The sequence below is a fragment of the Coprococcus sp. RTP31081st1_H1_RTP31081_211007 genome, from assembly GCF_040227275.1.
GTDB lineage: Bacteria > Bacillota > Clostridia > Lachnospirales > Lachnospiraceae > Coprococcus > Coprococcus aceti.
On record NZ_JBEHVP010000001.1, the window covers coordinates 1 to 230,686 of the forward strand.

Consider the following 230,686-nt stretch of genomic DNA (forward strand, 5'->3'; position numbering starts at 1 on the left):
CAGACCGAATATAGAAAAGGCGGAGGAGTGTATCCGTAAGTTTGTATTTGGCAATAAAAGGTATACGGTCCAGATACGGGAACACTATACACTTTCTACACAGTACAATCTCGAAGCAATAGTCAAAGCATATCAGGACAGCATACTCTACGATATAAGATCATTCAGCAATGTGGGCTACAGGCTTATATCCAGATCGATAGGAGAACTGTACTGTGACGGAGACGCGATAACCATAGCTATAGAGGACAGTAAGATAGCGCATATACACGCTGAGAAAATAAAGGCGTATATGGAGGAGATGTTCCAGGAGAGATTTGACCTGAATGTCAATGTTGCATTTGAGTACAGTGAGGCGGACAAGGAGAAGCTGAGGAGAGCCAGTGCACTTGTTGAGCAGCAGAAGATAGATGCCATATTGAACAACCTCAGGGATCATGGCGACATCATCGTGGATGGAAAGGCCGTGGATAAGGATAAGCTCGGAGTGTCGAAGAAGGAAGATAAGAAGAGCGAGGGACACAAGCCTGATGAGAAGAAGGCTGCTCCTGCATCCTCCGGCGGCGATTCAGGCCAGAAAAATGGCGGTGAAAAGGAGAAGTTCGGAAGAAGGCGAAGATATTCAGATGATCCAGAGGTGTTCATAGGAAGAGATGTGGAGGGCAAGCTGCTTGAGATATCCAGCATCAACGATGGTATCGGAGAGGTCGTCATCCACGGACAGATCATGAGCACTGAGGAGAGAGAGCTCCGAAATGGCAAGATCATACTGACGGGATATATAACAGATTTCACAGACACCATAGGCTTCAAGATGTTCTGCAGTCCTGAGGATATGGAGGTCTACCGCGAGGAGATACAGAAGGGTAAGTTCTATAGGATGAAGGGCCTTGCCGAGTTCGACTCGTATGCCAAGGAGGTTATGATATGCCGAGTGCTCGGTATGAAGCACATTCAGGACTTCCGTGTACCTCGTATGGATACATATCCTGAGAAGCGTGTCGAGCTTCACATGCATACCAAGATGAGCGAGATGGACAGCGTGGTCGATATAGAGACCATCGTGAAGCGTGCCAGCGACTGGGGACACCCTGCCATAGCGATCACGGATCACGGTGTTGTTCAGGCTTTCCCTATAGCAAACCATACAAAGGGACTCAGAAAAGATTTCAAGATCATATATGGTGTCGAGGGTTACTTTGTCGATGACCTGAAGGATCTGGTCAAGAACTCAAGGAATCAGAGCCTTGATTCGGAATACGTGGTATTTGATATAGAGACAACGGGACTTTCCAAGAAGCACAACAAGATCATAGAGATCGGTGCGGTCAAGGTGAAGGACGGAGAGGTCGTAGATACATTCTCGGAATTTATAAATCCGGGTGTGCCTATCCCATACCAGATAGAACAGCTTACATCCATCAATGATGATATGGTAAAGGATGCGCCGATGTTCGATGTGATCGTGCCGAGATTTGTGGAGTTCTGCGGTGACGATATCGTGGTTGCCCACAATGCGTCATTTGATACGGGATTTGTGAGAATGAATGCGGAGGAGCTTGGACTTAAGTTCGACAACACGGTTCTGGATACCATGACGCTCAGCCATATACTGCTGCCGGAGCTCGGAAAATTCACTCTGGACAGAGTGTGTAAGGAACTCAAAGTCGTGAATGCGCATCACCACAGAGCCATAGACGATGCGGAGGCCACGGCGAAAGTATTCTTCAAGCTGCTCGACATGCTGAAGGAGAGAGATGTTAAGACCATGGATGATCTAAATGTCCTTGGAAGCACCTCACCTGATGCGATCAAGAAGGATAAGACATATCACGGGATCATCCTGGCAAAGAACGAGATAGGAAGAGTCAATCTGTACAGGCTCATATCTGAGTCTCATCTGACATATTTTGCGCGAAGGCCGCGTATGCCGATGAGTCTCATCAACAAATACAGAGAGGGTCTGATAATAGGCTCTGCCTGTGAGGCGGGAGAGCTGTTCCGTGCCATAGTTGATGATGCGTCGGATGAGGAGATAGTGAGACTGGTCAACTGGTTTGACTACCTTGAGATACAGCCGCTTGGCAACAATGAATTCATGACGAGGGATACAAGGAATCCAAAGACCATGGACGATCTGATCGGATACAACAAGAGGATCGTGGAGCTCGGAGAGATGTTCAACAAGCCAGTGGTCGCAACCTGTGATGTGCATTTCCTTGATCCTGAGGATTATATATACAGGGCGATCATCATGAAGAGCAAGGGCTTTGACGATGCTGATATGCAGCCACCGCTGTATTTCCGTACCACGGAGGAGATGCTGGCGGAATTCCAGTATCTTGGAAGTGACAAGGCCAAGGAGGTCGTCATCACCAACACGAATATGATAGCGGACATGATAGAGAGGATAGAGCCGGTCAGACCGGACAAGGCGCCTCCTATCATCGAGAATTCGGATCAGACACTTACGGATATATGTTATACCAAGGCACATGAGATATATGGCCCAGACCTGCCACCTCAGGTTCAGGAGAGACTTGACAGGGAGCTGCACTCCATCATTTCAAATGGATTTGCGGTTATGTACATCATCGCACAGAAGCTTGTGTGGGATTCAAATGACCACGGATATCTGGTTGGTTCCCGAGGTTCGGTTGGATCTTCATTTGTCGCAACAATGGCCGGTATCACGGAGGTAAATCCGCTGTCGGCTCACTATATCTGTCCGAAATGCCACTTTGTGGATTTTGATTCAGAGCTTGTAAAGTCGTATTCGGGAATGAGCGGATGTGATATGCCGGACAGAGACTGTCCGAATTGTGGAACACCGCTTATAAAGGAAGGACACGATATACCATTCGAGACATTCCTTGGATTCAACGGAGACAAGGAGCCTGATATCGATCTGAACTTCTCGGGTGAGTATCAGTCGAAGGCACATGCATACACCGAGGTACTCTTCGGCAAGGGCAAGGCATTCAAGGCGGGAACCGTAGGTGGTGTTGCGGAAAAGACAGCATTTGGATATGTGTATAATTACTTCAAGGATCACTCCAAGGAGGATCTCATGGCGGAGGCCAAGGCGTCCGGAATGGATGAGAAGGCCGCGAAGAAGTACGCTGAGGAGAATGCAACGGTCACAAAGAGAAGATGCGAGATGGAGCGTCTGGCCCTGGGATGTACCGGTGTCAGGAGAACCACGGGGCAGCATCCGGGTGGTATGATAGTTCTTCCGAGACATGAGGAGATATATTCATTTACACCTATACAGCACCCGGCAAATGATGTGACGTCGGATATTATCACATCGCACTTTGAGTACCATTCAATCGATCATAACCTGTTGAAGCTTGATATTCTCGGCCATGATGATCCGACTATGATAAGGCGTCTGGAGGATCTGACGGGACTTGATGCCACAAAGATAAGACTTGATGACAAGGATGTCATGGAATTGTTTCACAGCACAAAGTCGCTGGGGATCACACCGGAGGATATCAATGGGATACCTCTTGGAAGCCTGGGGGTGCCGGAGTTCGGAACAGACTTTGCTATGCAGATGCTTATAGATGCCAAGCCGACATGTTTCTCAGATCTTGTGCGAATAGCGGGTCTGGCGCATGGAACCGATGTATGGCTGGGCAACGCGCAGGAGCTCATCAAGTCGGGCAAGTGTACCATATCGACAGCCATTTGTTGTCGTGACGATATTATGGTTTATCTGATACACATGGGACTTGATGCCGGACTTGCCTTCAACATCATGGAGAAGGTTCGTAAGGGAATAGTTGCCAAGGGCAAATGTGACAAATGGGATGACTGGAAGGCGGAGATGGCTGCCCACGGAGTACCGGACTGGTACGTATGGTCATGTCAGAAGATCAAGTACATGTTCCCGAAGGCCCATGCGGCGGCCTATGTCATGATGGCGTGGAGAATTGCCTGGTTCAAGGTCAATTATCCGCTTGAATACTATACAGCATTCTTCAGTATCAGAGCTGATGACTTCAGCTATGAGATGATGTGCTTTGGCAAGGAGAGAGTTCTCTTCCATATCAATGAGATAAGCAAGGTGGACAAGAACAAGAGATCAGCCAAGGACGAGGGCAAGCTCAAGGATCTGAAGATAGTTCTCGAGATGTACGCAAGAGGCTACGACTTTGTTCCAATAGATATATACAAGGCAAAGGCTGACAGGTTCCAGATAATAGACGGCAAGATCATGCCATCCTTCGCATCCATAGAAGGAATGGGAGAGAAGGCTGCACAGCAGCTCTACGATGCCGCCCAGAAGGGGCCGTTCCTCTCCAAGGAGGAGATCAATGAGCGTGCAAAGATCGGCAAGGGAACCATCGAGAAGATGAGTGAGCTGGGCATCCTGGACGGGATGCCGGAGACAAATCAGCTTTCGCTGTTTGACTTTATGTAGGCTGGCGGAACAAATTAAGTCAATAATCTGAAAAAAGTTTGCAATTTTATAAAAAAAGTGCTTGCATTCTGCTTTCGTTTCTGTTATATTAAACAGGTCGCAAGCGAAGCGGCAGGATACAAGCACTTATGGTTCGTTGGTCAAGCGGCTAAGACGTCGCCCTCTCACGGCGAAAACAGGGGTTCGATTCCCCTACGAACTGCTAAAAGCTGAAATCATTAAGATTTCAGCTTTTTTTTGTGTTTGCCCCCAGTGTATTACACATTCTCTGCAATCTTGGTAACTCCCACATATATCTGCGAAATCTTATACCATGTTTTATAGTCAGTGACACCTGTAGCCGGAAGATTGAATATCTGTTGGAACTTTCTCACGGCATCTGCGGTGTTCTGACCATATAAACCATCGACGGTTACGGTACCGATGGCAGGATAGTTGAGTGAGATCCTGGCGAGCTGTCTCTGGAGCTGTGAGACCTTGTCGCCGCTTGAACCGATGGTCAGCTCGTAGCCCGGATAAGAAGAAGGTATACCGGATATAGTCTCCGATGTGTTGATGTATATTGTATCCCCGTAATAGTATCTGAGAATCTGGATGGCGGTAAGACCGTCGTCTGCCAGGGATTTTGACCCCCACTGTGTCATCCAGCCCGGACAGGATACACGTCTGCCGTCGCAGTATTGGGTGAACAGTGGCTGTGTAACGTTGGGCTTTGAGAGATAGTTGGCGAACATTTCATCGACGATCTGGGAGACATTTTCAAATATGGTTGCATTGTAGACCCACTTCTGGTCGAACGCGGTATTGCTCGTGATAGTAAAGTCGTATCCTTTTCCCCTGTACCACTCGGTATAGACCCTATTAAGGGTAAATGACTGTATCGCAAGTACATTTGCACGGATGGCTGCATCAGGCCAGGTGGAATATATCTCGTTGCAGGCAACATTCTTTATGTAATCCTTATATGGAACATAGTAGTCCCTGGCGGTGGAGTCCGCCGGGGCGCCGTCATGGACAACTATGGTCTCAGGTACAACGACGCGGCTCAACACTATGCCGCCTGATGGATTCACCGGTTTTATCATGTCCTCGGCGATCTTGGGTGGATACTGCTCCCAGAGGGTGTGGGCGTCGAGAACGGTAGGGTTCGTATCGCTTCCATCGGATGGTGTCAGCTCTATGTTCTGGATCCCGTTCTCACCGGAGAATATCTGAACCCCGGAGATGAAGCGCTCGTTGTATCCGGGAGCGTTCACAAGCACGTTGTATTCCGAGTATGGCTGGTTTTCGCCAGGCTCCAGACTGTAGGCGACATCGGGGGCGGGAAGCTCTTCGTCGATGACGATACCATTTTCATCGGTGACAAATTCCTCTGAGGTGGAATCGGGCATTCCCGTAGGGCTTATGTATACGGAAGCACCCTCGACGGGAAAGAAATTGTTGTTCGTTATCTGAATTTTTAGTGAACCAACGTTATTTGTAATTGCCATTTCTTAATTCCTCATTTATAATTTGCTGTGAAAGTTTTTTAAGCAGCTTTCACAGTAAGTATATGACTAGATTTATAGAATATTCGGAGGAGATAAGATATGGCATACTTTCCAATGTACATCGATCTTGAGGGCAAGAAAGTAATAGTTGTAGGTGGAGGTAAGGCAGCACTTAGAAAGATCAATTCGCTGCTGTATTTCGGAGCGAAGATAGCGATCATTGCGCCGAAGGTGTGCGATGATATAAAAGCGATAAAGGGAATAAATGTACATGAGAGCAACGTGGCACTTGACATACTGCAGAATGCAGACATTGTTGTGGCGGCAACCAGGCGCCCGGAGATCAATGCCAAGATAGGTACATATTGTAATGACAGGGGCATCATGGTAAATGTGGCTGATAACAAGGAGCTCAGCAGCTTCCTGTTTCCAGGCGTTATCGTCCGCGGAGATCTTGTGGTGGGAGTCACAACAGGCGGCAACAGCCAGGCGGTATCCAAGCAGATCAGGAATATGATAGACAGGATGCTTCCAGAGGAGTACGAGGCGCTCACAAGAAAGATGGGAGCGTACACGGAGCTTGCAAATGTCAACATCAAGAGCACGGCACTTAGGGAGGAAGCACTGGATGAACTCGTCAAGGTTGCACTGTCCAACAAATGCGTTCTTGACGACAAGAAGGCGAACAAGGTGCTTGACAAATATTACCGTGAGGACGCAGCCAGAAGAAACGCATAAATATTTGTTAATATTTGTACTTGAATTATTTGATAATTATGATACAATAAGTAAGATTGTTATAGATTACAGCATGAGAGTGGGCCTTGGCCCACTCTCAATTGTTGTGGGGATAATATTTTACAGAAAGGTGGTCGTATTTACGAAGAGAGCGGATATTGAAGCAAAGACGGAGGCACTTGTGATGCCGATCATTGAGGCGAACAATCTGGAGCTTGTTGATGTGGAGTACGTCAAGGAAGGCAGTGATTATTACCTCAGAGTGTATGCGGACAAGGAAGGTGGCATCACGATCGGTGATTGCGAGATAGTGAACAGAGCACTTGGAGACCTGCTTGACCAGGATGATTATATAGGAGATGCCTATATACTGGAGGTCAGCTCACCGGGGCTTACGAGACCACTGAAGAAAGAGAAGGATTTCAAGAGAAGCATAGGTAAGGTCGTGGAGATCAAGACATTTGCCAAGGTGAATGGTGCAAAGGAATTCGAGGGTGTGCTCAAGGCATATGATGAGAATACAGTTACCATTGAGCTTGAGGATGAGACAGAGATAACGATAACGAGAAAAGATATTTCCATGATACGATTAGCATTTATATATTAGGAGGATAAAAAGGTGTCAGAGATCATTGAAGCATTGAATCAGCTTGAGAAGGAGAGAAACATTAGCAAGGATGTTCTGCTTGAGGCTATAGAGAGATCACTCAAGACAGCCTGCAAGAAGGATTTCAATACAGACGAGAACATTACAGTTTCACTGGACAGAGAGACTGGTGAGTGCCATGTATATGCAGCCAAAGAGGTTGTTGAGGAAGTTGAGAATCCTGCATGCCAGATAACACTGGAGCAGGCCAAGATGATAAGCAGCAAGTACGAGATAGGTGATACAGTAAATATAGAGATCACAACCAAGAACTTTGGAAGAATCGCAGCACAGCGTGCGAGAAATGTCATCGTTCAGGCGATCAACGAGAACGAGAGAGCAGCTATATACGATCACTTCCATATGAAGGAGAAGGATATCGTAACAGGAATCGTTCAGAGACAGGTTGGAGACAGCGTGAATGTGAGCCTTGATGACAAGACAGAGGCACTCTTAAAGCCGTCAGAGATGATCGAGGGAGAGAGCTACGAGAGAGGCGACAGAATAAAGCTTTATATCACAGAGGTCAAGAAGACAAACAGAGGACCAAGGATCACTGTATCAAGAACTCATCCAGAGCTCGTCAAGAGACTTTTTGAGAAGGAAGTAACAGAGATCGCAGACGGAACAGTTGAGATCAAGAGCTTCTGCAGAGAGGCAGGATCAAGATCTAAGATCGCAGTATGGTCAAACGATGAGAACGTCGATGCAGTTGGAGCATGCGTAGGAATCAATGGTGACAGAGTAAATGCTGTCGTTGCAGATCTGAACGGTGAAAAGATCGACATCATTCCTTGGAGTGAGAACCCTGCTGAGTTTATTTACAATGCGCTCAGTCCTTCAGATGTTGAGGACGTATCAGTTGATCTTGATGAGAAGACAGCATTTGTCGTAGTACCTGATACACAGCTTTCACTTGCAATCGGTAAGAAGGGTCAGAATGCTCGCCTTGCAGCCAAGCTGACAGGATACAAGATCGATATCAAGAGCCATTCAAAGGCCGAGGAGATGGGTTACTTTGATGAGCAGCCAGAGGATGAGAACTTTGATCCTTATAACGAAGATGAATATTATGATGAAGTAAGCGAAGATAAAGATGCCGATGCTGCTTCATTTGACATAGATGAAACAGTAGACACAAACGACGAAGAGTAATCATTTGCATTGATGTAGTGGCACATGATAGAGAATAGGGAGTGATGAGATGGCAAAGAAGGTACCTCTGAGGCAATGCCTTGGATGCCGTGAGATGATGCCGAAGAGTGAGCTGATAAGGATAGTCCGAAGCAATGACGGGCAGTTCGCAGTTGATGCAACCGGCAAGCTCAACGGAAGAGGCGCTTATATATGCAAGAGATCCGAGTGCCTTAAGAAGGTGGTTGGAAGCAAAGCACTTGAGAAGGCTTTCAAGGTCAGCATACCTGCTGAGGTGTATGAACAATTAGACAAGGAGCTGCGTGACATTGAAGAATAACAAGATCTACTCGTTAATTTCTCTGTGTGCCAGAGCCAGAAGGCTGTGCAGTGGCAATTTCTCAGTAGAGAAAGCAGTTAAGAATCAGAGCGCGTACGTGGTCATTGTGGCGAAGGACGCTTCTGACAATACGAAGAAACTTTTCGACCAGAAATGTAATTATTATGGGATTCCTTATTATGAGTACGGGACAAAGGATGAACTTGGCAAGTACAGTGGCAATGAGATGAGAACATCCATTGCGATACTTGACGAGGGATTCGGGAATCAGATCATAAAGTACATGAATGTAAATGAAAACATGGAGGTGTAACATTTGGCTAAAATCAGAGTACACGAATTATCAAAACAGTTAAACATTTCAAATAAAGATATCATAGATACACTTGGCGCAAAGGGAATAGAGATCAAGAGTCATATGTCCAATCTGGACGATTCGATGGTTGGAATAATTAAGGCTAAGTTTGGAGCAAAGACTGCGCCAAAGGCCGAGGCTCCAAAGGCTGAGACCCCAAAGCCTGCAGCACCAAAGCAGGAGGCTCCAAAGGCAGCGCCTAAGACAGAGCAGCCAAAGCCTGAGACAGCAAAGCCTGCTGCAGCGCCAAAGGCGGACGCGCAGAAGCAGAATCCTTCAAGGGATGACAATTCAGCAGCCAGACAGGGTTCTGGCAATCATGTAAGATTTGCCAGGGAGGACAGAAACGGCGGCAAGATGAATAACAACGGTAACAGAGTCAGATTTAACAACGACAGACAGGGCGGTTCAGACAGAGCCAGATTCAGCAACGACAGGAACCAGGGCGACAGAAATCAGGGTGACAGACCAAGATTCGGCAGAGATGGCCAGGGCGACAGAAATCAGAGTGACAGACCAAGAGTAGGCAGAGACGGTCAGGGCGACAGACCAAGGTTTAACAGAGATGGCGACAGAAACCAGAGTGACAGACCAAGATTTAACAGAGACGGCCAGAATGACAGACCAAGGTTTAACAGAGATGGTGATAGAAACCAGGGTGACAGACCAAGATTTAACAGGGACGGCCAGAGTGACAGACCAAGGTTTAACAGAGACGGAGACAGAAACCAGGGTGGCGGACGCTTCGGCAATGGAGATAGAAACCAGGGCGGAAGAGGCTTTAACAGAGATGGTGGCAACCGTTTCAGCAACCGTATCAATATGCCATTTGGCAAGGATGACGAGGATGACAGCCCAGCTCAGAAGAGAGCACCATTCAAGAGAGACCGCAAGGACTTCGATGCGAAGGAGATGCCGGGTAAGGATTTAAAGAGCCAGAACAGAGATAACTACAACAGAGATAAGAACAAGCCACGTAAGGGCAACAGAAGATCACCTGAGGAGGTCGAGGCTGATATCAGCAGACTTGCGAAGAATGTGAAGAACAAGCCACAGAAGAAGCAGCAGGCACCACAGGAGGATCCGGATGCAATCAGAACCATCACACTTCCTGAGGTTGTAACACTCAAGGAGCTGGCTGATGCGGTAAAGACTCCTGTAACAGCACTTATCAAGAAGCTGTTCCTTGCAGGTAAGATGGTCAATGTGAACTCAGAGCTTCCATTTGACGAGGCTTCAGAGATCGCACTTGAGTACAACTGCATAGCTGAGGAAGAGGAGAAAGTTGATGTGATTGAGGAGCTCCTTAAGGAGGATGAAGAGGACGAGAAGGATATGGTTTCAAGACCTCCTGTAGTCTGCGTTATGGGTCATGTTGATCACGGTAAGACATCACTTCTTGATGCCATCAGACAGACAAAGGTAACATCAGGTGAGGCTGGTGGAATCACACAGGCCATCGGTGCATCAGTTGTCGATGTAAATGGCCAGACTATAACATTCCTTGATACTCCTGGACATGAGGCGTTCACAGCAATGCGTATGCGTGGTGCACAGAGTACAGATATCGCTATCCTTGTTGTAGCTGCCGATGATGGAGTAATGCCACAGACTATCGAGGCTATCAACCATGCAAAGGCTGCTGGAATTGAGATCATAGTAGCGATCAACAAGATCGATAAGGAAAGTGCCAATATAGAGAGAGTTAAGCAGGAGCTTACAGAGTATGAGCTTATCCCAGAGGATTGGGGTGGTTCAACAATATTCTGTCCTGTATCTGCACATACTAAGGAAGGTATTGACAATCTCCTTGAGATGATCCTCCTCACAGCGGATGTGCTTGAACTTAAGGCAAATCCTAACAGAAAGGCAAGAGGTATCGTCATCGAGGCTGAGCTTGACAAGGGACGTGGACCTGTTGCAACAATGCTTGTACAGAAGGGAACACTCCATGTTGGAGATTACATCGCTGTCGGAGCGTCACATGGTAAGGTACGTGCCATGACCAACTCAAGAGGTGAGAGAGTTACAGAGGCTCTTCCATCAACACCTGTACAGATCCAGGGTCTCAACACAGTTCCTGATGCAGGCGAGATATTCATGGCAGTTGACAATGAGAAGGAAGCAAGAACCATATCAGAGACATATATCTCGCAGGGGAAGGAGAAGCTTCTTGCAGATACAAAGCAGAGAATGTCACTTGACGATCTGTACAGCCAGATCCAGGCCGGCAACCTCAAGGAGCTCAAGATCATCATCAAGGCAGATGTACAGGGTTCAGTTGAGGCCGTTAAGCAGAGTCTCTTAAAACTCTCAAATGACGAGGTCGTTATCAAGTGCATACATGCAGGTGTAGGTGCTATCAACGAGTCAGATATAATTCTTGCATCAGCATCAAATGCCATCGTAATCGGTTTCAATATCAGACCGGATGCGAGAGCAAAGGATATGGCTGACAGCGAGGGGGTAGATGTTCGTCTGTACAGAGTCATTTACAATGCAATAGAGGATATTGATTCAGCAATGAAGGGTATGCTTGATCCTATATATGAGGAGAAGGTCATCGGACACGCAGAGATCAGACAGACATACAAGGCTTCTGGTATCGGTGTCATTGCCGGTTCATATGTTCTCGACGGAACAATCAACAGAAACTGCAGCGTAAGGATTACCAGAGAGGGCAATATTATATTTGAAGGAAAGCTTGCTTCACTCAAGAGATTCAAGGATGATGTCAAGGAAGTTAAGTCCGGCTTTGAGTGTGGTATGGTATTCGAGAACTTCCAAGACGTTGCAGAGGAAGATCAGATAGAGGCATACGAGATGGTAGAGGTGCCTAGAAAGTAGTAATAGATATGAGAAAAAACAGTGTAAAGAATAACAGGATCAACGGTGAGGTCCAGAGAGAACTCAGCAGGATCATCAGCCGTGAGATCAAGGATCCAAGAATATCACCTATGACTTCGGTCGTTGATGTGGTTGTCACACCTGATCTCAAGTTCTGTAAGGCATATATCAGTGTCCTGGGTGACCAGGATGCTGTTGATTCCACATTTGCAGGGTTGAACAGCGCAATGGGATATATCAGAAGAGAGCTTGCTCATTCTGTAAATCTGCGCAATACACCGGAGATAACATTTATCATGGACCAGTCCATAGAGTATGGTGTCAGTATGTCCCACAAGATAGATGAGGCTCTCGGAAAGCATGGCGATGCTGACGAGAGTACAGATGAAAACTCAGAGAGTGAAGATGAGTTTGAAGAGTAGGATATAATATGAGAATTTAAAAGGAGGTATATCATGAACGATCTTATAAGGGAGATAGAGAACGCAGACAGCATAGCCATAACAGGACATATCAATCCTGATGGTGACTGTATAGGTTCAACACTTGGAATGTATAACTATATTACAAGCAATTATCCTGACAAGAGGGTTCAGGTATATCTTCAGGAATTCCCGGATGTATTCATGTTCCTGAATGGTGCATCTACTGTAAAGCATGAGGCAGATGACGAGACCTATGATCTGTTTATGTCGCTTGACTGCGGAGATATGGACAGATTCACACCATTTGTCAGATATTATGAGACTGCGAAGAGAACCTTGTGTATAGACCACCATGTGTCCAATAAGGGCTTTGGTGATGTGTGCTATGTGGAAAGTGATGCGTGCTCCGCTGCGGAAGCTATATTCAAGCTCCTTGACGCTGATAAGATCAATCAGAAGTGTGCAGAGTGCTTGTATACCGGAATAGTCCACGATACGGGAGTGTTTAAGCACAGCAATACAACAAGGGCAGCCATGACTATAGCGGGAATCCTGATAGAGAAGGGGGCAAGACCAAGCTTTGTCATAGATGAGACCTTCTACAAGAAGACGCTCATACAGAACAAGCTTCTGGGCTATGCGCTTCTCAACATGAAGCAGTTTGCAGATGGAAAGATAACCCATACACTTCTGACAAAGGAGGACTTTGACAGATTTGGTGCCAGCAAGATGGATACGGATGGAATCGTGGATCAGCTCAGACTGACATCAGGTACTGAGGTTGCTTTCTTCATGTATCAGGCTGGTGAGGATAATTACAAGATATCCCTCAGGGCAAATGATATCGTGAACGTGAGTGAGATCGCGTGCAGCCACGGCGGTGGCGGCCATGTGAAGGCTGCGGGATGCAATATGTCAGGTGATCCGGAAAAGATAGTTGCGGAGATAGTTGCGGATATAGAGAAACAGCTTGGCTGATAAATTGCAGAAAAGATGTGATCTGGAACAGGTACTGATACAGCGGACTGATGTAAAAGACTTTGGATTGGATTTGAAATAGTTATGATAGATGGATTTATCAATATATATAAGGAGCAGGGGTTCACGTCGTTTGATGTGGTGGCAAAGCTCCGTGGTATATTAAAACAGAAAAAGATAGGTCATACCGGAACTCTCGATCCCATGGCGGAGGGAGTTCTTCTTGTGTGTCTGGGAAGTGCTACGAAGATGTGCGATCTGCTCGCTGAGAAGAACAAGACATACACATGTACCATGCTTCTCGGAAAGACCAGCAACACCGAAGACGTGACAGGAGTCATGACAGACGTGACAGATGTATATCCTGATGAGAAGACAGTCAGGGCTGCGGTGATGAGTTTTGTAGGCGATTACATGCAGATCCCGCCTATGTATTCAGCCATCAAGGTAAATGGTAAGAAGCTCTATGAACTGGCAAGAGCCGGACAGGTCATTGAGAGGGATCCGAGACCGGTCACGATACATGGGATTACTATACAGTCAGTAGAACTCCCGAGAGTGACATTTGATGTGAGCTGTTCCAAGGGAACATACATCAGAAGCCTGTGCAGGGATATAGGAGAAAAGCTTGGCTGCGGTGCTGTGATGGAGAAGCTTGTCAGAACCGAGGTGAAGGGCTTTACTATAGAAGAAAGTCTGACGCTTGATGAGGTGGAGAAGGCAAGGGATGACGGGACACTCATGCAGCATATATTAACAACGGATAAGCTCATGCCGGATATACCGGAGCTTCATATAGCTGAGAAGGGTGTTAAGCTTCTGGCAAATGGAAATAAGCTCAGTGCGGATGCATTTGCCGAGAATAAGATACACAGGGATACCTATGTCAAGGTGTTCGATGAGAATGGAAGATTTGCGGCACTGTATGAATACAGCGATGAGAAGAGGCAGTATGTGCCGTTCAAGATGTTTCCGGTGAGCAATTAAGGACAGACAGTTATGATTCATATAAAGGACACGAAGAAGGTAAAACTGAATAGCACAGAGCGCACGGCGGTTGCCCTGGGCAAGTTTGATGGTATCCATCAGGGACACATGCTGTTGATAGAGCAGGTGTTGAAGCTTCAGAGACAGGGATATATGGGCGTTGTGTTCACATTTGACATGAGGGAGAATCATGTGTTTGATGTGAGCAATATGAAGACCATATACACATCTGATGAGAAGGCACAGGTGGTATCGGATACCGGAGTTGACGTCCTGGTTGAATATCCGTTTGACGATGCATTTGCGGCTACAGAGCCGAAGGCGTTCATCAGAGATGTTCTGGTGGACATGATGCGGGCCGGATATGTCGTGGTTGGAAGCGATTACAGATTCGGCAGAGACAGAAAGGGCGATGTGGATACCCTCAGAAGCTATGCGGACGAGTATGGATATAAGGTCATAGTCATAGACAAGCTGGAACAGGATGACGAGGTGGTCAGCTCAACTGTCATCAGGAAGAATATTTCTGAGGGAGATGTGAGGTCGGTCATTCCGATGCTCGGCAGACCGTACAGTATGACAGGTGAAGTGGTGTCCGGTAAACAGCTTGGAAGGACAATAGGAATACCGACTGCGAATATGCTACCGGAGGAGCGCAAGCTGTACCCGCCGGCTGGTGTGTATGCTTCAAGGATCAGGATAATCCGGGGGAAGCATACGGGACATGAGGATCCTTTCAGAGTCTATATGGGAATCACCAACATAGGAGACAATCCTACAGTCAACGACAAGGGAAATATCACCATAGAGACGAATATCTTCGACTTTGACAGGAACATATATGGACAGGTCATCAAGGTGGAGCTTATCGAGCAGATCCGAGGTGAGAAGAAATTTGGAAGCCTGGATGAGCTCAAGGCCCAGATGGCAAATGACATAGAAACTTCAAAAAGAATACTTGCTAATAAAGTATTGGTAAAATAGCACAGAAAACATTGGTAATTATGCGCATAAATAATGACAGATTATTTGGTCGCAAGAAGATGTTTTCTGTGCTATATTTTTAATAATAGGGTATTTTTTAGGAGGAAAAAGGAAGTACAAGGAGGAAAAGTAAAATGAGAAAGAAAGCAGCGAGCAGGATCCTGGCATATGTTCTCACCTTATGCATGATCATCGGCAGTATAACCTGGCCGGAGATCACAGCTAAGGCGGAGAGCATCACAAAGGATCTGAAACCGGACACCGGCTGGAAGACGGTGACTGCGGCAACAGATGAGTGGAGTGATTATGGAAAGGCGGAGATCAGATTTTCGCCTTCATCAGATCTGGCATCCATGAAGGCTATTGCGGATGCGGGATATAAGACGCTCAAGATCACATATGCGGTTGACACATTTACCGCTGCAAGTGGACAGAATGCGGGAGTTATGCCATTTGCGTCATATGGATCTTCATGGTCGAATAATGACAAGTGGATCGATCTGTCCAAGACCGGTCAGTTTGAGACCGTACTTGATCTGTCATCTATCAGCACAACAAGCACGGAGAAGGTGGCATTTGGAATACAGGTTGCCAATCTTCAGGAAAACAGCACGATCAAATTCAGGATCGTGTCAGCGGTTCTCTCAGGAACAAAGAGCACCTCTGGTGGTTCATCAGGGGAGTCAGGCGGTTCAGGCGACAGCGGATCAGGCAGTGCGGACCTTGATTCAATTGGAAACACAAGTTCAAGCGTAACCGCAAGTCTTGCTGATGGAGATGGAACAGCCAAGGGAGACGGCTACTACGAGACAGAGATAACGATAAATAACAAGAGCAATTCATACATAGCAGACTGGATAGCGGTGGCTGATGTGAGTGGCTCTGTAACTGCAGTTAAGGATTACAGCAGCTGGTCAGCCCTCAAGGGTGTATTCAGTGATGGAAAGCTGTACATATATCCAAACACATCCAAGAAGTCAGGTGCAGTAAATGCAGGTTCGAGCGTGAGCTATTCAAAGCTTGGCTACACAGGTACGGCAAACGGTGTGTCTATAACAGGTGTCAAGGTGTACTACAGCTCACAGTCAGGTGCATTTGACACATTTATCGGTTCACTTTCATCATCATCTGGCGGAGCCGGGGACAATACAGGTGAGATCAATACGGATGTTGAGTACAACTATGCGAAGCTTCTTCAGGAGTCACTGTATCTTTATGATGCGAATATGTGCGGAAGTGATGTATCTGCAAAGAGTGAGTTTTCTTGGAGATCAAACTGCCATACTGAGGATGCAAAAACAACATATAATGGAAAGACTGTGGATGTCAGCGGTGGATACCATGATGCGGGAGATCATGCCAAGTTTGGTCTGCCACAGGCATATTCGGCTACAGTTCTAGGACTTGCGCACATGGAGTTTGCCGAGGCATTTGCGGATACTGCTACAGAGGCACACTATAAGAGGATCATGGACAGATTCGTTGCTTATTTCGAGAGATGCACAGTCCTTGGAAGTGATGGCTCGGTTCAGGCTTTCTGTTATCAGGTCGGTGATGGAAATGTCGATCATGGATACTGGGGAGCTCCGGAAAAGCAGTCATCAAGAAGTGGACAGGCAACATTTACATCTGATTCGGATACGTGTACAGATATCGTTTCAGAGACAGCGGCGGCACTTGCGGCATATTATATAAATTACAAGGATAAGAAAGCACTTTCCTATGCGGAGAAGCTCTTCACATATGCGGATACAAAGGCTAAGAAGAACAGCTCGGGTCCGGCATCAACTTTCTATAACTCAGATTCGTGGGAAGATGACTATGCCCTTGCGGCGGCTCTTCTGTACAAGGCTACAGGTAAATCGGCATATGCAACAAAATACAATAATGTATATGGTGGCAGAACAAATCCTAACTGGGCTCTTTGCTGGAACAATGTGGCTCAGGCGGCTCTGCTTTACAGTCCTAACTCATCAAAGAAGAGTGTGTTTGTAGAGAACCAATCAGGACTTATAGCGAGCAAGACACAGTCAGGAGATAACAACTTCTGTCTGATAGATAGCTGGGGATCGGCGAGATATAACACCGCTCATCAGATGACAGGTCTCATGTATGACACGATATATGGAAAGACTGATTATTCATCATGGGCAAATGGTCAGATGAAGTACATACTTGGCAACAATGCTGGTTCAAAGTGTTTCGTTGTAGGTTACAACAAGTATTCATCAAAGTACCCTCATCACAGAGCCTCAAGCGGATATCAGGGTTCTGTAACTGGAAATGCATATACAAAGCAGGCACATGTACTAGTCGGTGCTTTGGTTGGCGGACCGGCGGGTTCGAGTACAACCTATGTAGATAGCTCAGAGGACTATAACCAGAACGAGGTTGCACTGGACTATAATGCAGGCCTTGTGGGTGCAGCAGCCGGACTTTATCTGTATGTGAAGAACAGCGGAACAGATGAGGAGAAGGCAGCACAGAAGGTAGTTCCTAAGAGCGAGGTGTCGTCAGAGCTCAGGACGATAAGCGGGGAGTCAGGTGGAGGCATGACAACAGAGGACGACACGAAGGATCCTTCAACTGGCTCAACCGGCTCAACCGGATCGACTGGCTCAACTGGATCAACAACGGGTTCAACGTCTGAGAAAGACACAGAGACTCCGTCAGAGCCCCCAGCCGTAAAGGTTACAGGAATCTCATTTGACAAGACATACATAACACTTAATGTGGGCGACAGTGATGAGATCAAGGCAACGATAACACCTGCTGATGCAAAAGATACATCCCTTGTGTGGTCAAGTTCAGACAAGGCTAAGGTATCCGTACAGAATGGCAAGATAACAGCCCTCGCAGCCGGAACGGCGACTATCACAGCTACGGCTAAGGATGGCTCGGGAATAAAGGCGGCGTGTGTTGTCAAAGTGCTCACTCCTGGAAAGCTGTCATGTAGCAGTGCTGACAAGTCATGGACAGACCTCGTATATGGCTATTCAAATGCGAATCATGCAGCTATTGAACTGTCAAACTCCGGGGAGACAACCCTTACAGATGTAAAGGCCAAGCTTAAGGATGGAACGGCATTCCAGATCGTTTCATCACCGGCAGGGCAGATTTCTGCAGGAAATAAAACAACAGTAGTTGTAAAACCGGTAAATGGACTTGGTGCCGGAAGCTACAGCGATACACTGGTTATATCATCAGCAAATGGCTCAGCGAACATAACACTCAAGGCGACAGTGGCAAAGGGAGAAAATACCGCAGTTGTCACTGTGACAAAGACATCAGTAACATCTGATGCGGTGACTGTCAGCGGCAAGGTGTCAGGTATAGTGGGTGAGATCGAGTATGCAATATCCAGTGAAAAGGATGCTGATGCATCAAAGCTTGTATGGCAGAATGGTGCTCAGTTTACCGGATTCAAGGAATTTACTACATATTATGTATATGGCAGGGTAAAAGAAACTGCAAATGTCAAGGCTGGTCAGATCAGCCAGGCACTTGAGGTGACTACACCTTTATCAGATCCTTTCGTAATTGACATCGGAAGACTGAATGACAGCAGATATGTTGGAGCATTCACAGACAGTGAGGAAAATCCAACTGTAAAGGTATCACAGTCTGGTGGAATCATATCAGTTTCATTTACCGAGAATAAGGATTACACGATCACAGGAAATGGTGAGGATGTAATTGTAGATACCGGAAATGCAAGTGGAATAACCGTGGACAATGCTACTGTAAAGAAGATCACGGTTCGTCCGGGCAATTCTGAAACATTTGTCATAAAGGTAAGCGGAGAAAATAAGATTGCTGATGGTATAACATGCGTCAGCGATAACAGTAACGCAGCGGATGTAAAGGTATCTGGAAAGGATACATCTTCCAAGATATCAGCGACAACCCCGGGTGCGTCTGCGATCAAGACAGATGGAAATCTTGAGATAGACAACATACAGATAAAGTCCGATGGTAAGGGAATCGAATCTGCGGGAACTGTGAAGATAGCAGGTGGAAGCAACAGCATAGATTCTGTATCTTCGGCAATATCGGCATCGGATGTGGAGATCACAGGAGGCTCTGTTGATGCAAAGTCATCAGGACTTGGCGATGGGGAGTCGGTAATCTCAGCAGACAATTCTATCAAACTGGTTGGTGGAAGTGTTACGGCGGATGCATCCGGATCAACCGGTGGAAATTCATTTGGCGTAAAGTCAGATGATGGAACGATCATTGTTGATGGCGATGTGTCAATAGGTGGAGATCCAATTTATTCCAAGGATCCGGTAGACAGCAAGGGCGACAGTGTAACCATGGTAAAGGTTGTGTTCACAGATGAGAATGGCAACCAGTTGTATGCGTCATCTGTAAACAAGGGATCAACTCTTGATCTGTCGAAAATAAATATCACCATGTCTGATGGTACTGATTACAAGACATCGAGGGCTGGATATGCGCTGGCATGGCAGGATGAAGCCGGAACAAGCTATAATGCTGATTCTGCATACGGCGCTGTATCAGAGGATATAACATTTAAGGCTGTATGGACATGGATAGTTGTGGATATAAGCGTTGATGCAAATATTACATTTGCGGCAACTGGAAATGCTTCGTACAAGACTACATATACAGGCGCAGCGATAAGACCGGCCGTAAAGGTTGTATCACGTGGAAGAACACTTGATGCGGGAACTGACTATATAGTTTCATATAGCAGCAATACCAATGCCGGTACAGCAAAGGTAGTTGTCAAAGGTCAGGGCAGATATAAGGGCTCGAAGACTTTTACATTTGCAATAAACAAGCAGGCGATAAGTAAAGCCTCTGTGACAATCACAAAGTCGGCTGTATATACAGGCAAAGCAATAACACCAGCGGTGAAGGTTACCTGCGGCAAGCGGACACTCACAGCGGGCAAGGATTACAGAGTTGCATATTCGTCAAATAAAGACTTTGGCAAGGCAAAAGTTGTGATAATGGGAATCGGTAATTACAGTGGAACACAGACAAAGTATTTTGACATAACTGCGGCTGTGGGTAAGATCTATGCAAATGGAAATTACAAGTACAAGATCACAAATGCATCCCTGAATGGCAAGGGAACGGTAACTCTCGTATCTGTTGTCAAGAAGACCAAGACAGTTGTGGTTCCTGACACTATAAAGCTTGGTGGCAAGACATTTAAGGTCACAGCGATAGGAAAAGCGGCGTTCAAGAAGAATGTAAAGGTTACAAAGGTGACCTTGGGCAAAAACGTCAAGACTATAGGTGCCAAGGCGTTCTATGGATGTAAGAAGCTCAGGACAGTAGTGATAAAGAATACACAGATGACAGGAAAAACAGTTGGATCTGGTGCATTTACAGGGACATACGCCAAGATGACCGTCAAGGTTCCGTCGAAGAAGCTTAAGAGTTATAAGACAATCCTTCTGAAAAGAGGAGTGTCAAAGAAAGCAGTCATAAAGAAATAAAGGCTCAATAAAATAAAGAATAATTGGAGATCCGGGGTGGTTCATATGATCCCGGATCTTTTTTGTGCGTATGGAGGTGACCGAAGTTCGATTTGACATGGGTAAAAATATGTGTATAATATCGTTAGCATTCTAATAATTAGAATTATAACTATCTGGAGAGGAGAATCCATATGGACGAACATACAAAATCCATACATTATCTGCTGATGGCGGATCATTTCATGGTGCAGAAGGCATTGCTGAGTCAGATAAAGGATACAGAGCTCACCATGGGACAGCCCAAGGTGCTGGACTATCTGAAGGATCATGATGGGGCGTGTCAGAAGGATATCGCGGCGGGATGTCATATAGAGCCGGCATCGATAACCGCTGTGTTGAGTGGCATGGAGAATAAAGGTTATATACAGAGAAGTACAAAGTCAGGGGACAGAAGATCCCTGTACGTGTATTTGACAGATAAGGGCAGAGAGTATGTGGAGATGCTCAATAAGAAGTTTGACTTAGTTGAATCTGTGGCACTGAGGGGATTTACCGCGGAAGAGACGGAAGAATTGCAGTCACTTCTTGTAAGGGTGTACGACAATATGAAGGGCAGCGAAAAAGACAACAGAAAAGAGGAACGTAAGAGATGAAGAACATGAAGGTAAGAATCCCAATGTATTTTGTTGGACTGTTTATTATGACTATAGGAATAGCACTTTCAGTCAAATCCAATCTGGGAGTGTCACCGGTGAGCTCTATACCATATACGATGACATGTGTATGGGGAATCGAGATGGGAAAGGCAACGATCATATTCCATGCGGCATTGGTGCTTATACAGATCATTATACTTCGAAAGAATTTCAAACCGATAAATCTCCTTCAGATAGTGGTTGGAGTAGTATTTGGATACTTCACGACATTCTGCAATTATCTTGCCACATTTCTGCCATCAACAGATAACATAGTTGTCAGGGTTGTTTTGATGCTTGTGAGTACCATATTCATAGCAGGCGGAATATTCTTTTATCTGCCGGCGAATCTTATCCCACTTGCCGGGGAGGGTGTTATGCAGGCTGTCTCAGAGGGCACACACATTGAATTTTCAAAGGTAAAGATCGGATTTGACTGTTCTATGGTGGCTGTGTCGGTCGTAACATGTCTGATCTGCATACATAGTCTTGGAAGCGTGGGCGCCGGTACTGTTATTGCCGCATTCCTTGTTGGATTCAATCTTGGCAAGTTGAATAAGGCATTTGGCGGAAAACGAGATAAACTTCTTGGAAAGCACACATACACTGAGGAGGAAGTACTCAGGGAGAGAATGGAGCAATTGCATTAGGACTTTTGGATAAAATTGTATCGTATAAACTATTTTATAATGGTAATCAAAATTACCAATTAGAACTGCAATCTGCCTGCACTGTATTTGAAGTCGTCGAAATCATCGGGTATCCGTGAGAGTTCGTCTATGTATGCCGGACTGTCATATGGCTCATTTGCATTTATATGATGTTCCATATCTGTTATTTTCCCTTCATAAATGGCTAGTCTGGGGAGTTTTATTTGTTTGCTTTTGATATTACGTGGTGTATAATTTAGCCATACAAATTTTGGTTTGTTGTATGTGCAAAGGAGAATACAAATGATAACAGGGGATTTGAAGAATAAAATAGACAGTTTATGGGACATATTTGCCGCGGGTGGACTTGTCAATCCACTTGAGGTTATAGAGCAGATAACATATCTTATGTTTATCCATGATCTTGATGATGTGGACAACAAAAAGGCAAAGGAATGCGAGATGCTAGGGCTTCCGTTTAGCAGTATATTTGCTGATGAGGTGAAGATAGGAGACAGAAACATTGACGGAAAGCAACTCAAATGGTCTGTATTCAGGGATTTTCCTGCTGAGAAAATGTACAGTGTCATGCAGGAATGGGTTTTCCCATTTATAAAAAATCTTCATAGTGACAAGAACAGCGCATATTCAAAATATATGGATGATGCCATATTCAAGCTTCCGACACCGATTCTTCTTTCGAAGGTTGTTGATTCGCTGGATGAGATATATAAATTGATGAATGAAATCCAGTCAGTTGACGTGAGAGGCGATGTATATGAATATTTGCTTTCAAAGATAGCACAGTCTGGAAGAAACGGTCAGTTCAGGACGCCGAGACACATCATCCGTATGATGGTTGAGATGATGGATCCGGCAGCAGACGAGATGATATGTGATCCTGCGTGTGGAACATCCGGTTTCCTTGTTGCGTCAGGGGAGTACCTCAGAGAAAAGAAGAAAGAAGACATCTTTTATAACAAAGCAAATAGAGATCACTATATGAATCATATGTTCTATGGATATGATATGGATAGAACGATGCTTCGTATAGGTGCTATGAATATGATGACACATGGTATAGATAATCCATGTATTGAATATAGAGACAGCTTATCAGATCAGAATAGTGATAAGAATAAATATACACTTGTTCTTGCAAATCCACCGTTCAAGGGAAGTCTGGATGCTGAATCAGTTTCAGCAGATCTTCTCAAGATGTGCAAGACAAAGAAGACAGAATTGCTGTTCCTTACATTGTTCATAAGGATATTGCAGGTAGGCGGCAGATGTGCATGTATAGTTCCGGATGGAGTGCTATTTGGCTCGTCTGCAGCACATAAGGCAATCCGTAAAGAAATAGTGGAAAATCAGAAACTTCAGGCAGTCATCTCCATGCCATCAGGAGTGTTTAAGCCATATGCAGGAGTGTCAACTGCGATACTGATATTTACAAAGACAGATCACGGTGGAACGGACAAAGTATGGTTCTATGATATGACAGCAGACGGATACAGTCTTGACGATAAGAGAACACCGGTAAATGATAACGATATACCTGACATAATAGAGAGATTTGCACATCTTGACAAAGAAAATGACAGAAAGCGAACGGACAAGTCATTCTTTGTGTCAAAGGAAGAGATAGTGGACAATGCTTACGACCTCAGCATCAATAAGTACAAGGAAGTAGAGTATACACCAGTAGAGTATCCGCCTACATCTGAGATAATGTCAAATATAAGAGATCTGGAGAGACAGATAAGTCAGGAAATGGATGAACTTGAGAAATTGCTGGCTGATGATAACCAGTAATTGATTGAAAATATTAGGAAAGGGGAAAACAAACTCGACTTTAGCAAATTCGTATTTGTATAGAAGATATAAATGAAATATAAGTTAAAAGATATATTTGACTTGCAGATGGGGAAAACGCCATCCCGCAATAATATAGAATATTGGAATACAAAAGATTTTAAATGGATTTCAATATCTGATTTGACTAAAGCACATGGATATATATCAGAAACTAAAGAATATATTTCAGAGAGAGCAGTAAGTGAAAGTGGAATAAAGATAATTCCTGCTAATACCGTTGTAATGAGCTTTAAATTATCTATAGGGAAAACGGCAATTACATCAGAAGACATGTATTCAAATGAAGCAATAATGGCATTTCATGATAAACATGTTGTTGAAATTTTACCAGAATATATATTTTATATTTTTAAGTATAAAAAATGGGATGAAGATAGTAATAATGCTGTAATGGGTAAGACACTTAATAAGGCTATTTTATCTGAAGCAGAGATTGAGATTTGTTCAATAGAAGAACAGCGAGCAATAGTAGACATTCTTGATAATATGATGTCGGTTTTGGAAAGTAGAGGGACTGAATTAGATTTGTTAGATAACCTTATCAAAGCCCGATTTGTAGAGATGTTTGGGGATCCGAAGATTAACCCTAGGCAGTATCCAGTGAGTGAACTTTCAGAGTATATTGAATTCCTGACATCAGGTTCTCGTGGATGGGCAAAGTATTGCACTGATGATGGTACTGAATGGTTCATTACAATTAAAAATGTCAAAGACTGCCGAATTTCGGTAAACAATATACAGTCAGTCAATGCGCCAGGTAATGCCGAGGCAATACGTACAAAGGTGCAAGAAGGTGACTTGCTGATTAGCATTACAGCAGACTTGGGACGTACTGGAGTTGTTACAAAGGAGATAGCAGAGCATGGAGCTTACATCAATCAGCATCTCACATGTATACGTCTGAATAAAAAAATCCTTGATCCATTGTATGTAGCTTATTTCATGGAAAGCAATGCGGGTAAAGAGCAGTTTGAATCCAAGAATCAGAGTGCTGTAAAGGCTGGATTAAACTTCAATTCGATTACTTCGTTACGCATTATGATTCCACCTATAAGTGTACAGAAAGAGTTTATTTCATTCGTACACCAGGTCGACAAATCAAAAGTTGTTGTGCAAAAGGCTCTTGATGAGGCACAGATATTGTTTGATAGTTTAATGCAGAAATATTTTGGATAATAATTTATAGCATATGTTTGCTCAAAATGTGTTTAAGGTATAGAAATAAGAATTAAATAAGGTTTGACTGGTGAAGGATGTTGGTAGAATCTGAAAGGAGAATACTAACATGGAAGAAAAATTAGTCAAGATACTTAACGAGATGGCAGATTATCTGAATATATCTCAGATGAAGAAATTACAGGAGACGTTACTTAAACATTTGGTAGAGAATGAGGCTAAGACAGAAGAAATCCCTAATGTAGAATATTTGAAAATGTTTATTGACGCAAAGCAGATTGAGGGATGTTCTGAAAGAACTTTGCAGTATTATCGTGTTACTATTGAGCATATGCTTGGAAGTATTGACACACCTATCAGAAAGATAACGACTGACGAGATAAGAGGGTATCTTGTTGATTATCAGAAGGTTAATAATTGCAGCAAAGTAACTGTAGACAATGTCCGGAGAAATATGTCGAGCTTTTTTAGCTGGCTTGAAGAAGAGGACTACATACTGAAGAGTCCTATGAGGCGAATACATAAAATAAAGACGAAACAGCCAGTTAAGGAAACTATAACTGATGAAATGATTGAAAAACTTCGTGATAATTGTACGTGCGTCAGGGATCTTGCCATGATTGATCTATTGTATTCAACCGGTATACGAGTAGGCGAATTGGTAGGTTTAAATATATCGGATATTGATTTTGAAGAGCGGGAATGCATAGTATTCGGTAAAGGTGATAAGGAAAGAAGAGTTTATTTCGATGCAAAGGCAAAGCTGCATTTGCAAGAATATATAGAGAGCAGGACGGATGATAATCCAGCTTTATTTGTCACTCTTGATGCGCCGCATGCAAGATTAAAGATAAGTGGAGTTGAGATAAGAGTTAGAGAACTGGGAAGAAAATTGAATATAGACAAAATACATCCACATAAATTTAGAAGAACAATGGCAACCAGAGCTATCGATAAAGGAATGCCGATAGAGCAGGTGCAGAAGATATTGGGACACTCACAGATAGATACGACTATGCAGTACGCGATAGTTAATCAAAATAATGTAAAGGTATCGCATAGACGGTATATTGCATGATGTATTTGTTGTGGATATATATTTATGATTCACAAGCTTCAAATTCGTATTTGTATGAGTAAATGACAATCGAATATATGTTTGACATGAAAGCGGTTGGATGCTAATATAATATTAAAAGGTGCTACCGATAGACGGTTAGCCCTGATATTACGCTTACAAAAAAGTAACCGCCAAGTTTTGTCAGGACAGGGCGGTTACTTTTTTGTCTTATTTCTTATCATTGCTCTTAGAGCCAACGGCATAACTAAGAGCAAAGCATGTAATGCATAAGCTGATGATGGCTATAAAAAGTTCCGTTGTAAGCATAAGTACAAACCTCCGTATAGATTTCCACAAGTGGATTTATCTATGTAAACACAGGTTATAAACTCCTGTGGCGAAGGCTAACCGCCTACCGAATAGGGTAGCACCAAATATATCATAGCAAACATATGTTCGATGCGCAAGATTAATACACACGAGGTTGAGATTGTGTAAGATTTTGATGGATGAAAAAGATTTAAGAATTTCATTTTCGGCGCCGTTAAATGTGTTAGATACAGATGGTCAGACGTACGGATGTAGAGTTAATAATCCAGATATCTGTGCAAATAACTCAATTCCAGATGTTTGTGCGTTTACATCTAGTGATTGTATTTGTCACAGACCTTCAAGAGCTTGGAAAAAGCAATATAACAAGTTGAAAGAAGGTGGAGTAAATGCATAGAGATTTAATTAAACTTGGTGAGGCTGCAACTTACATTAATGGATACGCATTTAAACCAGATGATAGAGGCAAAGTAGGATTACCAATAATACGGATTCAGGATTTGACAGGAAATTCTTACGATTTGGGTTTTTATGATGGAGATTATCCAGAAAAAATAGAGATAAACGATGGAGATGTTTTGATTTCCTGGTCTGCCAGCTTAGGTGTATATATATGGAACAATGGAAAAGCTTTGTTAAATCAGCATATTTTTAAAGTCGTATTTGACAAGGTCAATATTGATAAGAATTATTTTGTATATGCTGTGCGTTATAAGCTCGATGAAATGGGAAGGAAAACTCATGGGGCGACTATGAAACATATTGTAAAAAGGGATTTTGATGCTACAGAAATTCCATATCCTTCAAAACATGAACAGATAGAAATTGCAAACAACTTAAAAAGAATAGAAAATATTATTGAATTAAGATCGAATGAATTACAATTGTTAGATGAATTGATCAAAGCCCGATTTGTAGAGATGTTTGGGGATTGTAGTAATATGGTTTTGCTTAATGATTTGTGTTTGATAATCACTGATGGAACACATCAACCACCGAAATTTCAAGAAAAAGGTATTCCGTTTATTTTGGTATCAAACCTTTCAAATAATACTGTTACATACAACACAGAGAAGTACATTAGTGAAGAAACATATAATGAGTTGTATAAAAGAACTCCGATTGAACCAGGTGATTTGCTTTTATCTACGGTAGGTTCTTATGGACATCCAGCAGTTGTAACTGAAGATATAAGATTTTTGTTCCAAAGACATATTGCGTATTTGAGGCCTAAAAGAGAATTGGTTAACAGTTTCTATTTACATAGTGCGTTATTAGCACCAGATGGACAGAGACAAATTGAAGAAAAAGTTAAAGGAATTGCCCAGAAGACACTTAATCTTTCGGAGATTAGAAAGATTATGATACCACTTCCTAAAATGGAAGAGCAAGATAAATTTGCGGCCTTCGTCCACCAAGTCGACAAATCAAAATTGCTCTCGCTCATCAAACTACTGGAACAATTGATTACTTACCTATATAATGTGTTTATAATATACCGACAAGACAAAGGGGAGGAGGTAGAAAGACATGAATAATTTCGACTTCTTAAGGGATGAACCAAGATTTGCCGCATTTGCTGGGGTTGCAATATCGGCTGAGAGAATAATTCTTATAGATCCTGATATGTGTATACTCAATTGCCGCAGGGCTATGGAGTTTGCAATAAAATGGATTTATTCAGTTGAGACTTCACTTGAAACGCCGTATCAGGATAATCTTCACAGTTTATTGAATTCAGAGGACTTCAGAGATTATGTGGGAAATGACCTGTGGAGACGATTGGATTATATACGAAGAAAAGGCAACAGTGTGGCTCACAATAACAGGCGCCAGGGATTTGACGAGGCTATGCTTTGCCTGGAAAATCTGCATATATTTATGGACTTTATTTCATGTTGTTATGTACGGGGATATGAGCAGAGAGAATTTGATAGAAATGCCATATTGAACAGACGTGAAAATGCCAAGAAATCTAGGGAGAATGCTGAGAATGCAAAGAGCCAGCTCAAAGAACAGGAAGAGTTGATTCGTCAGAATCAGGAAGAGATTGAAAGACAGAAGATAGATCTAAAGACATTGGCTGAGGAAAATGCAGATCTCAAGGAGAAGTTATCTGCACGCAGTCAGGTACAGAGGAAGCGTTATAAGCAGCATCCGCTTGATATATCTGAGTTCGAGACAAGGAAACTCTATATAGATGCTATGCTTGAGGACGCAGGATGGGTACAGGGATCAGACTGGATCGATGAAGTTGATGTTGATGGTGTTCCTAGCAGGTCAGGAAATGGACGGGTGGACTATGTGCTTTATGATGATACACAGAGACCACTTGCTATTATAGAGGCGAAGAAGACATGTGTCGGAGTTGAGGCAGGCAGATATCAGGCGAAGGAGTATGCTGACAGCATTGAGAGAAAGTATGGCAGAAGACCTGTTATCTTCCTTACAAATGGGTTTGAGACACATATTATTGATGGACAATATCCAGAGAGAAAGTGTTCGTGCATTTACTCCAAGAGGGATCTGGAGAAGTGGTTTAATCTGAGGTCCATGAGGACAAGTCTCAGAAATGTAACAGTGGATAAGGCAATTGCCGGACGTTATTACCAGGAAGCGGCAATAAAAGCCGTGTGCGATGCATTTGATCAGAAGAACAGAAGAAAAGCATTACTTGTCATGGCTACAGGTTCTGGTAAGACACGAACGGTGATAGCACTTTGTAAGATACTGATAAATGCCGGATGGGTGAAGAATATTCTATTTCTGGCAGATAGAAATTCACTTGTCACGCAGGCTAAGCGTAGTTTTGTGAATATGCTACCTGATTTGTCCTGCACGAATCTGGTGGAGGAGAAGAATAATTATAATGCAAGGTGTGTATTTTCCACATACCAGACCATGATCGGATGCGTTGACAGTGCGAGTGACAAGGATGGAAGAATATTTACCTGTGGACATTTTGATCTTATCATATGTGATGAGGCGCACAGGTCAATATATAACAAGTATAAAGATATATTCACTTATTTTGATGCACCGCTTGTGGGACTTACGGCGACACCGAAGGATGAAGTGGACAAGAATACTTATGATATATTTGAACTTGCAAATGGAGTTCCTACATATGGCTATGATCTTGCACAGGCTGTTGAGGATGAATATCTTGTTGATTATATGACAATTGAGAGCAAGGTAAAGTTCCTTGATGAGGGAATTGTATATGAAGAACTTTCGGACGCAGATAAGGAAGAGTATGAGAAAACATTTGTGACAGAGTCTGGGGATGTACCGGATAAGATAGAGTCCGCTGCGCTTAATTCCTGGTTATTCAACAAGGATACAATAAGAAAAGTCTTACGTGTATTTATGGATAAGGGAATCAAGATAGATTACGGGCAGAAGATAGGAAAAACAATAATATTTGCAAAGAATCATACTCACGCAGAGAAGATATTTGAGGTTTTCAATGAGGAATATCCGCATCTTGTTGGGTACGCGGAAGTTATAGATAATCAGACAAAATTTGCGCAGAAAGCAATAGATGATTTTTCGGATCCTAAGAAACTGCCGCAGATAGCCATATCAGTTGACATGCTTGATACGGGAATAGATGTTCCAGAGATACTCAATCTGGTATTTTTCAAGAAGGTAATGAGTAAGGCAAAATTCTGGCAGATGATAGGAAGGGGAACCAGACTTTGCGAAGGACTGCTGGACGGCAAAGATAAAAAATTGTTCTATATATTTGATTTCTGTAGTAACTTTGAGTTCTTCAGGGTAAAGAAAAAGGGCAAAGAGGCTGTAAATGTGATGCCTATACAGGGTGCGATATTCCAGAGAAGATTTGAGATAGCGTATAAGCTGCAGTCACTTACTGATAGGGACGACAGGGTGAATTTCTTCTTGGAAAAACTGATATCTGACATGAGCAGTGAAGTGCAGAGATTGTCGAGGGATAACAGGGATAATTTTATAGTAAAGCAGCATCTGAGATATCTGGATAAATACTCGGATGAAGTAAACTACCAGAGTATAACGTTCCCTGATGTCAATGTCGTAAAGGAAGAAGTATCGCCTTATATTATGGCAGATGGTGATGAGCCGAGTGCTTTGAGATTTGATGCGCTTATATATGGCTTGGAGCTTGCACATGTGGTGGGAAAGAATGACGAGAGAGCAAAGAGAGATCTTATAAAAAGGGCTAATGCACTTTCAAGACTTATAGGAAAACATATTGATGAGATTGATCGCAGAAAAGAAATCATAGATAAAGTATTGTCGGATAGCTATGTAGATGGTGCTGGAATTATAGAGTTCGAAGAGATAAGGACAGGACTTAGGGATATCATGAGCTTTATAAAAAGCACAGTACAAACATACGACACTAACTTTGATGATGATATCCTATCTACTGACTGGCATGAATCAGAACTTGAGAACGATGATCTGAAGAATTATAAAGCAAAGGCTGAATTCTATATAAAACAGCATCAGGATAATATTGTAATTGCAAAACTCAAGACAAATAAGCCCCTTACTACTGGGGATGTGAAGGCACTTGAGGATATCCTTTGGAATGAGATTGGAACGAGAAAGGATTATGAGGGTGAGATCGGTGACAAGCCTCTTGGTGAATTTGTCCGTGAGATAGTAGGGCTTGATATGAACGCTGCAAAGGAGGCGTTTAGTGAATATCTGAATGAAACAAATTATGACAGCAGGCAGATATACTTTGTCAATCAGATAGTTGAGTATGTGGTACACAATGGAATGATAAAGGATATGTCAGTGCTGATGGAGTCGCCATTTACAGACAGGGGAAGTATAACGGATATATTTAACGCGTCTGTATGGATGGGCATAAAGAAAGTAATAGATCAGATAAATGCAAATGCTAATGTGGCTTAGCAGACACTATTATTCAATATATGCAATTTTTGCACAAGTTGAACATTTATTTCAGTATGTGCAATTTCTGCACAATGTGAATATACATATAACAAGATTTCGGGGGAATCACATGACTTTATACATGAACATAAAACAGCTCGGCAAGCGGAAGAACACAGTGCACAAGGTCCCGTTTGAATACGCAAATGTACCGGGCACACTTAGAGAACTCATAACAGAGACAGTAAAGATCTGCGTGGCACAGTACATATCCCGCATGGATCGCGGCGATGCAGTGCTGACAGATGAACAGATCGATGATATGGGAAGAATAGGAAAGATAGCGTTCGGGATCGTCTATGGGGAGAAGAAACCGGATGTGGATGAAGCAGTGAAGACAGCCATTCAAGGATTTGAGGATGGGCTGTTCAGAGTGTTCCGCGGTATGGATGAATTAACGGAGCTGGACAGGGAAGAGAAGTTTAACGAAGGGGATGAGATCACATTTATCCGCCTCACAATGCTGGCGGGCAGAATGTGGTAGAACATAAAGAAAGGGGTTACAATGGCGGTGGACAAGAAGACAAGGTTTGAGCTTGAGGAGCAGAAGAAGATCGCAGATGAAGTGAGAGAGGCATTTGACGAGAATTCCACGAAGCTCAGAAAGAGCTACAGTGCGGATGCGCAGAAGCTTCTTAAGGAGATGGATAATTACTATGGAGATGTAAAAGAGTCAACGATCGGCAAGAGACTTGAGACATTTCTTGAGAATGAAAAGAATGTTCCTTCTGAATTCTTCAGGAGGGAGCTGAAGCATTTGCCAGGGTGGGTGCCGGATCATCTGATGGAGGATTTCTACACTTCTATAGACAGCATAATCAAGTGGCAGACAAGCCAATATTATTACAGAAGAACCATGCGTACGAAGAGGTATGGGGCATTTCTTGACAGATATTTCAGGATCATGAATGAATATCACTCCATGGGGATATACGGATGCGACATAGTATCTCTCTACAGGGAGAAATTGCCGCAGGATATATTGTGCTATTACAGGGATGGCAACAGCAATGGGTATAGAATAGTATCTGAATATTGGATACAGGCGGAGCTCGACAGGGGGAATGCAGAGCTTGAGGAAGTGCTCATGGACATCATGTTCGGTGAGAGTGCGCAGACAAGGCTCACGACCAATATCCTCAGGGGAATATATATGAGCTCCAACACAAGGCTCCATGAGGCTGTAGGCAAGCTGCTCGTTGCAGCAAAGCTTCAGGAGGGGCTTAGGCAGGCGATATGTGAGAATATGGATTATGGAACGGCAGGTGCATTTATGACTCTGTTCCATGTGATAAAGGAGAATGATCTTCTGAGATTCTCATCAGTCATGAGGGCTGTAGCCACCTGGACAGGACTTGTGACTGACGAGGAGAGCAAGCTTGACCGTATACAGAAGAAGCAGCTGCTTCTTATAGATACATATCTGAATGATGAAAATGCAAGGCGTGAAGCTTTATCCGGCGAGGATGCCATGCAGATCTATCTTGCGCTGTGGAGCTATGGTTTCTTTGATGTGGATGAGGCATGCCATGTGATGAACAAGCTGGCGCTTGATGGCAGCAGACACCAAAGACTGGTATTTGGCACATATATCAGGGCAATGAGTCTGGGAAAGGTGTACACACACAGCGTTGCAAAGGAATTTATCAAAAGATTCCCGGACGAGATGGATACCATGGCGGTCATCATGCCAAGTTTCATGTCAGATTATCAGAGTTATATGAATAGTCTCATATATAAAGACGGCAGATCGTACAACAATGAACTTAAGAAAATGACATTTGCCGAGGTGGACAAATATTTTGACAGCAGGAAAGAATGTCAGGAGATGTACGACATCCTCATGGGCATACTTGAGCGCATGCCAAAGAAGAGGCTTGAGTTTGATCCGTGTGTATTTCCATGGAATGCCGAATATCTGGACAGATCCGCAATCATCATGAGACTTGCGGTCTGCGCAAGCGCTCTCAGGGATGAGGACAAGATCACTTACATAGCGGAGATGGTTCCTGAGATAGATTCCGCAAGGTATAGCAGAGATGCGCTTTTGCTTCTGCTTGTAAGGCAGCCGGCAAATGACAGACAGCGTGCCATACTGGTGGATGCGGTTGCCGACAAGGAGACATATACCAGAAACAAGGCGGCGATGATCGTTAAGGATATGAAGCTTTCGCCGGAGAATTATGTACAGCTTGAGAATATGCTCAAGTACAAGAAGTCAGACATAAGGGAGACTGTACTGTCTATATTATATAAGCTTGATGGTGATGACATGGATGATCTCATCGGAAGACTTCTCGCAGATTCCAAGGAGGAGAAGAGAACAGCGGGACTTGACCTGCTGCTCCAGCTCAAAAATGATGAGAACAGGCAGAAACTTTTTGCAGATTGTGTTGGTCATATAGACGCTATGCAGAGGGAGTCTGCGAATGGAAGATCCAGTGTTACAACTAAGGAGCAGATTCTTATACGTGAGATTAAAAATGTTGGCACAGACCGGGCTGGTGCAGATGAGGGGTATGGACTTTATGATGTAAATGCGGACTATGAGCCGGTATTTGACAAGAGTTATCTGGCTGAGTGCCTTGAGCTGTACAAAAAGTATTTCCCTGAAAGCGGGATTGCAAATGATAATGTGTGCAGGACTGCCAAGAGCGAGGGTGCATTTGCAAAACTCAAATCAAAGATTGTGCCTAAAAAGAAAGACACGACATCTGATTCAGAAGTTATAAATATATTAAGAAAATTTGATGCATTTGTGGATGAGCACAAAAATGATGAGTATGAGATGGCTGACGGAGAGATCGGCCTGCTTGGTGAGGCAGGTGGGAACATATATGTGAGCTGTGACAAGGTGGCATGTGAGGAATTGTGGGTAGATTTCTACGAGAAAAATATTCAGACTCCGTATATGTGCATGCAGCTATACGTGTATCTGAATGGCTACAACAGTGACAAACAGGATTTCAAGAAGTACTGCGAGAGTTTTATGGCGGATATGTTTGGAAATATATATATAGAAGAATGTCCGGCATTCGGATATCTTGCCATTGTCAGAGCTGTAATAGGATTCCTGTATAGAAGATATGTGATGGATAGTGACAAGATGAGACTTGCCGTTGTGGCAGCAGACTATCTGCTTGGAAGAAACGATGAGCTCATATATACATTTGGCGGGAATAAAGGTGGCAGCAGTATATCTGGTGATGATTCAAAGGTATATCACAGAAGTGTGCTCACAAATGAGCAGATCATGATAATAACAAGGTGGCTTGCAATCGATGGTGACAGCGATATATTGGACGTAAAAGAGGATTCTGACGAGGCAAGGCAGAATGAAGAGAATTTCAGGCATTTGTTCCCATACAACTATGCCCTTGCAAAGTGTCATAACTTTAATATACCTTCAGACGTTGTAAATGATAGAAATTCATATTACTGGATACACACAGGAAGTGTCATGCCGGTTCCTGGTCTCCTGAACTATATTGCCGCATACAGTCGTGGCATTATATCCAGGGATTATATGTACAAGATGGCATTTGAGGGGAATTCCCTGGATAGGAGCCTCAAATGTGTATCTGACGTGATGCGTTTTATAACGGAGCGCAACAGGAAGGTGCAGACCAGAGGCTATGAGTGGGGATATACGGAGCGTGAAAGGCTGAGGAGTGTGAGGCAGATACTTCTTCACAGTCCGGAAGGAGAGTTCTCGGAGACGGACGAGAAAAGGCTGGATATAGCTAAGAAGCTGTACACTGATATGTCTGAGCTTGTGCTTTCTGCAGAGCTCACAAGGGGAGATACAGAGACAGAATTCTCTCCATATATATACGGGCTTACAAGAATATTTGGAGCGGAGTATTTTGTCAGGATACTGTCAGCCCTCGGCAAGGAGACCCTGGAGAGATCAACGTATTTCAATACCGGTTATTACTATAACCGTCAGAAGGTCAGCAAGAAGAATAGTATGTCGCATCTTCTTCAGGCGTGTGTGCCTGATGCAAATGACAGTGCGGAGACTTTGAAGGCCTATCTTACAGGTACGGATATAAGTGATGCCAGGCTTATAGAGGCAGCTATGTATTCTCCGGAGTGGATAGATATAGTTGGAGAGTATCTTGGATGGGATGGATTTACTGCGGGATGCTATTACTTCATGGCGCACATGAACGAGTCATTTGATGACAAGAGAAAGGCTATGATAGCGAGATTTACACCGCTTGAGGTGGATGAGCTGAACGACGGCGCATTTGACAGGACGTGGTTTACCGAAGTCTATGACAGGCTGGGTGACAAGCGATTCCAGCTTATATACAAGGCGGCGAAATACATTTCGGACGGTGCAAAGCATACCAGGGCGAGAAAATACGCGGATGCGGCGCTTGGCAAATACAATGAGTCCGAGCTGATAGCCGAGATCGAGGCAAAGAGAAACAAGGATCTGCTCATGGCGGTGGGAATCCTGCCGATAGAGAATGAGGAGCAGATAAAGGACAGATACATGTTCCTTCAGAAGTTCAAGAAGGAGAGCAGGCAGTTCGGAGCACAGAGGAGAGCCAGCGAGGCGGCAGCAGTTTCTACAGCTATGCGCAATATGGCGATCAATGCCGGATATCAGGACGTGACGAGACTTACCCTACGTATGGAAAGCCTTGTAGTTCAGGGCATGACAGAATATTTTCAGCCGCATGAGGTCGGAGAAGTGACCGTATGGCTTGAGATGGAGGACGGCGGCAAATGCGCTGTCATCTGTGAGAAGAACGGCAAACAGTTAAAGTCAGTTCCGGCAAAGATCAAGAAGGATGAGTATGTATTGGCTCTGATGGATGCCAAGAAGCAGATGGCGGAGCAGTCAAGGCGTACAAAGGCGATGCTTGAGGATGCGATGGAGAGCCAGGAGGAATACACCTGGGCTGAGATCAGGGGCATGCTGGAGAATCCTGTTATACATGACATGGTGGCTGCGCTGGTGTTTAAGGTAGTGGAGCCTGACGGTGTGAAGGCAGGGCTGGATAGTACGGCTGACAGTATTATGTCAGGGGCAAATGAACTTTATGATAGCAAGAATGTTGTGCTGGGATTTGCAACTGAGGATGGATTCAATGTGTTTGTTGAAACAACCGCTGGTGATGAAAACAAACATTTGTCAGACGACACAAAGCTCACAGTAGCACATCCATTCCACATGTACACGGCAGGCAGGTGGCACGACATACAAAAGTATGTATTTGACAACAAGATCGTCCAGCCGTTCAAGCAGGTGTTCAGAGAGCTCTATGTGAAGACCGAAGAGGAGATGAACATGGAACATTCTCTCAGATACGCGGGCAATCAGATCCAGCCGAAGAAGACACTAGGCTGCCTGAAGTCAAGACACTGGGTGGCTGATATAGAGGATGGACTTCAGAAGGTGTACTACAAGGAGAATATAGTAGCGCGGATCTACGCTCTTGCAGACTGGTTCTCACCTGCAGATATAGAATCACCGACGCTTGAATGGGTGGTATTTTCGGATAGAAAGACAGGAAAGGATCTCAAGATCAAGGATATCCCAGATATCATATTCTCTGAGGTCATGAGGGATGTGGACATGGCTGTTTCCGTGGCGCATGCAGGAGGCGTGGATCCTGAGACCTCACACTCAACTGTTGAGATGCGAAAGGCGATAGCAGAATTCACTATGCCACTTTTCAAGCTGACAAATGTCACATTTACAAAGAACCATGCAGTGATAGAGGGCAAGCGTGCCAATTATACAGTCCACCTTGGAAGCGGAGTGGTGCATCAGGAGGCAGGCCCTATGATAAATGTACTTCCTGTACACTCCCAGAGGCGGGGCAGAATATTCCTGCCATTCGTGGATGATGATCCAAAGACCTCGGAGGTGCTCACGAAGATACTGTTCTTTGCGGAGGACAATAAGATCAAGGATCCATATATACTGGAGCAGATCGAGGCGTAATGTCAGCATAATGATAAGATGGTCTTGCCATGCTGTCGTATCGGATTATGTGTCTGAGGCGTAATGTTAGCATAATGATAAGATGATGGTTCAGAATGTATATTGTCAGTTGTTTACATGGTATGTATAGAGGTGGATATAGTGACTGGAAAAAGTTTTATTTCAAAATTAAAGTCAAAACACAAGGGGAACGCAAAACTGTTCCCTTATGACGAGGCAAAGCATGAGGCTGTCATCAGATGTTCTATCTGCACCGGAGAACAGGTAGCTGGATTCAGGAGCAGAGAGGACGGGAACTTTGTGGGTGTGATGGTGATACAGTCGGAGAAGGATCTGGAGAATTTTAAGAGACTTTACCGGGTGGATGATGTGAAGAAGATATATTGAATACAGTTTGTAAAACTATCGCTGTAGCGATATAACAAACATACAGGGTTTTGTGTTGTAAGACGGAGGATTTGCTACAAATATAAATATAATTCACTTTGTCAAGAAAAAACACTTGACAACCCACCCTGCCTGTATTAGAATAGCCCATGGTAAAGCAAAAACACTTTACATGCAAGTGCGTTACGGAGAGTTTGTTATGGAGAAGATAGTCAGACAGTCTATGTTATATGATTTTTATGGTGAGCTGCTCACAGAGCATCAGAAGAGCGTGTACGAGGATGTTGTGAACAATGACATGTCTTACTCAGAGATAGCGAGACTCAACAACATAAGCAGACAGGGCGTATATGATATGGTAAGGCGCTGTGACAAGATTCTCGAGGAGTATGAGGAGAAGCTTATGCTGGTACATAAGTTCATGAAGGCACAGGAACAGGTTCAGAAGATCAAGGAATGTGCGGATGAGCTCAAGGCGATGAACTCGGATGAACGGCTTGCGGGCAGAATTGAAGATATAGTGAATTATTCAGATAAGATACTCGAAGATTTCTGATGATAGATAATATCAGAAGGGAGAATGTCTATGGCATTTGACAGTTTATCAGATAAACTGCAGAACGTTTTTAAGAAGCTGAGAAGCAAGGGCGTACTTACTGAGGATGATGTCAAGGAGGCTATGAAGGAAGTCAAGAGAGCACTTCTCGAGGCGGATGTCAACTTCAAGGTCGTAAAGTCATTTGTCAAGTCGGTGAGTGACAGAGCTGTAGGAGAGGAAGTCCTCAAGGGTCTGAATCCTGGACACATGGTCATCAAGATAGTCAAGGAAGAGATGGATAAGCTCATGGGCTCTGAGATGACAGAGATCAAGCTCAGACCATCCAATGAGATCACGATCATCATGATGTGTGGACTTCAGGGAGCAGGTAAGACCACCACGGCGGCAAAGCTTGCATATCAGTTCAAGAACAAAGGCAAGAAGCCACTTCTTGTGGCATGTGATGTATATAGACCGGCGGCTATCAAGCAGCTGCAGGTGAATGGTGAGAAGGTTGGAGTTCCTGTGTTTGCCATGGGAGACAACAACAAGCCACTGGATATTGCGAAGGCGGCAGTACAGCATGCAGCCAAGAACAATATCAATCTCGTATTTCTCGACACGGCAGGTCGTCTTCATGTCGATGAGGATATGATGGATGAGCTTGCAGAGATAAAGGAGAATCTGGACATTGCCTACACCATATTGACAGTAGATTCTATGACAGGTCAGGATGCGGTCAATGTAGCGACAACGTTCAATGACAAGATAGGTATAGATGGTGTCATCCTTACAAAGTTGGATGGTGATACCAGAGGCGGTGCTGCACTGTCGATCAAGGCAGTCACAGGCAAGCCGATCCTGTACTCAGGTATGGGAGAAAAGCTTACAGATCTGGAACCATTTTATCCGGATCGTATGGCAAGCCGAATCCTCGGCATGGGTGATGTTGAGTCGCTCATAGAGAAAGCCCAGTCGGCTATCGATGAGGAGAAGGCAAAGGAGATGGAACAGAAGTTCCGCAAAGCAAGTTTTGATTTCAACGATTTTCTTGATCAGATGGCTCAGCTCGAGCAGATGGGTGGCATGCAGGAGATCCTTTCGATGATGCCAGGCATGGCAAGTCAGATGAAGAATGTTGAGATAGATGAGAACGCTGCTAAAACACCAAAAGCAATCATTCAGTCCATGACACCGAGAGAGCGTTCACTCCAGGATCCGATATCGCCGTCAAGAAAGAAACGTATCGCAGATGGAGCAGGTGTCCAGATAGCAGATGTGAATCGCTTCCTTAAACAGTTTGAACAGTCTAAGAAGATGATGAAGCAGATGTCAGGCATGATGGGCGGAAAGAGAAGACGCGGTGGTTTTAAAATGCCTTTTGGCTTAAGATAATTAATATTTAGGAGGAACAAGAACAATGGCAGTAAAGATTAGATTAAGAAGAATGGGTTATAAGAAGCATCCTTTCTACAGAGTGATCGTAGCAGATTCAAGATCACCAAGAGATGGTAGATTCATCGAGGAGATCGGAACATATGATCCTAACCAGGAGCCATCAGTAGTAAAGATTGACGAGGAGGCTGCTAAGAAGTGGTTAGCTACTGGAGCACAGCCAACTGAGTCAGTTGCAAAGTTATTAAAGCAGGCAGGTATCGAGAAGTAATTTTACGGATGTATCAGCTTTTCTATGAAAAGCTGATATGCAGCGCCAGCCATCGACGAAGTCGATTTTGCATGGCTGGTGTTCCATTTGGGAGGTATAGAGATGAAAGATTTAGTAGAAATCATTGCAAAGTCCCTAGTAGATCATCCTGAGCAGATAGCTGTAACCGAGACTGAAGAAGACGGCATAATAAAGATAGACCTTACAGTCGCACCAGAAGACATGGGTAAGGTAATCGGCAAGCAGGGCAGAATAGCCAAATCCATCCGTACAGTTGTCAAGGCAGCTGCTTCAAAGGGTGATAAGAAGGTTGTCGTTGATATTAAGTAGAACTGCATAGGCAGGATAAGTGGTATTTCTTAATCTTCATATGACAGAGGATTTTATTACCGAGTTAAGAGGGGGAGTTTATACTCCCCCTTATATTATATGTCACAGGCGTAGGCCTGATGACCTACGCGCGCCTCAGCGTGCTACCATATTTATATAGGAGATAGCATGGAACATAACACAGAAGACAGACTCAGAGTAGGAGTGATAACCTCAAGCCATGGTATAAAGGGCGAGGTTAAGGTATATCCGACAACGGATGACAATGATCGTTTCAAGACCTTGAAGAAGTGCTATCTGTCAAATGGCAGAGAGACTTTGGAGGTTAATTGTACATCTTGCAAATTTTTGAAAAATATGGTTATTCTTAAGTTCAAAGAATACGATAACATAAATGATATAGAGCGTTTTAAGAACTATGACATACTTGTTGACAGGGAGGATGCAGTTCCTCTCATGGATGGAGAGTTCTTCATCTGTGATGTCCTTGACGCTGATGTATATGATCAGAATGACGAGCACATAGGAATCCTTGACGACGTGCTGGAGACTCCGGCAAATGATGTATTTGTCGTTAAGAAGGATGATGGCAGCGAGATCCTTATACCTGTAGTACCGGATTTCGTGTTCGATGTTGACACAGAGAATAAGAAGGTCAAGGTCAGAACATTTGAGATGGTAGAAGCAGATGATTCAGATGACGAGGATTGATCGCATACAGACGTTTGGTGAGATGATGAACATATACTAGGAGCGGACTATGAATTTTTATATTTTGACACTTTTCCCCGAGATGGTTATGAATGGACTTTCAACGAGTATCACGGGAAGGGCCATAGAGTCGGGAAAACTTCATATAGAAGCTATAAATATAAGAGATTACACCCAGGATAAACACAATCATGTGGATGATTACCCATATGGGGGAGGTGCAGGCATGGTCATGCAGGCGCAGCCTGTGTATGATGCATACACGGCACTGGTGGAGAAGCTTGGCAGAAAACCATGGGTCATATATATGACTCCGCAGGGAAGAACCTTCAATCAGGGTATTGCACAGGAGCTCTCGGAGAAGGAGGACATAGTTCTTCTGTGTGGTCATTACGAGGGAATAGATGAGAGGGTCCTTGAGATGATAGTCGATGACTATATGTCCATAGGCGATTTTGTGCTGACTGGCGGAGAACTTCCAGCCATGGCTATCGTGGATGCTGTATCCAGACTTGTTCCAGGTGTGCTGAACAATGAGGACAGTGCTGAGATAGAGACATTTTATAACAATCTGCTTGAGTATCCGCAGTACACCAGACCTCCTGAATTCATGGGGAAGAAGGTTCCGGATGTACTGCTTTCGGGCAACCATAAGCTCATAAATGAGTGGCGACTTGAACAGTCTATCACCAGGACGAAGGAGCACAGGCCGGACATGTACGAGAAGTATATGATCGAGAATCCTCCTAAGGAGAAAAAGAAACGAAGAAAATAGCAGGTTGCCACCTGTGGTCTTAAGGTGGTATACTAAGAGATGGCAGAATTCGAGGTTATTCGAATTCTGCCATAACCTTGTGGAGACGCGACTGCAGGGCATACACAAATACAAGGAAGAACAAGGAGACAAAAGATTATGAAACGCAGATTACTTATGACTATGATGGCTATGGTTCTTGCATTCTCATTTACAGGATGTGGAAACAAGAAGGCAGACGAGACGACGGCAACCACAGAGGCTGCATCAGAGGTGAAGGATGAGTTCATCAAGTTTGTTGGAACAGATATCCCTAAGATGGATACAGAGGAAGCGGAGATCATGAAGAAGTTCAACTCATATTTTGCTGAGGGAACTGCTGTTGATACAGATGCTCTGCTCAAGGATTTGACAGACAATCTGCTTCCAAATTATAAGACATTTCTTGACGACGTACAGGCTATAGAAGTCAAGACCGACGAGGTGAAGGCGCTCAAGGATCAGTATTATGATGCCATGAATGCACAGTATGAGGCTATGCAGAAGGTTGAGGCTGCTGTTAAGGATAAGAACAAGGACATCCAGACAGAGGCACAGAAGCTTCTCTCAGACGCCCAGAGCAAGTATACAGCATACAATGACGCAGTATATGCACTTGCCCAGAAGGAGAATGTAACGTTGAACGGCGAGATAGCAACAACTGCAACCAGTGAGGCAGGAAGCACAACAGAGGCCAACACAGAGGCTATAGATCCAAGCGAGGCCATGACAGATGAGGTTGAGACAACAGAGGCAGCGCAGTAGTATTTAAGATATAGAAGAATATTTTGAAAAGCAGTGGATACATGAGTGTGTTCACTGCTTTTTTGCTGTGGTATACTGTAAAAAATATGCTCAGTTCACATTTTTTACAAATATCAATGTTATATTGAGATAAATTGGATATTATTCTATATGTGGAGGTACGATATGGATTCAATAAAGGTTCTTATGGTTGATGATGAGAGCAGAATGAGGAAGCTTGTCAAGGACTTCCTCACAAGAGAGGGGTATATGGTTCTTGAGGCCGGAGATGGTGAACAGGCCCTGGATATATTCATGAATGACAAGAATATATCTCTTGTAATACTTGATGTCATGATGCCTAAGATGGACGGATGGGAGACTCTTAAGGAGATAAGAAAGTTCTCACAGGTTCCGGTTATCATGCTTACCGCGAAGGCAGATGAGCGCGATGAGCTCCAGGGCTTTGATCTGGGAGTAGATGAGTACATAACGAAGCCGTTCAGTCCCAAGATACTTGTTGCCAGAGTTGCAGCGATACTCAGAAGAACAACGGATGCCGCTTCAGATGAGAAGCTTGTAGCCGGAGGTATTGAGATGAATCTGTCGGCTCATGTGGTGACGATAGATGGCAAGCCGGTTGAGCTCAGCTTCAAGGAGTTCGAGCTGCTTCAGTATTTTATCACGAACAAGGGCGTGGCATTGTCGAGAGAGAAGATACTCAACAATGTATGGAACTATGATTACTTTGGCGATGCTAGAACCATAGACACGCATGTCAAGAAGCTCAGAAGCAAGATGGGAGATAAGGGCGAATATATCAAGACTATATGGGGAATGGGCTATAAATTCGAGGTAGAGTGATGAAGAAATCAAAAAGGACATCGATCAGGACCAAGATAACGTTGTCTCTGGCTGCGACCATACTTATCATGGTGGTTATGTCGTGTGCTATAACCATGATCTTTATCAAGAAGTATTTCTATCACAGCATGGAACAGATGCTGCTGGATACATACAATTCCTGCAATGAACTGTTCGGACGGGATGAGGATATAGACAGTAAAGAGCTGGCGAATGATGTGATCAATCAGTCAGGTGCGATGATATTTATCTTTGACAGTGTGAATATGCATGTGTACACGACGGTTAACGAGGAGGCTGCGGTATATAACAATCTGTCATTTATAGCAGACTACTTCAATTACAGCGGTGGAAAGAATCCGGACAATCCGAAGATAAAGAGAAAGCAGATTGAGAAGACAGATAAATATGATATACAGATCACAAATGACAGGAATACAGGCAACAGCTATTATGACGTTGTCGGATTCCTTGACAATGGTTTTGTTGTCATCATCAGAAAACCTATTTCCAGTGTGGACTCAACGATAGTTACATCTTTGAAGTTCTTTTTATTGGTGTTCTCAGTGGTGGCACTGCTTGGATTTGTGATGGTTTATTTTATAAGCAATGCGGTTGCAAAGCCGATAAAGAATCTTGCGTCGGTTGCCAATCGTATGGCACAGCTTGATCTCGATGTGAAGGTGGATCACGCATCCAACGATGAGATTGGTGAGCTGGCGGACAGTATGAACGAGATGTCATATCAGCTGAGGAACACGCTGACAGAGCTTCAACAGGCAAATGCTAAGCTGCAGACGGATATTGATGAGAAGGTACAGATAGATGAGATGAGGAAGGAGTTCCTGTCCCATGTGTCCCATGAACTCAAGACTCCTATAGCTCTCATACAGGGATACGCCGAGGGCCTTAAGGACAATGTTATAGAGGATGATGAGAGCAAGGAGTTTTACTGTGATGTCATTCTGGACGAAGCTGGCAAGATGAATAAGCTTGTCAGACAGTTACTTGATCTGAATGAGCTTGAATTTGGAGTGGACAGGGTTCATCCTGTGGTATTTGACATAGATGCACTCATAAAGAATGTAGTGGATTCATCATCCATTCTGGTGGAGCAGAACCATGCGGAAGTTGAGCTGGCGGATGAGCTGAATGATGTGTGCAACGTATATGCAGATGAGTTCATGATAGAGCAGGTATTCACCAATTATTTTACAAATGCACTTCATTACTGCAACGATGGAGGCAAGGTCAGAGTGTGGACGGCGAATAAGGACTATGATCAGCCGAGAAGGACTGAGGATGGACTCGTCACAGGCAACTTGAGAGTATTTGTATATGATGAGGGACCGAACATTCCTGACGATGAGCTTGATAAGGTATTCATTAAGTTCTATAAGGTGGACAAGGCGAGGACGAGAGAGTATGGTGGAAGCGGTATTGGACTTTCTATAGTTGCGGCGTCCATGGCGGCTCACAACAAGAACTATGGTGTTTACAATGTGGAGAATGGAGTGGTATTCTACTTCGACCTTGATATCATACAGCAGGATGATGGCGAACCGGAAATGATACCGGAGAATAGCGCAGATAACACGTCAGAACAATAAATACTTTGCAAGGAGGAAACTTTTAGGCTATAATTCTAAGGGTTTCCTTTTTCTGTTGGATTCTGGCATCTGCAAATATATTTATAAAATGGGAGAAGATTATGTCATATAGTGCAAAAAACATTGAGGTGTTAAAGGGACTTGAGCCGGTAAGACTGAGACCGGGAATGTACATCGGCAACACAGGGCGAAGCGGACTGAACCACCTCATACAGGAGCTTATAGACAACTCGGTGGATGAGCATCTGGCGGGGTATTGTAACAATATATGGGTGAGCATCAACGAGGATGGCTCGGCAACCGTGTCTGACGATGGACGAGGCGTTCCTGTCGATATACATGAGCAGGAGGGAATTCCTGCGGAGCGTGTTGTATACACAGTGTTGCATGCAGGTGGCAAGTTTAACAGCTCCACCTACAAGATAAGCGGCGGACTTCACGGAGTAGGTTCTGCAGTTGTAAATGCACTGTCTAACAAGCTTATAGTAGATGTTGCCAGGGATGGCTACCTCTATCACGATACATACGAGAAGGGAATACCGACAACTGAACTTGTTGATGGTATGCTTCCAAAGACAAAACTCAAGGAAAAGAGAACAGGTACGACGGTAACACTCTATCCTGATGATACAATATTTGAGACAGTAAAGTTCAAGGCGGACGCCATCAAGCAGAGGATTAAAGAGACAGCATATCTGAATCCGAATCTTACGATCACATTCCAGAACAAGAGGGATGGCGAGGAGCCTATAGTGTTCCATCAGCCAGGGGGACTTGCAGCATTTGTTGAGGATATATCCCAGGGACTCACACATACATCACCGGTTGTCGCCATATCGGGGGAGAAGGACGGAATCGCCGCAGATATAGTATTTCTGATGACGGAGGACGGCGAGGAGAATATCATAGGATTTACCAACAATATCACGAATCCTGAAGGTGGAACCCATGTGACAGGATTCAAGTCAGCATTTGCCAAGCTTATCAATAATTATGCGAGAAATGAGCTTGGAACTCTGAAAGAGAAGGATTCCAATCTGACAGGTGCAGATATAAGATCTGGCATGCAGGCTATCATATCCGTGAAGCATCCGGATCCGCAGTTCGAGGGACAGACTAAGACAAAGCTTTCCAACACGGACGTGTCAAAGGCCGTCGACGATATCGTGAAGGAACAGCTCACAGTTTATTTTGACAGAAATTATGATGTGCTGAAGGATATAGTGGACAGGGCGGTGGCTCTCTCCAAGAGAAAGGCGCTTGAGAAGTCCAAGATCAATATAAACAAGTTTTCATTTGAGGGAAATGGCAAGCTTGCAAAGCAGGAGTCCTCAGATTCGTCTAAATGCGAGATATTCATAGTCGAGGGAGATTCGGCGGGAGGCTCAGCCAAGACCGCGAGAAACAGAAAGTATCAGGCAATACTTCCACTTAGAGGTAAGATACTCAACGTGGAGAAGAAGCCTGTTGCAAAGGTGCTTGAGAATGCCGAGATCAAAGCACTCATCAATGCATTTGGCTGTGGCTTCATGCAGGGATACGGCAATGATTTCGATATAAGCAAGCTGAATTACGACAAGATAATCATCATGACTGATGCCGATGTGGATGGTGCCCACATAGCGACACTTCTGCTTACATTCTTTTATAGATTTTATCCTGACCTTATCAGCGAGGGACATATATACATAGCTATTCCGCCTCTCTACAGAGTTGGCGAGGGCAAGAACATCAAATATCTGTACTCAGATGATGAGCTTGCAAAGTACAGAAAGACACACACGAACAAGTTCACGATCCAGAGATACAAGGGACTCGGTGAGATGGATGCAGACCAGCTCTATGAGACGACCATGAACCCTGAGACAAGACTTTTAAAGCAGGTATCAGTGAACAGCCGTGTTGAGGCAAATCAGCTCACACAGACGCTCATGGGAACTGAGGTTGCGCCTAGAAGAGAGTACATAGAGACACACAGTGCGGATGCGGTGCTAGATATATAAAAGTGATATTTTGGAATGCTTAGCAGCGCGTTTTCACAGTTTGTATTATGAAAGGGATAGATCATGTCGGAAAAGATATTAAATGTAGATTATGAGAGCGAGATGGGACAGTCCTATGTGGATTATTCCATGTCGGTTATAACAGAGAGAGCGCTCCCGGATGTAAGGGATGGATTAAAGCCTGTCCAGAGAAGAATACTTTACTCACTGGATGGTCTTGCAGGTTCCGACAAGCCACACAGAAAATGTGCGAGAATAGTCGGAGATACAATGGGTAAATACCACCCACACGGAGACAGCTCCATATATGAAGGACTTGTAAATATGGCACAGAACTGGAAGCTGCCGATACCACTTGTTGATCCACACGGCAACTTTGGTGCGGTGGACGGTTCCGGTGCGGCTGCCATGCGATACACTGAGGCGCGTATATCTAAGTACACAGAGGATGTGTGCATGAAGGATCTTCCGTTTTTCAAGGATCAGTTCATACCGAACTTTGACGGAACGGAGACAGAACCGACTTTCCTGCCTTTCCAGGTACCCAATATCCTGGTGAGCGGTTCAACCGGTATCGCCGTAGGTATGGCGACAAATATTCCTACACATAATCTCGGTGAGGTCATAGACGCAACTGTTGCATATCTGAATGATCCTGAGATAGAGCTTGAGGACCTGTTAAAACTCATGCCGGGACCTGATTTTGCCACAGGTGGAATCATCAATGCCACACCTGAGGAACTGTACAATGTGTATGCCACAGGACTTGGCAAGATCAAGGTGCGCGGTAAGGTAGAGGTCAGGGATATCGGATACGGAAGAAAGAGTATCTGTGTCACAGAGCTTCCATATACCATGATCGGAGGCACCGCCAAGTTCCTCGATACTGTTGCAGAGCTTGTCAGGAACAGAGAACTTCCAGCTGTCGTGGATATTGCGGACAGAGGAGACAAGAACGGTGAATGTCTGTGTATCGATGTGAAGAAGGGAACTTCTGATGAGGAGATACAGAACATTATCAATATATTATATAAGAAGGCAGCCCTTGAGGATACATTTGGCGTGAATATCAACTGCATCAACAACGGCAAGCCGGAGGTAATGGGACTCAAGAAGATACTGAAGGTGTACACAGATTTCAAGTACGGTCTGTATGACACGAAGTACAGAAAGCTTCTTGCACAGCAGGAGGAGATCAGAGAGATCAAGATGGGACTCCTCACAGCTGTCGATTGCATAGACCTGATCATAGAGATACTCCGCGGAAGTACAAAGGTTGCAGATGCCAAGGCGTGTCTCATGCACGGCGATACATCAAACGTTAAGTTCAGATTCAAGGGCTCAGAGGCGGATGCAAAGTTCCTGTGTTTCACAGAGAAACAGGCGGATGCGATACTTGCCATGAGACTTCAGAAGCTCATAGGTCTGGAGATCAATGCTCTCAAGAAAGAGCTGGCAGACGCAGAGAAGCTCATCAAGAAGTATACAAGGCTCATGGAGTCCAGGGATGCCATGAAGCAGCAGATGATAGATGACATGCTTGAGATCAAGGCCAAGTATGCTATACCTAGAAGAACACAGATCCATGACTATGGAACTGTTGTTGTGAAGAAGGCTGAGGTTGTGGCTACAGATGTGGCTGTACTTCTTGATAGATTCTATTACATCAAGGTCGTAGATGCAAATGTATACGAGAAGAACATAGAGCAGATCACGAAGGACTACAGATTCGCGGTTAAGTGTCAGAATCTTGACAGGATAGCGGTATTTGCCGACAATAATCAGGTGTATACCATCAAGGTCGCCGACATCATCAAGCTTCAGGCGAAGAAGAACACCAGCAAGAAGGGCGGCGGAAGCCTCATAGGACGTCTTGCCGACAAGGGAATCCAGGTGTTCGAGTTCTGCAACATGAACGGTGACGAGAATATCCTGTTCATGGACTGCATAGAGCATTTTGTGACTGACAAGTTGCTGTTCGTCAGCAGGCAGGGCCTTGCCAAGGTTGTTGACGGCTCCGCATTTGACACCACAAGGCGTGCTGCAAATGCTTCAAAAGTCGGTGATGATATAATTTACATAGGTAAATTCTCTGATGGAGATTTTATTATTGCACAGTCAGAAAAAGGATATTACATAAGAGTTGATATCTCCGAGATTCCTGAAAAGGGCAAGGGCGCAGCGGGAGTCAAGCTCATCAACTTAGAGGGTGACGATGTCCTTGAGTCGGTATTTGTGGGAAGCACGAAGGATAACTTCAAGGTTGGCGACAACGAGATAATCTTCACCAGAGTTAAGCCGGGTAAGCGCGGCGGCAAGGGAAGTAAGCTGAGGTTCTAATACATTGCATGCATGAGCAGAATATCTATTATAATATAGGCATAAGATAATACAGATACTTGACGTACGGTTTTCTGTACGGTACAATATAAGTACAGAAAGCTGTACGTGAATCTGAGGAGGTGTTCTTATGTTAGCTGTTAATTATACAAACTTACGCGATAATATGAAAAAGTATATGGATAAAGTTACAGATGATTATGAAACAATGATTGTAACTCGTAAGGATAATAAAAATGTTGTTATGCTGTCTGAAGAGGCATATAATAACCTGATGGAAAATGTGTATGTAATGGGAAATAAAGCCAATTATGATTGGTTAATGGAATCAAAAGCACAGCTTGAAAAAGGAAACTTTGCTGTTCATGATCTGACGGAGGTATCTGCGGATGAATAAGGTCTTTACTGATAATGGTTGGAAAGACTATGTTTATTGGCAGACGGAAGACAGAAAGACATTAAAGAAAATAAATAGTCTTATAGAAGATATATGCAGAAATGGAAATGAAGGCATTGGCAAGCCTGAACCATTAACTGGAAATCTGACTGGTTTCTGGAGCAGACGAGTAAATGATAAAGACAGAATAATATACAAGATTGACGATACTAATGTATATATTCTTGCTTGCAAATATCATTATAGTGACAGATAGACTAAGTGAGATATGGCCTATGACAACATTAAGAAAGAGTACAATAATGGAAAAGACTCGATATGAAAGGACAAAACAGATGATTTCAATTTTGGATTATGACGCAGGTAACATAAAGAGTGTTGAGAAGGCAGTCCAGTATCTCGGCGAGGAGGCTGTCATCACAAGGGACAGAGATGTGATCATGGCGAGTGACAAGGTTATCTTACCTGGAGTTGGAAGCTTTGGGGACGCTATGGGAAAGATCAGGGAGTACGGCCTTGAGAATGTCATCTATGATGTTGTGGATGCAGGCAAGCCGTTTCTTGGGATATGTCTTGGACTTCAGCTTCTGTTTAAGACCAGCGAGGAGTCGCCGGAGGCAACAGGACTTGGAATCCTTGATGGTGAGATACTCCGCATACCGGATGCACCGGGACTTAAGATACCACAGATTGGATGGAACAACCTTGAGATAAATCCAAAGGCAAGACTTTTTAAGGGGCTTCCTGAGAATCCATATGTTTATTTTGTTCATTCATATTATCTGAAGGCAAAGAATCCTGAGGATGTGGCAGCGTCCACATTCTATTCAACACAGATTCATGCATCTGTGGAGCACGGCAATGTATTTGCATGTCAGTTCCATCCTGAGAAGAGCTCAGAGGTTGGACTTAAGATACTGAAGAATTTTATAGAGCTGGAGGTGTAGGACATGCATACAAAGAGAATAATACCTTGTCTTGATGTGAAGAACGGACGAGTTGTAAAGGGCGTAAATTTCGTAAATCTTATAGACGCCGGGGATCCGGTTGCGGTTGGTGCAGCCTATGACAAGGCGGGAGCTGATGAGCTTGTATTCCTTGACATAACAGCTTCCTCAGATCAGAGAAATATTGTGGTTGATATGGTAAGGCGTGTGGCTGAGACTATATTCATCCCATTTACAGTGGGCGGCGGAATCAGAACAGTGGATGATTTCAAGGCGATACTCAGAGAGGGTGCGGACAAGATATCCGTGAACTCAGCAGCTATAGATAACCCTACACTCATAGCAGATGCAGCGGATAAGTTTGGAAGTCAGTGCGTTGTGCTTGCCATCGATGCAAAGAGGCGCGATGACGGTTCTGGCTGGAATATATACAAGCATGGTGGACGTATCGATTGCGGAATAGATGCAGTTGAGTGGGCCATGAAGGCCGCAGAGCTTGGAGCTGGAGAGATATTGCTTACCAGCATGGACTGCGATGGAACAAAGGCTGGGTATGACATAGAACTCACCAGAACCATAGCAGACAACGTGAACATCCCGGTTATAGCTTCAGGCGGTGCGGGAACAAAGGATCATTTCTACGACGCCCTGACAGAGGGCGGTGCGGATGCAGCCCTTGCGGCATCTCTGTTCCACTATAAAGAACTTGAGATAGGAGATCTGAAGAGATACCTTCAGGACAAGGGAATTCCTATGAGACTGTAGCGATTTCTATATCAATCTTACGACACAGAATGATCGGAATGGATACCTATTCAGAGATTATTTTCCTAAAAATATATATGATAGAAGAAATAAAGATACAAAATTTTCCTAAGACAAGGTTAAATCATCAAAAAGGGAGAAATATGAGGTAAATATTTGATGATTTATCCCTTTTTGATCGAAAAAGGCTTGTTTAGGAAAATTTTGTATCTTTTGCTTTTTAATATGACTTATTAGGAAAAATTACTGTTCGATATATGTTGCATTTCCGTCAGCGGCGGTGCCGGATGTATCTGAAAGGTCATCATCCAGGTAAGGATTGCCTGTGTCAACACCCTCAGCATGCAGGGCGTCATTAAGCCATGGGTCGCTGTAGTCTTCAACGTTCATGTTGTTAAATACATATTTCCCATTCTTGTCAAAGAAGAGCTCTGCCCATCCGCAGCTCTCAGGTGTACCTCCTATGAGGATGACGCTGTGTGAGCCGTCCGCATTCTTGATCTCATGACGGAAATATTTGTCAGGACCGCACTGGTCGGTGATATCTTTTTTGGTATCTCCGAGAACAAGGTAGAGACGACCATTTTCAACTTTTGTGTACCCATTGACATCATCTGTAGATATGGTGAACTGTATGGAGTTTCCCTCGCTGTTTTCCTCGTATGTCACCTCGGTGCCATTTGCCAGGTGGAATGTCTGCTTTATGTAGTCGATGGCTGCTGAGACGGTTGTCCTTGTCGCTGGGATGCACAGTAGGACTGCGCACACAGCGGCGGCAATGGCTGAATACTTTCCTATGCGGATGAGCTTTCGTCCAGATCTGCCAGTCTGGGACTGCTCAGCAAGCTTTGCGCGTATAACATCCTTGTTTTCCTGAGACATAGTCACATTATCCATAGTTTTAGTGTACAAGTCTGTAAATTTGCTGTCATCAGAATCATCAGACGTGTTATATGTATTTGAGTTTTGGAAATCATCAATATCGCTGATCTTGTCTTTGTTTGTCATATGTTATTCCTCCTTCAATATTTCTTTTAATTCTTTTCGTCCCCGGGATACTCTCATTGAAACTGCGGATGGTGACAGGTGAAGTATCTTTGCAATTTCTCCAAATGTATATCCCTCATAGTAGTGCAGATAAAGAACAGTGCGGTATGAGTCAGGGAGTTTCCCCAGAGCCTCGTACATGTATTGCTCTTCAATATTGAATCCGCTGACGATAGAGTCGCTGCTCAGTTCCTCGTAGCTGCTGCTTAGACGGTTCGCTGCGGATTTTAGATGATTCCTGCACATATTTGCCGTCATCGTGAGCAGATATGATTTTTCTTTGCCCTTTGATATATGTGGGCTTTTTTCTATAAGTTTTGTATATACATTCTGAACAATGTCCTCAGAGTCCGCTGTGTTGCCTAAAAAGCTCATAGCGAGACGGAATACGTTGTTCGAGTATGTATCATATAACTCCAGCAGCTGCTGCTGTTTCAAGATTTATCACCTCCGTAGTTTGTTTATATGAGAATACGTGAGAAATGAATTTCTGCAATTCTCTCATTTGAGATCTCATATATAAAACAATCCAGAACATCAAAATAGCACACAGGTTTGGAAAAATCCACAAACATTTATAATCATCTGAAAACATGTCGTAAATATTACGAGACAAATATTTACATAGCTATAATAAGAAAAAGGATGTGTCGAGTTTTATATGAAAACTTGACATGTAGCGCCTGCCATTTGCATGGCTGGTGTTCAAAAACAAGGAGGCATGAAAATGAAATTTGAAAATTGTAAAGAGTATTGCAGCTTAAAAAATAATAAGGAAAATATCAGGAAGCTCATGAAGGAATTTGACTGTGAGGCAAGTGGAAAAAGTAATTTGATCAGACCGCTGGTGACTGATGAGAATGGCAGATTTGATGAGGAAAAAGCGGAGAAGCTGATAACAGAGCTCGTGGAAGACATGGACCGATATGGATATAGGTACAAGATGTGGTTGGGGCACATAACAGCGGAAAATGCACTTCCGGAACAGAAGAGCTTTTGCAGATATGTGAGAATGTATCTGTATCTTGCGATAAGAATGTCTTTATTGGATTTTTCCCAATACGGATTCCTGATGGATAACCTTCCAAATGGTTCATTTGATAATCTGCTCTCAGGCTGTATTGATTTTGAATCAAATAATGATAAGGATACGCTGCTTTTTGAGTATGTTGTGGATGGCTGGATATGTGATGCAGGTATTATATCATGGTGTGTTTGGGCATTTGACTACTCGCATCCTGACAATAAGCCTGACTGGATGTCCGATAAGGTTTATAAAAGGATGCAGGAGATTGAAGAAGAAATGCTTGAAGACTTGGATTCGAATGATATGGAAGATCTGAATGACATGACGGATGTGGAAGACTTGGGTGATATGGATGACTTCGATATTGATGATATTGATATTGTGGAGCCGATATATGATAACCTGGATGCTGACGAGTTTGTGGATGAGGAATTTTTACAGGATGGTCATGATGCGGATGAAAGTAAAACACTCGTCTGTGTGTGTGACCAGATGGAAGATTCGGATAAGGTTTGCAGTCGTTTTGCCAGTTTTTTGGATATGATATATTCTGATGAGGTGCCGTATAGTTATCTGTCACAGATGAGGAAAGCTGTGGAGGGAATGCTTGACACGTACATGTGGGATCATGGGCTGTCGATATACAGCAGTATGGATAGTCTCAAAAGATCGAAGCTTTATCTGGAAAAAGCAGCCGAGAAGACTGCGTATCTCAATGCACAGAGAAAAAACCGGCTATGATAACGACATGATGTTATTGAAACATTAAGTGAATATATATTATACTTTACATGATGTAGAAGAAAGGAGTCTACCATGTCGGTTATAAATTTAAGAGAGTACATGAAAAGAGTATATACTGAATTAGAAAATTACATAGAAGGACTTTCCGAAGAGGAGAGAGTCAGATTTGTTACAGAGTTCCATGATATGTTCGATTCGGGAACTGCGGATTATGATGATGAGCATATAACCGCATTATATGTTATGAAGTATGCAAGAGCATATGGATTTCAGTTCTCAAGAGCCTACGCAGATATATTTGCAGATATGAATAATCCTGAAAGTATAAAGGCGGTAAGCATAGGCTGTGGCACAGGTATTGACTATTGGGGAATGTCCTATGCAGCGAGAGTGCTGGGCGAAGCACCGGAAAGTAAGCTTGATTACACCGGAATAGACCCGGTACGCTGGCCGTACAGGATCACGGAAGCGGCTGACATGCCGGAACAGGACATGGTGAGATACAATGAGATTGTATCTGATAAGCACAACGCAAATGGGGAAAGACACTCTGGCTTGTTTCATGAAGCGGCGGATGAAATAAAATCATGCACGGACTTTAATGAATATCTGAATTATATGGAAAACAGACCAAGAGAACCTCTAAGCGATATTTATTTCTTCCCACATTCCACGAAGGAGGTATGTATTCACACTGTGCCCAATGAGGTGGAGGACAGGTCGCTATACAATACATATCAGGCTATGTCAAGATTTGCCCACATAATACACTCAAGGATAAAGGACAAGCCGGTATACGTTGCATTCACATACAGACAGGTCCCAACTGACGATGGAGTGTGCAGAGAGCAGAATGAATCATATGATATCCGCTATGGAACATACCTTAGAACCTGTCTCATTGAGAGAGGAATGAACGTGGAGCTGCTGCAGCCAATGCACTGTGAGCAGAGGTATGGACACGATCTGGAAATCTGTGAGAGCCCGGAGAGTAACAGAGGCTGTTATTTTACATATGACGAGTTTCATAGTTATGTGGGGGCACCGGATACCCCGGACAAGATATGGCTTTTTGGACGTGACGATGATGACTCATTTGACAGTATATTTTATGGCAGTAAAAAGATATGCGACAGAGACAGATGGAACGAGCTTACAAATGTCAGTGATAAGATACACAATTATCCGATGGACAGCACAAATGGAATATGCTATCAGGTTTTTAAGATAACAAGAGGGAATGCTGACAACAGGGAACTTACCGATAAAAATCTAGTCCTGGATATACTTGAAGAAACCATGAGGGGGTTTACATTCTGGAGTGGATTCTCGCAGGATATTTATAAATTTGCAAAAAATATGTATATGTATCCGTGGACTGTTCATGAAAAAGCTATCAAGCTTATTGCCGATACGACCGGATATGTACCTGACAGTGTACGTGGGCTTCAGGAGGTATTCAGTATTGATAATATCTTTAAGGGACTGATAGCCGATGGCTGTATAGAGCAGTTTGAGGAAGCTGACGGAAGACTGCGGTATGGCATAACTCCAAATGGCGAAAATTGTGGACTCTATGACAAGGATGGCAGGATAATGGCCAAGTCATTTGCGAGAAGAATGATATTTGCAAATATGATCTGTGGAAGATATGTCAAATTTGAAGGAATCAAGAAGCAGATAACGATGGAAGATACAAGGGGAATTTTAAAATTATGATAGTTAGTGCCAGCAGAAGAACAGATATTCCGACATTTTATTCGGAATGGTTCTACAACAGAATAAAGGAGGGATTCCTGTATGTCAGGAATCCCATGAACGCTCATCAGATAAGCAGGATTGATCTGTCACCGGATGTGGTGGACTGCATTGTGTTCTGGACAAAGAATCCGATACCGATGCTTCCAAGACTTGATGAGCTTGAGGCATACAAATATTACTTTCAGTTTACTCTGACAGGATATGGCAAAGACATGGAGGCTAATCTTCCGGATAAGAAGCAAAAGCTCATTCCGGCTTTCCGGCAGCTTTCGGCAAAGATTGGAAAAAAGCGCGTCATATGGAGGTACGATCCTATCGTATTAACACACAAGTACACGCCGGAGTATCACATAAAAGCATTTACCCAGATCGCAGAGGCGCTTGACGGATGTACTGAGAAGTGTGTCATAAGCTTTGTCGACATATATGCCAAGAACAAGAAGAACATGGAAGCAGTGGACAGATATGAGATGAGTCATGATGAGCTTGAGGCATTTGCAAAGACCATCGCCGACATAGCAAGGAGCCACGGTATGGTGGTTGCGACATGTGCGGAGGTCATAGACCTTGAAAAATGCGGAATTGAGCATAACTGCTGCATAGATAAGAAGCTCATCGAGGAGATCATAGGCTGTGATATAAAGGTGTCAAAGGATAAGGTGCAGCGCCCGGAGTGTGGATGTATGGAGAGCGTGGAGATAGGCTCATACAACACGTGTTTAAACGGCTGCAGATACTGTTATGCCAACTATTCTGAGGCTGCGGTGAAATCAAACTGTGCATGCTACGATCCAAGATCGCCTCTCCTGTGCGGAACTGTTGGTGAGTTAGACAAGATCACAGAGCGCAAAGTGAAATCCCTTAAGGAGACGCAGATGAGCTTAAGGTTTGATGACGTAGAGTAATCTCGCAATCATTTCAAAAGATTAGTTTAATAGTTAGGTTGATAGAGAATTTGCCTATTATTATATAGAAAGAAGAGGTCGTGATCGCTTTGAGAATATCGGACAAAGAGTGGAAAAATATAGAATTCCGCAAGAATAAGTTTCGGGAGCTGGAATCGGCTCTGGATCAGGCTGTAAGCGGAAGAGACAACAAAGTCTCATCATTTCTGTTGGGGTGTCTGGCAGATGGAGAAACGGGAAAAGCTGCGGCTGTGGAAAAACTTGTAAATGAGCTTGTAAAATCCATGGACAGCTATGGTATAAGAAACAGACTGTGGATAGAGAGTGACAAAACGATAAAAGATAATGGGCTTTCGGATGATGACTTTTGCAAAATGAAAGCGACAGAAGAAAAAGCTTCGGAAGAGAAAATTCCATGTATGCCGACAAGATTCAAAGAATTTATACATGATTATCTCTACTGCATGATACTGCTCATGACAAGCGAGATGGAGTGGGTTGAACAGATCTATGCTGAACCGTATGCCGATTCATTTCAGCAGCTTTACCTTCATGCAAAAAGAGTGAGAGAGTTTTCTGTAAGACCAATCGAGAAAAGATATGATGAGCTCTGGGGGGAGGCTTATTTTGGCGTCAGAGGAGCATCTGGTCTGTTTGAAATATTCAGCATGGCATATGAGTCGATTACCGGGAAAGATATCGGAGACAGCCTTACACAGAGCATGAAGGATGGACTTGATACGTACTGTCAGGAACAGATGCAGATGTATGATGAGTTTCTGGATGAGGCTGAAGATAATGCTATGACCGACGAAGAGATAGAAGAGGCTATTAGTGAATATGTGGATGTTGAAGAAGATCCGGATATGGCAGAGCTTAACAGATATTTCGATGAGCTGGCAGTCAGATGGGATGAAAGCGAGAAGCGGTTCAGGCAGGAATTTCCTGACACTGAAGGGTTCTGTGCCAGATATATGAAGCTCCGTGAGCTTTTTTATACGGATGAATCCAGGGATATCAGGTATCCGCTTACGATATTTGATATCCTGGTGGAGGGCATGCTGGATGTATTCCTTGGCAGACGTGGGATGACTCTGTATACTGATGCAGATAATTGCGCAAGGGCATACATCAGTATAAAGAAGCAGATAGATGCAATAAAGAAGCTTCGGGAGGAGGCATAGGAAGTGGCTGGTTTCAGAGAAGATTTTTATGCCAGGATAGGACGTGATTACCATGAGAATATGGAGAATTCTTTCTTATACGGATATGTAAAAACTAAAAGAGAGAACAATCTAAGACTTTGCTTGAAGGAGGAATATTACTGTCTGGCAGACACTGCGGCAAGCAGAAAAAAGTATGTCCGTTTCCTTGTGAAAGCGCTGCTTTCTGATAAAAGCCTTTCAGCTTCATTGGAGAAGATAAACAGCCTCCAGAAACTGCTGGACAGCATATCATTTGCGGCAGAGGGGTTGGATGAAGCATCCAGACTTGCGATGAGGTCAGAACTTGAAACAGAGCTGGAAGCGGTAAAGCATGCGGAGGACAGGTCGTGTGGAGACAGACTGAGGATGCTTGATAAGTATATGGACAAATGCCAGGCATCAGAGTCAGTTATAGGTATAGATGCAGATATAGAGAGTCTTAGACATATCTCATCCGAACTGCTCGACTCATTCGAGTTTGATGGTGAGAAGAAGAATCCGTATGTGGAGCTCATGTCGTCTTACCTGGATTTTTATTATGGTATTATATCGGCCTCAGGATACGTCAGAAGATTGCTGGAATTCTGGTCAGGAAGCAGCAAATATATTCCTGACAAGAAAGCGCTGTCGCATTTTATAGAATTTGGTAAGAGAACATTTGGGAAAGATGTATTTGATGGCTGCGGGCGGGCTGCGGTAAGGCTTGAAAAACTGCGGCAGATTGGAAAGACAGATCGTGCAGGATTTGACATGGCAGCGGATATGTTCTTTGATACAGAATTTCTTGATAAGCTCACGGAGAACCTGCAGAGAGACATATTAACCATTGATGTGAATACATTGCTTTATGACGCAGGCTTTTCAAATGGAGGCAAGCCCCGCAAGAAGGATAAAAGTATGGACATAATGGATGCGTATTTCAGATATGTGGGGGATAATCCATTTTCTGGCGGTACAGGCTATGTTGAAATCCCCGGCGGTTATACGACATGGGATGAATATTACAATGCGTGTGATAATGTCCGCGACAGACTGAATTTGGATAAGAGAGCATCTGCTTATCAGAATGTCTTTATGCCGATGTGGATTGATAATGATACAGGCGGCGGAATATTCCTAATAGGCAAAAGGCAGTTTGCGGAGAATGCCGATGTGAGACTTGCCAGCAACTGTGAGTTCGGCGTGGTATATTTCTACGGAACAGATGGCGGAAGTGCATTTGAATTTTCGGCGTTTCAGGAAGGCACCTTTGATGAAAATGTGTTCCCTGGTATGTCAGAAGCGGTGAGTTGGTTTAGAAATTATGATTATAAGGCTGACTCTATGGAGGAGTACAGGCGGTATAATGGGGATGCCCCGGCAGGCTGTCCGGAGGTTTTCCTTAAGTATTTCAAAGGCTATGACAATGTAAAAGCAGAGGTGGCAGATATATCTGGCGAAGTGACAGGAAACTCTGCATTATATGGAGATGTTGATGAGTCAGATATAAGAGATACGCTTGAAGCGTTCGACAGGGAACAGGAGGAGAAAGAAAGAAAAAAACGGCTGAGAATGACATTTCAAAGCCCAAAAATAAAATAGCTGCATTGGTTTATAGGCCATCAATCTGTATTGGCACAGATTGGTGGCTTTTCTTCGTAAATTTTACGAGCTTAAATATTGCTGTAGTTATACTGTGTTTATCAAATAAAGAATATCCCATGTGGCACAGACAGTGAGCTGTTTCGTGGAGCAAGACGAAAGGAGAAAATGCATATGAAGATCGACAATATGAGAGAACTTTACGAGGAATTACTTAGAGCAACATCAAATGGATACAGAAACAGAAGCATTGCAAATCCGGCAGTAGATTTCACAAAGAAAGCAAAGGCCGGGGACTTTGATGAGATGTCCGACGAAGAGTATTACCAGGCGCTTGATAAAGTAAATGAATTAAATGATGTATGGCAGCATCGGCCAAGCGGTCAGATTGGTGAACTGCTTTTTACTGCACTTGAGAATCTTACACTTAGCGACAGTGACGTGGAGGACATGGCAGCGACATTGCTTTGTGCTTATGAGCGTTCAAGTAAAGAGCATATCCCCTGTGATGCAAAAGCAGCGGATAGAAATGAAAGAACAGCCGGATATGCTGCTTCCAAGGAGATAGACAGCGATAATCCATCCAAAACAAAGACACAGTCTGATAAAAGAAGCACTGATGCAAAAGGAATATTGAGCTCGCCGGCGAAGATATATGAATATCTTGACCGCAGAGTGTACGGCCAGAAGGAGGCAAAGCGCGCCGCTGCCATGCTCCTCTGGAACCATGTGAATGGCAGGAGGCAGAATGTACTCTTTGCAGGCCCTACCGGCTGTGGCAAGACAGAGATATTCAGGCAGCTCGCAAAGCTATATCCGAACATAGTGATCCACAATGCCACCTCTCTGACGGGCACGGGCTGGAAGGGCAATACGAAGGTTCGAAACCTGTTCGACGGTGTGGATCAGTATAAGATGAGCCATTTGATCATCGTTCTCGATGAGGCCGACAAGATGTTTGAGGACGCGGACGACAGACATTACAGCTACATAGTCCAGAATGAACTGCTGAAGGTTCTGGAGGGGGACATGGTTCATTTTGATGGCAATCCGTCGAACAGTGAACCAGCTCTTGATATAGATACATCAAATGTAAGTTTTGTGTTCCTGGGTTCCTTCGATTCCATGGTCAGAGCGAAGGCGGTGGCTGTGAATAAGAGCAGGGCTATAGGTTTTGGTGCAGTATCGTCTGACGAGTCATTTGACGGATACATGAGTACATTCACTCAGGAAGATCTTGTACAGTATGCAAATGTGAGATGTGAAATAGCGGGGCGCATAGGGAATATAGTTCAGCTCAGGGAGATGACTGAGGATGACTTCTACGCCATATTAAATGACAAAAGAATAAGTCCTGTCAGAAAGCTTTCTGATTACTATGGCGTTAAGCTTAAGATGTCAGAGACAGCAAAACATAAGCTGGCAAAGGAAGCTGCGGAGAATGGGATGGGAGTTCGATTTATTCATTCACAGATACAGAGAAGACTTGATTATGAGCTTTTCGAGAATTGTGACAGAAAGGAATATGTCATAGCCTGACCATTGAGTCATAAATAAATAAAATATAAAAAAACCTGAAGCAGTAAGATATTGACTGCTTCAGGTTCTTTTTTAATGTGTTTAAATTGTTATATATAGATATTTTATTTCTTCATATTCTTATTTGCCGCTGCAAGCATGAGCTTGATTCTGTTTACCTGATTGACCTCAGATGCACCAGGATCATAGTCGACTGCCACGATGTTTGCCTCAGGATATGCCTCACGCAGATGCTTGATAACACCCTTGCCCACGATGTGGTTTGGAAGACATGCAAATGGCTGTGCGCACACGATGTTCGGAGCACCGCTCTTTATGAGCTCTATCATCTCACCTGTAAGGAACCATCCCTCGCCGTTCTGGTTTCCTATGGATACGATTGGTCTTGCATAGGCGGCAAGCTTTTCGATATGGGCAGGAGCCTCGAATCGCTTACTCTTTTCAAGAGCATCCCTTGCAGGTTTTCTGAAGGATTCCAGAACCTTTATAACAGTGTTGCTGACTATGGCTCCCTTCTTGGTCTTGCCAAGGAACTCATAGTTGTAATTGTTGTTGTAGAAGCAGTACATGAAGAAGTCCAGGAGATCTGGCATAACAGCCTCTGCTCCCTCTGCTTCCAGCAGGTCAACTAAGTGGTTGTTGGCTGATGGCAGGAACTTTACAAGTATCTCTCCAACAATTCCGACTCTAGGCTTCTTGATATCAAGGAGTGGAAGAGTATCGAAGTCGTGGACGATTCCCTGTATATTCTTCTTGAATACTGCGTTGCTTCCGGTCTTTGTAAGGCTCTCCAGACAAACCTTCTTCCATTTCTCATGGAGTGCATTTGCCGAACCCTTTTCCTTCTCGTAAGGTCTTGTCCTGTACAGACATCTCATGAATACATCACCGTATATCAGAGCCTGCATTGCACGTTTTACTACCTTGTAGTTTATCTTGAAGCCTGAGTTCTTCTCAAAGCCCTGGGCAGACAGTGCTATTACAGGTATCTGACCGTAGCCTGCCTTGGAAAGGGCTCGTCTGATAAATCCTACATAGTTTGTTGCACGGCATCCGCCTCCTGTCTGGCTCATGATGACAGCCAGCTTGTTCACATCGTACTTTCCTGAAGTGATGGCGCTCATCATCTGTCCGACAACGATCAGAGATGGATAACATGCGTCGTTGTTTACATATTTCAGACCAACATCTATCGTCTCCTTGGTTGCATCCGGCAGGATCTCAATGTTGATTCCCATGCACTTGAATGCAGGTGCAAGAAGATCGAAATGGATAGGAGACATCTGAGGTGCAAGAACTGTATAGTCCTTCTTCATCTCCTTGGTAAATTCTATTCTGTTGATGGCACTGCTTGACGGACATGTCTTGTAGTGCTGTTCATGTCTTGAGTTGACCGCGCTTATGAGGGATCTGATTCTGATCCTTGCTGCACCTAAGTTGCTGACCTCATCGATCTTGAGGACAGTGTATATCTTGCCTGACTTGGTAAGTATATCGTTGACACAGTCAGTTGTTACAGCGTCCAGACCACAGCCGAATGAGTTGAGCTGTATGAGCTCTAAGTTGTCACAGGTCTTGACGTAGTTGGCTGCCTTGTACAGTCTTGAGTGGTACATCCACTGGTCGGAGACAATAAGAGGTCTCTCGACCTTGCCAAGGTGTGCGACTGAATCCTCGGTAAATACAGCAATCTTGTATGAGTTGATGAGCTCTGGGAGACCATGGTTGATCTCAGGATCCAGATGATATGGACGACCAGCCAGAACTATGCCGAGCATATCGTGTTCATCAATGTATCTGAGAGTTTCTTCGCCCTTAGCACGCACATCCTCCTTGACCTTCTCTGCCTCTGCGTACGCCGCATGTATGGCGCTTCCAATCTCGTCCATTGTCACATCATAGTACTTGGACATCTCACGGTACATACGTTTTACGAGAGCTTCCTCGTTGTCCAGGGCCACAAATGGTCTGATGAATGTTATGTCGTCAGCCTTGAGTTCCTCCATGTTGTTCTTGATGTTCTCTGCATAAGAAGCAACGATAGGACAGTTGTAGTGATTGTTTGCCTCAGGAGTCTCGTTCATTTCATATGGTACACATGGGTAGAAGATGGACTTGATTCCATTTTTCAGCAGCCACATAACGTGTCCGTGTGAGATCTTGGCAGGGTAACACTCTGACTCACTAGGTATGGATTCGATACCCAGGCTGTATATGTTTCTCGATGACTTTGGAGACAGTACAACTGAGAATCCAAGCTTTGTGAGGAATGTGTGCCAGAAAGGATAGTTCTCGTACATGTTGAGTACACGAGGAACACCTATCACGCCACGCTTTGCCTCCTCAGGCTTAAGTGACTCATAGCCAAATATTCTTCCAAGCTTATATTCAAAGAGGTTAGGAATGTTGTCTGCGTTCTTCTTCAGACCGACACCCTTCTCACATCTGTTTCCGGTGATGAACCTCTTGCCGTTTGAGAATTTGTTTATTGTGAGGAGACAGTTGTTTGTACATCCTTTACATCTTGTCATGGAGCTCTCATATGTGAGCTTTCTTATCTCCTCGATAGGGAGCATAGTCGTGACAAATCCCTCTTTGTACTTGTTCCTAGCGATGAGGGCAGCACCAAAAGCACCCATGATACCTGAGATGTCAGGTCTTATGGCTGTTCTTCCTGATATGACTTCAAAACTCTTTAAAACTGCATCGTTGTAGAAGGTACCACCCTGTACCACGATGTTTTTTCCGAGATCCTTTGGATCCGTGAGCTTTATAACCTTGAGCAGGGCATTTTTGATGACGGAGTAGGCAAGTCCGGCGGATATATCAGCCACGGATGCGCCCTCCTTCTGCGCCTGCTTAACCTTTGAATTCATGAAAACGGTACATCTTGAACCGAGGTCTATAGGTGTTCTCGCTGTGATGGCGATGTGCGCAAAATCTGCTATGTCATAGTTCAGTGACTTCGCAAATGTCTCTATGAATGATCCACATCCTGATGAACAGGCCTCGTTCAGCATAACGTTATCTACAACGCCGTTCTTGATCTTGATACACTTCATATCCTGACCGCCGATATCAAGAATGCAGTCGACCTCAGGGTCGAAGAATGCTGCGGCTGTGTAGTGGGCTATTGTCTCAACCTCACCGAAATCCAGAGAGAGAGCCTGCTTGATAAGAGCCTCACCGTAACCAGTAGAACATGAGCCTGCGATCACTGCGCCCTCAGGAAGCTTGCTGTATATATCCTTTATAGCTCTGATGGTGGTGTTAAGTGGACTTCCGTTGTTGCTGCTGTAGAAGTCGTAGAGCAGTTCACCGTCAGAACCGACAAGTGCAACCTTTGTGGTGGTTGAACCGGCATCGACACCGATGAAACAGTTTCCTTTATATGTTGCGAGATCACCGCGCTTTACGGCGTACTTGTTGTGATCTGCCTTGAATTTCTCGTAATCTTCATCGCTCTCAAAGAGTGGCGCAAGTCTCTCTACACCTGAGGAGAGGTTGAGCTCCTGTGAGAGTGCATGTATAAGCTCTGAAAGTGTCATGGATACCTCAGGCTTGGAGTTCATGGCGGCACCTACGGCTGCAAACAGATGTGAGTGTCCCGGATCTATGATGGCATCACCTGTCAGGTTAAGAGTTCTGATAAATGCATTCTTCAGCTCCGGGAGGAAGTGAAGAGGACCGCCCAGGAATGCAACATTGCCCTTGATAGGTTTACCACATGCAAGACCGGATATAGTCTGGTTGACAACGGCCTGGAATATGGAAGCGGCCAGGTTTGGCTTTGTAGCTCCCTCGTTGATGAGTGGCTGTATATCTGTCTTGGCAAATACACCACATCTTGCAGCGATAGGGTAGATGGTATCGTAATCCTTTGCATAGTCGTTAAGACCTGATGCATCGGTCTGCAGAAGTGTAGCCATCTGGTCGATGAATGAGCCTGTACCTCCGGCACAGACACCATTCATACGCTGCTCTATTCCGTTTGTAAAATATATGATCTTGGCATCCTCACCGCCGAGCTCTATGGCAACGTCGGTCTGTGGTGCATAGTCCTGCAGTGCCTCTGATACACAGACTACCTCCTGTGTAAATGGCACACCGATGAGCTGGGCGAGAGCCAGTCCACCTGAACCGGTTATACATGGATTGACCTCGTTCTCGCCGAGGGCATCCTTTGCTTCCTGTACAAGATCTTTAAGTGTTTCTTTGATATTTGCAAAATGTCTTTTGTAATCGGAGAAAAGTATCTTGTTGTCCTTGTCAAGGACAGCAACCTTAACTGTTGTTGATCCAATATCAATTCCTAATGTGTACATAAAACAACCCTTCCAATTTCTTTTGTGTGTTGAATGTGTTTGATTTCGACATTTCTGCCGATAAAGCTACTTTATTATAGTGTAGGGTTTAAAAAAATACAATGACTTTATAAAAACTTAACCATTACCAGAAAATGTAAAAATAAAAGTTTTTTGCAGGTAACTATATCATCGGAGGTGAATATATTATAAAAAAGCCTTTCAGGGGTAAGCTATGAATTTTGATACCTGTAACGGAGTTATCCATGTAGTGAAGAGAGGGGACACACTGTATAAGCTGTCCAGGATATACAAGGTAAAGCTCAGCGACATCATATCAGCAAACCCGTACATCAACGTATACAATATGCAGCCGGGGGATGAAGTGTGTATTCCCGTGATCATGGAGGAAGATTTTCTTATATATACAGTGCAGGATGGAGATACATTTGAGGATGTCCTTAAGAATACCGGAGTATCTCCGGATGATCTGTTCAAATTCAATCCGGATCTCTACAAGATGGCCCTTGCCACGGACATGGAGATAAAGTATGTGGACTTTCAGAAGTAGATGGATGCACATGGCTGTATGATATCTGTCCTGGCTGCCGGTTTATAGCTGGCAGCTATTTTGCTGTTATCCGCCAGGTTAGAAAAACTTAATTATTCTACTGTTGTAAACTCATTTTTTATATTATATAATTCAAAAGGTGTAGTTTAAAAAAGTATGACAGGAGTTTTTCTATGAATATAATAAGTAAGATCGAGAAGAAGTTTGGCAGATACTCCATTCGAAACCTCACATTATACCTCATCATAGGCTACGGTATAGGATATCTGTTGTTCATGTTCCAGCCAAAGATACTGTTCATGTTGACACTTGATCCGGCGGCGGTAATGCATGGACAGGTGTGGAGACTTTTCACATGGATAATCACACCACCGGTATTCGGTGTCGATATATTCACGATAATCATGCTGATATTTTACTACAGTCTGGGATCTCTGCTGGAACGTACTATCGGAACATTCCTTTATAATCTGTACATGTTCAGCTCCATGCTGTTTACCATGATCGGTATAATGCTTGCACACATATTCTGTACCTATATCATAAGGTATGATTACGCGAGCTCGACTGGTTATTTCGCATATGCATCGACATATTATATATTGATGTCCATATTCCTTGCCATAGCGGTATGCTATCCTGACATGAGCGTGTTATACGCCATGATCATACCAATCAAGATGAAGTATCTCTCGATACTGTATATCGTCATTATAGCGTATTACTTCATCAATGAGACATTTATGGGAAGAGTGAACATAGCCATGTCACTTGTGAGCTTTGTGATATTCTATCTGAGCACGAAGAACTTCAGAAAGTTTTCGCCAAAGCAGATGAAGAGGCGGCGGAATTATAACAGGCAGGTGCGGACAGCAAAACAGGAGAATATCGGACACAGATGCGTTGTGTGTGGAAGAACGGACAAAGATTATCCTGATCTGCAGTTCAGGTACTGCTCAAAGTGTACAGGTAACAAGGAGTATTGTCAGGATCATCTGTTTACCCATACACACAACTAGGATATACGATCAAAGATTTATAAAGAAGATAAAAGAGGAAGTTTATTATGTATAATGAAGAGAAGAAGCTTATAACCGATATACAGAGAAAGAAGGATCTGGACAGGAATCTTGCACTGTTTGCAGGGGTGGCATCGAAAGCAAATTATGAATATGCATGCCACAAATTCACCTTGAATTACCTGACACTCAAGGACATGCATATGGATGGGGATGTCCCTGATGATCCATATATCGCTCAGTGCCAGGCTGTGATCGACAAGCTGATAGGCGACTTTGTTGTGGGAGATAAGACGGTGTGCGAGGATGCTGACATGAAGCTTATCTCGGATGTCAGGAACACCATAACAGCCAAGATGAAGGTGCTCACATCATACACGGATGCATTTGAGATGTATGAGTATATTTTAAACAGGAAAGAATACAGTTATCCGGAGAATGTTGACGAGGAGATACAGAAGGAGCTTAAGGAGCTCGATGAGGCGGGCGTCAGTGACTTTGCAGAAGAGATATACAGATTTGTGTTCGCAGATCAGGACAAGGTTGCCATTAACTCCAAACTGCAGTCCATCATAGGACAGCTCCCGATACGTATGACAAAGAACAGATTCTATGACATTCTGGGAGAAACGCTTGATATATATAATGGAGTGGAGAAGGAGTCTCTTGACCAGTTTATTGAGATGATCGAGAATACTGCTCTCATAAGACTTCCAGAGGGATTTGAGACAGAGTACCCTGAACTACATGAGGCGCTTGAGGTCTTAAAGGCCGGTGATTACACTGCTCTTGATTACGATGGTTACAGAAAGCTCACTGATGTGCTGGACAGAAGTGCAGCATTCCTGAATTCGGTTGTGACTGAATATATGCTCATCATAGAGCTTGTAAACGATCTCTATGTTATGATGCTTGCGCTGGATTCAAAGGAAGGCGTATCTGAGAGCTGTAAGAAAGCGATGACTGTCATAGAGAAGGCTGTCGCTGACGACGGAGAGCATCTTGAGGATGTATATGCACTCCTTGACGATATCGTCGGAGAACAGGAGCTGGCAGGAGAGCATAAGGTAATGCTTGAGTCCGCTGTGTACGACATCTCAACCGGTTACACCGATGATATTGCCGCAAATGAGCTTCAGGATACATACAGAGATCTGGAGATCATGGATAAGCTTCTCTCGGGAAGTATGTTTGTGGATATAGACAATATAGCTGTGATGGGCGTACTCAATGTGGATACTGATTATATAGCTGCATGTAAGGAGAAGCTGACAAATGAGTTTGCAGATCTGTTTGCGGCCAACTCAATGACAGTCAACAGAGCCATCATGGCAAAGATACTCTCCAACATACCTGTTTTCTTCAACACCACTGATGAGATCAGGGAATATGTAAACGGATCTCTTTCGAGATGCAGGGAAAAGAGTGAACTTCTTGCGGACTATATTGTTATAAAGCAGATGATGGAAGAATAAACTGTTTATTACAGGTGATTGAATATGGTCATTGATGATAAGTTTTATGTTGGTGGAGCCCGGGACCGGCAGATCATAAGGATGGTCAGAGGAATAAGGCGCTTCCATAGAGTAAAATATGTGCCTGGAGTGTTCGTTATCACACTTCCGTTGTTTGGAGATGGGATTCTGGAGATATATGAGTTGAATGAACTCAGGCAGAAGATCTACACTGACATGGGCGATGCTATACATATTGTCGGTGCAGCTCCAAGCAGATTCCAGGCTGTACTGCTTGTCAGGGATATAATAGATGATATATATAAGAAGACCGGGGATGTTGATGTGGAGAGATTTTTTGCATCGTGACCAGATAGTCTCTGGGTCTAAGGGGATGGAGCATGCATATTGTTTGGTTGATATTGAAGATACTGCTCATAGTTATCCTGTCGCTGGTGGGACTGGTAGTGCTTCTTGCACTTCTCGTATTGTTTGCGCCGGTGAGATACAGGGCGTATGTGAAGAAGAATGATGACATATTTGCGAAGTTCTCTGCCAGATGGCTTGGTTTTGTCCTGTGTTTTAAGGTTTTGTATGATTCGGACGGCCTTCGGTACAGGCTGAGGCTGTTTGGCGGAACCATCATGGGCAGCGAAAAAAGTGCCATACCGGAGCCGGAAGAAGAGGTATATTCTGAACCCGGGGAATACAGTCGGGCTGAGACAGAGGAAGAAGCTTCTGACAGTCCGGGATATGAAGACTATCCATCGGTGGAGCCGGAGGACAGGCAGTTTCTTCTTGAGGACAGCGAATTTGAGGAGCCCGTACCGGGGCCGCTCATCAGGCTGGGCAGAAGGATAGACAGTATGGCAAAGACGGTTGTATCGAAGTTCAAAGATCTGTCAGAGAAGTTTGCCAGTCTGAAAAAGAAAAAAGATGGCTATACTAAGCTTGTACACAATGTCAGAACAAAGGAAGCCATGAGAGTTTTCAAGGTTGAACTGATAAAGGTGTTAAAGCATCTTAAGCCCACAAAGCTTAAGGGGCAGATCATATATGGTGCGGATGACCCGGCAACAACAGGTGAGCGCCTGGGGTATATGAGCCTGCTTTTCCCGCTATACTATGATAATATAGATATAACACCGGATTTCTCTGAAGCCCGGCTGGAGGGAGACCTGTTCATGAAGGGCAGGATAAGACTTGGAACAATCGGCTGGAGCGTGCTGAAGGTGATCTGGAACAAGAATGTCAAGATAACTATTGCTCGATTAAAAAAGATATCAGGAGGAAATTGATATGGCAAATATGAATATTGAGGGAACACTGGGTTCTATGTTTAAGGGAATGGATGGCTTTATATCATCGAAATCGGTGGTGGGAGAGCCTGTGTATGTCGGTGACACGATCATTATTCCTCTTGTAGATGTCAATTTTGGTATGGCTGCCGGAGCGTTCAATAAGCAGGACGGCAACAAAGCTGCCGGAGGAATCGGAGCAAAGATGAGCCCGTCTGCTGTTCTTGTCGTCTCAGGAGGAAATACGAGACTTGTAAATCTCAAGAACCAGGATGCCGTAACAAAGATCATAGACATGGCCCCAGAGGTCGTAGATAAGATCGTGGGTCTGTTCAAGAAGGACAAGACAGAGGAAGAGAAGAATGTTGACAAGGCGATAAATGATGTCGCACAGTCAGAGGAATCTGTCACAGAATAATAAATATCAGAATATATAATATAAGTAAGATTCAGTGCGTTGGGAAATGCATTATTAAAAAGTCACCACATATAATGATAATAAATCATTATGGTGGTGATTTTTTATCTGGAAAAAATTCACAGGATTTGCGTTTTTTTTCACAGCGGTGGGAGTGGTTATAGGATATTTCATAAGTGGATTTGTGGAATTTCTCATAATCGTTATATTATTGCTGTTATCTTATATATTCTCCTGCAGATAAAAAAATAAGAGTGATGATCCTTGAGGATCATCACTCTTATTTATACCAGAACTGAATCGGTGATATTATGCAAATATTATGCACGCTCGACCTTACCAGATCTTAAGCAAGATGTACAAACATAGATCTTCTTTGGTGTACCATCAACTACAGCCTTAACAGACTTAACATTTGACTTCCACATCTTGTTTGCTCTTCTATGAGAGTGGCTCACTTTGATACCGAAATGAGCACCTTTATCACAAATTGAACATTTTGCCATAATAGCACCTCCTTCAATGAATAAACTAACTTTCTTCCTAAGTTCACAACAAGACATATAATAGCAGATTATTTTTCCATATGCAAGCAAAATATTTATTTTTTATTGGAAATGAAGAAATACTATAGAATAAAATTAGATTTATGCTATAATTGATGAGTAATTGTGTTTATAAGTCGGTAGATATGATGAACACTGGTGACTTTGTTAGAAAGGAGTCGTGTATGAAGGAATATATTAATAGCGATAACGGTAAAGTAAGTATAGATGAGAGTGTTGTTGCACAGGTTGCAGGACTTACAGCCCTTGACTGTTTTGGAATAGTAGGAATGGGAATAGTCAGTGTCAAGGACGGAATTGTAAAGCAGCTCCGCAGAGACAATGTTTCTAAGGGTGTAAATGTACGTTTTGATGAGAATGGTGATATAGTCATTGAGCTGCACATAGTTGTTGCTTATGGCGTTAGTATAAAGGCTGTCACAGACAATCTTATGCAGTCGGTAAAGTACAAGGTAGAGGATTTTACGTCGTTTAAGGTCAGCCATATCAATGTCTATGTTGAAGATGTTAAAGTACTTGATTAGTTTGGAGGATAGAGTAAAGTGAGTAATACGATTGATGCGCTTGCACTGAAGAAAGCATTTATTGCCGGTGCCAATAATCTTGATAAGAACAAGGAATATATCAATGAACTTAATGTGTTCCCTGTGCCTGACGGAGATACAGGAACTAATATGACGCTGACAATCCTGTCTGCAGTGAAGGAGGTTGAGGCGGCACCTGATGATATGAAGTCCATAGCAAAGGCCATGTCCACAGGTTCGCTCAGAGGCGCCAGAGGTAACTCAGGTGTAATTTTGTCACAGCTTTTGAGAGGCTTCAGCAAGAAAGTGCAGGACGCAAGGACCATAGATGTTCACGTTATAGCAGACGCTTTTCAGAAGGCTGTAGAGACTGCATATAAGGCTGTCATGAAGCCTAAGGAGGGAACGATTCTCACAGTTGCCAAGGGCGTGGCGTCCAAGGCAAGGGAGTGTGCTGATGCAGATATGTCCCTTGCACAGTTCTGTGACGAGGTTATTGAATATGGAGATGCCGTTCTTGATTCCACTCCTGAGATGCTTCCGGTTCTGAAGGAAGCCGGCGTGGTCGATTCAGGTGGACAGGGACTCATGGTGGTGCTCAAGGGTGCTGTCGACTGTCTCATGGGCAGAGTTACAGTTGAACTCAGCAAGAACACAGGAACAGTGAATGTGGCAAGAACATCCACAGGCGCAGGCAACGATTCCATATCCACAGCGGATATAAAGTTTGGATATTGTACAGAGTTTATTATCAATCTTGAGAAGCCATATGGCGAGGCTGAGGAGGATGATCTGAAGAGCTTCCTCGAGTCTATAGGTGACTCGATAGTATGTGTATCTCTTGATGATATAGTTAAGATACATGTGCATACCAACCATCCTGGTCAGGCATTTGAAAAGGGTCTTACACTTGGATACCTTACTAATATGAAGATAGACAACATGAGGATAGAGCATCATGAGCGTGTTATCGGTCAGGCAGAGCGCGATGAGGCCGAGAAGCAGGAGGAAGAGAGGCAGCACAGAAAGCAGGAGCATAAGGAGCCTCGTAAGAAGTATGGATTTATTACGGTATCCATGGGTGATGGTCTCAAGACTCTTTTTGAAGAGCTTGGAGCAGACCGTGTTATAGAAGGCGGACAGACCATGAATCCAAGCACTGAGGATATGCTCAATGCGATCGATGATGTGAATGCCGAGAATATATTTATACTCCCGAACAATAAGAATGTTGTTCTTGCGGCTAATCAGGCGGCAACTCTGTGTGAAGATAAGAATATAATTGTGATTCCAACCGCGAATGCTCCTCAGGGCATAAGCGCCATGATCGCATTCGACAGTACAGTCGATGTGGCCGAGAACAGATCTGCCATGAAGTCGGCTGTCAAGAATGTCAAAAGCGGACAGGTAACTTATTCCGTAAGAGATACCTCGATCGATGGAAAGGCCATCAAGGAGGGCGATATCATGGGTATCGGCGATAAGGGGCTTGTCAGTGTTGGAAATGATATAGAGAATGTAACATTTGAACTGATCGCAGATGCGGTCGATGAGGATTCAGAGGTTATAAGCATATATAATGGTGCTGATGTGTCTGAGGAGGATGCGCAGAAGCTTGCTGGCAGAGTGGAGGAGGCATATCCGGACGTTGATGTGCAGTGCTACTATGGCGGACAGCCGATATACTATTATATAGTATCTGTGGAATAACTTTCTGTGTATCTGTGAGATCCGTTGTGAAGAGGTGTATGTATGGAATTGAATGACTCCATAAAGACAATAAAAGGCATAGGTGACAAGACTGCGTCGGCATTTGCCCGGCTTGGGATAGAGACGGTGAACGATCTGCTTCTCAATTACCCCAGGACATATGTCACCTATGAGGATCCAGTGGATATATCAGATCTGCAGGCGGGAAGCAGGCAGTCCGTGAGGGCTGTTGTGAACAGCCGTGCGGAGGTCAGAAAAGTACATGGACTGACCATAGTAATATTGTACGCAAAGGATTTCTCTGGGACAATTAAACTTACCTGGTTTAATTGTCCTTTTTTGCGTAATTTCTTTCATATAGGTCAGGAGTTTGTGTTTGTAGGAAATGTGGCTTATAAGGGCGGTATGATGACCATGACGCAGCCGGAATACTACACTGATGATAAATACGGCGAACTTACGCATGTTTGGCAGCCGGTGTACACGGTAACGCCCGGTATAACCTCGAAGACCATACAGAAGGCTGTGAGAGGCGCAGAGGAAGCCATAGACAGGCTTGAGGATTACCTGCATGACAATGTGCTTGATGAGTACCATATTATGGGTATACAAAAGGCTATCCACTCGATTCATTTTCCTCAGGATGAGCAGAAGCTCAAGGGGGCTGTGAAGAGGATGGCATTTGATGAATTTTACAGCTTTATATCAAACCTTCACAGGATAAAAGACGACAATGTGTATGCAGAAAATACATGTATAATAAACTGTGATGAGGAGGTCAGGACGTTTATTGAGAACTTGAGGTTCAGGCTTACCGGGGCGCAGATGAATGCGGTGCGTGATATGCTTGACGATATGCGCTCTGAACATGTCATGAACAGGCTGGTTCAGGGGGATGTCGGATCAGGAAAAACCATAGTTGCAGCAGCCGGATTATACGCAGTGGCTGCAAGTGGCTATCAGGGAGTGATCATGGCACCGACTGAGGTTCTGGCGGTTCAGCATTACAAGGAGCTCAGTTCACTGTTTGAGCCATACGGAATATCTGTGGGACTTCTGACGGGTTCCATGACAGCGAAAGAGAAAAGAGAGATGTACAGTCGCATCAAGAATATGGATGTGCAGGTTGTGGTCGGAACACATGCCCTCATACAGGACAAGGTGGAGTATGGAAGACTGGCGCTCGTTGTAACTGATGAGCAGCACAGATTTGGTGTAAAGCAGCGCGAGAGACTTGCGTCAAAGGGAGAAGCTCCGCACACGCTTGTTATGAGTGCCACACCTATTCCGAGAACCCTTGCGATCATCATGTATGGCGATCTTGACATTTCAGTTATAGATGAGCTCCCGGCAGGAAGAATCCCAATCAAGAACTGCGTTGTGGATGAGAGCTACAGGAAGACGGCTCTCGGCTTTATCATGAAGGAGGTCTCACAGGGGCATCAGATATATATAGTCTGCCCGATGGTGGAGGCCAGCGAAGTTCTGGACGATGTTGCAAATGTGACCGAGTATACGGAGGAGCTGAAGAAGTCCATCAGGGATGGATATGGCGCTGACACTTCGGTGGTATGTTTGCACGGTAAGATGAAGGCGGAGGAAAAGAACAGGATTCTCCAGAACTTTGCGGATGGTAAGATAAGCATTCTTGTCTCAACTACGGTCATAGAGGTTGGAATAAACAATCCAAATGCCACAGTTATGATGGTGGAGAATGCAGAGCGTTTTGGCCTTGCGCAGCTCCATCAGCTCAGGGGACGTGTAGGAAGAGGAAATCTCCAGTCGTACTGCATTTTCATGAGCGGAAAAAAGGACAAGGATACTATGGAGAGACTGAATGTTCTGGAGAAATCAAATGACGGCTTCTATATAGCCGGTGAGGATCTCAAGATGAGGGGCCCGGGCGATTTCTTTGGAATAAGACAGAGCGGGGAGTTGATGTTCAAGGTTGGGGATATATACAATCATGCTGACATGCTTAGGGCGGCGCAGGACGTATACGACCGCTATGGACAGGAGATAGATGCGAAACTGATAAATAAAGGGGATGACAGGCTGTACACTATGCCTGTATTATAAATAAAAAAAGGGGGTATACCATGAAAAATAAGAAAACGATAGTTATGGGAATAATTATTGGCATTTTGCTGATAATTATAGCGGTTATGGGATATGTGATCGCTTCGGGAAAGAAAGGTGATTCCGTTAAGAAAGAAACGCTGCAGGAGACTTCTGCAGGCACAGAAGAAGTGAAAAGTGCTGACAATACGGGCGATACAACTGAGCCGTCAGAAAAACAGGATGACCAATCCTTGGATATTGCAGGCGATTTCTATGCTGAGATAGGACATGATACAACGTGGGAGGCAGATGGCAAAAAGTGTGCTACAGAGAGCATCAACATATATAACAACACATCTGCGTCTGCAAAGGATTGGAAGCTTGAGATTACATATAAGGGAACTCCGGCTGTAGATCAGATATGGGGCGGAGAGTACAAGATATCAGGCAAAACAGTGTCAATAAAGGCCGTGGATTACACCCAGGAGATACCGGCTAATGGCAGTATCAACCTCGGATATAATTTCTCTTCAGATGACCTCGCCGTTGAGAAATACGTGCTGTATGTAAATGACACACAGTACAGCGGAGATGGTCTTAAGATGGTAGCTTCAGCGCCTGAGAAGACCGATAGCAATGAAACAAGCGGAGGCGGGAAAAATACAGAATCCGCTACCACTGAGAAGAAAAACAATACAAATGTTCCGGGAGAGATCCCATTTGAAACACATGGAAAACTTTCGGTAAAAGGAACGGATATAGTGGACATGAATGGAGACAAATATCAGCTTAAGGGTGTCAGCACCCATGGAATCACATGGTTCCCTGATTATGTGAATAAGAAAGCCTTTGAGACTCTGCGGGATGACTGGGGTGCAAATCTTATAAGACTTGCGATGTATACGGATACAGGAGACAGCTACACGGATACTGCAGTGGCGGAGATAAGGACGAGATACTTGCTCTTGTCGACAAAGGAGTTAGTGCAGCGACTGAGCTTGGCATGTATGTCATAGTTGACTGGCACATACTAAGCGATAGTGATCCGAATAATCATATAGATGATGCAAAAGAATTCTTTGACAAGGTATCTAAGAAATATGCGGCACAGGAGAATGTCATATATGAGATCTGCAACGAGCCGAATGGTGGAACCCAGTGGAGCAGTGTCAAGTCGTATGCCGAGACCATAATACCGGTCATCAAGGCAAACGACAAAGATGCTCTGATAATCGTGGGAACTCCAAACTGGAGTCAGGATGTCGATATTGCGTCACAGGATCCGATAACCGGTTATGACAACATCATGTACGCAGTGCATTTTTATGCGGCTACCCACAAGGATGACCTGAGAAATAAGGTTAAGACGGCTCTGTACAACGGACTTCCTGTATTTGTGAGTGAGTTCAGCCTGTGCGATGCATCGGGCAATGGAGGTATTGATTACGATTCATCTGACGAGTGGTTTAAGCTTATAAACGAGAATAATCTCAGCTATTCATCATGGAGTCTGTGTAACAAGAATGAGACATCGGCACTTATAAAGTCCGATTCAACAGCCACGGGCAGCTTATCCGATGGAGATCTGTCTGACACCGGAAAATACGTGAGAGACAGAATAATGGGAAAATAGTGTGAAGATTGGAAGCTTTTCTTGTAATTTGGCAAAAGGCATGGTATAAGAATGTCTGGCAGGAAAAGTTTATGATATACAGTACATATAGATAGGAGAAGAATATGAGGGTTATTGCCGGCAGTGCAAGAAGTCTGAAGCTGGTGACGATTGATTCGATGGACACCAGACCGACAACGGACAGGATAAAAGAAACCTTATTTAATATGCTCTCAAATGATATTCCGGGATGCCGGTTCCTTGATGTGTTCAGCGGAAGCGGAGCTATTGGAATAGAGGCGCTCAGCCGTGGGGCAGCCATGGCGGTATTTGTCGAGAACAGCAGAAAAGCAGTGGAGTGTATCAATAAAAACCTTGCGTTTACGAAGCTTGCCGACAGGGCACAGGTCTTGTCAGCGGATGCAGTTCAGGCAGTGGGGATGCTGGAGAGACAGGGACAAGCATTTGACGTAATATTTATGGATCCGCCATATGGAAAGCTTCTGGAAAAGGCTGTGCTTGAAAGACTTGCAGGTTCACCTCTGATGGATGATGACACAATGGTCATTGTGGAGTCTGATCTTGACACGAATTTTGATTATCTTGATGATCTGGGACTGGAGCTTTATAAGACGAAGAAATATAAGACCAATAAACATACATTTATATATAGGAGACTGGAAGATGAGTAGAGCTATTTATCCGGGAAGTTTTGATCCGGTGACACTTGGCCATTTGGATATAATTAAGAGATCTGCGGAAATGTTTGATGAGCTGATAGTCGGGGTGCTCAATAATACCGCAAAATCTCCATTGTTTTCTTTGGAAGAACGTGTTAATATGTTAAAGAATGTAGTCTCAGATATCCCAAACGTGAAAGTTATGGGTTTTGGAGGACTGCTGGTGGATTTTGCAAGGCAGAACGACGTGAAGGTCATAGTGAGAGGCCTTCGGGCTGTGTCGGATTTTGAGTATGAATTACAGATTGCCCAGAGCAACAGGAAGGTTGCCCCGGATATTGACACGGTTTTTCTTGCGACCAGTATTGAGTATTCGTACCTGAGCTCAAGCGTAGTCAAGGAATATGCGAGCTTTGGTGTGGATGTACATGATTTTATCCCGGAGGAGATCAGGGATACATTGAGAGATCGATATTCGATAGACAGAGATTGACAGACGAAGGAAGAATTTTTGGATAGATTATTAGGAGGAGAAAAACATGGCAAGAAAAGGTATTGAAGAGATGATCAGTGAGATAGAGATATTTATTGACAATTGTAAGTATCAGCCATTGTCATCCAGTAAGATTATTGTGCCAAAGGAAGATCTGGAGCAGATGGTGGGCGAACTCAAGCTCAAGCTGCCTAATGAGATAGAGAGATGTAAGAAGATCATGAGAAACAAGGAGGCTATACTTGCGGATGCAAGAGCCAGAGCTGATTCTATCATCACAGAGTCTGTTGCAGAGGCAAACAGACTGGTTGATCAGAGCCAGATAGTTGAGCTTGCCAACATCAGAGCGAATGAGATAACAGACATGGCGAGAAGCCAGGCTGAGCAGATCATCGCTGAGGCGAATGCGGATGCCAAGGAAGTCAGAGCAGGTTCCATGTACTATTCAAAGGACAAGCTCACAGAGATAAGCCAGTATATAAATGCAACACTTCAGGCAGAGAGAGCGAACTATGAGAACCTCATTAAGTCTCTTGAGGACAATGCGGCAAGAGTTACAGACAATATGGCAGAGCTTGATTCAAGTATAGCTCAGATCAACGGTGTTCCTGAGCAGGTACAGCCAAGTGCTGACGATTCAGCATTTGCTGATGATGACAACACAGATTACAATGTATACGGCAAGACAGAGTATTCATCAGACGACTCTGACGATGAGGATTATGATGACGAGGATTACGATGATGAATATGACGACGAGGATGAGGATGATGAGGAGTTCCTCGACGAGTAATCACGCCAGATGATACAGGATGTATTTACAGACACATCATATAGAAAATGAAACACAGGAAGGCACATACTATTTTCCCTGTTGTGTATTTGATGAAAGACAGCCCGGATATTCTTATCATATCACGGCTTTGGAACAAGGCGGATAGCCCTCCAAAGGCAGTGAGTGAGAGAATGAGGGCTGTCTTTATTTTTGTGGAAATATCCATGCTGTATAATACTGGTACACCGCTGCCTATCTCCAGATATGTGGATATTATGGTGCATGCATCGCCTGAAAAGTAGCTGCACATAAGATTTCCTGCAATGGCAAATATGACCATGTACACACCGATCACAGTTATATTGTGTACCGAGCTGCTTATTATGTCAGAATACGTATTTTCTGGATTCCCTGAATTGGGGCTCTGGTTGTCTGATGATACCTGGACTGTTGCGGCAGTAAGCAGCTCCGTGGAAGTGCTGGAGCGGTGGGATGACATACATGACAGAGTAAGCGCTATTACAGTATAAATGATCTGTGGAAGATATACAGCCTCGATCAGCCGTGCAAACGATATATATTCCATCAAATGATCCCTGTATATGTAATTGTAAAGAAACATCGGACTTATATTGTTGCACATCGGGAGTAGGCTCTGACATACGTTTTCAGAGATGATCCTCTTTCGGTAAAAGAAAGCTATGATGATCGTGCCTGTGGGAAAACCGCATAGCAGGCCTATTATAAAGATGATCGCATATGCGCAGCATTTTGATACCTGTATCGATCTGAGAAAGCTGGTTATAACACCGGTCAGCAGCATAAAGGGGAGCAGGATAGGTACAATGGATGAGTACCATAGCTGTAACCCCTGGGTGCATCCGGATCTGATGATGTCTGAATTTAAACATGCAAATATTATAATTGAAGCTGTTAGAATTATATAACATACGTTCTTCATATGCCAATTGTATTCATTTTATAGAGCAAATATGATAAATAAGAATATGTCATATAACTATGACAGGTTGTTCAAAATCGGTCTTTATACTGATTTTGTATTTGTTGTATACCATGTTTCTGTATATGTCTGTGGCTTTTATGTCGTATGAGAACATGGACAGACCTGTGGAATCTGTACTTTTGTATATCTCGGCTGAACGGGTTATGATCGGTACCTGCGAAGCCTTTTTCATGCTTTTTATCACGGCACCTGCATCTTTTTTTAGTCCAAGAAGCTTGATGTAGGCTATCCAGCCGTTTTCTTTAAAATGGGAATAGTCATCACATCTCAGGTCTGTGATGGTGTGCAGCAGACCTCTCTGAATGTGCGTGAGAGTATAATTCCTGCATTTAAGTGCTGTTGCGGTCTCAGTAAAGGATAGATTTGTGTCAAGCCTGGAGAGACGGTTGCAGAGATCTCTATCCATGTCAACGATGTCATCCGTGCACGGAGCAAGTATCCTTCGTGCTGACAGGAGATGAGACAGGTCGTCGTCGAACATCGGAAATGACTTTCTGTACGCGTTTTGCAGGATGTTGTAGCAACTGTCAGGAATGTGGCGCCTTAAGCTTTCAACATCACCTGACCGGAGTAGCTCACGTATGGCTGAGGCCGAACAGATGTCGTTGTCGGTGGCAGTGCTGTTGTATTCTGATAAGATCCTTCTGATCGGGACAGGTTTGATCCTGGAGTCTGTCTGTATAAGAGCAGCAATATACTCTATGGCCAGAATGTTGTTCGGGCTTGCCAGGATACGGTCAAGATCAGCGCTGGTATAACCGGTAAGGTTCTGGTTCTGCAGATACCCGGAGATGGCGGCTGCTCTGGCTGATCCATATGAGATGCCCGAAGATACGGATTTTTTTATGAATTCCGATACCTGTGGCGGTTCATTGACGGTGAGTTCGGCAATTTTTTGCAGAAGATCCATGTCATCACATTCTGCGCCGAATGAGATATAGTCTATGCCATCAAGAGCGTTCATCATGCAGACTGCGGCATGTGCATAGTCTCTGGCACTTGATGATGCGTATACAAATGGAATCTCGAACACAGCGTCTACACCGCATCTCAAAGCAATCTCGGTTCTTGTGTGCTTATCTGCTATGGCAGGAACGCCTCTCTGAAGAAAATTGCCGCTCATAAAGCATATGACATGTTCGGCACCAGTTAGAAGCTTCGCCTGCTGTATCTGATATTCGTGTCCCTTGTGAAATGGATTGTATTCGCAAACTATGCCTACTGTGCTCATGGCTCCTCCTTGAAATGCGTGTTTTATAACCTGTCACGATTTATAATGCCTTTGTCGGTAAAGTTTATTCTATCTTAATAATTAATGGCTGTAAAGTGTGTTATAATGACGGACATAAAGATGTTAAGTGAAAAATTCAAGATGCGGCATTGTTCTGATGCCGATGATCCCCACATACCAGACAGATATTGATTAATTAAGTGAAGGCAGCCAATTTATGGTTGACAAAGTGGCAATAATCTAATAGTATATTAAAAGATAATCGAACATATGTTTAGGAGGAAAATATAATGGCGAATAATTCCGGTAATGTAAATATTGATGATAAGAGAAAGGCATTGGATGCCGCTATAGCACAGATAGAGAAGCAGTATGGTAAGGGTTCGGTGATGAAGCTTGGCGATTCCAATGCGAATATGAATATAGATGTGATCCCTACAGGATCCCTCAGCCTTGATATAGCACTTGGACTTGGCGGTGTGCCTAGAGGAAGAATCATAGAGGTGTTCGGACCTGAGTCGAGTGGTAAGACGACGGTAGCACTTCACATTGTTGCTGAGATACAGAAGAGAGGCGGAATCGCAGGCTTTATAGATGCCGAGCATGCGCTTGATCCGACATACGCCAAGAACATAGGTGTAGATATAGACAATCTTTACATATCACAGCCTGACTGCGGAGAGCAGGCTCTTGAGATCACAGAGACCATGGTCAGATCGGGAGCGGTTGATGTCGTTATCGTGGACTCTGTTGCTGCACTTGTACCAAAGGCAGAGATAGACGGAGAGATGGGCGATTCGCATATGGGACTTCATGCCAGACTTATGTCACAGGCGCTCAGAAAGCTCACTGCTGTTGTCAGCAAGACCAACTGTGTTGTCATATTTATCAATCAGCTCAGAGAGAAGGTTGGAGTTGTGTTCGGTAACCCTGAGGTTACAACAGGTGGTCGTGCACTTAAGTTCTATGCTTCCGTAAGACTTGACGTAAGAAGAATTGATACGCTCAGACAGGGCGGTGAGATCGTAGGTAACAGAACAAGAGTTAAGATAGTTAAGAACAAGGTGGCTCCTCCATTCAAGGAGGCTGAGTTCGATATCGTGTTCGGCAAGGGTATATCTAAGGTCGGAGATATTCTTGATCTTGCTGTTGCGAACGACATAGTGGATAAGTCCGGTGCATGGTACGCATACAACGGCAATAAGATAGGTCAGGGAAGAGAGAATGCGAAGGCATATCTTGAGAACAATACAGCTATCTGTGATGAGATAGAGCAGAAGGTAAGAGAGGCGGTTGGTGTTGCCGGAGAGTCTGCCGAGAACACTGTAGATGATGGAGCAGATGAGTAGAATCGCAACTGTCACTGATATCAGGAAGATCGATGATAAAAGGTTTTGTTTGTTTGTGGACTATGAGCCTTTTTCATCGGTCTATGCATCGGATATACGAAGATTACATCTTGCCTGTGACGGTGAGATAGAATGGAGTAAACTTGAGAAATTCAGACGGGACTATCTGTTCAAACGTGCCATGAACAAGGCTGTGAACTCCATAAAGTTTTCGGACAAGTGTGAATACGATATCAGGCAGAAGCTTAAGGATCTGTATTACGACGAAGAGATTGTGGATCAGACCATCGACAAACTGAAGTCGTATGGATATATAGATGATTACAGGTATGCATGTGGATATATACGCAGAAACTCCGCTAAGAAAGGCATTCGTGTCATACGATTTGAATTGCAGGCAAAGCATATAGGCCAGGATGTTATCGATCTGGCTGTGGAAGACTCAGACATATCAGACGAAAGCGACAGGATAACACATATTTTACAAAAAAAATACACTGTGGAAGAACTGACTGAAAAGCGTGATAAAGTCTATGCATACATGTACAGCAAGGGTTTTGACAGGCGTAAGGTTTCTGAGTGTATACGAAATATTGTCTCTGATATTACTTGACATAACATCTTAAAAATATTAAACTTAAATAGTTGTATTCTTGTACAATGAAAACTTAATAAGGAGGTGCTCCTGTGAATTCACCAATAGTATGGGGAATAATCGCTGTTGTTGTAGTTGCACTGCTTGTTGCTACATGGTTTATCGCTATTGCATATCGCAAGAACATAGTAGAGACCAAGATAGGAAGAGCAGAGTCACAGGCAAGAGAGATTATTGACGAAGCTCAGAAGACCGCCGAGGCTAAGAAGCGCGAGATACTGCTTGAGGCAAAGGAAGATTCCCTTAAGACACGTAATGACCTTGAAAAGGAAGTAAAGGACAGACGTGGAGAACTTTCACGTATGGAGAAGAGAATTCTTGCACGTGAAGAGAATCTTGATAAGAAGACTGAGGCAGTTGAGAAGAAGGAAGCTAGTTTAGCTAACAAGGAAAGCGCGCTGGACAAGCAGAAGGCTAAGGTTGAAGAGTTACAGGCGAAACGTTTACAGGAACTTGAAAGAATTTCAGGTTTGACCTCTGAACAAGCAAAAGAATACTTATTAAAGACTGTTGAAGATGAAGTAAAGCATGAAACAGCAGTTATGGTCAAGGAATTAGAAACCAGAGCTAAAGAAGAAGCGAACAAGAAGGCGAAGGAGTATGTTGTCAATGCAATACAGAGATGTGCGGTTGATCATATCTCAGAGACAACGATCTCATTAGTTCAGTTACCTAACGACGAGATGAAGGGTAGGATAATTGGTAGAGAGGGTAGAAATATTCGTACCCTTGAAACTCTCACAGGCGTAGATCTTATCATAGACGATACTCCTGAGGCAGTTATCTTATCAAGCTTTGATCCGGTAAGACGTGAGGTAGCAAGAATTGCACTTGAGAAACTCATCGTGGATGGTAGAATCCATCCAGCCAGAATCGAAGAGATGGTTGAGAAAGCGCAGAAGGAAGTTGAAAACATGATGCGCGAGGAAGGTGAAGCTGCTACTCTTGAGGTAGGAATTCACGGAATCCATCCAGAGCTGGTAAGACTTCTTGGAAAGTTGAAATTTAGAACAAGCTACGGACAGAACGCATTGAAGCACTCTGTTGAGGTAGCTCAGTTGTGTGGTTTGTTGGCCGGAGAGATAGGTGTCGATATCAAGGTTGCAAAGCGTGCTGGATTACTCCATGATATAGGTAAATCACTTGATCATGAGATGGAGGGTTCACATGTTCAGATCGGTGCAGATCTTTGTAGAAAGTACAAAGAGTCAGCGCTTGTTGTCAATGCGGTAGAATCACATCACGGTGATGTTGAGCCTGAGTCATTGATAGCACTTCTGGTACAGGCTGCAGATACAATTTCTGCTGCAAGACCGGGAGCAAGAAGAGAGACCTTGGAGACTTATACTACAAGACTTAAGAAGTTAGAGGATATTGCTAATTCTCATAAGGGTGTAGATAAGACATTTGCTATTCAGGCAGGTAGAGAAATTCGTGTAATGGTAGTTCCTGAGCATGTAAGCGATTCTGATATGGTATTGCTGGCTAGAGATATTGCAAAGCAGATCGAAGACGAGCTTGAGTATCCTGGACAGATTAAGGTAAATATTATAAGAGAGTCACGCGTGACAGATTACGCAAAATAAAAATTAGGGTTTGTAGAGATGATCTACAAACCCTTTTTATGATTTGTCATATACAGTTTACCATTCTTATGCATGACAAACTATAAAACGGGAGGTGAGATTAAAAGATGGAAAAATTCAAGAGGATAAAGACGGAAGTGGCATACAGAGCGCATGTGTTTGATGTATATAACGACTATCTTGAACTGCCTGATGGCAGAGATGTTGTATATGATCTGATAAAGCATCACCCGGGAGCATGCATTCTTCCAGTGAAAGACGATGGATCGCTCACACTGATAAAGCAATACAGGAATTCTATTGATGATATAACCTACGAGGTTCCGGCTGGTTTTATCGATGAGGGAGAGTCTCCTGAAGATGCAGCCAGAAGAGAACTCAGGGAAGAGACAGGGTTTACCGCGAAGGTTGTGGAGTATGTGACTAGAGCAGTTCTGGCTATCGGTACAAGTGATGAACAGACTTACGTGTATATAGGCAGGGAACTTACCAGAGGAATATGTGCATTGGACGAGAATGAATTTATAGAGACCGAGGAGATAGGTCTTGATGATGCACTCAATATGATAAGAGATGGCAGGATAGTGGATTCCAAAACAATAATTGCAATCTACGCATATTGGGGTAAGAAATGCTCCCAAACAAGCAATCACATAATTTGAAACATAGAAAATTCAACTGAAACATTGTCGGAATTAAAAAATGTGAAATATTTTTGAAAAGAATTATGTCAATATCTAGTATACATAATTTGATCGCGCACCGCATTTTGTACTTTTATTAAAAATGCCGTGAAGCCTTGATTTTACTTGTTAAAATAGTGTTTGATTTTATTTACATTTGTATTTATAATATAATTCAGTCTACATAACTAAGGGGATAAATTAGTGGAACAATACATAGACAGATATGTTGATTATTTAAGAAATGTAAAAAAATCCAGTGAGAATACTGTTGCATCATATCGGAGAGATCTGATAAAATTCTACAGGTATTTTGACGAGAAGGGCATAACGAGGATTGATGATATTAATGAAACTTATATCACTTCGTATGTGTTGGAAATGGAGAAACAGGGGATGTCCATGGCTACGGTGTCACGTAACATTGCATCCATAAAGTCATTCTATGCCTATCTCATGAGGGAGAGGATAGTGAATGATGATCCAACGGAGAATATAAAGCCTCCGAAGATCGTGAAGAAGGTTCCTGAGACGCTTACCATAAGTGAGGTGAACAAGCTTCTCGACCAGCCTACCAACAAGACTCCAAAGGAGATCAGGGATAAGGCGATGCTGGAGCTGTTGTATGCTACAGGAATACGTGTTACAGAGCTTGTGACATTGAAACTCACGGATGTCAACATAAAGCTTGGGTTCATTGAGTGCCACGACGGCGACAGGGTGAGGACTGTTCCGGTTGCGGAGGTTGCTCAGAGAGCCCTCAGCAGATATATTACTGAGGTGCGCGATGATATGAGTGGAGGCAGTGATTATCTGTTCTTCAACTGCAAGGGTGCACCTATGACGAGACAGGGATTCTGGAAGATAATAAAGTATTATGCGGCTAAGGCCGGCATAGATAAGGATATAACACCTCATATGATAAGGCATTCATTTGCCTCACATATGTTGGGGAATGGAGCGGATATAAAGTCTGTTCAAGAGATGCTTGGACATGTGGATATTGCGACAACCCAGATATATCTTACAAATAAGCAGAGTAAGCTCAAGGAAGAATATGCAAAGGCATATCCGAGGGTCTAACAAATAACTTATAAACTAAGGAGACAATTAAATCATGGAAAACAATTACTACGTTCCGGCACAGATCATTGAGAATAATCTCAAGGGTGCTGTTGGAAAGGCAAATCTCAAGCTGTACAAGATGATCATGATGGGATTCTTTGCAGGAATGTTCATTGCGATAGGAGCTGAGGGATCAAACCTTGCGGTGCATACGGTGGACAATTTCGGACTTGCGAAGGCTCTTGCAGGATGCATATTCCCTGTAGGACTCATGATGTTATCGATTATCGGTGCAGAGCTGTTTACCGGAAACTGTATGATGATAACAGCGGTTATTGATGGTAGGATAAAGCTTGTGCAGATGCTCAAGAACTGGGTTATTGTATATCTCAGCAATATGCTTGGATCAGTTGTGACTGCAGCTCTTATATATGGAAGCGGTCAGTTTGATAATTCAGCAGGCGGCCTTGGCGCTTATACCATCAAGGTGGCTATGGGTAAGACAGGCCTTGATTTTTGCAATGCGTTCATGTCGGGAATAATGTGTAATGTTCTCGTGTGTATCGCGGTTCTCATGTCATCTTCGGCTAAGGATATAATTGGAAAGCTGTTTGCATGCTTCTTCCCGATAATGGTATTCGTCGTGTCAGGTTTTGAGCACTGCGTTGCAAATATGTACTATATACCTGCAGGTCTGATGGCTGCATCAAACAGCAAGTACGTGGACAAGGCATGCGAGCTCTATGGATATACCGCACAGCAGATAAGTGACCAGCTCACAGTGGGACATTTTTTCAGTAAAAATCTCCTCCCTGTAACGCTTGGTAATATCATCGGCGGTGGTCTGATAGTGGGAATTGGACTTTACATCATCAACAAGCCTAAAAAGGTGGAAGAGTAGAATCTGGCGCCAGACTTATAGGCAACAAGGTCAGAATGATGGACTGAATAAATGATGGATTGAAAAATAAGATAGATAAATAAAAAACAGACGTGGCATGATTTGAGGAATCACCCTGGATCATATCACATCTGTTTTTTATTACTTACATTTTATCGCATTATTGTTTGTCGCAATTTTCAGTTTGTTTGACAATTACTTATAAAAGTCAATTATCTTGTCCATTCTGGATGACATATTCTCAAATATAAGATCAAGGATCGTCAGGGCGGTCATGGCCTCGACGACCACAACAGCTCTCGGCCCAATGATAGGATCGTGGCGGCCTCTGATCGAGACCTCTATGTTATCCCTGGACTTGTTAACGGTTTTCTGTGTGGATGCGATGGATGGGGTCGGCTTGAAATGCGCCTTGATGATTATGTCTGAACCATCGCTCATTCCGCCGAGAATACCTCCGGCGTGATTGGTCTCCTTGTCTACGTTATAACCGTTCATGACAAATGCATCATTGTTATATGAGCCTCTTGCAGTGGATACCTCGGTGCCGTCGCCAATCTCGACAGCTTTCACAGCTCCGATGGACATAACTGCCTTTGCGAGGCATGCATCCAGTTTGTCAAATACCGGTTCACCGATACCTGCCGGCATTCCATGCACGATACATTCAACACCAGAGCCTATGGAATCGTTCTCCGCCATGCAGTCTTGAAGAAGGATTGATGCCTTCTCGTAGGCATCCGGGTCCGGCATGTTGAGGTCGTTCTTAAGTATATAGTCAGCGTCAAAATTGTTCCTGTCTATATGTACATCACCGATGGAAGATACGTAGGTAGTTATGGTGATACCGAGTTCCTTCAGTATCTTTGAGGCGATCGCACCGGCTGCAACTCTGCCGATGGTCTCTCGTCCCGATGAACGGCCGCCGCCTCTGTAATCCCTGAAGCCATATTTTTCATCAAATGTATAATCTGCGTGGCCTGGTCTGTAATATGTGGCGATATCTCCGTAATCCCCGGAGCGCTGGGATGTATTTCTCACCATCATGGATATAGGAGTTCCGGTTGTCTTTCCCTCGAAAATTCCTGATAGTATCTCTATGGTATCGGATTCCTTTCTAGGCGTTGAGAACTGTGAAAATCCGGGTTTTCTGCGATCCAGAAATACCTGTATATCTTCCTCACACAGTGGAAGACCGGCAGGACAGCCGTCAACGACAACTCCCAGAGCTTTTCCGTGGGATTCTCCCCATGTGGTGATGGTAAATTTATTTCCTATGGTGGAACCTGCCATAATATATCTCCTTTCAAATGCGGCGAAACCTGCCGCTCTCTATTCGGCAAATGAACTGCAGAATCCTGCAGCGCAAATGTCCGCGCGCACTATTATAGCATAGATAAGTTTGTGATAACAAGAAATAAGTTGGAATGCTGTAAAGTGTGAAAGCGTATAAGGCGAATGTCAAACCGGGAATATTACCGGCCGGGGTTGTAATGAAATATGTTATATATTAAAATATCTATGAAATGAATGAAAGAACGAAAGGACACGGCTGAAAGCACAGCCGGACATAAGGTGGTCAAGAAAATGGAGAAATATTATATAGTAAAATCGATAGACGGAGATTACGCAAATCTTGTTGATGAGAATGATCTTGGCGGTGAGACAAAGCTCGTTGCAAGGGCGCTGCTTCCGGAAAGTATAGCGGAAGGAACAAGGCTGCACTATGCATTTTTGCAGTATGAAATTGCGGATTAATTTCCTCTTTACAAAACCAGACACATATGTTATCCTACACAAGGTCAACTGACACTTAGTTTGAGGACACCTCTAGGCCTTTTGCCCGGTGTCAGTCATGTATATTATTTTATAGGAGGATTGTTATTATGATAACAAAAGAGCAGAAGCAGGAAATCGTAGCTAAGTACGGCAAGGATGCAAACGACACAGGTTCAACAGAGGTTCAGATCGCACTTCTTACAGCAAGAATCAACGATCTCAACGGACATTTCAAGGCTAATCCAAAGGATCATCACTCAAACCGTGGTCTTCTTAAGATGGTTGGTCAGAGAAGAAACCTTCTTGCATACCTCAAGAGCAAGGATATCGAGGCATACAGAAAGCTCATCGAGAGCCTTGGACTTAGAAAGTAATTTCTATTCGAGCCTTAATACAATAACAATTATGGGAATCATGTGTACACGCATGATTCCTTTTTGTTTGCCCAGACACATTTTTATGGTATCAAATAGTGTAAACAGATGTGTTTGGATATTGTATTTTTTATATTCGTATGATAAAATTTAAAAGATTGTGGAATGACATATCGAGACTTCTATAAAGAATATCATGGATCATCGCTGAAAGATGGCAAAAAGGTTATAAGACATGGTGTTTTTTATAGTTGTTTCGACGTCTTCCACAATACAAATAAATATTAAATCAAGGAGATTTTGAGATGAGTAAGGAATTCAAGAGATACCAGAAGGAGATCGCTGGCAGAATGCTCACTGTTGATATCAACAGAGTAGCTGCACAGGCAAATGGTGCTGCATTTATCAAGTACGGTGACACAACAGTGCTTTCAACATGTACAGCTTCAGAGAAGCCAAGAGACGGAATCGATTTCTTCCCACTTTCAGTAGAGTATGAGGAGAAGTTATATTCAGTAGGAAAGATACCTGGAGGATTCAATAAGAGAGAGGGTAAGGCATCAGAGAACGCTGTCCTCACATCACGAGTAATCGACAGACCTATGAGACCTCTTTTCCCTAAGGATTATAGAAATGACGTAACACTCAACAACCTTGTTATGTCAGTAGATCCAGAGTGCAGACCGGAGCTGGTTGCAATGCTCGGATCATCTATCGCAACATGTATATCAGACGTTCCATTTGACGGACCATGTGCCATGACACAGGTAGGTCTCATCGACGGAGAGTTCATCATCAACCCAACACAGAAGCAGTGGGATGAGGGTGATCTGAAGCTCACAGTTGCATCTACATCACAGAAGGTTATCATGATCGAGGCCGGTGCAAATATTGTACCTGAGGCTAAGATGATCGAAGCTATCTACATGGCTCATGATATCAACCAGGACATCATCGCATTTATCAATGAGATAGTAGCTGAGGTTGGAAAGCCAAAGCATTCATATGTAAGCTGTGCAGTTCCAGAGGAGCTCTTTGCAGCGATTAAGGAGATCGTTCCTCCAGAGGCTATGGAGGAGGCTGTATTCTCAGACGAGAAGCAGGTTCGTGAGGAGAACATCAGACAGATCACAGAGAAGCTTGAGGAGGCATTTGCAGACAACGAGGAGTGGCTTGCAGTCCTTCCAGACGCTATATACCAGTATCAGAAGAAGACAGTAAGAAAGATGATCCTCAAGGATCACAAGAGACCTGATGGACGAGCTATCAACCAGATCAGACCACTTGCTGCTGAGGTTGACATCATTCCTAGAGTCCACGGCTCAGCTATGTTTACAAGAGGACAGACACAGATCTGTAACGTATGTACACTTGCTCCACTTTCTGAGATCCAGAGAGTTGACGGACTTGACGAGAACGTTACATCCAAGAGATATATGCACCACTACAACTTCCCTTCATACTCAGTAGGAGAGACAAAGGTTTCAAGAGGACCTGGACGTAGAGAGATTGGACACGGTGCACTTGCTGAGAGAGCACTTCTTCCTGTACTTCCAAGTGAGGAAGAGTTCCCATATGCGATCAGAACCGTATCAGAGACATTTGAGTCAAATGGTTCAACATCAATGGCATCAACATGTTCATCATGTATGTCACTCATGGCTGCCGGTGTTCCTATCAAGGCTATGGTTGCCGGAATCTCATGCGGACTTGTAACAGGTGATACAGACGACGATTACATCGTACTTACAGATATCCAGGGACTTGAGGACTTCTTCGGAGATATGGACTTCAAGGTAACAGGTACAACAGAGGGTATCACAGCTATCCAGATGGATATCAAGATTCACGGACTTACAAGACCTATCGTTGAGGAGGCTATCGCAAGAACACGTGAGGCAAGACTCTTCATCATGGAGACATGTATGAAGCCGGCCATCGCAGCTCCAAGACCAACGGTCAATGAGTTCGCGCCAAAGATCAAGCAGATCAAGATCGATCCAGAGAAGATCGGTGAGGTTATCGGACAGAGAGGTAAGACTATCAACACTATCATCGAGGAGACAGGTGTTAAGATCGATATCGATGATGAGGGAAGAATCTCTATCTGTGGCGTAGAGCAGGCAGGTATGGACAAGGCTATCGAGATGATCAACATGATCGTAGAGCCTCTTGAGGTTGGCAAGAACTACCATGGTAAGGTTGTAAAAGTTATCGACTGTGGAGCTATCGTATCGCTTGCACCTAACAAGGATGGACTCATCCACATCTCAAAGCTTTCAGACAAGAGAGTTGCAAAGGTTGAGGATGTTGTAAATGTAGGTGATGAGGTTGACGTTAAGGTCATCAAGATCGACGAGAGAGCAGGAAGAATAAGCCTGAGTCTCAAGGATGTACAGTAAATAACAGTTCTGAGCTAAACTATAATAAGGATATTTTTTATAAGGGTAAATTTGATGTCTCGAAGCCGGTCTGTCATATGGCCGGTTCCGGGGCATTGTAGTAAATAAAGGCATACATAAACAAACTAAAAAATAAATGCAGATTTAAGGGGGAACATATGAGATACGGTTATTTTGACGAACAGAACAAAGAGTATGTAATTGACAGACCAGACACCCCGGCACCTTGGGCAAACTACCTTGGTTCACCGGAATACGGAGCTATAATCTCCAACAACGCAGGAGGCTACAGCTTTGAGAAGTCAGGAGCAAACGGAAGAATACTGAGATACATATTTAACAGCTTTGATCAGCCTGGAAGATATGTATATCTTCGCGATGATGACACAAAGGATTACTGGTCAGCATCATGGCAGCCGGTAGGCAAGAGTCTTGATGTGTATAAGAGTGAATGTCACCATGGAACGGCATATACAAAGATGTATGCAGAGTATTCTGATATCAAGTCAGAGGTGATGTATTATGTTCCACTTAACAAGACACATGAAGTGTGGAAGGTGAGAGTTACCAACAACTCTGATAAGCCTCGTAACCTTTCAGCTATCGGATACTGTGAGTTTACAAATGACTGCAATTATGAGCAGGATCAGGTAAATCTCCAGTATACACTGTTCATAACCAGAACATATTTCATGGACAACAACAAGATCCTTCAGGTCATCAATGAGAATGTTGAGAAGGCTGAGATCAATGGAAGTAAGGCAAACAAAAGATTCTTTGCACTTGCCGGAAGTGATGTTGCATCATACTGTGGTGACAAGGAGGAGTTCCTTGGAAGATATCACGGCTACGGCAATCCGATCGGAGTTATAAATGGAGATCTTGGCAACAAGCTCAACTACAACAGCAATGCCTGCGGTGGACTCCAGACAAAGTTCACACTTGCTCCGGGTGAGTCAAAGGATTTTGCATTCATAGTCGGAATGAAGGACAATGACGCTGCAAATGCTGTCATAGCCGGATACGCAGATCCTGCCGCAGCATGTCAGAAGGAGCTTGACGAGCTGATCGAGTATTGGCATTCAAAGCTCAACAACTTCCAGGTGCACACACCTAGTGATTCATTCAACAACATGGTAAATACGTGGAATGCATACCAGTGTTTCATGACATTCATATGGTCAAGAGCTGCATCATTCTCATACTGTGGTCTGAGAAACGGATATGGATACAGAGATACAGTTCAGGATATCCAGGGCGTTATCCACCTTGCACCTGAGATGGCTCTTGAGAAGATCAGATTCATGCTGTCAGCACAGGTTGACAACGGCGGTGGACTTCCACTTGTAAAGTTCACACATAACGCAGGTCATGAGGATACACCGGATGATCCATCATATGTACAGGAGACAGGACATCCTGCATACCGTGCAGACGACGCACTTTGGCTGTTCCCAACTGTATATAAGTATATTGCTGAGTCAGGCAACCTTGACTTCATAGACGAGGTTATTCCATTTGCCAACAAGGATGAGGGTACAGTTTATGAGCATCTTAAGAGAGCGATAGATTTCTCCATGAACAGACTTGGAGATAATGGTATGCCGGCAGGACTCTGGGCAGACTGGAATGACTGTCTGAGACTTGGAAAGAGAGGCGAGTCAACATTTGTTGCAATGCAGCTCTACTATGCGATGACAGTTATCAAGTATTTTGCTGAGATGAAGGATGATGCAGAGTACATAGATTACATCAACAGCATTCAGTACAAGATGGGTGAGACCATTCAGGAGAAGTGCTGGGAGGATGACAGATTCATCCGTGGATACAAGGAAGGCGGACAGGTCATCGGTTCAAAGAATGATCCTGAGGCAAGCATGTGGCTGAATCCTCAGTCATGGGCAGTTATAAGCGGACTTGCCACAAGAAAGCAGTCTGAGATCGCCCTTGAGTCTGTTCACAGGGAGCTTAACACAGAGTACGGTGTGAGACTTATGTTCCCACCATACAGAGAGCATGCATTTGACGGAGCACTCATGCTTCTGTTCAATGCAGGAACAAAGGAGAATGCAGGTATATTCTCACAGCCACAGGGCTGGATAATACTTGCCGAGGCGCTCATGGGACATGGAAACAGAGCGTTTGAGTATTTCAACGAGAGCTCTCCTGCATCCATGAATGATAAGGCAGAGATCAGAAAGCTTGAGCCATACTGCCATGGACAGTTCACAGAGTCTGTTGGAAGTCCATTTGAGGGTCGCGCTCATGTACACTGGCTTACAGGTACAGCATCCACATGTATGGTTGGCTGCGTTGAGGGTATCATGGGTATGAGACCAGACTTTGGCGGAATCAAGATCGCGCCTTCAGTCCCATCAGACTGGAAGGAGTTTGAGATCGAGAAGATGTTCAGGGGTAAGAAGCTCTCAATCAAGGTTCAGAATCCTGATGGACATGAGAGCGGTTTCCAGAGCCTCACATTAAATGGTGAGAAACTTGAGGCCAATTATATCCCTGCTGACAAGCTTGCTGATACAAACGATATCGTGCTTGTAATGTAATGAATATAAATACATTATTTATACCATATTAAGTTAAGAAGGGCTCAGCCCTTCTTAATTTTTGCCCTGATGCGGAATGAGTGGATTGGGGTTGGAAGGTGGTGCAGGCGAAGTGGAATCGGTATCGATCGCTGAGAGGTTAAAACTCACTGACAACATACATGTTATGGATGTTCCAGGTGGAGGTTATATCCTGTTATGTGGAATATATGGAGAGATTGAGGGGCATGACAAGCTTCCTGCCGGTATGAAGAGTACAAGCTACGAGAAGCTGCTTCCGGTGATAGCCCAGGCAGAAAACTGCGGAGATGTAAAGGGAGTCTTGACTCTGATAAATACGGTCGGAGGCGATGTTGAGTCCGGACTTGCCATATCTGAGATGTTGTCCAGCCTGTCAAAGCCGGTCGTCAATATCGTGCTTGGCGGCGGACATTCCATAGGAGTTCCTCTGGCGGTGTCGGGAAATGTGTCTTTTATAGTGCCGACCGCAACGATGATAGTTCATCCAATAAGGACAAATACGGCGGTGCTTGGAGTTAAGCAGAACTTTGAATATATAGAGAAGATGCAGGAGAGGATCATACAGTTCACAGTGGATCACTCATCTATAGACAGGAAAGAACTGGAGAAACTTATGTTTAACACGACAGAGCTGACCAAGGATGTGGGCTCGGTTCTGATAGGAAAACAGGCTGTCGAAAAAAGGGTTATAGACAGGATCGGTGGTATGTCGGCGGCTTTAAAAACGCTGTATGACTTGATTAATTAAGAAAATGATAGTAAAATTCCATAGGATATTGTATAAACATCGATCAAGGGAGGTTGGTCATGAGCTTATTACAGGCAATTTTGATGGGAATAATACAGGGAGCTACAGAATTCCTTCCAGTCAGCAGTTCGGGACATCTGGCTATTTTCAAGAATATTTTTGGAGTGAAGACCGATACGGGTATATTATTTGACATACTGCTCCATTTTGGCACGCTGGTTGCCATATTTATAGTCTACTGGGCAGATATAAAGAAGCTTGTTATAGAGGGACTCAAGATAGTTGGAGACTGCTGTGTCAATCTGGTAAATTTCATAAAGAACAAGACCTCGAAGGAGGGACAGATATATCCGTATAGGAAGATTGTGTGTACGGCATACAGAAAGTTTGTTATGCTCATACTCGTGTCAACTCTTACGACGACGGTGATCGCAGTCCCATTTGACAAAGCTATAGGACATGCGGGAGATACACTTTTGATACCGGGTATCTGTCTGTGTATAACATCTGTTATCCTGTATTTTGCGGACAGACTGCCGGCTGGTAAGAAAAGTGCGGCAAAGGCTACATACAGAAACGCCATATTTGTAGGTCTGGCACAGGCTGTTGCTACGCTTCCGGGAATATCAAGATCCGGAAGTACGATAACTGCAGGCCTGGCATGCGGCTACACAAGAAAATTCACGGTAAAGTATTCATTTATAATGTCGATACCGGCTGTTCTGGGAGCAGTCATACTGGAGATACCTGATCTGTTTAAGTCATCTATTTCAGGAACTGATGTTGTAAATTACATAGTTGGAATGGTAGTTGCAGGTGTTGTTGGATATTTATGTATAAAATTTATGCTTTATACGGTCAAGAAAAAGAATTTTAAGGGCTTTTCCATATATTGTATGATCGCGGGAATCGTGTCTGTAATATGGTATTTTGTTGCTTAAGATTTAGAATAGAGGTAGAAAATGGCTGCTGGTAATAAAAAGTCATACAAGAACAATACATCAAAGAATGGCACGTCCAAAAACGCTGCGTCTAAAAAGACTGTGGCAAAGAACTCTTCAAAAGGTGGATCAAATAACAGGACATCTGCGAAGAAGAATACTGCATCGAAAAAAACATCTGCCAGATCAAAGGCTGCCATAGAACGCAAAGCCCGGGAAGAGGAACTGGCAAGGCAGAAGCAGATGAGAAGTGAGATCATACTCATAGTTCTCTTTGCATTTTCAGTATTTCTGCTACTTGCAAACTTCAGGATCTGCGGAATAGTGGGAGATACCGTATCGGGATTTTTCTTTGGAATAATCGGTTTCAGCGAGTACATATTCCCAGTATATCTGTTTGTGTCGGCTGCCTATCTTATATCAAATGATTTCAGGAGGAAGATCGTCAAAAAGGTTGTATATTTTGGCGTTGTGCTCATCCTGTTGTCCATGGTATTTCAGGCTATATATTCATCGACCTTTGAGTCGGTCAAGGTTCTGTACATGGATGGGTATAAGGACAGATCGGGCGGAGGAGTTATATGCGGAGGAATATTCTTTGTGATAAGGACACTGCTTGGAGTTCCGGGTGCGTGCATAGTAATATTTATAGCTGCGGTTATCATGTTCATTCTCATAACGGAGATATCAGTTATAGACGAGATCAAACTTTTCATAGCATCTATCCGTGAGCGCAGAGAAAGCGATGATGACGAACAGTATGAAGATGAGGAGTATCAAAGTGACAGATATGACGATGGTTATTACTCACATGATGTAAATGATACTCCGGTTCGCAGAGTGAGACCATCGATGGCAAATCTCAATGTGTACAGCAGCGATAAGTCCAAGGATGACAGAGCTTCCGACAGGACTGCTGCAACGCAGGTCAAGCCAAGGAAGACTAAGCCACAGAAGAATGTAGAGAGGGAGCCTGCCAGGGATTTCTTTGCCATGGAGGATGTCCACGAGCTCACTCCAGGAGATGGCGCTGTGGATATGTCCTATGATGAATTTAACAATGATATAGAGAAAATCGTCATGACCGACAAAGAGGAGATCGTCAATCCAGTTCAGATAGACAGAAAGGATCCTGTGCATAAACCGGTGCGGAAGCCTGCACCTGTGAAGAGAAGAAAGCCGATGGTCGTAACTCCTGAAGAACCAAAGCTGGCTGCTGTGGACACTGATATGGAGGATGCAGAGATACTTTCATTTACTGATGATGCGGAGGATGTCCTTGCGGGAGCGGTAAATGGCAATATGCATCCAGAGAGTGTGTCAGATTACAATCCGCTCTACGACTCTGCATTTGCGGAGGAGGAGAAGACGGATACCGCGGCTCAAAGCAAAAAGAAGCCGGCGGTACAGACTGAGAGCTCAAAGCAGTATCAGGAGGGAAGAAAATATAAATTCCCAACGGCAGATCTGCTGTCCCAGCCTAAAAAGACGAACAATTCCAACAGGGATGCCCATGTCAGGGAGACAGCCATCAAGCTTAAGAATACCCTCGAGACATTTGGCGTCAATGTAACCATAACAAACTATAGCTGCGGTCCTGCTGTAACGAGATTTGAGATGCAGCCGGAGCAGGGTGTCAAGGTCAGCAAGATACTGAACCTTGCGGACGACATAAAGCTCAACCTTGCGGCTGCGGATATACGTATAGAGGCACCGATACCTGGCAAGGCAGCCATAGGAATAGAGGTTCCTAACAAGGAGAACTCAATTGTGGCGTTCCGGGAGCTTATAGAATCAGATAATTTCAAGAACCTCAAGTCCAAAGTGGCATTTGCGGTTGGTAAGGATATAAGTGGACAGGTCATCGCAACGGATATTGCCAAGATGCCGCATCTTCTGATCGCCGGAGCCACAGGTTCGGGTAAATCAGTGTGTATCAATACACTTATAATGAGTATACTGTACAAAGCCACACCGGAGGAGGTAAAACTCATAATGATAGATCCTAAGATGGTTGAGCTTGCATGCTACAATGGCATACCACACCTTCTGATACCGGTCGTAACAGATCCAAAGAAGGCGGCAGGGGCACTCAACTGGGCTGTCATGGAGATGACAAGAAGATACCAGCTTTTTGCTGAGCACAGTGTACGTAATATACAGGGATATAATGACAAGGTTGAAAATGCCGTTATAGCGGGAGCTGATGGAGAAAAGCTGACCAAGATGCCACAGATAGTGGTCATAGTGGATGAGCTTGCAGATCTTATGATGGTTGCACACGGCGAAGTCGAGGATGCTATAGTGAGACTTTCACAGCTTGCCAGAGCAGCGGGTATACATCTTGTCATAGCAACACAGAGACCGTCGGTTGATGTCATAACAGGTCTCATAAAGGCAAATGTTCCATCGAGAATAGCATTTGCAGTTTCGTCGGGAGTTGATTCCAGAACCATACTTGATATGGTAGGAGCAGAGAAACTTCTTGGAAAGGGAGATATGCTGTTCTATCCGACAGGCTATCCTAAGCCGGTCAGAGTACAGGGCGCATTTGTGTCGGATGATGAGGTTACAGCGGTTGTTGATTTCCTCAAGAAGAACAATGGCGTGGGAACATATGATGAGGAGATATCCAAATCAATATCCGGAAATGGTGGATCAGGCGCCACAGCGATAGGTGGGGCTTCAGCCAGTGATAAGGATGAATATTTCGTGGAAGCGGGAAGATTCATTATAGAGAAAGAAAAAGCTTCTATAGGTATGCTTCAGAGAACGTTCAAGATAGGCTTTAACAGAGCCGCAAGGATCATGGATCAGTTGATGGCCGCGGGAGTAGTTGGCCCGGAGGAGGGCACAAAGGCCAGAAAGATCCTGATGACTCAGGAACAGTTTGATGAATATATAGACACTAATTTATAAAAAGCGGAGGATAAGAGCTATGATGACAGACATTGAAATTGCACAGAAGGCTGAGATGAAGCACATAAGGGAGGTTGCTGCAAAGCTCGGAATATCAGAGGATGACCTCGATCTCTATGGAAAGTATAAGGCAAAGCTCTCAGATGAGCTTATAAAGAAGGTTGAGGGCAACGAGAACGGAAAGCTTATCCTCGTTACAGCCATCAATCCAACACCTGCAGGAGAGGGAAAGACGACAATCACTGTAGGACTTGGTGAGGCTATGGGACAGCTTGGAAAGAAGGCGGTTATAGCACTTCGTGAGCCATCACTTGGACCATGTTTTGGAATCAAGGGTGGTGCAGCCGGCGGCGGATATGCACAGGTAGTACCTATGGAGGATCTCAACCTCCACTTTACAGGAGATTTTCATGCTATAACATCTGCAAACAATCTCCTTGCAGCCATGATGGATAACCATATCCATCAGGGAAATGCACTGAGAATAGATGTGAACAGAATAGTGTTCAAGAGATGTATGGATATGAACGACAGAGTTCTCAGACACACAGTTGTCGGACTTGGAAAGCGTGTCGACGGAGTGCCTAGAGAGGACGGATTTGTCATCACAGTTGCATCGGAGATCATGGCTATTCTCTGTCTTGCAAGTGACATGAAGGATCTTCAGGAGAGACTTGGCAGAATAATCGTTGCATACAACATGGACAATGAGCCTGTGACAGCGGCTGATCTCAAGGCTGTAGGAGCTATGGCAGCGCTCTTAAAGGATGCCATCAAGCCAAACCTTATCCAGACACTTGAGCATACACCGGCAATCGTACACGGCGGACCATTTGCAAATATAGCACATGGATGTAACAGTGTAATGGCTACAAAGACAGCATTAAAGCTTGCAGATTATGTAATAACAGAGGCAGGATTTGGCGCAGATCTCGGAGCTGAGAAGTTCTTCGATATCAAGTGCCGTATGAACAACCTTAAGCCGGATGCGGTGGTTCTGGTTGCTACAGTAAGAGCCCTCAAGTACAATGGCGGAGTTGCAAAGGCAGATCTCGGAGAGGAGAATCTTGACGCGCTTAAGGCTGGTATAGTAAACCTTGAGAAGCATATTGAGAATCTTCAGAAGTATGGTGTTCCTGTTGTTGTAACTCTGAATAGATTTGTCACAGACAGTCAGGCAGAGCTTGACTTTGTCAAGAAGTTCTGCGAGGACAGAGATTGCGATTTTGCTCTTGCAAATGTATGGGAGCAGGGAGGCAAGGGTGGTATAGACCTTGCAAATGCAGTGCTCAACACGCTGGAGAACAAGAAGAGCAACTTCAAGGTGCTCTACGATGACAGCCTTTCAATAAAGGATAAGATAAATTGTATTGCTACAGAGATATATGGCGCGGATGGTGTTACATACAGCGCAGAGGCCAGCAAGGCCATCGCCAAGATCGAGGAGATGGGATTTGGTAACTTCCCTGTATGTATGGCAAAGAACCAGTATTCTCTGTCAGATGATCCAAAGAAGCTTGGAAGACCTACAGGATTCGATATAAATATCCGTGAGGTTTATGTCAGTGCAGGAGCAGGATTTGTGGTAGCGATTACCGGAACTATCATGACCATGCCTGGACTTCCAAAATCCCCTGCGGCAGAAAGGATTTATGTTGATGATAACGGCAAGATCGTCGGATTATTCTAGGAGGACAAATAAATGTATAAGCTTATAGATGGTAAGGTTATATCAAAACAGATAAAGGATGAGCTCAAGGAGAAGGTTGCGGGACTCAAGGCAGAGGGCGTAGAGATATGCCTTGCTGTCATTCAGGTCGGAAATGATCCTGCATCGTCAGTATATGTTGGAAATAAGAAGAAGGCATGTGAGTATATAGGAATAGGTTCACTGTCATATGAGCTCCCAGAGGAGACAACTGAGGAGGAGCTTCTTGCACTTATAGAGAAGCTCAACTCTGACGACAAGGTGAACGGAATACTTGTACAGCTCCCGCTTCCAAAGCATATAGATGAGGATAAGGTCATAAAGACCATATCTCCAAAGAAGGATGTGGACGGCTTCCATCCGATGAGTGTTGGTGCACTCAGCATAGGACAGCCGGGCTTTGTGTCGTGTACACCAGCCGGAGTTATCCAGCTCATCAAGAGATCAGGAATAGAGATAGAGGGTAAGGAGTGCGTGGTACTCGGCAGAAGCAATATAGTAGGCAAGCCTATGAGCATGCTGCTGCTCCGTGAGAACGGAACCGTAACCGTGTGCCATTCCAGAACAAAGAATCTCAAGGAAGTGTGCAGACGTGCTGATATACTCGTGGTGGCAATAGGAAAGCCAGAAATGATCGATGCATCTTACATCAAGGAAGGCGCAACAGTTATAGATGTGGGAATCCACAGGAATGAGAATAATAAGCTCTGCGGTGATGTGGATTTTGAATCAGCCAAGGAGGTTGCCGGAGCGATAACTCCTGTACCTGGCGGAGTCGGCCCTATGACCATAGCCATGCTCATGTCAAACTGCGTGGAATCAATAAATATAAACTAAGAATAAGTGCAAAATTATTGGAGAACAGATGAAAGTATTACTCATATCACTAGGCTGTGATAAAAATCTGGTGGACAGCGAGGTCATGCTCGGTTTGCTGAACAAAGCCGGCCACCAGCTTACAAATGATGAGACAGAGGCAGATGTAGTAGTTGTAAATACCTGTGCGTTCATCAGCGATGCGAAAGAGGAAAGCATCAACACCATCATCGAGATGGGAGAACTGAAGAAAACCGGAAAACTAAAAAAGCTTATCGTTGCGGGATGTCTGTCCCAGAGATACAAGGACGAGATAATGAAGGAGCTTCCGGAGATCGATGTCATTATTGGTGCGACCAATTACGATAAGATAGTTGAGGCAATAGGAACCGACGAGGAGTCGATCGTAGATGATATAAATTATACTCCAAGGCCGATTGCCGAGAGAATAGTAACGACAAATGCGTCGATGGCGTATTTTAAGATCGCAGAAGGTTGTAATAAACTGTGCACTTATTGTATAATACCTCACATACGAGGCAGATACAGAAGCATGCCGATGGACAGCCTGATCGCATCCGCTGAAAAGCTTGCGTCTGATGGTATAAAGGAGCTTGTCCTTGTGGCACAGGAGACTACGCTGTACGGAGTTGATCTGTATGGTGAGAAGAAGCTTCCAGAGCTTCTCACAAAACTCAGTGAGATAGAAGGCATAGAGTGGATAAGACTTCTGTACTGTTATCCGGAGGAGATAACAGATGAACTAATAGAGGTTATGGCCACGAATCCGAAGATCTGCCATTATGTCGATATACCTATCCAGCATTCTGAGAATGCGATACTTAAGAGAATGGGCAGACGGACCAGCAGGGAGGACATTGTGGAGCTTGTCGGCAGACTGAGGACAGCCATGCCGGATATAGCCATCAGAACCACGCTCATATCTGGTTTCCCAGGTGAGACACAGGAACTGCACGATGGTCTGGTCGACTTTGTTGACGAGTGCGAGTTTGACAGGCTTGGGGTATTCACTTATTCGCCTGAGGAGGGCACTCCGGCTGCGGAGTACGAGGATCAGGTGGATGGAGAGCTGGCTGTAAAGTGGCGCGATGAGATCATGGAGCTTCAGCAGGAGATTTCCTATGAGAAGAACCAGCAGATGATCGGAAGCACCCAGAAGGTTCTCATTGAGGGATATCTGGTCGACGATGATGTATATGTGGGAAGAACCTACAGAGATGCTCCGGGGGTTGACGGAATAGTGTTCGTCAGCGCACCATATGAATTGATATCCGGTTCATTTGTGGATGTGAAGATAACCGAGGCAAATGAATATGACTTGACAGGAGTGATAGTAGAATGAATTTACCAAACAAATTGACAATACTAAGAGCTATAATGATTCCATTCTTTCTCGTGTTTTTATATATGTCACCGGGATGGTCGAAGTGGGTGGCACTTGGAATATTCATAGCCGCATCACTTACAGATATGCTTGACGGAAAGATTGCAAGAAAATACAATCTGGTTACCAATTTTGGAAAATTCATGGATCCTCTGGCAGATAAGCTGCTGGTATGTTCGGCACTCATAGCACTGTCGGATCTGAACAGGATCCCAGCATGGATCGTTATAGTGATCATAGCGCGTGATTTCATAATAAGCGGATTCAGACTTATTGCGGCAGAAAAGGGAATTGTTATTGCTGCTGGATGGTGGGGAAAGATCAAGACAACGGTTCAGATGATCATGGTAGGATTTCTGATAGCTGATCTCAAGGTGTTCTACATCTTTGATCAGGTGCTCATCTACCTTGCACTTGCACTGACACTTATATCTCTTGGAGATTATCTGTATCACAACAGAGAAGTCCTCAAGGACTAAAACAGTAAAAAATAAAACAGATTTTATAATTCAACGGGGAATTTGGGGTATACTTTTGTTTGAGGGTATATTTTACACAGATTCCCTGTTTTATTTTGAAAAATAATCGCTTACAACGCCGATAAACCTTTGATGGTTTTTTCGATTTTACTTGAAATATGACGACAAAGGCTTTACAATTATACTCGGCGAAAATTGGACTATATATAGTCCTAAAATAAATTAAACGGAGGGCTAAAAATGAGCAACACACCAAGCTTGTCAGCAAGTGACAGAATTTCAATGTTACTTGATGACTCAAGTTTTGTTGAAATCGGCGCATATGTAACTGCTAGAAATACAGATTTCAACATTCAGGACAAGGATACTCCAAAAGACGGCGTAATAACCGGTTATGGAGTGATCGATGGCAATTTAGTTTATGTTTACAGCCAGGATGCAAAGGTGCTCGGCGGTTCTATAGGCGAGATGCATGCCAAGAAGATCGCAAACCTTTACGACATGGCAATGAAGATGGGTGCACCTGTTATCGGGCTGATCGATTGTGCCGGACTCAGACTTCAGGAGGCTACAGATGCTCTTAATGCATTTGGAGAGGTATTCATGAAGCAGACTCTTGCATCAGGTGTAATACCACAGATCACAGCTATATTTGGTACATGCGGTGGTGGTGCAGCACTTATACCTAATCTCACAGACGTAACATTCATGACTAAGGAAGGAGCTAAGCTCTTTGTTAACAGTCCAAATGCTCTGGATGAGAACCGTGCAGAGAAGCTTGACACTGCAGCAGCAGATTATGTTGCAGAGAACACAGCAAATGTTGACGCAGTATACGACACAGAGGCAGAGCTTCTCGGTGCAGTGAGAACTATGGTAGGTCTTCTTCCATCAAACAATGAGGATGATGGCGACTGCGCAGTATGTGAGGATGATGTGAACAGAATCATTCCAGATCTTGCTACAAAGGCAGGGGATGTGAAGGCTGTTATAGCAGATATCACTGATGATGAGTTTGTATTCGAGCTCAAGAAGGATTTTGCAGATGACGTTGTTACTGCATTTATCAGACTTAACGGTGAGACAGTCGGTGTTGTCGGAAACCAGAAGGATGTCATGACAACAGCCGGTGCATATAAGGCAGAGGATTTCGTAAAGCTTTGTGATTCATTCAATATCCCAGTTGTCACACTTGTAAACATCAAGGGATTTGCAGCAACTGTAAAGGAAGAGAAGACTATCTCAAAGGCTGTTGCAAAGCTTACTTACGCTTATGCCAATGCAACAGTGCCAAAGGTAACTGTTATGCTTGACAAGGCATATGGTACAGCCTACACAGTTATGTGTTCAAAGGCTATCGGAGCTGATGTTGTATTTGCTTGGCCTAAGTCAGTTATCGGAACAATGGATCCAGAGATGGCTGTAAAGATCATGTATGAAGATGAGATCGCAGCAGCCGGTGACAAGCTTGCTTATATCAAGGAGAAGAAGGCTGAGTACACAGATGCTCTTTCAGGTGCCGTATCTGCAGCGAGAAGAGGCTACGTGGATGATATCATCGAGCCTGATGCAACAAGAAAGAGAGTTATAGCAGCACTCGATATGCTTTTTTCTAAGAGTGAGGACAGACCATTCAAGAAGCATGGAACAATATAAAGGAGTGACAACTTAATGGAAAAGATAATAAAGAAAAAGTTATTATTGATAGTTTCTATGTTAGCTGTTACATTTGCACTTGCCGGATGTTCGTCTTCAGACAAGAAAGTAGAATTTGACTATGACGGAAACACATTGGTTCAGATAGCAGAAACACAGGCTACGAATTACATGCAGATTGCGCAGGTTGAAGATGTATATAATTTCTATGTGGATGAAGAGGCAAATGGCGGTCAGGTAGATGAAACGACTGCTGATGCATTAAAGGTTTTTTCAACGATTGAGTCTGACTATGGTAAATTCCAGCAGTTTAAGCCGGTCAATCTCGAAGATGAAGATGATAAAACAATACAAGAAGTTGATGACAAGGTTGTTGTTACATTATATGCAGAATGTGCAGAAAAAGAAGCTATAGTAAAGGCAACATTTGTAGACAATTCGGTAACTTACAATTTCCAGAAGTATTCAGTGATGGCTCAGAATCAGTATTCAGAAGAAGATGCTGATCAGATGCTTGCATCAAATGGTGTTTATCCATACAAGATTTCCGAATTTGAAGTTGCTGCTAATCAGACACTTAAGGACAAGATGAAGGATGCGGGAGCAAATACCCTCATAGGTATGGGTATCGTGTTTATAGCACTTATCTTCATATCATTCATAATTTCACTTCTCAAGTATGTTCCGGCTCTTTTGGACAAGGAGACAAGAGAGAAGAGAAAGGCTGAGAAGGCAAAGAAGGCTCTTGGAAGCGTTGCAACATTAAATGTTGACAAGGAGGATGAGACTCCTGCAGGAAGCGCACCTGCTCCAGCTGGAATAGTAGACATTGTCAACACAGCGACCGGTGAGAGCGTTATGAACGACTCAGAGCTTGTTGCGGTTATATCAGCAGCGGTTATGGCGGCACAGGGCGGAAAGACAAGAGTTCGTGTAAACTATCCAAGTAACGATAAGTTGGTTGTAAGACCAAGAAAAAAGAATAAGAGATAATTATAGGAGGATAATTGTTATGAAGAATTATAGAATCACAGTTAATGGCACATCATACGATGTATCAGTTGAAGAATTATCAGGTGGCGCAGCTCCAGTAGCAGCACCTGTAGCAGCAGCTCCAGTGGCAGCACCTGCAGCAGCTCCTGCAGCTCCAGCACCAGCAGCAGGCGGCGCAGGAAGCGTTAAGGTTTCATCACCTATGCCTGGTAAGATCCTTGCAGTAAAGGCTAATGTTGGCGACTCAGTAAAGAAGGGTCAGGTAATCCTTATTCTTGAGGCTATGAAGATGGAAAACGAAGTTGTTGCTCCGGAAGATGGTACTATCGCAAGCATAGATGTTACAGTAGGCGCTAGTGTTGAGTCAGGCGACACACTTGCAACACTCAACTAATTGCTTGAATTAGAATAAATCTTATAGGAGGAAACAACTAAATGGGCAGCACAATAGTTGACGTTTTGACAAATTTAGCTAATCAGACCGGTTTTGCAAGTCTTGACTGGAAGAATTACGTTATGATCCTTATAGCGTTTGCTTTCATGTATCTTGCAATCGGAAAGGGTTTTGAGCCACTTCTTCTTGTCCCTATCTCATTTGGTATGTTTCTTGTAAACATGTTCCCAGATATTATGGCAGAGGGCGGCTTGTTACATTATTTTTACCTGCTTGATGAGTGGAGTATCTTACCTTCACTTATATTCATGGGCGTAGGTGCCATGACAGACTTTGGTCCGCTTATCGCAAATCCAAAGAGTTTCCTGCTCGGCGCTGCAGCTCAGTTCGGTATCTATACAGCTTACTTCCTTGCATTCCTTATGGGATTCAACGGCAAAGAGGCTGCGGCTATATCGATCATCGGTGGTGCAGATGGTCCTACATCTATCTACCTTGCCGGTAAGCTCGGCATGGGTGGAACACTTCTCGGACCTATAGCAGTTGCGGCATATTCATATATGTCACTTGTACCTGTTATACAGCCACCTATCATGAAGGCTCTCACAACAAAGAAGGAGAGACTTGTTAGAATGCCACAGCTCAGACCTGTAACCAAGATCGAGAAGATCCTTTTCCCTATCATCGTTACACTTGTGGTAGTTCTTATACTTCCAACAACAGCACCCCTTGTAGGTATGCTGATGCTTGGTAACCTCTTCAGAGAGTGCGGCGTTGTTAAGCAGCTCACAGAGACAGCTTCAAACGCTCTTATGTATATCGTAGTTATCTTACTTGGTACTTCAGTAGGTGCTTCTACAAGTGCAGAGGCATTCCTTAAGATGAGTACACTTAAGATAGTATTCCTTGGTCTTGTCGCATTCGCAGTTGGTACAGCAGCCGGAGTTCTCTTCGGTAAGCTCATGTGCTGGGCGACAAAGGGCAAGGTTAATCCGCTTATCGGTTCTGCTGGTGTATCAGCCGTTCCAATGGCAGCCAGAGTATCACAGAAGGTTGGAGCACAGTATGATCCTACAAACTTCCTTCTGATGAATGCTATGGGACCAAATGTTGCAGGTGTTATCGGTACAGCCGTAGCAGCTGGTACATTCCTTGCAATATTTGGAATTTAATTAAGAATTTAGGCAATGAAATTATATAGGAGGACGATAAAATGGCAGATAAGAAACCGATAAAGATTACGGAAACTGTACTGCGTGATGCGCATCAGTCACTTATAGCTACTCGTATGACAACCGAGCAGATGCTTCCTATCATCGACAAGATGGATAAGGTTGGTTATCATTCAGTAGAGTGCTGGGGCGGCGCAACATTTGATGCATCACTCAGATTCCTTAAGGAGGATCCATGGGAGAGACTCAGAAAGCTCAGAGATGGATTCAAGAATACAAAGCTGCAGATGCTCTTCAGAGGACAGAATATCCTCGGATACCGTCATTATGCAGATGATGTTGTAGAGTATTTCGTACAGAAGTCAATCGCAAATGGTATTGATATCATCAGAATATTTGACTGTCTGAACGATCTTAGAAACCTTCAGACATCAGTTAAGGCTTGTAACAAAGAGGGTGGACATGCCCAGGTAGCTCTTTCATATACACTCGGTGATGCATATACTCTGGATTACTGGAAGGATATGGCAAAGAGAATCGAGGATATGGGAGCAGATTCAATCTGTATCAAGGATATGGCTGGACTTCTTGTTCCAAATAAGGCTACAGAGCTTGTACAGGCACTCAAGGATGGTTCAAGCCTTCCAATTCAGCTTCATACACATTACACATCAGGTGTAGCTTCAATGACATATCTCAAGGCTGTAGAGGCTGGATGTGATGTCATCGATACAGCAATCTCACCTCTTGCGCTTGGTACATCACAGCCTGCAACAGAGGTTATGGCCAAGACATTTGAGGGAACAGAGTTTGATCCAGGTCTGGATCAGAAGCTTCTGGCTGAGATAGCAGACTACTTCAGACCACTCAGAGAAGAGTGGATCGCAAGTGGTCTCTTAAATCCAAAGGTTCTTGGCGTTAACGTTAAGACACTTCTCTACCAGGTACCTGGTGGAATGCTTTCAAACCTCGTATCACAGCTCAAGGAGATGGGTGCTGAGGATAAGTTCGAGGCAGTTCTTGAGGAGGTTCCAAGAGTTCGTAAGGACTATGGTGAGCCACCACTTGTTACTCCTTCAAGCCAGATCGTTGGCACACAGGCAGTTCTCAACGTCGTAACAGGCGAGAGATACAAGATGTGTACAAAGGAGTCAAAGGCACTTGTACGTGGCGAGTATGGTCAGTCAGTAAAGCCTGTTGATCCAGAGGTTAAGAAGAAGGTTATCGGCGATGAGAAGCAGATCACATGCCGTCCAGCAGATCTTCTTGAGAACGAGCTCGACAAGATTGAGAAGGAGATGATCCAGTACAAGAAGCAGGATGAGGATGTACTCACATATGCACTGTTCCCACAGGTTGCAACTGACTTCTTCAAGTACAGAGAGGCTCAGGATAAGAAGGTCGATGTCACACTTGCTGACAAGGACAGCACAGCTTATCCAGTTTAATAACTGAATTCATAAGGTCAGATATATAAATGATCATAAAAAGGGACGGAGCTCCGCGAGCGGAGTCTCTGTCCTTTTGTTTAATATATGGAGATAATATGACAGGAAAAATAGTGGTTATAGGAGCAGGAGCTGCAGGGGTAATGGCTGCACTGACAGCGGCACAGAAGAATAAGGTCATTCTCATTGAAAAGAATGACAGGATCGGAAAAAAGTTATTTATAACAGGTAAGGGACGTTGTAATGTGACAAATGCATGTGACGCTGACGGATTTTTTAATTCAGTGGTCACAAACAGCAAGTTTATGTACAGCTCCTTTTATACATTTGACAACAATATGATAATGGACTATCTGGAGAAGGCCGGATGTCCGCTCAAGATAGAACGCGGAGGAAGAGTGTTCCCGACAAGCGATCATTCTTCAGACGTTATAGGAGCATTCAAAACTCTTATAAACAGAAATAAAAATATAAGTCTGTATTTGAATACGAAGGTTACAGGAATCAATATAGAGGATGGTAGGATAAAGAGTGTTGACGTATCAGGAGATAACGGCGGGACAGGCAATGACAGGATATACTGTGATGCTGTTATAATTTGTACCGGCGGAAGATCGTATCCACTCACGGGATCTACCGGAGACGGATACAGACTGGCAGAACATATGGGTCATACGATAAAGCCGTTAAGTCCATCACTGGTTCCGTTTGAGATAGAAGAGAAATGCTGCTCCATGATGATGGGACTGTCGCTTAAAAATGTGGCACTTCACATAAGCAGTGGAAAGAAGAAAATATTTGACGAACAGGGGGAGATGCTGTTTACCCACTTTGGCATAAGTGGGCCGCTGGTGATCAAGGCCTCCGCATATATACACAGGTATATTGGAAAAGATATAGACATGTACATAGATCTGAAGCCGGCTATGGACAGAGATATGCTTGATGCCAGACTCCTCAAGGATTTCAAGAAATATGCAAACAAAGACTTCAAGAATTCTCTTGGAGATCTGCTTCCGATCAAGATGATAGATGTGGTTGTGGAGAGATCCGGTATCGATCCGTATAAGAAGGTCAACTCAGTGACCAGGGAAGAAAGACAGAGACTTATAGATGTGCTGAAGGAATTCAGACTTACATTTGTGGGGCTTCGGGGATATGATGAGGCTATAATCACAAGAGGCGGAGTGAGCGTAAAAGAGGTAAATCCTTCCACCATGGAGTCTAAGCTTGTGGGGGGCGTGTATTTTGCCGGAGAACTGCTGGATATCGATGCGCTGACAGGTGGATTTAACCTGCAGGTGGCGTGGTCGACTGGATATCTGGCTGGACTTTCTGCTTCCGAGAGTTTACAATAGGCGTGGACGACAGTCAATTTAATTACAGGGAGACGAAGATATGAATATAGCAATAGACGGACCTGCAGGTGCAGGCAAAAGCACGATAGCAAAAAAGGCGGCAGGCGAGCTTGGTTTTATATATGTGGATACAGGTGCCATGTACAGGGCGGTGGCTGTATATCTCACAGAAAGCGATATATCTGCCAGCGATGAAGACCTGGTGGAGAAAAGCATAGCGGACATTTCCGTGGAGATAAAATATGAGGATGGAGCACAGCAGGTCTACCTTAACGGCGAGAATGTAACAGGAAAGCTGAGAACTGAGGCTGCCGGTAATATGGCTTCAAAGGCATCTGCACTTCCATGCGTCAGGGAAAAGCTTCTGTCACTCCAGCGGGATCTCGCTGCTTCAAATGATGTTGTCATGGATGGAAGGGATATAGGAACAAATATACTTCCTTCAGCAGAGCTCAAGGTATACCTTACCGCCTCTTCGGCAGTGAGGGCCAAAAGAAGATATGACGAGCTTGTCGCAAAGGGCGCTGAGAATATTGATATAGAGAAGATAGAGCAGGATATAATCCAGAGGGATAAGCAGGATATGGAGAGAAAAACAGCTCCTTTAAAGAGGGCTGATGACGCGGTTCTTATCGACAGCTCAGATATGACGATAGAGCAGGTTACAGACACTATAGTCGGACTTGCAAGAGAGAGAATGTAATACAGGTGGTTTAGATATGGAGATATTACTTGCAAAGAGTGCCGGATTCTGCTTTGGCGTTCAGCGTGCGGTGGATACAGCATACGAACATGCTGACGAGGAAAATGTGTATACTTATGGTCAGATAATACACAATGAAGAGGTGGTTGGTGACCTTACAAAGCACGGAGTGCAGGTGATCGACAGTGATGACGAATTGCTTGAGATAAAAGACAGCAAGGTCATAATCAGATCCCATGGCGCTGAGAAAAGGATATATGACATTCTGGAGGCTGGTGGGAATACGGTGATAGATGCGACCTGTCCATTTGTCAAGAAGATACACAACATAGTGCGCGAGGAAGGACAGAAAGGAAATACAGTCGTCATCATAGGCGACTCAAGCCATCCCGAGGTGAAAGGAATCGTGGGCTGGTGTGTAGAGCCTCCGGTAGTCATAGGTTCCGAGGAGGAGGCTGAGGCTTTTGTAAGAAAATGTATTGACGGAGAGGTCAAAACAGCGGATAATATATCGATAGTTAGTCAGACAACTTTTAATTACAGAAAATTTAATTATATTGTTGATATTATTCGAAATAAATTGTATAATGTTACTGCTTATAAGACTATCTGTAATGCTACGTCTGTGCGTCAAAGGGAGGCGCAGGAGATTGCATCAAAGGTAGATGCCATGATTGTTATAGGTGGTCGGAACAGCTCTAATACTCAGAAGTTATATGAGATTAGTAAAAAAGAATGTGAGAATACTTACTATATACAGACACTCGTTGATTTGGATTTGACTACTTTTGAATCCGTTAGTAGGGTAGGTATTACAGCTGGGGCATCTACCCCAAACAAAATTATTAAGGAGGTTCATGGTAGGATGGACGAGATGAATTTTGAAGAATTATTAAAGAATGATGAGAGCAGAGTCTCAATCAAGACAGGAGAGATAGTAGAAGGTAGAGTTATCGATGTTAAGCCTGATGAGATTCTGGTAGACATCAGCTACAAGTCAGATGGTATTATTCCTAGAAGCGAGTATACCAACACACCTAATGCAGATCTGACAGAGCTTGTACATGTTGATGATCCGATAACAGCCAAGGTTGTTAAGACAAACGATGGCGAGGGATCAGTTCTTCTCTCATACAAGAGAGTTGCTGCAGAGAAAGCTAATGAGAAGCTTGAGGCTGCTCTTGAGTCAGGAGAGATCCTTACAGGTAAGGTTGTTCAGGTTGTAAGCGGTGGACTTAACGTTATGTACGATGAGACAAGAGTATTTATCCCTGCTAGTCTTGTTTCAGATACATACGAGAAGAATCTTGACAAGTACCTTGATCAGGATATCGAGTTTGTACTCACAGAGTACCAGCCAAAGAAGAGAAGAATAATTGGTAACAGAAAGCAGATCGTTGCAGCAAGAAAGGCAGAGGCTGCAAAGGCTCTGTTTGATAGAATAGAAGTTGGAATGATAGTTGAGGGTGTTGTAAAGAACGTTACAAGCTTCGGTGCATTCATAGATCTCGGTGGAGCAGACGGACTTCTTCACATCTCAGAGATGTCATGGGGAAGAGTTGACGATCCTAAGTCAGTTCTCAAGGTTGGTGATACTGTTAAGGCATTCATCAAGAACATTGACGGCGAGAAGATCGCTCTCAGCCTTAAGTTTGATGATACAAACCCATGGCTTAACGCAGCAGAGAAGTATGCTCCTGGAACAGTAGTTACAGGTAAGGTAGCAAGAATGGCTGATTTCGGTGCATTTATCGAGCTTGAGCCAGGTGTTGACGCACTTCTCCATGTATCACAGATCTCATATGAGCATGTTAACAAGCCAGAGGATGTATACAAGGTAGGCGATGAGGTTGAGGCAGTTGTTGTTGAGTGCAATGCAGAAGACAAGAAGATCAGTCTCAGCGTAAAGGAATTACTTCCAGCTCCAGAGTATACAGATGATGTAGCAGAGGACACAGAGGAGTAATCTGATATATAGACAGTTAAGAAAACCGTAGTCGATAATGACTACGGTTTTTTTATGCCAGAATATTTATATCAGAATAGTTTGTTCAGGACTGCAAGGATATAGGCGTGGGATTGCTCACATTTTTCGTGTAATTCGGTGCTGTCCGAAAGAAAACGGTTTCCTTTAAGATCTGTATCATAGAATATCTCTCCGTGAAATCCTGGTGGACAGGGTATGAAGCTGCCGGTCTTGGTGGTGAAAGCATTGTCCTTTGTCGCTTTTTCCTTGTGGGCATCGTCCACATAAGCCGCCATTGATTTGTGTATGGCCATGTGCTCCATAGGTAGATAGTAATAATTTTTGTAGTCCTTGAAGAAGTATTTCATTTCGGTGTCCCGGGTCTTTGGAACGACCACATGCATATGTGTGTTACATGCATTTACAAGAATTCCATTCAGGGATTCCGTTATGCGGCATGGAAGCTTTGGAATGGAACAGTTGTATGTTATTGAATCGATGGTATCGGATATATCATCTATCTGAAAGTCATCAGGAATATGAGGGATATTCACAAATTCAGATATAGATATAAGCCCTCTTATATCGTCATGGTTATGGGTGAGCATATCGTCAAGCAGAGATTCGTCGTGAGAATTCAGATAATGCTTGTAGGCGGATATAAGATCGCCTCCTGATATAAAAGTATTTCTCTGGAAGTCAATCAGATGCTCTATGTCAAACTGTTTAGCCGAGTCCAGACGCAGAAGCTTTTTGTATTTTCTGGTTGTTCTATATATATCCACGCTCTGTATATTGTCAAGCGTAGAGTCCACGTCGAATTGCTCCATCTTTTTCAGCAAGTAGGGGATGTCAAAGGTATCGCCGTTGTATGACACCAGTATTTTGTGATTCTTTAGGATCTGTTCAAAATGGGACAGCATTTCAGGCTCTGAAGTTCCGTTGTCATTGAATATCAACTGGGTGCGAAATGCACTGTCTGAGAAATATGAACATCCGATCAGATAGAGATCCGAACGTTTGGCGCTGAGGCCGGTTGTTTCTATATCAAAATAGAGTATATCCGACAGCTCGTCCGATATGTGAGCTGTATCTACATTTATGTCTTCAGTATATTCAAAAATTTTCATAATGGCTCCTTTTGGTTCCTTGCGTAAGGTACATTATAGAACATGCATTGTTCTGCAATATATATAGTAGCTGTCGTTTTTCAAAAAAGCAAACATATATTCACAATTGATAAATAATATGATATAATTACGAAGATTTAGTGTCGGTTTCTATGCGATTTTGAGATACCGTCATATATTACAGGACAGGAAGAGTTAACGGATGATTTCATATATTCGAGGAGCACTTGAAATAAAGGGTGACAATTATATAGTGATCGAGTGTGGTGGAATAGGGTATCAGCTCATGGTATCCGGAAAGTTTATGGAGAAGCTTCCACCGGTACATTCAGAGATAAAAGTAAGCACATACATGTATATACGCGAGGATGAGATATGTCTGTTTGGCTTTGAGAACGCAGATGAACTCAATGTGTTCAAGATACTGCTGGGAGTGAGCGGTGTGGGGCCAAAGGTTGCCATGTCTCTTCTGTCAACACTCACCGTGAACGAGCTCAGGCTTGCGGTCATATCTGAGGATGTAAAGGCCATATCAAAGGCTAATGGAATCGGGGCAAAGGGCGCTTCGAGGATCATTCTGGAGCTCAAGGATAAGCTGAGCATGGAGGATATGATAGATGCAGCATACAATGATTCGGTTGCTGTGCAGAACGCTGCAGGCGATGTGAGAACAAATGTCATATCGGCTCTCACAGCACTTGGATATTCAGGTGTTGAGGCGGGACGTGCTGTTTCGCGCGTAGATGGTTCAGCGGATATGGATGAGGAGCAGCTCCTTAAGGCGGCACTCAGATTTATGATATAGATTATTGATCAGATAGGTAGAAAAAAATGGGCAGAATTATTTCAACAGAAAGCTTGGACATAGAAGAACAGAAAAGTGAATATAATCTCAGACCTCAGTATCTGTCGGAGTATATTGGACAGAAAAAGGTCAAGGATAATCTGCACATATTCATAGAGGCGGCGAAGAAGAGAAATGAGCCACTGGATCATCTGCTTCTGTATGGACCGCCGGGACTTGGTAAGACGACGCTGTCGACCATTGTGGCAAATGAGATGGGGGTAAATATCAAGATCACCTCGGGATCTGCCATAGAAAAGCCCGGTGAGCTTGCCGCGATACTCAACAATCTGTCGGACAACGACATTTTGTTTATCGATGAGATACACAGACTCAGCACACAGGTTGAGGAGGTGCTCTATCCGGCTATGGAGGATTACGCAATAGATGTTGTGATAGGCAAGGGCGCAGGTGCAAGGTCGATCAGACTTGATCTGCCAAGATTTACACTGATAGGTGCAACGACGAGGGTCGGAATGTTGTCGGCTCCCCTAAGGGACAGATTTGGAATGGTGGACAAGCTGGAATTTTATACCCATGACGATCTGAGAGAGATAGTGATGAGGTCAGCGGAGGTTCTTGGAGTTGACATAGACGAGGAGGGTGCACTTGAGATCGCAAGAAGATCAAGAGGTACACCGAGACTTGCGAACAGACTTCTCAAGCGCTGCAGGGATTATGCTGAGGTGTGTCATGACGGCCATATAGATCACGATGTTGCTAAGGCCGCTCTGGACAAGCTTCAGGTCGATTCCATGGGACTGGACGTGAACGATAGAAATATATTAATGACAATGATAGAGAAATTTGCAGGAGGGCCTGTCGGTCTGGATACACTGGCGGCTGCCGTCGGTGAGGATCCGGGCACGATAGAGGATGTGTATGAGCCGTATTTCATAATGAATGGATTCATAAACAGAACTCCCCGGGGAAGAGTTGTCACTGATCTATGTTACAGACATTTTGGACTGGATGCATTTATAAAGGATAAGTAAAGGAGAATGGGATATGGCACAGAAGAATGATATCAAGGTGGTAATCAACAATAAAGTATATACATTGAGCGGCCAGGAGAGCGAGGACTATCTCCAGAATGTGGCGACATATATCAATGGCAAGATAGCAGAATGTCAGTCATCTGAGGCGTACAGGAGATTTAACGCAGAGTATCAGAATGTTCTGCTTGCACTGAATATAGCCGATGACTACTTTAAGGCAAAGGATCAGGTCAATCAGATGCTCACCGAGGATGACGACAAGGATAAGCAGATATATGATCTGAGACATGAGGTTATCGAGGTGCAGATAAAGTATGAGTCTGCACAGAAGATGATAGAGGAATACAAAGAGAAGATAAGTGAACTTCAGAGACAGATCATAAAACTTGAAGCGGAGAAAAATGTTAAATAAGACTGAAATTTTGGCACCGGCGGGCAATACGGAGGCGGTGAAAGCTGCAGTCAATGCATATGCAGACGCGGTATATCTTGGAGGCAGTATGTTCAGTGCCCGGGCATTTGCCGGTAATTTTGATGAAAAAGAATTGCTTGATACCATAGACTATTGTCACAGATTCGGAGTGAAGGTCTATATGGCGATCAACACACTGCTTAAGAATGAAGAGATACAAAGGCTCCCATCATATGTGGAGCCTTATTACAGGCAGGGCGTGGATGGGATAATTGTACAGGATATGGGAGTTGTCTCCGTTCTGGGCAAGTCGTTTCCAGACCTTCCATTGCACGGAAGTACACAGCTCAGCGTGTCCAGTTCACAGGGCGCTGCGTTTCTGAAAAGCATAGGCATGACCAGATTTGTGCCATCGAGAGAATTGTCATTGTCAGAAATCACAGAGATCAAGAAAAATGTTGATATAGAGGTGGAGACATTTGTCCACGGAGCGATGTGTTACAGCTATTCCGGAAGGTGCCTGATGAGCAGCTTTGCCGGAGGAAGAAGCGGTAACAGGGGAAGGTGTGCCCAGCCGTGCAGAAAGCAGTATGCCTCAAATGATGTAAATGAGTATATGCTCAGCCTGAAGGATATGTGCATGTTGAAGAGTCTGAGCAGGCTCATAGATGCGGGAATTGATTCTTTCAAGATAGAGGGAAGAATGAAAAAGCCAGAGTATGTGGCTGCAACCGTGACTGCGTACCGTGAGGTCAGAGATGCTTATCTGGCGGGCGAATCAGTGGAGAAACTGGCAGAGGAGCAGGAGAAGAAGCTTCTCGACATATATAACAGGGGCGGATTCTGCTCAGGTTATTATTACACATCCAATGGCAAAAAGATGCTTGCAAACAGCAGACCGAACCACACAGGAATTAAGGTTGGGCGTGTGAATGCGGTAGAAAAGCCATATGTGGATATAAAACTTGACGAGAATGTATCCGCAGGCGATGTCCTTGAGATAAGAGGCAGAAATGGTGATGTGGAGCTCACATGCAATGTGGCGGCAAAAGCGGGAAAGAATGTCAGACTTAAGGCGAAGTCATTCAGGAGCATTGCAAAGTTCAATGATGTATACCGTACAAGAAACGGTAAGCTTCTGGAAGATATACAGAATAATATAATAAATGCCGACAGGAAGATAGAGCTCGCTGCACATGTCAGTGCGTATGCGGATCAGCCATTAGAGCTTAAGCTTTCAACTGTAGAAGGAAAGTGTTCTGTCTCAGTCGAGGGGCCTGTGTGTACACAGGCACTTAACAAGCCTGTCACAGAGTCACAGATAGTTGACAAGATCAAAAAGACAGGCGGTACAGATTATGTGCTCGTGGATATAGCTGCTGATGTATCTGACAACCTGTTTGTACAGATAAGCGCAGTGAACAACCTGAGGCGGGAGGCGCTTGAACAGCTTGGACTGCAGATCTCACAGAGTTACAGGCGGGATGGCGGTGCAGTAAGAACTGGCCTGCCTAGCGCTGAAAGACCTCTTGAAAATGTGAAAAACAACACTGTTCACGGTGTTACAGTTGGAGTGTCGGACGCTGACCATGTAAATATTGTTAAGAATTATAAATGGGTCAGCAATGTAATAGTAGATTATAATGTCAGAAAATATGCAGATGAATTGAAGCAGGCCGGATTCAGAGTGATCCTTGCTCTGCCTGAGGTATTGCGGCAGAGAGAGCTTGACAGATATTCAGGCCTTTCCGGTGAACTTGGTTCATTTGACGGTGTGATGATCAGAAATTATGATGAGCTGGGAATTCTAAAGAAGTTGGACTATAAGGGACTCGTGATCGCAGATGCCAGTCTCTATGCGTATAATGATAATGCGTTTGATTTCTATAGAGAGAATATGGGTGATGTGTGCTTTATGTGCTCAAACGAGCTCACACTTGATGAGATACATGGTCTTTCATATGATACACTCATAAAGCTCTATGGTCATCAGAAGGTTATGATCACTGCAAACTGTATAGCAGGCAATTACATGAACGGCTGTGCCTCAAGGAAGATGTCCCGGAATGTCCTGACGGATGACAGGGGAAACAGATTCTATGTCAGAAATGACTGTGCGCACTGCTATAACATTATATATAATGGTGTTCCTACAAATATGATAGACAGACTGGCTGAAACCGGTATTTCAGGTAAAGACTGTTATATTGAATTTACAATTGAGGATACTAATAAAGTAAAGGATATAATGGACAGTCTGGAGCTTGCCCTGTCAGGGGAAAAAGCGGTATCCATGTCTGTAGATCAGTATACCAGGGGACATTATTACAAAGGAATCGATTAAGATTTTTTGATAAAGGTGGAAACATGATAACAATAGTAACGGAGATAGCGAAGTATTTGATCATATTTTTTATGGTTTTATACACCGTAAAATGCTTTACGGTTTTAAAGCCTGTGCCTGCCGATAAGAAACGGCGGGCGCTTAATGTGCAGATATTTTATGTGTTCATGATACATTTTCTTTGCTATCTGACATTATATCTGCATTATGAGAAGAAGAGCATACTTATATTTTATCTGCTACAGATGATAGTATCCATAACATATATGGTTTCATATCATGCCATTTATAAGGGCTCATCGAGACTTATAACGAACAATATGTCATTCCTTCTTCTCATAGGTTATGTCATGCTGACAAGACTTGATTTTGACCTGGCGAAGAAGCAGTTTATATTTGCCACGATCATGTTGGTGGTGACGGCATTTGTGCCGTTGTTCGTGGTAAAGTTCCCGCAGATAAAGAAATGGAATATATTCTATGCGGTGTTTGGTATAGGCTTCCTGTGCACGGTGTTCATCCCGCATGTGGGAGTTGATAAATATGGTTCAAACAACTGGATAAGCATAGGCGGAATATCGATGCAGCCTATGGAGATCGTCAAGATCATATTCGTATTCTTCCTTGCCAGCTCATTTGAAAAGGCAAAGAACTTTAAGGATATGATGAAAACGATCTGTGTAGCAGGACTTTTCATGCTGGTTCTGGTGGCTGAGACGGATCTCGGTGGTGCGGTGATCTTCTTCATGGTATTTGTCATGATGCTGTACCTTGCCACTGGTAAGCACAGCATACTTATAGGCGGAGGCCTCGGAGGTTCGGTTCTTGCTGTGGTTGGATATATGCTTTTGAAGAATCATTTCAGCCATGTCACCATGAGAATCGATGCATGGCTTAACCCGATCGAATATATAGATGGAAGTGGATATCAGGTTGCACAGAGTCTGTTTGCGATAGGCTCGGGCGGATTCGAGGGAACGGGTCTGTGCCAGGGACTTCCGACATCGATACCGGTCGTGTCCAGTGATTTTATATTTGCTGCGATATGTGAGGAGCTTGGAGTTATATTTGGACTCTGCCTGCTTCTTATGTATCTGAGCTGCTTCATATATTTCATCAATATATCGATGAAGATAAGAGATGCTTTTTATAAGAATGTAGCCTTTGGTTTTACAATATGCTTCATATTCCAGATATTCCTGAACGTTGGCGGTGTTGTGAAGTTCATACCATCTACGGGTGTGACGCTGCCGCTTGTGAGCTATGGAGTGAGTTCGGTTGTCAGCACACTCATTATATTTGGAATAATTCAGGGTATATGTGTATTAGAGAACAGTGGAGTTGATAAAAATGTCAGACAGGAAAGTATCAGCAGGGAAGAGTGGCCAGAGACCCCAGTCGCGGTCAGGGGTCAGTCAAACAGCGGTGAAAAACAACGCAAACAGAAAAAGCCAGTCCAGCGCAAAGCAAAGACAGGATACGACAGGAAAGAGACGAACTCAGATGAATTCTGGGGAGAATAGTGACATTCTGGACAAGAAGACAAATGACAAAAAGAATGTGCCTGTTCTGGTTATAACATATTTTGTTGTCATAATCTTTATCTGTATGTTTGCATATATTATCGTGTTTATGGTGAGGGATTCAAGAACATTCATCGCCAATTCATACAATGGGAGACAGTCTCTCTATGCGGAGAAGATAAAGAAGGGAAGCATCATATCCAGCGATGGAAATGTCCTTGCGGAGACATTGACGGATGATGATGGAAATGAGTACAGAAATTATCCATATTCCAATGTGTTCGCACATGTTGTCGGATATGACAGCAACGGACAGGCGGGACTTGAGATGAGCTCCGCGTACTATCTCCTGACATCAAACCAGAACATAATCACGCAGACATACAACAAGCTCAGGAATGAGAAGAGTCTGGGAAACAATGTCATAAGTACACTGAATACCACGCTGCAGAGCACGGCTTACGATGCACTGGGATATAATGACGGCGCTGTTGTGGTTATGGAACCGGATACTGGAAAGATCCTTGCCATGGTCTCAAAGCCTGATTTTGATCCGAACTATATAGACAGTGTGATAGAGGATTCACAGGATTCTGACAGCTCTTATCTGTTGAATCGTGCAACACAGGGTCTGTATCCACCTGGTTCAACCTTCAAGGTACTCACGGCTCTGGAGTATATTCATGAGAACAGCAATTATCAGAAATATTCGTATGAGTGCGAGGGCGAGGATATATTTGACGGAGTACAGATACACTGCTCAGATTATGCGGTTCATGGAACTGTGGATCTGGCGGACTCACTGGCGAAATCTTGTAACACTTCATTTGCCAATATAGGAATGAAGCTCAACAAGCAGTCGTACAAGGATCTGTGTGAGAAGTTCCTGTTTAACAAGGATCTTCCTTATGACGGATATTACAGAAAATCAGTATTCGAGTTAAATGCAACCTCAGATGATTCGGAGATACCTCAGACAGCCATAGGACAGGGCGACACACTTATAACACCTCTGCACAGTGCCATGGTCATGAGCACCATAGCAAACGGAGGAGTCATGATGTCCCCATATCTCATCGACAGGATAGAGACATGCGATGGCAATCTTGTAAAGACATTCAAGCCGAACACCTACGGTAAGATCATATCTGCATCTGACGCAAGACTTCTGAAGGATCTGATGCTTGGCGTAACATCATATGGTACGGCATCGGATGCATTTGCAGATTGCTCATATACCATAGCCGGAAAGACAGGTACTGCGGAGTTCAACGACAACATGGATTCACATTCGTGGTTTGTTGGATTCTCAAATGTTGATGATCCGGATATTGTCGTATGTGTCATAGTTGAGAATGCAAGCTCAACTGGAGCTTCAGCAAAGTATATTGCCAGACAGCTCTTTGACGCATACTATAATTATGTGAAATAATTGCATAAAATGATGCGTATGCCATTAATACGTGATCATATTTACTTTAAAAATAATTTGACATATGATATACTGACTTCAAGTTTTAATTACACACCCGGAAGAAACAGGAGGAATTGCAGTGATAGAAGCAACAAGCTGTGGAGGGGTGGTAATCTTCAGAGGAAAAGTATTGTTGTTGTATAAGAACTACAAGAACAAATACGAAGGATGGGTTCTCCCCAAGGGAACTGTTGAAAAGGGCGAGGAGCACGATGAGACCGCCTTGCGAGAAGTGAAAGAGGAGACAGGTGTAAGCGCATCTATAATCAAATACGTGGGAAAGAGCAATTACACTTTTAACACGGCATTTGATGTGGTAAATAAGGATGTTCATTGGTATCTCATGATGTCTGACAGCTATTACAGCAAGCCACAGAGAGAAGAGTATTTCGTGGATTCCGGTTACTACAAATACCATGAAGCCTACCACCTTCTGAAATTTCCTAACGAGAAGCAGATACTTGAACAGGCATATTCAGAGTATGTTGATCTTAAGAAAAAGAATCTGTGGGGAAACAAGAAGTATTATTAATCAACAAAAGGACTTCTGTATGCAGGTACAGAAGCCTTTTTAGTTTTCTTTTGAGGGTAAGACATGAACAGAAAGAATGCAGACAGATCAAAACAAAAGAAAAAGAGAACAGCAAAGGATATAGTTCTGGACATACTGCTGGTCGTTTTTTTACTTATAGCAGTTTGGAGCGGTGCGTATCTTGGAAGGTATTATTATATTGCGAAGAATGCGCAGAATAACTTCAATGATCTTAAAGGAATGCTCGATACCGATGGGGATGATACCGAAAAGGTTACGGTGGAGGTCTCGGATAAAAGTAAGGACAATGGCGAGAAGAAGATACTCAAGAAATTCGAGAAGTTATACGAGAAGAACAGTGATATTGCAGGATGGCTCACGATCGATGGCACGACCATAGATTATCCGGTCATGTACACTCCCGATGACAACGATTATTATCTGCATCTGGACTTCGATAAGAACTGGAGTGATCCGGGTACACCGTTCATAGATACGAACTGCAGGCCGTTTGATGACAGAACGGACAATGTTCTCATATACGGACATAACATGAAGTCGGGAATAATGTTCAGAGAGCTGCTTCAGTATGAGGACGAGAGCTTTTATAAGAAGCATAAGAATATCAAGTTTGACACGTTGTATGAGACCGGAACATACGAGGTCATCGGTGCATTCCGATCGGAGATATATCCTGACGATGACACGGATCACTATCATTATTATGAGTTCTTTAACGCTGCGGATAAGGCGGAATTTGATGAATATATTGATTTTGTCAAGTCAAACACATCATATGACAGCGGTGTTACGGCTGAGTACGGTGATGAACTCATCACACTTTCAACATGCGCTTCACACACTGAGGATGGCAGATTTGTCGTGGTTGCGCGAAGGATAACAGGGGATGATAAGTAGTTGACACTAAATGGGGCATGTGTTAATATAACAAATGTCGCAAGCGCCGGCTTGTCGGAATTGGCAGACGAGGCAGACTCAAAATCTGTTGGTGGCAACATCGTGCGGGTTCAAGTCCCGCAGCCGGCATTATATTGAGCCTGAAACCTGAGTAGAATCAAGGGTTTCAGGCTCTTTTGGTATACGTGGGAATAAGATCTTGAAATGAATGGGCGGTGATATATTATGATGAGTAGAAAAGTAAAACAGCAGGTGAATTCGGCTGTGAATGAGTTGGATATGAATCTGGCGAACAACTACAAGGATCTGGCGCATAAAGCCTTGAAGGAACTTGATGAGCTGGTTACGAAGCTTAATGAGGAGGGGCAGCTCAAGGAAAAGGACTACACCAAACTGAGGGATAAAGTGGATGATTACAAGAGACGTATGGCGGGATATCATCACTGACAGTATGTCATAATGACATAATATCGTCACTGAAAGATTATGACCGGGAGACTGCAGAACAACGGATGTATGTAGCTTCCCGGTCATATTTGTCTGTGTGTATCAGTATTGCTTCATTATCTCTCTGCGAAGCTTCTTGATTATTCTTTTTTCCAGCCTGGATATGTATGACTGGGATATTCCCAGGAGATCAGCCACCTCCTTCTGAGTCTTTTCTACCCCACCTATGGTGTTTATTCCATACCGCAGTTCTATGATGGTGCGTTCCTTTTCACAGAGCTTTGATATGGCATTGTCGAGGAGATTGTAGTCTACCTCTGTCTCCAGATCACGGTAGACTACGTCCTCATCCGTTCCCAGAATGTCGGACAGAAGCAGTTCGTTGCCGTCCCAGTCAACATTCAGCGGTTCATCGATGGACACCTCTGTTCTGAGCTTGCTGTTGCGACGGAGAAACATGAGTATCTCATTTTCAATACATCTTGATGCGTAGGTGGCAAGCTTTATGTTTTTGTCATTTTTGAAGGTGTTTATGGCCTTGATGAGACCGATCGTGCCTATGGATATCAGATCCTCAATTCCGACACCTGTGTTGTCAAATTTTTTAGCAATGTATACGACAAGTCGCAGATTTCGCTCTATCAGCATTTTCTTTGCGGAATCCGACTGGTTGTTTGTGAGTTCGTTTATGACCGCGGCCTCCTCGTGGGGCTCCAGCGGGGCGGGAAGTACCTCGGTTCCTCCAATATAATATATATCTTTGCCGCTTTTCAGGGAGCGCAGTGAAATATTGCTGGCAACAGTAAATTTGAAGTCGTTACCCCTTATTGTGTTTAACATGTCTTTTGCCTCTTTTCATATAATATTTGCTTAAAAGAATACATTTGTCTGTGTGAAGTATATTAAATGTATTTGGGCTGATACCGATCAGTGGTCTGTGTTCCATGTATGAGCTGTCGATGAACATGTAGTCAATGTCCATGGCGAGCATAAGCTGATTTCCGGAGCATATCGTATTGTAGGGAATTATGTGTATTCCGGCCGGAATGTCATCACGGTAATCATATTCATATATGGAAGACGGTTTTTTGATGTAGTCATCGAGCAGTGGAGTCAGTTGCGGTGGAGCCAGTTCGATGGCTACGGCGTATGTAGTCACGGCGACGTTGCGTCCTGTGAGATTGCATCTTAGCGTGTTACCTGTGTCCAGGTAACCGATAGCATTGGTGATCCTTGAATGTCTGCCTAGTAATACATTTGTCAGAAAGTTCAAATAATTCACTTCTTTTCATGTAGTGCAATTGGAATTATATATGTGGGCCGGTAAGAAAATGGTCGTATTACAATAAATGAAGCATCGATATTTCGATTGAATTTTTAATATGTTGATGGAAATGTGGTTAAGTTTTTCAATATACGACTATATATTTGAAAAATGTGTATAAATCTGTGGATAATGTGGAAAAGTGCTAAAACATCCTAAAAAGTGCGAAATAAGCAAACAATTTGCGACATAGAGCGATATTTTGTGCAATATAATGATAAAAAATGAGAAATGTATATGTATGGATGACAAAATAAGCCCTGAACTTAAACTTGCCATGGATGCGGATGGTTACATGCCGTACAGCAGTCTTTATCTTGGATATAACGCATCCGATGATTCGTGGATGCTGATAATCAGACATTCCGGTGACATAGATGATCTTGAGGGAGATATTCTGAATAGCTGCGTTTATCTGCTCGGGGGATATGCCATAGTGAACGTGTATTCCTACAATATAAAAAGGCTTCAGGAGGAGCCGAGGGTACTTTATATCGATAAAGCTCAATATTACAGTTATGGTGCGGGTGTCGCCTATGACAGATACATATCCTGCATAACGGAAAATTTCATGTCGAAGTATGGGCTCACAGGCGAAGGCGTATGTATCGGAATTATAGATAGCGGCGTGAATATCCTCAACCGGGAATTTGCAGATGACGCCGGCTCCAGGATAGTCATGTATTGGAACCAGAATACAGATTATGAAAGGACTTACCCAAACCGCTATGGCCTTGGACGGATATATGATCAAAGTGAGATCGGGCAAATGTATGAGGACAGGCGGCTGCCCGGTGTCATGGGAGAGCAGCACGGCACGGAGGTTGCATCTGTGGCCGCCGGGAGCAATATAGGAGTGGCGGGAAAAGCCCGGATCATTGTCGTTGAACAGTCGCTTGAACGCGCGCTGCCGGACACGATAGGTATAATGATGGGGATAGATCTACTTGTGAGATACAGCATGGAGACTGGAACTCCGGTAGTGATAAATCTTTCATATGGAAATAACTTTGGAGCCCATGATGGTACGTCGACACTTGAGCTGTTTGTTAATTCTGTGGCCCAGATGGCTAAGGTGTGTGTTGTCACGGGTTCAGGAAATGACGGTGGAAGACAACTGCATACCAGCGGTATGCTTGGAAATGTAAGCTATGCGAGTATTGACATTGCGGTGGCGGCCGGTGTGAAAAACTTTGGCCTGCAGATATGGAAAAACTATATCGACAGCTTCGATGTGCTCGTCTATTCGCCGTCCTACGACCTTGTGGCGTATCTCACGGAGGGACAGATAGTATCCGGGGCGTATTATGGGAGTACGGAGTTGCTTGGGATATTCCAGGGACCTTCACCTTACAATGTCAAGCAGCTCATATATGTATTTTTCCAGTCTGAGACCGGGGATATAGAGCAGGGGATATGGCATGTGAGGATTGCACCGAAGAGCATTGCAAATGGGATATTCAATGCGTATCTACCCGGTGACAGTTATGTGACGGGGCAGGTTGCATTTGAGAATCCTTCGGTGTATGGAACCCTCACGATCCCGGGTACGGCATCAAATATAATAACGGTGGCTGCCTATGATCAGGTAAATGCATCCATAACGGGATTTTCAGGCAGGGGTTTTACGTCGGATAATGCCATAAAACCGGATATTGCAGCTCCGGGTGTCGGAGTGACTGTCAGCTATGGTGAGTATGGATACGGAAATGCCGATGGCACATCGCTGGCGGCGGCATTTGTGTCTGGCTGTGCGGCACTTATCATGGAATGGGGGATAGTCCTGGGGAACGATCCATTTATGTACGGAGAGAGGGTTAAGGCTCAGCTTATAAGGGGAGCAAAGCCTCTCGGTTCACTGGGCAGTTACCCGAACAGATATACAGGCTGGGGAACCGTGTGTATGGAAAACAGCTTCAAAGGATTAATTGTATGAAAGATTTGCAAAAAGATGTGGTTTTATGTCAAGTAATTGTGTATAATTTGATTCATACGTGCTTTTTGCAAGTATAAAAGAAAAAAACGGGGTATTTCACACATGGTAGGATTTTATAATTATACAGTTATTTTGACATATATGAGCCTGGTGTCATCTATCACAGGCATGTTCTTTACATTTACCGGACACCTTAGCATAGGAATATTGTGTCTTGCACTTTCCGGTCTGTTTGATGCATTTGACGGAAAAGTCGCAAGGAGCAAGAAGGATAGGACTATGGATGAGAAGAGATTTGGTATCCAGATAGATTCTCTCTGTGACCTGGTGAGTTTTGGAGTTTTTCCTGTTGTATTGTGCTGGTATTCAGGAATGAACACGCCGTTTGGAATGGTTATTCTTGCACTGTACTGTCTGGCTGGAATGATAAGACTTGCATACTATAACGTGCTCGAGGAGAAGAAGAACAATGACGATGATGATGCTGAGGTCATAGAGCAGCCAGATGGAAGAAAGTATTTCCATGGAATGCCGATCACCGCAATATCGGTGGGGCTTCCTATAATATACGTTACGTCACCTTTGCTTGGGTCCTCTTTCCCAATTCTGCTTCATGGAATCATGATACTTGCAATGATACTTTTCATAACAGATTTCAGATTCCCTAAGCCAACCACAAAGGAACTTATGGTGATAATTGTCATTGTGGCAGTTGCCGTAGTTTGGCTTATGATAAGATACATGGTCAGACGTCATATCATAACTATTCCTTATTTTATATCCCTTCTATTATAAGTGTATAGGAGCTATGGAAAATAAAAGATATAGAAGTAATTTGGCTATACCGGATATACAGAAGCGATGAAGGATGATGTATAAGATATGATAAAGAACAAATATGCAATATACAAAAGATCAAAACATAATGAGTGTGTATCGACACAGGACAGAGTCCTGCGCCTGTTATATGGCAACAGAGCGGGTCGTATGGTGCTGGGATGGCTGATCAGACCAGAGGTGTCAAAGCTTGTGGGAAGATTCATGGACACTGGATTATCCAGAATCATGATCAACCCATTCATTAAGAAAAATGATATTGATATATCTGTGTGTCAGAAGAATGAGTTTGACTCATATAACGATTTCTTCAAGAGAAAGCTGGTGCCGGGAGCAAGGGCCATAGATATGACCGATGAAGGTTTTGTGAGTCCATGTGACAGCAGGCTTACGGTATATGATATAGAAGACACAGAACGACAGACTTTCAATATAAAGGATTCAGAGTACACGGTGGCATCCCTCCTCAGGGACAAAAAGCTTGCGAGACACTACAGAGGTGGAAAATTGTGGCTGTTCAGACTGTGTGTCGATGATTATCACAGATACATATATAACGTGTCTGGAAAGCAGTCTGATGTCAGACGTATAGAAGGCTTATATCACACAGTTAACCCTATAGCCAGTGAATATTACGACATTTACAAAGAAAATACCAGAGAGTATTGTCTTATAAGGACGCAGGATGCGGGAACCATCATTGATATGGAGGTTGGAGCACTTCTGGTTGGTCGTATAGTTAACAGGTATGTGGCTTCCACGGATGTCAGAAGAGGAGAGGAAAAGGGCTATTTTGAGTTTGGTGGCTCAACAATCATTCTTCTCATCCAGAAGGACAAAGTCGCTCCTTTAGACAGAATAGTTGAGAATTCTAGAAAAGATATTGAGACCAGAGTTAGACAGGGCGAGCTGGTTGGATATGTACGTTAAGAGCAATATTATATATTCCATATAAAACAGGAACAGCGTATAGCTTGCTATGGAGCTATACGCTGTTCCTGTTTTGTTGTTTATCCAGTCTGTGTCAGAACTTATATTCTATATTATTCATTTGTAGAATTCACATGCCTCTTGATGGCCTCAAAAGTCTCCTGGCTTATAACATGTTCGATCTTGCAGGCATCCTCGGCTGCGGTCTCTTTTGCAACGCCGAGACTTGTGAACCATGAAGACAGAAGCTGGTGCCTCTCATATATCATCTCTGCAATTTTTTTACCGGCTGCTGTGAGAGTTATGTATCCTGAATCGCTTACTTCTATATAACACATCTCCCGGAGATTCTTCATAGCAACGCTTACACTTGATTTCTTATAGCCAGTCTCGTTGGCAACATCAACGCTTCGGACGACCGGAAGCTTCTGGCTGAGAACGAGAATGGTTTCAAGATAATTCTCTACTGATTCATTCGTGGTCAACATTATTATATATCCCCCTTATATTTAACATTATAAATGTATCTGTATCAATGTAGCAATTATAAATAATATATCATAAATGAATTTTTTATTCAATTTGATAATTGAAATACGAATTTCGACAAATAGGCACTTTTTATCAATAAAAGAGCCGTGTTTTGTTCAATTAGTCCAAAATGATTAATATTATTGACATCTAATTAATGTTAGTATATACTAACCACGATATGAAAATCAGTGGTTTAAGTTGCTAGTTAAGGAGGTGCAATTATGCCATTAACATTTGCAAAACCGGGAGAAGCCAATGTGATCAAAAAGGTTGGCGGGAGAGAGAAAACACGATTGTTTCTTGAAAAGCTGGGCTTTGTTGAAGGTAGTGTTGTAACTGTCGTGGCAGAGAATGCAGGAAATCTTATAGTTAATATCAAAGATTCCCGTGTTGCCATTGATAAAGATATGGCCAGCAAGATACTTGTATAGGTACGATTACATGTATCTGACTGACGACAAAAGTATGTAAAAGGAGTAAGATCATGAGCACATTAAAAGATGTCAAGATTGGCAGTACTGTCACTGTCAAGAAGATTGCAGGCGAGGGTCCTGTAAAGAGACGTATCATGGACATGGGCATCACAAAGGGTGTACAGGTTTATGTTCGTAAGGTTGCCCCTCTCGGTGATCCTGTAGAGGTTACTGTAAGAGGCTATGAGTTATCAATACGTAAAGCTGATGCTGAGATCATAGAGGTAGAGTAACAGCTTATTTTTTTGTTCATACGTTAGTATATGCTAACATATGATAGAAAAGGCTAATATGAAGTACGCAGACGCCGTGCGTAAGCACCTTTAAATGCGTTTGCACAATACAATAGGAAAGAGGGTAAACAATGTCAGTAAAGATTGCACTTGCAGGAAATCCTAACTGCGGTAAAACAACATTATTCAATGCTTTAACTGGCGCTAACCAGTACGTAGGTAACTGGCCAGGTGTTACAGTTGAGAAGAAAGAGGGTAAGCTTAAGGGTAACAAGGATGTTATCATAACCGACCTTCCTGGTATCTATTCACTTTCTCCATACACTCTTGAGGAAGTTGTTGCCAGAAATTATCTTATTCAAGAATATCCTGATGCCATCATCAACATTATCGATGGTACTAACATAGAGAGAAACCTTTATCTCTCAACACAGCTTATTGAGCTCGGAATCCCTGTTGTCATGGCTGTTAACATGATGGATCTTGTAAAGAAGAACGGCGACTCCATCAACATCAAGAACCTGAAGGAAGCTCTTGGATTTGAGGTTGTTGAGATCTCAGCTCTTAAGGGTACCGGTATTGACGAGGTTAAAGAGAAGGCTATCGCAGCAGCAAAGTCCAAGACAGCAAATGCAAGAGTTCACAACTTTGATGAGGCTGTTGAGGCTGCAATCGAGAGCGTAAGCACTAAGCTTGACATGGAGGAGAACAGAAAGAGATTCTTCGCGATCAAGCTCATCGAGAAGGATAGCAAGATCATAGAGCAGATGAAGAATGCTCCAGATTGCTCAGCAGAGATCAAGAAGCTTGAGGATGATTTCGATGATGACACAGAGAGTATTATCACAAGTGAGAGATATTCATACATTTCATCAATCATTGACAAGTGTGTAAAGAAGGCTGCAAAGGGACAGAAGCTTACAATATCAGATAAGATCGACCGTGTTGTAACAAACCGTATCCTTGCACTTCCTATATTCGTTCTCATCATGTGGCTCGTATATTATATAGCAATGTCAACAGTAGGTGCATGGTGCACAGACTGGACAAATGATAACCTGTTCGGCGATGGTTTCCATCTCTTCGGCATCGGAAGCTCAGCTTATGAAGATGCATCAGGTGACTATGATGCAGCAACAACAGCACTCGATGCATACGGCGTACTCGTAACAGATGACGAGGATGCTGTTGATGTAGATGCCACAAAGGCAGCTATCGAGGCAAACACAAACACAGAGGCAAGCGTTAAGTATGAGATGGAAGATGAGGAGACACTCGATACATACGATATCGATGTATACTACTCAGAGGTTCCAGCAAATGCTGACGAAGAGACAACAAACGCAATGTCATATCTTGATGCAGTTGATTACTTCAACGAGACACAGATGGCAGAGATTGATCCTGCTGATTATGGCGTATTTGTTCCTTCAATCCCAGATCTCATCTCTGCAGGACTTGACAAGATTGGATGTGCAGACTGGTTACATGGACTTATCATCGATGGTATTGTAGCCGGTGTTGGTGCTGTACTTGGTTTCGTACCTCAGATGCTCGTACTGTTCATCTTACTTGCAATCCTTGAGTACTGTGGATATATGGCACGTATCGCCTTCATCATGGACCGTATCTTCAGAAAGTTCGGTCTCTCAGGAAAATCATTCATACCTATCCTTGTAGGTACAGGTTGTGGTGTGCCAGGTATCATGGCTTCACGTACAATTGAGAATGAGAAAGACCGTCGTATGACAGTCATGACAACAACATTTATACCATGTGGTGCTAAGGTTCCATTTATCGCCATGATCGCCGGTGCTATATTCGGTGGTTCATCAATAGTTGCAACAAGTGCTTACTTTATTGGTATTGCAGCAATTATATGTTCTGGTATAATACTTAAAAAGACAAAGATGTTCGCCGGAGATCCATCACCATTCGTTATGGAGCTTCCACCTTATCATATTCCAACAGTAGGTTCTGTACTCAGAAGCATGTGGGAGCGTGGTTGGTCATTCATCAAGAAGGCTGGTACAATAATCACACTTTCAACAATCGCTGTATGGTTCACAACATACTTTGGATTTGTTGATGGTTCATTCCAGATGCTTGATGAGAGCCAGATCGATTACAGTATTCTTGCAAAGATCGGTAATGCGATAGCATGGATCTTCGTTCCACAGGGATGGGGTAACTGGCAGGCAACTGTAGCATCTATCACAGGTCTTGTTGCAAAGGAGAACATCGTTGGTACAATGGGTATCCTCTACGGTGGTGGAGATGGTACAGTTTACCAGGCACTTGCAGGCGCATTCACAACAGCAAGCGGATTCTCATTCCTTGTATTCAACCTTCTCTGCGCACCATGTTTTGCAGCTATGGGTGCTATCAAGAGAGAGATGAACAGTGCTAAGTGGTTCTGGTTCGCAATCGGATATCAGTGTGGATTTGCTTACCTTGTAGCACTTGTTGTATACAGAATCGCAGGTCTATTCACAGGAGCTTGTACATTCGGTGTATGGTCAGTAGTAGCAATTGCACTTGTTGTTCTGTTCTTCTTCATGCTGTTCCGTCCGGATCCAAACAAGAAGGTAAAGACAAGCAAGGAGTTCCTCAACGCTTAACTTTTCATAAGGAGGGACCCACGTAAGTGGGAGGAATCCTTATGAAGCACGCAGACGCCGCGCGTAAGCGCATTTAAATGCGTCTGCTCCATATAATATAAAAGGAGTGGTGACTTATGTCAGAGTATCTTGGTACAATCATTGTGGCGGCCATAATCGTTCTGATGGTGTTCTTCATTGTCAGAGGTATGGTAAAGGATAGAAAAAAGGGCAAACACATATGTGGTGGCGACTGTTCGAACTGTCATGGCGGATGTAGTCACAAGCTCTAAATAAAATAATAGTTGTAGTTTTAAATAGAATGTGCGTCGTAAAAAATTACGGCGCACATTTATTTACAATGTGCTTGCAATAAGGAAGGATTTACTATATTATAAAAACATGTTGGTACACGACTGGCGGAGACAGCCGATGGCTGGTAGGAATTACCTACAGGGAGTGTACTGTTAAGACAAGCCGACCGCCTGGGCAAGCAAATATATCAAGACATGTATTTGTGTGCGCAGGTGGCCGGCTTTCTTTTTTAGGATGCTTTGCAGCATAACATCAGCTCACAGGTACGAGAAAACACATGGAGGTATAACAGAAAATGGAAATGTTATCACTTGAGAAGGAACTTAGCGAAAATGCATATCCAGGACGCGGAATCGTTATCGGTGTGTCCGAGGATGGTAAGAAGGCAGTGACAGCTTATTTCATCATGGGAAGAAGCTCAAACAGCCGTAACAGAGTATTTGTGACAGAGGGCGAAGGAATCAGAACAGAGGCGTTTGATCCATCAAAGCTTGAGGATCCAAGCCTTATCATCTATGCACCTGTAAGAGTTCTTGGCAACAAGACTATAGTTACAAATGGCGATCAGACAGACACTATATATGACGGACTTGACGATGAGCTCACATTTGAGCAGTCACTCAGAAGCAGACAGTTTGAGCCTGACGGCCCTAACTACACACCTAGAATCTCAGGTGTCATGCACATAAAGAATGGTGTGTTCGACTATTCAATGTCCATACTTAAGAGCAACAACGGCAACCCTGCTGCAAATAACAGATACACATTCTCATACGAGAACCCTGTAGCCGGTGAGGGACATTTCATTCACACATATATGCATGATGGTAATCCGCTCCCAAGCTTTGAGGGTGAGCCAAAGTGGGTTAAGATATCCGGTGATATCGATGAGTTCACAGACAAGGTATGGAACAGCCTCAATGAGGACAACAAGGTGTCACTGTTCGTCAGATATATTGACATCGCAACAGGTGAGTATGAGACAAAGATCGTGAACAAGAATAAGTAATTAAAGAATAAAGGAGATATATGATCATGAACGAGATTCAGTTAAAGTACGGTTGTAATCCAAATCAGAAGCCATCAAGAATATATATGGAGGATGGCAGTGATCTTCCTGTTAAGGTTTTAAACGGCAAGCCTGGATACATCAACTTCCTTGATGCATTTAACGGATGGCAGCTCGTAAAGGAACTCAAGGCGGCAACAGGACTTCCAGCAGCAACATCATTCAAGCATGTTTCACCAGCAGGCGCTGCAGTTGGACTTCCACTTACAGATACACTTGCAAAGATCTACTGGGTAGATGATCTCGGAGAGCTCTCACCACTTGCATGCGCATATGCAAGAGCAAGAGGTGCTGACAGAATGTCATCATTCGGCGATTTCATCGCACTTTCAGATGTATGTGACGCAGACACAGCACGCCTTATCAAGAGAGAGGTATCAGATGGTGTTATCGCTCCTGGATACACAGATGAGGCTATGGAACTTCTTCTTGCAAAGAAGAAGGGAAATTACAACATCATCCAGATAGATGAGAACTATGTTCCTGCTGAGATCGAGAGAAAGCAGGTATACGGTGTTACATTTGAGCAGGGAAGAAATGAGCTCAAGATCGACAAGGATCTTCTGTCAAACTTTGTTACAAAGAACAAGGATCTTCCAGAGCAGGCTGAGATCGATATGAAGATCGCGCTCATCACACTCAAGTATACACAGTCCAACTCAGTATGCTATGTAAAGGGCGGACAGGCTATAGGTATCGGAGCCGGACAGCAGTCAAGAATCCACTGTACAAGACTTGCAGGACAGAAGGCAGACAACTGGTTCCTTCGTCAGTCACCACAGGTTATGGGACTTCAGTTTGTTGACGGACTTGGAAGAGCCGACAGAGACAATGCCATCGACGTATACATGGGTGATGAGTATGAGGACGTTCTTAAGGAAGGCGAGTGGCAGAAGAGATTCAAGGTTAAGCCTGAGGTGTTCACAGCAGAGCAGAAGAAGGCATGGCTTGCGCAGAACACAGATGTTGTCCTTGGATCAGATGCATTCTTCCCATTCTCAGACAATATAGAGAGAGCTCACAAGAGCGGTGTCAAGTACATTGCACAGCCTGGCGGATCAGTTCGTGACGATCTTGTTATCGAGTGTGCTGACAAGTACGATATGGTCATGGTATTTACAGGAATCAGATTATTCCATCACTAATCTGCCAGACCTGTCGGCGTCAGATATTGTATTTATAGAAGAATTGAGAGCGGTTTTGCTGATGAAAATCAGCAAAGCCGCTTTTTTACTTTATATATTTGTTGGATTGTGCTAATATAAAATGATGTATAAACTGCGGTAGCTATGCCGTGTAATAAAAATACTGTGATTCAAAGGAGATAACATATGTCTAGACGTAAACGCAGCATATTTAAAGAGAGAAGAAAGATCAACTATAAACTAATTTTTGCATTGGTGATACTTGCGTGTGTGGCTGTATTGCTGATCTCATACGCTATATCGGCAATAGTGTCACAGAAGGATGAACTTTACGATCAGGGCGTAAAATATTACAAGTCAGGTTCGTATCAGGAGGCAATAGATTCATTTGACAATGCCTTGGCAGAGAATCAGTTGTTCTCAAAGAAAAAGGATCAGAATATAAAGCTGTATCTGGCTGATGCGTATCTCAAGAGCGCGCAGTACACAGAGGCCGCAAATACATACAACGAATTGATACAGGATTCATTTACCGGATCAAATGTAAAAGATCTGAAGGAACTGGCAACTGCACTCAGTGATTTCTCACAGGGAAATTATGGCGGTGCTCTCGATGTTCTTCTGAAGCAGGCGGAGACATATCCGGAGCTTTATATGTACATAGGAACATGCTACGCAGTTACTGATGAGTCCGATAAGATGTTTGAGAGCTATGAAAAATATGTCCAGACATTTGGATTCAACTCGTATGTATATGCCATGTACGGTTCATATTATCTGAATAACGGTGATATGGAGTCTGCGATCGCATATATTACAAATGGACTTGACAGTGGAGACAAGATATACAGAAAAGAGCTCCTGATGCTTGAGATAACATATTATGAGAAGAACGAGGATTACGATAAGGCTTATGAGATAGCGGGACAGCTTGTGTCTGAGTATCCGGATTATGAGAAAGGACAGAAGGAGTATACATTCCTGAGCACAAGAGTGTCACAGTAGTATTTGTATTGGGAGGAGTTATTTTATATGGAGATTCAGCTTTGGAAGGAGATACTGTCTCCTTACGAGCAGGCGGTTGATGAGCTTCTCGTGAAGTTCAACCACATAATAATGCAGTACAAGAGTATGGGAAAGTACTCACCTATAGAGAGTGTGACCGGAAGGGTGAAAACGGTCTCCAGTATTATCGATAAGCTTCAGAAGAAGAATATTCCTATGGACCGGATCGTTGAGGAGATGGATGACATAGCCGGAATCAGGATCATGTGCCAGTTCACCGAGGATATCAGCAAGGTGGTTGAGATTATACGTGGCAGACAGGACATGAGGATACGTGAGGAGAAGGATTATATAGCAAATGCCAAGGCCAGCGGCTATCAGAGCTATCACATCATACTTGATTACGATGTATATACGGTAAATGGATGCACCACCATACAGGCGGAGATCCAGATAAGGACAATGGCGATGAACTTCTGGGCAACCATAGAACATTCATTGCAGTACAAGTACAGGAAGGGAATTCCAGAGGACATAAGGGCGAAGCTCAAGAACGCTGCGGATGCCACCGTTGCACTTGACAGGGAGATGTCATATGTCCGCGGAGAGATCATGGATGCACAGAATTCGTTCAATATCAAGGCGAATATAGTTTCGGAGATCATTGTTAACATCCAGAATCTGTACAAGGTGGGAAATCCAAGAGAGATCCAGAAGATTCAGGATGAGTTTTATTCTATATATAAGAAGGATGATATGGAGCTGCTTGAGAATTTTGCAAAGCAGCTTGACATAATAGCTGAGGGTTACAAGGCCCAGAGCGTAAGATAAAGGAGTTTGTTATGGCTTTACCAAAGGCGTTTGACGAGAGGATCAGAATACAGCTTGGCGATGAATACGAGGATTATATAAAGTGTTTTGACAGTGATATGTATCATGGAATCAGGGTGAATACATCCAAGATATCCGTGGAGGACTTTCTGAAGATAAGTCCTTTCGAGCTGGAGCCTGTTCCGTGGACTAAGAATGGTTTTTACTATGATCACAGGAAGTATACGCCGTCCAAGCATCCATACTATTATGCGGGGCTCTATTATATACAGGAGCCAAGTGCCATGACACCTGCCAGCGTTCTGGATATAGAGGATGGAGATGTGGTACTAGATATATGCGCGGCACCGGGAGGCAAATCCACCGAGCTTGCGGCGAAGCTTAATGGCACGGGAATACTTATATCCAATGATATAAGCAACTCGAGAGCCAAGGCGCTTCTGAAGAACCTGGAACTTTTCGGAATAGGAAACATGTGTGTGGTAAGTGAACCTCCAAATAATCTGTCAAAGGCATTTGAGGGTACATTCGATAAGATACTTATAGATGCACCGTGTTCCGGAGAGGGCATGTTCAGAAAATCCTCATCGATGATGACTGCATGGGAGAACAACGGAACTGAACTTTTTGCCGGACTGCAGAGAGGAATATTAAATGAAGCGTGCAAGATGTTGAAACCGGGCGGAAAGCTGCTTTATTCCACATGTACATTTTCCCCCGAGGAGGATGAGAGGTCGGTGGAGTATCTGCTGTCGATAGATGACAGTATGCATCTTGTGGATTTCCCTAAATATGAGAAATTTGATGACGGCAATCCGGCCTGGGGAGAGACCGGCAATCCTGAGCTTGTGAAATGTTCAAGACTGTGGCCTCATCATGTGAAGGGCGAAGGTCATTTCATAGCTCTGTTTGAAAAGGATCAGGATGACTCATATAGAGGAAACTCAACATACTCGTTCAAGTCGTACAGGCCGGATGAGGATTTCATCGCATTTATAAAGCATGTATCTGAGTCTGCGGGTATAAAGACAGACAGGATAGAGGAAAATAAGGGAAGACTTTATTATATATCAGAGGGAATGCCTGATGTTAAGGGACTCAGGCTTTTGAGGCATGGACTGTTCCTCGGTGAGGTCAAGAAGAACAGATTTGAACCGAGTCAGTCACTTGCGATGTATCTCAAGTCAGATCAGTTTGACAATGTTGTGAGTTTTTCGGCGGATGACATAAGGGTCATAAAGTATTTAAAGGGAGAGACCGTCGAGCTGGAAGATGATCAGGATATAGAGAATGGGTATGTGCTTGTCTGCGTGGATGGATATCCGCTCGGGTGGGCCAAGAACAACAGAGGAGTATTAAAAAACAAATATTTATCGGGATGGAGGATGATGTCATGAGAAAGGTAGCGATAATCACAGGAGCATCTTCAGGGATTGGAAGAGAATTTGCACTTCAGATAGCACAGCGATACAGGACAATCGACGAGATATGGCTTATAGCAAGGAGAAAAGACAGGCTTGCTGAGGTTAAGACCGAGATAAACGCGGTAAGTGGAAAGCTTGTAAGGATACTTGCGCTTGACCTAACCGATGAGACTGATATCAAGTTTTACAGAAATCTTCTTGAGAGACAGGCTCCATCAATAAGAGTACTTGTAAATGCAGCTGGATACGGAATAGCAGGCCATTTTGAGAATATGACAGTGGACGACGTGACTGGAATGTTGAATCTCAACTGCAGGGCGCTGGCTGCCATAACACATATATCTCTGCCATATATGTCAGGCCCTTCAAATATAATCAATCTTGCTTCATCTGCAGCTTTTCTGCCTCAGCCATCATTTGCTATATATGCGGCATCCAAATCAATGGTGCTGAGCTTTTCAAGAGCACTTAACAGAGAGCTTGAGGAAAAGGGGATAACTGTTACGGCTGTCTGCCCGGGACCTGTCAAGACAGAGTTCTTCGATGTTGCGCAGAAGTACACAAAGTCCAAGCCGTATAAGATGATTCTAAGAGCAGATCCTGTGAAGGTTGTAAAAAAGGCACTGTTTGACGCGTATTATATGAGCGATATATCGGTGTATTCGCCGCTTATGAAGGCGTTCAGACTTGTGAGCAAGTACCTGCCTCACAGTTTGCTGATCAGATTTATGAAGTAGATATATGGGCTGCAGGCGGACATAGCTCTACAGCCAGACCAGAGATAAATGGAGGATGATATGGAAAAAGGACAACACGGATACATGAACAGGCATAAGAGAAATGTTCTTATAAGTATCATTGTACTTGGATTGTTTGTTATAGCCGGAGTATTCTTTACTGTGGCTATGTTTGACACAAGAAAGACTGTATTTATAGTCATACCGATACTCGTCGCCCTGCCGCTTGCAAAACAGCTTGTGGCATACATAATGTGTGCAGGGTTCAAGGAACTCACGAAGGATGAGTACGCTAAACTTGAGAAGTTATCATACTTTGGAGATCCGTCACTTGTATATGATGTGTCGATAAGCAGGTATGAGGGAATAGTGTATTTCCCTGTTGCGGTCATAAGAGATGGCAGAATGCTGTTTTACTACAATGGTGGATATGGCAAAAAGATACCTGATGAGGCAGCGCTCAAGAAGATCATTACAGAGGCTCTGGCAGACCAGAAAAAATATGTTGTGATCATAGCCACAGACATTGATGGTTTTGTGGCAAAGGCCGAGAAGATCAAAGCACCTTCAGATGAATTTGTCGGTGCCGATGAGAAGATCAGAAACAGATTATATGAGCTGGGAATATAGAAAAAAATGAGAGAGATAGTTATTTCAAAGAACGAAGCCGGCCAGAGGCTTAACAAGCTGGTCATGAAGTACCTTAACAAGGCTCCTTCAAGCTTCGTCTACAGGATGATAAGAAAGAAAAACATAAAACTTAATAATGGCAAGGCGGTTGGAAATGAGATCGTGTATGTTGGGGATGTGATACAGCTCTATCTGTCGGATGAGACCATAGAATCATTCAGGGATGACAGCGTGAGAGCCGGTGCTTCCACAGGTGGAAACAGGTTTAAACCGGAGATCATATATCACGACCACAACATACTTATAGTCAATAAACCGGCGGGTGTATTGTCACAGAAGGCATCGAAGGACGATTACTCGATCAATGAGAGTGTCATCGATTATCTGCTTGACAATGAGTATATAACTGAGACTCAGCTCAGAACCTTCAAGCCTTCTGTATGCAACAGGCTGGACAGGAATACCTCCGGCCTTGTTCTGTGTGGAGTGTCACTTATGGGAAGTCAGGAGCTTTCGAGGATCATAAGGGAGAGACGCATAGACAAATATTACTACACCATAGTCAAGGGAAATATGACAGAGACGCAGGATATTACGGCATATCTCGTGAAGGATGATAAGAAGAACACTGTGACAATACGTGACAGTGTGGAGGAGATACGCAGGGCTGCCGGGGACTTGGGCTATGATAAGATCCATACCATATTCCAGCCGGTCAGAACAAATGGAAAATATACAGAGCTTAAGGTAAAGCTCATAACGGGTAAGACTCACCAGATAAGGGCACAGCTCCAGCACATGGGGTATCCGGTGATCGGTGACCAGAAGTATGGTGACAGGGAGACAAACATACATTTCAGACAGACATACAAGCTTAGAAACCAGATTCTGCACTGCGGCGAGGTGGAGTTTACCGATGTTGTCGGTGGACTGGATTATCTGACGGGCAAGAGCTTCTCAGCATTCAAGCCTGATATGTATAAAAGAATAGAAAAGGATTTGTTTGAATAGATGGCTACATGGAATTCGCGAGGGCTTCGTGGCTCCACACTGGAGGATATGATAAACAACACAAATGAATATTACAGACAGAAGAACCTCGCGCTGGTCCAGAAGATCCCGACACCTATCACGCCGATAAAGATTGACAAGGACAGCAGCCAGATCACCCTGGCGTATTTCGAGAAGGATTCAACCGTCGACTATATAGGTGTTGTCCAGGGAGTTCCGGTATGTTTCGATGCAAAGGAATGTGCCACTGATACATTTACAATGCGTAACATTCATGAGCATCAGATAAGGTTCATGGAGGATTTCGAGAGACAGAACGGTGTAAGCTTTCTTATCATAATGTTCTCGGGACGAAATGAACTGTATTATATGAGATTCGAGGAGCTTAAGGGGTATCTTGAGAGAGTCCAGAATGGGCATGCCAACAACTTCAAGTACAATGAACTTGATCCCAATTTCTTTATAAGAGCCAAGGGTGGTGCATTGGTACATTATCTTGAACCTCTAAGCAGGGATCTTGATGATAGAGGTTGACAAATACAATCCGCTTTAATATAATGTGCACGTTGACATGCTACCAAAGTAGCAAATTATCACTTTAATGTGATAAAGTAAAAATAAAGAACGTGAAGCATGGCAAAGTTTAATTGACAAGGAGATATGATTATGCAGGACAAACTGTTACAGACCCCGGATGGAGTGAGAGACACCTACGATGTAGAATGTAAGAAGAAGAGAAAGGTTATGCATGAACTCCATCATATTCTGGAGTTATACAGCTATCACGATATAGAGACACCTACATTTGAGTTTTTTGATATATTTAACAGAGATAAGGGTTCAGCACCTTCCAATGAGATGTACAAGTTCTTTGACAGGGACAACAATACTTTGGTGCTCAGGCCGGATATAACACCTTCAATAGCGAGATGTGTTGCAAAGTATTATGCAGATGAGGAACTTCCTGTCAGACTCTGCTATACAGGCAATACCTATACAAACACACTCAAGCTTCAGGGAAAACTCAAGGAGGTCACACAGATCGGTGCCGAGCTTGTAAATGATGATTCATCCGCTGCTGACGCTGAGATAATCGCAACTGTGATAGACTGCTTCAACGAGATCGGGATCAGTGATTTCCAGATAGAGATAGGCCAGATAGACTACTTCAAGGGTCTGGTTGCTGAATCTGGTATCAGTGAGGACGAGGAGGATCAGATAAAAGAGTACATCCATATCAAGAACTTTTTCGGACTTGAGGAGTATGTGGATGCACTTGATATAAGTGACTCTCTTAAGAAAGCATTTGTTGCATTTGATTCTCTGTTCGGCGGAATATCCATGCTTGACAAGGCTGAGGGATATGTGTCAAATGAGACATCACTTGAGGCTGTGAAGAGGCTCAGAAGAGTGTATGCAGCTCTTGAGTGCTACGGATATCAGGATCACATAAGCTTTGATCTCGGTATGCTTGACGGATACAACTATTATACAGGAATCATATTCCGCGGATATACTTATGGAACCGGTGATGCTGTTGTCAAGGGCGGCCGTTACAATAATCTTCTCAAGCAGTTTGGAAAGGATGCACCGTCTATCGGTTTTGCCTTCACTGTTGAGGAGCTCATAATGGCCATGAACAGACAGAATATAGACATAGATGTGGATTATTCAAACACGATCATCCTTTATGATATAGAGAATCAGGGCAAGGCTATCAAGGCTGGTATGAAGCTCAGAAGTGAGGGACGCAAGATAGAGCTCATAAGAAAGTCACAGAAGAAATCGGTTGATGACTATATCGAGTATGCGGGTAGAGAGCATTTCTCAGGCCTTATATATTTTGAACAGTCAGGCGATGCGGTGGCATACGATCTGATAAGCCGATCACACTCCAAGTGGGATGGCAATTTATAGAAGAAACTTTTACGGCTTGATTGAGAATAGATTGAATTAGATGAAAGGTTATGGAGAGATGAGATATTTAACATTTGCCCTTGCTAAGGGGCGACTTGCAAAAAAGACACTTACGCTGCTTGAACAGATAGGTATAACATGTGAGGAGATGAAGGATCCCGACACAAGAAAGCTTATATTTGTGAACGAGGAGCTTAAGATGAAGTTCTTCCTGTCAAAGGCCACAGATGTTCCTACTTATGTAGAATATGGTGCGGCCGATATAGGCGTTGTAGGTAAGGACACAATACTTGAGGAGGGAAGAAACCTGTATGAGGTCATGGATCTCGGTTTCGGAAAGTGCCGCATGTGTGTATGCGGACCGGCATCTGCCAGAGAGCTTCTCAAGAAGAATGAGATCATAAGAGTTGCAAGTAAGTATCCGGTGATCGCAAAGGATTACTTCAACAACCGTAAGCACCAGACAGTTGAGATAATCAAGCTCAATGGTTCAGTGGAGCTCGCTCCTATAGTTGGACTTTCAGAGGTGATCGTAGATATAGTTGAGACAGGAAGCACACTCAGGGAGAACGGACTTGAGGTGCTTGAGGAAATTTGTCCACTCTCAGCCCGCATGGTTGTGAACCAGGTAAGTCTCAAGATGGAGAATGAGAGGATACACAAGCTGTTGGAAGATCTCAACAGACTTATAAAGGAAGAGAACAAGTAGCATATATAGATGATATAATGAGCGCAAGTGAGCCAACATGCTTGCATGATTGGCGAGCGGCGAATTGGATCATGATAGTTGCGAAAGCAACGGAAAGCACCGTAGGTGCGAATCATGATATAATGAAGCACGCTGAGGCATGCGCATGTCATCGCGCTCACGCACGACGACCTATGATATAACAAATTGATAATCACACGGAGGCATAACAGAGATGAGAATCGTAAAGCTTAACGCAGAGACAAAGAAGGATCTTCTGAAGAATCTTCTGAAGAGAAGTCCAAGTAATTTCGGTAACTATGCAGAGACTGTACAGGGAATAGTTGACGATGTGAGAGATAACGGTGATTCCGCACTCTTCTCATACACAAAGAAGTTCGACAAGGCAGATATAACAGCAGAAAATGTCAAGGTTACACAGGAAGAGATAGACTACGCATATACACAGGTCAGCCCTGAGCTCCTTGACGTTATCAGAAAAGCCAAGAAGAACATTTGGGAGTACCATGAGAAGCAGAAGCAGTATAGCTGGTTTGACTCCAAGCCAAATGGAACTCTTCTCGGACAGAAGGTTACAGCACTTGCATCTGTAGGTGTCTATGTTCCGGGTGGAAAGGCTGTTTACCCTTCATCAGTTCTGATGAATGTTATGCCGGCAAAGGTTGCAGGCGTTGAGAAGATAGTCATGACAACTCCATGTAATGCTGAGGGTGAGGTGTACGCCACAACACTCGTTGCAGCAAAGGAAGCAGGAGTGGATGAGATATACAAGGCAGGCGGCGCGCAGGCTATAGCTGCCCTTGCATACGGAACAGAGTCAGTACCTAAGGTTGACAAGATAGTTGGCCCTGGAAACATATTTGTCGCTCTTGCAAAGCGTGCCGTATACGGACATGTCAGCATAGATTCCATAGCCGGCCCATCAGAGGTAATGGTACTTGCCGATGAGACTGCCAATTCTAGATACGTGGCTGCAGATCTGCTGTCACAGGCAGAGCATGACGAGATGGCATCAGCCATACTTGTGACTACATCAGAGGAGCTTGCCGAGAAGGTATCAGTTCAGGTTGACAAGTTCATCGATGAGCTTTCAAGAAAAGAGATAATGAGAAAGTCTATAGACAATTACGGATATATTCTTCTTGCAGACAACATGAGCGATGCCATAGATGCTGTCAACGACATTGCATCAGAGCATCTCGAGATCGTCACAGCCAATCCATTTGACGTGATGACAAGAGTGAAGAATGCTGGAGCTATATTTATCGGAGAATACTCATCAGAGCCTCTTGGAGATTACTTTGCAGGCCCTAACCATGTACTTCCAACAAACGGTACAGCAAAGTTCTTCTCACCGCTTTCAGTAGACGATTTCATCAAGAAATCCAGCATAATCTACTATTCAAGAGAGGCACTTGAGGCAGTTCACACTGACATTGAAGCATTTGCCAAGGCTGAGCAGCTCACAGCACATGCCAATTCAATAGCAGTAAGATTTGAAAAATAAGACATAATGATATAGAATATGGGAAGGAGACAGGGATATGGCAGAGAAAGCAGCTAGAATCGCCAAATGTACAAGAACGACAAACGAGACAGACATAACCCTCGAGTTTAATATAGATGGAAAAGGACAGTCAAAGATCGACACAGGAATCGGTTTCTTTGACCACATGCTCACAAGTTTTGCGAAGCATGGTTTCTTTGATCTCAACGTTACAGTCAAGGGAGATCTGTATGTGGATTGTCACCACACCATTGAGGATGTGGGAATTGTGCTGGGCAAGGCCATCAAGGAGGCTCTTGGAGACAAGAAGGCCATCAAGAGATTTGGCAATTTCTTCCTGCCGATGGACGAGACTCTCGTAATGTGTGCCATAGATCTGTCGGGAAGACCATATCTTGTCTATGATCTGAACCTCCGCACAGAGAGGGTTGGATACTTCGACACACAGATGGTCAAGGAATTCTTCTATGCAGTATCATACGCTGCTGAGATGAATCTCAATATTAAGCAGTTCTCAGGGGAGAACGATCACCACATCATAGAGGCCGCATTCAAGGCATTTGCGAAGGCTCTTGATGAGGCGACAACTTATGACAGAAGATTAAACGGAAAGGTGCTTTCTACCAAGGGCACACTTTAAGGAGGTGCTGGTTCACTATGGATAATGATATGATCTGCAAAAAGATAATTCCATGTCTGGATCTGAACAATGCGGTCGAGATGGCAAAATATTACAATGATGCCGGAGCTGATGAGATAGCTTATTTTGACAGCAAGGCAACAAAAGATGGCAGAGAACCCAATGTTGCCATTATAAGACAGATATGTGACAGTGTTGATATTCCACTTATTGCCTGTGGCGGTGTGAGGGAGCTTGAAGATGTCAAGAAGCTTCTGTATGCAGGTGCATCCAAGGTATGTATGAAATCTGCGGCGCTGAACACGCCGGAGCTTGTCACAGAGGCTTCTGACAGATTTGGTTCAGAGCGAATAATCTGTACTATAGATCTTAGTGAGTGTGATGATCCTGTCGGATATGCCAGAAAACTGAAGGCGCTTGGAGCGGGAGAACTTCTGCTGCTTCACAACAACATGGTGCCGGAATATCTGGATATAGTAAAATCCATAAGAGAAAATGTTGCACTTCCTGTTATAGTTTCTACCTATTCCACTAACGGGGAAGCTGTGGCAGAGATGCTCAATGAGACAAATGCTGAATCAATTTCTCTGTACAATCTCCAGAAGATGGATATAATGGAGATTAAACAGCATTGCCGTGAGGCAAATATAGATGTGGATCTGTTTGAATCGTCCATGCCTTTTGAGGCGTTCAAACTCAATTCGGATGGACTTATTCCATGTGTTACACAGCACTATAAGACCGGTGAAGTGCTCATGGTCGCTTATATGAACAAGGAGTCGTATGAGAAGACCATCAGAACAGGGCGCATGACATACTGGAGCCGCAGCCGCAATGAGCTGTGGACCAAGGGTGATACATCCGGTCATTATCAGTTTGTCAAATCTCTTACGATAGACTGTGACAAGGACACCATACTTGCCAAGGTGTCACAGATAGGAGCTGCGTGTCATACAGGCAGCCGTACTTGTTTCTTTACAGATCTGGTGAGAAAGGAGTACAATGATACCAATCCTATGAAGGTATTCGAGGAGGTATACAATACCATACGCGACAGAAAGGATCAGCCAGGAGATGATTCTTATACCAATTATCTGTTCGGCAAGGGTATTGACAAGATCCTGAAGAAGGTCGGTGAGGGAGCTACGGAGATAGTCATAGCTGCCAAGAATCCTGATTCAGAGGATATAAAATATGAAATATCTGACTTCCTTTATCATCTCATGTGTCTGATGGTAGAGAGAGGAATCAGCTGGAAAGATATTACAGAAGAACTGGCTGACAGAAGATAGAGTGGAGGATATTAGACAATGCAAAATTATGGCGTGAACGAACTGAGAAAAATGTTCCTGGAATTCATGGAGAGCAAGGGTCATCTTAGAATGAAGAGCTTTTCACTTATTCCACACAATGACAACAGCTTACTGCTGATCAATTCAGGTATGGCACCACTTAAGCCTTACTTTACAGGTCAGGAGGTACCACCTAGAAGACGTGTGACAACATGTCAGAAGTGTATCAGAACAGGAGATATCGAGAATGTAGGTAAGACAGCCCGTCATGGTACATTCTTTGAGATGCTGGGTAATTTCTCATTTGGCGATTATTTCAAGCATGAGGCTATATCATGGACATGGGAGTTCCTCACAGAGGTTGTAGGACTTGACAAGAACAGACTCTATCCATCGGTTTACCAGGATGACGATGAGGCATTTGATATATGGAATAAGGAGATCGGTGTCGATGCTGACCGTATATTCAGATTCGGCAAGGAGGACAACTTCTGGGAGCACGGAGCTGGTCCTTGTGGTCCTTGTTCAGAGGTTTACTATGACAGAGGCGAGAAGTATGGCTGCGGTAAGCCTGGCTGTACTGTAGGCTGTGACTGTGACAGATACATGGAGGTTTGGAACAACGTATTTACACAGTTCAACAATGACGGACACAACAACTACACAGAGCTTGAGCAGAAGAACATAGATACAGGTATGGGTCTTGAGAGACTCGCAGTTGTTGTTCAGGATGTTGATTCTATATTTGATGTTGATACGATCAAGGCTCTCCGCGACAAGGTATGTGAGATGGCAGGCGTGGAATATGAGACAGATCATGAGAAGGATGTATCGATCAGACTTATAACTGATCATATCCGTTCAGTTACATTCATGACATCAGATGGTATCGTTCCATCGAACGAGGGCCGTGGTTATGTTCTTAGACGTCTTCTCAGACGTGCTGCAAGACACGGAAGACTTCTCGGCATCAAGGGCAAGTTCCTGTCAGAGCTTGCAAAGACAGTTATCGAGGTGTCAGAGGATGCATATCCTGAGCTCAGTGAGAAGAAGGAATATATCTTCAATAAGATAGACAAGGAAGAGGAGAGCTTCAATAAGACCATAGATACAGGTCTTGCGATCCTCAAGGATTATATAGACGAGACTAAGGCTGCAGGTGAGAAGGTTCTCTCAGGTGACAAGGCATTCAAGCTCTATGACACCTATGGATTCCCTCTTGATCTCACAAAGGAGATCCTCGAGGAGGAGGGGATCGAGGTTGATGAGGACAGATTCACCGAGTGCATGAATATCCAGAAGGAGACTGCAAGAAAGGCCAGAAAGACCACAACATACATGGGTGCAGACTCAACCGTATATGAGCAGCTTCCTGTTGACATGACATCTGAGTTTGTCGGATATGACAAGCTGACATACAAGTCAACTATATCAGCCATCACAACAGAGGTTGGTGAGGGTGATGATAAGAAGTCAGTTCTTGCAGATACTGTATCTGAGGGAGCACAGGCTTCAGTTATAGTTCCTGAGACACCTTTCTACGCTACCATGGGTGGTCAGATCGGTGATAAGGGAATCATCAAGACAGAGAACGGTACATTCGTTGTTGAGGATACTGTCAAGGTTGTAGGCGGCAAGATCGCACATATCGGTTATGTTGAGTCAGGCGAACTCAATGTTGGTGATGAGGCAGAACTCACAGTTGATGCTGAGAACAGAGCACTCATATGTAACAACCATTCCGCAACACATCTTCTTCAGAGAGCACTCAAGATGGTTCTCGGAGATCATGTAGAGCAGGCAGGTTCACTCGTTGAGCCGGGAAGACTGAGATTTGACTTCTCACATGATCAGGCGATGACTAAGGAAGAGATCAAGAAGGTTGAGGATATTGTAAATGAGCAGATCCAGCTCGATATACCTGTATGCACGGATGTAATGTCTGTAGATGAGGCTAAGGAGACCGGAGCCATGGCTCTGTTTGGTGAGAAGTATGGTGAGAAGGTCCGTGTGGTATCAATGGGAGACTTCTCAAAGGAGCTCTGCGGTGGTACACATGTTGCCAGCACAGGAGCTATAAAAACATTCAAGATCATATCAGAGGCCGGTGTGGCCGCAGGTACAAGACGTATCGAGGCACTTACATCTGTCGGAGCACTTGATTACTACAGAAATGTAGAGCAGGAGCTCATTGATGCTGCAAAGGCAGCTAAGACTGATATCTATGGTGTGGCATCGAGAATAGAACAGCTTCTTGCAGAGGTTAAGGAACTTACGAATGAGAATAAGAAGCTCAAGGATAAGATGGCAAAGGAGGCAGCTGGAGACGTTCTTTCAAGTGCTATAGACAAGGATGGAATCAAGATTCTGACAGCGGCTATCCCGGATACAGATATGAATTCACTGAGAAACCTCGGAGATGACTTCAAGAGCAAGCTTGGTGACAGCGTTGTTGTTCTTGCATCTGCAAAGGATGGCAAGGTAAATCTCATTGCCATGGCTACAGACGGCGCAGTTGCTAAGGGAGCCCATGCCGGTAATATCATCAAGGCCGTGGCTGGCCTTGTAGGTGGTGGCGGCGGTGGCCGTCCTAACATGGCTCAGGCCGGTGGAAAGAATCCTGACGGAATCGAAGCAGCTCTTGCCCAGGCGGTTACAGAGGCTCAGAATCAGATAGCTTAAGGTTTCGTGACAGATATTTTATTAATTTGTCATTTTCCTGTTGACGATTAGGAATTTTATGTATATAATACATTTTGTGCTTAAAAATACCCAATCAGTTGTTATTTGGTAGCATAATTTTACAACTGGAGGGAGGTCAGGTGAGAGAATGTCAAGTGTAATAGTTAAAGAGAACGAAAACTTAGATAGCGCTCTTCGCAGATTTAAGAGAAATTGTGCGAAGGCTGGTATTCAGCAGGAGATTCGTAAGAGAGAGCATTACGAAAAGCCTAGTGTAAAGCGTAAGAAGAAGTCAGAGGCAGCTAGAAAGCGCAAGTACAAATAAATCATAGTATATATATTTGATTTTAAATTGATTTCTAAGAGTACCGAGTTTATTCGGTACTCTTTTTTTATGTGTATTCATATAATGTTCCAAAAGCGTTATGGTGGTATTCATGAAAGACAGAGCGAAAAAAGTTATAGCATTTGAACCTCCGTGCTGGTGTCCGGACTCGGCGGGAACGACCTCCAGACTCACCATGTTCAACAATGATGAGCTGGTGATAGAGAATTTCAGACATGTGATCTACTCTGACGACGAGAGAGTGTCTGTTAAGACCCGGAAAGGGATATTGAATATATATGGGAAAAGATTACAGATTGCTTACTACGCATCCTATGAAGTGAAAATATGCGGTTCGATAAACAGTGTAGATTGGCTGACAGTGTGACTGCATGAATATTAGAAGGGAAATAAGAGGTGTGTGCTATGTGAGCTGTGACAGCCGCGCAGCTCTGCGCCTGATGAATATATGCAGCCATAAAGGAATACGTACATGGTGCGAGAGGGATGTAAAGAAGAACAGAAAAAAGAACGGCAGTAAACAGAATGACAGTAAATGGAATGGCAAGGCAGAAAACTTCTGCATATATTCCGATGACAGAAAAAGACTTGAAGAGATAGCGGACAAATGTATGATAGATATCCGAATAGCTGAGAAGAAGACTCTGAGAACCGGTTTGCTGGGCAATAGGAAGAGGATCTCGATATTACTCGGAGTTTTATTATTTTTGCTGTTTGTATACTGGGAATCAGGGTATGTATGGTACATAGAAATTGACGGATGTGAGGATTATACAAGTGAGGAAATTGCAGATCTTATCGAGATGGAGTATCCGTGCTATGGACATAGAAAAAAGAGTATTGATCTGAGCGAACTGACAGACATGCTGACGGATAATCTTGGGGAGATATGTTGGGCATCCTGCAGCATCAGTGGGACAAAGCTTACAGTTGCGCTCAAGGAGTCCGTGGATGTATTTACAGTTCCGGAAGATGGCAGACCGTGTGATCTCGTGGCCACAATGGATTGTACGATCTATTCCCTTGTTGCATCGGCGGGGACGCCTGTTGCATCGGTTGGAGATGAAGTGAAAAAAGGGGATACTCTTATATCGGGAACAGTTAACATATACAATGATGACAGTGAGGTTGTGGATACGGTGTTTGTACCTGCTTCCGGAGAGATATATGGTCTTTGTGATGTAGAGTACAGAGATGTGGTTGAGAGTGAGCTCCAGGAAAAGGAGACTACAGACAGGAAGGTAAACAAAGTAGATATAAAAATTGGACGTCGGGTATTTACTCCGTATAAAACTGCTGCCTCAGACGGCTCATACGACCTTTCCGCCGAGGAAAAACGGCTGCATATCGGCGATATGTATTTTCCGTTATCCGTGAATATAGAGCGAAAAGTGTTCTATAAAGTAAATACACGTAAGCTTACGGATAAGGAGCAGAAAGACAGACTTAACCAGCATCTGCATGTTTATATTGGCAAAATGCAAGAAAAAGGGGTGCAAATTGTCCGAAAAAATGTTATTATTACTAATGAACGCGGTGAGGCTTCGGCTGAAGGCGATATCAGTATCAGACTCCCGGTTGCTGTGCCGAGATATATTGACGTAAACAATACATCGGGGAGCGAAGAGGTGGAGCCTGACTGACAAATAATAATGACAGGGGATACAAGTATTGAGCGAATATTCAGAATCCGTAACTGTTGCATCAAACTATATACAGACTGTGTTTGGACAGTTTGATGCCAATATAAAAAAGATTGAGAAAGAATACAGTGTGTCAATGATACTTCGCGATGACAAGCTTAAGGTCAGCGGCTCCGAGGAAGGCGTGAAGAAGTCTATTCAGGTTATAGAACAGCTCTTCCAGATGGCAGACCGTGGCTCGTCCATCGATGAACAGAAGGTAGACTACACTATATCGATAGTCAATGAACACCCGCAGGAGGCTAAGGAGAGTCTTGCTGAGCTTGACAGGGACATAATCTGTCACACGATGAGCGGCAAGCCGATCAAACCGAAGACTGTCGGACAGAGAACATATGTCAATTCAATAGAAAAGTCCATGATAGTATTCGGAGTGGGACCTGCCGGAACAGGAAAGACTTATCTTGCCATGGCAAAAGCCATAACGGCATTTAAGAATAATGAGGTTGGAAGGATCATACTTACAAGGCCGGCCATAGAGGCCGGTGAGAAACTGGGATTTCTTCCGGGTGACCTTCAGAGCAAGGTTGATCCTTATCTTAGGCCGCTCTATGATGCATTGTATGAGATAATGGGTGCTGATGCATTTATGAAGAATATGGAAAAGGGACTGATCGAGGTTGCTCCTCTTGCCTACATGAGAGGAAGAACTCTTGATAATGCGTATATTGTGCTGGATGAGGCCCAGAATACCACTCCTGCCCAGATGAAGATGTTCCTTACCAGAATAGGATTTGGCTCAAAGGCCATAATAACAGGAGACCTTTCACAGAAGGATCTTCCACACGACGCGCAGTCAGGTCTTGATGTTGCACTCAAGGTGTTAAAGGATATTGATGACATAAGCATTTGCCATCTGACGAGTCTTGATGTTGTGAGACATCCTTTGGTGCAGAAGATCGTAAATGCGTATGAGAAATATGAGGATAAGAGGAGCAGACAGGCAAAGCCTAGAAAAACCACAACTGCTCAGAAAAACAGAGGAAAATAATATGTCAGTTAATATTGAGAATGAGTATGGAGATATTGATATTAAGAATTATGAGGATGTCATAACAAGTATCGTCCAGGCTTCGCTGGAATTCGTTGGGTGTCCATATCCCTGCGAGGTGAACGTGCTGCTCACGGACAATGACTCCATACATGAAATCAATAACCAGCAGAGGAATATAGACAGGGCGACAGATGTTCTGTCATTTCCACTGATTGATTATACAATTCCTGGAAACTTTGATGGTCTCGAGGATAGCCGGTGTGACTACTTTGATCTTACTACAGATGAACTGCTATTGGGAGATATCGTTATATCTATTGATAAGGTGTATGAGCAGGCAACTGAGTACAATCACTCAAAGACGAGAGAGCTGGCTTTTCTTGTAGCCCACAGCATGCTCCATTTGTCAGGATATGACCATATGGAGGACGATGAGCGCAGGGTCATGGAAGAGATGCAGGAAAAAATACTTACAATGAAAGGATATACAAGAGACTATGAGGAGAATTAAGACGGGATTAGTTCTGGCAACCGCTCTTGTGATGGGATTATCACTTTTTGGATGCGGCTCGAAGAAAACGGAGGAGAATGTCACTACAACGGAGGCTAAGGCAGAGGTGGATGTATCACAGGCCGATATGATGAAGTCTGCCACAGCGGTTGATGAGACTTACCATGAGGGAGTATATAATGATCTTACAGGCGAGTGGAACACCGACAGAAAGGAAGAGTACGGAAGACCGATCGCTATAATGATCAACAATATTGAGAATGCGATTCCTCAGTCAGGCATAGGCCAGGCTGATGTTTTATATGAGTTTGTCGTTGAGGGCGGAATAACAAGAATGCTTGCAATATTCAACGACTATGACAATCTTGAGAAGGTCGGTTCGATCAGAAGCTGCAGACCTTACTATGTTACAACTGCCATGGAGTTTGATGCTATATACATGCATTATGGTCAGTCTCCACAGGGACAGGAGGAGCTTGACAGGACAGGAATAGATCATATAAGCGGACTTGGTGGAGAAGGATCTGTATCTTTCTACAGATCATCAGACCGCGAGGCTCCACACAATGTGTACACAAACAGCGATATGATCAAGGCTGGTCTTGATTATCTTGGATGCTCAACTACCCACAACAAGGGATACAAGAGCAAGTTTGAGTTCAATGAGGAAGATACGGTTCCTGAGGGCGAGTCTGTAAACAAGCTCACACTCAACATGTCAGTTTACACACAGCCTTGGTTTGAATATGATTCAAAGAATAAGGTATATAACAGATTCCAGTATGGTGACAAGCAGATCGATGACCTCACAGGAAAGCAGCTCACATTCAAGAATATCATCATACAGTTTGCTCACTACACCAGCATTGATGATCACGACAGACAGATGATCGATCTCGTTGGCACAGGAGACGGATACTATGTTTCAGATGGAAAGATCGTTCCTATAACATGGACAAAGTCAACCGATGACTCCGTGACAAAGTATTCAACAGCAGATGGAAAAGAACTTCAACTCAATCCGGGCAAGACATATGTCACAGTATTTGAGAGTGATAATAAGGCCGGAGTTGTATGGGAATAATACAGACATAAACCACATATATTAACAAGGACAGAAGATGGGATGGAATATCCTGTCTTCTGTTTTTTGTTATGAAGAGAAGGTGTGGTAATGTTTAAAAGAATTATATATTTTTTTGTTATCATTATAGCGGTATTTGTGTTATCTTTTATAACTAGAGAGATTGTGGTGAGCACGGCGTGCAGATCCGGAGACAGTAAAAGTGTGTATAGAGAATTTGACGGTATGGATAGCGGGCATATATTACCCATATCAAATGAGAGTGAACCGGAGCTTTACGGAGGGCTCGTGATTGCTGCTGAGGGTGGAACACCACATGGCAGTTTCTATGTGAGCACTTATAATGGACATGTGGCGGTGTACAACAGATTTGGCAGTCTTTGCAGGGAGACGACTCGTACAGTGGATTCATTGGACAAACGTATAAGAGAACTGATCCACAAGCACGTGTATTTCAATGATATAGATGACATGAACAGGTTTATTGACAGCCTGTAAAACGTATGATAAATGATTATGGGAAAGGTGTATCGGAATGATTTATGATATTATAGTTATCGGCGGTGGCCCGGCTGGGATGACAGCCGCAATAAAAGCAAAAGAGACAGCACCATCGGCTTCGGTAAAGCTTATAGATAAAAACAAAAAACTCGGAAAGAAGCTGTATGCGACGGGAAATGGCAAATGTAACATTGCAAATACGAAGCTTGATCTGTCATGCTATTCCAGTGCAAATGAATTTTTCCCATTTCAGTTCGTAACAACGGACAGTCATAATGATGTCATGGATTTTTTTGAAAGTCTTGGTGTTTCCAGCTATGATGATAATGGATATATATATCCTGCATCGCTGCAGGCATCTACCATAGTGTGGGCACTGACGGACAGGCTCAAAATTCTTGGTATAGAAAACAGCACATCGGAAGAAGTCCTGAGTATAAAACAGGGAAAAGATGGTACATATATTGTAGACACAGACAAAGGCGGGTATAGGACGACCCAGGTGATACTTGCACCCGGAGGTGCGGCTGCGCCAAAGCTTGGCGGATCTGATAGAGTATACAGACTTCTGGATGATCTGAATGTACGGTTTGTGAAACCGCATCCGGCTCTGTGTAAATTAAAATGCCATGAATATATATCTGATATGTCAGGGGTACGTGCAAAGGCTGTTGTCCGCCTAATGTGTGATGGCGAGGAGTATGACCACGAGAGAGGCGAGGTTCAGTTTGCATCGGGATATCTTTCGGGTATAGCGGTTTTTAATATGAGTATACAGTGTATAGACCTGATGGAGACTGGCAAGAAGCCATACATAGAACTTGAACTTGTTCCGGACATCAGTGATGATATGCTGGCGGACAGGATGAGACGATTTGCCGAGGTAAATGGCAGACGGAGAGTCGAGGCGATGCTCAATGGTATTGTCAACGAGAAGATCGCCGGGTATATTATAAAAAGTCTTGGTATCAAAGCTTCTGAAGCTGCCGGACTTGACGCGGCTGATATAACATCCATATGTGATATGCTCAAACATATGAGATTCAACATAGATGGATTCGGCAGCTATGAGGACAGCCAGGCGGCAAGCGGTGGAGTTGACACATTGCAGCTCAGGGCAGATAACCTGGAACTTGCTGGACACAGGGGCTTATACGCCGCTGGAGAGTATGTCGATGTGACCGGCAAATGTGGTGGATATAATATAATGTGGGCTGTTATAAGCGGCATGAGAGCCGGGGAGTCTGCAGGAAAGAGAATAAAAGATGATCAGAATTAACAATGTAAAACTGCAGCTTGGATTTACAGAGGCAGATGTTAGAAGTGTTATTAAAAAGACGCTGAAGACAGATAAGGAGTTTGAGTATTTTTTTTTCAAGCTGTCTCTTGATGACAGGCGGAGAAACCAGGTGAAATATATTGCATCCATAGATGTGGATGTTCCGAATCCGGAAAAATTATTGAAAAGACTTCACAATAATAATGTTATGTTAACAAATACTGCCCAATATAGATTTCCTGAGCCGGGAAATGTCAAAATGACCTATAGGCCTGTGGTGATAGGAACAGGACCGGGTGGCTTATTTGCTGCACTGTATCTTGCCAGAGCCGGATACAGACCGGTTGTTTTTGAGCGCGGCATGGATGTTGACAGGAGAATGGAGCATATAGAGAGATTCTGGAAGGGTGAGGAAGGACTTGATCCAAATTGTAATGTACAGTTTGGAGAGGGCGGCGCAGGAACCTTTTCGGACGGCAAGCTGAATACGGTCATAAAGGATGGCTCGGGCAGACGCACTGAGGTCATGCGGACATTTGTGGAGTATGGTGCAGAACCGTCCATAATGTATATAAATAAGCCACATGTGGGCACTGATGTGCTGTCTGGTATTGTAAGGAATATGCGTGAGGATATAAAGAGACTTGGCGGAGAGGTACATTTTGATTCACTTTTTACCGGTTATGATCAGATCACACAGGATGAGGTGTGTGTACATATAAAGAACCTTTCAGATGGCAGTGAGAAGGAATACAGGACAAATGCCCTTGTTCTGGCACTTGGACACAGCTCAAGGGATACTGTGGAGATGCTTTACAAAAAAGGTGTTCCGATGGAGCCAAAGCCATTTGCCATGGGACTTCGTATCGAACACAAGCGAGCAGATATAGATGTCATGAAGTATGGCGATGATCCGGCGTATGCAAAGCTGCTGCCGGCGGCAGACTACAAGATGACGCATCAGGCGTCAAATGGCAGGGCTGTATATTCATTCTGTATGTGCCCTGGAGGTTACGTGGTGAATGCATCATCCGAGCACGGTGAGACGTGTGTGAATGGTATGAGCTACAGCGGCAGGGATGGTGAGAATTCCAACAGCGCCATTGTGGTAAATGTTACCCCGGAGGATTACGGATCAGATCATCCTCTTGCGGGAATGAAGTTTCAGAGAAGATGGGAGAAGGCCGCATACGAGGCCGGACAGGGGGCTGTTCCGGTGCAGCTCTTCGGAGATTACAGAAGGGACATTCCTACGGAAAAGCTGGGCGGTGTTAAGCCTCAGATTAAGGGTAAGTACAGGCTTACAAGCCTCAAATGCTGTTTGCCAGAGTATATAAAGGATGCTATAATAGAAGGAGTTGTGTCCTTTGATAAGAGGATGCCGGGATATTCATCTGACGATGCAGTTCTCTCAGGAATCGAGGCCAGAACCTCATCACCTGTTCGTATGATACGAGGCGATGAGCTGCGCTGTGAGGGGACATGTATATACCCGTGCGGGGAAGGCGCGGGCTATGCAGGGGGAATAACCTCATCCGCTGTCGATGGTATGAAGGTGGCCGAGGCCATAGCATCCAGATTCAGCAATGAGGCAATAACAGACGGTACACAGGAGAATATAAATGGATAGAGAGTATTTGAAAGACAAGAAAAAGATAGTAATAAAGATTGGTTCATCTTCACTTATTCACGAGGAGACGGGTGGACTTGACTATACAAAGCTTGAGAAGCTGGTGCGCATCATATGTGATCTGAGAAATCAGGACAAGGATGTGGTCCTCGTATCATCGGGAGCCATCGGAGTCGGAGTACAGGCGCTGGGACTTGCCAGAAGACCTAAGACGACCTCGCTCAGACAGGCGTGTGCTGCAGTGGGACAGGGACAGCTAATGATGATATATCAGAAGCTTTTTCAAGAGTATCACAGCACAGCAGCTCAGGTTCTGCTAACATTTGATGTTATATCGTCGGATGAGAGGAGAAAGAATGCCATCAACACATTCAACGAGCTTCTTCAGCTCGGTGTCGTACCGATCGTCAATGAGAACGATACGGTTGCCATCGATGAGCTGGATGACAGCGTGGCATTTGGCGACAATGATACATTGTCTGCCATAGTTGCATCCATGATCCATGCAGATCTCCTGATACTTCTCACGGATATAGACGGTCTGTACACTGATGATCCACACAATAACCCTGATGCAAAGCTTATACCAGAGGTGAACTGTATAGACGACCATATAATGGATATGGGTAAAGGTGCAGGCTCCAAGTACGGAACCGGCGGAATGACGACCAAGATCGCAGCCGCCAGGATAGCAACCAACTCCAACTCGGATATGGTCATAGTATCCGGAGCGGATATGGACAATATTGTTAAGGTAATGAACGGAGAAAGTATAGGAACTCTGTTCACAGAATATAAGGATCATGACTTTGACGTTGTCAGATTTATTTTGAATAAGGAGTATCTTATATAGTTATGAAAGAGACGATAATCGATGCGGCAAAGATCGCACGTATAAATGAGTTATATCACAAGTCCAAGGCTGAGGGGCTCACCGACGCTGAGAAGAAAGAGCAACAGCAGTTAAGGCAGGAATATATATTTGCTGTGAAGAATAATCTCAGGAGCACGCTCAACAATATAGATATCAAAGAGAAGGACGGCTCCATAACCAGACTTCAGGACCTTGATCCTACAAGAAAGGCGTAGGCTGGCTTATGAATAGCGAGGATAGTGTAAATTCCGGCAGCAAGGAAGTTATAAGAAAAAGAATAAAAGCAGTCAGAAATGACATGGACAGGGATGATCGTGCGCAGAGATCAAAACTTATATGCAGACGGCTGTCAGCGCTTCCTGAATATGTGAATGCCATCAATATATGTGCATACATCTCCAAAGGGAACGAAGTGGATACAAGGCTCATAGTTGAGAGGGCGTGGGCGGATGGAAAGCATGTATATGTTCCAAAGGTTTATGGACAAGACATGGAGTTTATTGAGATCACAGACTACGAGGAACTTGCATCCGGAAACTTTGGGATACTCGAACCGGTTTCTGATGATTTTGAGGAGATCGAAGATGGGCTTATGTTCATGCCCGGGATTGCATTTGATCACAGCCGCAACCGCATAGGCTTTGGCGGAGGGTATTACGACAGATATCTGGCGAGGCATGCAGGGCTTGTCACGGTGGCACTGGCGTATGAATTCCAGATAGTTGATAAGATAGACAGTGAACCTACAGATATCAGACCACATATCATAGTAACAGAATCGGAAGTTATATCATAATGGAGGGTCAATGAACAGAGACGAGATAACAGCAAAGATCGCTGAACTTGAAAAGAAGATACAGATGGATAAGTTGCAAAATGCCGGGGCGGATGATGCCGGAAAAGTTGCAGGACGCACTCAGTCCGGTGATAGGGCTGACAGCTATGCGCTGTGCCTTGGCGGTGGCGGCGGTAAAGGTGCGTACCAGCTCGGGGTGTACAGAGCACTTGCAGAGTATGGACTTATGGACAAGGTCACAGCCATATCAGGAACTTCCATAGGTGCGATAAATGCCGTGCTTTTCGCGTGCAATGATCCTGACAGAAGCGAGGAGGCATGGAAGAAGATACATTTTGAGACGGTGTTTGACGTTGATCCTGATCTGATGTTCAACGACAAATCGGGATTCATGTCGCGCAGGGAGATGATAAAGCTCATGGACAGCTATGTGGATTACGGAAAGCTGTCTGATGGGCAGGTCACCGTGTATGCAGCCATAGCTGAGTGCGCGCAGGAAGGTGAAAGACAGGCTGAGTATATCAGTCTTGCAGGAATGGATGCGGAGGAGATCAGGACAGTCGTCATGGCATCATCCACCCTGCCTATGCTCTATGAGTCTGTGACTTATAACGGTAAGGAGTATTGTGATGGCGGTCTCGCCGACAATGTTCCGGTGAAACCTCTGTATGATATGGGATACAGAAATATAGTTGTGTGCGGCCTTAATCCCGACTCAAAGAAAGACATATCTGCATATACAGATGCGGATATCATAGAGATATATCCAAGTGTAAGCCTGGGAGATCTGATAGATGGAACCTTGAATTTCTCTGCAAATTCAGTAAAATTCAGAAGCCTGCTCGGTTATAAGGATGCCATGAGGGCACTTAAGGTTCATTTTGAGAATGATCCTGATTACATCGCGGCGCTGGATCATTACAGGGATATTGATCTTGCGGATATACAGACTCAGATGAGGATGGATGCCGCGGATTCCAGCGTGAAAAATACTATGGATAACATAGGCAGGATACTTGGTAAGCTAGGCATAGAGGAATAACTCCAGTCGGATTTACGTAGCTTTAAAGAAATAGATAAGGATACATAGAGATTATGAATGATTTGGAAAAAGTTATTGACGGCATAGATCTGGGGCTTCCAGCTCCGTTTGCGGAACCGGAGAGGCAGTATTATTTTATAAAAAAGGGCAGGGAGTATGTCACAGCAAGAAGCAAAGAGCTGGGACGTGACCTTACCTGTTCCATACAGACATTTGGCTGTCAGATGAATGTCCGGGATTCTGAGAAGCTTGCCGGAATACTTGAGCAGATGGGATATGTTAGGACCGAGTCTGAACATGCGGACTTTATAATATATAACACATGTACGGTCAGGGAGAATGCCAACAGAAAGGTTTATGGTCACCTTGGTCTCATGAAGCACCTCAAGGAGAAAAATCCTGAGATGAAGATAGCTCTGTGCGGATGCATGATGCAGGAGCAGCATGTGGTGACAACCATAAGCAAGAGCTATAGTTTTGTCGATATGGTATTTGGAACACACAATGTATATAAGCTTGCTGAGATATTTGTGAGCAGGATAGAATCCGGAAGCATGGTCATAGATATCTGGAAGGACGCCAAGGAGGTCGTGGAGGATCTTCCTGCGGTGAGGGAATTTCCATTCAAATCAGGTGTAAATATCATGTTTGGATGCAACAATTTCTGTACCTACTGTATAGTTCCATATGTAAGAGGAAGGGAGCGAAGCAGAAATCCGGAGGATATCATAGCTGAGTGTGAGAGGCTTGCTGACGACGGAGTGGTGGAGATCATGCTCCTCGGGCAGAATGTCAATTCATATGGCAAGAATCTTGAGCATCCGATCACATTTGCGGAACTGTTGAGGCGTGTGTGTGCCATAGAGAAGATACAGAGAGTAAGATTCATGACCTCACATCCAAAGGATCTGTCGGATGAACTGATAGATGTCATCGCGGAGAATCAAAAGATCTGCAGACATCTCCATCTGCCGGTACAGTCGGGCTCGACAAAGATACTGAATGCGATGAACAGACGGTACACAAAGGAGTCATATCTTGCACTGGTTGACCGCATAAGGGCAAAGGTTCCGGAGATATCACTCACCACTGATATAATCGTGGGATTCCCTGGTGAGACCGAGGAGGATTTCCTTGAGACCATGGACGTGGTTGAGAAAGTACAGTATGACACCGCATTTACATTTATATATTCAAAGAGAACAGGAACTCCTGCCGCCGGAATGGAGAATGGTTCCACAAAGGAAGAGATACAGGATAGATACAACAGGCTTTTAAGGCGTGTGCAGGAGATAAGTGATGTGAAGACCATTGCGATAAAGGGACAGACACAGCCGGTTCTGGTTGAGGGCTTTGACGAGAAGGGCGACGGCCTTCTGACCGGAAGACTCTCCAACAACATACTTGTCCATTTCCCTGGGTGTGCGGAGATGGTTGGAAAGATCCTGAATGTAAAGCTTGTTGAGTGTAAGGGATTTTATTACATGGGTGAATTAGCAGAATAGGAGTAGTTGAAGTGGCAGCATTAACACCAATGATGGCTCAGTATATGGAAGTTAAGAATCAGTATAAGGACTGTATTCTCTTCTACAGACTGGGAGATTTCTACGAGATGTTCTTCGACGATGCCCTGACGGCATCCAGGGAACTTGAGATAACACTGACCGGCAGGGACTGTGGTCAGGAGGAGCGGGCACCGATGTGTGGTGTTCCGTATCATGCTTGTGACATATACCTGAACAAGCTGATAGAGAAGGGCTACAAGGTAGCCATATGTGAGCAGATGGAAGATCCGAAGCTCGCAAAGGGTATAGTAAAAAGAGAAGTTATACGTATAGTTACGCCTGGTACAAATATGTCCCAGGCTATTCTTGATGAGACGAGGAATAACTATCTCATGTGTATATTTGGCTGTAATGATGAGTATGGTGTGGCCGTATGCGATATCACAACAGGGGAGTTCCGTTCCTGTCATATCTCATCTACATCCAAGCTGTACGACGAGATAAACAAATATTCCCCGACGGAGATCATAGGAAATGGCACATTCCTGTCATGCGATCTGAACTTTGATTACATGAAGGAGAAGATGAAGATAACGATATCGGAGGCTCCGTCTCATTATTTTAACGATGACACCTGTGAGGATTTCATTAAAAGACAGTTTAAGGTCGGATCAATAGATAGTCTCGGCATAGATGAGCAGGAGGATATGCTGCTGTCAGCGGGCGCACTTCTCCAGTATCTACATGAGACACAGAAGAACTCACTGGATCATATCAACAGGATAGATATATATTCCATAGAGGACTTCATGATCATAGACAGCTCATCCAGAAGAAATCTGGAGCTGACAGAGACACTCAGGGATAAGCAGAAGAGAGGCTCACTACTCTGGGTGCTTGACAAGACCAAAACGGCAATGGGAGCGAGAATGCTCAGAAATATGATAGAGCAGCCCCTTATCCACAAAGATGATATAGAAGCCAGACTTGATGCGATAACAGAGCTCAACGATTCTGTTATAACCAGGGATGAACTTCGAGAGTATATGAATACAATATATGATCTCGAGAGACTTATGACGAGGATATCGTTAAGAACAGCAAATCCGAGAGATCTTTTGGCATTTAAGACGTCCATACAGCTACTGCCGTTTATCATACAGCTTCTCGGAGAGTTTCATTCGGAAGAACTCACCGAGATCAGGGATGGAATAGATGATCTGCAGGATCTCTATGACCTTCTTGACCGCGCCATAGTTGATGAGCCGCCAATACTTATCAGGGAGGGCGGAATATTCAAGGATGGCTATCTTGAGGACATAGATACTCTGAAGAACGCCACAACTGATGGCAAGAACTGGATAGCAGAACTCGAGGCCAGAGAGAAGGAAAAGACAGGCATCAAGAATCTTAAGATAAAGTTCAACAAGGTGTTCGGATATTATTTTGATGTAACCAATTCATATAAGAGTCTTGTGCCGGATTATTTCATCAGAAAGCAGACACTTGCCAATTCTGAGAGATACACAACCGAGGAGCTTGACAGACTGGCTGGAGTTATACTCGGATCATCCGACAAGCTTGTTGCGCTGGAGTACAACACATATGTTGAGCTCAGGGACACCCTTGCTGCAGAGCTCACAAGGGTACAGAGAACAGCACACAGCATAGCCATGCTCGATGCTCTGTGTTCACTCTCATATGTGGCTGTTGCAAATGGGTATGTTAGACCTGAGATCAATACAGATGGAGTCATCGACATAAAGGACGGACGTCATCCGGTCGTTGAGAAGATGCTGAACAACGATATGTTCATCACAAACGACACATATTTGAACAACCATGAGAGCAGGATATCTATCATCACCGGTCCTAACATGGCTGGTAAATCCACATATATGAGACAGACTGCGCTCATAGTTCTCATGGCTCAGGTTGGAAGCTTTGTCCCTGCGGCATCTGCCAATATAGGCATATGCGACAGGATATTTACAAGAGTGGGAGCTTCCGACGACCTTGCATCAGGACAGTCCACATTTATGGTGGAGATGAGCGAGGTCGCAAATATACTCAGAAATGCCACGAAGAACAGCCTTCTCATCCTTGATGAGATAGGTCGAGGAACAAGCACATATGACGGTCTGGCGATCGCCTGGGCTGTCGTTGAGTATATAAGCAACAGTGAACTGCTCGGAGCAAAAACTCTGTTTGCGACACATTACCATGAGCTCACGGAGCTTGAGGGTAAGCTGTCGGCAGTCAACAACTACTGTATAGCGGTCAAGGAAGACGGGGACGACATAGTGTTCCTCAGAAAGATCGTCAAGGGTGGTGCCGACAGAAGCTATGGTATACAGGTTGCAAAGCTTGCCGGTGTGCCTGATGTAGTTATAGCGAGAGCAAATGAGATATGTAATCAGCTTATAGACAAGGACATAACCACCAAGCTGAAGGAGATAAAGGTTACAAATGATTTCAAGTCGAAGAAAGAAGACACCCAGATGTCAATGTTCGGCTCACTTGCCGAATCACAGGTGATCGAGGACATAAAGTGTGTTGATCTGTCCAACATGACACCTATGAAGGCGTTGCTTTATTTAAATGAATTGCAGGAGCGACTTAAATAATAAGGAGCGATAAGTAATGATAAAAGTATTAGACCAAAATACGATTAACAAGATAGCAGCCGGTGAGGTTATAGAGAAGCCGAGCTCGGTCATCAAGGAGCTTGTGGAAAATTCCATAGACTCAGGTGCCACAGCGGTAACCGTCGAGGTAAAGGGAGGCGGACTGTCATTTCTCAGAGTCACCGACAACGGAGCAGGCATAAAGAAGGATGAGGTCAAGCTTGCATTCCTCAGACATGCCACAAGTAAGCTTGTGACAGTCGAGGATCTCCTGAGTATCTCTTCTCTTGGTTTCCGTGGTGAGGCACTTGCAAGTATAGCGGCGGTTGCACAGGTTGAGATGATCACCAAGACCGCTGATGATGTGACCGGTCTCAGATACCAGATACATGGCGGTAAGGAGATATCCAGTGAGGAGATTGGTGCTCCGGGTGGAACAACCATAATTGTCAGAAATCTTTTCTACAATACACCGGCGAGAAAGAAGTTCATGAAGACTGATGCCACGGAGACAAGCTATATCTACGACTTGATGTGCCGTATATGCATGTCACACCCGGAGATCTCATTTAAGTTTATTGCAAATGGAACAGACAAGCTGTTCACATCCGGCAATGGAAAACTGAGGGATATAATCTACCATATCTATGGAAGAGATATCACTTCCAATCTTCTTGAGATAAATGCTGAGAATGACTATATGAAGATTTCCGGATATATAGCAAGGCCTTGTATATCAAGGAGCAACAGATCTTTTGAGGGTTATTATGTAAATCACAGATATATTAAGAGTGCGGTGCTCACCAAAGCAATTGAGGATGCATTCAGAACGTTTGTCATGATTCACAAATTTCCGTTTACCGAGATCAATTTTCAGGTTAGGCCTGATCTTCTCGATATAAATGTACATCCAACCAAGATGGAGTTGAAATTTGCAAACAGTCAGGATATATACAGCTTCACATACAATGCCATAAGGGAGACTCTGTTACACAAAGAGCTCATTCCTGATGTGGCGCCGGGGAAGGATCCAAAGCCGGAGACCTTCAAGCAGAGGGATGTTGGAAATGCACCGGAGGCATTCGAGAATAAAAGGCGTGAGGAGATAGTCAGGGCAGAGGAGCAGACTGTACCGCAGAGTCAGCCTGAGCAGCTTCGTCCGGCAGAACCGCAGAGTCAGCCTGAGCAGCTTCGCTCGGCGGAGACACAGACATCACCACAGCAGCTTTGCCCGATTGAACCACAGACATCATCACAGCCGGTCCGCCCGGTTATAGAAATCATAGATGAGACTAGCAGCTCAAACAATAAAGGATCAGACGTCATAGATAATAACAAGACGGAGAAGCCGGCAGGAAACTACATATATGCGGATAGGAATAATGATCTTGAGAGAGCTATAGTACAAAACAGGAATGTGGTAAACGAGAGTCCGGCATATACAGCTCCGGCACCAGCTAGACCTTCGGTCACAGCGGCGACACAAGACTCAACAGTATCTGCAGCTTCAGATGCAGCTTATATTGAGAAAGCCGGAAAAAAATATGTACAGCAGGATATGTTCCAGGAGAAATTCCTGACAAAGGAGGCCCGTGCGAAGCACAGACTCATAGGACAGCTTTTCAAGACATACTGGCTCATAGAGTACGATGGTAAGTTCTTCATAATGGATCAGCATGCCGCCCATGAGAAGGTTAAGTACGAAGAGCTTATGGAGAATTACAAGAATAAGAAGATATACTCACAGTATCTTATGCCTCCAGCGGTTGTTACACTCAGTGCCGCAGAGATAGAGTTTCTTCATGAAAATATGGAGATGTTCGAGGCACTTGGATATCAGATCGAGAACTTTGGAGGCAGGGAGTTCAAACTTAACGCTGTACCTGACAACCTGTTTGGCCTTGATGGCAGAGAGCTTTTTATAGACTTCATAGCTGATGCGAGCAGCAGTGCTAAAAAGGTGACTATAGACACATTTATACACAAGCTTTCCACTATGGCGTGTAAGGCTGCGATAAAGGGCAATACGGAGATAAGTTTCAAGGAGGCTGATGCACTTATAGACCAGCTCTTAAAACTAGAAAACCCTTATACATGTCCTCATGGCCGTCCAACAGTTATATCCATGACTGAGTCGGAGATCGAGAAGAAATTTAAGCGTATAGTATAGGAGATAACAGGATGGATAAGAATATGAAACCACTGATAATCCTGACAGGCCCAACGGCTGTTGGCAAGACGTCGCTGTCCATAGGACTGGCAAAGGCGGTGGACGGCGAGATCATATCCGCAGATTCCATGCAGGTATATAGAAAGATGAATATTGGAACGGCGAAGATAGAGCCGGAGGAGATGCAGGGGGTAAGGCATCATCTGATAGATATTCTGGATCCGGCAGAAGAGTTCAACGTTGTGCTTTTCAAGAAATATGCTCTTCGTGCTATGGAGGATATATATTCCCGTGGAAAAATTCCAATCATAGTAGGTGGTACTGGCTTCTATATCCAGGCGCTTTTGTATGATATAGATTTTGAGGAAAATGACAATGATATGTCATACAGGGAAAAGCTGCAGAACCTTGCAGATACCCACGGCAAGACATTTCTTCATGACATGCTAGCGGAGGTCGACCCTGAATCCGCTGAAAAGATACATGAGAACAATGTAAAAAGAGTGGTACGGGCTCTTGAATTTTATAAAAAAACAGGTATGAAGATATCTGAACACAACGAGACTGAGTCGCAGAAGAAGTCACCATATAATTTTGAATATTTTGTGTTAAATGATGACAGACAGAAATTATATGATAGAATAGACAGACGGATAGATATCATGCTTGAGGCAGGGCTTCTGGACGAGGTAAAACTGCTTGTGAGCGAGGGTTACAGCAGGGAGCTGGTGTCAATGCAGGGGCTTGGCTACAAGGAGATAATCGATTATATTCAGGGCAGATGCACTCTGGATGAGGCAGTATATACGCTAAAGAGAGATACAAGGCATTTTGCCAAGAGACAGATCACATGGTTCAAGAGGGAAAAACATGTGACCTGGGTTGATAAAAGTGAGTACGACAGCGAGTCTGAAATATTGTCATTTATGCTGGACAGGCTTCACGAAAAGGAGATTATATAGAAATGAAAGATATGTTAAAGGATTACTACAGATCACTGAATGTGGATGAAAAGGTGTTTGAATACTGCAACAGTGTGGAGGAGAAACTTAAGGATAGATTTGCAGCCATCGATGCTGTGAGTGAGCTCAACCAGCTCAAGGTCCTTAAGGCCATGCAGGACAACAGATTGTCTGAGGCACATTTTGCAGGCTCTTCGGGTTATGGTTATACGGATGACGGAAGAGATGCCCTTGAGAGGATATATGCAGACGTATTTCACACGGAGGATGCCCTTGTCAGGACACAGATAGTGTGCGGAACCCATGCACTCTGCACGGCCATGTTCGGTAATCTGCGCCCGGGAGATGAGATCATTGCCATATCGGGAAAGCCGTACGACACATTGGATGAGATCATTGGTATCAGGGAGTCAAGGGGCTCACTTGCAGAGTATGGTGTCACATATGCCCAGGTGGATCTGTTGCCGAACGGAGACTTTGACATTGATGGAATAAAGAATGCGATCAATAGCCGCACAAGGCTTGTGGAGATACAGAGATCCAAGGGATATGCGGTCAGAAAGACGCTGTCTGTACAGCAGATCGGTGAGGCCATAAAAGCGGTCAAGAGTGTAAATCCTGACATCATATGCATGGTAGACAACTGTTACGGAGAATTCGTACAGGATATAGAGCCGTCGGATGTGGGTGCCGATCTTGTGGTCGGTTCTCTCATTAAGAATCCGGGTGGCGGTCTTGCACCGATAGGAGGTTATATATGCGGAAAGAAGGAGTACGTGGAGAATGCTTCATACAGACTCACAACTCCGGGACTCGGCAAGGAGGTTGGAGCCTCACTTGGCAATACAAAGGCTCTCACTCAGGGACTTTTCATGGCACCTACAGTTACTGCAAGTGCGCTTAAGGGTGCGATATTTGCAGCAAATGTATACGAGGGACTGGGCTTTAAGGCTGTTCCTGACAGCACAGAGGACAGATACGATATTATTCAGGCTGTTGAGCTTCAGACTCCTGAGAGGGTCGTGGCATTCTGTGAAGGAATCCAGGCTGCAGCGCCGGTTGACAGTTATGTAAGACCTGAGCCTTGGGACATGCCGGGCTATGATTCACCGGTCATCATGGCCGCTGGAGCATTTGTGTCTGGTTCATCCATTGAGCTCTCAGCGGATGCACCTATGCGCTCACCTTACGCGGTATATTTTCAGGGGGGACTTACATATCCCCATGCCAAGTACGGCATAATAATGTCATTACAGAAAATGGTAGAAAAAAACCTTATAGTATGGTAGATTAATTAGTCGGCCATATAAAATTTTCTCTGGAGCTTGGAGAGGCGGAAGGAGGAAATATGGATAAAAATTATTGCAAAGAGAATTTTGCAGGAGGACTTTCGGTCTCCATGAAAGAAATGTCGGAGACTGAGAGACCGTATGAGAAGAGCTTTAAGTATGGAGTTGAGGTTCTCACAGATGCTGAACTTCTGGCAGTCATCCTCAGAACCGGAAGCAGGAAGGCAAATGCGCTGTCCACAGCCTACAGGATACTGGATGCCCATCCGGTCCACAAGGGGATAGTGGGGCTTAATTACCTGACTGTGAGTGAACTTGAAGAGATAAGCGGAGTTGGAAAGGTAAAAGCGATACAGATGAAATGTCTGGCTGAGATATCCAGGAGGATGGCCAGGGCTTCATTTAAGCCGTTTTTGTCGTTCCAGTCCCCACAGAGCATTGCGGATTATTTCATGGAGAACACAAGATATCTCGAAAAGGAATACGTGTATCTCCTCATGTTTGATGCGAAGCATAAGCTCATAAAGGATGTCCGCATTTCAGAGGGAACAGTGAACAGTTCGATGTTATCTCCGAGAGAGGTGTTTGTGGAGGCACTCAGATACGATGCTGTCTATATCATACTTGTGCATAACCACCCATCCGGAGATCCGACTCCGAGCGGTCAGGATATAGATATCACCAGAGAGATGGACAGAGCCGGGGAACTGATAGGGATAGAGCTTTCAGATCATATTATTTTAGGAAATAACTGCTATGTCAGCTTAGCTGAGCGAGGTATTTTATAATGAAACGAAGACGAAATAGGAACAGAAAAAGAATAGAGATCACACCGAGATATTTTTTGCTTGGACTCACAGGCTTTTGCGTTGTGCTCATGCTTGTATCTCTCTTTGCGGGGGGAATATTTGCACCGGTGAGGAATTTTACCAACATATTTGTCCAGCCCATGCAGAAAGGGGTAAATACCATAGGCAGATGGGTTCAGAGCAAAACTGAGGCTTTCCAGAATTACGACGCACTGTTAAAGGAGAATGAAACACTCAAGGATCAGCTTGAACAGAGTCAGAAGCAGGTGGCACAGTACCAGCAGAATTCGTATGAGCTCGAACGTCTTCAGGCACTTTATGAGCTTGATCTCCAGTATTACGATTATAAGAAGACTGCTGCCAGGGTCATATCAAAGGATACCGGCGGATGGTTTCAGGTGTTCTATGTCGACAAGGGAACAGATGATGGTGTTGTCGAGGGCTGCAATGTCATGTATGGCAACGGCCTGTGTGGAATAGTCACAGAGGCCGGAAAGGATTATGCCAAGGTAAGAGCCATCATAGACGATACATCAAATGTAAACGGAATGATATTACCATCAGAGGCTATTTGTAATGTTGAGGGAAGTGCCAGCAATTATGAGAATGGCTATCTTATCGCTGAAAACATTGACAAGGACGCAGAGGTCGAAGTCGGCGATCAGGTCGTCACATCCTATGTGTCAAGCAAATATCTGTCGGGAATTAACATAGGGTATGTAACAAAAATAGAGGAAGATTCCAACAATCTTACAAAGACTGCATATATCACTCCGGCATGTGATTTTTCAAAGATACAGGAGGTACTCATAGTCCTCCAGACCAAGAAAACTGTTTCGGAGTAGAAGTAAAGAGGTTAAACAGACATTGAGAAGAGTTATCACACTTGGATTATTAATCATAATATGTTTTGTGCTTCAGTCAGCACTTTTTCCATATATTTCAGTTGCGGGTGCGACTCCCAATCTGATGCTCATCCTCACGGTGTCCTTTGGACTTATGAGAGGTCGAAAAGAGGGAATGCTGGTGGGATTTTTCTGTGGCTTTTTATATGATCTGTACTTTGGCTTTGCCATAGGCCCTTTTATGATCATATATATGCTCATTGGATACTGTAACGGATTTTTCCACAGACTGTACCTCGTGGAGGATGTACTGCTGCCTATCATCATCATAACACTTGATGATTTCATATTTAATTTCATAACATTTATAATATTCTTTGTAATGCGTAACAGACTAAGTTTTGGGCTGTACATGAAGGATATTATTTTGCCGGATATGATATACACAGCCATACTTACGATGATAGTATTCAAGCTGTTTGTCTTTATAAACAAGCGGCTGAAGCGCGCTGAAAAAGGAAGTGAGACATAGTGATCAGAGATATATTAGAGATAATCAAAGATTTTATAGTAGAAAAGTTAAAGAGCCGTATTTTTTATGTCACTCTGTTTTTTTTGTGCCTGTCAGGCGTGCTTGTGTACAGATTGTTTAATCTTCAGATCATAAATGGAGAAAAATATCAGTCCAGCTTCCAGTACAAATCACTTAAGACGGTGTCGGTCAAGGCCACCAGAGGAAAGATTTTCGACTGCAACGGAAAACTGCTTGCATATAACGAATCTTCATACAATCTGAGTTTCACCAGCAATGCAGACCTCACTGAGGCGGCAGACAAGAAGAATATGTCGGTCAATGAGCTAAGAAATGAGATAGTTTATAAGACGATACTTATACTTGAGCAGAATGGAGACAGTCTGTCCGTGGAGCTTCCGATCAAGCTGGATGCAAATGGCAACATGAAATTCACGATAAGCGGCTCACAGCTCAATACATTTTATATGAATGTTTATGGTGCAAGCTCAGTTGATGCCCTCACCGATGCACAGAAGAATGCTACAGCAAGGGAAGTATTTGACTATATGAGAAGTGATGAACTTTTCAATATCTCGGGTGATTATTCGGATGCCTATGTGCTCAAGATCCTTGCCGTGAGATATGAGGTATGGCTCAACAGATACCAGCAGTACATGACAGTGGATATCGCCAACAATATAAGTCAGCAGAGCTATGCTGCGATAACTGAGAATATGGATACACTGCTCGGAATGGATGTGAGTATTGAATCAAACAGAGTATACAATGATGCAATATATTTTTCGCATATAATCGGATATATCGGCAACATTTCAAATGAGGAGCTCGAGGAGTACAATGCGAAGCTTGACGAGGATCAGCAGTATGATTCCAATGATATGGTTGGAAAGCTTGGTTTGGAACAGTCGTACGAGGATCAGCTTCGTGGTGTTGACGGTTCCCAGAAGATGTACGTTGACAACATGGGAAAAGTCCTTGAGATTATAGAAAAGACTGATTCTGTTGCAGGAAACGATATTTACCTCACACTTGACTCTGATCTTCAGAAATACTGCTACAACGCACTTGAAAAGGAATTGTCGTATATTCTCCTTGCAAATCTCAAAAACGTGACGACATCCAAGGAGAAAGAGGATATACCTATAACGGATGTGTACTCGGCATTCTTTGACAACAACATTATAGACATAAAGGCCCTTAATGCTGCGAATGCAACTGACAATGAAAAGAATGTGTACAACACATTTGTATCAAGCAAGCAGTACACACTCAATGCGCTTTCGGACATTCTGAAGAGCAGTCACACGGAACTGTATAATCTTTCGGATCAGTACAAGGATTATATGGAGTTTATATGCGAGACGCTGAGCTCAAACGGCATATATGACAGCAGTGCAGTGGATAAGGACAGTGACACATATAACAACTATGTAAATGACAAGATATCATTATATGAGTATCTGAAATACTGCATAAGCCAGGGAGTAATAGACATAACCGGCATTCAGACAAGCAGTGATTATTATGATACGGATGAGATATACAATGTTATTGTCGATTATGTACTCAAAGAATTTGAGGATGACTCCGATTTCGACAAACGAGTCTTCAAATATATGATATTATCAGGTGAAATAACAGGTTCCCAGGTAATATACCTGTTATACGACCAGGGAATCCTTAATAGTACAACAGACGAAGATTACGAGGAATTTACGTCAGGTGTCCTCAGCAATTTTGAATTTATTTACAGAAAGATCAAAAAGCTTGAGATAACACCTGCCATGCTTGCTCTTGACCCATGCTCGGGATCCATCGTGGTGGTCGATCCGGCGACAGGAACTGTAAGGGCTATGGTAAGCTACCCAAGCTACGACAACAACAAGCTCACAAATGTGATCGATCCTGACTATTATGCCAAGATAACAGAAGATAAGACGACCCCTATGTACAATCGTGCAACCATGCAGAGAACTGCACCGGGTTCCACATACAAGATGCTCATTGCTGCAGCTGGTCTGCAGGAGGGCGTTATAGACGTTGGATCAGTTATAACTGATTACGGTACATTCTCAAAGGTTGTTCCTTCACCGGCCTGCTGGCTCAGAAGCGGACACGGAACGCTTGGTCTCGCTGACGCCATAGAGGTATCGTGTAACGGTTTCTTCTATGAGGTTGGATACCGCCTTGCCACAGACAGCAAGGGAGTATATCAGGATGCACAGGGTATAGATAAGATACAGAAGTACGCTTCGTTATTTGGACTTGACCAGAAGTCAGGTGTGGAGATAGAAGAGATGGATCCGCATGTGTCAGATACTGATGCGGTACGTTCTTCTATCGGACAGGGTACAAATAACTATGCGCCTGTCCAGCTTGCCAGATATGTGACAACCATCGCCAATGAGGGCAACTGTTATGACCTGACACTGGTGAACGAGATAAAAAATATAGATGGAAGAACAGTGTATAAGAGTGGCAACGTTCCTAAGAATACAGTTGATCTGACGGACAGCCAGTGGGCGGTCATAAAACAGGGAATGCGTCAGATGGTAAGTGAACACACAAGTCCATCGGCTCTTATAAATCAGATAAATGTCAATGTTGCCGGCAAGACGGGAACAGCAGAGGAGGATACCACAAGGCCGGATCACGCATTGTTTGTGTCATTTGCGCCTTATGAGAACCCTGAGGTCAGTGTAACATGTGTTATTCCACATGGATATACATCGGGTAACGCAGAGGAGCTTGCCGGAATGGTGTACGCATATATGTATGACCCTGACAAGCTTGATACGCTTGACATAACAGGAAACAACCAGATGTCAGATTAATTGAGATACCAAAGATATATCACAGAACCTGTGTGTAGGAAATAATATGACAGGAGCAGATGATATGGATGGTATGGACAGATTATCAATCAAGGCAGACAGATCAGGCATAGTTGTCTATGTACCGGCGGCTATGTCTGTAAATGATATCTGCTGCGATCTGTATTGCAGGATCCTCGATAATATAAGTGCCTTCCAGAAAAAAGGAACTGTATGTATATCTTTCAGGGGATGTACCCTGGAGCGTGGAGACACGGAGGAGATAATCAGTTTTTTAAACAGCATTGATAAGATTCATGTCAGATTTGCAGCTAAACCTGACATAGATCAATATACAGGTTCCGGTGTCCGGGATGATGGGGATCGTGAACCACAACAGGCAAAAGTCAGTATGGCTTTGCCGGATATGACTAAAACGCACAGTGACAATGAAAGACCATATATCTTCCGCGGCGACATAGGGAGAAAGCAGACCCTTGAGATCAGGGGAAATGTCATTATCCTCGGAGATGTTGCCAGGGATGCCAGGGTTGTATCCGGTAAGAATATCGTGGTCGTTGGGGAACTGGCGGGAGCTGCCATAGCGGGTAAGCTGGCGGCTGGAAACAATTTCATAATAGCGATGAGAATGTGCCCACAGCTTTTGCAGATAGGAAAAGCGAAAAGTACAGGAATCAGACTTCCGGGTGCAAAAAGAATGCCAATGATAGCTACGAATGATGAAGGGATTATAAATATAACCTACATATGATAGTAAATTTAGGAGGATTTTTATTATGTGTGAAGTTATTGTTATTACATCAGGAAAAGGCGGAGTTGGCAAGACGACCACATCGGCGAACATAGGAACCGGTCTTGCGTCCCTCGGGAACAGAGTGGTGATGATAGATACAGATATAGGTCTCAGAAACCTGGATGTTGTGCTTGGCCTGGAAAACCGCATAGTCTATAATCTGATAGATGTAATAGAGGGAAACTGCAGATATAAGCAGGCTCTTATAAAGGCGAGGAACTACAACAATCTGTACCTGCTGCCTTGCGCGCAGACCAGGGATAAGACAGCGGTCAGCCCGGAACAGATCATCAAGCTCATAGACGAGATAAGAGACGAGTATGACTACATAATCATTGACTGCCCGGCCGGTATAGAACAGGGCTTTAAGAACGCCATAGCTGCTGCTGACAGGGCTGTCATAGTGACAACTCCCGAGGTCTCGGCCATAAGGGATGCAGACAGGATAATCGGTCTGCTCGAGGCGTATGGAATTGAAAAACAGCACCTCATAATCAACAGGATAAGATATGATATGGTCAAAAAGGGCAATATGATGTCCGTCGATGATGTGGTTGATATACTTGCAGTGGATCTGCTTGGAGTGATCGCCGACGATGAGGACATAGTCATATCGACAAACAAAGGAGAACCGGTCGTGTGCAGCAACACGAAATCGGGACATGCATATATGAATATATGCAGAAAGATAGTGGATGATTCCCTTGAAGTTGAAGATTATTATTCAGGGAAGAACCGCTCACTGCGTTCGCTTTTCAGACGTAAAAGAGCCTGAAGGGAGGAATATGGGGATGAATAAGATATATTTATATAACACAGGAAGTTATGCCAAAGAAAGGCTTATAAGCATGTTGGCTTCAGACAGGATAGGGTGTAATCCGGATTTCCTGGACGATATGAAGCATACCATAAAGCAGGAGATAGACAGATACATCAATGTAAAGGAATCAGATATCGATATCCAGGTCAAGGAGCGTATGCTAGTGGCATATATTCCATTGTTAAGCGTGGATACAGAGAAGAAGGATAACGAATATACATACAGAACAACAGGACGAGGATCAGTGAATTATGAACTTATTCAAGAAGGATCAACTGAACTTAAAACAATTCAGTCTTGATCAGGATCAAAAAAAATACAGTATACTGGATTACAATTTCAAATTGTTTTTCCTGATAATAGCAGCCATGGCCATGGGTACTGTGATCATAGTGAGCGTAGATGAGACAAAACTCACAAAGCAGTTGATCGGTGCCGGGGTGTGTATACTGGGAATGATAATAGTATCACTCATAGACTATAATTTCATATGCAAATACTATATGGTACTATACGCTGCAAATATAGTGCTGCTGGGACTTGTACTGGTGGTAGGATCAGGTGCGGATTCCCATGGAGCCAGCAGATGGTTCCAGATATCCGATTCATTTACCATACAGCCATCAGAGTTTGCCAAGATAATACTGATAATCTGCACGGCTGTTTTTCTTGAAAAACATGCGGATGATCTGAACACGGCAAAGACGCTGCTGAAGCTTGCAGCTTTCCTTGCAATACCGATCGGACTTATATTTGCCGAGCCGGATCTTTCAACCACGATATGTATATGTGCAACATTGTTTATAGTCATATTTATAGCGGGGCTCTCACTCAAGATAATAGGTATTGCGGTACTGATACTCATACCATTCTTTGGAGGCTTCTTCTGGTATATCCAGCAGGACAACCTGCCTCAGTTTCTGAACGGATATCAGAGACAGCGTATACTTGGACATATGTATGGAGGCGGATCCACCCAGGATCAGCAGAACAACTCGATCATGGCCATAGGATCGGGACAGTTGACCGGTAAGGGGATCAACAGCTCTGATGTGGCAACCGTAAAAGATACAAATCTCATATCTGAGCAACAGACAGACTTTATATTCTCGGCAGTGGGAGAAGAATTAGGTTTCATCGGAAGTGTTATTATTATTGCAATTTTACTGCTCATAGTGTTACAATGTATTAGGGTTGCTAGGCGTTCCGGTGATAAAAAGGGAATGTATATAGCAACAGGTATGGCAGCACTGGTCAGCATCCAGTCATTTATCAATATTGGTGTTGCCACATCCATACTTCCGAACACGGGATTACCTTTGCCATTCATAAGTTACGGACTGAGTTCACTCGTCAGTTTGTGTGCCGGAATGGGCATGGTTCTCAATATAAATTTGCAAAAGAAAAAGTATTAGGAGGATTTTCATGAATATTGGTTTGATAGCACATGATGCTAAGAAAAAACTGATGCAGAACTTCTGTATAGCATATAGAGGAATTCTTAATAAGCATGAGCTTTACGCAACAGGAACTACCGGAAGACTTATTGAGGAGGTTACCAATCTTACAGTTCACAAATATATTGCAGGACATCTTGGCGGTGAGCAGCAGCTCGGATCACAGATAGAGAACAATGACATCGATATGGTCATCTTTCTGAGAGATCCGCTTCATCCAAAGAATCATGAACCTGATATAAACAACATATTTACATTGTGTGATACACATAATATTCCGCTTGCGACTAATCTGGCAACTGCCGAGCTTCTTATACTGGCACTTGACAGAGGAGATCTTGACTGGCGTGAATTCTACAAGTAAATATATTTCAGCACCGTTATCAGGCTGTTGAATATATTTCGGAGGTTATATTATGTTTAATCAAAGCAGAATAGGAAAATACATGCGAAGAAGTATCTCTTTGATACTTGTGTTGTCGATGGTCCTTCTGACCGGCTGCGGAAGCAAGACCTACAAAGCTGGAAAACAGCTCGACATAGGTGTGTTGCCTGATCTTCCGGTGTATGGGGAGCTCGGAATGGCATACGATAACGCTGTGATAGCACAGGGCGAGGAGATAGATGCCGCAAACTACAACGGATGTTATGCCGCTATGCTTGTCGATGAGACGACCAAGGATACCATAGTGGCCCATAATGTACATGGAAGGATATATCCGGCAAGTATGACCAAGATCATGACAGGTATACTCGTTATGGAGAGCATAGAAAAGGGAGATATATCCCTTGACGATGTGGTAACTCTCAACAGAAAGGTAACATTTGACGATTGGGATGCCATGGCCAGTGACCTGGTCGGAGGCTGCAGCCTGACGGTCAAGAACCTGCTGTACGGTCTCATGATAACATCATACAATGACTGTGGTGTTATACTTGCAGAGCTGATAGCCGGCAGCGAATCAGCATTTTGTGACATGATGAATGAAAAGGCGAAGGAGATCGGTGCTACAAATACCCACTTTGTCAACTGTCATGGACTTCACGACGATGACCATTACACTACAGCGTATGATCTGTATCTTATAATAAAGGAATTTTCAAAGCATGACCTTGCGTATGTGATAGATTCACTTGATACATATGATTTCACATACACGGATGCAGATGGCAATGAACAGGTGGTAACCATAGAGCCGACAAATGAATTCTTAACTGGTGAGGTAAATTTTCCAGATGGATACTCGATAGGTTCGTGGAAGACCGGAACCACAGAGGAGGCACTCAACTGTCTTATCATGGAGCTTAAGAACGATTCCACCGGTGAAGAGTATATTGCTCTTGTAGCCGGAGCAGATGGAAAAGAGGCACTGTACAGCGCCATGACTGAACTTATAAATAAGGCAAAGTGATGTGTGTATCTGACATATATGATACGGACATTATTTGTATAAATTTTACATCAAGATTCAGGAGGCATGAAAAATGATTCACATTATTGCAGGAGATAAGGGTAAGGGAAAGACAAAGGCACTGATAGATAAGGTCAACAATGAAGTAAAGGTTGTTTCCGGTACGGTAGTATTTCTTGATAATAACAACAAGCATCTCTATGAGCTCAGCAACAGAGTCAAGATGATCAACTGTACAAGCTATGGAATTAGCAAGCTGGATTCGTTCACCGGATTCGTGCGAGGAATAATCTCCCAGAACAGTGATATTGAGAAGATTTATATAGATAATTTTAAGACGGTTGCATACGTTGGAGAGTCACATATCGTTGAGGCATTGGACGAGATAAAGAACATATCCGATATGTTCAATGTTGATATAGTGATCTGTCTGGCAACAGATGTCAATGACGTACCAGAGGATTTCAAGGACTGCGTTATTGCGGCATTATAAGCTGGATGCCGCCTTATATTTCAGATAGAATGTGGTTGGCATATGTATGTTGCCAGCCATTTTCTGTGCCAGAGTAAATTACGGGAGACATATTATGGCGACAATAAAACGAAAAAAACAAAAGACAAAGATCGAACTTCCAAAGCTCAAAATGCCGGGCTTTGGAACATTCCTTTTTGCACTCGTATTCATATATATACTCATCAGGGTCGTTGCGTATGTTAATGATTCTGATCCGATAATATTCACGGTTGAGCAGAGTACGTACGATACTGATTTCACGGCTACAGGGCTTGCGGTAAGAAGTGAGACTGTCATAAACGCCTCGGCGACGGGAACACCATGCTACTATATAAGAGATGGCGAGAAGGTATCCAAGGGTGCAAATATATATGCCATTGACAGCTCGGGCTCCATGCAGGCAGCAATGAGCGACATGCAGGAGAATGGTTCAGCACTTCTCACGAGCGCAGATTACACAAGTCTGAACAATCAGATAAAGATGTTCAAAAATGGATTTTCGGCATCCAATTTTGGTAATGTATATAATTTCAAGACAAGCATCGACAACAAGCTTTTAGAGCTCTATGAGGAGCTTGCTCTTGAGCAGGTCAGCAATGGTTCTTCATCATTTTCACTTGATGCCCAGAAGGCGCCATTCAGCGGACTTGTCACATACTATCAGGATGGATATGAGAGCGTCGATGTGAAGAATCTGACACCTGAGCTTTTTGATAAAACTGTGTATACAAAACAGTCACTCAAGTCAGATGGCCAGGTTTCTGCGGGCAGCGCTGTATGTAAGCTTATCAACGATGAGGAATGGAATATTGCCATATCGCTCAGCAAGGATGAATTTGACAAGGTTACACAGAATGAATACGCTTCATTTACCATCAATAATTCGAGCAGAAAGATTAGATCGACATACGATAAGATCGAAAAAGATGGTCATTATTATATAGTGGTATCATTCAACAAATATATCGCGCAGTATGTAAATGAAAGATTTCTGGACATCAACTTCATGTTCGAGGAATCCAGCGGTCTGAAGATACCGGCTTCATCCGTAATAACAAAGGATGTATATATGATACCTGTGGATTACCTGACAGGAGGCAGTGGTGATTCAGATCTGACTCATTTTAATCAGGTAACATATGGCAATTCGGGAAGCACTTCAATAAAACAGATATCACCGATAATATATTTTACCGACAAGAGATTCTGTTATGTTGATCCGTCAAGTATAGATTCAGATGCGGTACTGCAGAAGAATAATTCCAAGGAGACATTTTCCGTTGCCACAGCCGCCAAGTATACGATGGATGGTGTTCTGTGTGTATCAAGAGGAACTGCGGAATTCAGAAGAATAGAGGTTATCGTATCGGGTGATGATTACTCGATCATCAAGCCGGATCTTTCATATGGAATATCCAGATATGACAGAATATTACTGGACGGACATTCCATGAAAGAGGGAGAGCTTATATATCAATAGTACAGACACAGGAGATGATAATATGCTTAAAGAAAATTACGAAAAAGTAAAAGAGAACATAGTCAGGGCATGTGAAAAGGCCGGCAGATCACCGGAGGATGTCACTCTGATTGCCGTTAGCAAGACAAAGCCTTTGTCAGATATAGAGGAATTGCTCAGTGATACGAATGCCGTTGATTTTGGTGAGAATAAGGTTCAGGAGCTTGTGGACAAATACGAGAATGTCTCAAGACCTGTAAACTGGCATATGATAGGTCACCTGCAGACGAACAAGGTAAAATATATTGTAGATAAGGTGTGTATGATACACTCCGTTGATTCGTTAAATCTTGCCAAAACCATTGAGAAGGAGGCTGCAAAGCATGATGTCACAGTCAAGATTCTCATTGAGGTAAATGTTGCACAGGAAGAAACAAAATTTGGACTGTCATGCGACGAGGTACTTCCGCTTATCCAGGAGATAAAAGATTTCCCTCATATCAGGGTTAAGGGTCTTATGACTATCGCTCCATTTGTGGATGATCCCGAGGACAACAGGGTCTATTTCCGCAAATTGAAAGATTTATCACTTGACATACAATCTAAAAGCATTGATAATATCGATATGAGCGTCTTGTCGATGGGTATGACAAACGACTATGAAGTTGCAGTTGAAGAAGGTGCAACGTTGGTTAGAGTTGGCACGGGAATATTCGGTGCCAGAAATTATAATATTTAAAGGAGAACAATCATGGCAAAGGGAAATACAAAGAAAAGTTTTCTTGATTATTTCAAATTAAGTGATTCAAGCGACGATGACTTTGATGATGATTTGTTTGATGAAGATGAAGATGACTATGAAGATGAAGACGATATGGACGATCGCTTAGACGATGAGTACGATGATGAGGATGATTACGATGCGCCTCAGACAGAGTCCAGAGTGAAGGCTTCACCGCTCAAGTCCTTTAATAAGTACAAAGGTTCTGCATCATCTGACAATGGATCGGCCAGATCAAAAGCTGCAAGATCTTCTCATGGTCAGCAGTCAGGAGCAGGTAATGGAAAGCTCGTATCGATCAACAGCAGATCCAGAGCAATGGATGACAGTGAAGTATTTGTTATCAAGCCGGACGAGTTTGACGATGCGCAGATGATAATCGATCATCTCAATCGAGGACAGATAATCGTAATAAACATGGAGGATCTTGATCTTCCAACTGCACAGAGAATAGCGGATTTCATTGGAGGAGCAAGTTATGCTGTGGATGGTCTGTTTCAGGCTATTTCGGGCAACATATTCCTTGCCACACCTAATGGAACCTACGTATCTGGTGATTTAAGAGAGGAATTGGCTGGAGGATCTCTTCAGGGGGAAACTCTTTCAAGTAAGGCAACTTATTAATATATGTTTTTACGGGGGATTACATATGCTTACACCAGTTGATTTACAACAGAAGAAGTTCACGCATGGAATGGGATATGCGCGAAAAGATGTAGATGCATTTTTTGACATAGTTGTGCTCAGCTACACAGAACTGTATAAGTCCAATGCAGATCTTACCAATCAGGTGAAAACTCTGACTGACAGTTTAGTACATTACAGAACAACCGAGTCAAAGCTCCAGAAATCTCTCATGCTAGCAGAGAAGAATGCTGAGGAGTCTACAAAGAACGCCACTGATAAGGCGAGACTGATAGAGAATGATGCCAAGATCAAGGCTAATAATATAGTGCAGGAGGCCAGGGAGGAGCTTGAGCGCATAGAGGGAAGTATTGATGGAATAAAACAGCAGTACAAGGACTATGTATGTGCATTCAAGGCTCTGATGGAAGCCCATATGAATTACCTTGCCCAGAATCCTATCAATGAGGAGATGGGACTTAATTTCGACGATGTATTAAGCGAGGGCAGTTCAAATGCTTCTTATTCACAGTCGACACAGAGCGCAGCTATGAATTCGTTTATGAACTCCTATGACGGCGATCCACAGGGCCGCGAGGAATCAACTCTCGGATCAGGAGGCGGCTCAGCCATGGGTGATTCAACACTTGGCGGTGCCGGTGGCGGAAGTGTTACAAGTGATTCGTCTGTATACACAAAGAATCTTGGCGGTAAGTCATTTGTTAATCCATTTGGAAACTAACAATATATTTTATACTAATGGAGAATGTTTATATGTGTAATGCACTCACAGTTCATCTGAATGATGAACCAATCTATGACATTTTCTTTGCAAACGATTTTAATTCCCTGCCTGAGCTTTTAGCCGGACAGGGAATTGCTGATAGAAGGGTATGCATCGTTACAGAGAGTAATGTTGCGCCTCTTTATCTCGATGAGATCAGGAATCAGCTTGATGGAAAATGCAAAGAATTGATATCTATTATATTTGAGGCCGGTGAGTCTCAGAAGAATCTTGATACAGTAAAGATGATCTACGAGAAGCTTATTCTTGCAAAGTTTGACAGAAAAGATCTTCTGGTGGCTCTTGGAGGCGGCGTGACGGGCGATATAACCGGATTTACTGCTGCAACGTATCTCAGAGGCATAGACTTTGTACAGATACCTACAAGTCTTCTGGCACAGGTGGACAGCAGTATTGGTGGAAAGACAGGCGTTGACTTTGATTCATATAAGAACATGGTAGGAGCCTTTCACATGCCAAAGCTTGTGTATATCAATGTGTCAACACTCACCACGTTATCCGATGAGCAGTTTATTTCGGGAATGGGTGAGATCATAAAACATGGACTCATAAAGGATTCTGCATATTTTGACTGGCTTATAGAAAACCACGACAGAATACTTGCAAGGGATAAGGATGTCCTGATGGAGATGATCAGGGTGAGCTGCAACATCAAGAGAGTTGTTGTGGAGAACGATCCTACGGAGAAGGGCGACAGAGCTCTGCTCAATTTTGGACATACTCTTGGACATGCCATAGAGAGATACCTCGACCTTAAGCTGAGTCATGGGGCATGTGTCGGCATCGGATGCTGCCTTGCGTCTGTTATCTCATACAATAGGGGTGACATCACAGAGGACGAGCTTCATAAGATCATACATGCATTTGATATGTTTGGTTTCCCTACTCTCAAGGACTACCCTGTCGATGCAGATGCTGTCATAGAGTACACTAAGAACGATAAGAAGATGGTTGGGGACAAGATAAAATTTATCCTTCTTCACACTATTGGCGATGCATATATCAATACCAATGTCGTTCCTGATGATATGAAAAAGGCATTTGAGTGGCATTGATATTCAAAGGAGGAACGGATATTATGAAAAAGAGAATACCGATGGCTATACTTGCCATTATTATTCTTACAGCTTTAGATCAACTGGTGAAACATCTCATATCAACCAACTTTCAGGTTGGACAGACAAGGAAAATAATCGATGGAGTTTTCCAGCTCAACTATGTTCAGAACAGAGGTGCAGCCTGGGGAAGTTTCTCAGGTAAGATCGTTTTCCTGCTTGCGATAACATTTGTGATCCTGCTTGCGGCTATATATGTATACATCAGGCTTGCAGACAATCAGGAAAAGAAATATACACCGCTCAGGATATCACTGGTATTTCTCATATCGGGAGCTGTCGGCAATATGATCGACAGAGTTGCCCGTGGATATGTGGTTGACATGTTTGACTTCTGCCTTATTAACTTCCCGGTATTCAATGTCGCAGATATATTTGTCACATGCAGTTTTATTGTTATAGTTATTCTGGTGCTGTTCAAGTATAAGGATGATGAGCTCTCAGAGATCATACACCAAAAACAGACAGATGGACAGGAATAGTATATGGAAGAATATAACATCGAAGCCAGCGGCGACTGGGCAGGGAAAAGAATAGACAAGGTTCTCAGCGGGTATTTCAGCGATTATTCGAGATCTTTCATAAAGAAGTTATTTGATGACGGATATATTCAGGTCAACGGTAAGGCTTCAAAGCCGAGCTACAGTGTACGTACCGGAGATATTTTTGATATATCTGTGCCGGATCCGGTCAGCATTGACATTGAGCCTGAGAATATACCGCTCGACATCATATATGAGGATGATGACGTGATACTTGTGAATAAACCAAAGGGAATGGTGGTCCATCCGGCACCGGGACACTACAGTGGGACTCTGGTCAACGGACTGATGTACCATTTTAAGGATTCCCTTTCCGGTATAAATGGAGAATTCAGGCCGGGAATCGTTCACAGGATAGATATGGATACAACAGGTGTACTTGTGGTGTGTAAGAACGATAATGCCCATAGATCATTATCTGAGCAGCTTCACGAGCATAGTATAACCAGAAAGTATTATGCCATAGTCCATGGAAATATCGCACAGGATGATGGTACTGTGGATGCGCCGATCGGAAGAAGTCCTAAGGATCGGAAGAAGATGGCGATCAATACCAGAAATGGCAGACATGCCGTCACACATTACAGGGTTCTGGAGCGTTTTGGAGGAAAGTATACCTTTATTGAGTGTCAGCTTGAGACCGGCAGGACACATCAGATCCGAGTTCATATGGCATCCATTGGACATCCCATACTTGGGGATGAAGTTTATGGACCGAAGAAATGTCCGTTTAAGCTGCAGGGACAGACGCTGCATGCTGGTATTCTCGGTTTTGAACATCCCTCAACCGGGGAATACGTTGAGTTCAAGGCTGATCTGCCGGAATATTTTGAAGATCTTATAAAGAAGTTAAAACTGTTAAATTAATATAATGTAACAAACGAGTATAGACAATTGTCACAAATTACGTGCAATTGTCTATACTTTTTTATTTACAGTTTATTGTATAAATGTTATAATAACCCATATAGGAATTTAAGTATTTTGTACATAAGTAATATATTTTGATATTTTTTACATGGAGAATACGAGAAGATGGGAGTGGTTACTATGGCAGAGAAGAAGATTATTACTATAGGTAGACAGTTCGGAAGTGGAGGCAAGCAGATCGGAGAAGCTCTTGCAGAAAAGATGAACATACCATTTTACGACAAGGAGTTACTTAAAGAAGCAGCAAAGAACAGTGGAATATGTGAAGAGATTTTTGACAGCTTTGACGAAAAGCCTACGAATAGCTTTCTTTACTCACTGGTGATGGATCCATATTCACTGGGATTTGGCAGTTCAACAGAGCTTCCTCTCAACCACAAAGTTTTCCTTGCGGCATTTGACACCATCAAGAATCTTGCAGAGAAAGATGGTTCATGTGTATTTGTCGGCAGATGTGCTGATTACGCACTCAGGGATCTGGACAACGTGGTGAATATATTCCTGTATGCAGACATGGATGACAGAACAGCCAGAATCGCCAAGAAGTACAACATAAGTGAATCGAAGGCCAAGGATATGATCAAGAAGGAAGACAAGGCCAGAGCTTCATATTACAACTATTATACATCCAAGAGATGGGGCGAGATGAAGGGATACGACATATGTATCAATACTTCGAAGTACGGCATAGATAAGACGATAGATCTGTTATATGACATTGTAAATAATTATTGATCTCAGTCATGATTATTATTGAAAATTGTAATATATCATCATAATAATGTTATTATAAAATCTTGTATATAAAAAATGACAGTAGGTTGTTTGTTAAACGCTTACTGTCATTTTTGTTTTGTGATTGGATTTATTTTTTATATCCATAAGCTATTAATCAGTGCCTTGACCATCCGTCTATTCCGGCACCCTCGATGGAGGAAAATATACGATCTTTTACATCAGGCACGCGTACTTTGAGTTCGTCTATAATGTCTTTGCTTTCCTGACGCTTTGTGACGCCGTCAGCGGGACAAGGGTTCTTGCAGACTGGAAGATCGTTGGCGCGTGCAAATGCTCTTATTTCGCCTTCCAGGACGTATATAAGAGGTCTTATGAGTGTGACACCTGATTTCTCCAGATGAGTGACAGGAGAGAAGGTGTGAATGCGCCCCTCATACAGCATGGACATCAGGAAGCTGTCTATAACGTCATCCTTGTGATGGGCATATGCGATCTTGTTGCAGCCAAGTTCTGCAGCACAATCATTGAAGGCTCCTTTACGCATACGGCTGCAGAGTGAACATGGATTAGGTTCCTTCCTGTAATCGAAAACGATCTCGCCTATATGAGTTTTGCAAACCGTATAATTGACTCCAAGTGACTCGCAATATTCCTTAAGTCTGGACGTGTCAAAATCCTTAAATCCAAGATCTACGGTTATAGCTTCAATTTCAAATGGTATGGGATAAAACTTTTTCAGTTTGGACATTGCATATAAAAGTGTCAGACTGTCTTTGCCTCCGGATATTCCTATGGCTATCTTGTCACCGGGACTGATCATATCGTAATCAGTTATAGCTCGTCTTGTATATGATAAAAGCTTTTGTGATTTCATAAAAATACTCCTTAAGTTAACATAATATTATTATGGTTTAATTGTGCGTTTTTCACGAAGCTGTACTTCGTTCCTGAAACGACGTTTTCTGTCCTCATCCATATCAGCGTAGTGTTTTCTTGTTGTATTTACATCCGAGTGGCCTAATACGTCCGCCACCAGGTATATGTCGTCTGTAGCCCTATAAAGCTCAGTGCCAAACGTACTCCTGAGTTTGTGAGGTGTTATATGCTTTAAAGGAACGGAGGTAAGAGAGTATTTTTTTACAATATTCTCAACTGATCTGACAGATATTCTTTTTAATTGACCGGACAGAAATAACGCATCCTCATGGCCTTTTTCCGGTATCAATTTTTTCCTTTCATCAAGATATTCAAGCAAAGCTTCACTTGCCTCATCACTGAAGTATACGTATGCCTCCTTGCCACCTTTTCGAACGATCTTAATCCGCATATTATCGAAATCAACGTCACGTATATCAATTCCAACGCATTCGGATACACGCATGCCGGTGCTGAGCATAAGTGATAAAAGCGCCAGGTCACGGACTTTATTTTTCTCATGATATTTTTTCTGGCGTTCAGTCAGGCCGCTGCCATACTCAACATTATCAAGAAAATCTGCAACCTCGTTTGGCTCCATTCGTATAATTTTCTTATCGTGTATCTTTGGCATGTCGACCTTTTCTGCAGCGTTTGAGCTTATACGGTCGTTTTTATACAGGTATGCAAAAAATACCCGGAGTGCAGATAATTTGCGTTTTAACGCCTGTTCACCGTTGGTGTATGTACGTCCGTTTTTAGTGTAAAGCTTCATGGCATGCAGGAACTCCTCGATGTCCTCGGCCTCAAGTCTGCTGAGATCCTCAGTAGTAATATCAAGTGGAGTTTTATCACGAAAGAATGGGTTATTTTCACATAAATACTCGTAGAATGTTTTTATATCCCTGGCGTAACCAAGGCGTGTTCTTGTGGATGTAGTATTCTCAATTCCACGAAAAGCGATCGTTGCGTATTGTGGTAACTCGGAAAGAATATCTCTGAGCAATAATATATTATTCTCATCGACCTGTTTGTTGTATGGCTTGGCTGGCATCGTTATATTTGAAACCTCCTGATATATGTTAATTTGTGGGTATATTCATGTATATGACTAAATGGATTATAGCATAATCTAATATAATATGCTATATTTTTTCGTAAAACCTGAGTTTAGCGAATAGAAACATATAGACCAAAATACATTCCAACTGCACTGCTTTCACTGATTCTTACGACTTTCTAAGCAAAAATCTAAACAGAAAACGCATATAGAATCTATCATTTAATAGAATCTATATGCGTTTATCAAGAACATCTAATTCCTTGTTTAATTGAGATCAGTCACTTCATAATATGGTATTACCAGGTTGGTTCCGGCTACTATCGATGAATCGTTGTTCAGATTGTTGATCGAGACAACTTCATCGATATAATCCTGGGTTGATGTATATTCATCAGTCATATACTTCTGAGCTATATCCCAAAGTGAATCGCCAGACTCAACGGATATACATGTGTAATACTTGGTGCTGGCATTGGTGGCATCAGCTTCGGATGCATCCATGTGTGTGATCGAAACATATAATACTGCTGCTATGATTATGGCTACAATTATTGTCACCTTTTTATTGCTAATGAAATTAAATAATCTATTCATCTCTATCCCTCCTGAACGTATGTTTGCTACTATGTTTGTATTATATCGAACAGATGTTTTGTTGTCAAGTGATTTTCGAACACTAGTACGACTGCAGTTCGTATTGTAACTCTGAATCCTTAATACTCCTATATTATGCACTATCAAGTGTCCATTTTTATTCCCACGAAAGAATAGATCCGGTCAAGAATATTCAAAACAAAGCAAAATTAAAAACAGAACATTCGTTTGCAATATCAGAACATATGTGCTATCATATTTTGTATATAACAGATTATGTTAAATAGAATTTATTTGTGGAGGTTCAATATACATGGGAAAAGGAAAGATATCTGATAAACAGACAGAGATTTTGGAATATATCAAGGAAGAACAGCTTAAGAAGGGCTATCCACCTTCAGTAAGAGAGATCTGCAAGGCTGTTGGACTCAAGTCTACATCATCAGTACATGCTCATCTCGCATCTCTTGAGGAGAACGGGTATATAAGGCGTGATCCAACAAAACCAAGGGCTATAGAGATAATAGATGATGATTTTGCATTGTCAAGGCGTGAGGTTATTAATATACCTGTTGTTGGACAGGTTGCAGCGGGACTTCCTATCCTTGCCACACAGAATATTATGGATTATTTTCCTATTCCACCGGAATATTTACATAACACCAATAATCAGACATTCATGCTTCGCGTTAAGGGCGAAAGTATGATCAACATCGGAATCAACGATGGTGATCTCCTTATTGTTGAACAATGCTCTTCTGCTTCCAATCGTGATATTGTGGTTGCACTTATCGATGACGGGGCTACAGTAAAGAGATATTTTAAGGAGAATGGTCATATAAGACTTCAGCCGGAGAATGATTATATGGATCCAATTATCGTAGACCACTGCGATATACTCGGAAAGGTTATCGGATTATTTAGGCAGATGTAATTATAATATAATATAATAAATCCATTAAGAAAGAGATCCCCAGGTCAACATACGTCAGCAACATTTACGTATATGACCTGGGGATCAATTTATGTCATATTTTTAAGAGGGAACTTATTAAAAGTAAATTAACTTCAAAATAGTTAATTTATATCAACTTGTTAATTACATTATACCAATTAATTAGCTTATTTCAAGCCTAAATTCAACAAAAATAGGCTAAAAAACCATAAAAAACAGTTTTTTAGCCTATTAGCTTAATGTATATTTAGCCTATTTTTAAGTGATCACATTTTAGTATATGTGCTTATCAGCATTCTGTTCTGCTATCTGTTTGAATTCCTTGAAATGAGCCTGGAATAATAATACCACCTTTGGATCAAACTGTTTACCACTCTGGCTTACTATCTCGGTATAAGCCTCCTCCATAGACCAGCCTTTCTTGTAGTATCTTGCTGATGTAAGGGCATCGAATACATCACATACAGCCATAAGCCTGCTGATATATGCGATCTCTTCTCCCTTCATATGCAGATATCCAGAGCCATCCCACTTCTCATGATGTTCCTTGGCGATCGTTCTTGCAATCTGAAGGATCTGTCCCGGACATTTTGAGAGAAGTGCGTCGCCATATAATACATGACTCTTCATAATGGCGAACTCCTCATCTGTAAGACGGGAAGGTTTGTTGAGTATTTCTTCGCTGATCATCAGTTTGCCGATATCATGCATCATGGCTGCAGTTGAAAGCATGTCAACATAATCGTCATCAAAACCGGATGCCTTTCCAAGAACCTCCATGTATTTTGCAACTCTCTTGATGTGCTCACCTGTTGATTTTGACTTGCTCTCTGAGAGCTCGGCAAACGCATATATGAGTTCCTTCTGATTAGTCTTGACCTCTTCAGCATGGTCTATAACATTATTGAGCATTGTTGAGTTTCTTGATACTATGAAATATGATACAAATGACATGATAAAAATGGCTATAACACATGGCGCTATGACCAGTATCATATTGTCAGCAAAATCATCATGTGCGGGTGGAATAACAAGATCACATAATCTGTAATTGACTATATCTGCAGCGAATACACCGACTGTAGATAAAAGCGCAGTATAGAGAACCATTGTTTTGTTATAATAAAGGGAAGCTACAAGCATAGGAAATATCCAGACGATCATAGCTGTGTACGATAAAGTTGTATTGAGTATGGAGCATATGAGTACAGCCAATGCAATTACCACATATTTTATACATTTGCCCTCATTGTTCTTAAGTAGATCAATAAAAATCGTAGGTATAAGGGTCAGAATACAGCATACTCCCATGCAGGAACACAGGAGCACTATATTGCACTGCCCTCCAATATATGTAAATACCCAGTACAAAAGTATCAATATAGCAAAAAGCCTCATACATTTGGAGGCAATATGATTGATCTTGATATAATTGTCGCTTAATAGCCTGTTACTCTCCATGTTTTAATCCCCAAATTCTTACTTGCAACCAAATCTTATTTTAAACTGAATATCTTATATGCTGTCCAGAGATACAATATCTCCGTCACTCCATATCTTCTCTATGTTGTAGAATCTTCTTGATTCTTCAGAAAATATATGGATTATTATATCATAATAATCCAGCAAAATCCATCCACCTTCAGAATATCCCTCCACTCCCTTGTGGGAATATCCAGCTTCGTGCATATTGTCCTCAACATTATCGCTGAGTGCCTGAACCTGTTTTTTATTTGTTCCGTCAGCTATCACTATATAATCACATAAGGTTGAAATTCTGCTTATGTCTATGATCTTAATGTCAAATGCTTTTTTATCCTCAAGAGCAGCACATGCTATCTTGAGCATCTCTCTGGAATCTGCCATATTAGTCCTCACTGTTCAATGATGTATAATATTTATATGTCCGGACAGACATTTCGTCCGTGTCTCCACAGCTGCCACTGTCCAGATAAGTTAAAGTATTCTTTAATATGTGGGCCACCGAAGCGTCAATATCGGAGAATGCCTCATTTCTTATTTCATCTATCTCCGGCAAAGGCTTACGGTTCGGCTCTATATAGTCAGCCACAAAAACAATCTTTTCCAGAAGCGACATAGCCGGTCTTCCAGTGGTATGGAATTCTATAGCCGATCGGATGTCCTCATCGTCAACTCCGTATTTTTCTCTTGCGTAATATGCTCCCAGCTTTGCGTGTAAAAGCTCAGGGTTAGCAAATTCGACCTGGCTTATTGGAAGTCCGTGTTTTTGGCATCTTGCTATCTTCTCGTCTGCAGGCAGACATTTGGCGCAGTCATGTAGAAGTCCGGCAGTCAAAGCTTTGTTCACATCTGCTCCGTGAACCATGGCCAGGCAGCCTGATACATATTCCACACCAAGTGAATGTTCAAATCTTTTCTTTGTGAGCTTGTTTTCAAGGCGCTCACGCATCTCAAATCTGTTCATCTTATCTCCTATCTGTTGCAAATGTTCAAGTATAAGTAATATTCAATATATGTTGTTATACCTGCCAGATCAAACGTGATATAGACCATTGTCCCTGATATATGTTATCACGCTGTCGGGAACCATATCCCTGATATCTTCTCCTGACCGCACAGCAGCTCTTATATCACTTGAGGATATATCGTGCTGGTGGATGTACTCCCGGCGGATATCAGAAGCCGGAAACAGGCTGTGCAGGCTTGCTATCTTGTCGTTGATCATATCCTCAGAAGCTCCACTTCTTGTTGTGACAAGCAGCGTTGCATGCCTTGATATGATGTCAGGTCTGTGCCAGTGGTCAAAATACATAATGGAATCCCCGCCCATGATAAAATACCAGTGAACGTCAGGATATAACTCATGAAGGGCCTCAAGCGTATCTGAGGTGTATGTGATCCCGGGACGTCTGAGCTCAAAATCAGAATACTCCAACCCTTTTATGCCATCTATGGCAAGTTTTATCATGTTGACCCGGTGATCTGTTGTAACTTCGTTGGAAATATCTTTATAACCAGGCTTATTGTTGGGCATCACAAGCACTTTATCCAGTCTAAACTGTTCCAGTGCCTGTACGCCAAGCTCTATATGTCCATAGTGTATAGGATTGAATGTTCCGCCGAGTATACCTACATGTCCTGCTTTTTGTGCCAGCATGGCTTATTCCCCCCTATGGAAGTTCGATTTTCTTATGTTCCTTTGACTCCTTGTACAGAACGATCTTTCTGCCGATCACCTGAACTACCTGTGAGTGGGTTCTCTCACCGAGCATAGCTGCTATCTCACGAGGATCGTCAAGACAGTTCTTGAGAACAGAGATCTTGATTAGTTCTCTCGCCTCAAGAGCCTCTGCAACAGATTCTGTGAACTCAGGTGTGAGTGATGATTTGCCTATGTTGAGTATAGGCTGGATGGTCTGTGCCAGCCCCTTTAAATATGCTCTCTGTTTGCTATTCATACGTGTTTATTCCTTTACTTATAATAATCAAATTCAAGGAAATACATTCTTACAGTATCTCCGTCTACACAGCCAAGCTCCTCAAGCTGTGCAAGTATTCCATTGTCTCTGAGGAACTTCTGGAAGAAATCAAAGCCCTTCTCAGATTCAAGGTTCGTATATCCGAGCATCTTCTCGATTCGTGGACCCTCGACGATATATACACCCTCCTCCTCGTCTGACTTTCTGACTTCAAATGGAAGCTCAGGATCATCCTGCATGGACAGATCTATCTCAGGTTCAAATTCGATGATCTCCCTTGGAGACTGCTTTACAAGGTCATTGACATACCAGAGAAGTTCATTGATACCCTTTCCTGATACTGCAGATATAGGGAATATCTTATATCCTTCATCCTCCGGGAATTCCTCCTTAAGCATCTCTATGACAGTCTCATAGCCCATATCATCCAGAAGATCGACCTTGTTGGCTGCTATAACCTGTGGACGGTTCTCGATGTCTTTATTGTACTTCTTGAGCTCTTCATTGATTACGTGGATATCATTGATCGGATCTCTTCCATCCACCGAGGCTGCATCCACGATGTGGATTATAACCTTTGTACGCTCTATATGTCTTAAGAACTGAAGTCCAAGACCTGTTCCTTCTGACGCACCTTCAATTATGCCTGGAATGTCTGCGATCACGAAGCCGTTCTTATCCCCGAGATCCACCACACCCAGGTTCGGAACTAAAGTGGTAAAATGATATGCCGCGATCTTAGGACGGGCATTCGTAACTCTTGCAAGGAAGGTTGATTTACCTACACTTGGGTATCCGACAAGTCCTACGTCAGCTATACACTTGAGTTCAAGATCTACTGTAAGCTCCTTGGCTGGCTGACCAGGCTGTGCATACTTTGGCGCCTGCATGGTCGAAGTTACATATGTTCTGTTGCCACGGCCACCACGGCCTCCTTTAAGGAAAACAACAGGTTCCTTATTGTAGGCCATATCGAGAATAACCTTACCTGTCTCTGAATCTTTGACAACAGTTCCAGGTGGAACCTTGAGCACGATATCGGCACCATTGCTGCCATGGCAGTTCTTCTTGCCGCCCTCTTCACCGTCTCCGGCTTTGTATTTTGTCACATGTCTATAGTTAGTGAGCGTGTTCATTCCCTCGTCGACAACAAAGATAACGTCACCGCCATTACCTCCGTCACCGCCGTCAGGACCGCCGTTTGGAACATATTTCTCTCTTCTGAAGGATACATGTCCGTCACCGCCCTTGCCTGATCTCACATATATTCTGGCTCTATCGGTAAACATAATATACCGCCTTTCTATGTCAGATATTCTATACCGAATATTCAATGTCTAAACTACCTGTGTCAAGTTCTGCAGATACATCTGCACACTATTTCATAGTATACCCCATATCTGCACTTTTGTCTGTAAAAAAAGACTGGAATAATAATAATTACTCCAGTCTCTTGATAGTATTACTTATATATATCCAATATTACTCGTTAACTACTGGATAGATAGAAACCTGCTTCTTGTCTCTACCCTTTCTCTCAAATCTAACGATACCATCAGCTGTAGCGAACAGTGTGTCATCTCCGCCGATACCAACGTTAAGACCTGGATGAATCTTTGTTCCACGCTGTCTGTAAAGGATGTTACCAGCCTTTACGAACTGACCGTCAGCTCTCTTAGCGCCAAGTCTCTTGGACTCTGAGTCTCTGCCGTTCTTTGTAGAACCTACACCTTTCTTATGAGCGAAAAACTGAAGTTCCATCTTCATCATGTCAATTACACCTCCTTAAAGGTCATACAAATATAATCGCCATAGGATTCTTCGATTCCGGATATACCGATCACAAGCGCCTGCATCAAAGTCTGTGCCTTGATATCCGGCTCCTCTGTGAATATGAAATCCATATGTCCACTCTCCTGATCGCAGTCAAGTGTGAAATTCACATCTGAAAGCTTCTCAACAGAGTTCAGGATGGTTATCGTGATCGCTGAAACTGCGCTACAGACGATATCTTGTCCAGGATCATCATATTCCGCATGTCCATCTGTCTTAAATCCTATATATTCCGAATTGCTGTTCTGATAAATAACTACATCAATCATGTCTTATAATCGATACAATCAATACCAATTAAGCGTTGATCTTCTTGATCTCAACCTTAGTATATGACTGTCTGTGACCATTCTTCTTGTGATAGCCAGTCTTTCTCTTGTACTTGTAAACAATAACTTTCTTAGACTTGCCTTCACCAACTACTGATGCTGTTACAGATGCATTAGCAACTGCATCTCCACACTTAACGTCTGAATCAGTGCTTACTAAGATAACATCATCAAATGTTACTTCGCTTCCAGCCTCTGCTGCGAGCTTCTCAACCTTGATCACGTCTCCTTCAGCTACCTTGTACTGCTTACCGCCTGTTGCTATAATTGCGTACATGGTTAATACCTCCTTAATCAAACTCGCCAGTTTTGGTGGTGTCTGTTGACACACTTATACCTAACTGTGCGGCATACTCATATAATCTACCATTGAGATGATTATTTGTCAATAATTTTCTGATATATTTTTACAATATTTTTTGATTTATTTTCATCAAAGCTTAACCATTTCGTGAAGCGGTCTCTTTAACTTCTTTCTGGTCAGCTCTATAAGTCCAAGCTTGGTGATATCTACGAATTTGGCTGGTACAGGATCGTCTGCCAGCTCTCTTATCAGGGTATCACGTATCCTGAGAATATCATCGGGATTCTTCATGTTTATAAAGTCTATGACTACTATCCCTGACAGATTGCGGAGTCTTAACTGACGGCAGGTTTCGATGGCCGCCTCGGTGTTGACCTTCAGCATGTGCTGTTCCATATCTCTGCCTGATATAGCCTTGCCTGTATTCACATCCACAACTACCATGGCCTCAGTCTGCTGGATTATAAGGTAGGCACCTGACTTAAGCCATACTCTCTCCTTTAGAGCTCCCTCCACTTCTTTATTGAGATTGTAGATTGCCGTAAGCGGACATTCTGTATCGGTATGAAGCGTTAAGTCTATTGTTCCAGGCTGTTTTTTCTCTATGTAATCCTCAAATACGTGGAATATTTCTTCATCATCGGTTACCAGTGAATCTAGCTTATTACTTCCCATGAAAGTTATGTTTTCTATATATTCCGGTGGATTCCGGTACAGACAGGAAAAGCATTTTCTGGTTGCTGCGGCCTTCAGGATCTGTGTGAGACGACCGCCCAGCTCATTCAGTTCACGTTTTATGAGTTCAGGGTCCGCATCCACAGCATTTGTCCTAATGATACAACCTATACCCGCCGGGAGGGTATTTCGCGCGATGTCCTTAAGCTCGTCCCGGAGCTTTCTGCTGCTTATCTTGTTCGATACACCGATCTGTTCCCCGGTGTGGACCACACAGTAATCCCCGCGGAGGGTGAGCTCCGATGAACCAACAGGGTTCTTGGTCTTGACTGCGTCACGGCTGATCTGAACGACTATCTCATCGCCGATCCTGAGCTTTGTGTGTTTCCTGCCATCGGCGTATATAATATCATTGTCATCCAGACTGTAGTAGCAGGGAAGTCTGTCACCGTAATCCACAAAGCAGGCATTTATATTGTTTACGATGTTGGCCACCTTGCCCACATAGATATTGCCGAGGACTGTACTGCCCTCTGACAGATTAAGATCTGTGACTTTGCCATCCTGTATAACAGCCTGTAATATTTTGTTGTCGTAGTGTGTAACTACCAGCTTTTTCATGTGATATTCCCCTTATAATCTTTCAAATATACGGTCAGGCAGACTCTTAGAATGGTGAACCGGCCTTGTATAGAGGTATTATATTGCCATCAGGGCCATCCATGTACGTCTCCAGTCTGTGAATATGATAATGGAACTGGTTGTGACTGACACCCGCATACGCGCAGAGAGCCTGCATGACGAGCTCCGGCTTGAGGTTGTATTCACTTCCGGTTGACAGCAGCATATATATCTGATCGTCCCTCAGCTCGCAGGTCATGATACCAGGTTTTATATTCTCCTCGCGTTCGCTCTTCTTTGTTTTTTTCAGAATGACGATCTGATCCTGCGACATGAAGGATTCCACACTGTCCAGTATATTATGTCGTTCTTCAGTTACTGCTTTGTCAAGGAATGAGATGACATAGTCCGATGCTGACACAACTGACATGGAGTTCTTTGCATCATCGGGAAGAAGTACACACTCAGTGACCTTCATCTCATCAACCGATACGGCATTCAATGCGTCGATCATCTCTCTGGATGTTGTAACGGATTCAAATTCTCCGTCAAAGTATTCGCCATCAGAAGTGATCCCCATGGCCAGCGGAGCGGCAAACGAGATGATCTGGTGAGGCGAATATCCCTTGGAATAGCTCACATCCAGACCGGCACGTCTTATCTCCTTCTGGAAATATCTCATAACGTCAAGGTGTCCTATAAATCTGAGGTTACCGAGCTTGGAGTATTTAATTCTTATTTTCAAAACATACACCTCCTCCAAATCTTGCGGCACCACAGCCGGAACACTGCTGTCTGCAGTTAGGGGTTACCTTTTCGTTCTGGGCGTTCTCCCACTCTCTCTCAAGGAACTTTCTTGTGACTCCTATATCAATGAAATCCCATGGAAGTATCTCATCAACACTTCTGTCCCTGTATGTGTAGAAATCTATATCCAGACCGTGCTTTGCCATGGCGTTGTCCCAGTTTTCTTTTTTGAAGAACTCTGTCCATGCGTCAAATATCTGACCGGCCTTATAGACATCATATATTACATCGCAGAGCTTCCTGTCGCCTCGAGCAAGCAGTCCCTCAAGTATGGTGATATCTGCTTCGTGGTACTGGAACTTAAGACTCTTATGGTTCTTCTCTGCGCGGAATCTGTCCTTCACAAAGTATGCACGCTTGACAAATTCCTCAGGCCTTATCATCGGAGCCCACTGGAACGGAGTAAATGGTTTTGGCACAAAATATGATGCCGATGCGGTGACCATGACACGTCCATTTCGTTCTTCTCTTGGGATATTTGCAAAGAAAAGCTCAGTGATCTCCTCCGACAGGTCTGCAATCCCGGCAATATCGTCATATGTCTCAGTAGGAAGGCCCATCATGAAGTACAGCTTCACCTTATCCCAGCCGCCTTTGAAGGCCTTCAGGGCACCATCCATTATGTTCTCCTTTGTGAGACCCTTGTTTATAACATTTCTGAGTCTCTGCGTTCCTGCCTCAGGGGCAAATGTAAGTGAACTCTTCTTCACATCCTGGATCTTGCTCATGACATCCAGAGAGAAGGCGTCTATACGGAGCGATGGCAGAGAGATATTTACATGCTCATTGTCCATCTTCTCGATCAGGCAGTCTGTGAGCTCCGGAAGCTCCTCGTAATCACTCGACGACAGACTGCTGAAGGTTATCTCCTCGTGTCCTGTACTTGCCAGCATTTTCTCAGCATAGCCCTTTAACAGATTGACATCCTTTGGTCTGGTTGGTCTGTATATCATTCCAGCCTGGCAGAATCTGCAGCCTCTTATACATCCGCGCATGATCTCAAGAACAACTCTGTCCTGAGTGAGCTTCATGAATGACACAACAGGCTTCTCTGGGTATGTGACTTTGCTGTGATCCATGACGACCGTCTTGGTTATCGTGGCAGGCACATCTTCAAATCTAGGAGCAAATGAAGCTATCGTGCCATCTTCCTTGTATGTGACTTCATAGAGCTCAGGAACGTATAATCCCGGAATGTTGGACACCTTTATGAGAAATTCTTCCCTGGTCATATCAGAGTGCTTATACACCTTGTAAAGCTCCAGAAGTGCATCATATGATACTTCGCCCTCACCCATATAGAATATGTCAAAGAAGTCTGCTATAGGCTCAGGATTGTATGAGCATGGGCCTCCGCCTATAACAAGTGTGTCTCCCTTTTTTCTGTCTCTTGTACGGAGTTGGATCCCAGCCAGATCAAGCACCTGAAGAATATTGGTGTAACACATCTCGTACTGGAGTGTTATTCCAAGGAAATCAAAATCCTTTATAGGATCCTGGGATTCCAGCGCGAACAGAGGGATGTCATGTTCTCTCATCTCCGCGTCCAGATCAGGCCATGGCGAATAAACTCTTTCACACCATGTGTCCTCTCTCCTGTTGAACATATCGTACAGTATCTGAATTCCGAGATGGGACATACCTATCTCGTATACATCAGGAAAACACATGCAGAAACGCACATCAACCTTGTCCTTGTCCTTCATAACACTGTTGTATTCTCCACCTATATATCTGGCGGGCTTTTCAACCTTCATCAGTATTTCATCCGGTAAAGCTAATCTTCTCATAAAATAATATCCTTAAATAATTTTCTTGTGATCATATTATCAGATATCTCCAAATGGAAATATTCAATTACAGCAAAAGAGATGCGCACGGAATTTCCGTATTCAGTGCGCATCCTCTATATATCTATATCGTATCAGGAACTGTGATCCTATACCGCATTATCCAATATTAGTTTTTGAAACTATGGATAGGGGCTGGAATACGTCCACCTCTGTTGACAAACTTATCACATGCAAATCTGTTGACAGGCATGATAGGTGCGTATCCGAGAAGTCCGCCAAATTCAGCCTGATCTCCAACTGTCTTACCGATAACAGGGATAAGTCTTACAGCGGTTGTCTTCTGGTTGATCATACCAAGAGCCATCTCATCAGCGATAATTCCTGATATGGTTGCAGGTGATGTATCACCAGGAATTGCTATCATATCAAGACCTACTGAACATACACATGTCATGGCCTCAAGTTTCTCAAGAGTTAATGCTCCTGCGGAAACTGCATCGATCATTCTCTGGTCCTCAGATACAGGGATGAATGCACCGGAGAGTCCTCCGACGTATGATGAAGCCATAACTCCACCCTTCTTAACCTGATCGTTGAGGAGCGCAAGTGCTGCTGTTGTACCAGGAGCTCCGGCGTATTCAAGACCGATCTCCTCGAGAATCTCACCTACACTGTCTCCGACTGCAGGAGTAGGGGCAAGTGACAGGTCAACTATACCAAATGGTACGCCGAGCATCTTGGATGCCTCTTTTGCAACGAGCTGTCCAACTCTGGTTACCTTGAAAGCTGTCTTCTTGATGGTCTCGCAGAGTTCCTCAAAGTTTTCTCCTCTTACCTTCTCAAGGGCTTTCTTTACAACACCAGGGCCGCTGACTCCGACATTGATGACACAGTCTCCCTCGGTAACACCGTGGAATGCACCGGCCATAAATGGGTTGTCATCAGGTGCGTTACAGAATACTACAAGTTTTGCACAACCGATGGAATCTGCTTCCTTGGTGAGCTCGGCAGTGTCTTTGATCATCTCTCCGAGAATCTTGACTGCATCCATATCTATACCGGTTTTGGTTGAACCTACATTTATGGAGCTGCACACCTTTCCTGTGCTTGAGAGTGCTTCAGGAATTGAACGGATAAGAAGCTCATCAGCAGGAGTCATGCCCTTATTTACAAGCGCTGAATATCCTCCGATGAAGTTGACTCCTATGGTGTCTGCAGCCTTGTCAAGAGCCTTTGCGATCTTTACAAAATCTCCGGTGGTCTTACATACGGAACCACCAACCAGTGCTATAGGTGTTACAGAAACTCTCTTGTTGACGATTGGTATACCATATCTTCTTGATATCTCCTGACCTGTTGATACAAGATCCTTGGCATATGTTGTTATCTTGTTATATATCTTTGTACATGTATCATCCACATCTGTACCTACACAATCCAAAAGACTGATTCCCATTGTGATGGTACGAACATCCAGATTCATGTCTGAGATCATCTTATTGGTCTCGATTACTTCATTTATGCTAATCATGTATATCCTCTTTTCTGTCTGTCAGACTGTATATTATTAGATTCTGTGCATTGTCTCAAAGATCTTCTCGTGCTGTACCTTTATCTGTACTCCAATCTCTTCTCCGATCTGTCCGAGCTCTGATGCGATGAGCTCTGTTGATTTGGATGACTCCTGTGTATCAACCACCATCATCATGTTGAAGTACCCTGCAACTATAGTCTGTGATATGTCAAGTATATTGATCTGGTTGTTTGCCAGATATACACATACCTTAGCTGTGATTCCCACGCTGTCCTTACCTACTACAGTTATGATTCTCTTTTTCATTTCATTTATCCTCCTTGTTGATGATGGAGCCTGTACATACAGAACCCATCTTTATTCACTCCTAAAAATCAGCCTACGCCTCTATGGCAGCCATAGGCATGTCTCTTCTGGCTACTGCCAGCCCAAATTCCCTTACATCGTTGGCGTATGAATTGTTTTCAAGCTCCAGCTTGACTGTCTCGTATGCCAACTCTTCAAAATTGTTCTCCTTGCTCAGATGTCCCAGAAGGATACCATTCACATGGTCATTCAGAAGTCTGTATATGAGCTGCCCTGACAATTCGTTGGACAGATGACCATAGTTGCCAAGGATTCGTCTCTTGAGATAATAAGGATATGGTCCTGCCTCAAGCATTCTGACATCATGATTGGCCTCAACTACCATTATATCTGAGTTGTCAAGCTTATCTACAATATAATCATTATAATTGCCCATATCAGTCGCTATGGACACTTTTTTGCCATCTCCATATAGGCTGTAGCATACCGGATCCGCTGCGTCATGCCAGATGGATGACGGATCAACGGTTATATCCTTTATCAGTATCTTTTCATCAGGACGAATCTCATGAAACAGTCCCTCATCGATACTGCCAAGGGAGGTCATCTTCTTCATCTCAGCTATGGTTCCTGCAGTGGCATATATAGGAACACCGTGCTTTCTTGCCAGAACACCTATGCCCTTCACATGATCTATATGCTCATGCGTTACAAGAACACCATCGAGTTCAGACGGCTTTATTCCCTCATCCTTAAGGGCGTTTTCAACCCTCTTGCAGCTTATGCCTACATCCACAAGAAGATGGGTATCGCTATTGCCGACGTAATAGCAGTTACCGCTGCTACCGCTTGCTATACTTAGTAATTTCATAATCTACTCTTCTGTTGTAATTTATTTGTACCATGTGACTGTGCGGTCCATGGTCTGAGATCCATATGACTGTAATATCTTCTGTCAAAGCCCTCAAGCTCACCGAGATTCACAGCAGTCAGGGTCTCTTTAAACGCATATATTCTATCAATAAAACTCTTATCAATCAAGCACTTATGTGCTCCGTGCAGGGATGTATTTCCTACAAATTCTGATTTTCCCTGAAAACTGTCCGGAAAAAGTCCAAGGCTTACCGCACTTGATATATTAAGACTGCACCCGAAGCCTCCTGCCAGATATACACGTGATACGTCCTCTGCCGTTATCCCCGCCATATCCATGAGGGATTCTATCCCTGCACATATGGCTGCCTTTGCAAGGAGAAAGCTTCTGATCATATCCATGTCAATTGTCACTCCACCTGCAAGTCTGTAGCCTCCGTCTATATACTGATCAACCAGGACTCCATCGTCATTCACTATGTGTAGCAAATTAAGTCTGTTCAGCAGATCAAAGGCTGTGGTTGGAGCTGCAACACCTCTCCTCAGCATTCCCTCAAATGCCGGACCACATGCACATGAGGTGGCATAACCGATACCCTGCTTTGCAAGTATGAGTTCTCCGTTTGTTCCGAGATCTGCAAACAACTGATATTTGTCAGACCTGTCAATGTTACAGACGACTGCACCGCACAATGCGTCAGCTCCAACAAATGCACTGAGGTTAGGAAGACATGTGACTTCAGCACTGCAAAATCTTTCATCATCAAAGAAATCCTTCCCTGATACTGTTATACTGTCAGGATTCCTGATCTCAAATGGTGCATGCCCGAGATTGTCCAGAAGCAGCCGCTCCAGTATTGCATTCATGGTGGTGTTTCCGGAAATAATTATCCTTGATATATCTGCAGGGGCATCCCCCATTCCGGCCAACTCTGAGGAAATCCTTGTGACTACTGAGCTTCTGAGCTTTGTCAGTCCATCTTCTGTGGAGCCTGTTCGGATCCTTGATATGACATCGCTGCCATATTCAATTTGCGGATTCATAAATCCACATCTGTCCGTGACACTTCCATCAGACATATCTATCTGTTCTATGGCGATGGTGGTGGTGCCTAAATCTATAGCTATGCCTATACCACGACCATCGCCATTATATACGTTGTTGGATTCATCAGCACCCTTGTACGAAGCAAGGACTGACATGTTATCCTCACCTATGGTTATCTGTATGTTATCAGTGATAGTGTAGGTACAGCTTTTTACCGTGCCCGCACCTTTTACATCCACCAGACATCTCTGACACCTTCCAAGACCTCCGCAGTTTCCACTGAACACATATCCGGCGCTGCACAGCACCTTGAACAGATTGTCACCGCGTCTGCAGGCGATTATTTTGTTGTCATTTACGGTTAAAGTGAGTTCATTGTTAATCATCGATATCAACTACAATTAATTGTATATTCCCTTTGTCATGACTTCCTTTGGCTTGTAGCCCTTATCAGCAAGTGTGTTGATGATGAGCTGCTTGTGCTCAGGGCCAAATGCCTCCATAGTGATAACAAGCTCAACTGCTGAATTCCTGTTGATGGATACGAACTGGTTGTGCTCAAGCTTGATAACATTTCCCTGGAGATCAGCGATAACCTTTGAAATGTTCATGAGTGCACCCGGCTTGTCAGGAAGAAGTGTTGAAACTGTGAAGATCCTGCTTCTTGCGATAAGTCCGTGCTGTACAAGTGAGGCAAATGTTATCATATCCATATTGCCGCCCGACAGTATGCTTACGACCTTGGCACCCTTTACATCGAGATGCTTAAGTGCTGCCACTGTGAGAAGGCCTGAATTCTCAACAAGAAGCTTGTGATTCTCAAGCATATCGAGGAATGAAACTATGAGTTCGTTATCCTCTACAGTTATAATATCATCTATGTTCTTCTGTATATATGGGAAAATCTTGCTTCCCGGTGTCTTTACTGCAGTTCCATCTGCAATGGTGTCTACATATGGAAGTGTTGTAACCTTCTTGTTCTTCAGTGAGACCTGCATACAGTTTGCTCCGGCGGGCTCAACACCTATGACCTTGATGTTCGGATTCATCATCTTGGCAAGTGTGGACACACCTGTTGCCAGACCGCCACCTCCGATAGGAACAAGGATATAGTCAACGAAAGGAAGCTCCTTTATGATCTCCATCGCAACCGAGCCCTGTCCTGTGGCAACATCGAGATCATCGAACGGATGAATGAATGTATAACCCTTGTCCTCTGCAAGCTCAAGAGCGTATGCACATGATTCATCATATACGTCTCCATACAGTATAACCTCTGCGCCGTATGCCTTAGTTCTGTTAACCTTGATGAGAGGTGTAGATGAAGGCATAACGATGGTCGCCTTTACTCCATATGCTTTTGCAGCATATGCCACACCCTGGGCATGATTTCCAGCCGAAGCTGTTATCAGTCCCTTCTGTCTCTCTTCATCTGAAAGAGTGCTTATCTTGTAATATGCACCCCTGATCTTGTATGCACCGGTCTTCTGAAGGTTCTCAGGTTTGAAGTATACCTTGTTGCCTGTTATCCCACTGAAATAGTCACTGTATATGAGCTTTGTAGGGAGAACCACCTTATGTACAATGTCGTAGGCCTCCTCAAATTTCGCAAGTGTCAGTTTGTCTGTTGTGTTCTGTTCTGCCATTTGTTAATGTCTCCTTATGTAAAAATCCTTTTGAAAATCATATATGGTTGTGCACAGATATAAGTACATTGACATACATACATATGATCATTATATATGCCGTAGTATTACATGTCATCGCCGATGAGCATATCGATCTCGGATCTGTCCTCGTCAAAATCTGCGAACAATGCGTTGACATATTCCTGAGGGTCAAATCTCTGGAGATCACCGATCTTCTCACCAACTCCGATAAACTTGACCGGTACGTCAAGCTCTGCCTGGATCGCTATCGCAATGCCACCCTTGGCGGTTCCGTCAAGCTTGGTGATAACTATACCGTCAAGCTCAGTTACATTGCTGAACTGTCTTGCCTGTTCAAGGGCATTCTGACCTGTTGTTCCGTCCAGAACTATGAGCGCCTCAACATTTGCCTCCGGATAATCCCTTGTGATGATCCTTCTCATCTTTGCAAGCTCGTCCATGAGATTCTTCTTGTTGTGAAGTCTTCCCGCTGTATCAACGAGAAGGATATCCGTATCTCTTGCCTTGGCGGCAGCCACTGCGTCGTATACAACTGCAGCGGGATCAGCGCCCTCATTGTGTGAAATTATATCAACCTGTGCCCTGTCAGCCCAGGTCTTTAACTGATCTATGGCGGCAGCTCTGAATGTATCGGCAGCAGCCATGAGAACCTTCTTGCCTCTCTGGCGGTACTGGGCAGCAAGCTTTCCGATGGTCGTTGTCTTGCCGACACCATTTACCCCGATGACCAGCACAACGGACTTCTTATTCTCGAAGTCGTACGCTGAATCGTCCACAGACATCTGGTTCTTGATTATATTGATCACAAGTTCCTTGCAGGCAGCAGGTTCTTTGATGTGTGAATCCTCAACCTTCTGCTTAAGCCCCTCTATAACCTTCTCAGTCGTCTCATATCCCATATCAGCCATGATAAATGTCTCTTCAAGATTCTCATAGAAATCATCATCTATATGGGATGCACCGAATACATCTGTAAAGCTTTCTACTATATTATCTCTTGTCTTTGCAAGACCTGCCTTAAGTCTCGCAAAAAATCCTTTTTTCTCTTTTTCCTCTGCCATGACATACCTCCTGTTTAATATCTTCTATTGTTATTTATCCAGATCGTTCTCAATAAGGTTGACTGATACGAGGGTAGATACACCCTTCTCCTGCATGGTTATACCGTACAGGATATCAGCAGCCTCCATGGTTCCCTTTCTGTGTGATATAACTATGAACTGCGTATCCTTTGTAAGCCTGTTGAGATACTGTGCAAATCTTCTTACGTTCGAGTCGTCAAGAGCCGCCTCTATCTCGTCCAGCAGACAGAAAGGTGATGGCTTCAGACTCTGAATTGCAAATAACAGTGCTATGGCGGTGAGGGACTTCTCTCCACCTGACAACTGCATCATATTCTGGAGCTTCTTTCCAGGTGGCTGTGCTATGATCCTGATACCTGTTTCAAGAAGATCCTCGGTATCAACCAGCTCAAGTGCACCACGTCCACCACCGAACAGCTCCTTGAATACCTTGTCGAACATGACCTGTATCTCCTTGAACTTCTCGGCAAACTGCTCCTGCATTGATTTTTCAAGCTCCGCAATGATATTTACAAGGTTGGTCTCCGCACTGACTATATCGTCATGCTGTCCCTTGAGAAATTCGTATCTCTCAGAGACTTCTTTGTAGTCATCTATGGCATTGACATTGACATCTCCAAGGGATTTGATCTTGGCCTTTACTGCAACGATCTCCTTCTTTAGTGCCGGCAGTTCAGGAAGATTATCGTCCTTGAGTTCCTGGGCACTGCTGTATGTAAGCTCATACTCCTCCCACATATAGTTGCTGAGTTCGTCTGCTTTCTCAGTGTTCTTCTCGATTATCGATGTGAGCTTGTATGAGTCCTTCTCGAGTCCTGCAATCTTTTCGGAAAGTTCTTCTCGTCTGGCAAAGAATTCCTTGTGGCTCTGCTGTAATTCCTCTCTCTTGACTGAGAATTCGTTTACCTTGTCCTCGTTGTAAGCGATACTTCCGGTTCTGCTTGCGATATCTGTCTTTATAGCAGCTATCCTGTCTTCCAGCTCTGTGATCTCACTGAATGATGACTCCACGCGGCTTGTAAAGCCCTCAAGTTCTTCCTTGTATTTTTCGATATCCATATTTATTCTTCGGATATTTTCTACAATGAAGTCCTCTTTCTGCTTGACGGAATTAAACTTAATCATAAGCTCAGATACCCTTGCGTTTGCAGCGGTGAGCTTATCCTTGTTCTCCTGTCCCTGTCCCTCAAGTTCTTCCACTCTTGCCTCCGCTTCAAGCCTCATGGCTTCATGCTTTTTGTTGTTGTCGGCAAGAGAATTCTTATTGTTGTTTATCTCCGTTATCTGATTATTGAGCTCTGCTACCTCTTTCTCAATCGAGACAAATACTCTTTCAGATTCGGCAAGTTTTTCTTTGACCTGGTCAATACTCATGGTCAGAGTATTCTTTTTCAGATATGCCTGCTGCAGTTCGGAGTTGTATTTGTCTATATCCTGTCTGAGCTGATCTCTTGAAGTCTTAAGTTGTGCGTCGAGAGCCGCAGCCTTTGACGCTGTTGATTTCAGGTTATCGATTTGCTCCTTGAGTTCATCCAGCTCCCTCTTCCTTCCGAGAAGGTTACTGGAATTCCTGAATGCACCTCCGGTCATTGATCCGCCCGGATTTATCAGTTCTCCCTCTATGGTGACAAGTCTGAGCGACTGATTGTTCTTACGCGCTACCGCCAGGGCATTATCGATATTGTCGACAACTATGATCCTGCCTAAAAGGTTCTTTACCAGCGTGTTGAATTTGGAATCGACCTCAACAAGATCTGATGCAACTCCTATGACTCCTTTTTCCCTGAGCACATCATTTTTGACGGAACCGCGGTCTGTTATGGTGTTAAGCGGAAGAAATGTTGCACGTCCGAGTCTGTTAGTCTTCAGATATGAGATCATTCTCTTGGCAGTGGCATCGTCCTCAGTGACAATGTTCTGTATACTTCCGCCAAGGGCAGTCTCCACAGCGACCTCGTACTTCTGATTTACCGTGATTATGTCCGCAACAACGCCTATTATGCCCGGATTCCACTGCTTCTGTTCCATGACTCGTCTGATACTGTTGCCGTATCCGTCGTATCTCTCAGTTATATTTCTGAGAGCCTCCATCTTGGACTCTGTGGCCGAAAGCTTCTCGTTGGTGTTGTGGATCAGCTCACGGTTAGTTTTGTTTCTATTCTGGTTCTGGGCAAGCTGATCGGTTGCACTGTCCAATCCCGCGAGAATGACCTTTGATCCCGCCTCAAGTTCGGCAAGCTGTGATGACAGTGACTCATATTCCTTCTTGTCCTCGGCATCGTCGCTCTTAAACTGCAGAAGTCTCTGGTTGAGCTGTGTCTTTCTAAAGTTGATATTCTCCAGCATGGCGTCATATCTTCCGACCTTTGCTTGGAGATTACCGCTCTCATGCATATATTCTATGATGTCAGCCTTGCAGCTCTCAATCTCCTGCTGGCAGGCCTCTATGTAGGAGGTCATGTCGGAGCTTTCCTTCTGGGCTGTTTTAAGTGCCTGTTCAACTTCTGAGATAGAGTCATCCAGTTCATCTTTCTGGGATGTGTAATCTGCGAGTTCTTTCTCGCCGGACTCGATCTGGCTGTTGATTCGGTCTATCTGATCATGTATGTTCTGATCGTTCATTTTGAGTGTGATTATCTGCTGGTTGATAACATTTATCTCACCTTCAGCACGCTCTTTTGCAAGCCTGTTCTCATGAATCTCGTTTTTAGATGACTCAATTATGGAATTGAGCTGCTCTATAGCAGTCTCTATCTGGTCGTATTCTTCCTTTGTCTGTTCATACGCCTGCTTGCTCTCATCTATATCATCGTTTACGATAGTGAGCCTGTTCTGATCTTCCTCGAGAGCTGTTTTAAGTTTCTCTGTCTCAAGAAGGAATGCATTCACATCGAGTTTTTTTAATTCATTTTTAAATGCCAGATATTTCCTTGCGGTCTCAGACTGCTCCTTGAGTGGTCCGACCTGTTTTTCAAGCTCCTTGAGAATGTCGTTGACACGGCTGAGATTGTCCCTCTCTGCTTCAAGTGATTTCTCCGCAGCAGCCTTGTTCTTCTTGAACTTTACGATCCCGGCAGCCTCGTCAAAAAGCTCTCGTCTCTCCTCAGGTTTACCATTGAGGATCTTCTCGATCTGGCCCTGTCCGATGATTGAATAACCCTCCTTACCGATACCAGTGTCAAAGAAGAGAGAATATACATCCTTCAGTCTGCTGACAGTACCGTTAATCAGATATTCAGACTCTCCTGATCTGTATACTCGTCTTGCAACTGTGACTTCATTATAATCTATAGGAAGGCTGTGATCGCTGTTGTCAAGAGTTATGGCAACATATGCGGAGCCCTGCGGCTTTCTGAGCTGTGTTCCCGAGAAAATGACATCCTCCATCTTGGAACCACGGAGACTCTTGGCACTCTGTTCACCCAGAACCCATCTCACTGCATCCGCTACATTGCTCTTACCCGAACCATTAGGTCCAACGATACAGGTTATTCCGTGATTGAATTTGAATACTATCTTGTTTGCAAATGACTTGAAGCCATTTACCTCTATACTCTTTAAATACATAAATTAATCCTGCTTTTTTCTTAATTGTAACAATGTTTTGTATGCAGCCATCTGTTCGGAGTTTTTTCTGTTTGAACCCTCACCTCTGGCTGTAGCCTGGCCATCTATCATGGCATCCGATACAAATATCTTGTTATGTTCAGGCCCCTTCTCCTCTATGAGCTCATACTTTAATTCTTTTCCATTCTTCTGGCAGAATTCCTGAAGGGTTGACTTTGCATCGTAGAACAATGATTTTGTCTCAACGTCATCCAGCAGGAACTGATGGACAAACTTCTTGGCGACATCCATTCCGCCATCAAGATACATCGCACCGAGAACGGATTCAAAGAGATCACACAGAATGGATTTCCTTGTCCTTCCGCCTGTCTGGGCTTCACCCTTGCTAAGAAGGACAAATTTGCCATATCCAAGACTCTCGGATATCTGTGAAAGAGTAAATTCGCATACAAGACTTGCCCTCAGCTTTGTGAGTTTTCCCTCCTCATATTCTCTCTTCTTGCGGAAGAGATAGTCACTCACAATATACTCAAGGATGGCATCCCCGAGAAACTCAAGTCTCTCATATGACTCAGTTTTATTAACCTTAAGCTCATTTGCAAATGACGTGTGTGTCAGAGCCGTTATCAGAAGTCTTATATCCTTGAATTCGTATCCTATTCTTTTTTCAAGCTCACCATAATCCTTCTTCATTATGCCTGCTCCTCACTCAGCTTTTCAGCAATCTTGGCGTTTACTCCGGTCTCACTGAAGTTGATGCACTGGAATATTGCACTCTTAACTTCTTCGTTGTGTGAGTTGCCGTGGATCTTTACTACGAGTCCCTTAAGTCCAAGAAGAGGTGCTCCACCCTTTGTCTTGGCGTTGAATCTCTCCTTGAGCTCTCCGAGGGAATCCTTTATAAGTGCACCGCCGATCTTTGACTTGAATGAAGACATGACCGCTTTCTTGATCTCTCCAAGCAGCATTTTTGCAAGTCCCTCGTACAGCTTGAGGATAACATTTCCCACAAATGCTTCACATACGATGACATCTGCAGCACCATTTGGAATCTCACGAGCTTCTATACTTCCAACAAAATTGATGTCCTTACATTCCTTGAGCAGTGGGTATGTCTCCTTTACGAGGGCGTTACCCTTCTCCTCCTCGTCACCAATATTGACGATGGCTACTCTTGGCTTCTCGATCTTCTCGATGTTCTCCATATATATGGAACCCATCTTTGCAAACTGAAGCAGATGCTCAGGTCTCGCATCTACATTAGCACCGCAGTCAATAAGAAGTGAATATCCCTTGGTCGTAGGGATGAGTGGTGCCAGAGGTGATCTCTTCACACCTTTGGATCTTCCGACGATAAGCTGTCCTCCTGCAAGGATGGCTCCTGAGCTTCCGGCTGAGATTATTGCGTCAGCCTCTCCACTTTTTACCATATTCATTCCAACTGTAAGTGATGAGTCTTTCTTGCTTCTGATTGCCTGAACAGGTGCATCGTGACATGTGATCTCCTCAGTACAGTTCTTTATCTCTATCTTGGAGGTGTCATATGTGTATTTTGCAAGCTCACCCTTTATGACAGCCTCTTTTCCAGTGAGAATTATATGAGCCTTTGCCCCTTCGTTCACAGCTTCTACAGCACCTCTTATGATCCACTCCGGTGCATAATCTCCGCCCATAGCATCTACTACAATTCTTGTATCGCCCATATCAAAACTCTCCTATCTTACGTGTATTATGGGATATCCCACCATATAATTATTTTTAGGTGCAAACGCACAAGGTCATTATATATTTCTGAATTGTCAAAGTCAAATATTTCAGTACAAATATACAAACCGCCATGTATATATGTGCACGAAAAAAGACCTTCCTTATTATAAAAATAAGAAAGGTCTTGTTTATTCTACTACTCAAATACCGAGTGAGAACTGGAAATTACTCAGCAACTGAGATAATCTCTTTCTTGTTGTATGAACCGCAGTTCTTACAAACTCTGTGTGGAACCATTAACTCGCCACACTTGCTGCACTTAACTAATGCTGGTGCAGACATCTTCCAGTTAGCTCTTCTCTTATCTCTTCTAGCCTTTGAGCTCTTATTCTTTGGACAAATTGACATTATTCACACCTCCTCAATTCTTTAAGATGTCATTAAAAACTGATAATCTCGGATCAGGAACAAAATCATCACAGTTACATGTACCATGATTCAGATTCGTTCCACACACCTTACAGAGTCCCTTGCAGTCATCCCTGCACAGAATCTGTATTGGAACTAAACCCATCAGTTCCTTTTTCAACAGTGCGTCCATATCGATATTACAGTCTTCAAAATAGCTTAACTCATCTATCTCATCTACCTTATCAGAATCCAAAACGGAAGTATCAATAACTGTGTCGATATCTATATGGAAAGTTCTTTCAAACTCCTCCAGACATCTGTCACACACAAGCTCCATGACAACATCAGTGCTTCCGGTAACCTTGACTCTGTTCTTGCCGTCATTCGACAGATTCAGTTGAAAATCATCTGCCTGTCCAATCCGGTAGTCCATTCCCTTAAACTGGAAACTATCAAAGTCTACATGTACTTCAACGCTTTTAGTCAATCCCTCAGTGGATAAAATCTCAGATAAATCAATTAACATAATATCTCCTAAAAATCGCACATCTGCTATTATACATATACAGATATTTATTGTCAACAAAATATTGCAAAATTTTTATACAATTCCGTCAACTGAATCCTGTCGTTATACAGAAGACTTATTTTGTAACAAGCTCTACAGTCTCTCTTGCAATGGCAAGCTCTTCGTTTGTAGGAACTACCCATACCTGAACCTTTGAAGCGTCAGTGGATATCTTCTGCTCTTCGCCGCGGATCTCGTTCTTAGTCTCATCTATATCGATACCCATGAATGAAAGATCCATTGTTGATACTCTTCTTACATATGGATTGTTCTCTCCGATTCCTGCCGTAAACGCTATCGCATCAAGGCCTCCCATTGCGGCTGCATATGCTCCAATATATTTCTTGACACTGTAGCAGAATACATCGAGAGCAAGACGGCATCTGTCATTGCCATCCTTCATGCCGGCGTCAAGATCTCTGAAATCACTTGATACGCCTGAAAGTCCTGATACACCTGACTTCTTATTAAGAATAGTTGTTATCTCCTCAACGCTCTTGCCCTCTTTGCCGGCAATGAACTCAAGAATCGCAGGATCTATATCACCGCTTCTTGTGCCCATAGGAAGACCTGCAAGAGGTGTGAGTCCCATGGAAGTGTCCACTGACTTACCGCCGTCAACTGCTGTGATACTTGATCCGTTTCCAAGGTGGCATACGATAAGCTTGGTATCTTTGATATCCCTGCCTATAAGCTCTGCCAGTCTCTTGGATACAAAGCTGTGGCTTGTTCCGTGGAAACCGTATCTTCTTATCTTATAATTCTCGTAATATTCGTAAGGTATTGCATATGTATATGCTTTATCAGGCATGGTCTGGTGGAATGCTGTATCAAATACCGCAACCATAGGAACACCCGGCATATGTGCCTGACATGCTCTGATTCCAATGAGGTTGGCAGGGTTGTGAAGTGGTGCAAGATCATTACACTCTTCTATGGCCGCCATTACTTCGTCTGTTATAACTACTGAATTCGCAAACTTCTCACCGCCGTGAACTATTCTGTGTCCAACAGCGTCGATCTCTGACAGTGAAGCGATAGCTCCCTTATCTGTATCAAGAAGAGCGTCAAGAACAAATTTTACAGCAGCATTGTGATCCGGCATAGCGGCATCCACTGTATACTTATCCTTACCCATGGTCTGATGTGTGAGCTTTCCGTCGATACCGATCCTCTCACACAGTCCTTTTGCTATAACAGCCTCTGTATCAGAATCAATAAGCTGATACTTCAGTGATGAACTACCACAATTAATTACAAGAACCTTCATTTCAATCCTCCTGCACAACTTATGTGTAAATAAATCATCTTTAAAAATTATCTTTTACTATCTCTCTTTTGGAGTTACCTTCATTCTGCCGTCCTCCTGAGCCTGAGCCTGGATAGCTGTTATGGCAACAACTCCAACTATATCGTCTGCAACACAGCCTCTTGACAGGTCGTTTACAGGCTTTGCAATACCCTGTGTAACAGGACCATATGCATCAGCCTTTGCGAGTCTCTGTACAAGCTTGTATCCGATATTCGCTGCATCAAGATCAGGGAACACAAGAACATTCGCATGTCCTGCAACCTTGCTTCCAGGTGCCTTTGATGCTGCAACCTCAGGAACGAGTGCTGCATCTGACTGAAGCTCACCATCACACAGAAGGTCAGGGAACTCAGCGTTAACGATCTCTGTAGCTTCAATAACCTTGTCAACGTCAGGATGCTTTGCACTTCCCTTTGTTGAATGTGACAGCATAGCCACAACAGGTGTCTCATCAACCAGAAGTTCAAATGACTTCGCTGACTGCTCTGCAATATCTGCAAGCTCTGACGCTGACGGGCTCTGATTGAGTCCTGCATCTGCAAATACAAATGTTCCATTGGCACCATACTGACAATCTGGAACTACAACCAGGAAGAATGCTGATACGATTCTTGTTCCCGGAGCAGTCTTCAGTGTCTGAAGTGCTGCACGGAGCACATCTGCTGATGCGTTGATCGCACCGGCAACCATTCCGTCTGCATCATCCTGCTTAACCATCATACATCCAAAATATAATGGGTTTGTTAAAAGCAGTTCCTTGGCTCTTGCCTCGGTCATGCCCTTCTTTCTTCTCATCTCTACAAAAGCATCCACGTATTCATCAAATTTCTCATAATTCTTAGGGTCAACAAATGATGCTCCGCTGAGATCGATATCACCAGCTCTGCTCATGATATCTTCCTTGTCTCCAACCAGGATAATGTTCGCAATGCCCTCTGCCAATACCTTGCCGGCTGCCTCGATTGTTCTCATGTCTGATGTCTCAGGCAGTACGATCGTTTTCTTATTCTGTTTGGCTTTTTCTTTTAACTGATCAATAAACTTCATGTTTATTTCCCCCTTTGAAATAATGAAAACACACATAGTTAAAGTTTAACTCATTGCCCCATTATTCTCAATAGAAATAGCCAAAAAAATTGTCTTTTTATCCGTACAATCCGTGATAATAACTAAAAAAATCTAACACTCAATTCCCATCGCCAGCTTAAGCTGGTTTCTCAATTTTTCTAAATTACCTGAATTGTCTATCTTTTTTGAACAATTTTTCTCGTAATAGCTATCAGGCTCCTGCGAAGCGATGACTTTTCTTGCTTTTTCATCGGTAAATCCGCGATAAGCACACAAACGTTCAATTCGTTTTGAAACGTCTGCATAGACATACCACATCTCATCGCAGATGTCCAAATACCCATCCTGGATAAGCAGTGCAGCTTCAAGAACGTATAGTCTGCATCCTGACTTTTTCTGCTCCTCCATGGATTCAAGAATGGCCTTTTTTACATTTGGGTGGGTTATGGAATTGAGGATATCGAGCTGCTTCTGATCGCTGAAAACGACCGCTGAAAGCTTTGCTCTGTCGATCCTGCTGTCTTCATCAAGAATATCTCTTCCAAAGTGTTCCACTATGTCATTGTATGATATCTGTCCCGGTTCCATGAGTCTGTGAGCCAGGGCGTCGGCCTCCATAATGAATGCTCCGTAGTCTCGCTGCATTATATCAAGCACAGCAGTTTTTCCAGAACCGATACCACCAGTTATTCCTATGATCTTCATATTATTTTGCCTCATACCAGTTATTTCCTGATGCAACGCCCACCTCAAGAGGTACGGTCATATCTGCGGCATGCATCATCTCATCAACGAGAAGCTTCTTCACTATGTCCACTTCATCCTCGGCAGCCTCTATAAGAAGCTCATCGTGTATCTGCAGGATAAGCTGTGACTTCAGTCCGAGCTCCTTGAGCTTCATGTTAACTCTCACCATGGCGATCTTGATTATGTCCGCAGCGGTTCCCTGTATAGGCGAATTCATGGCAACCCTCTCGCCAAAACTCCTCTGCATAAAGTTGGATGACTTCAGCTCAGGGATAGGCCTGATTCTTCCGAACATGGTCGTCACATAGCCTTTTTCCTTTGCGTGGGCTACCTGTTCATCCAAATACGCTTTTATACTCTTATAGGTGTCGTAATACTTTGCAATGAAATCTGAAGCCTCTTTTCTGGATATACCCAGATCCTCACTCAGACCAAATGCGCTGATTCCGTACACGATTCCGAAGTTGACTGCCTTGGCATGCCGTCTCTGGAGAGGTGTCACTTCACCAATCGGAACCTCAAACACCTCAGATGCCGTAGTGGCATGAATATCCACGTTATTCAGAAAGGCATTCTTCATAACCTCATCTCCCGACAGATGGGCAAGTACACGAAGCTCTACCTGTGAGTAATCGGCATCTACAAATATATATCCCTCCTTAGGGATAAATGCCTTTCTGATAAGTCTTCCGAGTTCCAGCTTCATAGGTATATTCTGAAGGTTAGGCTCTGTTGAGCTTATTCTTCCGGTTGCCGTGATAGTCTGGTTAAAGGTTCCGTGAATACGTCCGTCATCCGATATATAGTTCACAAGTCCCACTGCGTATGTGGAATTGAGTTTTGTGAGCTGTCTGTATTCCAGAATATCTCCGATGATAGGATGTTCGTTTTTGATCTTTTCAAGTACATCCACACTTGTTGAGTAGCCCGTCTTGGTCTTTTTGCCGCCCGGTATGCCCATATCTTCAAAAAGGATAGGTCCAAGCTGCTTCGGAGAATTGATATTGAACTCTTTTCCTGCGTAACCGATTATCGAATCGTGAAGCTCCTGAATCCTCTTCTCAAGCTTTTTGCTGTATTCCTCAAGCTCTGCCTTATCGACTCTTATTCCGCGTTTTTCCATGTCGTATAAGGTGTAAACGGTAGGGAGCTCAACCTTATTGTACAATTCAATCATGCCTTCTTTGGCAAGCTTATCCATGACGATATCCTTTGCAAGGAGCGGAACGACCGCCTTGTACGAAAATACTTCAAGAAAATTATCACTTATAAATGTAAATATATTCAATTCATCTTTGCCGATGAGTTCCTTCTCAGAAGGAAGTATGTTGCCAAGATATTCCTTTGCGACATCATCGTAATCGTATGAATCCTCCATCGGATTGAGGAGATATGCTGCCACTCCTATATCAAGTACATTTGTGTCACATTCATGAAAATCTACATATTTCAGCGCGCTCTTAAGATCCTCCATGCATATGATGATTCCGGCATTCTTCAGATCGTATATGAATTTGACTGCCTCATCAGGATCTATACCCGATGAACAGTTTATCACGTACACATCCTTTGAATCACAGGCAACGGCTATGCCGAGCATCATGTCATTACTGTGGGCAACGTATACACCGACAGCTCCTGATTTCTTTGCAGCATCCTCGATATGAGCAAAGTCGGCTGTAGAATTTACCACTGTTATATCCGGTTTCAGTTCACTTACAGTCTGCTGGTTGTCAAACTTCTTTAAGAGACTCTTGAATTCCAGTCTTTTGAAAATGTTGTATGAATTGTCATTAAACGCATTCTCATATGTGGTATCCTCAAGCTTGAAATCCAGTTCACAGTCAAGCTTGATCGCTGCAAGCTCTCTGGACATTATTGCCTGTTCTGAGAACTCCGCAAGATTTTTCTGGGCTTTAGGAGGTTTGATCTCGTCTATATGTTCAAGAGCTCCGGCCACAGATCCCCACTGCTGAATGATCTTGGATGCGGTCTTCTCGCCTATTCCGGGAACCCCTGGGATGTTATCTGACGTATCTCCCATAAGTCCCTTCATATCTATAAACTGGACTGGTGTAACTCCGTAGAGATCCTTCACATCATCTGCGTAATAGTTCTCTATCGTGGTTCCGCCTGCTTTTGTCTTCGGAATACGGACGAGGATATTGTCTGTTGCAAGCTGAAGAAGATCCCTGTCACCCGATACTATCACGACTTTGTATCCGGCAGAATCTGCAACTCTTGACAATGTTCCTATAATGTCATCAGCCTCATAACCACCCTTCTCAACTATGGTGACGTTCATCGCTGTCAAGACTTCTTTTATGAGTGGTACCTGCTCCCGCAGTTCATCCGGCATAGGCTTTCTTGTGCCCTTATACTCTTTGTACACAAGATGTCTGAATGTAGGCTGTTTAACGTCAAATGCCACGCATACATTTGTCGGATTCTCTTCGTCGATTATCTTGAATATAATATTAAGAAAACCGAGGACAGCATTCGTGTGAAGTCCCTCATAGTTGGTGAGATCCGGAAGCCCGTAAAAAGCTCTGTTAAGTATGCTGTGTCCATCTATTATCAATATCTTTTTACCTGTATCTGGCATGAAAACCTCCTCTTATTTACCGCTCGCCATAGAGTATTCTGACTATTCGATACCCTTATGATTTGCATTATATTTTTTGATATTCTGCATAAATTCCGTACTTTCATCCCTGACTTTGTTTTGTTCTTCGTAATATCTGTCGATATCACTGAGATCATAGCGGGAATCGTCCAAAAGTCTTGAGCCAAAGAATTCAGCATAATAGTATTCAGGTTGCTCACTGAGTTTGGAATTCTGTTCATAGTTGTAGACCTTGTCAAGAGCACCGCTGTACAGCCATATAAGTCCGGCAACAACGGCTGCAATTCCGACCAGTATCGTGGAATTTGCTATTCTCTTTACCGTGGTAAGTCTGTTCATCTCTTCCTCAAGATGCTTATCCAGGGCATTCTTAAAATCTGTAGATATATTATCAGACTCGTCCAGTTGTTTCATACCAACTATAAGCGTGTAATAGATATCCAGCTCTTCATAGCAGTTTTTGCATGATCTGACATGCTTAATAAACTCTCTGAGTTCATCGTCAGGGAGTTTATTCTCAATAAACGCCATTATCTTTGACTGTGCTTCCAAACAATTCATATGATCCACCTAGTTAATCTCAAATGATCCATCATCCTGTGTGTTTTCAATCTTTCTTATGACCAGATAATACGGTTCACCCTTCTCTGGAACGACCTGGACTCTGTCGCCAACCTTGTGTCCCATGATCGCCCTGCCTATAGGTGATACGTTGCTCACCCTTCCGTCAAGCACATCAGCACGAACGCTTGTGACAACTCTGTATGTTTCCTCCTCGTCGTCATCCTCAAAATAAACGGTTACCGTGTTATCAATTCCAACCTCATCGTCTGCTGAAGTATCATCTATTATATCTGCAGTCCTGACAAGCCTGTCCAGATATCTGATCCTTCGCTCATTGGCATTCTTGTCTTTCTTTGCTGCATAATATTCGAAATTCTCACTGAGATCCCCCTGAGCTCTGGCCTCCTTTACGGCTTCAAGCTTCTCCTTCCTGACTACACATTTTCTATATTCGATCTCCTGTTCCATCTTTTCGATGTCTTTTTTTGTAAGCTGCTTACCCATATCGATACGCCTCCAAATCTAACGCAATACTTTATATATACTATCACAAAATCCATTCAAAGTAAAATGAGGTGTTGCTGAACTGGTTATCATAGCGGCTGCCTGTATCCAGTGCGGATACGGTCCTCAAAAAAAATACCCGGCAACCACTGCATGCAGTAATTACCGGGTAAAGTGTATACGTTTAAATATATAACCAGAAATTAGTTGTTGATAAGCTTGTCTGACTCGTTGTTCCAGCTATAAAGTGCTCTGATCTGCTCTCCAACCTTCTCTGATGGATGCTCTGAAGCAAGCTTTCTCATAGCCTTGAAGTGAACCTGACGTCCTGCTGGTGACATGTCAAGGAGGAACTCCTTAGCAAATGAACCATCCTGGATGTCCTTAAGGATCTGCTTCATAGCCTTCTTTGTCTCTGCTGTAACGATCTTAGGACCTGTTATATAGTCACCGTACTCTGCTGTGTTAGAGATTGAATATCTCATTCCAGCGAATCCTGACTGGTAGATAAGGTCTACGATAAGCTTCATCTCATGGATACACTCGAAGTATGCGTTTCTTGGATCATAACCAGCCTCGCAAAGTGTCTCGAAACCAGCCTGCATAAGTGCACAAACACCACCACAAAGGACTGCCTGCTCACCGAAGAGGTCTGTCTCTGTCTCTGTTCTGAATGTTGTCTCAAGAACGCCGGCTCTTGCTCCACCGATTGCAAGTGCATATGCAAGTGCAAGGTCAAGTGCCTTACCTGTAGCATCCTGCTCTACAGCAACAAGACAAGGTGTACCCTTTCCTGCCTGGTACTCTGAACGTACTGTGTGTCCAGGTGCCTTTGGAGCGATCATTGTTACGTCAACATCCTTTGGTGGCTTGATACAACCGAAGTGAATGTTGAAACCATGAGCGAACATAAGCATGTTACCTGGCTCAAGGTTTGGCTCGATATCCTTCTTGTACATATCTGCCTGTAACTCATCGTTGATAAGAATCATAATTATATCAGCCTGCTTTGCAGCCTCAGCGGCTGTGTATACCTTAAATCCCTGTGCCTCAGCCTTAGCCCATGACTTGCTTCCCTCGTAAAGACCGATGATGACATTGCATCCTGACTCCTTAGCGTTGAGGGCATGTGCATGACCCTGACTACCATATCCTATGATTGCGATTGTCTTTCCATCAAGTAATGAAAGATTGCAATCCTGCTGATAATAAATCTTTGCTTCTGCCATTTCTTTAATCCTCCTAAATATGTATAAAATGACTTATATATTAACTACCACTTGGATAATTAAAAACGTATTAACCTCTGATGAGACCTGTGAGACCTGTGCGTACAAGCTCAACTATCTCATGTCCATCGAGCAGTCTGAGGAACGCCTCACACTTGGTTGTTGTTCCCGTAAGTTCTATAATAACCGAATCTTTGGAAACGTCAACTATATTCGCTCTGAAAATATCTGCAACTGAGATAATATCCTTTCTCTCGGACGGATTCGCTTTAACCTTGACAAGAACGAGCTCTCTGCATACAGACTTGCCAGGCTCAAGCTCCACTATATCCACTACATCCTCAAGCTTGTTGAGCTGTTTCTTGATCTGGATAAGGCTGGCTTCATCGCCGCTAACTGCAACAGTCATTCTGGAATAAGCGGGATTCTCAGTTTCTCCTACTGTCACACTGTCAATGTTATAACCTCTTCTACTGAACAGTCCTGACACTCTGCTCAAAACTCCCGATGTGTTGTCAACAAGCAGTGACAAAACAATATTACCCATCTATATGTACCACCTTTCAACTCGTCTCTTTAAAATGTACTAAATTATTATAGTTATAAACCACTTTAATGTCAATTTATAACGTGAATTTTGTAATTATTTTTATCTGTTATTTCTGATAATTTTTGTTGTGTATTTACAAATACCCCAAAACTTATAGTGAGATATCCGGATTTTTCCAAATATTTACTCTATGCCCAGAAGATTCTTGACTACAACCACGCAGTTTGCCGCATCCTCGGAATATCCATCCGCACCGATCTCCTCGGCGTAGCTCTCGGTTATAACTGCACCGCCTATAACAACTTTACTGTCCAGGCCATTCTCCTTCACAGCTTCAACAACATCCTTCATCTTGACCATGGTGGTTGTCATGAGGGCTGACAGTCCGATTATGCTGGCGTTATTATCCTTTGCCGCTTGTATTATCACATCACAAGGAACATCCTTGCCGAGATCTATAACATTAAATCCATAGTTCCTGAGCATAAGAACCACGAGGTTCTTACCTATATCATGTATATCGCCCTCAACTGTCGCCACGACTATGGTAGGCATATCAGAGCTGTCCTTGTCCTTCAGAACAAGTGGACTTATAACACCTATCGCCATCTCCATGGTCTCAGCACTTGATATGAGCTGTGGCAGGAAATATTTTTTCTTCTCGAAGAGTCGTCCAACCTCATTTATCGCACCTATCAGATCGTTATCTATGATGGACTGGGGATCAGCTCCGCTGTCAAGCACAGCGTGTACATCGTCAAGTATTGATCTCTTATTTCCCTTGAGAACATCTATGTATATCTGGCTTTTTCCCTCCAGATCAGATCCTGCTTTGCCGCCGGATGCACCCGCTCCCGGTGAGGCAAGCTCAAGAGGTTTGACATTCTCAATATAACGGACATCGCTCTCCTCCTTGAAAAGCAGCATATCAGAAGCAAATGCAGCATTCATGAACATGGTCTGGGAAGGATTTGCTATAGCCATCGTAAGTCCACGAGAGATAGCCATGGTGAGGAATGCTGTATTTACAAACATTCTCTCAGGAAGTCCAAATGAAATGTTGGACAGACCACAGATGGTTGCAAGTCCGTTGTTATAACAGTAGTTTATGGTTTTCAGGCAGTTGATGGCAGCGTCCTTCTGGGCACCGACCGTTGCAACAAGTCCGTCCACAACCACATCATTCTTCGTAAATCCCATCTCATACGCAGTGCCAAGCACCGTGTTGATTATGTCCTCCTTCTCCTGTGGACTCTCCGGAAGTCCCTTATCCGACAGAGGAAGAAGAATAAACATAGCTCCGTACTTCTTTACAAGAGGCAGTATCTCTTCCATCTTCACCTTCTCAAGGGATACTGAATTGACAAGCGCACGTCCCGGATAGATACGAAGTGCCGCCTCAAGTACCTCTGGTGAGCTGGAATCAAGGCATAACGGAAGGTTTACAGCCTGCGATACCTGATATACTACCTTAAGCATCATATCTCTCTCATCGATACCATTCATACCGACATTGATATCAAGTATTGAAGCGCCTTTATCTACCTGCTCTTCGGCCATATTCATGACAAGCTCAAGAGATCCCTCCCTGAGCTCAGCCTGAAGCTTCTTCTTTCCAGTCGGGTTGATTCTCTCTCCAACAACCTTAAACGGAGCATCCAGATCTATTATGAGAGATGAACGCTCAGATGATATACATCTGACATGCTCTGAACTTATCTCAGGAACAGGCATCTTGGAAGCCATATCAGCAAGAGCCTTTATGTGTTCAGGTCTCGTACCGCAACAGCCACCAACCATTCCGGCCCCGGCCTCGATTATCATCTTCATATCTTCAGCAAATTCCTCAGGGGTCATCCGATATACGCTTTTATCATTTACAAGCTCCGGCATTCCGGCGTTCGGCTTTGCAAATACAGGGATAAATGCGATGCTCTTCATCTGTCTAACAAGCTCGACCATCTTATCAGGGCCTGTGGAACAGTTTACACCTATAGCTGCCACTCCAAGATTCTGAAGAACATTTACTGCTGTCACAGGATCGGTTCCATACAGGGTACGTCCATCCTCGTTGAATGTAAGGCTGGCGATTATAGGGAGATCTGACACTTCATTTGCCGCAATAACCGCAGCTCTGGTCTCAGCGAGGCTCATCATGGTCTCGACCACAAGCAGGTCACAACCACTCTCGTCTATGACCTTTATCTGTTCCTTATATACGTCGACCAGCTCTTCAAACTTCAGTTTTCCCATAGGATAGAGCATCTCTCCGGTCATGGTGATATCGCCCGCCACGAGGCCATGACCTGCAGCCTTGACCGCTTCCTTAGACAATTCTACAAGTCTTCTGTTCATGTCCTCAAGGTCATCGGCAAGCCCATACTCGTTGAGTTTTATCCTGTTACATGTAAAGGTTGGAGCATACAGAATATCTGTGCCGGCGTTCAGATATGCAACCTGGAGGTCAAACATTATCTGTGGATGTTCAAGTATCCATTTCTCGGGGCACACGCCAAGAGGCATGCCTGCATTCATAAGATTTGTTCCTGTGGCTCCATCAAGTATAAGTATCTTATCATCAAACAGTTTTCTGAAATCTGCCTTTTTCATGTCTTATCTCCTCGTACTCAGGCCTGATCCAGACCTTCATCAGTTATTTTTCCATCGCCGTCTGCGGCTGCTGTTGCCAGCATGTCACATCTCTCATTTCCAGGGTTGCCGGCATGACCTTTGACCCACAGGAATTCCACGTTGTGTGGTGCTTTTGCTGCAAGCAGACGTTCCCACAGATCCCGGTTTTTGACCGATTCATTCTTGCCGCGCTTCCAGCCTTTTTTGATCCAGCCCTCTATCCAGTGCTGGTTAAATGCGTTGCACAGATACTGTGAATCTGAATACAATTTCACATTACATGGCTTTATAAGAGCCTCAAGCCCGACTATCGCCGCCATAAGCTCCATTCTATTGTTTGTTGTCTTTATATATCCCTGGCTGTATTCTCTCTCATGAAGCTGTCCCTTTGCATCGATAAACTGAAGAACAGCACCATATCCACCAGGTCCATTTGGATTGCCTCTGGCAGATCCATCAGTGTACAATATTACATCCATATATGATCTCCATAATTATATTTTCTGTATAAATGAGTCTATGATACGAACAAGTCTTCCTGACGCTTCATCGCCCGCCGCAATGATCTCCTCGTGCGAAAGCTCTCCGCCGAGGCCTGCAGCTTTGTTGCATATTGAGGAAAGACCTGCGACACGCATTCCCATATGTCTTGCAGCTATAGCTTCACATACAGTGCTCATTCCAACTGCATCTGCTCCCATTCGCGCAAACATTCTTATCTCTGCAGGAGTCTCATACTGAGGACCGGTGACCTGAATATATACACCCGACCTGAAATCAATATCATTTTCAGCAAATGCTTCTCTGATATAGCTATTCAGCTCCACATCGTAGACATGTGTCATATCGGGAAATCTCACACCCAATTTATTATAGTAACTGCAAATGAGTGGCGATGGTACAAATGTTGAAATGTGATCACTTATCATCATGATATCGCCCGACTCAAGCTTCTCAGATATTCCGCCTGCAGCATTTGTGAGCAGAAGCTTATCTACACCAAGCAGCCCTATTACACGGACAGGCATGACAACCTGGCTCATATCGTATCCTTCATAATAATGGACCCGTCCCTGCATGATAAGGACCTTTTTCCCGTGGATACATCCGTATACGAAGCGGCCTCTGTGTCCTGCTACTGTAGATACAGGAAAATGTGGAATATCTCCGTAATCCACATACACAGGGTTCTCAATAACGTCCGCCATATGTCCCAGACCACTGCCCAGGATAAAGGCTATATCAGGAACATCTCCTATCGCATGTCTCAAATACGAGGCAGCCTCCGTCAACTGATCGTATGTTACCAAATCATCACCCCCATAATACAAAACAAGGTCAGGATATTATTCCTGACCAGGATCTATATAAGTTATAACGGAGACGGAGGGATTTGAACCCTCGCGCCGGTTGCCCGACCTACCGCATTTCGAGTGCGGACCCTTCAACCTCTTGGGTACGTCTCCAATTACACTTTAATAATAGCAGATGACGGGCATTCCGTCATATACTATATTAAACAACTGTTCTGCCGCGGATACAGGAAGATTTACACATCCATGGGATCCGCTGTTCTTGTATATATCACCGCCGAATGAACTTCTCCACGATGCATCATGGAATCCGATTCCCAGCTCGCCTATGAATGGCATCCAGTATGTTACAGGAGTCTCATAGTCATCGCCGATAAGCACAGCAGGTGTCTTCTTATACAGGATCGTATATACACCTTCAGGTGTTCTGTATTTGCCATTGTTTGCAAGGCTTCCGGTTACGCAGTCGGAATCCCACACAAGATTGCCGTCTACATATGCATATACATGCTGCTGGCCAAAATCACATTCGATATATGAATCACCGATATCATCGCCGCCATCGTGATAAACTGCAGCGTAGCAGTCAAACGGCGGTGTATGTGTTGTGGACTCTCCGGCTTCAAGAAGCTTCATGAGCTCTTCTGTCTCACCGTCCACATCGATCATCCAGCCATACCAGGTATTCGCCAGAGTGATGACATCACCATTATGAGTTCTGAAATTCCTCGGCACACCGTATGTATCGTATCTGCTTGCGATATTCTCGACATACTCACGCACCTTGTCTTCTGAGAATTTCCATTTTCCTTTTACGTTGCTGATCCAGTCGCCATATTCCTTGCTGGTAAGCTTCCATGACACCTGATCTATCTCATATGTAATGGTCATCTCAAGGATCTTTGCAAGTTCCTTCTGCTCATTTACTATCTCTTCACTGTCGGCTGTGAGCTCAGGACTCTCGTATGCGTCACTTTCCGATACATCAAGCACGGATTCACCTTTAACAATCGCCTCATCTATTATACAGCATAATCTGTCAAAATCAAGATAATTTCCTTCAGATTCAGGAATAATTGTTGATTCTCCATCCTTGATCGTAACATAGGCATCTTCCGGTTTCTCCATCTTGGACTCGTCAAGACTGTCATAGCTCTTCAAAAGATTCTCGAGAGCATCCTTGTCATACGACGCTGAATAGTAAAGGTCATAATCTTTTCTCTTTAGCATGTAATAAGGCCAGAGGAAACCATTTTGTTCGCTTATGATCTTCTTGGCTGTTATATTCGGCTTTATATCAAGCGATATATCTTCTGGTTTTATGACATGTTCCTCACCGCCCCTGAGCTTGAGTGTGAGGGAATAATCCTGTATGTAACTCTCTATGTATGCATCGACATCATCAAGTGAGTAAAACGAATAGTCTATATCATTGATGTATGTCTTGTAGTTGTAATGGAACATGAACCATATCGATATAACTATATATGTACATACGACCACCGCTCCAAATATAGCCGCTGTGATCTTCAAAGCCCTGTGAGTCTTTTTTGCAGGCTTGTCATCCGGTTCGTCCGCTTCATCAGAAGCTTCATTATCTGGGAATATCGGTATCCCTGCTCCATCGGGAATGGCTGCATCCGATGCCGCAGTCTCCGGTTCGGTCTCTGTCCCCCCGAATATTGTCTCTTCAGCAACTATCTCTTCAGCGGCATCAGTGTTCACATTATCTTTATCTATATTGTTATCATCTGTGTTATTGTTCATAAAATCACGCTCTTCCCCTTCGCACATAATTCCATGCGAACTTACATCCAACATACATAATATTATATGCTATATTACTATAATTCAACTCTTAATTATGTTTAAATATAAGAGGCTAACGCACTGTTATCTGGACAAATTGATGGTCACCAGATCCGGTTCGTTATTAACTCTGATTCGGATAGTGTGAAGTCCGAGTCCTGCACAGACTATCATATTATGTCCATCGCAGGAATATAACCCCTTATAGTACTTTGGAAACAGTCTGATCATAGGCGATATCACGCCCCCGAGAAATGGCAGGATCACAAGTCCACCATGTACATGGCCGGATACAGTAAGATCAGCGCCCCATCGGGAATATTCTTCAAAATAATCAGGATCATGTCCTATAAGTATATTGTAATCGGATCTGCTTATCGGTGGAAGTTCATTCAGCAAATACTCTTCATCCATATCGAGCTTTTTGAATCTTCTGTAATATTCCGTCTTCATGTCAAGTCCGTATATCGTGACATTGTATTCATCAAGATGAACACTTTCATTTATAAGCCAGGTGATGTTATCTTTTGTTCCTTCATATAACCTGTTCCACATATCACCATATTTTTCATATATGGATGCGCGCATCTCATGATTTCCTTTTCCCATATACACAGGAAAACGCTTGCCAAGTTCATTCAGGAAATGTATACCTATATCTACTGTAAGTCCCGGCTTTCCGACTATTATATCCCCCGCCACCAATATGAAATCCGGATTGATCTTTTCTATACAGCTTATAAGCTTCTCATTGTCCTTTCCAAATTCCGCATTGTGGAGATCTGATATCATGACTATCCGGGCTTTTTTTCTTATTCTCCTGTCATGCAGTTGATAATTTGAAAACGAGATTCTTCTGTTTTCGCGGTAACTCTCTATCAAAAGATTAACAAGCGTTATAATGCATAGTACGATAACTACAACTAAAAAAATCTTCATGTATTTAACCTCAATATGTAAATTGTAACTTGAGCACTTTAACGAAAGCGTACTTCATACTCATGGAATCAACCTTCTCCGCCGCATATATCGGCACTGAACCGATGCACCTCTCGCCAATATAATAGCTCATCTTTCCAAGCTCTTCACCACTGTCAACCGGGGCAGTCAGTGGATCTCTCATCTCCAGTTTCTTCTTCACATCCTCCGCGTGTTCTCCCGCAAGCAAGATCCCGGTGAATTGTGAGTCGGTCTTAATTGTAACACAACTTTCGGTGCCATTGTCTATGGAAATCTCTTTTTCCTGAAGAATATTCAGATCTGTATATTTCTGGCACATCGAATATCCATAATCAAGCAGCCTGCAGGCGTCTTTGTTTCTGATATCCTTTGTATCAGCTCCCATGATGACAGCAATAAGCTGTATGCCGTCCCTCTCAGCAGTCGCCGACATGCAATATTTTGCGGTATTTGTGAAACCTGTCTTAAGGCCGGTTGCTCCTGTATACATATTCAAAAATTTATTTGTGTTGACGAGATCAAACTGACTCTCGCCCCTTCGTGTTTTATGTATGATCGAATCCATCCATATGCCTGAATAATCAAAGATGGCAGGATATTTTGTTATGAGTTCTCTGGACATTATAGAGATATCCCGTGCTGACATTTTATGTCCATCCGCATCCAGGCCACACGCATTTTTGAAACTTGCATTTGTCATCCCCAGCTCAGCAGCCCTCTCATTCATCTTTTTCACAAACGCTTCTTCGCTTCCGGCAACCTTTTCCGCCATGGCAACAGCCGCATCGTTTCCGGATGCAATTATAATACACTTTATCATATCTTCAACAGTCTGTTCTTCTCCTGCCTCAAAGAAGCATTGCGATCCGCCCATGGACGCAGCATGTTCACTCACAGTTACAATATCATCAAGAGTCATTTGTCCGGCCCCTATCGCCTCAAAAGCCAGAAGAAGCGTCATAACCTTTGTAACCGAAGCCGGAGCCATGGCTTCATCACAGTTTTTTTCAAATAACACCTGACCTGTGGATGCCTCAACGAGTATACAGCTTGGAGATTCCACATCCAGAACTTCTGTCTGGTCTGCCGCCTGAGTCTCTGTCTGTTCCTCTGCATATACCATAAGATTCGTACTCATTGTGTTTGCAAATATGATAAAGATGAGTACCGTTATAACAGATAATCTTCTGATATTTTTCTTCCTGCCCATCTTTTTTCTATCCGGAAAATGCAGCATACAACTCCTCTTTCAGTTTCTGTTTATATATTATATTATGCATTTATCCGGCAATATGACTTTTTATCCCACCAATATAGTATTATTTTCTTTATTTTGTAAAGTTTTTCTGATATAATCAATGGCTAGAAAAAAGGAGGACATGTTTCATGAGTATGAAATTAGTTAAACGAGTACCAACTGGCGATGAGATCAAGGAACTATACCCTCTTTCAAGCGAGTTGAAAGCCATCAAAGCCAGAAGAGATGAAGAGATCAGAAAAATTTTCGTAGGCGATGATGACCGATTTATATTTATCATCGGACCTTGTTCAGCAGATAATGAGGATGCTGTTTGCGATTATCAGAATCGTCTTGCAAAGGTTGCAGATGAAGTTAAGGATAAGATACTGGTCATTCCACGTATATATACTAACAAGCCAAGAACTACTGGTGATGGTTACAAAGGAATGCTCCATCAGCCTGATCCTACAAAGGCATCAGACATGCTCGAGGGCCTTTACGCCATCAGAAAAATGCATATAAGAGCTATCAGGGAGACAGGACTCACCGCTGCTGATGAGATGCTTTATTCAGAAAACTGGCAGTATGTAGATGATATCCTCTCTTACGTTGCCATAGGCGCACGTTCTGTTGAGGATCAGCAGCACAGACTTACCGCAAGTGGAATGGATGTTCCTGTAGGTATGAAGAATCCTACAAGTGGTGACTACAACGTTATGATGAATTCCTGTATAGCAGGACAGCATCACCACACATTCCTCTATTCCGGATGGGAGGCACACACAGACGGAAATCCTTTGACACATTGTATATTGAGAGGTGCACTGAATAAGCATGGACAGTCTATATCCAATTATCACTATGAGGATCTTAGGCTCCTTGCTGACACATACAAGAAGTTCAACCTCGTAAATCATGCATGTATAGTTGATGCCAACCACAATAATTCTGGCAAGAAATTTATTGAACAGCCAAGAATTGTCAAGGAGATAATCCACAGCAGGAATTACGATTCTGAGATCAAGAATCTTGTAAAGGGTGTTATGGTTGAGAGTTATATTGAGGATGGCAACCAGCCAGTAGATGGTGGATGCTATGGTAAGTCTATCACAGATCCTTGTCTTGGATGGGATAAGACAGAGAGACTTCTCAAAGAAGTTGCTGATCTTCTGTAAAAAATACATTTTAAGCCTGCGCGCTTATACAATTACACATGCTGTGCTTATACAACAAAAGAAAACCGGCGGATCTATCATGATACCACCGGTTTTCTTTATTTATCTGTCAGGCCGAAGCCTCGCAGAGTTTGACGAGTATGCATCTTCCCAAAGACACATCTCCCATCATCTTATATTTACTTGTAGTATACGCATACATCGGATCGACAACTCTTCTCAAAAGTCTTGAAAGAACTGGAACTGTAAATACATATTTAACCTTATACTCCCTGTCCGAATTCTCTGTTAATCTGGCAACATGATCCCTTATATCTATGTAGAACACCCCACTATCATTGCCGATAACATTGAACTGAAGACAACAATCATCAATATCCGCCAATTCCAAAGAACTGAGAACGCCGTCGATACACTCCACGCATTCTTTATACGTCATATAAACACCCAATCTTTATAAGAACTCGAAGTCTGCATCCTCATCGCCATCTCCGATAAGTACCTGATTACGCTTTACTCCTTCTTCTACTTCACCAACAATAAGTTCTTCCTCTTCTTCCTCCTGAGCAGCCTGAGCACTCTTACCTGTGAATGCTGCCGGCTTTGGCTCTGCCTCTGGAGCAGCCTTTGGTGTCATCTTGAGCTTCTGAGGTGCATCTCCGCCCTGCGACTTCATCTTAAGCTTTGTTATAGGATCCGCCTCAACTGCAGCTTCAACCTTATTTGCAGCCTCAGCAACCTTTGCACTTGATCCGCTCTTGAGTGTCTCCATCTCTTCCTTGAGCTTGGCAAGCTCAGCCTTTGCATTTGCGATAACCTCGTTAGCCTTCTTCTTAGCATCGTTTATTATCTTGTTAGCCTCAGCATT

General features: G+C 43.6%; 208 protein-coding genes, 3 tRNA genes and 1 riboswitch (1 of these 212 cut by a window edge). Of the genes, 156 read left to right on the forward strand and 55 right to left on the reverse strand.

Annotated features, from left to right (window positions below):
- A partial coding sequence (locus ABUA31_RS00005; RefSeq protein ID WP_349824054.1) for a PolC-type DNA polymerase III occupies window positions 1-4,432 on the forward strand: 4,432 nt, incomplete at its 5' end.
- 130 nt (window positions 4,433-4,562) lie between these two features.
- Window positions 4,563-4,634 (forward strand) — tRNA-Glu (locus ABUA31_RS00010).
- Window positions 4,635-4,689: 55 nt separating this feature from the next.
- On the opposite strand, the gene ABUA31_RS00015 is transcribed toward ABUA31_RS00010, so the two are convergent.
- Window positions 4,690-5,922 (reverse strand): peptidoglycan-binding domain-containing protein, encoded by a 1,233-nt coding sequence (locus ABUA31_RS00015; protein WP_349818306.1) that lies wholly within the window; start codon window positions 5,920-5,922, stop codon window positions 4,690-4,692.
- 99 nt (window positions 5,923-6,021) lie between these two features.
- Between ABUA31_RS00015 and ABUA31_RS00020 the strand changes: the two genes are divergently transcribed.
- The 37 genes from ABUA31_RS00020 to hisF all read left to right on the forward strand — a co-directional run bounded on the left by ABUA31_RS00020 (window position 6,022) and on the right by hisF (window position 51,614).
- Complete coding sequence (locus ABUA31_RS00020; protein WP_349818307.1) at window positions 6,022-6,660, forward strand: precorrin-2 dehydrogenase/sirohydrochlorin ferrochelatase family protein; 639 nt, start codon at window positions 6,022-6,024, stop codon at window positions 6,658-6,660.
- A gap of 184 nt (window positions 6,661-6,844) precedes the next feature.
- Entirely contained in the window at window positions 6,845-7,267 is a 423-nt protein-coding gene (gene rimP, locus ABUA31_RS00025; RefSeq protein ID WP_055144996.1) for a ribosome maturation factor RimP, read from the forward strand.
- A 12-nt stretch (window positions 7,268-7,279) separates the two neighbouring features.
- On the forward strand, window positions 7,280-8,461 hold the full coding sequence (gene nusA, locus ABUA31_RS00030) for a transcription termination factor NusA (protein WP_055144675.1): 1,182 nt from the start codon (window positions 7,280-7,282) through the stop codon (window positions 8,459-8,461).
- Window positions 8,462-8,510: 49 nt separating this feature from the next.
- The gene (rnpM, locus tag ABUA31_RS00035) at window positions 8,511-8,780 is read left to right on the forward strand and encodes an RNase P modulator RnpM (RefSeq protein ID WP_349818308.1); all 270 of its coding nucleotides are present in this window, start codon (window positions 8,511-8,513) and stop codon (window positions 8,778-8,780) included.
- Window positions 8,764-9,093 (forward strand): L7Ae/L30e/S12e/Gadd45 family ribosomal protein, encoded by a 330-nt coding sequence (locus tag ABUA31_RS00040; RefSeq protein WP_082418050.1) that lies wholly within the window; start codon window positions 8,764-8,766, stop codon window positions 9,091-9,093. Before rnpM ends, ABUA31_RS00040 begins: the two co-directional genes overlap by 17 nt.
- Before the next feature lie 3 nt (window positions 9,094-9,096).
- Window positions 9,097-11,982, forward strand: a complete 2,886-nt coding sequence (gene infB, locus ABUA31_RS00045; protein WP_349818309.1) for a translation initiation factor IF-2 — start codon at window positions 9,097-9,099, stop codon at window positions 11,980-11,982.
- Between the two features lie 8 nt (window positions 11,983-11,990).
- On the forward strand, window positions 11,991-12,404 hold the full coding sequence (gene rbfA / locus ABUA31_RS00050; protein WP_015534838.1) for a 30S ribosome-binding factor RbfA: 414 nt from the start codon (window positions 11,991-11,993) through the stop codon (window positions 12,402-12,404).
- A gap of 33 nt (window positions 12,405-12,437) precedes the next feature.
- Window positions 12,438-13,385, forward strand: a complete 948-nt coding sequence (locus tag ABUA31_RS00055; RefSeq protein ID WP_349818310.1) for a DHH family phosphoesterase — start codon at window positions 12,438-12,440, stop codon at window positions 13,383-13,385.
- 84 nt (window positions 13,386-13,469) lie between these two features.
- Complete coding sequence (gene truB, locus ABUA31_RS00060) at window positions 13,470-14,372, forward strand: tRNA pseudouridine(55) synthase TruB (protein ID WP_349818311.1); 903 nt, start codon at window positions 13,470-13,472, stop codon at window positions 14,370-14,372.
- Window positions 14,373-14,384: 12 nt separating this feature from the next.
- Window positions 14,385-15,356 (forward strand): bifunctional riboflavin kinase/FAD synthetase, encoded by a 972-nt coding sequence (locus tag ABUA31_RS00065; RefSeq protein ID WP_055273490.1) that lies wholly within the window; start codon window positions 14,385-14,387, stop codon window positions 15,354-15,356.
- 134 nt (window positions 15,357-15,490) lie between these two features.
- Complete coding sequence (locus tag ABUA31_RS00070) at window positions 15,491-20,830, forward strand: glycoside hydrolase family 9 protein (protein WP_349818312.1); 5,340 nt, start codon at window positions 15,491-15,493, stop codon at window positions 20,828-20,830.
- Between the two features lie 173 nt (window positions 20,831-21,003).
- On the forward strand, window positions 21,004-21,465 hold the full coding sequence (locus ABUA31_RS00075; RefSeq protein ID WP_022216762.1) for a MarR family winged helix-turn-helix transcriptional regulator: 462 nt from the start codon (window positions 21,004-21,006) through the stop codon (window positions 21,463-21,465).
- Window positions 21,462-22,157 (forward strand): YczE/YyaS/YitT family protein, encoded by a 696-nt coding sequence (locus ABUA31_RS00080; protein WP_015534844.1) that lies wholly within the window; start codon window positions 21,462-21,464, stop codon window positions 22,155-22,157. The genes ABUA31_RS00075 and ABUA31_RS00080 overlap by 4 nt, the downstream gene beginning before the upstream one ends.
- Before the next feature lie 303 nt (window positions 22,158-22,460).
- Entirely contained in the window at window positions 22,461-23,972 is a 1,512-nt protein-coding gene (locus tag ABUA31_RS00085) for a class I SAM-dependent DNA methyltransferase (RefSeq protein WP_173794567.1), read from the forward strand.
- Between the two features lie 72 nt (window positions 23,973-24,044).
- A complete protein-coding gene (locus ABUA31_RS00090) occupies window positions 24,045-25,211 on the forward strand; it encodes a restriction endonuclease subunit S (RefSeq protein ID WP_349818313.1) in 1,167 nt (388 codons plus the stop codon).
- A gap of 109 nt (window positions 25,212-25,320) precedes the next feature.
- Entirely contained in the window at window positions 25,321-26,289 is a 969-nt protein-coding gene (xerA, locus tag ABUA31_RS00095) for a site-specific tyrosine recombinase/integron integrase (protein WP_349818314.1), read from the forward strand.
- Between the two features lie 487 nt (window positions 26,290-26,776).
- Window positions 26,777-26,998: a hypothetical protein gene (locus ABUA31_RS00100; RefSeq protein WP_117549451.1), complete on the forward strand. Its 222-nt coding sequence runs from the start codon at window positions 26,777-26,779 to the stop codon at window positions 26,996-26,998.
- A complete protein-coding gene (locus tag ABUA31_RS00105) occupies window positions 26,991-28,139 on the forward strand; it encodes a restriction endonuclease subunit S (protein ID WP_349818315.1) in 1,149 nt (382 codons plus the stop codon). The genes ABUA31_RS00100 and ABUA31_RS00105 overlap by 8 nt, the downstream gene beginning before the upstream one ends.
- A complete protein-coding gene (locus ABUA31_RS00110; RefSeq protein WP_349818316.1) occupies window positions 28,132-31,512 on the forward strand; it encodes a DEAD/DEAH box helicase family protein in 3,381 nt (1,126 codons plus the stop codon). The genes ABUA31_RS00105 and ABUA31_RS00110 overlap by 8 nt, the downstream gene beginning before the upstream one ends.
- Window positions 31,513-31,624: 112 nt before the next feature.
- A complete protein-coding gene (locus ABUA31_RS00115) occupies window positions 31,625-32,038 on the forward strand; it encodes a hypothetical protein (protein ID WP_161171822.1) in 414 nt (137 codons plus the stop codon).
- A gap of 21 nt (window positions 32,039-32,059) precedes the next feature.
- Entirely contained in the window at window positions 32,060-37,519 is a 5,460-nt protein-coding gene (locus ABUA31_RS00120) for a DUF4132 domain-containing protein (RefSeq protein WP_349818317.1), read from the forward strand.
- A gap of 141 nt (window positions 37,520-37,660) precedes the next feature.
- Entirely contained in the window at window positions 37,661-37,906 is a 246-nt protein-coding gene (locus ABUA31_RS00125) for an aspartate dehydrogenase (protein WP_243002897.1), read from the forward strand.
- Between the two features lie 199 nt (window positions 37,907-38,105).
- A complete protein-coding gene (ylxM, locus tag ABUA31_RS00130) occupies window positions 38,106-38,462 on the forward strand; it encodes a YlxM family DNA-binding protein (protein WP_022059475.1) in 357 nt (118 codons plus the stop codon).
- A 30-nt stretch (window positions 38,463-38,492) separates the two neighbouring features.
- On the forward strand, window positions 38,493-39,839 hold the full coding sequence (gene ffh / locus ABUA31_RS00135) for a signal recognition particle protein (protein WP_349818318.1): 1,347 nt from the start codon (window positions 38,493-38,495) through the stop codon (window positions 39,837-39,839).
- Window positions 39,840-39,864: 25 nt separating this feature from the next.
- Window positions 39,865-40,110: a 30S ribosomal protein S16 gene (gene rpsP / locus ABUA31_RS00140; RefSeq protein ID WP_004851225.1), complete on the forward strand. Its 246-nt coding sequence runs from the start codon at window positions 39,865-39,867 to the stop codon at window positions 40,108-40,110.
- Window positions 40,111-40,212: 102 nt separating this feature from the next.
- On the forward strand, window positions 40,213-40,440 hold the full coding sequence (locus ABUA31_RS00145) for a KH domain-containing protein (RefSeq protein WP_004851223.1): 228 nt from the start codon (window positions 40,213-40,215) through the stop codon (window positions 40,438-40,440).
- Between the two features lie 168 nt (window positions 40,441-40,608).
- A complete protein-coding gene (gene rimM, locus ABUA31_RS00150; protein ID WP_015534851.1) occupies window positions 40,609-41,151 on the forward strand; it encodes a ribosome maturation factor RimM in 543 nt (180 codons plus the stop codon).
- 49 nt (window positions 41,152-41,200) lie between these two features.
- The gene (trmD, locus tag ABUA31_RS00155) at window positions 41,201-41,926 is read left to right on the forward strand and encodes a tRNA (guanosine(37)-N1)-methyltransferase TrmD (protein ID WP_015534852.1); all 726 of its coding nucleotides are present in this window, start codon (window positions 41,201-41,203) and stop codon (window positions 41,924-41,926) included.
- 138 nt (window positions 41,927-42,064) lie between these two features.
- A complete protein-coding gene (locus ABUA31_RS00160; RefSeq protein WP_022216568.1) occupies window positions 42,065-42,709 on the forward strand; it encodes a hypothetical protein in 645 nt (214 codons plus the stop codon).
- Window positions 42,710-42,874: 165 nt separating this feature from the next.
- On the forward strand, window positions 42,875-43,552 hold the full coding sequence (locus tag ABUA31_RS00165) for a response regulator transcription factor (protein ID WP_022216567.1): 678 nt from the start codon (window positions 42,875-42,877) through the stop codon (window positions 43,550-43,552).
- A complete protein-coding gene (locus ABUA31_RS00170; protein WP_022216566.1) occupies window positions 43,552-45,162 on the forward strand; it encodes a sensor histidine kinase in 1,611 nt (536 codons plus the stop codon). The genes ABUA31_RS00165 and ABUA31_RS00170 overlap by 1 nt, the downstream gene beginning before the upstream one ends.
- A 101-nt stretch (window positions 45,163-45,263) precedes the next feature.
- On the forward strand, window positions 45,264-47,165 hold the full coding sequence (locus ABUA31_RS00175) for a DNA gyrase/topoisomerase IV subunit B (protein ID WP_055273466.1): 1,902 nt from the start codon (window positions 45,264-45,266) through the stop codon (window positions 47,163-47,165).
- Between the two features lie 63 nt (window positions 47,166-47,228).
- The gene (locus ABUA31_RS00180; RefSeq protein ID WP_055279995.1) at window positions 47,229-49,505 is read left to right on the forward strand and encodes a DNA gyrase subunit A; all 2,277 of its coding nucleotides are present in this window, start codon (window positions 47,229-47,231) and stop codon (window positions 49,503-49,505) included.
- A gap of 130 nt (window positions 49,506-49,635) precedes the next feature.
- Entirely contained in the window at window positions 49,636-49,902 is a 267-nt protein-coding gene (locus ABUA31_RS00185) for a type II toxin-antitoxin system Phd/YefM family antitoxin (RefSeq protein WP_022216563.1), read from the forward strand.
- Window positions 49,895-50,158, forward strand: a complete 264-nt coding sequence (locus ABUA31_RS00190) for a Txe/YoeB family addiction module toxin (RefSeq protein ID WP_349818319.1) — start codon at window positions 49,895-49,897, stop codon at window positions 50,156-50,158. The genes ABUA31_RS00185 and ABUA31_RS00190 overlap by 8 nt, the downstream gene beginning before the upstream one ends.
- Before the next feature lie 79 nt (window positions 50,159-50,237).
- A complete protein-coding gene (gene hisH, locus ABUA31_RS00195; protein WP_117549448.1) occupies window positions 50,238-50,849 on the forward strand; it encodes an imidazole glycerol phosphate synthase subunit HisH in 612 nt (203 codons plus the stop codon).
- Window positions 50,850-50,852: 3 nt separating this feature from the next.
- Window positions 50,853-51,614 (forward strand): imidazole glycerol phosphate synthase subunit HisF, encoded by a 762-nt coding sequence (gene hisF / locus ABUA31_RS00200; protein ID WP_004851206.1) that lies wholly within the window; start codon window positions 50,853-50,855, stop codon window positions 51,612-51,614.
- A 243-nt stretch (window positions 51,615-51,857) separates the two neighbouring features.
- On the opposite strand, the gene ABUA31_RS00205 is transcribed toward hisF, so the two are convergent.
- Both ABUA31_RS00205 and ABUA31_RS00210 read right to left on the reverse strand, forming a co-directional pair.
- A complete protein-coding gene (locus tag ABUA31_RS00205) occupies window positions 51,858-52,622 on the reverse strand; it encodes a hypothetical protein (protein WP_349818320.1) in 765 nt (254 codons plus the stop codon).
- 3 nt (window positions 52,623-52,625) lie between these two features.
- Window positions 52,626-53,099 carry an RNA polymerase sigma factor gene (locus ABUA31_RS00210; RefSeq protein WP_349818321.1) on the reverse strand — a complete coding sequence of 158 codons (474 nt, stop codon included), beginning with the start codon at window positions 53,097-53,099 and terminating at the stop codon, window positions 52,626-52,628.
- 289 nt (window positions 53,100-53,388) lie between these two features.
- On the opposite strand from ABUA31_RS00210, the gene ABUA31_RS00215 reads away from it, so the two are divergent.
- The 6 genes from ABUA31_RS00215 (at window position 53,389) to ABUA31_RS00240 (ending at window position 61,423) form a co-directional block, all read left to right on the forward strand.
- Window positions 53,389-54,429 carry a hypothetical protein gene (locus ABUA31_RS00215; protein ID WP_349818322.1) on the forward strand — a complete coding sequence of 347 codons (1,041 nt, stop codon included), beginning with the start codon at window positions 53,389-53,391 and terminating at the stop codon, window positions 54,427-54,429.
- Window positions 54,430-54,531: 102 nt separating this feature from the next.
- Entirely contained in the window at window positions 54,532-56,151 is a 1,620-nt protein-coding gene (locus ABUA31_RS00220; RefSeq protein ID WP_349818323.1) for a hypothetical protein, read from the forward strand.
- The gene (locus ABUA31_RS00225) at window positions 56,148-57,098 is read left to right on the forward strand and encodes a DUF1848 domain-containing protein (RefSeq protein ID WP_349818324.1); all 951 of its coding nucleotides are present in this window, start codon (window positions 56,148-56,150) and stop codon (window positions 57,096-57,098) included. The genes ABUA31_RS00220 and ABUA31_RS00225 overlap by 4 nt, the downstream gene beginning before the upstream one ends.
- An 89-nt stretch (window positions 57,099-57,187) precedes the next feature.
- Window positions 57,188-58,282: a hypothetical protein gene (locus ABUA31_RS00230; RefSeq protein ID WP_349818325.1), complete on the forward strand. Its 1,095-nt coding sequence runs from the start codon at window positions 57,188-57,190 to the stop codon at window positions 58,280-58,282.
- 3 nt (window positions 58,283-58,285) lie between these two features.
- Window positions 58,286-59,884, forward strand: a complete 1,599-nt coding sequence (locus ABUA31_RS00235; RefSeq protein ID WP_118649108.1) for a hypothetical protein — start codon at window positions 58,286-58,288, stop codon at window positions 59,882-59,884.
- A gap of 174 nt (window positions 59,885-60,058) precedes the next feature.
- Window positions 60,059-61,423 (forward strand): AAA family ATPase, encoded by a 1,365-nt coding sequence (locus ABUA31_RS00240; RefSeq protein ID WP_349818326.1) that lies wholly within the window; start codon window positions 60,059-60,061, stop codon window positions 61,421-61,423.
- A 104-nt stretch (window positions 61,424-61,527) separates the two neighbouring features.
- Here ABUA31_RS00240 and ABUA31_RS00245 read toward each other — a convergent pair whose 3' ends face one another.
- On the reverse strand, window positions 61,528-65,748 hold the full coding sequence (locus ABUA31_RS00245; RefSeq protein WP_161171813.1) for a 2-hydroxyacyl-CoA dehydratase: 4,221 nt from the start codon (window positions 65,746-65,748) through the stop codon (window positions 61,528-61,530).
- A gap of 214 nt (window positions 65,749-65,962) precedes the next feature.
- Between ABUA31_RS00245 and ABUA31_RS00250 the strand changes: the two genes are divergently transcribed.
- The 6 genes from ABUA31_RS00250 to ABUA31_RS00275 all read left to right on the forward strand — a co-directional run bounded on the left by ABUA31_RS00250 (window position 65,963) and on the right by ABUA31_RS00275 (window position 70,487).
- Entirely contained in the window at window positions 65,963-66,298 is a 336-nt protein-coding gene (locus ABUA31_RS00250) for a LysM peptidoglycan-binding domain-containing protein (RefSeq protein WP_238050250.1), read from the forward strand.
- Window positions 66,299-66,471: 173 nt separating this feature from the next.
- Entirely contained in the window at window positions 66,472-67,317 is an 846-nt protein-coding gene (locus ABUA31_RS00255; RefSeq protein ID WP_022216549.1) for a DUF1751 domain-containing protein, read from the forward strand.
- 47 nt (window positions 67,318-67,364) lie between these two features.
- Window positions 67,365-68,792: a hypothetical protein gene (locus tag ABUA31_RS00260; protein ID WP_015534868.1), complete on the forward strand. Its 1,428-nt coding sequence runs from the start codon at window positions 67,365-67,367 to the stop codon at window positions 68,790-68,792.
- A gap of 24 nt (window positions 68,793-68,816) precedes the next feature.
- Window positions 68,817-69,140 (forward strand): hypothetical protein, encoded by a 324-nt coding sequence (locus tag ABUA31_RS00265; RefSeq protein ID WP_015534869.1) that lies wholly within the window; start codon window positions 68,817-68,819, stop codon window positions 69,138-69,140.
- A 32-nt stretch (window positions 69,141-69,172) separates the two neighbouring features.
- Window positions 69,173-70,069, forward strand: a complete 897-nt coding sequence (locus ABUA31_RS00270; RefSeq protein ID WP_349818327.1) for a DUF2953 domain-containing protein — start codon at window positions 69,173-69,175, stop codon at window positions 70,067-70,069.
- Window position 70,070: 1 nt separating this feature from the next.
- Entirely contained in the window at window positions 70,071-70,487 is a 417-nt protein-coding gene (locus ABUA31_RS00275; RefSeq protein WP_015534871.1) for a GerW family sporulation protein, read from the forward strand.
- 320 nt (window positions 70,488-70,807) lie between these two features.
- Here ABUA31_RS00275 and rpmB read toward each other — a convergent pair whose 3' ends face one another.
- On the reverse strand, window positions 70,808-70,993 hold the full coding sequence (rpmB, locus tag ABUA31_RS00280) for a 50S ribosomal protein L28 (RefSeq protein WP_015534872.1): 186 nt from the start codon (window positions 70,991-70,993) through the stop codon (window positions 70,808-70,810).
- Window positions 70,994-71,217: 224 nt separating this feature from the next.
- Between rpmB and ABUA31_RS00285 the strand changes: the two genes are divergently transcribed.
- From ABUA31_RS00285 to ABUA31_RS00320, 8 genes are all read left to right on the forward strand, one after another.
- Window positions 71,218-71,577 (forward strand): Asp23/Gls24 family envelope stress response protein, encoded by a 360-nt coding sequence (locus ABUA31_RS00285; protein WP_015534873.1) that lies wholly within the window; start codon window positions 71,218-71,220, stop codon window positions 71,575-71,577.
- An 18-nt stretch (window positions 71,578-71,595) separates the two neighbouring features.
- Window positions 71,596-73,287: a DAK2 domain-containing protein gene (locus ABUA31_RS00290; protein WP_349818328.1), complete on the forward strand. Its 1,692-nt coding sequence runs from the start codon at window positions 71,596-71,598 to the stop codon at window positions 73,285-73,287.
- Window positions 73,288-73,329: 42 nt separating this feature from the next.
- Complete coding sequence (gene recG / locus ABUA31_RS00295; RefSeq protein ID WP_349818329.1) at window positions 73,330-75,366, forward strand: ATP-dependent DNA helicase RecG; 2,037 nt, start codon at window positions 73,330-73,332, stop codon at window positions 75,364-75,366.
- 20 nt (window positions 75,367-75,386) lie between these two features.
- Window positions 75,387-76,364, forward strand: a complete 978-nt coding sequence (locus ABUA31_RS00300; protein ID WP_349818330.1) for a cellulose binding domain-containing protein — start codon at window positions 75,387-75,389, stop codon at window positions 76,362-76,364.
- Complete coding sequence (locus ABUA31_RS00305) at window positions 76,352-76,981, forward strand: glycoside hydrolase family 5 protein (protein ID WP_349818331.1); 630 nt, start codon at window positions 76,352-76,354, stop codon at window positions 76,979-76,981. The genes ABUA31_RS00300 and ABUA31_RS00305 overlap by 13 nt, the downstream gene beginning before the upstream one ends.
- Before the next feature lie 104 nt (window positions 76,982-77,085).
- Window positions 77,086-77,652, forward strand: coding sequence for a 16S rRNA (guanine(966)-N(2))-methyltransferase RsmD (rsmD, locus tag ABUA31_RS00310; RefSeq protein ID WP_055144569.1), 567 nt, complete (start codon window positions 77,086-77,088; stop codon window positions 77,650-77,652).
- Entirely contained in the window at window positions 77,645-78,133 is a 489-nt protein-coding gene (coaD, locus tag ABUA31_RS00315; protein ID WP_022216541.1) for a pantetheine-phosphate adenylyltransferase, read from the forward strand. Before rsmD ends, coaD begins: the two co-directional genes overlap by 8 nt.
- A gap of 46 nt (window positions 78,134-78,179) precedes the next feature.
- Window positions 78,180-78,926, forward strand: a complete 747-nt coding sequence (locus ABUA31_RS00320; RefSeq protein ID WP_022216540.1) for a V-type ATP synthase subunit E family protein — start codon at window positions 78,180-78,182, stop codon at window positions 78,924-78,926.
- A 25-nt stretch (window positions 78,927-78,951) separates the two neighbouring features.
- On the opposite strand, the gene ABUA31_RS00325 is transcribed toward ABUA31_RS00320, so the two are convergent.
- Window positions 78,952-79,494 carry a hypothetical protein gene (locus tag ABUA31_RS00325; RefSeq protein WP_349818332.1) on the reverse strand — a complete coding sequence of 181 codons (543 nt, stop codon included), beginning with the start codon at window positions 79,492-79,494 and terminating at the stop codon, window positions 78,952-78,954.
- A 163-nt stretch (window positions 79,495-79,657) separates the two neighbouring features.
- Between ABUA31_RS00325 and ABUA31_RS00330 the strand changes: the two genes are divergently transcribed.
- Complete coding sequence (locus tag ABUA31_RS00330; RefSeq protein ID WP_147344390.1) at window positions 79,658-79,855, forward strand: hypothetical protein; 198 nt, start codon at window positions 79,658-79,660, stop codon at window positions 79,853-79,855.
- Window positions 79,856-79,918: 63 nt separating this feature from the next.
- On the opposite strand, the gene ABUA31_RS00335 is transcribed toward ABUA31_RS00330, so the two are convergent.
- The gene (locus ABUA31_RS00335) at window positions 79,919-81,163 is read right to left on the reverse strand and encodes a tRNA(Met) cytidine acetate ligase (protein WP_055273431.1); all 1,245 of its coding nucleotides are present in this window, start codon (window positions 81,161-81,163) and stop codon (window positions 79,919-79,921) included.
- 290 nt (window positions 81,164-81,453) lie between these two features.
- Between ABUA31_RS00335 and recA the strand changes: the two genes are divergently transcribed.
- From recA to ABUA31_RS00365, 6 genes are all read left to right on the forward strand, one after another.
- Window positions 81,454-82,512: a recombinase RecA gene (gene recA, locus ABUA31_RS00340; RefSeq protein WP_022216537.1), complete on the forward strand. Its 1,059-nt coding sequence runs from the start codon at window positions 81,454-81,456 to the stop codon at window positions 82,510-82,512.
- Window positions 82,505-83,125, forward strand: a complete 621-nt coding sequence (locus ABUA31_RS00345) for a regulatory protein RecX (protein ID WP_055144991.1) — start codon at window positions 82,505-82,507, stop codon at window positions 83,123-83,125. The genes recA and ABUA31_RS00345 overlap by 8 nt, the downstream gene beginning before the upstream one ends.
- Before the next feature lie 74 nt (window positions 83,126-83,199).
- A complete protein-coding gene (rny, locus tag ABUA31_RS00350) occupies window positions 83,200-84,753 on the forward strand; it encodes a ribonuclease Y (protein WP_022216535.1) in 1,554 nt (517 codons plus the stop codon).
- Between the two features lie 107 nt (window positions 84,754-84,860).
- Entirely contained in the window at window positions 84,861-85,415 is a 555-nt protein-coding gene (locus ABUA31_RS00355; protein ID WP_349818333.1) for an NUDIX hydrolase, read from the forward strand.
- 225 nt (window positions 85,416-85,640) lie between these two features.
- Window positions 85,641-86,519, forward strand: a complete 879-nt coding sequence (gene xerD, locus ABUA31_RS00360) for a site-specific tyrosine recombinase XerD (protein ID WP_022216533.1) — start codon at window positions 85,641-85,643, stop codon at window positions 86,517-86,519.
- 34 nt (window positions 86,520-86,553) lie between these two features.
- Window positions 86,554-87,402, forward strand: coding sequence for a formate/nitrite transporter family protein (locus ABUA31_RS00365; protein ID WP_022216532.1), 849 nt, complete (start codon window positions 86,554-86,556; stop codon window positions 87,400-87,402).
- 195 nt (window positions 87,403-87,597) lie between these two features.
- Here the strand turns inward: ABUA31_RS00365 and aroC are convergent, their stop codons facing one another.
- Window positions 87,598-88,695, reverse strand: a complete 1,098-nt coding sequence (gene aroC, locus ABUA31_RS00370) for a chorismate synthase (RefSeq protein WP_022216531.1) — start codon at window positions 88,693-88,695, stop codon at window positions 87,598-87,600.
- A gap of 294 nt (window positions 88,696-88,989) precedes the next feature.
- Between aroC and ABUA31_RS00375 the strand changes: the two genes are divergently transcribed.
- The 19 genes from ABUA31_RS00375 to ABUA31_RS00465 all read left to right on the forward strand — a co-directional run bounded on the left by ABUA31_RS00375 (window position 88,990) and on the right by ABUA31_RS00465 (window position 113,245).
- Window positions 88,990-89,160, forward strand: coding sequence for a hypothetical protein (locus ABUA31_RS00375; protein WP_055144551.1), 171 nt, complete (start codon window positions 88,990-88,992; stop codon window positions 89,158-89,160).
- A 128-nt stretch (window positions 89,161-89,288) separates the two neighbouring features.
- Window positions 89,289-89,555: a 30S ribosomal protein S15 gene (gene rpsO, locus ABUA31_RS00380; protein ID WP_004851136.1), complete on the forward strand. Its 267-nt coding sequence runs from the start codon at window positions 89,289-89,291 to the stop codon at window positions 89,553-89,555.
- Between the two features lie 305 nt (window positions 89,556-89,860).
- Complete coding sequence (locus tag ABUA31_RS00385; protein ID WP_022216529.1) at window positions 89,861-91,957, forward strand: polyribonucleotide nucleotidyltransferase; 2,097 nt, start codon at window positions 89,861-89,863, stop codon at window positions 91,955-91,957.
- Between the two features lie 158 nt (window positions 91,958-92,115).
- Window positions 92,116-94,518, forward strand: coding sequence for a glycoside hydrolase family 94 protein (locus ABUA31_RS00390; RefSeq protein WP_055222577.1), 2,403 nt, complete (start codon window positions 92,116-92,118; stop codon window positions 94,516-94,518).
- A 76-nt stretch (window positions 94,519-94,594) separates the two neighbouring features.
- Window positions 94,595-95,287, forward strand: coding sequence for a ClpP family protease (locus tag ABUA31_RS00395; RefSeq protein ID WP_055144542.1), 693 nt, complete (start codon window positions 94,595-94,597; stop codon window positions 95,285-95,287).
- Between the two features lie 59 nt (window positions 95,288-95,346).
- On the forward strand, window positions 95,347-96,228 hold the full coding sequence (locus ABUA31_RS00400) for an undecaprenyl-diphosphate phosphatase (protein WP_349818334.1): 882 nt from the start codon (window positions 95,347-95,349) through the stop codon (window positions 96,226-96,228).
- Between the two features lie 21 nt (window positions 96,229-96,249).
- Window positions 96,250-99,147, forward strand: coding sequence for an FtsK/SpoIIIE family DNA translocase (locus ABUA31_RS00405; protein ID WP_349818335.1), 2,898 nt, complete (start codon window positions 96,250-96,252; stop codon window positions 99,145-99,147).
- A gap of 19 nt (window positions 99,148-99,166) precedes the next feature.
- Window positions 99,167-100,837 (forward strand): formate--tetrahydrofolate ligase, encoded by a 1,671-nt coding sequence (locus ABUA31_RS00410; RefSeq protein WP_349818336.1) that lies wholly within the window; start codon window positions 99,167-99,169, stop codon window positions 100,835-100,837.
- Between the two features lie 12 nt (window positions 100,838-100,849).
- Entirely contained in the window at window positions 100,850-101,692 is an 843-nt protein-coding gene (gene folD, locus ABUA31_RS00415) for a bifunctional methylenetetrahydrofolate dehydrogenase/methenyltetrahydrofolate cyclohydrolase FolD (protein WP_117549001.1), read from the forward strand.
- A gap of 28 nt (window positions 101,693-101,720) precedes the next feature.
- On the forward strand, window positions 101,721-103,034 hold the full coding sequence (gene rimO / locus ABUA31_RS00420; RefSeq protein ID WP_022216522.1) for a 30S ribosomal protein S12 methylthiotransferase RimO: 1,314 nt from the start codon (window positions 101,721-101,723) through the stop codon (window positions 103,032-103,034).
- Window positions 103,031-103,555, forward strand: coding sequence for a CDP-diacylglycerol--glycerol-3-phosphate 3-phosphatidyltransferase (gene pgsA, locus ABUA31_RS00425; protein ID WP_015534884.1), 525 nt, complete (start codon window positions 103,031-103,033; stop codon window positions 103,553-103,555). The genes rimO and pgsA overlap by 4 nt, the downstream gene beginning before the upstream one ends.
- 240 nt (window positions 103,556-103,795) lie before the next feature.
- The gene (locus ABUA31_RS00430) at window positions 103,796-105,211 is read left to right on the forward strand and encodes an acyl-CoA carboxylase subunit beta (protein ID WP_015534885.1); all 1,416 of its coding nucleotides are present in this window, start codon (window positions 103,796-103,798) and stop codon (window positions 105,209-105,211) included.
- A 15-nt stretch (window positions 105,212-105,226) separates the two neighbouring features.
- Window positions 105,227-106,204 carry an OadG family protein gene (locus ABUA31_RS00435; protein WP_055144530.1) on the forward strand — a complete coding sequence of 326 codons (978 nt, stop codon included), beginning with the start codon at window positions 105,227-105,229 and terminating at the stop codon, window positions 106,202-106,204.
- A gap of 19 nt (window positions 106,205-106,223) precedes the next feature.
- Window positions 106,224-106,598 carry a biotin/lipoyl-containing protein gene (locus ABUA31_RS00440; protein ID WP_161171803.1) on the forward strand — a complete coding sequence of 125 codons (375 nt, stop codon included), beginning with the start codon at window positions 106,224-106,226 and terminating at the stop codon, window positions 106,596-106,598.
- A gap of 41 nt (window positions 106,599-106,639) precedes the next feature.
- Window positions 106,640-107,770 (forward strand): sodium ion-translocating decarboxylase subunit beta, encoded by a 1,131-nt coding sequence (locus ABUA31_RS00445; protein WP_055222592.1) that lies wholly within the window; start codon window positions 106,640-106,642, stop codon window positions 107,768-107,770.
- Window positions 107,771-107,811: 41 nt separating this feature from the next.
- Window positions 107,812-109,218 carry an oxaloacetate decarboxylase subunit alpha gene (locus tag ABUA31_RS00450; RefSeq protein WP_015534888.1) on the forward strand — a complete coding sequence of 469 codons (1,407 nt, stop codon included), beginning with the start codon at window positions 107,812-107,814 and terminating at the stop codon, window positions 109,216-109,218.
- A 98-nt stretch (window positions 109,219-109,316) separates the two neighbouring features.
- The gene (locus ABUA31_RS00455; RefSeq protein ID WP_022216518.1) at window positions 109,317-110,576 is read left to right on the forward strand and encodes a BaiN/RdsA family NAD(P)/FAD-dependent oxidoreductase; all 1,260 of its coding nucleotides are present in this window, start codon (window positions 109,317-109,319) and stop codon (window positions 110,574-110,576) included.
- Window positions 110,577-110,616: 40 nt separating this feature from the next.
- A complete protein-coding gene (cmk, locus tag ABUA31_RS00460; RefSeq protein WP_022216517.1) occupies window positions 110,617-111,279 on the forward strand; it encodes a (d)CMP kinase in 663 nt (220 codons plus the stop codon).
- Window positions 111,280-111,295: 16 nt separating this feature from the next.
- Window positions 111,296-113,245 carry a bifunctional 4-hydroxy-3-methylbut-2-enyl diphosphate reductase/30S ribosomal protein S1 gene (locus ABUA31_RS00465; protein WP_022216516.1) on the forward strand — a complete coding sequence of 650 codons (1,950 nt, stop codon included), beginning with the start codon at window positions 111,296-111,298 and terminating at the stop codon, window positions 113,243-113,245.
- Window positions 113,246-113,316: 71 nt separating this feature from the next.
- Here ABUA31_RS00465 and ABUA31_RS00470 read toward each other — a convergent pair whose 3' ends face one another.
- On the reverse strand, window positions 113,317-114,375 hold the full coding sequence (locus tag ABUA31_RS00470; protein WP_055144524.1) for a ribonuclease H-like domain-containing protein: 1,059 nt from the start codon (window positions 114,373-114,375) through the stop codon (window positions 113,317-113,319).
- Window positions 114,376-114,577: 202 nt separating this feature from the next.
- Here ABUA31_RS00470 and ruvA point away from each other — a divergent pair, with 202 nt between their 5' ends.
- From ruvA to ABUA31_RS00520, 10 genes are all read left to right on the forward strand, one after another.
- The gene (gene ruvA / locus ABUA31_RS00475) at window positions 114,578-115,180 is read left to right on the forward strand and encodes a Holliday junction branch migration protein RuvA (RefSeq protein ID WP_015534891.1); all 603 of its coding nucleotides are present in this window, start codon (window positions 114,578-114,580) and stop codon (window positions 115,178-115,180) included.
- Window positions 115,181-115,206: 26 nt separating this feature from the next.
- The gene (ruvB, locus tag ABUA31_RS00480) at window positions 115,207-116,214 is read left to right on the forward strand and encodes a Holliday junction branch migration DNA helicase RuvB (protein WP_349818337.1); all 1,008 of its coding nucleotides are present in this window, start codon (window positions 115,207-115,209) and stop codon (window positions 116,212-116,214) included.
- Between the two features lie 13 nt (window positions 116,215-116,227).
- Window positions 116,228-116,629 carry a cell division protein ZapA gene (locus tag ABUA31_RS00485; RefSeq protein WP_015534892.1) on the forward strand — a complete coding sequence of 134 codons (402 nt, stop codon included), beginning with the start codon at window positions 116,228-116,230 and terminating at the stop codon, window positions 116,627-116,629.
- The gene (locus ABUA31_RS00490) at window positions 116,619-118,973 is read left to right on the forward strand and encodes a peptidase U32 family protein (protein ID WP_349818338.1); all 2,355 of its coding nucleotides are present in this window, start codon (window positions 116,619-116,621) and stop codon (window positions 118,971-118,973) included. The genes ABUA31_RS00485 and ABUA31_RS00490 overlap by 11 nt, the downstream gene beginning before the upstream one ends.
- 23 nt (window positions 118,974-118,996) lie before the next feature.
- Complete coding sequence (locus tag ABUA31_RS00495; RefSeq protein ID WP_022216511.1) at window positions 118,997-120,496, forward strand: FtsW/RodA/SpoVE family cell cycle protein; 1,500 nt, start codon at window positions 118,997-118,999, stop codon at window positions 120,494-120,496.
- Window positions 120,477-121,928, forward strand: coding sequence for a peptidoglycan D,D-transpeptidase FtsI family protein (locus tag ABUA31_RS00500; RefSeq protein ID WP_349818339.1), 1,452 nt, complete (start codon window positions 120,477-120,479; stop codon window positions 121,926-121,928). Before ABUA31_RS00495 ends, ABUA31_RS00500 begins: the two co-directional genes overlap by 20 nt.
- Window positions 121,929-122,049: 121 nt before the next feature.
- Entirely contained in the window at window positions 122,050-122,502 is a 453-nt protein-coding gene (locus ABUA31_RS00505; protein WP_022216509.1) for an NUDIX hydrolase, read from the forward strand.
- Between the two features lie 63 nt (window positions 122,503-122,565).
- Entirely contained in the window at window positions 122,566-123,420 is an 855-nt protein-coding gene (locus ABUA31_RS00510; RefSeq protein ID WP_349818340.1) for a class B sortase, read from the forward strand.
- A 45-nt stretch (window positions 123,421-123,465) separates the two neighbouring features.
- Window positions 123,466-123,549 (forward strand) — tRNA-Leu (locus ABUA31_RS00515).
- A gap of 96 nt (window positions 123,550-123,645) precedes the next feature.
- Complete coding sequence (locus ABUA31_RS00520; protein WP_015534896.1) at window positions 123,646-123,867, forward strand: hypothetical protein; 222 nt, start codon at window positions 123,646-123,648, stop codon at window positions 123,865-123,867.
- Between the two features lie 102 nt (window positions 123,868-123,969).
- Here ABUA31_RS00520 and sigE read toward each other — a convergent pair whose 3' ends face one another.
- Together sigE and ABUA31_RS00530 are read right to left on the reverse strand one after the other, a co-directional pair.
- The gene (gene sigE, locus ABUA31_RS00525) at window positions 123,970-124,707 is read right to left on the reverse strand and encodes an RNA polymerase sporulation sigma factor SigE (RefSeq protein ID WP_349818341.1); all 738 of its coding nucleotides are present in this window, start codon (window positions 124,705-124,707) and stop codon (window positions 123,970-123,972) included.
- On the reverse strand, window positions 124,685-125,140 hold the full coding sequence (locus tag ABUA31_RS00530; protein WP_055273015.1) for a sigma-E processing peptidase SpoIIGA: 456 nt from the start codon (window positions 125,138-125,140) through the stop codon (window positions 124,685-124,687). Before ABUA31_RS00530 ends, sigE begins: the two co-directional genes overlap by 23 nt.
- 292 nt (window positions 125,141-125,432) lie before the next feature.
- Between ABUA31_RS00530 and ABUA31_RS00535 the strand changes: the two genes are divergently transcribed.
- The 3 genes from ABUA31_RS00535 to ABUA31_RS00545 all read left to right on the forward strand — a co-directional run bounded on the left by ABUA31_RS00535 (window position 125,433) and on the right by ABUA31_RS00545 (window position 128,894).
- On the forward strand, window positions 125,433-127,127 hold the full coding sequence (locus ABUA31_RS00535; protein ID WP_055273013.1) for a S8 family peptidase: 1,695 nt from the start codon (window positions 125,433-125,435) through the stop codon (window positions 127,125-127,127).
- A gap of 102 nt (window positions 127,128-127,229) precedes the next feature.
- A complete protein-coding gene (locus ABUA31_RS00540; protein WP_055144505.1) occupies window positions 127,230-127,922 on the forward strand; it encodes a CDP-alcohol phosphatidyltransferase family protein in 693 nt (230 codons plus the stop codon).
- Window positions 127,923-128,009: 87 nt separating this feature from the next.
- Complete coding sequence (locus ABUA31_RS00545; RefSeq protein WP_022216505.1) at window positions 128,010-128,894, forward strand: phosphatidylserine decarboxylase; 885 nt, start codon at window positions 128,010-128,012, stop codon at window positions 128,892-128,894.
- Between the two features lie 113 nt (window positions 128,895-129,007).
- Here the strand turns inward: ABUA31_RS00545 and ABUA31_RS00550 are convergent, their stop codons facing one another.
- Entirely contained in the window at window positions 129,008-129,382 is a 375-nt protein-coding gene (locus ABUA31_RS00550) for a metal-dependent transcriptional regulator (RefSeq protein WP_022216504.1), read from the reverse strand.
- 267 nt (window positions 129,383-129,649) lie between these two features.
- Here ABUA31_RS00550 and ABUA31_RS00555 point away from each other — a divergent pair, with 267 nt between their 5' ends.
- From ABUA31_RS00555 to ABUA31_RS00830, 56 genes are all read left to right on the forward strand, one after another.
- Complete coding sequence (locus ABUA31_RS00555) at window positions 129,650-129,859, forward strand: FeoA family protein (protein WP_004851067.1); 210 nt, start codon at window positions 129,650-129,652, stop codon at window positions 129,857-129,859.
- A 53-nt stretch (window positions 129,860-129,912) separates the two neighbouring features.
- Complete coding sequence (locus ABUA31_RS00560) at window positions 129,913-130,134, forward strand: FeoA family protein (protein ID WP_055222609.1); 222 nt, start codon at window positions 129,913-129,915, stop codon at window positions 130,132-130,134.
- Window positions 130,135-130,265: 131 nt separating this feature from the next.
- A complete protein-coding gene (gene feoB, locus ABUA31_RS00565) occupies window positions 130,266-132,755 on the forward strand; it encodes a ferrous iron transporter B (protein ID WP_349818342.1) in 2,490 nt (829 codons plus the stop codon).
- A gap of 116 nt (window positions 132,756-132,871) precedes the next feature.
- A complete protein-coding gene (locus tag ABUA31_RS00570) occupies window positions 132,872-133,027 on the forward strand; it encodes a FeoB-associated Cys-rich membrane protein (RefSeq protein ID WP_022216501.1) in 156 nt (51 codons plus the stop codon).
- Between the two features lie 109 nt (window positions 133,028-133,136).
- A riboswitch (ZMP/ZTP riboswitch) is annotated at window positions 133,137-133,232 on the forward strand.
- A 112-nt stretch (window positions 133,233-133,344) separates the two neighbouring features.
- Window positions 133,345-134,058: an IMP cyclohydrolase gene (locus ABUA31_RS00575; protein WP_022216500.1), complete on the forward strand. Its 714-nt coding sequence runs from the start codon at window positions 133,345-133,347 to the stop codon at window positions 134,056-134,058.
- 26 nt (window positions 134,059-134,084) lie between these two features.
- A complete protein-coding gene (locus tag ABUA31_RS00580; RefSeq protein WP_015534899.1) occupies window positions 134,085-135,263 on the forward strand; it encodes a phosphoribosylaminoimidazolecarboxamide formyltransferase in 1,179 nt (392 codons plus the stop codon).
- A 186-nt stretch (window positions 135,264-135,449) separates the two neighbouring features.
- Window positions 135,450-136,268 (forward strand): tetratricopeptide repeat protein, encoded by an 819-nt coding sequence (locus ABUA31_RS00585; RefSeq protein WP_015534900.1) that lies wholly within the window; start codon window positions 135,450-135,452, stop codon window positions 136,266-136,268.
- Window positions 136,269-136,295: 27 nt separating this feature from the next.
- On the forward strand, window positions 136,296-137,099 hold the full coding sequence (locus tag ABUA31_RS00590) for a GTP pyrophosphokinase (RefSeq protein ID WP_022216499.1): 804 nt from the start codon (window positions 136,296-136,298) through the stop codon (window positions 137,097-137,099).
- Between the two features lie 11 nt (window positions 137,100-137,110).
- A complete protein-coding gene (locus tag ABUA31_RS00595) occupies window positions 137,111-138,496 on the forward strand; it encodes an RsmF rRNA methyltransferase first C-terminal domain-containing protein (protein WP_349818343.1) in 1,386 nt (461 codons plus the stop codon).
- Window positions 138,493-139,260 (forward strand): SDR family NAD(P)-dependent oxidoreductase, encoded by a 768-nt coding sequence (locus tag ABUA31_RS00600; protein ID WP_015534903.1) that lies wholly within the window; start codon window positions 138,493-138,495, stop codon window positions 139,258-139,260. The genes ABUA31_RS00595 and ABUA31_RS00600 overlap by 4 nt, the downstream gene beginning before the upstream one ends.
- Before the next feature lie 60 nt (window positions 139,261-139,320).
- The gene (locus ABUA31_RS00605) at window positions 139,321-139,890 is read left to right on the forward strand and encodes a hypothetical protein (protein WP_349818344.1); all 570 of its coding nucleotides are present in this window, start codon (window positions 139,321-139,323) and stop codon (window positions 139,888-139,890) included.
- Between the two features lie 6 nt (window positions 139,891-139,896).
- On the forward strand, window positions 139,897-140,901 hold the full coding sequence (locus ABUA31_RS00610; protein ID WP_055273008.1) for an RluA family pseudouridine synthase: 1,005 nt from the start codon (window positions 139,897-139,899) through the stop codon (window positions 140,899-140,901).
- On the forward strand, window positions 140,902-141,435 hold the full coding sequence (locus tag ABUA31_RS00615; RefSeq protein ID WP_022216495.1) for a Holliday junction resolvase RecU: 534 nt from the start codon (window positions 140,902-140,904) through the stop codon (window positions 141,433-141,435).
- Between the two features lie 132 nt (window positions 141,436-141,567).
- Window positions 141,568-142,818 carry an ATP phosphoribosyltransferase regulatory subunit gene (hisZ, locus tag ABUA31_RS00620; protein ID WP_022216494.1) on the forward strand — a complete coding sequence of 417 codons (1,251 nt, stop codon included), beginning with the start codon at window positions 141,568-141,570 and terminating at the stop codon, window positions 142,816-142,818.
- 58 nt (window positions 142,819-142,876) lie between these two features.
- On the forward strand, window positions 142,877-143,527 hold the full coding sequence (hisG, locus tag ABUA31_RS00625; RefSeq protein WP_349818345.1) for an ATP phosphoribosyltransferase: 651 nt from the start codon (window positions 142,877-142,879) through the stop codon (window positions 143,525-143,527).
- A gap of 214 nt (window positions 143,528-143,741) precedes the next feature.
- Entirely contained in the window at window positions 143,742-145,034 is a 1,293-nt protein-coding gene (gene hisD / locus ABUA31_RS00630; RefSeq protein ID WP_349818346.1) for a histidinol dehydrogenase, read from the forward strand.
- 37 nt (window positions 145,035-145,071) lie between these two features.
- Window positions 145,072-145,674: an imidazoleglycerol-phosphate dehydratase HisB gene (gene hisB / locus ABUA31_RS00635; protein WP_015534907.1), complete on the forward strand. Its 603-nt coding sequence runs from the start codon at window positions 145,072-145,074 to the stop codon at window positions 145,672-145,674.
- Window positions 145,675-145,691: 17 nt separating this feature from the next.
- On the forward strand, window positions 145,692-146,966 hold the full coding sequence (gene hisIE, locus ABUA31_RS00640) for a bifunctional phosphoribosyl-AMP cyclohydrolase/phosphoribosyl-ATP diphosphatase HisIE (RefSeq protein ID WP_082419752.1): 1,275 nt from the start codon (window positions 145,692-145,694) through the stop codon (window positions 146,964-146,966).
- Between the two features lie 18 nt (window positions 146,967-146,984).
- Window positions 146,985-149,648, forward strand: a complete 2,664-nt coding sequence (gene alaS, locus ABUA31_RS00645) for an alanine--tRNA ligase (protein WP_349818347.1) — start codon at window positions 146,985-146,987, stop codon at window positions 149,646-149,648.
- A 148-nt stretch (window positions 149,649-149,796) separates the two neighbouring features.
- Window positions 149,797-149,973: a 30S ribosomal protein S21 gene (gene rpsU, locus ABUA31_RS00650; protein WP_004851031.1), complete on the forward strand. Its 177-nt coding sequence runs from the start codon at window positions 149,797-149,799 to the stop codon at window positions 149,971-149,973.
- Window positions 149,974-150,085: 112 nt separating this feature from the next.
- On the forward strand, window positions 150,086-150,361 hold the full coding sequence (locus ABUA31_RS00655; RefSeq protein ID WP_022216491.1) for a YabP/YqfC family sporulation protein: 276 nt from the start codon (window positions 150,086-150,088) through the stop codon (window positions 150,359-150,361).
- 4 nt (window positions 150,362-150,365) lie between these two features.
- On the forward strand, window positions 150,366-151,637 hold the full coding sequence (locus ABUA31_RS00660; RefSeq protein ID WP_082423595.1) for a sporulation protein YqfD: 1,272 nt from the start codon (window positions 150,366-150,368) through the stop codon (window positions 151,635-151,637).
- 28 nt (window positions 151,638-151,665) lie between these two features.
- Window positions 151,666-152,688, forward strand: a complete 1,023-nt coding sequence (locus ABUA31_RS00665) for a PhoH family protein (protein WP_022216489.1) — start codon at window positions 151,666-151,668, stop codon at window positions 152,686-152,688.
- Between the two features lies 1 nt (window position 152,689).
- Window positions 152,690-153,202 carry an rRNA maturation RNase YbeY gene (ybeY, locus tag ABUA31_RS00670; protein ID WP_015534911.1) on the forward strand — a complete coding sequence of 171 codons (513 nt, stop codon included), beginning with the start codon at window positions 152,690-152,692 and terminating at the stop codon, window positions 153,200-153,202.
- Window positions 153,189-154,286, forward strand: coding sequence for a DUF3048 domain-containing protein (locus tag ABUA31_RS00675; protein ID WP_015534912.1), 1,098 nt, complete (start codon window positions 153,189-153,191; stop codon window positions 154,284-154,286). Before ybeY ends, ABUA31_RS00675 begins: the two co-directional genes overlap by 14 nt.
- A 204-nt stretch (window positions 154,287-154,490) precedes the next feature.
- Window positions 154,491-154,784, forward strand: a complete 294-nt coding sequence (locus ABUA31_RS00680) for a hypothetical protein (protein ID WP_147343979.1) — start codon at window positions 154,491-154,493, stop codon at window positions 154,782-154,784.
- A gap of 37 nt (window positions 154,785-154,821) precedes the next feature.
- Window positions 154,822-156,066, forward strand: coding sequence for an aminoacetone oxidase family FAD-binding enzyme (locus ABUA31_RS00685; RefSeq protein ID WP_055222622.1), 1,245 nt, complete (start codon window positions 154,822-154,824; stop codon window positions 156,064-156,066).
- Window positions 156,053-157,696, forward strand: a complete 1,644-nt coding sequence (locus tag ABUA31_RS00690) for an NAD(P)/FAD-dependent oxidoreductase (protein WP_349818348.1) — start codon at window positions 156,053-156,055, stop codon at window positions 157,694-157,696. Before ABUA31_RS00685 ends, ABUA31_RS00690 begins: the two co-directional genes overlap by 14 nt.
- The gene (gene proB / locus ABUA31_RS00695) at window positions 157,689-158,549 is read left to right on the forward strand and encodes a glutamate 5-kinase (protein WP_022216486.1); all 861 of its coding nucleotides are present in this window, start codon (window positions 157,689-157,691) and stop codon (window positions 158,547-158,549) included. The genes ABUA31_RS00690 and proB overlap by 8 nt, the downstream gene beginning before the upstream one ends.
- Window positions 158,550-158,551: 2 nt before the next feature.
- Window positions 158,552-158,785, forward strand: a complete 234-nt coding sequence (locus ABUA31_RS00700; RefSeq protein WP_015534916.1) for a DUF896 domain-containing protein — start codon at window positions 158,552-158,554, stop codon at window positions 158,783-158,785.
- A gap of 8 nt (window positions 158,786-158,793) precedes the next feature.
- The gene (locus ABUA31_RS00705) at window positions 158,794-159,366 is read left to right on the forward strand and encodes a 5-formyltetrahydrofolate cyclo-ligase (RefSeq protein ID WP_118649137.1); all 573 of its coding nucleotides are present in this window, start codon (window positions 158,794-158,796) and stop codon (window positions 159,364-159,366) included.
- A gap of 10 nt (window positions 159,367-159,376) precedes the next feature.
- Window positions 159,377-160,408, forward strand: coding sequence for a patatin-like phospholipase family protein (locus ABUA31_RS00710; RefSeq protein ID WP_349818349.1), 1,032 nt, complete (start codon window positions 159,377-159,379; stop codon window positions 160,406-160,408).
- Between the two features lie 53 nt (window positions 160,409-160,461).
- Window positions 160,462-161,913, forward strand: coding sequence for a tRNA (N6-isopentenyl adenosine(37)-C2)-methylthiotransferase MiaB (gene miaB / locus ABUA31_RS00715; protein WP_349818350.1), 1,452 nt, complete (start codon window positions 160,462-160,464; stop codon window positions 161,911-161,913).
- Window positions 161,914-161,942: 29 nt separating this feature from the next.
- Window positions 161,943-164,540 carry a DNA mismatch repair protein MutS gene (gene mutS, locus ABUA31_RS00720; RefSeq protein WP_349818417.1) on the forward strand — a complete coding sequence of 866 codons (2,598 nt, stop codon included), beginning with the start codon at window positions 161,943-161,945 and terminating at the stop codon, window positions 164,538-164,540.
- Window positions 164,541-164,556: 16 nt separating this feature from the next.
- Window positions 164,557-166,710: a DNA mismatch repair endonuclease MutL gene (mutL, locus tag ABUA31_RS00725; protein WP_349818351.1), complete on the forward strand. Its 2,154-nt coding sequence runs from the start codon at window positions 164,557-164,559 to the stop codon at window positions 166,708-166,710.
- 11 nt (window positions 166,711-166,721) lie between these two features.
- Window positions 166,722-167,672, forward strand: a complete 951-nt coding sequence (gene miaA / locus ABUA31_RS00730; RefSeq protein WP_172674880.1) for a tRNA (adenosine(37)-N6)-dimethylallyltransferase MiaA — start codon at window positions 166,722-166,724, stop codon at window positions 167,670-167,672.
- 2 nt (window positions 167,673-167,674) lie between these two features.
- Window positions 167,675-168,961, forward strand: coding sequence for a methionine gamma-lyase family protein (locus tag ABUA31_RS00735; RefSeq protein WP_055279957.1), 1,287 nt, complete (start codon window positions 167,675-167,677; stop codon window positions 168,959-168,961).
- 59 nt (window positions 168,962-169,020) lie between these two features.
- Entirely contained in the window at window positions 169,021-169,749 is a 729-nt protein-coding gene (gene radC, locus ABUA31_RS00740) for a RadC family protein (RefSeq protein WP_015534923.1), read from the forward strand.
- Complete coding sequence (gene mreC, locus ABUA31_RS00745) at window positions 169,749-170,615, forward strand: rod shape-determining protein MreC (RefSeq protein ID WP_070098451.1); 867 nt, start codon at window positions 169,749-169,751, stop codon at window positions 170,613-170,615. Before radC ends, mreC begins: the two co-directional genes overlap by 1 nt.
- Before the next feature lie 22 nt (window positions 170,616-170,637).
- A complete protein-coding gene (mreD, locus tag ABUA31_RS00750; RefSeq protein WP_022216476.1) occupies window positions 170,638-171,147 on the forward strand; it encodes a rod shape-determining protein MreD in 510 nt (169 codons plus the stop codon).
- On the forward strand, window positions 171,147-173,984 hold the full coding sequence (locus tag ABUA31_RS00755) for a penicillin-binding transpeptidase domain-containing protein (RefSeq protein WP_349818352.1): 2,838 nt from the start codon (window positions 171,147-171,149) through the stop codon (window positions 173,982-173,984). Before mreD ends, ABUA31_RS00755 begins: the two co-directional genes overlap by 1 nt.
- Before the next feature lie 46 nt (window positions 173,985-174,030).
- The gene (locus tag ABUA31_RS00760; RefSeq protein WP_055144455.1) at window positions 174,031-174,735 is read left to right on the forward strand and encodes a septum site-determining protein MinC; all 705 of its coding nucleotides are present in this window, start codon (window positions 174,031-174,033) and stop codon (window positions 174,733-174,735) included.
- A 25-nt stretch (window positions 174,736-174,760) separates the two neighbouring features.
- Entirely contained in the window at window positions 174,761-175,552 is a 792-nt protein-coding gene (minD, locus tag ABUA31_RS00765) for a septum site-determining protein MinD (protein WP_349818353.1), read from the forward strand.
- A gap of 16 nt (window positions 175,553-175,568) precedes the next feature.
- The gene (locus tag ABUA31_RS00770; RefSeq protein ID WP_015534928.1) at window positions 175,569-175,898 is read left to right on the forward strand and encodes a cell division topological specificity factor MinE; all 330 of its coding nucleotides are present in this window, start codon (window positions 175,569-175,571) and stop codon (window positions 175,896-175,898) included.
- Window positions 175,849-177,012, forward strand: a complete 1,164-nt coding sequence (locus tag ABUA31_RS00775) for an FtsW/RodA/SpoVE family cell cycle protein (RefSeq protein ID WP_015534929.1) — start codon at window positions 175,849-175,851, stop codon at window positions 177,010-177,012. The genes ABUA31_RS00770 and ABUA31_RS00775 overlap by 50 nt, the downstream gene beginning before the upstream one ends.
- 10 nt (window positions 177,013-177,022) lie before the next feature.
- Complete coding sequence (locus ABUA31_RS00780; protein WP_022216472.1) at window positions 177,023-177,418, forward strand: methylglyoxal synthase; 396 nt, start codon at window positions 177,023-177,025, stop codon at window positions 177,416-177,418.
- A 52-nt stretch (window positions 177,419-177,470) separates the two neighbouring features.
- A complete protein-coding gene (locus ABUA31_RS00785; protein WP_349818354.1) occupies window positions 177,471-178,466 on the forward strand; it encodes a D-alanyl-D-alanine carboxypeptidase family protein in 996 nt (331 codons plus the stop codon).
- A gap of 73 nt (window positions 178,467-178,539) precedes the next feature.
- The gene (locus tag ABUA31_RS00790) at window positions 178,540-178,959 is read left to right on the forward strand and encodes a hypothetical protein (protein ID WP_015534931.1); all 420 of its coding nucleotides are present in this window, start codon (window positions 178,540-178,542) and stop codon (window positions 178,957-178,959) included.
- 94 nt (window positions 178,960-179,053) lie between these two features.
- Window positions 179,054-180,460 carry a biotin/lipoyl attachment domain-containing protein gene (locus ABUA31_RS00795; RefSeq protein WP_349818355.1) on the forward strand — a complete coding sequence of 469 codons (1,407 nt, stop codon included), beginning with the start codon at window positions 179,054-179,056 and terminating at the stop codon, window positions 180,458-180,460.
- A 22-nt stretch (window positions 180,461-180,482) separates the two neighbouring features.
- Window positions 180,483-181,178 (forward strand): YggS family pyridoxal phosphate-dependent enzyme, encoded by a 696-nt coding sequence (locus ABUA31_RS00800; protein WP_349818356.1) that lies wholly within the window; start codon window positions 180,483-180,485, stop codon window positions 181,176-181,178.
- A 12-nt stretch (window positions 181,179-181,190) separates the two neighbouring features.
- On the forward strand, window positions 181,191-181,844 hold the full coding sequence (locus ABUA31_RS00805) for a cell division protein SepF (RefSeq protein WP_015534935.1): 654 nt from the start codon (window positions 181,191-181,193) through the stop codon (window positions 181,842-181,844).
- A gap of 25 nt (window positions 181,845-181,869) precedes the next feature.
- Window positions 181,870-182,586, forward strand: a complete 717-nt coding sequence (locus ABUA31_RS00810; protein ID WP_015534936.1) for a DivIVA domain-containing protein — start codon at window positions 181,870-181,872, stop codon at window positions 182,584-182,586.
- 32 nt (window positions 182,587-182,618) lie between these two features.
- Window positions 182,619-183,704: a 3-dehydroquinate synthase gene (aroB, locus tag ABUA31_RS00815; protein ID WP_015534937.1), complete on the forward strand. Its 1,086-nt coding sequence runs from the start codon at window positions 182,619-182,621 to the stop codon at window positions 183,702-183,704.
- Between the two features lie 23 nt (window positions 183,705-183,727).
- The gene (lspA, locus tag ABUA31_RS00820; RefSeq protein WP_118649144.1) at window positions 183,728-184,246 is read left to right on the forward strand and encodes a signal peptidase II; all 519 of its coding nucleotides are present in this window, start codon (window positions 183,728-183,730) and stop codon (window positions 184,244-184,246) included.
- A 3-nt stretch (window positions 184,247-184,249) separates the two neighbouring features.
- Window positions 184,250-185,173 carry an RluA family pseudouridine synthase gene (locus ABUA31_RS00825; RefSeq protein ID WP_022216467.1) on the forward strand — a complete coding sequence of 308 codons (924 nt, stop codon included), beginning with the start codon at window positions 184,250-184,252 and terminating at the stop codon, window positions 185,171-185,173.
- Window positions 185,174-185,356: 183 nt separating this feature from the next.
- Window positions 185,357-185,971 (forward strand): cytidylate kinase-like family protein, encoded by a 615-nt coding sequence (locus ABUA31_RS00830; protein WP_238050269.1) that lies wholly within the window; start codon window positions 185,357-185,359, stop codon window positions 185,969-185,971.
- Between the two features lie 157 nt (window positions 185,972-186,128).
- Here ABUA31_RS00830 and ABUA31_RS00835 read toward each other — a convergent pair whose 3' ends face one another.
- The 3 genes from ABUA31_RS00835 to yneA all read right to left on the reverse strand — a co-directional run bounded on the left by ABUA31_RS00835 (window position 186,129) and on the right by yneA (window position 188,546).
- Complete coding sequence (locus ABUA31_RS00835; protein WP_161171783.1) at window positions 186,129-186,848, reverse strand: tRNA 2-thiocytidine biosynthesis TtcA family protein; 720 nt, start codon at window positions 186,846-186,848, stop codon at window positions 186,129-186,131.
- Between the two features lie 30 nt (window positions 186,849-186,878).
- Complete coding sequence (locus tag ABUA31_RS00840) at window positions 186,879-187,943, reverse strand: tyrosine-type recombinase/integrase (RefSeq protein WP_055144446.1); 1,065 nt, start codon at window positions 187,941-187,943, stop codon at window positions 186,879-186,881.
- A gap of 273 nt (window positions 187,944-188,216) precedes the next feature.
- Complete coding sequence (gene yneA / locus ABUA31_RS00845; protein WP_015534940.1) at window positions 188,217-188,546, reverse strand: cell division suppressor protein YneA; 330 nt, start codon at window positions 188,544-188,546, stop codon at window positions 188,217-188,219.
- Between the two features lie 313 nt (window positions 188,547-188,859).
- Here yneA and lexA point away from each other — a divergent pair, with 313 nt between their 5' ends.
- Entirely contained in the window at window positions 188,860-189,480 is a 621-nt protein-coding gene (gene lexA, locus ABUA31_RS00850; protein WP_022216463.1) for a transcriptional repressor LexA, read from the forward strand.
- 294 nt (window positions 189,481-189,774) lie between these two features.
- Here the strand turns inward: lexA and ABUA31_RS00855 are convergent, their stop codons facing one another.
- The 38 genes from ABUA31_RS00855 to ABUA31_RS01040 all read right to left on the reverse strand — a co-directional run bounded on the left by ABUA31_RS00855 (window position 189,775) and on the right by ABUA31_RS01040 (window position 228,640).
- Window positions 189,775-190,962 carry an HD-GYP domain-containing protein gene (locus tag ABUA31_RS00855; protein WP_055222651.1) on the reverse strand — a complete coding sequence of 396 codons (1,188 nt, stop codon included), beginning with the start codon at window positions 190,960-190,962 and terminating at the stop codon, window positions 189,775-189,777.
- 54 nt (window positions 190,963-191,016) lie between these two features.
- Window positions 191,017-191,367 (reverse strand): ribosome silencing factor, encoded by a 351-nt coding sequence (gene rsfS, locus ABUA31_RS00860; RefSeq protein WP_022216461.1) that lies wholly within the window; start codon window positions 191,365-191,367, stop codon window positions 191,017-191,019.
- A 1-nt stretch (window position 191,368) separates the two neighbouring features.
- Window positions 191,369-191,947, reverse strand: a complete 579-nt coding sequence (yqeK, locus tag ABUA31_RS00865; RefSeq protein WP_082419750.1) for a bis(5'-nucleosyl)-tetraphosphatase (symmetrical) YqeK — start codon at window positions 191,945-191,947, stop codon at window positions 191,369-191,371.
- 69 nt (window positions 191,948-192,016) lie between these two features.
- Window positions 192,017-192,640: a nicotinate (nicotinamide) nucleotide adenylyltransferase gene (nadD, locus tag ABUA31_RS00870; RefSeq protein WP_055222654.1), complete on the reverse strand. Its 624-nt coding sequence runs from the start codon at window positions 192,638-192,640 to the stop codon at window positions 192,017-192,019.
- A 13-nt stretch (window positions 192,641-192,653) separates the two neighbouring features.
- A complete protein-coding gene (gene yhbY, locus ABUA31_RS00875) occupies window positions 192,654-192,941 on the reverse strand; it encodes a ribosome assembly RNA-binding protein YhbY (RefSeq protein ID WP_022216458.1) in 288 nt (95 codons plus the stop codon).
- 14 nt (window positions 192,942-192,955) lie between these two features.
- The gene (obgE, locus tag ABUA31_RS00880) at window positions 192,956-194,251 is read right to left on the reverse strand and encodes a GTPase ObgE (RefSeq protein ID WP_349818357.1); all 1,296 of its coding nucleotides are present in this window, start codon (window positions 194,249-194,251) and stop codon (window positions 192,956-192,958) included.
- A 193-nt stretch (window positions 194,252-194,444) separates the two neighbouring features.
- A complete protein-coding gene (rpmA, locus tag ABUA31_RS00885; protein WP_004850948.1) occupies window positions 194,445-194,732 on the reverse strand; it encodes a 50S ribosomal protein L27 in 288 nt (95 codons plus the stop codon).
- 5 nt (window positions 194,733-194,737) lie between these two features.
- Window positions 194,738-195,064 (reverse strand): ribosomal-processing cysteine protease Prp, encoded by a 327-nt coding sequence (locus ABUA31_RS00890; protein WP_015534943.1) that lies wholly within the window; start codon window positions 195,062-195,064, stop codon window positions 194,738-194,740.
- Between the two features lie 28 nt (window positions 195,065-195,092).
- The gene (gene rplU, locus ABUA31_RS00895; RefSeq protein ID WP_004850943.1) at window positions 195,093-195,401 is read right to left on the reverse strand and encodes a 50S ribosomal protein L21; all 309 of its coding nucleotides are present in this window, start codon (window positions 195,399-195,401) and stop codon (window positions 195,093-195,095) included.
- A gap of 156 nt (window positions 195,402-195,557) precedes the next feature.
- On the reverse strand, window positions 195,558-196,724 hold the full coding sequence (locus ABUA31_RS00900) for a ribonuclease E/G (RefSeq protein ID WP_349818358.1): 1,167 nt from the start codon (window positions 196,722-196,724) through the stop codon (window positions 195,558-195,560).
- A gap of 46 nt (window positions 196,725-196,770) precedes the next feature.
- Complete coding sequence (locus tag ABUA31_RS00905; protein WP_022216455.1) at window positions 196,771-197,469, reverse strand: TIGR03936 family radical SAM-associated protein; 699 nt, start codon at window positions 197,467-197,469, stop codon at window positions 196,771-196,773.
- Window positions 197,453-199,321, reverse strand: a complete 1,869-nt coding sequence (locus ABUA31_RS00910) for a TIGR03960 family B12-binding radical SAM protein (protein ID WP_349818359.1) — start codon at window positions 199,319-199,321, stop codon at window positions 197,453-197,455. Before ABUA31_RS00910 ends, ABUA31_RS00905 begins: the two co-directional genes overlap by 17 nt.
- A 169-nt stretch (window positions 199,322-199,490) precedes the next feature.
- Complete coding sequence (locus tag ABUA31_RS00915; protein ID WP_022216453.1) at window positions 199,491-200,855, reverse strand: PFL family protein; 1,365 nt, start codon at window positions 200,853-200,855, stop codon at window positions 199,491-199,493.
- Between the two features lie 36 nt (window positions 200,856-200,891).
- The gene (locus tag ABUA31_RS00920; protein ID WP_015534945.1) at window positions 200,892-201,164 is read right to left on the reverse strand and encodes an ACT domain-containing protein; all 273 of its coding nucleotides are present in this window, start codon (window positions 201,162-201,164) and stop codon (window positions 200,892-200,894) included.
- 73 nt (window positions 201,165-201,237) lie between these two features.
- A complete protein-coding gene (locus ABUA31_RS00925) occupies window positions 201,238-202,035 on the reverse strand; it encodes an MBL fold metallo-hydrolase (RefSeq protein ID WP_349818360.1) in 798 nt (265 codons plus the stop codon).
- Window positions 202,032-203,471, reverse strand: a complete 1,440-nt coding sequence (locus ABUA31_RS00930; protein WP_349818361.1) for an ASKHA domain-containing protein — start codon at window positions 203,469-203,471, stop codon at window positions 202,032-202,034. The genes ABUA31_RS00925 and ABUA31_RS00930 overlap by 4 nt, the downstream gene beginning before the upstream one ends.
- Window positions 203,472-203,486: 15 nt before the next feature.
- A complete protein-coding gene (gene ilvA, locus ABUA31_RS00935) occupies window positions 203,487-204,731 on the reverse strand; it encodes a threonine ammonia-lyase (RefSeq protein WP_015534949.1) in 1,245 nt (414 codons plus the stop codon).
- A 107-nt stretch (window positions 204,732-204,838) separates the two neighbouring features.
- Complete coding sequence (ftsY, locus tag ABUA31_RS00940; protein ID WP_022216450.1) at window positions 204,839-205,816, reverse strand: signal recognition particle-docking protein FtsY; 978 nt, start codon at window positions 205,814-205,816, stop codon at window positions 204,839-204,841.
- Between the two features lie 30 nt (window positions 205,817-205,846).
- Entirely contained in the window at window positions 205,847-209,404 is a 3,558-nt protein-coding gene (gene smc, locus ABUA31_RS00945; protein WP_349818362.1) for a chromosome segregation protein SMC, read from the reverse strand.
- A 3-nt stretch (window positions 209,405-209,407) separates the two neighbouring features.
- The gene (gene rnc / locus ABUA31_RS00950) at window positions 209,408-210,097 is read right to left on the reverse strand and encodes a ribonuclease III (protein WP_022216448.1); all 690 of its coding nucleotides are present in this window, start codon (window positions 210,095-210,097) and stop codon (window positions 209,408-209,410) included.
- Entirely contained in the window at window positions 210,097-211,107 is a 1,011-nt protein-coding gene (gene plsX, locus ABUA31_RS00955) for a phosphate acyltransferase PlsX (RefSeq protein ID WP_022216447.1), read from the reverse strand. Before plsX ends, rnc begins: the two co-directional genes overlap by 1 nt.
- Window positions 211,108-211,336: 229 nt before the next feature.
- Complete coding sequence (gene rpmF, locus ABUA31_RS00960) at window positions 211,337-211,519, reverse strand: 50S ribosomal protein L32 (protein ID WP_004850916.1); 183 nt, start codon at window positions 211,517-211,519, stop codon at window positions 211,337-211,339.
- A 13-nt stretch (window positions 211,520-211,532) separates the two neighbouring features.
- Window positions 211,533-212,048: a YceD family protein gene (locus tag ABUA31_RS00965; protein ID WP_015534953.1), complete on the reverse strand. Its 516-nt coding sequence runs from the start codon at window positions 212,046-212,048 to the stop codon at window positions 211,533-211,535.
- Window positions 212,049-212,166: 118 nt separating this feature from the next.
- Window positions 212,167-213,360 (reverse strand): acetate/propionate family kinase, encoded by a 1,194-nt coding sequence (locus ABUA31_RS00970; RefSeq protein ID WP_161171924.1) that lies wholly within the window; start codon window positions 213,358-213,360, stop codon window positions 212,167-212,169.
- 57 nt (window positions 213,361-213,417) lie between these two features.
- A complete protein-coding gene (gene pta, locus ABUA31_RS00975; RefSeq protein ID WP_055222666.1) occupies window positions 213,418-214,449 on the reverse strand; it encodes a phosphate acetyltransferase in 1,032 nt (343 codons plus the stop codon).
- A gap of 132 nt (window positions 214,450-214,581) precedes the next feature.
- Window positions 214,582-215,190, reverse strand: a complete 609-nt coding sequence (gene coaE / locus ABUA31_RS00980; RefSeq protein ID WP_242857267.1) for a dephospho-CoA kinase — start codon at window positions 215,188-215,190, stop codon at window positions 214,582-214,584.
- Window positions 215,177-217,822: a DNA polymerase I gene (polA, locus tag ABUA31_RS00985; RefSeq protein WP_349818363.1), complete on the reverse strand. Its 2,646-nt coding sequence runs from the start codon at window positions 217,820-217,822 to the stop codon at window positions 215,177-215,179. Before polA ends, coaE begins: the two co-directional genes overlap by 14 nt.
- Before the next feature lie 42 nt (window positions 217,823-217,864).
- The gene (locus ABUA31_RS00990) at window positions 217,865-218,404 is read right to left on the reverse strand and encodes an anti-sigma factor family protein (protein ID WP_022216444.1); all 540 of its coding nucleotides are present in this window, start codon (window positions 218,402-218,404) and stop codon (window positions 217,865-217,867) included.
- Between the two features lie 9 nt (window positions 218,405-218,413).
- The gene (gene greA, locus ABUA31_RS00995) at window positions 218,414-218,911 is read right to left on the reverse strand and encodes a transcription elongation factor GreA (RefSeq protein ID WP_015534956.1); all 498 of its coding nucleotides are present in this window, start codon (window positions 218,909-218,911) and stop codon (window positions 218,414-218,416) included.
- Between the two features lie 203 nt (window positions 218,912-219,114).
- On the reverse strand, window positions 219,115-220,140 hold the full coding sequence (gene ilvC, locus ABUA31_RS01000) for a ketol-acid reductoisomerase (RefSeq protein WP_015534957.1): 1,026 nt from the start codon (window positions 220,138-220,140) through the stop codon (window positions 219,115-219,117).
- 70 nt (window positions 220,141-220,210) lie between these two features.
- A complete protein-coding gene (ilvN, locus tag ABUA31_RS01005) occupies window positions 220,211-220,687 on the reverse strand; it encodes an acetolactate synthase small subunit (RefSeq protein WP_015534958.1) in 477 nt (158 codons plus the stop codon).
- A 186-nt stretch (window positions 220,688-220,873) separates the two neighbouring features.
- Window positions 220,874-223,300 carry a homocysteine S-methyltransferase family protein gene (locus ABUA31_RS01010; protein ID WP_349818364.1) on the reverse strand — a complete coding sequence of 809 codons (2,427 nt, stop codon included), beginning with the start codon at window positions 223,298-223,300 and terminating at the stop codon, window positions 220,874-220,876.
- A 17-nt stretch (window positions 223,301-223,317) separates the two neighbouring features.
- Window positions 223,318-223,800, reverse strand: coding sequence for a ribonuclease HI (gene rnhA, locus ABUA31_RS01015; RefSeq protein WP_349818365.1), 483 nt, complete (start codon window positions 223,798-223,800; stop codon window positions 223,318-223,320).
- Between the two features lie 15 nt (window positions 223,801-223,815).
- On the reverse strand, window positions 223,816-224,631 hold the full coding sequence (locus ABUA31_RS01020; RefSeq protein WP_172682090.1) for a purine-nucleoside phosphorylase: 816 nt from the start codon (window positions 224,629-224,631) through the stop codon (window positions 223,816-223,818).
- Between the two features lie 68 nt (window positions 224,632-224,699).
- Window positions 224,700-224,787 (reverse strand) — tRNA-Ser (locus ABUA31_RS01025).
- A gap of 9 nt (window positions 224,788-224,796) precedes the next feature.
- On the reverse strand, window positions 224,797-226,401 hold the full coding sequence (locus tag ABUA31_RS01030) for a L,D-transpeptidase family protein (protein ID WP_161171927.1): 1,605 nt from the start codon (window positions 226,399-226,401) through the stop codon (window positions 224,797-224,799).
- 126 nt (window positions 226,402-226,527) lie between these two features.
- Window positions 226,528-227,382: a metallophosphoesterase gene (locus tag ABUA31_RS01035; protein ID WP_349818366.1), complete on the reverse strand. Its 855-nt coding sequence runs from the start codon at window positions 227,380-227,382 to the stop codon at window positions 226,528-226,530.
- A 10-nt stretch (window positions 227,383-227,392) separates the two neighbouring features.
- Window positions 227,393-228,640: a D-alanyl-D-alanine carboxypeptidase family protein gene (locus ABUA31_RS01040; RefSeq protein WP_349818367.1), complete on the reverse strand. Its 1,248-nt coding sequence runs from the start codon at window positions 228,638-228,640 to the stop codon at window positions 227,393-227,395.
- Window positions 228,641-228,789: 149 nt separating this feature from the next.
- Between ABUA31_RS01040 and ABUA31_RS01045 the strand changes: the two genes are divergently transcribed.
- Window positions 228,790-229,818: a 3-deoxy-7-phosphoheptulonate synthase gene (locus ABUA31_RS01045; RefSeq protein WP_022216437.1), complete on the forward strand. Its 1,029-nt coding sequence runs from the start codon at window positions 228,790-228,792 to the stop codon at window positions 229,816-229,818.
- Between the two features lie 109 nt (window positions 229,819-229,927).
- On the opposite strand, the gene ABUA31_RS01050 is transcribed toward ABUA31_RS01045, so the two are convergent.
- A complete protein-coding gene (locus ABUA31_RS01050; protein ID WP_015534963.1) occupies window positions 229,928-230,257 on the reverse strand; it encodes an SCP-2 sterol transfer family in 330 nt (109 codons plus the stop codon).
- Between the two features lie 15 nt (window positions 230,258-230,272).
- A protein-coding gene (locus tag ABUA31_RS01055; protein ID WP_055144408.1) for a DivIVA domain-containing protein crosses the window boundary here: on the reverse strand, window positions 230,273-230,686 show its 3' portion. The gene runs 249 nt beyond the window's last position; 414 of the gene's 663 nt are visible here — the last part of the coding sequence; its start codon lies beyond the right edge, outside the window; it ends in the stop codon at window positions 230,273-230,275.

Bases quoted from the DNA above. Each gene is read 5' to 3' on its own strand.
- ABUA31_RS00015 (WP_349818306.1), bottom strand. From the start codon at position 5,922: ATGGCAATTACAAATAACGTTGGTTCACTAAAAATTCAGATAACGAAC.
- ABUA31_RS00020 (WP_349818307.1), top strand. From the start codon at position 6,022: ATGGCATACTTTCCAATGTACATCGATCTTGAGGGCAAGAAAGTAATA.
- rimP (WP_055144996.1), top strand. From the start codon at position 6,845: ATGCCGATCATTGAGGCGAACAATCTGGAGCTTGTTGATGTGGAGTAC.
- rnpM (WP_349818308.1), top strand. From the start codon at position 8,511: ATGGCAAAGAAGGTACCTCTGAGGCAATGCCTTGGATGCCGTGAGATG.
- rbfA (WP_015534838.1), top strand. From the start codon at position 11,991: ATGAGAAAAAACAGTGTAAAGAATAACAGGATCAACGGTGAGGTCCAG.
- ABUA31_RS00055 (WP_349818310.1), top strand. From the start codon at position 12,438: ATGAACGATCTTATAAGGGAGATAGAGAACGCAGACAGCATAGCCATA.
- truB (WP_349818311.1), top strand. From the start codon at position 13,470: ATGATAGATGGATTTATCAATATATATAAGGAGCAGGGGTTCACGTCG.
- ABUA31_RS00065 (WP_055273490.1), top strand. From the start codon at position 14,385: ATGATTCATATAAAGGACACGAAGAAGGTAAAACTGAATAGCACAGAG.
- ABUA31_RS00070 (WP_349818312.1), top strand. From the start codon at position 15,491: ATGAGAAAGAAAGCAGCGAGCAGGATCCTGGCATATGTTCTCACCTTA.
- ABUA31_RS00075 (WP_022216762.1), top strand. From the start codon at position 21,004: ATGGACGAACATACAAAATCCATACATTATCTGCTGATGGCGGATCAT.
- ABUA31_RS00080 (WP_015534844.1), top strand. From the start codon at position 21,462: ATGAAGAACATGAAGGTAAGAATCCCAATGTATTTTGTTGGACTGTTT.
- ABUA31_RS00085 (WP_173794567.1), top strand. From the start codon at position 22,461: ATGATAACAGGGGATTTGAAGAATAAAATAGACAGTTTATGGGACATA.
- ABUA31_RS00090 (WP_349818313.1), top strand. From the start codon at position 24,045: ATGAAATATAAGTTAAAAGATATATTTGACTTGCAGATGGGGAAAACG.
- xerA (WP_349818314.1), top strand. From the start codon at position 25,321: ATGGAAGAAAAATTAGTCAAGATACTTAACGAGATGGCAGATTATCTG.
- ABUA31_RS00100 (WP_117549451.1), top strand. From the start codon at position 26,777: ATGGATGAAAAAGATTTAAGAATTTCATTTTCGGCGCCGTTAAATGTG.
- ABUA31_RS00105 (WP_349818315.1), top strand. From the start codon at position 26,991: ATGCATAGAGATTTAATTAAACTTGGTGAGGCTGCAACTTACATTAAT.
- ABUA31_RS00110 (WP_349818316.1), top strand. From the start codon at position 28,132: ATGAATAATTTCGACTTCTTAAGGGATGAACCAAGATTTGCCGCATTT.
- ABUA31_RS00115 (WP_161171822.1), top strand. From the start codon at position 31,625: ATGACTTTATACATGAACATAAAACAGCTCGGCAAGCGGAAGAACACA.
- ABUA31_RS00120 (WP_349818317.1), top strand. From the start codon at position 32,060: ATGGCGGTGGACAAGAAGACAAGGTTTGAGCTTGAGGAGCAGAAGAAG.
- ylxM (WP_022059475.1), top strand. From the start codon at position 38,106: ATGGAGAAGATAGTCAGACAGTCTATGTTATATGATTTTTATGGTGAG.
- ffh (WP_349818318.1), top strand. From the start codon at position 38,493: ATGGCATTTGACAGTTTATCAGATAAACTGCAGAACGTTTTTAAGAAG.
- rpsP (WP_004851225.1), top strand. From the start codon at position 39,865: ATGGCAGTAAAGATTAGATTAAGAAGAATGGGTTATAAGAAGCATCCT.
- ABUA31_RS00145 (WP_004851223.1), top strand. From the start codon at position 40,213: ATGAAAGATTTAGTAGAAATCATTGCAAAGTCCCTAGTAGATCATCCT.
- rimM (WP_015534851.1), top strand. From the start codon at position 40,609: ATGGAACATAACACAGAAGACAGACTCAGAGTAGGAGTGATAACCTCA.
- trmD (WP_015534852.1), top strand. From the start codon at position 41,201: ATGAATTTTTATATTTTGACACTTTTCCCCGAGATGGTTATGAATGGA.
- ABUA31_RS00160 (WP_022216568.1), top strand. From the start codon at position 42,065: ATGAAACGCAGATTACTTATGACTATGATGGCTATGGTTCTTGCATTC.
- ABUA31_RS00165 (WP_022216567.1), top strand. From the start codon at position 42,875: ATGGATTCAATAAAGGTTCTTATGGTTGATGATGAGAGCAGAATGAGG.
- ABUA31_RS00170 (WP_022216566.1), top strand. From the start codon at position 43,552: ATGAAGAAATCAAAAAGGACATCGATCAGGACCAAGATAACGTTGTCT.
- ABUA31_RS00175 (WP_055273466.1), top strand. From the start codon at position 45,264: ATGTCATATAGTGCAAAAAACATTGAGGTGTTAAAGGGACTTGAGCCG.
- ABUA31_RS00180 (WP_055279995.1), top strand. From the start codon at position 47,229: ATGTCGGAAAAGATATTAAATGTAGATTATGAGAGCGAGATGGGACAG.
- ABUA31_RS00185 (WP_022216563.1), top strand. From the start codon at position 49,636: ATGTTAGCTGTTAATTATACAAACTTACGCGATAATATGAAAAAGTAT.
- ABUA31_RS00190 (WP_349818319.1), top strand. From the start codon at position 49,895: ATGAATAAGGTCTTTACTGATAATGGTTGGAAAGACTATGTTTATTGG.
- hisH (WP_117549448.1), top strand. From the start codon at position 50,238: ATGATTTCAATTTTGGATTATGACGCAGGTAACATAAAGAGTGTTGAG.
- hisF (WP_004851206.1), top strand. From the start codon at position 50,853: ATGCATACAAAGAGAATAATACCTTGTCTTGATGTGAAGAACGGACGA.
- ABUA31_RS00205 (WP_349818320.1), bottom strand. From the start codon at position 52,622: ATGACAAACAAAGACAAGATCAGCGATATTGATGATTTCCAAAACTCA.
- ABUA31_RS00215 (WP_349818322.1), top strand. From the start codon at position 53,389: ATGAAATTTGAAAATTGTAAAGAGTATTGCAGCTTAAAAAATAATAAG.
- ABUA31_RS00220 (WP_349818323.1), top strand. From the start codon at position 54,532: ATGAAAAGAGTATATACTGAATTAGAAAATTACATAGAAGGACTTTCC.
- ABUA31_RS00225 (WP_349818324.1), top strand. From the start codon at position 56,148: ATGATAGTTAGTGCCAGCAGAAGAACAGATATTCCGACATTTTATTCG.
- ABUA31_RS00240 (WP_349818326.1), top strand. From the start codon at position 60,059: ATGAAGATCGACAATATGAGAGAACTTTACGAGGAATTACTTAGAGCA.
- ABUA31_RS00245 (WP_161171813.1), bottom strand. From the start codon at position 65,748: ATGTACACATTAGGAATTGATATTGGATCAACAACAGTTAAGGTTGCT.
- ABUA31_RS00250 (WP_238050250.1), top strand. From the start codon at position 65,963: ATGAATTTTGATACCTGTAACGGAGTTATCCATGTAGTGAAGAGAGGG.
- ABUA31_RS00255 (WP_022216549.1), top strand. From the start codon at position 66,472: ATGAATATAATAAGTAAGATCGAGAAGAAGTTTGGCAGATACTCCATT.
- ABUA31_RS00260 (WP_015534868.1), top strand. From the start codon at position 67,365: ATGTATAATGAAGAGAAGAAGCTTATAACCGATATACAGAGAAAGAAG.
- ABUA31_RS00265 (WP_015534869.1), top strand. From the start codon at position 68,817: ATGGTCATTGATGATAAGTTTTATGTTGGTGGAGCCCGGGACCGGCAG.
- ABUA31_RS00270 (WP_349818327.1), top strand. From the start codon at position 69,173: ATGCATATTGTTTGGTTGATATTGAAGATACTGCTCATAGTTATCCTG.
- ABUA31_RS00275 (WP_015534871.1), top strand. From the start codon at position 70,071: ATGGCAAATATGAATATTGAGGGAACACTGGGTTCTATGTTTAAGGGA.
- rpmB (WP_015534872.1), bottom strand. From the start codon at position 70,993: ATGGCAAAATGTTCAATTTGTGATAAAGGTGCTCATTTCGGTATCAAA.
- ABUA31_RS00285 (WP_015534873.1), top strand. From the start codon at position 71,218: ATGAAGGAATATATTAATAGCGATAACGGTAAAGTAAGTATAGATGAG.
- recG (WP_349818329.1), top strand. From the start codon at position 73,330: ATGGAATTGAATGACTCCATAAAGACAATAAAAGGCATAGGTGACAAG.
- ABUA31_RS00300 (WP_349818330.1), top strand. From the start codon at position 75,387: ATGAAAAATAAGAAAACGATAGTTATGGGAATAATTATTGGCATTTTG.
- ABUA31_RS00305 (WP_349818331.1), top strand. From the start codon at position 76,352: ATGTATGTCATAGTTGACTGGCACATACTAAGCGATAGTGATCCGAAT.
- rsmD (WP_055144569.1), top strand. From the start codon at position 77,086: ATGAGGGTTATTGCCGGCAGTGCAAGAAGTCTGAAGCTGGTGACGATT.
- coaD (WP_022216541.1), top strand. From the start codon at position 77,645: ATGAGTAGAGCTATTTATCCGGGAAGTTTTGATCCGGTGACACTTGGC.
- ABUA31_RS00320 (WP_022216540.1), top strand. From the start codon at position 78,180: ATGGCAAGAAAAGGTATTGAAGAGATGATCAGTGAGATAGAGATATTT.
- ABUA31_RS00325 (WP_349818332.1), bottom strand. From the start codon at position 79,494: ATGGAATATATATCGTTTGCACGGCTGATCGAGGCTGTATATCTTCCA.
- ABUA31_RS00330 (WP_147344390.1), top strand. From the start codon at position 79,658: ATGATCGCATATGCGCAGCATTTTGATACCTGTATCGATCTGAGAAAG.
- ABUA31_RS00335 (WP_055273431.1), bottom strand. From the start codon at position 81,163: ATGAGCACAGTAGGCATAGTTTGCGAATACAATCCATTTCACAAGGGA.
- recA (WP_022216537.1), top strand. From the start codon at position 81,454: ATGGCGAATAATTCCGGTAATGTAAATATTGATGATAAGAGAAAGGCA.
- ABUA31_RS00345 (WP_055144991.1), top strand. From the start codon at position 82,505: ATGAGTAGAATCGCAACTGTCACTGATATCAGGAAGATCGATGATAAA.
- ABUA31_RS00355 (WP_349818333.1), top strand. From the start codon at position 84,861: ATGGAAAAATTCAAGAGGATAAAGACGGAAGTGGCATACAGAGCGCAT.
- ABUA31_RS00365 (WP_022216532.1), top strand. From the start codon at position 86,554: ATGGAAAACAATTACTACGTTCCGGCACAGATCATTGAGAATAATCTC.
- aroC (WP_022216531.1), bottom strand. From the start codon at position 88,695: ATGGCAGGTTCCACCATAGGAAATAAATTTACCATCACCACATGGGGA.
- ABUA31_RS00375 (WP_055144551.1), top strand. From the start codon at position 88,990: ATGGAGAAATATTATATAGTAAAATCGATAGACGGAGATTACGCAAAT.
- rpsO (WP_004851136.1), top strand. From the start codon at position 89,289: ATGATAACAAAAGAGCAGAAGCAGGAAATCGTAGCTAAGTACGGCAAG.
- ABUA31_RS00385 (WP_022216529.1), top strand. From the start codon at position 89,861: ATGAGTAAGGAATTCAAGAGATACCAGAAGGAGATCGCTGGCAGAATG.
- ABUA31_RS00390 (WP_055222577.1), top strand. From the start codon at position 92,116: ATGAGATACGGTTATTTTGACGAACAGAACAAAGAGTATGTAATTGAC.
- ABUA31_RS00395 (WP_055144542.1), top strand. From the start codon at position 94,595: ATGAGTGGATTGGGGTTGGAAGGTGGTGCAGGCGAAGTGGAATCGGTA.
- ABUA31_RS00400 (WP_349818334.1), top strand. From the start codon at position 95,347: ATGAGCTTATTACAGGCAATTTTGATGGGAATAATACAGGGAGCTACA.
- ABUA31_RS00405 (WP_349818335.1), top strand. From the start codon at position 96,250: ATGGCTGCTGGTAATAAAAAGTCATACAAGAACAATACATCAAAGAAT.
- ABUA31_RS00410 (WP_349818336.1), top strand. From the start codon at position 99,167: ATGATGACAGACATTGAAATTGCACAGAAGGCTGAGATGAAGCACATA.
- folD (WP_117549001.1), top strand. From the start codon at position 100,850: ATGTATAAGCTTATAGATGGTAAGGTTATATCAAAACAGATAAAGGAT.
- rimO (WP_022216522.1), top strand. From the start codon at position 101,721: ATGAAAGTATTACTCATATCACTAGGCTGTGATAAAAATCTGGTGGAC.
- pgsA (WP_015534884.1), top strand. From the start codon at position 103,031: ATGAATTTACCAAACAAATTGACAATACTAAGAGCTATAATGATTCCA.
- ABUA31_RS00430 (WP_015534885.1), top strand. From the start codon at position 103,796: ATGAGCAACACACCAAGCTTGTCAGCAAGTGACAGAATTTCAATGTTA.
- ABUA31_RS00435 (WP_055144530.1), top strand. From the start codon at position 105,227: ATGGAAAAGATAATAAAGAAAAAGTTATTATTGATAGTTTCTATGTTA.
- ABUA31_RS00440 (WP_161171803.1), top strand. From the start codon at position 106,224: ATGAAGAATTATAGAATCACAGTTAATGGCACATCATACGATGTATCA.
- ABUA31_RS00445 (WP_055222592.1), top strand. From the start codon at position 106,640: ATGGGCAGCACAATAGTTGACGTTTTGACAAATTTAGCTAATCAGACC.
- ABUA31_RS00450 (WP_015534888.1), top strand. From the start codon at position 107,812: ATGGCAGATAAGAAACCGATAAAGATTACGGAAACTGTACTGCGTGAT.
- ABUA31_RS00455 (WP_022216518.1), top strand. From the start codon at position 109,317: ATGACAGGAAAAATAGTGGTTATAGGAGCAGGAGCTGCAGGGGTAATG.
- cmk (WP_022216517.1), top strand. From the start codon at position 110,617: ATGAATATAGCAATAGACGGACCTGCAGGTGCAGGCAAAAGCACGATA.
- ABUA31_RS00465 (WP_022216516.1), top strand. From the start codon at position 111,296: ATGGAGATATTACTTGCAAAGAGTGCCGGATTCTGCTTTGGCGTTCAG.
- ABUA31_RS00470 (WP_055144524.1), bottom strand. From the start codon at position 114,375: ATGAAAATTTTTGAATATACTGAAGACATAAATGTAGATACAGCTCAC.
- ruvA (WP_015534891.1), top strand. From the start codon at position 114,578: ATGATTTCATATATTCGAGGAGCACTTGAAATAAAGGGTGACAATTAT.
- ruvB (WP_349818337.1), top strand. From the start codon at position 115,207: ATGGGCAGAATTATTTCAACAGAAAGCTTGGACATAGAAGAACAGAAA.
- ABUA31_RS00485 (WP_015534892.1), top strand. From the start codon at position 116,228: ATGGCACAGAAGAATGATATCAAGGTGGTAATCAACAATAAAGTATAT.
- ABUA31_RS00490 (WP_349818338.1), top strand. From the start codon at position 116,619: ATGTTAAATAAGACTGAAATTTTGGCACCGGCGGGCAATACGGAGGCG.
- ABUA31_RS00495 (WP_022216511.1), top strand. From the start codon at position 118,997: ATGATAACAATAGTAACGGAGATAGCGAAGTATTTGATCATATTTTTT.
- ABUA31_RS00500 (WP_349818339.1), top strand. From the start codon at position 120,477: ATGAATTCTGGGGAGAATAGTGACATTCTGGACAAGAAGACAAATGAC.
- ABUA31_RS00510 (WP_349818340.1), top strand. From the start codon at position 122,566: ATGAACAGAAAGAATGCAGACAGATCAAAACAAAAGAAAAAGAGAACA.
- ABUA31_RS00520 (WP_015534896.1), top strand. From the start codon at position 123,646: ATGATGAGTAGAAAAGTAAAACAGCAGGTGAATTCGGCTGTGAATGAG.
- sigE (WP_349818341.1), bottom strand. From the start codon at position 124,707: ATGTTAAACACAATAAGGGGTAACGACTTCAAATTTACTGTTGCCAGC.
- ABUA31_RS00535 (WP_055273013.1), top strand. From the start codon at position 125,433: ATGGATGACAAAATAAGCCCTGAACTTAAACTTGCCATGGATGCGGAT.
- ABUA31_RS00540 (WP_055144505.1), top strand. From the start codon at position 127,230: ATGGTAGGATTTTATAATTATACAGTTATTTTGACATATATGAGCCTG.
- ABUA31_RS00545 (WP_022216505.1), top strand. From the start codon at position 128,010: ATGATAAAGAACAAATATGCAATATACAAAAGATCAAAACATAATGAG.
- ABUA31_RS00550 (WP_022216504.1), bottom strand. From the start codon at position 129,382: ATGTTGACCACGAATGAATCAGTAGAGAATTATCTTGAAACCATTCTC.
- ABUA31_RS00555 (WP_004851067.1), top strand. From the start codon at position 129,650: ATGCCATTAACATTTGCAAAACCGGGAGAAGCCAATGTGATCAAAAAG.
- ABUA31_RS00560 (WP_055222609.1), top strand. From the start codon at position 129,913: ATGAGCACATTAAAAGATGTCAAGATTGGCAGTACTGTCACTGTCAAG.
- feoB (WP_349818342.1), top strand. From the start codon at position 130,266: ATGTCAGTAAAGATTGCACTTGCAGGAAATCCTAACTGCGGTAAAACA.
- ABUA31_RS00570 (WP_022216501.1), top strand. From the start codon at position 132,872: ATGTCAGAGTATCTTGGTACAATCATTGTGGCGGCCATAATCGTTCTG.
- ABUA31_RS00575 (WP_022216500.1), top strand. From the start codon at position 133,345: ATGGAAATGTTATCACTTGAGAAGGAACTTAGCGAAAATGCATATCCA.
- ABUA31_RS00580 (WP_015534899.1), top strand. From the start codon at position 134,085: ATGAACGAGATTCAGTTAAAGTACGGTTGTAATCCAAATCAGAAGCCA.
- ABUA31_RS00585 (WP_015534900.1), top strand. From the start codon at position 135,450: ATGTCTAGACGTAAACGCAGCATATTTAAAGAGAGAAGAAAGATCAAC.
- ABUA31_RS00590 (WP_022216499.1), top strand. From the start codon at position 136,296: ATGGAGATTCAGCTTTGGAAGGAGATACTGTCTCCTTACGAGCAGGCG.
- ABUA31_RS00595 (WP_349818343.1), top strand. From the start codon at position 137,111: ATGGCTTTACCAAAGGCGTTTGACGAGAGGATCAGAATACAGCTTGGC.
- ABUA31_RS00600 (WP_015534903.1), top strand. From the start codon at position 138,493: ATGAGAAAGGTAGCGATAATCACAGGAGCATCTTCAGGGATTGGAAGA.
- ABUA31_RS00605 (WP_349818344.1), top strand. From the start codon at position 139,321: ATGGAAAAAGGACAACACGGATACATGAACAGGCATAAGAGAAATGTT.
- ABUA31_RS00610 (WP_055273008.1), top strand. From the start codon at position 139,897: ATGAGAGAGATAGTTATTTCAAAGAACGAAGCCGGCCAGAGGCTTAAC.
- ABUA31_RS00615 (WP_022216495.1), top strand. From the start codon at position 140,902: ATGGCTACATGGAATTCGCGAGGGCTTCGTGGCTCCACACTGGAGGAT.
- hisZ (WP_022216494.1), top strand. From the start codon at position 141,568: ATGCAGGACAAACTGTTACAGACCCCGGATGGAGTGAGAGACACCTAC.
- hisG (WP_349818345.1), top strand. From the start codon at position 142,877: ATGAGATATTTAACATTTGCCCTTGCTAAGGGGCGACTTGCAAAAAAG.
- hisD (WP_349818346.1), top strand. From the start codon at position 143,742: ATGAGAATCGTAAAGCTTAACGCAGAGACAAAGAAGGATCTTCTGAAG.
- hisB (WP_015534907.1), top strand. From the start codon at position 145,072: ATGGCAGAGAAAGCAGCTAGAATCGCCAAATGTACAAGAACGACAAAC.
- hisIE (WP_082419752.1), top strand. From the start codon at position 145,692: ATGGATAATGATATGATCTGCAAAAAGATAATTCCATGTCTGGATCTG.
- alaS (WP_349818347.1), top strand. From the start codon at position 146,985: ATGCAAAATTATGGCGTGAACGAACTGAGAAAAATGTTCCTGGAATTC.
- rpsU (WP_004851031.1), top strand. From the start codon at position 149,797: ATGTCAAGTGTAATAGTTAAAGAGAACGAAAACTTAGATAGCGCTCTT.
- ABUA31_RS00655 (WP_022216491.1), top strand. From the start codon at position 150,086: ATGAAAGACAGAGCGAAAAAAGTTATAGCATTTGAACCTCCGTGCTGG.
- ABUA31_RS00660 (WP_082423595.1), top strand. From the start codon at position 150,366: ATGAATATTAGAAGGGAAATAAGAGGTGTGTGCTATGTGAGCTGTGAC.
- ybeY (WP_015534911.1), top strand. From the start codon at position 152,690: ATGTCAGTTAATATTGAGAATGAGTATGGAGATATTGATATTAAGAAT.
- ABUA31_RS00675 (WP_015534912.1), top strand. From the start codon at position 153,189: ATGAGGAGAATTAAGACGGGATTAGTTCTGGCAACCGCTCTTGTGATG.
- ABUA31_RS00685 (WP_055222622.1), top strand. From the start codon at position 154,822: ATGATTTATGATATTATAGTTATCGGCGGTGGCCCGGCTGGGATGACA.
- ABUA31_RS00690 (WP_349818348.1), top strand. From the start codon at position 156,053: ATGATCAGAATTAACAATGTAAAACTGCAGCTTGGATTTACAGAGGCA.
- proB (WP_022216486.1), top strand. From the start codon at position 157,689: ATGGATAGAGAGTATTTGAAAGACAAGAAAAAGATAGTAATAAAGATT.
- ABUA31_RS00700 (WP_015534916.1), top strand. From the start codon at position 158,552: ATGAAAGAGACGATAATCGATGCGGCAAAGATCGCACGTATAAATGAG.
- ABUA31_RS00705 (WP_118649137.1), top strand. From the start codon at position 158,794: ATGAATAGCGAGGATAGTGTAAATTCCGGCAGCAAGGAAGTTATAAGA.
- ABUA31_RS00710 (WP_349818349.1), top strand. From the start codon at position 159,377: ATGAACAGAGACGAGATAACAGCAAAGATCGCTGAACTTGAAAAGAAG.
- miaB (WP_349818350.1), top strand. From the start codon at position 160,462: ATGAATGATTTGGAAAAAGTTATTGACGGCATAGATCTGGGGCTTCCA.
- mutS (WP_349818417.1), top strand. From the start codon at position 161,943: ATGATGGCTCAGTATATGGAAGTTAAGAATCAGTATAAGGACTGTATT.
- mutL (WP_349818351.1), top strand. From the start codon at position 164,557: ATGATAAAAGTATTAGACCAAAATACGATTAACAAGATAGCAGCCGGT.
- miaA (WP_172674880.1), top strand. From the start codon at position 166,722: ATGGATAAGAATATGAAACCACTGATAATCCTGACAGGCCCAACGGCT.
- ABUA31_RS00735 (WP_055279957.1), top strand. From the start codon at position 167,675: ATGAAAGATATGTTAAAGGATTACTACAGATCACTGAATGTGGATGAA.
- radC (WP_015534923.1), top strand. From the start codon at position 169,021: ATGGATAAAAATTATTGCAAAGAGAATTTTGCAGGAGGACTTTCGGTC.
- mreC (WP_070098451.1), top strand. From the start codon at position 169,749: ATGAAACGAAGACGAAATAGGAACAGAAAAAGAATAGAGATCACACCG.
- ABUA31_RS00760 (WP_055144455.1), top strand. From the start codon at position 174,031: ATGACAGGAGCAGATGATATGGATGGTATGGACAGATTATCAATCAAG.
- minD (WP_349818353.1), top strand. From the start codon at position 174,761: ATGTGTGAAGTTATTGTTATTACATCAGGAAAAGGCGGAGTTGGCAAG.
- ABUA31_RS00770 (WP_015534928.1), top strand. From the start codon at position 175,569: ATGAATAAGATATATTTATATAACACAGGAAGTTATGCCAAAGAAAGG.
- ABUA31_RS00775 (WP_015534929.1), top strand. From the start codon at position 175,849: ATGAACTTATTCAAGAAGGATCAACTGAACTTAAAACAATTCAGTCTT.
- ABUA31_RS00780 (WP_022216472.1), top strand. From the start codon at position 177,023: ATGAATATTGGTTTGATAGCACATGATGCTAAGAAAAAACTGATGCAG.
- ABUA31_RS00785 (WP_349818354.1), top strand. From the start codon at position 177,471: ATGTTTAATCAAAGCAGAATAGGAAAATACATGCGAAGAAGTATCTCT.
- ABUA31_RS00790 (WP_015534931.1), top strand. From the start codon at position 178,540: ATGATTCACATTATTGCAGGAGATAAGGGTAAGGGAAAGACAAAGGCA.
- ABUA31_RS00795 (WP_349818355.1), top strand. From the start codon at position 179,054: ATGGCGACAATAAAACGAAAAAAACAAAAGACAAAGATCGAACTTCCA.
- ABUA31_RS00800 (WP_349818356.1), top strand. From the start codon at position 180,483: ATGCTTAAAGAAAATTACGAAAAAGTAAAAGAGAACATAGTCAGGGCA.
- ABUA31_RS00805 (WP_015534935.1), top strand. From the start codon at position 181,191: ATGGCAAAGGGAAATACAAAGAAAAGTTTTCTTGATTATTTCAAATTA.
- ABUA31_RS00810 (WP_015534936.1), top strand. From the start codon at position 181,870: ATGCTTACACCAGTTGATTTACAACAGAAGAAGTTCACGCATGGAATG.
- aroB (WP_015534937.1), top strand. From the start codon at position 182,619: ATGTGTAATGCACTCACAGTTCATCTGAATGATGAACCAATCTATGAC.
- lspA (WP_118649144.1), top strand. From the start codon at position 183,728: ATGAAAAAGAGAATACCGATGGCTATACTTGCCATTATTATTCTTACA.
- ABUA31_RS00825 (WP_022216467.1), top strand. From the start codon at position 184,250: ATGGAAGAATATAACATCGAAGCCAGCGGCGACTGGGCAGGGAAAAGA.
- ABUA31_RS00830 (WP_238050269.1), top strand. From the start codon at position 185,357: ATGGCAGAGAAGAAGATTATTACTATAGGTAGACAGTTCGGAAGTGGA.
- ABUA31_RS00835 (WP_161171783.1), bottom strand. From the start codon at position 186,848: ATGAAATCACAAAAGCTTTTATCATATACAAGACGAGCTATAACTGAT.
- ABUA31_RS00840 (WP_055144446.1), bottom strand. From the start codon at position 187,943: ATGCCAGCCAAGCCATACAACAAACAGGTCGATGAGAATAATATATTA.
- yneA (WP_015534940.1), bottom strand. From the start codon at position 188,546: ATGAATAGATTATTTAATTTCATTAGCAATAAAAAGGTGACAATAATT.
- lexA (WP_022216463.1), top strand. From the start codon at position 188,860: ATGGGAAAAGGAAAGATATCTGATAAACAGACAGAGATTTTGGAATAT.
- ABUA31_RS00855 (WP_055222651.1), bottom strand. From the start codon at position 190,962: ATGGAGAGTAACAGGCTATTAAGCGACAATTATATCAAGATCAATCAT.
- rsfS (WP_022216461.1), bottom strand. From the start codon at position 191,367: ATGGCAGATTCCAGAGAGATGCTCAAGATAGCATGTGCTGCTCTTGAG.
- yqeK (WP_082419750.1), bottom strand. From the start codon at position 191,947: ATGAACAGATTTGAGATGCGTGAGCGCCTTGAAAACAAGCTCACAAAG.
- nadD (WP_055222654.1), bottom strand. From the start codon at position 192,640: ATGCTGGCACAAAAAGCAGGACATGTAGGTATACTCGGCGGAACATTC.
- yhbY (WP_022216458.1), bottom strand. From the start codon at position 192,941: ATGAATAGCAAACAGAGAGCATATTTAAAGGGGCTGGCACAGACCATC.
- obgE (WP_349818357.1), bottom strand. From the start codon at position 194,251: ATGTTTACCGATAGAGCCAGAATATATGTGAGATCAGGCAAGGGCGGT.
- rpmA (WP_004850948.1), bottom strand. From the start codon at position 194,732: ATGATGAAGATGGAACTTCAGTTTTTCGCTCATAAGAAAGGTGTAGGT.
- ABUA31_RS00890 (WP_015534943.1), bottom strand. From the start codon at position 195,064: ATGATTGATGTAGTTATTTATCAGAACAGCAATTCGGAATATATAGGA.
- rplU (WP_004850943.1), bottom strand. From the start codon at position 195,401: ATGTACGCAATTATAGCAACAGGCGGTAAGCAGTACAAGGTAGCTGAA.
- ABUA31_RS00900 (WP_349818358.1), bottom strand. From the start codon at position 196,724: ATGAAAAAGCTGGTAGTTACACACTACGACAACAAAATATTACAGGCT.
- ABUA31_RS00910 (WP_349818359.1), bottom strand. From the start codon at position 199,321: ATGAGAAGATTAGCTTTACCGGATGAAATACTGATGAAGGTTGAAAAG.
- ABUA31_RS00915 (WP_022216453.1), bottom strand. From the start codon at position 200,855: ATGATTAGCATAAATGAAGTAATCGAGACCAATAAGATGATCTCAGAC.
- ABUA31_RS00920 (WP_015534945.1), bottom strand. From the start codon at position 201,164: ATGAAAAAGAGAATCATAACTGTAGTAGGTAAGGACAGCGTGGGAATC.
- ABUA31_RS00925 (WP_349818360.1), bottom strand. From the start codon at position 202,035: ATGAAATTACTAAGTATAGCAAGCGGTAGCAGCGGTAACTGCTATTAC.
- ABUA31_RS00930 (WP_349818361.1), bottom strand. From the start codon at position 203,471: ATGATTAACAATGAACTCACTTTAACCGTAAATGACAACAAAATAATC.
- ilvA (WP_015534949.1), bottom strand. From the start codon at position 204,731: ATGGCAGAACAGAACACAACAGACAAACTGACACTTGCGAAATTTGAG.
- ftsY (WP_022216450.1), bottom strand. From the start codon at position 205,816: ATGGCAGAGGAAAAAGAGAAAAAAGGATTTTTTGCGAGACTTAAGGCA.
- smc (WP_349818362.1), bottom strand. From the start codon at position 209,404: ATGTATTTAAAGAGTATAGAGGTAAATGGCTTCAAGTCATTTGCAAAC.
- rnc (WP_022216448.1), bottom strand. From the start codon at position 210,097: ATGAAGAAGGATTATGGTGAGCTTGAAAAAAGAATAGGATACGAATTC.
- plsX (WP_022216447.1), bottom strand. From the start codon at position 211,107: ATGGGCGATACAAGAATTGTAGTAGATGCTATGGGCGGAGATTATGCA.
- rpmF (WP_004850916.1), bottom strand. From the start codon at position 211,519: ATGTCAATTTGTCCAAAGAATAAGAGCTCAAAGGCTAGAAGAGATAAG.
- ABUA31_RS00965 (WP_015534953.1), bottom strand. From the start codon at position 212,048: ATGTTAATTGATTTATCTGAGATTTTATCCACTGAGGGATTGACTAAA.
- ABUA31_RS00970 (WP_161171924.1), bottom strand. From the start codon at position 213,360: ATGAAGGTTCTTGTAATTAATTGTGGTAGTTCATCACTGAAGTATCAG.
- pta (WP_055222666.1), bottom strand. From the start codon at position 214,449: ATGAAGTTTATTGATCAGTTAAAAGAAAAAGCCAAACAGAATAAGAAA.
- coaE (WP_242857267.1), bottom strand. From the start codon at position 215,190: ATGAGGCAAAATAATATGAAGATCATAGGAATAACTGGTGGTATCGGT.
- polA (WP_349818363.1), bottom strand. From the start codon at position 217,822: ATGCCAGATACAGGTAAAAAGATATTGATAATAGATGGACACAGCATA.
- ABUA31_RS00990 (WP_022216444.1), bottom strand. From the start codon at position 218,404: ATGAATTGTTTGGAAGCACAGTCAAAGATAATGGCGTTTATTGAGAAT.
- greA (WP_015534956.1), bottom strand. From the start codon at position 218,911: ATGGGTAAGCAGCTTACAAAAAAAGACATCGAAAAGATGGAACAGGAG.
- ilvC (WP_015534957.1), bottom strand. From the start codon at position 220,140: ATGGCAGAAGCAAAGATTTATTATCAGCAGGATTGCAATCTTTCATTA.
- ilvN (WP_015534958.1), bottom strand. From the start codon at position 220,687: ATGGGTAATATTGTTTTGTCACTGCTTGTTGACAACACATCGGGAGTT.
- ABUA31_RS01010 (WP_349818364.1), bottom strand. From the start codon at position 223,300: ATGAAAAAGGCAGATTTCAGAAAACTGTTTGATGATAAGATACTTATA.
- rnhA (WP_349818365.1), bottom strand. From the start codon at position 223,800: ATGGATGTAATATTGTACACTGATGGATCTGCCAGAGGCAATCCAAAT.
- ABUA31_RS01030 (WP_161171927.1), bottom strand. From the start codon at position 226,401: ATGAACAATAACACAGATGATAACAATATAGATAAAGATAATGTGAAC.
- ABUA31_RS01035 (WP_349818366.1), bottom strand. From the start codon at position 227,382: ATGAAGATTTTTTTAGTTGTAGTTATCGTACTATGCATTATAACGCTT.
- ABUA31_RS01040 (WP_349818367.1), bottom strand. From the start codon at position 228,640: ATGCTGCATTTTCCGGATAGAAAAAAGATGGGCAGGAAGAAAAATATC.
- ABUA31_RS01045 (WP_022216437.1), top strand. From the start codon at position 228,790: ATGAGTATGAAATTAGTTAAACGAGTACCAACTGGCGATGAGATCAAG.
- ABUA31_RS01050 (WP_015534963.1), bottom strand. From the start codon at position 230,257: ATGACGTATAAAGAATGCGTGGAGTGTATCGACGGCGTTCTCAGTTCT.